General features: G+C 73.4%; 156 protein-coding genes, 1 tRNA gene, 3 pseudogenes and 1 riboswitch. Of the genes and pseudogenes, 79 read left to right on the forward strand and 81 right to left on the reverse strand.

Annotated features, from left to right (window positions below; translation table 11 throughout):
- Positions 1-133: 133 nt before the first annotated feature.
- Positions 134-835, reverse strand: a complete 702-nt coding sequence (locus ACFV57_RS18040; RefSeq protein ID WP_385232552.1) for a hypothetical protein — start codon at positions 833-835, stop codon at positions 134-136.
- 47 nt (positions 836-882) lie between these two features.
- Here ACFV57_RS18040 and ACFV57_RS18045 point away from each other — a divergent pair, with 47 nt between their 5' ends.
- Positions 883-1,071, forward strand: coding sequence for a DUF5703 family protein (locus ACFV57_RS18045; RefSeq protein WP_003986762.1), 189 nt, complete (start codon positions 883-885; stop codon positions 1,069-1,071).
- Positions 1,072-1,251: 180 nt separating this feature from the next.
- Here the strand turns inward: ACFV57_RS18045 and ACFV57_RS18050 are convergent, their stop codons facing one another.
- The 3 genes from ACFV57_RS18050 to ACFV57_RS18060 form a co-directional block, all read right to left on the reverse strand.
- Positions 1,252-2,127 carry a chaplin gene (locus ACFV57_RS18050; protein ID WP_385232556.1) on the reverse strand — a complete coding sequence of 292 codons (876 nt, stop codon included), beginning with the start codon at positions 2,125-2,127 and terminating at the stop codon, positions 1,252-1,254.
- Positions 2,128-2,272: 145 nt separating this feature from the next.
- The gene (locus ACFV57_RS18055) at positions 2,273-2,506 is read right to left on the reverse strand and encodes a chaplin (protein WP_385232559.1); all 234 of its coding nucleotides are present in this window, start codon (positions 2,504-2,506) and stop codon (positions 2,273-2,275) included.
- A gap of 189 nt (positions 2,507-2,695) precedes the next feature.
- Positions 2,696-4,021: a M20/M25/M40 family metallo-hydrolase gene (locus tag ACFV57_RS18060; protein WP_385232562.1), complete on the reverse strand. Its 1,326-nt coding sequence runs from the start codon at positions 4,019-4,021 to the stop codon at positions 2,696-2,698.
- 233 nt (positions 4,022-4,254) lie between these two features.
- Here ACFV57_RS18060 and ACFV57_RS18065 point away from each other — a divergent pair.
- A tRNA-Leu gene (locus ACFV57_RS18065) sits at positions 4,255-4,342 on the forward strand.
- A gap of 136 nt (positions 4,343-4,478) precedes the next feature.
- Here ACFV57_RS18065 and ACFV57_RS18070 read toward each other — a convergent pair.
- From ACFV57_RS18070 to ACFV57_RS18100, 7 genes are all read right to left on the reverse strand, one after another.
- The gene (locus ACFV57_RS18070; RefSeq protein WP_385232564.1) at positions 4,479-5,462 is read right to left on the reverse strand and encodes a hypothetical protein; all 984 of its coding nucleotides are present in this window, start codon (positions 5,460-5,462) and stop codon (positions 4,479-4,481) included.
- Between the two features lie 1,262 nt (positions 5,463-6,724).
- A complete protein-coding gene (locus ACFV57_RS18075; RefSeq protein ID WP_385232567.1) occupies positions 6,725-7,210 on the reverse strand; it encodes a hypothetical protein in 486 nt (161 codons plus the stop codon).
- Between the two features lie 79 nt (positions 7,211-7,289).
- Complete coding sequence (locus ACFV57_RS18080) at positions 7,290-7,520, reverse strand: DUF397 domain-containing protein (protein WP_385232570.1); 231 nt, start codon at positions 7,518-7,520, stop codon at positions 7,290-7,292.
- 37 nt (positions 7,521-7,557) lie between these two features.
- Positions 7,558-7,734, reverse strand: a complete 177-nt coding sequence (locus ACFV57_RS18085; protein WP_385232573.1) for a hypothetical protein — start codon at positions 7,732-7,734, stop codon at positions 7,558-7,560.
- 199 nt (positions 7,735-7,933) lie between these two features.
- Positions 7,934-8,719 carry a Scr1 family TA system antitoxin-like transcriptional regulator gene (locus tag ACFV57_RS18090; protein WP_385232576.1) on the reverse strand — a complete coding sequence of 262 codons (786 nt, stop codon included), beginning with the start codon at positions 8,717-8,719 and terminating at the stop codon, positions 7,934-7,936.
- Positions 8,720-8,745: 26 nt separating this feature from the next.
- Positions 8,746-9,279, reverse strand: a complete 534-nt coding sequence (locus tag ACFV57_RS18095) for a DUF6879 family protein (RefSeq protein ID WP_385232579.1) — start codon at positions 9,277-9,279, stop codon at positions 8,746-8,748.
- Complete coding sequence (locus ACFV57_RS18100; RefSeq protein ID WP_385232582.1) at positions 9,263-9,469, reverse strand: hypothetical protein; 207 nt, start codon at positions 9,467-9,469, stop codon at positions 9,263-9,265. The genes ACFV57_RS18095 and ACFV57_RS18100 overlap by 17 nt, the downstream gene beginning before the upstream one ends.
- Before the next feature lie 832 nt (positions 9,470-10,301).
- Between ACFV57_RS18100 and ACFV57_RS18105 the strand changes: the two genes are divergently transcribed.
- From ACFV57_RS18105 to ACFV57_RS18115, 3 genes are read left to right on the forward strand one after another with little or no spacing between them, the layout of a single operon-like run.
- Entirely contained in the window at positions 10,302-10,742 is a 441-nt protein-coding gene (locus ACFV57_RS18105) for an XRE family transcriptional regulator (RefSeq protein ID WP_385232585.1), read from the forward strand.
- A 53-nt stretch (positions 10,743-10,795) separates the two neighbouring features.
- On the forward strand, positions 10,796-11,314 hold the full coding sequence (locus ACFV57_RS18110; protein WP_385232588.1) for a toxin: 519 nt from the start codon (positions 10,796-10,798) through the stop codon (positions 11,312-11,314).
- Positions 11,311-12,519, forward strand: a complete 1,209-nt coding sequence (locus ACFV57_RS18115; RefSeq protein WP_385232591.1) for an MAB_1171c family putative transporter — start codon at positions 11,311-11,313, stop codon at positions 12,517-12,519. Before ACFV57_RS18110 ends, ACFV57_RS18115 begins: the two co-directional genes overlap by 4 nt.
- 15 nt (positions 12,520-12,534) lie before the next feature.
- Here ACFV57_RS18115 and ACFV57_RS18120 read toward each other — a convergent pair whose 3' ends face one another.
- The 5 genes from ACFV57_RS18120 to ACFV57_RS18140 form a co-directional block, all read right to left on the reverse strand.
- Entirely contained in the window at positions 12,535-13,386 is an 852-nt protein-coding gene (locus ACFV57_RS18120) for an SMP-30/gluconolactonase/LRE family protein (protein ID WP_385232594.1), read from the reverse strand.
- 65 nt (positions 13,387-13,451) lie between these two features.
- Positions 13,452-14,486, reverse strand: coding sequence for a DUF1611 domain-containing protein (locus ACFV57_RS18125; protein ID WP_385232597.1), 1,035 nt, complete (start codon positions 14,484-14,486; stop codon positions 13,452-13,454).
- 114 nt (positions 14,487-14,600) lie between these two features.
- Positions 14,601-16,046, reverse strand: a complete 1,446-nt coding sequence (locus ACFV57_RS18130; protein WP_385232600.1) for an aldehyde dehydrogenase family protein — start codon at positions 16,044-16,046, stop codon at positions 14,601-14,603.
- Between the two features lies 1 nt (position 16,047).
- Positions 16,048-17,145 carry a phenazine biosynthesis protein gene (locus tag ACFV57_RS18135; RefSeq protein WP_385232603.1) on the reverse strand — a complete coding sequence of 366 codons (1,098 nt, stop codon included), beginning with the start codon at positions 17,143-17,145 and terminating at the stop codon, positions 16,048-16,050.
- Positions 17,146-17,410: 265 nt separating this feature from the next.
- Positions 17,411-18,235 (reverse strand): class I SAM-dependent methyltransferase, encoded by an 825-nt coding sequence (locus ACFV57_RS18140; RefSeq protein WP_385232987.1) that lies wholly within the window; start codon positions 18,233-18,235, stop codon positions 17,411-17,413.
- Between the two features lie 195 nt (positions 18,236-18,430).
- Between ACFV57_RS18140 and ACFV57_RS18145 the strand changes: the two genes are divergently transcribed.
- The gene (locus tag ACFV57_RS18145; RefSeq protein WP_385232606.1) at positions 18,431-19,714 is read left to right on the forward strand and encodes a DegT/DnrJ/EryC1/StrS family aminotransferase; all 1,284 of its coding nucleotides are present in this window, start codon (positions 18,431-18,433) and stop codon (positions 19,712-19,714) included.
- A gap of 43 nt (positions 19,715-19,757) precedes the next feature.
- Here the strand turns inward: ACFV57_RS18145 and ACFV57_RS18150 are convergent, their stop codons facing one another.
- Positions 19,758-20,429 (reverse strand): class I SAM-dependent methyltransferase, encoded by a 672-nt coding sequence (locus ACFV57_RS18150; RefSeq protein WP_385232609.1) that lies wholly within the window; start codon positions 20,427-20,429, stop codon positions 19,758-19,760.
- A gap of 22 nt (positions 20,430-20,451) precedes the next feature.
- Complete coding sequence (locus tag ACFV57_RS18155) at positions 20,452-20,949, reverse strand: DUF6314 family protein (protein WP_385232612.1); 498 nt, start codon at positions 20,947-20,949, stop codon at positions 20,452-20,454.
- 152 nt (positions 20,950-21,101) lie between these two features.
- Here ACFV57_RS18155 and ACFV57_RS18160 point away from each other — a divergent pair, with 152 nt between their 5' ends.
- The gene (locus ACFV57_RS18160; protein WP_385232615.1) at positions 21,102-21,821 is read left to right on the forward strand and encodes an HAD family hydrolase; all 720 of its coding nucleotides are present in this window, start codon (positions 21,102-21,104) and stop codon (positions 21,819-21,821) included.
- Positions 21,822-21,935: 114 nt separating this feature from the next.
- Here ACFV57_RS18160 and ACFV57_RS18165 read toward each other — a convergent pair whose 3' ends face one another.
- Both ACFV57_RS18165 and ACFV57_RS18170 read right to left on the reverse strand, forming a co-directional pair.
- Complete coding sequence (locus tag ACFV57_RS18165) at positions 21,936-23,558, reverse strand: ABC-F family ATP-binding cassette domain-containing protein (RefSeq protein WP_385232618.1); 1,623 nt, start codon at positions 23,556-23,558, stop codon at positions 21,936-21,938.
- Between the two features lie 403 nt (positions 23,559-23,961).
- Complete coding sequence (locus tag ACFV57_RS18170; protein ID WP_385232621.1) at positions 23,962-25,341, reverse strand: cytochrome P450; 1,380 nt, start codon at positions 25,339-25,341, stop codon at positions 23,962-23,964.
- A gap of 45 nt (positions 25,342-25,386) precedes the next feature.
- Here ACFV57_RS18170 and ACFV57_RS18175 point away from each other — a divergent pair, with 45 nt between their 5' ends.
- The 5 genes from ACFV57_RS18175 (at position 25,387) to ACFV57_RS18195 (ending at position 29,496) form a co-directional block, all read left to right on the forward strand.
- Positions 25,387-25,788 carry a (2Fe-2S) ferredoxin domain-containing protein gene (locus tag ACFV57_RS18175; protein ID WP_385232624.1) on the forward strand — a complete coding sequence of 134 codons (402 nt, stop codon included), beginning with the start codon at positions 25,387-25,389 and terminating at the stop codon, positions 25,786-25,788.
- Positions 25,789-25,908: 120 nt separating this feature from the next.
- Entirely contained in the window at positions 25,909-26,508 is a 600-nt protein-coding gene (locus tag ACFV57_RS18180; RefSeq protein WP_385232627.1) for a DM13 domain-containing protein, read from the forward strand.
- Positions 26,509-26,512: 4 nt separating this feature from the next.
- Entirely contained in the window at positions 26,513-27,421 is a 909-nt protein-coding gene (locus ACFV57_RS18185; RefSeq protein ID WP_385232630.1) for a response regulator transcription factor, read from the forward strand.
- Positions 27,418-28,542: a sensor histidine kinase gene (locus ACFV57_RS18190; protein ID WP_385232633.1), complete on the forward strand. Its 1,125-nt coding sequence runs from the start codon at positions 27,418-27,420 to the stop codon at positions 28,540-28,542. Before ACFV57_RS18185 ends, ACFV57_RS18190 begins: the two co-directional genes overlap by 4 nt.
- Positions 28,543-28,599: 57 nt before the next feature.
- Positions 28,600-29,496, forward strand: a complete 897-nt coding sequence (locus ACFV57_RS18195) for a phosphotransferase family protein (RefSeq protein WP_385232635.1) — start codon at positions 28,600-28,602, stop codon at positions 29,494-29,496.
- Positions 29,497-29,523: 27 nt separating this feature from the next.
- Here the strand turns inward: ACFV57_RS18195 and ACFV57_RS18200 are convergent, their stop codons facing one another.
- From ACFV57_RS18200 to ACFV57_RS18225, 6 genes are all read right to left on the reverse strand, one after another.
- Positions 29,524-30,201, reverse strand: coding sequence for a cytochrome b/b6 domain-containing protein (locus ACFV57_RS18200; RefSeq protein ID WP_385232637.1), 678 nt, complete (start codon positions 30,199-30,201; stop codon positions 29,524-29,526).
- Complete coding sequence (locus ACFV57_RS18205) at positions 30,185-30,964, reverse strand: molybdopterin-dependent oxidoreductase (RefSeq protein ID WP_385232639.1); 780 nt, start codon at positions 30,962-30,964, stop codon at positions 30,185-30,187. The genes ACFV57_RS18200 and ACFV57_RS18205 overlap by 17 nt, the downstream gene beginning before the upstream one ends.
- Positions 30,965-31,053: 89 nt before the next feature.
- A complete protein-coding gene (locus tag ACFV57_RS18210; protein ID WP_385232642.1) occupies positions 31,054-33,072 on the reverse strand; it encodes a primary-amine oxidase in 2,019 nt (672 codons plus the stop codon).
- Positions 33,073-33,075: 3 nt separating this feature from the next.
- On the reverse strand, positions 33,076-34,665 hold the full coding sequence (locus tag ACFV57_RS18215; protein ID WP_385232645.1) for an APC family permease: 1,590 nt from the start codon (positions 34,663-34,665) through the stop codon (positions 33,076-33,078).
- Between the two features lie 169 nt (positions 34,666-34,834).
- Positions 34,835-35,788: a hypothetical protein gene (locus ACFV57_RS18220; RefSeq protein ID WP_385232648.1), complete on the reverse strand. Its 954-nt coding sequence runs from the start codon at positions 35,786-35,788 to the stop codon at positions 34,835-34,837.
- Positions 35,789-36,062: 274 nt separating this feature from the next.
- Positions 36,063-37,718, reverse strand: coding sequence for an FAD-binding dehydrogenase (locus ACFV57_RS18225; protein WP_385232651.1), 1,656 nt, complete (start codon positions 37,716-37,718; stop codon positions 36,063-36,065).
- A gap of 210 nt (positions 37,719-37,928) precedes the next feature.
- Here ACFV57_RS18225 and ACFV57_RS18230 point away from each other — a divergent pair, with 210 nt between their 5' ends.
- From ACFV57_RS18230 to ACFV57_RS18280, 11 genes are all read left to right on the forward strand, one after another.
- On the forward strand, positions 37,929-38,819 hold the full coding sequence (locus tag ACFV57_RS18230) for a DMT family transporter (RefSeq protein WP_385232654.1): 891 nt from the start codon (positions 37,929-37,931) through the stop codon (positions 38,817-38,819).
- A gap of 218 nt (positions 38,820-39,037) precedes the next feature.
- A complete protein-coding gene (locus ACFV57_RS18235) occupies positions 39,038-39,949 on the forward strand; it encodes an MBL fold metallo-hydrolase (protein WP_385232657.1) in 912 nt (303 codons plus the stop codon).
- Positions 39,950-40,017: 68 nt separating this feature from the next.
- Entirely contained in the window at positions 40,018-40,671 is a 654-nt protein-coding gene (locus tag ACFV57_RS18240) for a TetR/AcrR family transcriptional regulator (protein ID WP_385232660.1), read from the forward strand.
- Between the two features lie 89 nt (positions 40,672-40,760).
- Positions 40,761-41,525, forward strand: coding sequence for a glucose 1-dehydrogenase (locus ACFV57_RS18245; RefSeq protein ID WP_385232663.1), 765 nt, complete (start codon positions 40,761-40,763; stop codon positions 41,523-41,525).
- Positions 41,526-41,581: 56 nt separating this feature from the next.
- Positions 41,582-42,115 carry an NUDIX hydrolase gene (locus ACFV57_RS18250; RefSeq protein WP_385232665.1) on the forward strand — a complete coding sequence of 178 codons (534 nt, stop codon included), beginning with the start codon at positions 41,582-41,584 and terminating at the stop codon, positions 42,113-42,115.
- 100 nt (positions 42,116-42,215) lie between these two features.
- Positions 42,216-42,626 (forward strand): YidH family protein, encoded by a 411-nt coding sequence (locus ACFV57_RS18255; RefSeq protein ID WP_385232668.1) that lies wholly within the window; start codon positions 42,216-42,218, stop codon positions 42,624-42,626.
- Positions 42,627-42,629: 3 nt separating this feature from the next.
- Positions 42,630-42,968 (forward strand): DUF202 domain-containing protein, encoded by a 339-nt coding sequence (locus ACFV57_RS18260; protein ID WP_385232671.1) that lies wholly within the window; start codon positions 42,630-42,632, stop codon positions 42,966-42,968.
- A gap of 216 nt (positions 42,969-43,184) precedes the next feature.
- The gene (locus ACFV57_RS18265) at positions 43,185-44,255 is read left to right on the forward strand and encodes a phosphotransferase family protein (protein WP_385232674.1); all 1,071 of its coding nucleotides are present in this window, start codon (positions 43,185-43,187) and stop codon (positions 44,253-44,255) included.
- A 9-nt stretch (positions 44,256-44,264) separates the two neighbouring features.
- The gene (locus ACFV57_RS18270) at positions 44,265-45,479 is read left to right on the forward strand and encodes an acyl-CoA dehydrogenase family protein (RefSeq protein ID WP_385232676.1); all 1,215 of its coding nucleotides are present in this window, start codon (positions 44,265-44,267) and stop codon (positions 45,477-45,479) included.
- Between the two features lie 102 nt (positions 45,480-45,581).
- Positions 45,582-46,472, forward strand: a complete 891-nt coding sequence (locus ACFV57_RS18275) for a GNAT family N-acetyltransferase (RefSeq protein ID WP_385232679.1) — start codon at positions 45,582-45,584, stop codon at positions 46,470-46,472.
- Between the two features lie 109 nt (positions 46,473-46,581).
- Positions 46,582-47,991 (forward strand): amidase, encoded by a 1,410-nt coding sequence (locus tag ACFV57_RS18280; protein ID WP_385232681.1) that lies wholly within the window; start codon positions 46,582-46,584, stop codon positions 47,989-47,991.
- A 195-nt stretch (positions 47,992-48,186) separates the two neighbouring features.
- On the opposite strand, the gene ACFV57_RS18285 is transcribed toward ACFV57_RS18280, so the two are convergent.
- From ACFV57_RS18285 to ACFV57_RS18295, 3 genes are all read right to left on the reverse strand, one after another.
- Positions 48,187-48,783 carry a TetR/AcrR family transcriptional regulator gene (locus ACFV57_RS18285; protein WP_385232684.1) on the reverse strand — a complete coding sequence of 199 codons (597 nt, stop codon included), beginning with the start codon at positions 48,781-48,783 and terminating at the stop codon, positions 48,187-48,189.
- A 74-nt stretch (positions 48,784-48,857) separates the two neighbouring features.
- Positions 48,858-50,513, reverse strand: coding sequence for a class I adenylate-forming enzyme family protein (locus tag ACFV57_RS18290; protein WP_385232687.1), 1,656 nt, complete (start codon positions 50,511-50,513; stop codon positions 48,858-48,860).
- The gene (locus ACFV57_RS18295; RefSeq protein WP_385232690.1) at positions 50,510-51,391 is read right to left on the reverse strand and encodes an SDR family oxidoreductase; all 882 of its coding nucleotides are present in this window, start codon (positions 51,389-51,391) and stop codon (positions 50,510-50,512) included. Before ACFV57_RS18295 ends, ACFV57_RS18290 begins: the two co-directional genes overlap by 4 nt.
- 194 nt (positions 51,392-51,585) lie before the next feature.
- On the opposite strand from ACFV57_RS18295, the gene ACFV57_RS18300 reads away from it, so the two are divergent.
- From ACFV57_RS18300 to ACFV57_RS18320, 5 genes are all read left to right on the forward strand, one after another.
- Positions 51,586-52,914 carry an exo-beta-N-acetylmuramidase NamZ domain-containing protein gene (locus ACFV57_RS18300; RefSeq protein ID WP_385232693.1) on the forward strand — a complete coding sequence of 443 codons (1,329 nt, stop codon included), beginning with the start codon at positions 51,586-51,588 and terminating at the stop codon, positions 52,912-52,914.
- Between the two features lie 229 nt (positions 52,915-53,143).
- Positions 53,144-54,031: an SAM-dependent methyltransferase gene (locus ACFV57_RS18305; RefSeq protein WP_385232696.1), complete on the forward strand. Its 888-nt coding sequence runs from the start codon at positions 53,144-53,146 to the stop codon at positions 54,029-54,031.
- Between the two features lie 108 nt (positions 54,032-54,139).
- Positions 54,140-55,153: a methyltransferase gene (locus ACFV57_RS18310; RefSeq protein ID WP_385232699.1), complete on the forward strand. Its 1,014-nt coding sequence runs from the start codon at positions 54,140-54,142 to the stop codon at positions 55,151-55,153.
- A gap of 122 nt (positions 55,154-55,275) precedes the next feature.
- Positions 55,276-56,643: an MFS transporter gene (locus ACFV57_RS18315; RefSeq protein ID WP_385232702.1), complete on the forward strand. Its 1,368-nt coding sequence runs from the start codon at positions 55,276-55,278 to the stop codon at positions 56,641-56,643.
- Positions 56,644-56,881: 238 nt separating this feature from the next.
- Positions 56,882-58,207, forward strand: a complete 1,326-nt coding sequence (locus ACFV57_RS18320) for a serine-threonine protein kinase (RefSeq protein WP_385232704.1) — start codon at positions 56,882-56,884, stop codon at positions 58,205-58,207.
- 34 nt (positions 58,208-58,241) lie between these two features.
- Here ACFV57_RS18320 and ACFV57_RS18325 read toward each other — a convergent pair whose 3' ends face one another.
- Positions 58,242-61,082, reverse strand: coding sequence for a penicillin acylase family protein (locus tag ACFV57_RS18325; protein WP_385232707.1), 2,841 nt, complete (start codon positions 61,080-61,082; stop codon positions 58,242-58,244).
- 278 nt (positions 61,083-61,360) lie between these two features.
- Between ACFV57_RS18325 and ACFV57_RS18330 the strand changes: the two genes are divergently transcribed.
- The 4 genes from ACFV57_RS18330 to ACFV57_RS18345 all read left to right on the forward strand — a co-directional run bounded on the left by ACFV57_RS18330 (position 61,361) and on the right by ACFV57_RS18345 (position 65,950).
- On the forward strand, positions 61,361-61,978 hold the full coding sequence (locus ACFV57_RS18330) for a hypothetical protein (protein WP_385232709.1): 618 nt from the start codon (positions 61,361-61,363) through the stop codon (positions 61,976-61,978).
- Between the two features lie 60 nt (positions 61,979-62,038).
- The gene (locus ACFV57_RS18335; protein WP_385232712.1) at positions 62,039-62,881 is read left to right on the forward strand and encodes a 3-keto-5-aminohexanoate cleavage protein; all 843 of its coding nucleotides are present in this window, start codon (positions 62,039-62,041) and stop codon (positions 62,879-62,881) included.
- 19 nt (positions 62,882-62,900) lie between these two features.
- Positions 62,901-64,337, forward strand: a complete 1,437-nt coding sequence (locus ACFV57_RS18340; protein WP_385232715.1) for an OFA family MFS transporter — start codon at positions 62,901-62,903, stop codon at positions 64,335-64,337.
- Between the two features lie 170 nt (positions 64,338-64,507).
- Entirely contained in the window at positions 64,508-65,950 is a 1,443-nt protein-coding gene (locus ACFV57_RS18345; RefSeq protein WP_385232718.1) for an amidase, read from the forward strand.
- A 192-nt stretch (positions 65,951-66,142) separates the two neighbouring features.
- Here ACFV57_RS18345 and soxR read toward each other — a convergent pair.
- From soxR to ACFV57_RS18365, 4 genes and pseudogenes are all read right to left on the reverse strand, one after another.
- Positions 66,143-66,631: pseudogene (gene soxR / locus ACFV57_RS18350) on the reverse strand (redox-sensitive transcriptional activator SoxR); the annotation flags it as partial.
- Positions 66,632-66,789: 158 nt separating this feature from the next.
- Positions 66,790-67,251 carry a MaoC family dehydratase gene (locus tag ACFV57_RS18355; RefSeq protein WP_385232721.1) on the reverse strand — a complete coding sequence of 154 codons (462 nt, stop codon included), beginning with the start codon at positions 67,249-67,251 and terminating at the stop codon, positions 66,790-66,792.
- Positions 67,252-67,405: 154 nt separating this feature from the next.
- Entirely contained in the window at positions 67,406-68,032 is a 627-nt protein-coding gene (locus ACFV57_RS18360) for a TetR/AcrR family transcriptional regulator (RefSeq protein WP_385232724.1), read from the reverse strand.
- A 138-nt stretch (positions 68,033-68,170) separates the two neighbouring features.
- Positions 68,171-69,322 (reverse strand): acyl-CoA dehydrogenase family protein, encoded by a 1,152-nt coding sequence (locus tag ACFV57_RS18365; protein WP_385232727.1) that lies wholly within the window; start codon positions 69,320-69,322, stop codon positions 68,171-68,173.
- A gap of 104 nt (positions 69,323-69,426) precedes the next feature.
- Here ACFV57_RS18365 and ACFV57_RS18370 point away from each other — a divergent pair, with 104 nt between their 5' ends.
- Positions 69,427-70,074, forward strand: coding sequence for a TetR/AcrR family transcriptional regulator (locus ACFV57_RS18370; protein ID WP_385232730.1), 648 nt, complete (start codon positions 69,427-69,429; stop codon positions 70,072-70,074).
- A gap of 80 nt (positions 70,075-70,154) precedes the next feature.
- The gene (locus ACFV57_RS18375) at positions 70,155-71,183 is read left to right on the forward strand and encodes an urea transporter (RefSeq protein ID WP_385232733.1); all 1,029 of its coding nucleotides are present in this window, start codon (positions 70,155-70,157) and stop codon (positions 71,181-71,183) included.
- Here ACFV57_RS18375 and ACFV57_RS18380 read toward each other — a convergent pair.
- The 8 genes from ACFV57_RS18380 to ACFV57_RS18415 form a co-directional block, all read right to left on the reverse strand.
- On the reverse strand, positions 71,180-71,638 hold the full coding sequence (locus ACFV57_RS18380; RefSeq protein WP_385232736.1) for a hypothetical protein: 459 nt from the start codon (positions 71,636-71,638) through the stop codon (positions 71,180-71,182). The genes ACFV57_RS18375 and ACFV57_RS18380 overlap by 4 nt on opposite strands.
- Before the next feature lie 149 nt (positions 71,639-71,787).
- Positions 71,788-72,870: a Zn-dependent alcohol dehydrogenase gene (locus ACFV57_RS18385; protein WP_385232739.1), complete on the reverse strand. Its 1,083-nt coding sequence runs from the start codon at positions 72,868-72,870 to the stop codon at positions 71,788-71,790.
- Positions 72,871-72,925: 55 nt separating this feature from the next.
- The gene (locus ACFV57_RS18390; RefSeq protein WP_385232742.1) at positions 72,926-74,344 is read right to left on the reverse strand and encodes an aldehyde dehydrogenase family protein; all 1,419 of its coding nucleotides are present in this window, start codon (positions 74,342-74,344) and stop codon (positions 72,926-72,928) included.
- Positions 74,345-74,478: 134 nt separating this feature from the next.
- Positions 74,479-75,390, reverse strand: coding sequence for an NAD(P)-dependent oxidoreductase (locus tag ACFV57_RS18395; RefSeq protein ID WP_385232745.1), 912 nt, complete (start codon positions 75,388-75,390; stop codon positions 74,479-74,481).
- 92 nt (positions 75,391-75,482) lie between these two features.
- Positions 75,483-76,298 (reverse strand): methyltransferase domain-containing protein, encoded by an 816-nt coding sequence (locus ACFV57_RS18400; RefSeq protein ID WP_385232748.1) that lies wholly within the window; start codon positions 76,296-76,298, stop codon positions 75,483-75,485.
- Between the two features lie 31 nt (positions 76,299-76,329).
- Positions 76,330-77,655 carry an MFS transporter gene (locus ACFV57_RS18405; RefSeq protein ID WP_385232751.1) on the reverse strand — a complete coding sequence of 442 codons (1,326 nt, stop codon included), beginning with the start codon at positions 77,653-77,655 and terminating at the stop codon, positions 76,330-76,332.
- Between the two features lie 3 nt (positions 77,656-77,658).
- Positions 77,659-79,155 carry a CitMHS family transporter gene (locus ACFV57_RS18410; RefSeq protein WP_385232754.1) on the reverse strand — a complete coding sequence of 499 codons (1,497 nt, stop codon included), beginning with the start codon at positions 79,153-79,155 and terminating at the stop codon, positions 77,659-77,661.
- A gap of 190 nt (positions 79,156-79,345) precedes the next feature.
- Positions 79,346-79,957, reverse strand: a complete 612-nt coding sequence (locus tag ACFV57_RS18415) for a TetR family transcriptional regulator (RefSeq protein WP_385232757.1) — start codon at positions 79,955-79,957, stop codon at positions 79,346-79,348.
- Positions 79,958-80,070: 113 nt separating this feature from the next.
- Here ACFV57_RS18415 and hmgA point away from each other — a divergent pair, with 113 nt between their 5' ends.
- From hmgA to ACFV57_RS18430, 3 genes and pseudogenes are all read left to right on the forward strand, one after another.
- A complete protein-coding gene (gene hmgA / locus ACFV57_RS18420) occupies positions 80,071-81,396 on the forward strand; it encodes a homogentisate 1,2-dioxygenase (protein WP_385232760.1) in 1,326 nt (441 codons plus the stop codon).
- Between the two features lie 36 nt (positions 81,397-81,432).
- On the forward strand, positions 81,433-82,182 hold the full coding sequence (locus tag ACFV57_RS18425; RefSeq protein WP_385232763.1) for a GntR family transcriptional regulator: 750 nt from the start codon (positions 81,433-81,435) through the stop codon (positions 82,180-82,182).
- 128 nt (positions 82,183-82,310) lie between these two features.
- Positions 82,311-84,571 (forward strand): annotated as a pseudogene (locus ACFV57_RS18430) (Tn3 family transposase).
- 58 nt (positions 84,572-84,629) lie between these two features.
- On the opposite strand, the gene ACFV57_RS18435 reads toward ACFV57_RS18430, so the two are convergent.
- From ACFV57_RS18435 to ACFV57_RS18445, 3 genes are all read right to left on the reverse strand, one after another.
- Positions 84,630-85,463, reverse strand: coding sequence for a bifunctional 5,10-methylenetetrahydrofolate dehydrogenase/5,10-methenyltetrahydrofolate cyclohydrolase (locus tag ACFV57_RS18435; protein ID WP_385232990.1), 834 nt, complete (start codon positions 85,461-85,463; stop codon positions 84,630-84,632).
- Positions 85,464-85,510: 47 nt separating this feature from the next.
- Positions 85,511-85,596: riboswitch (ZMP/ZTP riboswitch) on the reverse strand.
- A gap of 51 nt (positions 85,597-85,647) precedes the next feature.
- Complete coding sequence (locus ACFV57_RS18440; RefSeq protein ID WP_385232766.1) at positions 85,648-86,622, reverse strand: tyrosine-type recombinase/integrase; 975 nt, start codon at positions 86,620-86,622, stop codon at positions 85,648-85,650.
- A gap of 224 nt (positions 86,623-86,846) precedes the next feature.
- Complete coding sequence (locus ACFV57_RS18445; protein WP_385232769.1) at positions 86,847-88,208, reverse strand: MFS transporter; 1,362 nt, start codon at positions 88,206-88,208, stop codon at positions 86,847-86,849.
- Positions 88,209-88,424: 216 nt separating this feature from the next.
- Here ACFV57_RS18445 and ACFV57_RS18450 point away from each other — a divergent pair.
- Together ACFV57_RS18450 and ACFV57_RS18455 are read left to right on the forward strand one after the other, a co-directional pair.
- A pseudogene (locus ACFV57_RS18450) lies at positions 88,425-89,628 on the forward strand (type ISP restriction/modification enzyme).
- Positions 89,629-89,686: 58 nt separating this feature from the next.
- Positions 89,687-90,904 carry a CaiB/BaiF CoA transferase family protein gene (locus tag ACFV57_RS18455; RefSeq protein ID WP_385232772.1) on the forward strand — a complete coding sequence of 406 codons (1,218 nt, stop codon included), beginning with the start codon at positions 89,687-89,689 and terminating at the stop codon, positions 90,902-90,904.
- Positions 90,905-90,937: 33 nt separating this feature from the next.
- On the opposite strand, the gene ACFV57_RS18460 is transcribed toward ACFV57_RS18455, so the two are convergent.
- The 3 genes from ACFV57_RS18460 to sigK form a co-directional block, all read right to left on the reverse strand.
- A complete protein-coding gene (locus tag ACFV57_RS18460) occupies positions 90,938-91,201 on the reverse strand; it encodes a hypothetical protein (protein ID WP_385232775.1) in 264 nt (87 codons plus the stop codon).
- Between the two features lie 133 nt (positions 91,202-91,334).
- Complete coding sequence (locus tag ACFV57_RS18465; RefSeq protein WP_385232778.1) at positions 91,335-92,186, reverse strand: anti-sigma factor domain-containing protein; 852 nt, start codon at positions 92,184-92,186, stop codon at positions 91,335-91,337.
- On the reverse strand, positions 92,183-92,749 hold the full coding sequence (gene sigK / locus ACFV57_RS18470) for an ECF RNA polymerase sigma factor SigK (protein WP_385232781.1): 567 nt from the start codon (positions 92,747-92,749) through the stop codon (positions 92,183-92,185). Before sigK ends, ACFV57_RS18465 begins: the two co-directional genes overlap by 4 nt.
- Before the next feature lie 232 nt (positions 92,750-92,981).
- Between sigK and ACFV57_RS18475 the strand changes: the two genes are divergently transcribed.
- From ACFV57_RS18475 to ACFV57_RS18490, 4 genes are read left to right on the forward strand one after another with little or no spacing between them, the layout of a single operon-like run.
- A complete protein-coding gene (locus tag ACFV57_RS18475; RefSeq protein ID WP_385232784.1) occupies positions 92,982-94,571 on the forward strand; it encodes a DUF4331 domain-containing protein in 1,590 nt (529 codons plus the stop codon).
- A gap of 50 nt (positions 94,572-94,621) precedes the next feature.
- Positions 94,622-95,926 (forward strand): hypothetical protein, encoded by a 1,305-nt coding sequence (locus ACFV57_RS18480; RefSeq protein ID WP_385232787.1) that lies wholly within the window; start codon positions 94,622-94,624, stop codon positions 95,924-95,926.
- A 22-nt stretch (positions 95,927-95,948) separates the two neighbouring features.
- On the forward strand, positions 95,949-97,517 hold the full coding sequence (locus tag ACFV57_RS18485) for a nickel transporter (RefSeq protein WP_385232790.1): 1,569 nt from the start codon (positions 95,949-95,951) through the stop codon (positions 97,515-97,517).
- Between the two features lie 44 nt (positions 97,518-97,561).
- Positions 97,562-99,064, forward strand: coding sequence for a serine/threonine-protein kinase (locus ACFV57_RS18490; RefSeq protein ID WP_385232793.1), 1,503 nt, complete (start codon positions 97,562-97,564; stop codon positions 99,062-99,064).
- 66 nt (positions 99,065-99,130) lie between these two features.
- On the opposite strand, the gene ACFV57_RS18495 is transcribed toward ACFV57_RS18490, so the two are convergent.
- Positions 99,131-99,937 (reverse strand): SGNH/GDSL hydrolase family protein, encoded by an 807-nt coding sequence (locus tag ACFV57_RS18495; protein ID WP_385232796.1) that lies wholly within the window; start codon positions 99,935-99,937, stop codon positions 99,131-99,133.
- Between the two features lie 458 nt (positions 99,938-100,395).
- Between ACFV57_RS18495 and ACFV57_RS18500 the strand changes: the two genes are divergently transcribed.
- From ACFV57_RS18500 to ACFV57_RS18525, 6 genes are all read left to right on the forward strand, one after another.
- The gene (locus ACFV57_RS18500) at positions 100,396-100,902 is read left to right on the forward strand and encodes a hypothetical protein (protein WP_385232799.1); all 507 of its coding nucleotides are present in this window, start codon (positions 100,396-100,398) and stop codon (positions 100,900-100,902) included.
- 1 nt (position 100,903) lies between these two features.
- Positions 100,904-101,998: a GNAT family N-acetyltransferase gene (locus ACFV57_RS18505; RefSeq protein WP_385232802.1), complete on the forward strand. Its 1,095-nt coding sequence runs from the start codon at positions 100,904-100,906 to the stop codon at positions 101,996-101,998.
- A 388-nt stretch (positions 101,999-102,386) separates the two neighbouring features.
- Positions 102,387-103,205: a glycosyltransferase family 2 protein gene (locus ACFV57_RS18510; RefSeq protein ID WP_385232804.1), complete on the forward strand. Its 819-nt coding sequence runs from the start codon at positions 102,387-102,389 to the stop codon at positions 103,203-103,205.
- Complete coding sequence (locus tag ACFV57_RS18515; protein WP_385232807.1) at positions 103,202-104,344, forward strand: glycosyltransferase family 2 protein; 1,143 nt, start codon at positions 103,202-103,204, stop codon at positions 104,342-104,344. The genes ACFV57_RS18510 and ACFV57_RS18515 overlap by 4 nt, the downstream gene beginning before the upstream one ends.
- The gene (locus ACFV57_RS18520; RefSeq protein WP_385232810.1) at positions 104,341-105,153 is read left to right on the forward strand and encodes a polysaccharide deacetylase family protein; all 813 of its coding nucleotides are present in this window, start codon (positions 104,341-104,343) and stop codon (positions 105,151-105,153) included. The genes ACFV57_RS18515 and ACFV57_RS18520 overlap by 4 nt, the downstream gene beginning before the upstream one ends.
- Complete coding sequence (locus ACFV57_RS18525; RefSeq protein ID WP_385232813.1) at positions 105,146-109,063, forward strand: polysaccharide biosynthesis C-terminal domain-containing protein; 3,918 nt, start codon at positions 105,146-105,148, stop codon at positions 109,061-109,063. Before ACFV57_RS18520 ends, ACFV57_RS18525 begins: the two co-directional genes overlap by 8 nt.
- Before the next feature lie 60 nt (positions 109,064-109,123).
- On the opposite strand, the gene ACFV57_RS18530 is transcribed toward ACFV57_RS18525, so the two are convergent.
- Positions 109,124-110,578 (reverse strand): xylan 1,4-beta-xylosidase, encoded by a 1,455-nt coding sequence (locus tag ACFV57_RS18530; RefSeq protein WP_385232817.1) that lies wholly within the window; start codon positions 110,576-110,578, stop codon positions 109,124-109,126.
- Positions 110,579-110,735: 157 nt separating this feature from the next.
- On the opposite strand from ACFV57_RS18530, the gene ACFV57_RS18535 reads away from it, so the two are divergent.
- Positions 110,736-111,848, forward strand: a complete 1,113-nt coding sequence (locus ACFV57_RS18535; protein WP_385232820.1) for a DUF5925 domain-containing protein — start codon at positions 110,736-110,738, stop codon at positions 111,846-111,848.
- A gap of 129 nt (positions 111,849-111,977) precedes the next feature.
- On the opposite strand, the gene ddaH is transcribed toward ACFV57_RS18535, so the two are convergent.
- Genes ddaH through ACFV57_RS18550 form a run of 3 tightly spaced genes read right to left on the reverse strand, consistent with a single transcriptional unit; the run spans position 111,978 to position 113,574 of the window.
- Entirely contained in the window at positions 111,978-112,754 is a 777-nt protein-coding gene (gene ddaH, locus ACFV57_RS18540; protein ID WP_385232823.1) for a dimethylargininase, read from the reverse strand.
- Positions 112,751-113,179 carry a VOC family protein gene (locus tag ACFV57_RS18545; protein WP_385232826.1) on the reverse strand — a complete coding sequence of 143 codons (429 nt, stop codon included), beginning with the start codon at positions 113,177-113,179 and terminating at the stop codon, positions 112,751-112,753. Before ACFV57_RS18545 ends, ddaH begins: the two co-directional genes overlap by 4 nt.
- The gene (locus ACFV57_RS18550; protein ID WP_385232829.1) at positions 113,176-113,574 is read right to left on the reverse strand and encodes a GntR family transcriptional regulator; all 399 of its coding nucleotides are present in this window, start codon (positions 113,572-113,574) and stop codon (positions 113,176-113,178) included. Before ACFV57_RS18550 ends, ACFV57_RS18545 begins: the two co-directional genes overlap by 4 nt.
- Positions 113,575-113,782: 208 nt before the next feature.
- On the opposite strand from ACFV57_RS18550, the gene ACFV57_RS18555 reads away from it, so the two are divergent.
- The 5 genes from ACFV57_RS18555 to ACFV57_RS18575 all read left to right on the forward strand — a co-directional run bounded on the left by ACFV57_RS18555 (position 113,783) and on the right by ACFV57_RS18575 (position 117,001).
- A complete protein-coding gene (locus ACFV57_RS18555) occupies positions 113,783-114,712 on the forward strand; it encodes a GNAT family N-acetyltransferase (RefSeq protein WP_385232832.1) in 930 nt (309 codons plus the stop codon).
- A gap of 187 nt (positions 114,713-114,899) precedes the next feature.
- On the forward strand, positions 114,900-115,289 hold the full coding sequence (locus tag ACFV57_RS18560; protein ID WP_385232835.1) for a hypothetical protein: 390 nt from the start codon (positions 114,900-114,902) through the stop codon (positions 115,287-115,289).
- The gene (locus ACFV57_RS18565) at positions 115,286-116,098 is read left to right on the forward strand and encodes a transcriptional regulator (RefSeq protein ID WP_385232838.1); all 813 of its coding nucleotides are present in this window, start codon (positions 115,286-115,288) and stop codon (positions 116,096-116,098) included. The genes ACFV57_RS18560 and ACFV57_RS18565 overlap by 4 nt, the downstream gene beginning before the upstream one ends.
- Positions 116,099-116,174: 76 nt before the next feature.
- Positions 116,175-116,570: a roadblock/LC7 domain-containing protein gene (locus ACFV57_RS18570; RefSeq protein WP_385232841.1), complete on the forward strand. Its 396-nt coding sequence runs from the start codon at positions 116,175-116,177 to the stop codon at positions 116,568-116,570.
- A gap of 56 nt (positions 116,571-116,626) precedes the next feature.
- Complete coding sequence (locus ACFV57_RS18575; protein WP_385232844.1) at positions 116,627-117,001, forward strand: hypothetical protein; 375 nt, start codon at positions 116,627-116,629, stop codon at positions 116,999-117,001.
- 5 nt (positions 117,002-117,006) lie between these two features.
- Here ACFV57_RS18575 and ACFV57_RS18580 read toward each other — a convergent pair whose 3' ends face one another.
- The 4 genes from ACFV57_RS18580 to ACFV57_RS18595 all read right to left on the reverse strand — a co-directional run bounded on the left by ACFV57_RS18580 (position 117,007) and on the right by ACFV57_RS18595 (position 123,586).
- Positions 117,007-118,248: a type III PLP-dependent enzyme gene (locus ACFV57_RS18580; RefSeq protein ID WP_385232993.1), complete on the reverse strand. Its 1,242-nt coding sequence runs from the start codon at positions 118,246-118,248 to the stop codon at positions 117,007-117,009.
- Between the two features lie 35 nt (positions 118,249-118,283).
- On the reverse strand, positions 118,284-120,071 hold the full coding sequence (locus ACFV57_RS18585; protein WP_385232847.1) for an IucA/IucC family protein: 1,788 nt from the start codon (positions 120,069-120,071) through the stop codon (positions 118,284-118,286).
- A gap of 159 nt (positions 120,072-120,230) precedes the next feature.
- On the reverse strand, positions 120,231-122,189 hold the full coding sequence (locus tag ACFV57_RS18590) for an IucA/IucC family protein (RefSeq protein WP_385232996.1): 1,959 nt from the start codon (positions 122,187-122,189) through the stop codon (positions 120,231-120,233).
- 98 nt (positions 122,190-122,287) lie between these two features.
- The gene (locus tag ACFV57_RS18595; RefSeq protein ID WP_385232850.1) at positions 122,288-123,586 is read right to left on the reverse strand and encodes an acetyl-CoA carboxylase biotin carboxylase subunit family protein; all 1,299 of its coding nucleotides are present in this window, start codon (positions 123,584-123,586) and stop codon (positions 122,288-122,290) included.
- Positions 123,587-123,911: 325 nt separating this feature from the next.
- Between ACFV57_RS18595 and ACFV57_RS18600 the strand changes: the two genes are divergently transcribed.
- Positions 123,912-124,949: a lytic polysaccharide monooxygenase gene (locus ACFV57_RS18600; RefSeq protein WP_385232853.1), complete on the forward strand. Its 1,038-nt coding sequence runs from the start codon at positions 123,912-123,914 to the stop codon at positions 124,947-124,949.
- A 447-nt stretch (positions 124,950-125,396) separates the two neighbouring features.
- On the forward strand, positions 125,397-126,053 hold the full coding sequence (locus ACFV57_RS18605) for a pyridoxamine 5'-phosphate oxidase family protein (RefSeq protein WP_385232856.1): 657 nt from the start codon (positions 125,397-125,399) through the stop codon (positions 126,051-126,053).
- Here ACFV57_RS18605 and ACFV57_RS18610 read toward each other — a convergent pair.
- Positions 126,017-127,108: a helix-hairpin-helix domain-containing protein gene (locus tag ACFV57_RS18610; protein ID WP_385232859.1), complete on the reverse strand. Its 1,092-nt coding sequence runs from the start codon at positions 127,106-127,108 to the stop codon at positions 126,017-126,019. The two genes, ACFV57_RS18605 and ACFV57_RS18610, sit on opposite strands and share 37 nt — an antisense overlap.
- Positions 127,105-130,869, reverse strand: coding sequence for a DNA polymerase III subunit alpha (locus ACFV57_RS18615; RefSeq protein ID WP_385232862.1), 3,765 nt, complete (start codon positions 130,867-130,869; stop codon positions 127,105-127,107). Before ACFV57_RS18615 ends, ACFV57_RS18610 begins: the two co-directional genes overlap by 4 nt.
- 244 nt (positions 130,870-131,113) lie before the next feature.
- Between ACFV57_RS18615 and ACFV57_RS18620 the strand changes: the two genes are divergently transcribed.
- The gene (locus tag ACFV57_RS18620) at positions 131,114-132,211 is read left to right on the forward strand and encodes an ABC transporter permease (protein WP_385232864.1); all 1,098 of its coding nucleotides are present in this window, start codon (positions 131,114-131,116) and stop codon (positions 132,209-132,211) included.
- 78 nt (positions 132,212-132,289) lie between these two features.
- On the opposite strand, the gene ACFV57_RS18625 is transcribed toward ACFV57_RS18620, so the two are convergent.
- Positions 132,290-133,054, reverse strand: coding sequence for an SDR family NAD(P)-dependent oxidoreductase (locus ACFV57_RS18625; protein ID WP_385232867.1), 765 nt, complete (start codon positions 133,052-133,054; stop codon positions 132,290-132,292).
- Between the two features lie 128 nt (positions 133,055-133,182).
- Here ACFV57_RS18625 and ACFV57_RS18630 point away from each other — a divergent pair, with 128 nt between their 5' ends.
- A complete protein-coding gene (locus tag ACFV57_RS18630; RefSeq protein ID WP_385232870.1) occupies positions 133,183-133,911 on the forward strand; it encodes a TetR family transcriptional regulator in 729 nt (242 codons plus the stop codon).
- Positions 133,912-133,983: 72 nt separating this feature from the next.
- On the opposite strand, the gene htpG is transcribed toward ACFV57_RS18630, so the two are convergent.
- Positions 133,984-135,909 (reverse strand): molecular chaperone HtpG, encoded by a 1,926-nt coding sequence (htpG, locus tag ACFV57_RS18635; RefSeq protein ID WP_385232873.1) that lies wholly within the window; start codon positions 135,907-135,909, stop codon positions 133,984-133,986.
- Positions 135,910-136,404: 495 nt separating this feature from the next.
- On the opposite strand from htpG, the gene ACFV57_RS18640 reads away from it, so the two are divergent.
- On the forward strand, positions 136,405-136,830 hold the full coding sequence (locus ACFV57_RS18640; protein WP_385232876.1) for a subtilase-type protease inhibitor: 426 nt from the start codon (positions 136,405-136,407) through the stop codon (positions 136,828-136,830).
- Between the two features lie 124 nt (positions 136,831-136,954).
- Here ACFV57_RS18640 and ACFV57_RS18645 read toward each other — a convergent pair whose 3' ends face one another.
- The 10 genes from ACFV57_RS18645 to ACFV57_RS18690 form a co-directional block, all read right to left on the reverse strand.
- The gene (locus tag ACFV57_RS18645) at positions 136,955-137,575 is read right to left on the reverse strand and encodes a DedA family protein (RefSeq protein WP_385232879.1); all 621 of its coding nucleotides are present in this window, start codon (positions 137,573-137,575) and stop codon (positions 136,955-136,957) included.
- A complete protein-coding gene (locus ACFV57_RS18650; RefSeq protein WP_385232881.1) occupies positions 137,568-138,437 on the reverse strand; it encodes a lysophospholipid acyltransferase family protein in 870 nt (289 codons plus the stop codon). The genes ACFV57_RS18645 and ACFV57_RS18650 overlap by 8 nt, the downstream gene beginning before the upstream one ends.
- On the reverse strand, positions 138,434-139,309 hold the full coding sequence (locus tag ACFV57_RS18655; protein WP_385232884.1) for a GNAT family N-acetyltransferase: 876 nt from the start codon (positions 139,307-139,309) through the stop codon (positions 138,434-138,436). The genes ACFV57_RS18650 and ACFV57_RS18655 overlap by 4 nt, the downstream gene beginning before the upstream one ends.
- Before the next feature lie 761 nt (positions 139,310-140,070).
- Positions 140,071-141,135: a S1 family peptidase gene (locus tag ACFV57_RS18660; RefSeq protein WP_385232887.1), complete on the reverse strand. Its 1,065-nt coding sequence runs from the start codon at positions 141,133-141,135 to the stop codon at positions 140,071-140,073.
- Positions 141,136-141,580: 445 nt separating this feature from the next.
- Complete coding sequence (locus tag ACFV57_RS18665; protein ID WP_385232890.1) at positions 141,581-142,552, reverse strand: slipin family protein; 972 nt, start codon at positions 142,550-142,552, stop codon at positions 141,581-141,583.
- A 210-nt stretch (positions 142,553-142,762) separates the two neighbouring features.
- Complete coding sequence (locus ACFV57_RS18670) at positions 142,763-143,671, reverse strand: S1 family peptidase (RefSeq protein WP_385232893.1); 909 nt, start codon at positions 143,669-143,671, stop codon at positions 142,763-142,765.
- Between the two features lie 255 nt (positions 143,672-143,926).
- On the reverse strand, positions 143,927-144,730 hold the full coding sequence (locus tag ACFV57_RS18675) for a DUF1684 domain-containing protein (protein WP_385232896.1): 804 nt from the start codon (positions 144,728-144,730) through the stop codon (positions 143,927-143,929).
- A gap of 4 nt (positions 144,731-144,734) precedes the next feature.
- Positions 144,735-146,024: an NtaA/DmoA family FMN-dependent monooxygenase gene (locus ACFV57_RS18680; protein ID WP_385232999.1), complete on the reverse strand. Its 1,290-nt coding sequence runs from the start codon at positions 146,022-146,024 to the stop codon at positions 144,735-144,737.
- Between the two features lie 77 nt (positions 146,025-146,101).
- Positions 146,102-147,142, reverse strand: coding sequence for an LLM class flavin-dependent oxidoreductase (locus tag ACFV57_RS18685; RefSeq protein WP_385232899.1), 1,041 nt, complete (start codon positions 147,140-147,142; stop codon positions 146,102-146,104).
- Positions 147,143-147,218: 76 nt separating this feature from the next.
- Positions 147,219-149,132 (reverse strand): FAD/NAD(P)-binding protein, encoded by a 1,914-nt coding sequence (locus tag ACFV57_RS18690; protein ID WP_385232902.1) that lies wholly within the window; start codon positions 149,130-149,132, stop codon positions 147,219-147,221.
- An 876-nt stretch (positions 149,133-150,008) separates the two neighbouring features.
- Here ACFV57_RS18690 and ACFV57_RS18695 point away from each other — a divergent pair.
- Positions 150,009-150,461 carry a cell division protein SepF gene (locus ACFV57_RS18695; protein WP_385232905.1) on the forward strand — a complete coding sequence of 151 codons (453 nt, stop codon included), beginning with the start codon at positions 150,009-150,011 and terminating at the stop codon, positions 150,459-150,461.
- Between the two features lie 69 nt (positions 150,462-150,530).
- On the opposite strand, the gene ACFV57_RS18700 is transcribed toward ACFV57_RS18695, so the two are convergent.
- Together ACFV57_RS18700 and ACFV57_RS18705 are read right to left on the reverse strand one after the other, a co-directional pair.
- A complete protein-coding gene (locus tag ACFV57_RS18700) occupies positions 150,531-151,727 on the reverse strand; it encodes an acyl-CoA dehydrogenase family protein (RefSeq protein WP_385232908.1) in 1,197 nt (398 codons plus the stop codon).
- A gap of 195 nt (positions 151,728-151,922) precedes the next feature.
- Positions 151,923-153,542 carry an MFS transporter gene (locus tag ACFV57_RS18705; RefSeq protein WP_385232911.1) on the reverse strand — a complete coding sequence of 540 codons (1,620 nt, stop codon included), beginning with the start codon at positions 153,540-153,542 and terminating at the stop codon, positions 151,923-151,925.
- Between the two features lie 212 nt (positions 153,543-153,754).
- Between ACFV57_RS18705 and ACFV57_RS18710 the strand changes: the two genes are divergently transcribed.
- Positions 153,755-154,933, forward strand: coding sequence for a hypothetical protein (locus ACFV57_RS18710; protein WP_385232914.1), 1,179 nt, complete (start codon positions 153,755-153,757; stop codon positions 154,931-154,933).
- Between the two features lie 265 nt (positions 154,934-155,198).
- A complete protein-coding gene (locus ACFV57_RS18715) occupies positions 155,199-156,221 on the forward strand; it encodes a phosphatase PAP2 family protein (RefSeq protein ID WP_385232916.1) in 1,023 nt (340 codons plus the stop codon).
- Between the two features lie 150 nt (positions 156,222-156,371).
- Here ACFV57_RS18715 and ACFV57_RS18720 read toward each other — a convergent pair whose 3' ends face one another.
- Positions 156,372-156,587 (reverse strand): I78 family peptidase inhibitor, encoded by a 216-nt coding sequence (locus ACFV57_RS18720; protein WP_385232919.1) that lies wholly within the window; start codon positions 156,585-156,587, stop codon positions 156,372-156,374.
- Between the two features lie 400 nt (positions 156,588-156,987).
- Here ACFV57_RS18720 and ACFV57_RS18725 point away from each other — a divergent pair, with 400 nt between their 5' ends.
- The 11 genes from ACFV57_RS18725 to ctaD all read left to right on the forward strand — a co-directional run bounded on the left by ACFV57_RS18725 (position 156,988) and on the right by ctaD (position 164,370).
- Positions 156,988-157,308 (forward strand): gas vesicle protein, encoded by a 321-nt coding sequence (locus ACFV57_RS18725; protein ID WP_385232922.1) that lies wholly within the window; start codon positions 156,988-156,990, stop codon positions 157,306-157,308.
- On the forward strand, positions 157,305-157,736 hold the full coding sequence (locus ACFV57_RS18730) for a gas vesicle structural protein GvpA (protein ID WP_385232925.1): 432 nt from the start codon (positions 157,305-157,307) through the stop codon (positions 157,734-157,736). The genes ACFV57_RS18725 and ACFV57_RS18730 overlap by 4 nt, the downstream gene beginning before the upstream one ends.
- Positions 157,733-158,473 carry a GvpL/GvpF family gas vesicle protein gene (locus ACFV57_RS18735; protein WP_385232928.1) on the forward strand — a complete coding sequence of 247 codons (741 nt, stop codon included), beginning with the start codon at positions 157,733-157,735 and terminating at the stop codon, positions 158,471-158,473. Before ACFV57_RS18730 ends, ACFV57_RS18735 begins: the two co-directional genes overlap by 4 nt.
- A 4-nt stretch (positions 158,474-158,477) precedes the next feature.
- Positions 158,478-158,723 carry a gas vesicle protein GvpG gene (locus tag ACFV57_RS18740; RefSeq protein ID WP_385232931.1) on the forward strand — a complete coding sequence of 82 codons (246 nt, stop codon included), beginning with the start codon at positions 158,478-158,480 and terminating at the stop codon, positions 158,721-158,723.
- Positions 158,724-158,929: 206 nt separating this feature from the next.
- On the forward strand, positions 158,930-159,574 hold the full coding sequence (locus tag ACFV57_RS18745; RefSeq protein WP_385232934.1) for a DNA primase: 645 nt from the start codon (positions 158,930-158,932) through the stop codon (positions 159,572-159,574).
- Positions 159,567-160,742 (forward strand): SRPBCC family protein, encoded by a 1,176-nt coding sequence (locus ACFV57_RS18750; protein WP_385232937.1) that lies wholly within the window; start codon positions 159,567-159,569, stop codon positions 160,740-160,742. The genes ACFV57_RS18745 and ACFV57_RS18750 overlap by 8 nt, the downstream gene beginning before the upstream one ends.
- On the forward strand, positions 160,739-161,062 hold the full coding sequence (locus tag ACFV57_RS18755; RefSeq protein WP_385232940.1) for a gas vesicle protein: 324 nt from the start codon (positions 160,739-160,741) through the stop codon (positions 161,060-161,062). The genes ACFV57_RS18750 and ACFV57_RS18755 overlap by 4 nt, the downstream gene beginning before the upstream one ends.
- Positions 161,059-161,889, forward strand: coding sequence for a GvpL/GvpF family gas vesicle protein (locus tag ACFV57_RS18760; RefSeq protein WP_385232943.1), 831 nt, complete (start codon positions 161,059-161,061; stop codon positions 161,887-161,889). The genes ACFV57_RS18755 and ACFV57_RS18760 overlap by 4 nt, the downstream gene beginning before the upstream one ends.
- On the forward strand, positions 161,886-162,107 hold the full coding sequence (locus ACFV57_RS18765; RefSeq protein ID WP_385232946.1) for a gas vesicle protein: 222 nt from the start codon (positions 161,886-161,888) through the stop codon (positions 162,105-162,107). Before ACFV57_RS18760 ends, ACFV57_RS18765 begins: the two co-directional genes overlap by 4 nt.
- Before the next feature lie 58 nt (positions 162,108-162,165).
- Complete coding sequence (locus ACFV57_RS18770) at positions 162,166-162,441, forward strand: gas vesicle protein K (RefSeq protein WP_385232949.1); 276 nt, start codon at positions 162,166-162,168, stop codon at positions 162,439-162,441.
- Positions 162,442-162,642: 201 nt separating this feature from the next.
- Positions 162,643-164,370, forward strand: a complete 1,728-nt coding sequence (gene ctaD, locus ACFV57_RS18775; RefSeq protein ID WP_385232952.1) for a cytochrome c oxidase subunit I — start codon at positions 162,643-162,645, stop codon at positions 164,368-164,370.
- Here ctaD and ACFV57_RS18780 read toward each other — a convergent pair.
- From ACFV57_RS18780 to ACFV57_RS18800, 5 genes are all read right to left on the reverse strand, one after another.
- Entirely contained in the window at positions 164,282-165,298 is a 1,017-nt protein-coding gene (locus ACFV57_RS18780) for a helix-turn-helix transcriptional regulator (protein WP_385232955.1), read from the reverse strand. The two genes, ctaD and ACFV57_RS18780, sit on opposite strands and share 89 nt — an antisense overlap.
- A gap of 53 nt (positions 165,299-165,351) precedes the next feature.
- A complete protein-coding gene (locus tag ACFV57_RS18785) occupies positions 165,352-165,522 on the reverse strand; it encodes a hydrophobic protein (RefSeq protein WP_073768184.1) in 171 nt (56 codons plus the stop codon).
- Positions 165,523-165,590: 68 nt separating this feature from the next.
- Entirely contained in the window at positions 165,591-166,595 is a 1,005-nt protein-coding gene (locus ACFV57_RS18790) for a hypothetical protein (RefSeq protein ID WP_385232958.1), read from the reverse strand.
- Positions 166,596-167,029: 434 nt separating this feature from the next.
- Positions 167,030-168,361 carry an ABC transporter substrate-binding protein gene (locus ACFV57_RS18795; protein WP_385232961.1) on the reverse strand — a complete coding sequence of 444 codons (1,332 nt, stop codon included), beginning with the start codon at positions 168,359-168,361 and terminating at the stop codon, positions 167,030-167,032.
- Positions 168,339-168,890, reverse strand: coding sequence for a hypothetical protein (locus ACFV57_RS18800; RefSeq protein ID WP_385232964.1), 552 nt, complete (start codon positions 168,888-168,890; stop codon positions 168,339-168,341). The genes ACFV57_RS18795 and ACFV57_RS18800 overlap by 23 nt, the downstream gene beginning before the upstream one ends.
- 113 nt (positions 168,891-169,003) lie before the next feature.
- Between ACFV57_RS18800 and ACFV57_RS18805 the strand changes: the two genes are divergently transcribed.
- From ACFV57_RS18805 to ACFV57_RS18815, 3 genes are all read left to right on the forward strand, one after another.
- Positions 169,004-169,528: a hypothetical protein gene (locus tag ACFV57_RS18805; RefSeq protein ID WP_385232967.1), complete on the forward strand. Its 525-nt coding sequence runs from the start codon at positions 169,004-169,006 to the stop codon at positions 169,526-169,528.
- The gene (locus ACFV57_RS18810; RefSeq protein WP_385232970.1) at positions 169,525-172,185 is read left to right on the forward strand and encodes an ATP-binding cassette domain-containing protein; all 2,661 of its coding nucleotides are present in this window, start codon (positions 169,525-169,527) and stop codon (positions 172,183-172,185) included. Before ACFV57_RS18805 ends, ACFV57_RS18810 begins: the two co-directional genes overlap by 4 nt.
- 121 nt (positions 172,186-172,306) lie before the next feature.
- Entirely contained in the window at positions 172,307-173,002 is a 696-nt protein-coding gene (locus ACFV57_RS18815; protein WP_385232972.1) for an ATP-binding cassette domain-containing protein, read from the forward strand.
- Here the strand turns inward: ACFV57_RS18815 and ACFV57_RS18820 are convergent.
- Positions 172,988-173,443 carry a transglycosylase family protein gene (locus ACFV57_RS18820; RefSeq protein ID WP_385232975.1) on the reverse strand — a complete coding sequence of 152 codons (456 nt, stop codon included), beginning with the start codon at positions 173,441-173,443 and terminating at the stop codon, positions 172,988-172,990. The two genes, ACFV57_RS18815 and ACFV57_RS18820, sit on opposite strands and share 15 nt — an antisense overlap.
- A gap of 179 nt (positions 173,444-173,622) precedes the next feature.
- The gene (locus ACFV57_RS18825) at positions 173,623-174,288 is read right to left on the reverse strand and encodes a transglycosylase family protein (protein WP_385232978.1); all 666 of its coding nucleotides are present in this window, start codon (positions 174,286-174,288) and stop codon (positions 173,623-173,625) included.
- Between the two features lie 598 nt (positions 174,289-174,886).
- Here ACFV57_RS18825 and ACFV57_RS18830 point away from each other — a divergent pair.
- The gene (locus ACFV57_RS18830) at positions 174,887-175,702 is read left to right on the forward strand and encodes a hypothetical protein (protein WP_385232981.1); all 816 of its coding nucleotides are present in this window, start codon (positions 174,887-174,889) and stop codon (positions 175,700-175,702) included.
- Between the two features lie 236 nt (positions 175,703-175,938).
- A complete protein-coding gene (locus tag ACFV57_RS18835; protein ID WP_385232984.1) occupies positions 175,939-176,340 on the forward strand; it encodes a hypothetical protein in 402 nt (133 codons plus the stop codon).
- The last annotated feature ends 39 nt before the right edge of the window (positions 176,341-176,379 follow it).

The following is a 176,379-nucleotide window of genomic DNA, read 5'->3' on the forward strand; positions in this document are numbered from 1 at the left end:
ACCCCCCCCCCCTCCGCCGCCCCCCCCCACCGTGTTAAAAACCCCCCCGGCCCCGGCGGGGGCGGGGGCGGCGCGCCGCCCCCCCCCCCCCCGGCACCGTCACGCACTCCTGCGGCGGGGCGTCCGCACGCCGTCATCTCTCCCCGTCGAGCGTCTCCAGTACGTCGTCGTCATCGGCGCCCAGGTCCTCGTCGAAGACGGAGCTGACGTCGAAGCGGCACACCACCCGCTGCGGATCGGTCTGGTCGAACGGCGCGGACAGCCACTCCCCGGGCTCGGCCGTCTCGTCCGCGGCGACCACCCACAGCGTCGAGTCGCCCTCCTCCAGGCCGAACTCCTTGTGCCGGGTGGCGATCTCGTCCGGTTCGAACTCCCCGAAGAGCACGCCCAGCGCCGCGTGCACGCTGCTGCCGACCACGCCGGACACCGTTCCCGTACCGCCGTTGACCGCCCTGGCCTCGGCCGCGGCGTCGGCGGCCGACTCGGGGTCGAGGTCGGCGATCCGCTGCGCCTGCGACAGCAGCCGCTGTGGTTCGACCACCGCGTAGTCGCGCCGGATCAGCACGCTCAGAGCGCTGGGCTCGTCCGGGCCCGCGTAGGCGGGCAGCGCGTCGTTCCCGGGGATCTCGAAGGGAGTGACCTCGTCATAGGTGTCGTACAGCAGCTCGTCGTACGCCTCAGCCGCCGCGGCGAGTTCGTCGAACGCGGCATAGACGGCCGGGTCGTCCTGGCCCGAGCGGTGTTCGACCGCGTCGAGGTGACGGTCCAGCGCGGCTTTGACCGCCTCGGCGGCGGCACGTACCTCGGCAGCGGAAGGCTGCGCAGCATCAGACATAGTGCAGACGCTATCCGTACCGGGGCGGGTCCCGCACAATAGATGCGATGCCGGAATACGAATTCTGCGATGTGTATGTGCCACGGGGGGTCTCCCGCAAGGCCGCCACACGCCTGCTGACCGACCATGCCGAGTACGGACACTGGGAGTTGGACCGCCTGCGCCTGAACCCCGACGGCAGCCGCCGCGTACGGCTGCGCCGCCGCATCATCCGCCAGATCCGGGCGACCTGGTGAGCGGCCACGCCCGCCACGGCACGGGCCGCCCCACGTGACGGCCGCCCCCGGGCCCGCCGCCCGCACCCGAAGGTCCCTGATACGACAGAGCGGGCCCCGCCGGCGCGGGGCCCGCTCTGTCGTACCGGCCGGTCCGGCCGGTCGGGCCGGCGCCGGCCCGTGCGGAACGGCCGCGGACCGTCAGGCCCGTGCGGACCGTGCGCGGCGGTAGAGCACCGCACCGCCGATCAGCAGGCCCGCGCTCGCCGGCAGCGCGATGCCGAGCGCACCCGCACCGGTCTGGGCGAGGTGCTCCCCGTCCGCGGGCGGGGTGACGATCTGCGTACGCGGCGTCGACTCCTCCTTCTGGGCCTGCGGCGCGCGCTCCTGTACGGCACCCGCCGTGTCCGTGGTGTGCGGCCGGTGGCCCCCGACGGGACCCGCCGGTTCGCCCGCGCGGTCCTCGGCCGGGGTGCCGGGGCCGCCCGGGGTGCCGGGGCCGCCCGGGGTGCCGGGGCCGCCCGGGGTGCTCGGGGTGCCCCCGTCGCCGGACGGCCGCGGGTCCTGCGGGCCGGGGTGGTGCGGCTTCGAGCCGTGGTCGGTGCCCGTGCCGGTGCCGTCCCCGTTGCTGCCGCCGTTGCCGGCGCAGCCGTTGGAGTTGACGGGGTTGCCGAGCCCGACGACCGACACGGAGTTCCCGCAGGCGTTGACGGGCGCGTGGATCGGCGCCTGTACGTGGTTGCCCGAGCCGACGCCGGGCGATCCCTGCGCCGTGCCCTGCGCGCCGGCCCCGCCGCCGCCCTTGGTGCCGTGGCTCCGGTCGCCGTGGGAACCGCCGCCGTTGACGCAGGTGTTTCCCATGGCCGGATTCAGCAGCCCGACGACGTTCGCGGAATTACCGCAGGCTTGCACCGGGATGTTCACGGGGATTTGGGCGGCATTGCCGGCCAACACCCCCGGGGAATGCGCGGCATTCCCCTGCGCACCGGAATCCGCGTGCGCGTAGCCGCCCGCGACGGCCAGCACACCGCTCGCTGCCGCCACCGTGATCAGGCCCTTTTTCGCGACCTGTCGCATAGGTTCGCTCTCCCCTGCCTTTGACCTTCCGAATGACCCGCGCGGCGCCTGGCGTCCGCGGGCCGGAACAACCGTCGGCTCCGGAGTGCATGGCGCGCACTCCGGAGCCGACCGGGACTACAGCCTTACGGGTTCAGGCACAGCGTCAGTCGTTGACGCAGGTGTTGCCAAAGGCGGGGTTCAGCAGCCCGATGATGTCAATCGTGTTGCCGCACAGGTTGATCGGCACGTGGATCGGCACCTGGATGGCGTTGCCCGAAATGACACCCGGGGAGTTCAGGGCCGCGCCCTGGGTCCCGGAGTCGGCAACGGCCAGGCCCGCGCCGGCGAGCACCAGACCGCCGGTGGCAGCCGCGGCAGCGACGACCTTCTTGATCATTATTCCTCCTTGTTGACAATGCGGTCCCAGCCGCGGACCGCACCCTCTGCAACGAGGAGAAGGTGATGAAGCTACGAGCCTATGACGCCATTCACCCGTTCCGGCTAAATACGCACGTCTGGCCGATTGGCCGGGCCCACGTGCGACGCCGGAGCCGGTAAGTACCGGTGGGCGGCGGGGTACTTCGCCTCAGCTCTGCTCGATGAACCGATCGAGCACCCGCGTCCCGAACTTCAGTCCGTCGACCGGCACCCGCTCGTCCACGCCGTGGAACATTCCGGCGAAGTCCAGCTCCGGCGGCAGCTTGAGCGGCGCGAATCCGAAGCACCGGATTCCGAGGTCGTCGAAGGACTTCGCGTCCGTACCGCCGGAGAGCATGTACGGGACGGCCCGCGCAATCGGGTCCTCGGCCTTCAGCGCCGACTGCATGGCCGCCACGAGGGCGCCGTCGAAACTGGTCTCCAGTGCCTTGTCGGCATGAATGTCCTCGCGCTTGACCCGCGGGCCGAGAATCCGGTCCAGGTCGGCGAGGAACTCCTCCTCGTGGCCGGGCAGGAAGCGGCCGTCGACGGCCGCGGTCGCCTGGCCCGGGATGACGTTGACCTTGTAGCCGGCGCCCAGTTGGGTCGGTGCCGCGGTGTTCTGCAGCGTGGCACCGATGATCTTGGCGATGCCGCCCAGCTTGGCGAGGGTCTCCTCCATGTCCTCCGGGTCCAGTTCGGTGCCCAGGGCGTCCGACAGCTCGTCGAGGAAGGACCGTACGGTCTTGGTCACCCGCACCGGGAACTTGTGCCGCCCCAGCCGCCCGACCGCCTCGCACAGCTCGGTGATCGCGTTGTCGCTGTTGGTCATCGACCCGTGGCCGGCGGTGCCGTCCACGGTCAGCCGCATCCAGTGCATGCCCTTCTGGGCCGTCTCGATCAGGTACAGCCGCAGGTTCTCGTTGACGGTGAACGAGAAACCGCCGACCTCGCCGATGGCCTCCGTCACCCCCTCGAAGACGTCCGGGTGCTTGTCGACGAGGTGCCGGGCCCCGTACACACCGCCCGCCTCCTCGTCGGCGAGGAAGGCCAGCACGATGTCGCGCGGCGGCTTGCGGCCGGTGCGCAGGCGGTCGCGGACGACGGCGAGCGTCATCGCGTCCATGTCCTTCATGTCGACCGCGCCACGCCCCCACACGCACCCGTCGGCGATCTCCCCCGAGAACGGGTGGTGGGTCCAGTCCTCCGCGTTGGCGGGCACCACGTCGGTGTGCCCGTGGATCAGCAGCGCGGGCCGCGACGGGTCCGCGCCCTCGATGCGGGCCACCGTCGAGGCGCGGCCCTTGTGCGACTCGATGATCTGCGGCTCCAGCCCGACCTCGGCGAGCTTGTCCGCCACGTACTCGGCGGCGGCCCGCTCACCGGGCCCGGAGTGGTCGCCGTAGTTGCTCGTATCGATCCTGATCAGGTCCCGGCACAGGTCGACGACCTCGTCCTCGCCGGTGACCGTACGGGCCGGCTGCGACTCGCTCACACTGCCTCCTCATGGTTCACGGCCGCGCCGTCCTCCCGAAGGGGCACGGACCGCGGCGGGGGTCCACGGCCATCCTCCCCCTCGGCGGCGCTGCGCCCAAGGCCGCAATACTCCCGACATGCGCTGGTCACAGGCGCGGCCCCGGCGCAGGACGGCCGTGATCGACCACCCCTGAACGTTTGCTATTGTTTTCCATGTCGGAACGGCCCAGGGGCCGCACCGGCAGACACCTGGTCCGGGTGGCGGAATGGCAGACGCGCTAGCTTGAGGTGCTAGTGCCCTTTATCGGGCGTGGGGGTTCAAGTCCCCCCTCGGACACCAGCTAAGACCCCACTTCACGTGGGGTTTTTCTGTGTCTCGGGCTGTGGCGTGACCAACCACGTGACCAACAGCCGAGCGATTCTCCTGGTCAGACCAGGGATGCCAGCCCGATACGGGCTGCACTGGAAGCGGCGAGCTACTTGGCTCCCTCGGCGCGTCGCCTGCCGTAGCGGGCCATGGTGTAGCCGGGCGAGTGGTGCCGGGCGTTGGCCGAGACCTCTACAGGGTTCTCGTGATTGTCCAGGTCGTTCGTAATTTTCGATGCCCGCCAGTCGTGCAGCCGGAAGTTCTCCGGCAGGTGCAGGCGGTTGCGGGCCGTCCGCCAGCGGGCGGAGACCCTCTCCGGGTCCTGGGGGCCGCCTGCCTCGCACCGGTACAGCTTGAAGCCGTCCCGGGCGAAGACCAACCCGTGATCCACCCACAGCGGGCCGAGTCGTTCCTTCTCGGCCTGCTGACACTCCCACTGCCACTTGAGGACGTTCATCAACGCTTGGTCCACATAGATGATCGCGTTGTCGTCGCCGTCCTTGGTGAGCTTGCGGAGCCGGTAGGTGTTGCCCTCTTCGACCACGACCCAGCCGAGTTCGATGGCGCAGTCGTCCCAGCGGATCAGGTCCCACATCCATCCCAGAACTTCGCTGCGACGGCATGAGATTGCCGCGTAGGAGGTCCACAGTGCGGCGTCCCGAAGACAGTGATGGGTCAGGCCGCCGCCACACACCCGGTTGCCGCACGGCTGCCAGATGTCCGGGGGAAACCGCCCCGTCTCATGGTCGTTGAGCGTGGGGAAATTCGGTTCAGCGGCCTTGATCTGCCGTTCGGTCGGCGGGTTGGCCGTGTGGGCCGGGTTCATCGAGAGGAGCTTTCTCGGACCAGTCACCGAATCGAGTGCAGCCGAAATGATGTTGTGGATGTGGCGGACGCTCTTGGGCCCAAGCGGCTTGTTCCCGTTCGCCTCCAGGGGCGTGTTCACCAAGAGCCGATAGAGGTCATCCAGCCGTTCGTCCGTCACCTCCGTCACCTCCGTCACCTTCTCCTTTCCTAAGTGGAGCTTGGTGTACAGCCGGATTTTCGGCTCGTACCCTACCTTGGTGGTGTCCTCTCCCAGGTGCTTGGCCAACCATCCGTCCATGAGTTGCCCCATGGTCATGTCCGATCGAGGAGTGAGGCTGCCTGCCTCGTGGCCACTGTGCCACTGAACGTGCCAAAACACTGGGTGTACAACAAATGGAAGCGTGAGCAGATTCCGTTTAAGAAGATCGGACAGAAACTCCGATGCCGTCCCAATGACCTTGATCGATGGATTGACCTACAGGCAGGCACATGAACGACTGACAGGAAACCTCTACTAGGCTCCGCGAGGCCGAGGCCTTTCGCATGACAGGAGATCGCTTGCAAGCAGCACCTTGATACATTGATGATCCCGAAATAAAGATTTATAAGCCGAGTCGGGGCCCTTGGTTTGGCGTTGCCCAGCCTTACGCCCACGAGATCGGCCAGGATTCCGCACTGAGTACCGAAGCCCGCCTGTTGCTGCTGGCCATCAGCCGAGCCGACCAGTACGGCCACGCCGAGTTCTCCGCAGGGGAGCTGGAACGCCTATTGGGGAAGGATCGGACGACGGCGGGGCGGACTCTCGGCAAGCTGCGACATTTCCGGGCTAGCCGCCAAGGAATCCACAGGCGGCTGTGTGTGGCTTGTATGGGAGTTCCGGGGTGGTGAACGGCGACGTACCCCAGGGGCGTACTCAGAACGCACAGAAGGGCGGTCGGCATGGCCCGCAGGACACCCACTCAGCGCATCGAGGCTGAGCTACTCGACAAATACGAGGCGGATGGAATTCGCCTATCGGGATTCGAGAAACGCTACGTGGAATCAGCGGCGCAGCATTTGGCGCAGGCTGAGCGCATGGACCGGCTCGTCAAGCAACAGGGCCGCATGATCGAGGGCGGAAACCGTCGGGGCGTGTTTGTCCTTCATCCGGGAATTGCCGAGGCGCGGCAATCGCGCGCACTCGCTGATGCAATGCTGAAAATGGTGCAGAAGCCTACGACGGCGCCAAGGGTCAGGAACACGCCCTCGCGCCGAGACTTGGGGGCGGCGTATGGCGGAGTGGATCGAAGAACCCGAAGACGACCGCGACCACGTAGAAGCTGCCATGCGTCGGTACGTGCGGTACCTCGGCATGACCACAGACGAGTACCTGGTCCACGTGCGCGGGCCGAGCGTCACGCCGGCCAGCACGGAGGGTGAGGGAAGCTGAGCCCCCCATGGTCGGGCGGGAGGGACGCTCGGCCGTTCTGCTGAGCAGCCCCGGACCTGCGGGCCGTAGCGAAGTGATAGCCCCGGCCCTGACAGGCCGGACCCTCTTTGCTGAGGGGCCTACCGCAGCGGACACATCAGTTCCGGCTCGGCCTGGTTCGGAGAACAGCACACCAGAGCCACAGACAGGAACGAGGGGCGTTCGAGGTGGAAGCCGTGGGAAACGTCCCCGCCCCAGCAGAGCCGTTCGGCAGCAGAGCTGACCAGTACCGCCAGCCGCGTCGTGTCGCGGTCCGACTCGGAGGCGAACCGGGGCGCGTACGCGGCGAGCTGTTCCCCGAGCCATTGGGCGGCCTCTTTCGGCTCGTCCCAGGTGCCTCGTACCAGCCTGCCGGGCTTGACGAGCCAGTAGGCCGTCTCCAGCGGCGGCAGGTCCACGACGGGAAACTCTGTCCGCACCTCTCGATAGCGTTCAACGAGCCGCTTCCCTGCGGTGTCGTCGTCACCCGCCGGAGCCGGGGGCGGGTCAGGGTGAGCAGGCCGCCGTAAAGCCTCCTCGTCGAACCGTTTCTTGGAGCCGGTCCACAGATAGCCGTGGTAGTGCAACTGGTGATCCTCGTCAGAGCAGCTGAAGACGGCCCCCGCCTCCCCAGAGAACGGAGGCCGCCGGTCAGGGAGCAGCTATTCAGGCCGAGAGGCCGAAGCGGGCCGGGTCGATACCGGCCGCGTCCAGCTCGGCAGTGGTGAACCTCAGCGGCTCCGCACCGGGCCGCTTGCTGTCGCCCAGCGCCCACGCATCGGGGCCGATCTTCGCCAGCGTGGCGCAGGACTCGCCGTCCGGGTGCGTGTTGCCCCCGCACGCCTTGGCGAATTGGGCGCCGTCGATGGGCAGGCTGTAAAGGTCGGTTCGGGACATGGGTGCGCCTTCCTGTGAGATCAGTGAAGGGGCAGGCTCAGAACGGGTACTGCTCCGGCTTCTGCACGTACACGACACCAGGAGCAAGAGCCGTCGCGGACTCCCGAAAGAGTTCGTCCAGCATCGACCTGGGACCGTCCCGCATGGCATTGGTCAGACTCTCGGCCAATAGAGCGGCCTCGGACGGAAGCAGGACCATTTCTGTGTCTGCCACATGCCGACCGTTCTTCGTCAACCACATCGGGACACGAATGTTCCCATCATCATCCCGGTACGCCTTACGGCTCGGAATCGGGTCCATCCGCCAACCCTGCGGGACTCCCTGCCTGTGGTTCTTCGGTTCGGACGGCATGGGTACATCTTCGGGCCGACAGGGCCACGGCTCCAGCAATATGCGCGTTGTCGAATAAAGATCATTGACGGCAGTGCGCCGCCCAGGCCGCTAGTTGCTCCCTGGCTTGTTCTCCAAAGAGTGCGTGTTCCTCATATTCGCTGAAGCGGCGAATCAGGTCATGCACATCGCGACTGTCGCGGAATACGATGACTCCGAGGTCAAGTTCAGCGGTCGCAAGTGTCTCGTCATAGACCGTGAACGTGTTCAAGGCCCCGGAAGCGAAGTAAACCCCCATGGGAATTACGCCGAGTCGAACGTTCGGCTGGTGAGTCAAAGACGCCAGGCGGTCAATCTGTATCGCTAGTTCATCAGGCGGAATGAGCGGGTACCTAACGGCCTGCTCGGTCAGAATGAATGTGAAGTGCTTGGATCGATCGAACAGCACTCGTTGCCTGTCCAGCTTCATTGCAACGGCTTTGGCCTGCTGCTCCGGAGGGGCCTGGGTCAGGCTGGCGCGGACGTACTCAGGTGTGGCCAAGAGCCCCGTGATCATTGAGAGAAGGAAGTACCGGAAGGTAGTTGATGACGCTTCGAGGCCAGCTAGCTGTACCTGCTTCTTGTCGAGTCCCTTTCTTCGGAGAGTCCTACCGTCCTGCCATTCAGTCTGAGCGATCCGGGCCAAGGCCATTACCTCAGCGGCTACGGCAGGAGAGGCTTCAAGACCCCGGAGGAGTTGTTCAACGTCCAGTAGTGAAGGGCGAGATTTGTTGCCCTCAATCCGACTGATCTTGGATTGGCTCATATTGCAACGCGCAGCAAGCCGGGCCCCTGAGAGCCCGGCTTGTTTGCGTAGCTGCTTGAGCATGGCCGCTAGTTCACGGCCCGACTGGTCTAGCTGGTCAGGCTCGATGGCCCCCGGTTCACGTACTCCCTGAACGGCACCGATTCCGCCAGCGCGATTCTCTGGTACTCGACGTACGGTGCGGGATCACCCTCGTACAGTTCCCGGCTGATCTGTGTCCCGTTCTCCTCGTAGTTCATGAGGACCACTTCGGACCGATCGAAAAGCCAGAAGTCCTGAACTCCTTCGAGAGGGTTGGGTCGGTCTGTCACATCGAGGATGCGGATATCGTCTCCGACGGCTTCGTGCACGTCGTAGTACATGAACTCAAACCGCAGATAGTCCGTCAGGGGCCGGGTGACGATGTGGACACGCCCCTTGGACCTTCCCTCAGCCCGGATTCTCCGTAGACCCTCCGTGTATCCGGAGGAATAGCCCTGTGGGTCGATCCGGTGCCCGGCAAGGAAGTCCCGGATATCTCCGTCCTCGCTCGGGACTCGGTACCAGGGAAGCGTTTCGAGCCTCCATGCTTCCTGCTTGAAGCCCTGGACCTTGGCGGTCCAGTCCTCACCATCCAAGAGCACGTACGGCCTCCTTCAGCACGCTCTCAGGGATACGAACGAGAGCTTCCTCGGCCGGAGGCTGGAAGGTGGCGTCGATGTCCCCTTGCACCACGATGGAGCCGTCAGAGGCTCGGTACACGTTTGGACAGTCGTCGTTGTTGCAGTTGCCGTTCCCGTTGCCGGTAAGCCGGGTCAGTTCCTCACGAGCCATGGCTACGAACCCCCTACTGCGGGCCCCTTGCGGGCCAGTCGTCACGACGGTACGAGCGGGGCGGGTGTGTCGTCTATGCAGGAACGCGACTATGCGCGTCATTGCATAAAGTCCTTGGCTGGGGCGGCGAGGAGGAGGCATGGGAGCGTGGCCGGGCCTGGAGTGAAGGAAGGTTGGTCACGTGACCAACGCATGACCAACAGCGGTCCGAAACGGCCCGAAACAGTGGGGATGCATGACCAACGGAGACTGTCAACCCTGTGGTGTGTTGGGGTTGTTTTCCCAGGTCAGCTAACTAATGGGCTGGTGCCCGAGTGGAGAGTTCAAGTCCCCCCTCGGACACCAGCGAAAACCCCAGTTCATCTGGGGTTTTCTGCGTTTGTGGGCGCCGGGACGGCAACGACGGAACCGAAACGCCCCTCCCCCGTCGCTGTCGCTCGTATCACCACCGTTGCGGGAACTGCGGGCGGACCGCTGCCAGTTCGACCGGCCGTTCGCGGTGGATTCCAGCACATACCGGACTGCGTTTCCCGGCGGCGGCCACACCCCTTGAGCCCCGAGCCGAAGCGATCGTGGACTGACGGCGTGCGCGACTGGCCGACGGGTGACAGCGGCTCATCGCGGCGGCGCCGCGCGACCGTGGTAACCGGCCGCCGTCGCGACGAGCTCCTCCTCATGCGGACACCCCCGTGGTCCGCGTGAGTGGACAAGAAAACTTCTCTGTCCATCTCTGCTAACGCGATCCGACGGTAAGTGCACGCAAGAGTCCTGTCAACTACGATGAGTTGGCACTCCCAGGCAGCTCACCCGGCGCACACACTAAGGAGACCTGATGTCGTCACTGGCCGGGAAGGTCGACAAGCTGTTCACCACCATCCGCGCGAACGGCCGCGAGTACACCTACGAGGAAGTGGCGCGCGGATGCAGCGAGCTGAGCGGCGGCACGTTCTCCAAGACCTACGTCTGGCAGCTGCGCACCGGCCAGCGCACCAACCCCACCAAGCGCCACCTGGAAGCCCTCGCGGCGTTCTTCCGGGTGCCGGTGGCCTACTTCTTCGACGACGACACCGCCGACCGCGTCGACTCCCAGCTCGCCCTCGCCTCCGCGATGGGCAACGCGGAGGTCCGCGACATCGCGCTGCGCGCCATGAGCATGGACGACTCCGGCCGCAAGTCCCTGGCCCGCATCATCCGCGAGGTCAGCATGATGCACGCCACCACCGGCGCGACGCGCGGCCGGCAGCCGAGCCGTTCGGCCGACGGCGAGGAGTAGTGCTCCGGATGCCTTTCCCCTGGCGTGACCGCCACGGCAGAGGGTCTACCGGGATGAAGGCCCTGCGCCGGCAGTGCCAGGAAAAGCTGGCTTCGTACGGGCTCCCCGCCTCCTACGACCTGCCGCTGCTCTGCGACCACCTGGCCCGGGTGCGGGACCGGGAGATCCAGCTGGTGCCGATGCCGATGGACACCTCGGGACCGTGCGGCCTGTGGCTGTCGTTCCCCGGCACGGACTACGTCGTCTACGAGGCCCACACCAGCCGCCACCACCAGGAACACATCATCGCCCACGAACTGGCCCACATGATCTGCGGCCACCACGGCGTCGGCGTCCCGGGGACCGACCCCGGCACGCTGCTCTTCCCGGACCTCGATCCGTCCCTCGTGCAGGACCTGCTGTACCGCGAGAACTACTCGGACGCCCAGGAACAGGAAGCGGAGGTCATGGCTTTTCTCCTCGGGGAGCGGCTGCGCGCCGGCCGGCGCGGGGGTGCGGCCGCACCGGACCCCGACAGTGCGCTGGGCCGTATCCACGGGTCGCTGAACTGGCGCCGTGAGGACGGTTCATGACCGGCATCACCCACATCCGGTATCCGATCGCCGCGCTCGCCTGCTGGATCGCGTTCGCCTACACCCTCGTACCGCTGCTGCGCGGGCACCGCCGCAACGCGGGGCTGATAGCGCTGTGCGCGTCCTTCGGGTGCCAGGGGATGTATCTGTCGATGTCCACGCCCGTCCGCTGGACGGGCACCCTGTTCGGCACGATCACCTGGTACAACGTGTCGGTCCAGCTGTGGATCATCGCGGTGCTCGCCTGCCAGCAGATCCTGCTGATCCACTGGATATATCCGCGGGCCGAGGCGCTGGTACGGGCCCGGCGACGGCTGCTGCTGCTCGCGGTGGTGCCGGTGACGATGGTGGTGCTGTTCTTCCTGGCGACCCTCCAGGGCCCGCCGCGCAACGTCTTCAAGCACCCCGGCGACCAGCCGTTCTTCGTCGCCTACCAGGCCGCCTACCTCACCGCGTTCGTGGTCGGCAAGGTCCTGGTGGCCCGCGCCTGCTGGCATTTCGCGAAGCTGACCGATCACGCGTGGGTGCGCCGCGGGCTGCGCATCGCGGCGGCCGGCGCGGCCATCGAGCTGGTCTATCCGGCCGGGCGGTACGCCGACGTCTTCCTGGCGCAGTACGGCTGGAACCCGCTGCGCTGGTCGGATGTGTCCCGTACGACGCTGACGGTGGGCATGGTCCTCAACATCGTCGGCTGGACCGCCCCGCTGTGGGGACCGCGGGTCTCCGCCGCGCGCGGCTGGCTGGCCGACTACCGCAGTTACCGGCGGCTGCGTCCGCTGTGGCTGGCTCTGCACCAGGCCCACCCGGAGATCTCGCTGCCGTCCAGCACCGGCAGCGACCTGTCGGCCCTGTACGACCTGCGGTTCCACCTGCACCGCCGGGTGATCGAGATCCGGGACGGCTGTCTGGCGCTGCGCGGGCACCACGGCGATCCGGGCGCGGTGCTGTCGCCGGGGCTGGGCGCCGCCGAGGAGCGGCACGCGGAGCTGGAGGCGGCGCACATCGCGGCGGCGCTGGCGGCCGGGCCGCGGCGGCCGGGGGCGGACGGTCCGGGCGGCGCCGCGGAGGACCTGCCGGGCCCGGACGAGGTGCCGGTGCCCGCGGCTGCGGGCGGGCCGGACTTCTCCGCCGACGTGGCGTGGCTGGTCAAGGTGTCCTGTGCGTTCGCGCGGGTCCGGCCCGCGGTGGCGCGGGCCGGACAGTAGCTCCGTACGGGCGGGTCAGCCGGCGAACGGCACGTTCTCCAGGCCCTGGGCGACGCCCGGCACGACGAAGAGGTTGCCGGCCTCCGGCTCGGCGTCCCCCAGGTCGCGGCGGGCCGAGGTGACGTAGAGGTCGGTCAGGTCCGGGCCGCCGAAGCCGCAGGCGGTGGTCAGCGAGGCGGGCAGGGTGATCTCGCGGTCCAGCCGTCCGTCCGGGGTGTAGCGGCGGACGGCTCCGCCGCGGAAGAGGGCCACCCAGACGCCGCCCGCGGTGTCGGTGCACATGCCGTCCGGTACGCCCGCGGTGTCCGTGATGTCCGCGAACAGGCGGCGGTTGACCGCCTTGCCGGTGTCGAGGTCGTAGTCGAAGACGTCGATACGGCGGGTGGGGGTGTCCACGTAGTACATCCGCGTCGCGTCGGGGCTCCAGGTGATGCCGTTGCTCAGCCGTATGCCGGTCGCCGCGGTGTGCGCGGTGCCGTCGGCGTCGATCCGCGCCAGCCAGCCCGGTGCGGTCTCGCCGGCGATGGTGCCCACCCACAGGCGGCCGCGGCCGTCGACGGACGCGTCGTTGCCGCGCACGCCCTCCTGGGACCACTCGTTGAGCCACCGGCGGGACCCGTCCGGTTCGGCCACCGCGACGCCGTCGCGCAGGCTCAGGACGAGACCGCCGCCCGCCCGGGGCAGCGCCGCCGCCACCGGCTGGTCGACGACGGTGACCGTGTCACTGCCGTCGGCCGGGCGGTAGCGGTGCACCCCGCCGTTGTTCATGTCCACCCACAGCAGCGTGCCGCTGGGGGCGTCCCAGGTGGGGCATTCGGCAAAGTGCGCCCGCAGGGCCAGGGCCACTTCAACACTCACAGTGCACATTCTCCTCGGAAACGGGGTCGCCGGCCTGGTCGCCGCTCCCGGGACCGGCCCGGGAACGGCGCGGTTCACGGCGTCAGTACGGGGCCGAGCGTGTCCATCAGTTCGGCGGTGCCGTCGCCGTCGAGGACGTCGACGACCGGCAGTCCCAGGAAGCGCAGGCTCGCCACGTTGTCCCGGCCGCGGGTGGCGACGGCGACGACGGGGGCCCCGCCCAGCTCCTCGACCATACGGATCTCGGCGCGCGGGTCGCCCACCGGCAGGTGCTCCCAGTGGTAGCGGTGCGAGCGGCGCGGATCGTGCACGAAGACGACGGCGTCGGGCTGGGAGCCCTGGAGGATCGCGGTGGCCAGGCCGCCGAAGGCGGGGTGCAGCACGGACGCCTGGCCCTTGATGATGAGCAGGTCGTGCCGGGGGTCGGCCTGCTGCACCAGGTGCTCGACGAGCCCGGCCGCCTGGAAGACGGGAGTGCGGTCGATGATCGCGCCTTCGGTGCAGCCGGCGAGCAGGCAGGTCTGGCCGGTGCCGACGTATCCGGAGTCGATGCCGCGTGCCCGCGCCTCCCGGTGCAGCTGGAGGGCGACGGTCCGCTTGCCCACGACGCAGTCGCTGCCCGCCACGTGCACGAGTTTGGCGCGGGTGCGCTTGAGGCGGCCGGAATACTTCGGCAGTTGGTCGTGCGGGCGCCGGACATCGACCAGTTGCTGGCCGTCCGCGGTCTTTTCGGCGAATTCCGTGTGGCGCAGCTGGAGGTGGAGGCAGGAAATGACGTGCAGGCCGTTGCGTACGGCGGTCGCGATCTGCTCCCACCAGAATTCCGGAAGGTCGCCCGGCTGCCGCGGCGCGTGCCGCACCTCGCCGTCCACCACCTCGACGTGGTCGGACTCGGTCATCGCCACGACCAGCGCCTCCGGCCCGAACCGCAGGGCCTCCTCCAGGGAGGAGACGACCGGCACACCGGTCCCGGGCACCACGGAGGCCGTGGTGCCGGACGGGTGCAGGCGGTCGACGACCGCCACGGTGTCGAGCACGGTGCTGTGCCGCAGCACGCCTTGTGCCGTCTTGCCTTCGAGACGCGCGAAAACCCCGTCGGCGAAGAGCACGGCGCGGAGCGGAAGCCGAGGAAACCCGGAAAGGACCATGTCCAAAACCCTACCCACCGGCACTCGGCCGTGGAATGTCGGAGCCGACGTCGACAAAGCCCCGTCGGCTCCCCGTCAGGTGGCCGTTCCCCGGAGCGCCCCTTGTCCGGCGAGGGTTTTCGACTCCATCAGGAACTCGGCGAGCGAGCCGTCGTGCGGCAGGCCGGGACGGGACCAGTGGGTGGGCACGGCACCCCAGTGGACGTTACGGATCTGCGGGCTCGCGGCGCATTCGCGTACCAGGCCGGCGTCCTCGCTCAGCACCGTGAGGGCCAGGGTCCGGCCGAGTCCGGCCGGGCGCAGGTCCGGCCGCCAGGGCGCCACGGCCGCGTACGGGAAGGGCAGTTCGGTACCGAAGTGCGGGTCCTGCGGACTGTCGAAGGCGACGACGACCGGCCGCAGGACGGCGCTGCCGTCGCCGAGGTCCGCGATGAACCGTGCGTCGGGGTCCGCGTCCGGGGCGGCCGCCAGGCGCGTACCGACGGTGTCCCGCAGCTGCCGCGCGAGGTGGCGGGCCTCGTCCAGCGGGCGGACGGGCAGGACGGCTTCGGGGTGGTCCGGTGGCAGCGACGGGAGGTCCGCGAGCCGTCCGGCGAGGGCCTGGGCGAGGCCGTGCGGGTCCTCCTCGCACAGGACGGCGCTGGCGTTGAGGCACTGCACCCCGGCGTCGGCGGCGACGGAGTCGGCGATGGTGTCCAGGTGGGTCCGCCAGGGCACGTCCCGGGTGATCAGGACCTTGGAGCGGCCGGGTCCTTGTGCGAGCACCCGCCGGCTGTCGGCGTAGCGGGCGACGACGGTGTCCCCGCCGTAGACCAGGCCGCGGTCGGCCTGCTCGACGACGGCGTCCGCGTGCTCGTGGGTGGTCGGCAGCAGCGCCGTGCAGGCGGGCGCCAGGCCGGCTTCGCGCAGGGCGCGGATCAGCCGGCGCGGGGTGAAGGGGTCGCGCTGGGAGGGGCGTACGGCGACGCGGTAGCCGAGGGCGAGGGCGCCCAGCCACTCCAGGTGGGTGGCCGGGTGGTTGCCGGGCGCCAGGACGCCGAGGACGTCCCCTTTGCGTACCCATACCGCCGTCGCGCCGGCTGTCGTCCGGCCCGCGACGGTCAGGCCGTCGAGGGGGACGGAGCCGGCGGGGCGCTGCGCGGTCAGGGTGTCCGCCGCGGCCCGGCCGGTCCGCGCCACCTTGTCGAGGGTGCGGCGGGCGACGGAGACGGGCAGCCCGGAGACCCGTGCCTGGCGGCGGCAGTACGCGTCGGGTGTCTCGCCGTCCAGGGTCGCCGTGGCGAACAGCTCCCCCGCCCGCGCGAGGGCCGCGAGGCGGTCCTCGGCGGGCTGTTCCGGCGCGGCGCGCAGCTCGTTGATCACCTGGCGGATCAGCAGGGGCGGCGCGAGGGACAGTTCGCCGGCCGGGCTGCCGGTGGCGTCGGTGAAGGTGGCGCGGTTGGCGGAGCGGTACGGGCCGCCGGGCCGCTCGACGGCGATGTCGTCGTCGGACGGGGCGGCCGGGTCCGGTTGGCCGGGCACGTCAGTACACCCCCTCGATGATCTTCGTCGCGCCGTCGGTGAACGGCCGGACGTCGGCGACGCCGTCGCCCGCGAAGCCTTCGACCGGCGCGACACGGATCGCGGTGTCCCGTTCGAGGACGTGCGGCAGCAGCACCTCGGGGCTGAGCTGGCGCATGCACACCCGGCCGCGCTCGCCGTACGCCACCTCGCGGGACAGGTCGTCCGGGTCGAGCAGGGACAGGTGGACGTAGGGGTGGAAGCTCTGGAAGACGCAGGGTTCGGTGTCGCCGGGCACGGCGGGCCGCTGGGGCGCCCCGCCCATCATCGTGTTCCCGTACAGGCCGCTGACGGCCGCTTCGGGGAAGACCTCGGCGGACAGCAGCCGGAGCGTTTCGGGGTCGATGGAGGTGCTGCCCCACACGATGCCGCGGACCTTGTCGCGGACGAGCCCGGCGAGCCGGGGGCGTTCGGCGATCGCCTCCAGGAGGGGCGGGGTCGCGTACAGCAGGGAGATGTGCTGCGAGGCGAGTACCCACTCGGCCTGGTCGAGGAGGTGGTCGACATAGCGCCGGGCGACGTCGGCGTGGCCGTCCTGGAGGCACCGGCGCACCCAGCGCGGGTCGAGGTCGACGGGGAAGAAGACGGCGCCGCGCAGCCGGGCGAGGCCGCGCAGGGCGTCGGCGACGACGTGCGGGCCGGTGGGGCCGAGGAAGAGCAGGTTGCCGTCGTGCGAGGGGAAGCCGTGCCGGTCGAGGACCTCGGACCACCAGCGGGTGTTGCGGTCCCACTGGCCGAGGTCGACGATCCGCTTCGGGGCGCCGGTGGTGCCGCCGCTCTCCCAGACCGAGGGCCGCCTGTCCAGGCCGCGCAGCCCGGCGGGCAGCAGGTCCTCGACCGGTACGTCCCGCCACTCCGCGCTGACGTCCGGGAAGCGGTTGAGGTCGGCGAGGGTGGTGATGTCCTTGAGCGGGTCGAAGGGCAGCGACGCGGCGCGCTCCACCCAGAAGCGGGAGCCGGTGGCGGGGTCGAAGTGCCATCGCATGGCCGCGGCCACGACGGCGTCGGTGGAGGGCAGTTCGTGCCAGGGCGTGCCGAGTACGGCATCCACGTCGCGCATCTTTCACCTCTTCGCTGGCTGGGTTCCTTCGGGTACGGGGGCGGCCCCGGGGTGTGCGGCCCCGGATGCCGGGCCCGTCCGACGGATCAACCGGATCATGGGATGTTTTTCCGTGCAATGCGGCCCGGGGCATTCCGGCTTGAAGCGAACGGGGGCTGTCCTGAACCATGTCCCCGCTGCTGGTCGCGGGGTGGCCGGTGCCGCCGGCCCCTGGACCGCGCGTTCCGCTTTCAGCCCGCCGGTCCGCCGGGGGCCGCAGTGTGTCTCAGGATGTGGTCGCGCGCAGGGCGAACATCAGCGGGATACGCGGTTCCTGCGGGGGCAGTCGCCACCAGCCGTTGTCCGCCTGCTCCATCGTCCCGAAGCGCTTCCAGGGCAGCAGGTCCGTCTCCCGCAGCAGGTCCACCGTCAGCCCGGCGCCCACCAGGGCGCCGACCGTCTCCCCGAGGCCGTGCCGCCACTCGTAGCTCGTCGTGGCGCTCTCCAGGGGCGGTCCGTCGGTGTACGTGTGCTCGACATCGCTGCGTATCGCGCCCCGGCCCGCCAGGTAGTCGTGCGTCAGCAGCAGTTCCGCGTCCTCCGGGGCCCGGCCCGGATCGGGTACGGCGCCGAGGGCGTTGAGCAGCGGGTGGAACTCGACCACGTACAGCATGCCGCCCGGCCGCAGCAGTCCGGCGACGACCTGGGCCCACCTGGGCAGGTCGGGCAGGTAGCAGAGCGCACCCTTGCCCGTGTAGACGACGTCGAAGCGGCGGCCGTCGAGTGCCTCGGCTGCCCGGTGCACATCGGCCTGGACGAACTCGATGTCGCGGCCGCTGTCGGCCGCCAGGCGGCGCGCGTGGGCCAGTGCGGCGGCGGAGAAGTCCAGGCCGACGGTGCGGGCCGCGCCCCGGTCGGCGAACGCCTGCGTCTCGGTGCCGAGATGGCACTGGAGGTGCAGGACATCGCGTCCCTCCAGGGGCCCGAGGTCGTCCCACTCGAAGGGGGCGAACCAGTCGGCGGCGGTCCGGGAGCCGTCCAGCCCGTAGAAGTCGCTGGCCACGTGCACGGGGGTGCGGGCGTCCCAGTTCTCCTGGTTGGCCCGCAGCATGGCGTCGGTGGTGGGAGCGCCGTCCCGGGGAGAGACGTCGGTCGGGGGAGACACGTTGTCCTGGGGAGGCACGTTGTTCTGAGTAGTCACAGGGGCCTGCCTACCCGGCGGCCCGCGGCCGGATGCCCGGAGGGGCCGCCGCGCGTCAGGCGCTCGGCGCCACCGTGCGTCTGACCGGGTGAGGAGGTGTGTGCGGTGTATCCACCGAAGAGCTTCGACATCGGCTGGCCGGACCTCGCGTACGGGCTGGCGGCCTGCGGACGGGACGGGGACGCCGACCGTTGGGCGGCCACCGTGGAACGGCGGTTCGGGGACGGGGGCACGAAGGGGCCGGAGTCCGCCGCGGGCAGCGGCGCGAACGGGTGGGAGCCCGCGGCGGGCGGGGGCGCGAACGGGTGCCTGGCGGCGCTCTCGGTGCGCAGTGCGCTGGACCTGGCGCTGGCCGCCGCGGCACTGCCGCGCGGCAGCGAAGTGCTGATGTCCGCCGTCACGATCCCCGACATGTGGCGGATCGTCGTCGGACACGGGCTGGTGCCGGTGCCGGTGGACGTCGACGCGGGCACGCTGCTGCCCGCCGCCGCGCAGTGGGCGGCAGCCGCCACCCCGCGGACGAGGGCCGTGGTCGTCGCCCATCTCTTCGGCACCCGGGCGCCGCTGGACTCCCTGGCGGAACTGGCCGCGCGGCGCGGCTGGCTGCTGGTCGAGGACTGCGCCCAGGCGTACGACGGCCCGGACTTCCGGGGCAGTCCCGGAGCGGATGTGTCGCTGTTCAGCTTCGGCCCGATCAAGACCGCCACAGCGCTGGGCGGCGCGGTGGCGGTCGTACGGAATCCGGGTCTGCTGGCGACGATGCGCGCGCTGCACCAGGAGTGGCCGGTGCAGGGACCAGGCGATCAGGCGCGGCGGATCGCCAAGTACACCGCGTTGGCGCTGCTCACGGCGCGGCCGGTCTACACGGGCGCGGTGACCGCCGCCGGGCTGCTGGGCCGCGATCACGAGGGCGGCCTCCAGGAGAGGGTGGGCGCCTTCGCCGGTACGGACCTCATGCCCGCGATCCGGCACCGGCCGGGCCCCGCGCTGCTCGCGCTGCTGGACCGGCGGCTGCGCGCCGCGGACACGGTGCGGGCGGTGGCGCGGCGGGCGGCGGTGGCGCGGCGGTTGGTGGTGCGGCTGCCGGACCCGTCGATGGTGTACGGCGCGGACGCGCCGGTGCACACGTTCTGGCTGTGTGCCGTGCCCACCCCGGACCCGGCCGCGACGATCGCACGCCTGCGGTCCGCGGGGTTCGACGCGGCGCGGCCCACCTCACTGGGCGCGGTACCGGCGCCGCCCGATCATCAGCAGGGCGCACGGACCGCGGCGCACCTCGTGCGCCACGCCGTGTGCCTGCCGCTGCGGCCCGGTATGCCGGACCGCGTACTGGACCGGATGGCGGCCGTGCTCGATCCGGAGGACTGGGGGCCTGCGCCCGGGCCGTGACGCCGGCCGGGCCGGGAATCGGGAGCAGTCGCGTCGCGGAGTCTCACGAAGGACGGGCCCCGGGCCGCCGGGCCCGGAACAGCACATGCCCCCCGTCCCCTTCCGGTACGAACTCCTCGCCCTCCGGCGTGAGCCCGGCCGCGGTGATCCACTTCCGGTAGGTGTCGGCGCCGGGGTGGCTCCACCACATGGTGGCGCCGGCGCCGAGCCAGTTGTCCTCGGTGCCCGTCCAGGGCCCGTGCCCGGCGATCGCGAGCAGGCTGCCGCCGGGGCGCAGCCAGCGGGCGACGCGGGACAGCAGGAGCGGCTGTTCGGCGAGCGGCAGGTGGATGAGCATGTAGAGGCAGACGACGGCGTCGAAGGACGCGGCGGGGAAGTCGGTCGCGGCGGCGTCGGCGCGGTGGAAGGTGGCGTTCGGCACCAGGGCGCGGGCCCGCCGGACCTGCACGTCGCTGAGGTCCACACCGGTCACGGCGTGTCCGGCGGCGCTCAGCGACCGCGCCACGGGGACACCGCACCCGCACCCCAGGTCGAGTACGTCGGCGCCGTCCGGCAGCCGGTCCAGCAGGTCGGCGATCCAGGGCGCGTACGCGTCGTCGTCGTCGGCGCGGTAGGCGTGGGAGGCCGCGTCGTAGCCGCGCCGGACCACTTCCTTGGGGTCTTCCGGGGCGCCGGTGGGTGAGCCGGGGGTTCCAGGAGCGTCGGAGAACGTCACAGGCACCGAAGGTAGGGCGCCGTCACGGCAGCGGACGAACGGTTTTCCGGTACACGGAGCGCAGCAGCTGGGACTTGGCCGGGCCGCCCACGCGCCAGCGCAGGTGCCACTCCCCCGGCGAGACGACGGTGAACTCGCCCTGGTAGAGGTCGGCGGCGCAGGGGTGGCGGGTGGTCCAGTGGCCGGTGCGCAGGTCGAGGTCGTGGAAGGGCCGTCCGTCGGCGAAGGTGACGTCGGCGGTGCCGTCCGGGCGCGGGCACAGCCGCAGGGTGCGGGTGGCCGGGGTGGTGGCGCCGTTCCAGGTCAGCTCGCCCTCCTCGACGTGCAGCAGCACACCGGGAGCGGCCCCGTCACCGGGGCCTTCGGGCCGGAAGTGCGCCGTGCCGCGGAAGGTCCCCTGCGTGCCGGTACGGACGTCGAGCACGGTGCGGTCGACGGTCCACCACCCGGCCAGGAACTCCGCGGTGTCCGGGACCGCGTACGGGCCGGGGGCGGTCGCGGCGTCGGGCTGTGTCGGCATGGCGCCATTGTCCCCGGTGGCGGCTTCCCCGCGTCGGCCGGGCCGGGCCGGGCCGCGGGGAATTGCGGTGCGTCCGGGCGTGCCCGGTCAGTAGGGTGCCGCGGGGCCGGGGGGCCTTCCGGTCCGGACGGCGGAGCGTACGAGGAGACGGTGTGAGCACAGTGGGCGGCGGGTCCGGGACGCGCCGGGCGCGGCAGGTGCTGGTCTTTGATGCCGACGACACGTTGTGGGAGAACAACGTGATCTTCGAGCGGGTCATCGAGGAGTTCCTGACCTGGCTGGACCACCCGGAGCTGGGCCGGGACGGCGTACGGGCCCTGCTGGACGAGATCGAGGCGGCCAACGCCGTGGTGCACGGCTACGGCAGCAAGGTGTTCCTGCGCAGCCTCGGCGAGTGTGTGCGGCGGGTGCGCCGGCGCGAGGCCAGCGAGGCGGAGCTGACCCGGATCGCGGGCTGGGCGCGGGCCTTCGAGGCGGACGAGGTGGAGCTGATCCCCGGGGTCGCCGAGACGCTGGCGGAGCTGGCGGGGCGCCACCGGCTGCTGATGCTGACGAAGGGCGAAGCGGCGGAGCAGCGCCGGAAGGTGGACGCGTCGCGGCTGGCCCGTCACTTCCGCGGGGTGCACATCGTGCCGGAGAAGAACGTCGGCACGTACGAGGACCTGGTCCGGACGTGCGCGCTGACGCCGTCGGTGACCTGGATGATCGGCAACTCCCCCAAGTCGGACATCCTGCCGGCCCGGGAGGCGGGCCTGAACGCGGTGTTCATCCCGAACGACAACACGTGGGTGCTGGAGCACAGCGTGCTGGACCCGGGCGACGAGAAGGTGCTCCATCTGGAGACGTTCGCCGATCTGCTGCGGCATTTCTGAGCGGCGGGCGGCGGGAAGGGAGCGGCCGGCGGTGACGGGGTCGGCCGGAGCGGTGGGCGGGGCCGGTGAGGGGCGGCGCGCGGTGGTGCTGCTGCCGTGCGCCGCCCGGGGTGGTCACATCGGGTCGGTGTCCTTCAGTTCGCCGTCGTCCAGCGCGAGCCGGCGGGTGACGCCGATCTCGCGCAGGAACGTCACGTCGTGGCTGACCACGATCAGGGCGCCCCGGTAGGCGTCCAGGGCGGTGACGAGCTGGCGTATCGAGGCCAAGTCGAGGTTGTTCGTCGGCTCGTCGAGCATCAGGAGCTGGGGTGCGGGCTCGGCCAGCATCAGGGCCGCGAGGGTCGCGCGAAAGCGCTCGCCCCCGGAGAGCGTGCCGGCCTGCTGGTCCGCGCGGGCGCCCTTGAACAGGAAGCGCGCCAGGCGGGCGCGTATCCGGTTGTCGGTGGCGTCCGGCGCGAAGCGGGCGACGTTCTCGGCGACGGTCAGCGCGTCGTCCAGGACGTCCAGCCGCTGCGGCAGGAAGCGGTGCGGTACGTGGATCTCCGCCGTGCCCTCCTCGGGCGGGATCTCGCCCGCCAGCGTCCGCAGCAGCGTGGTCTTGCCGCAGCCGTTGCGGCCGGTCAGCGCGATCCGTTCCGGGCCGCGCAGCTCGATGTCGGCGCGTGCCCCGTAGCGGGCGCGCAGGGCCCGCAGGGTCAGTACGCCGCGGCCCGGCGGCACCTCGGTGTGCGGCAGGTCGACGCGGATCTCGTCGTCGTCCCGTACCGCTTCGGCGGCCTCGCCCAGCCGCTCCCTGGCCTCCTTGAGTTTCCCGGTGTGCATGATCCGGTGTTTGCCCGCCGAGATCTCGGCCGCGGCCTTGCGCCCATTCATGATGATCTTCGGCTCGCGCTTCTGGACGTACATCTTGTGGGCGTACCGGGCCCGGCGCGCCAGCTTCACGTGCGCGTCGGCCAGTTCGCGCTTCTGGCGGACCACGTCGGCCTCGGCGACCCGCACCATCCGCTCGGCCGCCTCCTGTTCGACGGCGAGGGCCTGTTCGTACGCGGTGAAGTTGCCGCCGTACCAGTGGACCTCGCCGCCGCGCAGGTCGGCGATCCGGTCGACCAGGTCGAGCAGTTCGCGGTCGTGGCTCACGACGATCATGACGCCGGGCCAGCCCGCGACGGCCGCGTAGAGCCTGCGGCGGGCGGCCAGGTCGAGGTTGTTGGTCGGCTCGTCCAGCAGCAGCACGTCGGGGCGGCGCAGCAGCAGGGCGGCCAGCCGGAGCAGGACGGACTCGCCGCCGGAGACCTCGCCTATGGTGCGGTCGAGGTCGATGGTGTGCAGGCCGAGCTGGTCGAGGGATGCGCGGGCGCGTTCCTCGACGTCCCAGTCGTCGCCCACGGCGGTGAAGTTGGCTTCACTGGCGTCTCCATTCTCGATGGCGTGCAGGGCGGCCCGGATATCGGCGATGCCGAGGGCCGCGTCGACCCGCAGGTCGGTGTCCAGGGCGGCGTTCTGCGGCAGGTAGCCGACCTCGCCGGCCACCTTGAGCGTCCCTTCGCAGGGGTGCAGCTCTTTGGCGAAGAGCTTCAACAGGGTTGATTTCCCGGCGCCGTTGAGGCCGATCAGGCCGGTGCGGCCGGGGCCGACGGCGAGGTCGAAGTCCTCCAGGACGCGGGTGCCGTCGGGCCAGGCGAAGCCGAGGCCGGCGCAGACGACGGAGGCGGCGGCAGCGGGGGAAGAGAGGGACATACAGGTCTCCTGGATGCGCGGTGAAGGGGCGGGGAACAGCGCGGGAGACACCGCGAGGAGGTCCACGGGAGCCGGGACGGCGGCACCGGACGGTGGGCCGGGGCGAAGGCGGGCCGGATCAGCGGATCGCCGAGGTCGCGGACAGGGGCGCACGGCGGGTGCCGACGCGCGGTTCGCGCTGTCGCACCTCGCGCCGTGGGCGCGGCGTCTCAGGACCTCAGACGAGCAACGGCCTTCTCCTGTCGGCGGCAATGGGGCCGAGAAGAACGGTACGGGGGCCGCCACGAAAACGCAAACGCTATTTTGGTTGCGTTTGCAGTCGCTCCCACGGAGCCCGCCGCCGTCGGCCCTCGCGGCGCCCACCGCCGTCGGGCCCGGCGAGGCTCCCCGGCCCGCCCGGCCGTCAGTCCACCGGCCGCAGCCGCACCCGCGCCGGCCCGGCCGCCTGCAAGGTGATCCCGGCGGTCAGCGGCACCTCCCGGTCGACCGCCGTCAGCTCGTACGAGCGCAGCAGGACCGCCGCCGCCAGCACGGATTCCAGCATCGAGAAGTGCTGCCCGATGCAGGCGCGCGGGCCGCCGCCGAACGGGAACCACGCATAGCGGTGGCGCGCCGCCTCGCGCTCCGGCGTGAACCGCAGCGGGTCGAAGCGCTCCGGGTCCTCCCACAGGCCGGGGTGGCGGTGGGTCACCCAGGGCGAGACGATCACGTCCGCGCCGTCCGGTATCCGGTACCCGCCGATCTCGGTGGCCGCCACACCGCGCCGGCTGACCACCGGCGCCGCCGGATACAGCCGCATGGCCTCCTTGAGGGCCCTCGTCAGCCGCGGCAGCCGGTCCAGGTCGGCGGCCTCGGGGTCGCGTCCGCCCAGTACGGCGTGGATCTCCTCCCGTACCGGGGTCTGCTCCTCGGGGTGGCGGGCGAGCAGGTGGAGGGTGAAGGCCAGGGACGTCGCGGTCGTCTCGTGGCCGGCGAGCAGGAAGACCAGGACCTGTTCGCGGATCTCGGTGGCGTCCAGGCCGCCGTCCGCCGCGTCGCCGGCGCGGCTGAGGAGCGAGAGGAGGTCCGCGCCGTCGTCGTCACCGGGCTCCCCGCCGGCCCGGCGCGCGGCGACGATACGGTCGCACACCGCGTTCAGCTCGGCCGTCGCGGCGGCTGCCCTGCGGTTGCCGGGCGTGGGCCAGTGGCGCGGCGGGTTGCGGGGTGAGAAGCCGCGCCGCACCACGTACTTGTTGATCACGGGGAAGCAGCGGTGCACGGTGGCGACCGCGGCCTCCACGTCCGTGCCGAACAGGATGCGGGAGACCGTGCGCAGCGCCAGCCGGTTCATCTCGCCCACCAGGTCGACGGTGCCGCCGGGCGGGGTCCGCCAGCGTTCGGCGACGGCCTGCGCCTCCGATGCCACGGCCGCCGCGTAGCCGTCCACCCGGCGCTTGGTGAACAGCGGCTGCACGACCCGGCGTTGCCGCAGGTAGTCGGCGTCCTGGCTGGTCAGCAGGCCGTTGCCGAAGGACTGCCGGACCTCTTCGTAGAACGGGTGGTCCTTGCGGAAGTTCGCGGCCTCGGACGCCAGGACCTGCTGGCTGCCCTCGGGCGAGAACACCCCGTGGAAGACGCTGCGCAGGCCGGGCGGTCCGGCCACGAAGCGGACCACGTCGCCGTGTTCGCGCCGGGCGCGCGCGAACGTGTCGAGCGTGGACCGCCGCAGGTCGAACATCGAGCCCAGGAACGGGACTCCGGTGGGCCCCGGTATCGCCGGGGCGGTGTGTCGGGTGGAGGTCATGAGGCCGATCCCTACCCCGCGCCCGCCCCACGTAGCATGGGCCGAATGATCAGCAAGCGTGCCGGCCGCCAGCCCGCCGAAACCCCGTGCCGCGTCACCGTCTGCCGTGGCTGCTGCTGCGGTGACCCGCGCAAGGTCCCGGGCGTGGACCACACGGCGCAGATACCGCGGCTGCGGGCCGCGCTGGCGGGCGCGGCCGAGGTCCGTGCCTCGGAGTGCCTGGACGTCTGCGACCAGGCCAACGTCGTCGTGGTCCAGCCGTCGAAGGCGGGCCGGGCGGCGGGCGGGCGCCCGGTGTGGCTGGGGCTGGTCAACGACGACGGGGCACTGGACGACGTGGCCGCCTGGATCAAGGCGGGCGGGCCCGGCATCGCGGAGCCGCCGGGGGTACTGGACCTGTACACGTTCACCGTGTCGCGGCGCGTGCGGGAGGCGCTGGAGGGCTGAGGGGACACGGGACCCGGGGCGCGTCGGCCGTCCGGCGCAGCGTCCCTCGGACGATTACCGGAGTCTTACGGGACGGGCCCACGGCCCCCGGCCACCCGCCGGGCGCGGTTCGCTGGACGCATGAAGCCCACCGCACCCCGCCGCGCGCCGCTCCTGCGCCGCGCCGTCGTCGTCCCCGTCCTCGCCGTGGCCGTGCTCGCCGCGGCCTTCGCGCTCTATCTCTTCCAGCCGTGGAAGGCCCTGACCAGCACCACGGTGGACGAGGCCGCGCCGCCCGCCGTCACCTCCTCCGCCCCCGCCGACGCCATGACGGGCGAGCCGGGCGCCCGGGGCCCGGACGGCACGGGCGGTATGAGCGGTATGAAGGGGGCGGCGGCCCGCGGCTCCTTCGTCTCCCACGAGCACGCCACCAGCGGCACCGCCCGTACGCTGCGCCTCGCGGACGGCGGCCGGGTGGTGCGGCTGGAGGACCTCAAGACCTCCGAGGGGCCGGACGTACGGGTCTATCTGTCGCACCGGAGCGCCGCCGAGGCCGCGAAGGGGCTCGGCCGGGACGCCGTGGAACTGGGCGCGCTCAAGGGCAATCTCGGCAACCAGAACTACACCGTGCCGTCCGCCACCGACCCCGCCGGGTTCCGCAGCGTGGTGATCTGGTGCAAGCGGTTCTCGGTGTCCTTCGGCGCCGCGGACCTCCCGGCCGCCGCCACGATGGCACGCTGATCCCGTGAGCCGAGCCACCCCGCCCCCCGCGTCCCCGCCCGATCCGGTGCCCGCCGCGCCGCCCCGGCGCATCCTCGTCGTCGAGGACGACCCGACCGTCGCCGAGGTCGTCACCGGTTACCTCACGCGCGCCGGCTACACCACCGAACACGCCGCCGACGGCTGGGCGGCCCTCGACCGGGCCGCCGCCTTCCGGCCGCACCTGGTGGTGCTGGACCTGATGCTGCCGGGGCTGGACGGCCTGGAGGTGTGCCGACGGCTGCGCCGGGCGGAGCGGGCGGACGGGACGGCGGGGGCGGCCGGTACAGGTGGGGCGGGCGACGGCTCCTCGGGCGCGCCCCGGGCCCGGCCCCAGGCGGCGCCGGGGCCGCTCCCGGTCGTGATGCTCACCGCCCGCGGCGAGGCGTCCGACCGCATCCTGGGGCTGGAGCTGGGCGCGGACGACTACGTGACCAAGCCGTTCAGCCCCCGTGAACTGGTGCTGCGCATCGGCTCCGTACTGCGCCGCGCGGAGGCCGCGCCCCCGGCCGCCACCCCGGCCCCTCCCCTGCGGGCCGGGGACCTGACCGCCGATCCCGCGGGCCGCCACGCCGTACGGGCCGGGCGTCCCCTGTCGCTGACCGCCCGCGAGTTCGACCTGCTGCTCTTCCTGATGCGCAACCCGGGGCGGGTGTTCGCGCGGGAGGATCTGCTGCACCAGGTCTGGGGCTGGGAGTTCGGCGACCTGTCGACCGTCACCGTGCATGTGCGGCGGCTGCGCGAGAAGGTCGAGGACGACCCGGCGGCGCCGCGGCTGATCGTCACGGTGTGGGGCGCCGGATACCGCTTCGACCCGGCGGACGGTCCGGGCGACGGCCGTACCGGCGCCGCCCCCGACGCCCCGCCCGCCCCCTCCGAAGGTCCCCGCCCGTGAACGACTTCCTCGCCATCGCCGCCCTGGCCGCCCTCGGCGCCGCCGCCGCTGGACTGCCGGCCGCCGCGGCCGTGCGGATGCTGCGGCGCCGCTCCGTCGCGCTGTCGCTGTTCGCCGCGGGGGCGCTGGCGGTCGTCACCATGGCGGCGGGGACGGTCGCGGTCGCCCAGGCGATGTTCCTGTCGGCGCACGACCTCGGTGTGGTGATGGCCGTGGTCGCGGTCTCCGGCGTGGTGTCGCTGGCCGCGGCGCTGCTGTTCGGCCGCCGGATCGCCGCGGGCAGCCGGCAGCTGGCGGACGCGGCCCGTACGGTCGGCAGCGCGGGCGGGTTCGCGGCGCCCGCCGATCCGCCGACCGCCGAACTGGCGACGCTGGCCGACGCGTTGGAGGCGACCAGTGCCCGGCTCGCGCGGGCCAGGGAGCGCGAACAGGCGCTGGACGCCGCGCGGCGCGACCTGATCGCGGGCATCTCCCACGATCTGCGCACCCCGCTGGCGGGCCTGCGGGCGATGGCCGAGGCCCTGGAGGACGAGGTGGTGAGCGGCGCGGACGCGGCCCGCTACCACTCCCGTATGCGGGTGGAGGTGGACCGGCTGGCCGGCATGGTCGACGACCTCTTCGAACTCTCCCGCATCCAGGCGGGCGCGCTGACGCTGACGCCCTCCCGGGTGTCGGTGTACGACCTGGTGGACGACGCCCTCGCGGGCGCCCGGCCGCTGGCCGCCGCGGGCGGGGTGCGTCTGGTGGACGGCGGGGTGGCGGCCGTACCGGTCCGGGTGGACGCGCAGCAGATCACCCGCGTCCTGGGCAATCTGCTGGGCAACGCGATCCGGGCGACGCCGGCCGACGGCACGGTGGCGGTGAGCGCGCGGCGCGCGGACGGCCGGGTGGTGCTCGCGGTCGAGGACGGCTGCGGCGGCATCCCGGAGGCCGACCTGCCGCGCGTCTTCGACACCGGCTGGCGCGGCGCCCCGGCCCGTACGCCGCGCGCGGACGGCGGGAGCGGCGCGGGTCTGGGCCTGGCGATCGTCCGTGGCATCGTCGAGGCGCACGCGGGGCGCGCCTCGGTGCGCAACACGGAGCGGGGCTGCCGCTTCGAGGTCGAACTTCCCGGCGCGTGACCGGGCGCGGCGGCCTGCCGCCGCACGAGGGCGGTCTCCTGCGGCATGATGGCGATCATGACGGAGGAACGCCTGCCGGAGGCGGCAGAGGTGGCCCGGCTGGCCCAGGACGTCGTCCCCGGGCTCGGTGCGGCGGATGTGCGGCCCATCGACGAGGGAGGCGATCACGCGTCCTGGTGGGTGGGGCCGGGCCATGTGGCCCGGTGCGCGCTCGACCGGGGCGGATCGGAGCGCCTGCGCCGGGAGGTCGCGCTGCGCGAGCTGATCGGTGACCGGATCGGGGTGCCCGTACCGGTGAGTGCGGCGAGCGGTGAGTGGACGCGCGGGCGCGCCTTCACCCTGGACGTCCGGCTGGCCGGGGTCGGTGCCGAGCTGCGCGCGGTGCCGGAGGCGGGCGAGGCCGATCTGGCGCGGATGCTCGTCCGGCTCGCGGAGGTGCCCGTGGCGGACGCCGGGGCGCTGGGCGTGCCGCCGGAGGCGCCGCGCAACATGCCGGGGCTGCTGCGCCGTGCCACGGAGGCGGCGGAGGCGGTCGCCGCGCGCGGTGAGTTCGAGGCCGACCGGCTGCCGAGGCTGCGCGTCGCGGGGGCGGAGGACGCGACGGCGCCCGGCACGCTCGTGCACAACGATCTCAAGGGTGAGCACCTGCTCGTCGCCGAGGACGGCCGGATCGGCGGCGTGCTGGACTGGACGGATGCCGTGACCGGCGATCCCGCCGAGGATGTCGCGGGGCTGGCGATCTCGGTCGGTGCCGTGGCGGCCGTACGGATCGCCGCCGCGGCCGGGTTCGGCTCCGGCGCGTGCGCCCGCGCGCTGCAGCTGGCGCGCTGCGACACGCTGACCCTGCTGTCCGACCGGCTCCGCGGCCTCGACGACAGTCCCCTGCCGCTGCTGCGCGCGCAGTTGCGGCGGGCGTGGGAGCCGACATCGCTGGACGGCCCGGAGTCCGGCTGAGGTCCGTGGCCGATCCCGGCCCCCTGGCTACCCCGCCGGGCCGCGCTTCCTGTCGGTCCGTTCCTCCGGTTCCCACAGCGGATGCTCGCGCCGTGCCCAGCCCGCGTCCACGGTCCCGGTGCGCATCCCCCGGCGTGCTTCGGGATCGCCGTACGCCATCCACACGTGGCCCGCGATGACGACGGCGATCGTCAGGGCCAGCCAGTCGTGCACGAAGGTCGCGCCGGTCCGCCAGGACAGCGGGGCGAGGCCGGTGAACCACATCAGCAGGCCCGTTCCGGTCATGACCAGGACCGCGCCCGCCAGCCACGCCGCGTAGATCTTCTGGCCCGCGTTGAACTTGCCCGCGGGCCGGCCGGCGCGGCGGCGCAGTGCTGCGCCGAGCCAGCGGCCGTCGTGCGGCCCGTAGCGGTTGAGCCGGGTCAGGTCGGCGCGCAGCGCGCGCGAGACGAGGCCCAGGAGCAGTGGTACGGGCAGCAGCAGCCCGGACCATTCGTGGACGGTCACCATCAGCGCCCGGCGGCCGACGAGTTGGGCGAGGAAGGGCAGGTACAGGCAGCCCGCGGTCAGCACGCAGACGGCCATGAGGGTGGCGGTGGCGCGGTGCACCCAGCGTTCGGCGGGCGAGAAGCGGCGTAGGCGCGCGCCGGCCGTCCGTACCGGCTGCTGCGCGCCGCCCGCCACGCGCTCAGACGGTCGGCGCATCGTCGCGTCCGTTCGAGCGGCCGACCCAGGCGTCCACGTCGTACCCGCGGTCCTCCCAGTACCCCGGCCGCACCCGCTCGGTGACGGTGATGCCGGAGAGCCACTTCGCCGACTTGTAGAAGTACATCGGCGCCATGTACAGCCGCACCGGGCCGCCGTGCTCGTGTGCGAGCGGCTTGTCCCGCATGCCCAAGGCGATCAGCACGTCGTCGCGGCGCGCCTGTTCGAGCGTGAGGCTCTCGCTGTACGCGCCGTCGAAGCAGGTGAAGCGGACCGCACGCGCCCCGGGGCGCACGCCCGCCGCGTCCAGGAGGCGGGACAGGCGTACGCCGGTGAAGGGCGTGTCCGGGACCCGCCAGCCGGTCACGCACTGCACGTCGCGCACCAGGCGCGTCTGCGGCAGCGCGCGCAGGTCGGACAGGCGGTAGGCGGTGGGCCGGTCCACGAGGCCGTCCACCGTGAGGCGGTAGCCGCGGGCGTCCTTGCGCGGTACGGAGGCGGTCACCGAGTAGTAGCGGAAGCCGCCGCCCGCCGGGAGCAGACCGGACAGGCCGGTGGGGTCCCGCCGGGCGGCGGCGCCGAGGGTGTTGTCGTACGCGCGTTGCAGGTACGGGGCCGTGGCGATGCCGGCGGCGCCGGTGGCGAGCATGGCGAGCACCAGGCGGCGGCCGACGGGGGTGCCGTGCCCGTCGGCCGCCGGGGCGCTGCGGTTGCCGGTGTCCGGCGTGTCACCGTTCCGGGGCGTGTTGTCGTTCGGGGTCACGCCTCGATTCGAGCACCGTGCCGGGGCCCCGGCCAGCCTTCGCGCCGGGACGTCAGGCTTTCGTCATCTTCGCCCCGGGCCGGGGCACATCACGTCCCCGGGGCGTGGCAGTGCCCTGTCCCGCCGCTCTCCCGCGGCAGGTCCAGCGTCGGGTTGCGGTCGAAGAACCCGGTCGGCCGCAGTGTGAAGCCGCAGCGGTCGACGGGCATGACCGGCCAGTCCTCCAGGCGCGGCAGGTGTGTCGGGCCGAAGCAGTGCCAGAGCGTCAGGGCGGTGTTCTCCAGGGACTCGCCGGGGCGCGACCACTCGGTGACGCCCGCGCCGCCGGGGTGCTGGTTGGGGTAGTCGCCGTCCGGGTAGTGGCGGCCGGGCGCGCTGCGGGTGATCCACAGGTGCTTGGTGGCGTAGGCGACCCGGGCGGCGACCGGGGAGCCGGGCCGGGCGAGCAGGGTGGGGCCGTACTGCTGCGGGGTCAGGGTGTAGGCGACGGGCTGTCCGGCCCGGTTGCGGGCGGCGGGGTTGGTGATCCGCCAGCGGCGGCCGGCGGCCGGATCGGCGAGCCGCCCGCCCTCGCCGGAGTCGGTGACGGGGGTGGCCCGGACGGTGAAGGCGTTGCCGTTGGGGTTGTCGGGACCGGTGGGGACGGGGACGACGTCGACCTCCTCCACCGTGTTCGCGTGGCCGTCCACCGCGGGGTCCAGCCGGGCGCAGAACAGGTGCTGGTGGTACGGCGCCTGGAGGCCGGGCGCGACCTCGGTGGCGTACGGGGAGACGGTGCCCGGCTCGGACGCCGAGGTCTGCACCAGGCCGGTGGACTTGACCTCGAACTCGATGCCGCCGTCCTGGTACAGGTACCAGTAGAAGCCGTAGTCGTAGTTGCCGAGCGTGGCGATGCAGGAGACGACGAGACGGCGGGAGCGGCGGCTCTCGGCGGCGAAGTCGTGGAACATGTTGGTGTGCTTCCACAGGAGGCCGTGGTCCTCCTCGTGGATGCAGATGGCGTTGGGCAGCGTCTGCGGGGTGCCGTGGTCGTCGGGGACCACGGCGTCCACGTACCGGATCTCGCCGAGGCAGTCGCAGCCCAGCCGCAGTGCGTTGGTGTTGCGGCCGAGGGTGTACTCGCCGACGTCCAGGTAGCAGATCCAGTTGCGGTCCGCGCCGGGGTCGGCGTACGGGACGGCCATCTCGGCGAGCGAGGCGCGGTGCAGTACGGGGCGTACACGGTCGCCGTCGCGGACCGCCAGCTCGTGCAGGACCAGGCCCTCGCGGGCGTTGAAGTCCAGTCGCAGCGACCAGTTCTGCCAGGTCAGGCGGTGTCCGTCGAGGGCGAAGGAGGGGCCGTCGGGCTGGCTGGTCTCCAGGGGCCTCAGATCGGTGCGGGCCGGGCCGTTGAACTCGGCCTCGTAGCGCCCGCACGCGGCGGGGACGGGCACCGCTCCGGTGTCGACGAGGCGGACGACCCGCCGCTCGGTGAGGTCCACGTCGGCGACCAGGCCGCCCACGGGGTGCGCGAACGGGTTGTCGGCCGCGTCGCAGCGCAGGAACGTCAGCGAGCGCAGCATCCGGCGTCCGGTCTCCCCGGCCCGGCCGAAGTGGCCGGCGGCCAGCGGGGCGCAGAGGACGAGCGCGGTATCGGTGATGCCGCGCCCGTCCATCGCCTTGCGCCAGCCCGGGTCGGCCTTGACGATCTCGTCGCAGCGCTCGTACTCCTCGAAGAGGATGGGCGGCTGGCCGTCCGCCGCCGGGTCCAGCGGGCGGTGGGCGAGCAGGACGCGGGCGGTGACGTCGACGACCGCCTCGGCGGCGGCGCCCGTCGCGGTGTCCAGGAGGGTGACGCGCAGCCGGCGCGCGACCGGGTCGCCGGGGCGGTGGGCGGCGACGGTGTGCCGGTCCGGCTCGTCCGGCAGGACGAGGGGGAAGCGGGTGGTGTCGCCCACCAGTCCCGCGCCGCGCAGGATGTCGCGGGCGGTGGTGATCTCGTCGGCGGTGAGCGGGTCGAGGGGGTGCGGCGCGGTGGCGCCGTCCCGTCCGGCGGGGTGCGGGGCGGTGGCCGCCGCGTCCGTGTCCCGCCGCCCGGCCGGGCGGGGTTCCGTCGTGCCGTGCGCCATGGGTCAGCTCTCCTCACGCGAGGTCGACGAGGGCGGCACGCTCGCCGCCTTCTCCAATTGGAACGCCTCGTTGCCCAGGCCGATGCGGGCGTGGACCGCGGGGCGCCGGGCCCGCAGGACGCGGCCGTACCCGAGCCCGACCACGGCCGCCAGGCCGATGACGCCGGGCAGCACCCAGTTCAGCGCCGAGCCCGCCTCGGCGCTGACCAGTACCCCGAAGTCCTTGACCGCGTAGACCAGCACGGTCAGCAGCGCGAGCGCGGCCAGCCCGGCGGCCACCAGCCGTCCGGCCTGCGCCCGGCCCGCGCCGCGCCGTACGAAGAACGCGATGACCGCGACGGACGCGGTGGCCATCAGGACGATCACGCCGAGCGCGCCCACGTTGCCGCCCCAGGTGAACAGCTTCAGCACGGGCGTGGTGGGGTCGCCGTCCGGCTTCCGGTCGGTGAGCGCGAAGGCGGCCACGACGACGAGCGAGATGACGGACTGCAGCAGCGAGCCGAGTGCGGGCGCGCCGCTGGTCCTGGCGGTGCGGCCGAGGGCGGCGGGCAGCAGTCCCTCGCGGCCCATCGCGAAGGCGTAGCGGGCCACCACGTTGTGGAAGCTGAGCATCGAGGCGAAGATGCCGGTCACGAAGAAGAGGTGCAGGATGTCGGTGAAGGTGGCGCCGAGCCGCGGTCCGGTGAGGGCGAAGATCAGGTTGGGGCCCTCCTTGCCTGCGGTGGCCACAACGTGGTCCGGTCCGGCGGCGACGCCGACCAGCCAGGAGCTGAGCGCGAAGAAGACCGCGACGAAGCCGACGGCGAGGTACATCACCCGGGCCACGACCGTCTGGGGCCGGCTGGTCTCCTCGGCGTAGACGGGGGCCTGTTCGAAGCCGACGAACGCGGCGACGGCGAAGCACAGCGCGGTGCCCAGGCCCGCGCCGCCGAGGGTGGCCGGGTCGAAGGCGTGCGGGGACAGGCCCTGCGGGCCCGGCTGCGCGGCGAAGGCGATGTCGAAGACGACGATCAGGACGACCTCGATGGCGAGCAGCACGCCCAGCACCTTGGCGTTCAGGTCGATCTTCAGCGCGCCGAGCACGCCGATGACGACGACGCCGAGCAGGGCGGGCACCCACCAGGACACGGCGAGGCCCAGGTGCCTGTCGAGCAGGGCGGACACCTCGAAGCCGAAGATGCCGTAGATGCCGAACTGCAGGGCGCTGTAGGCGGCGAGCGCGACGAAGGAGGCGCCGGCGCCCGCCGTGCCGCCGAGGCCGCGCGCGATGTACGCGTAGAACGCCCCGGCGTTGTGGACGTGCCGGCTCATCTCGGCGTAGCCGACGCTGAACAGCGCCATCACCACGCCCAGGATGACGAACAGCAGCGGCTGCCCGACGATGCCCATGACCTGGTACGTGGTGACCATGACGCCGGCCACGACCATCAGGGGCGCGCTGGCGGCCAGCACCGACAGCAGCAGGCCCGGCGTGCCGATGCGGCCGGCGCGCAGGGCCCGCTCCTGGCCTTTGAAGGTACTGATCTCGCGGGTGCCGTCCGGCCTTCCCGTGCGTCCCGGCTTGCCCTGGTTTCCCGTACTGCTCGTCAGCATGGCGCGGAGGTGTCCTTTCCGTGGAGCGCGGAGGCGGGCGGTGCGCATGGTGCGTGGTGCGTGATGCATGTGCGGGGTGTGCTGTGGCGCGTGGTGCGTACGGCTGTGGCGCGTGGTGCGTGGTGCTGCGTACGTGGTGCGGGCGCCCGGCGGGGCCGGGCGCCGGGGATCAGGCGGTGCCGAACGCCGTGTCGCGGGCCGCCTTGAAGGCCTTGCGGGCGTCCCGGTCGGGGTAGGACCACGGCGCGGCGGTGACGTGCGGGCCGATGCGGTGGAAGAGCGCGGCGGCCTCGGCCATCCGCCCTTCGTGGTACTTGGCGTGGGCGAGGAAGTTGAGGTCCACCTTGCGGCGCGGGTGGCCCTCGCCCTCCCACTCCAGCCACCAGTCGAAGGCCGCCTTCATGACCTGGCGGGCGCGGCGGGTGGACCAGTGGCCGGAAGCCGCCGGGTCCGCGGGTTCGACACCGGCGGCGGCCAGCGCCCGGTAGCGCTCCGCGTGCGCGACGACGGGCAGGATCGCCAGCGGCGAGTCCGCCGGGGCCTGTTCGGCGGCCCAGTACGCGAAGTCGTAGACCTGGTGCAGCGGGTCGTCGGCGCCGCCCTGCCGCTGCTCGGCCAGGCAGGCGGCCATCAGGTGGTGGGCGTGGTGGTGGTCCGGGTGCCGGGCCCGCACCTGGTCGAAGGCGTGCTCGCGTTCGTCGGGGGTGCCGGTGCGGCGGGCGAGGATCAGCAGGCCCAGCCAGGGGGTCGGGTCGCGGGGCGCCATGGCGGCGGCGAGGCGGCAGGCTTCGCGCGCCGCGTGCTCGCTGCTCCTGCCGCGCAGCGCTTGGAAGACGAGGGCGCAGGCGAGCAGGGTGGCGGCGTCGGCGCTGTCCGGTTCGGCCAGGCGCCAGTCACCGGCCCAGGCGGCGCTGGCGGTGCCTTCGGCGAGCACCACCAGGCGGTGGCCCCGCAGGTCCCAGTCCGTACCGGTGTCGGACAGCAGCGTCCGTACCCGGACCCAGCGGCCGTGCGCCAGGGCGTCGACGGTGGCGGCGAGTTGGGCGTCGTCCAGGCACGGGTCGAGGACCGGTGCGTCCTTGCGGCGGGATCGGCCCAGCGGAGGGGGCGGCGGAGGGGTCACGGGCAGGAACACTCCACGACGCGCGCTTCACCTCCGGACGCGCCGCATCCCGGGCGCGCATGTGCAGAATTGGTGCACTGATCGACACCATTAGGTCACGCACAGCAAAGCGTCAGGCGCAGCCACGCGTCAAGGCGGTTCGGAGAATGGCCGGAAAGCCAACTGCCTTGCCCGTCAACACACTTGTCAATAAGCGCCGGGGCTGCTGCCGCGGCGGACCGGGCCCCGGCCCGCCCCGTCGGGCCCGTCCCGTACGCGCTCGTCGCCCGCGCGCTCAGCCCACCGCCTTCGCCGCCGCCCGTCCCGCCGTACGCCCCGAGAAGATGCAGCCGCCCAGGAAGGTCCCCTCCAGCGACCGGTAGCCGTGCACGCCGCCCCCGCCGAAGCCCGCCGCCTCACCCGCCGCGTACACACCGGGCAGCGGCTCGCCGCCCTCGGTCAGCACCCGCGAGGACAGATCGGTCTCCAGGCCGCCGAGCGTCTTGCGGGTGAGGATGCTCAGCCGTACGGCGATCAGCGGGCCGGCCTTGGGGTCGAGCAGACGGTGCGGCGGCGCCGTACGGATCAGCCGGTCGCCCAGGTACCTGCGCGCCCCGCGCATGGCGGTGACCTGGAGGTCCTTGGTGAAGGAGTGGCTGATCTCGCGGTCCCGCGCGACGATTTCGCGGCGCAGCGCGGCCTCGTCGACCAGCGGCTCCTTGGTCAGCTGGTTCATCCGCCGTACCAGGCCGCCGAGCGAGCGCTCGACGACGAAGTCCGCGCCCCGGTCCATGAACGCCTGGACCGGTGCCGGGGCGCCGGGCAGGGGCCGCCGCAGCACCTCCCGTACGCTGCGGCCGGTCAGGTCCGGGTTCTGCTCGGAGCCGGAGAGGGTGAACTCCTTCTCGATGATCTTCTGGGTGAGCACGAACCAGGTGTGGTCGTAGCCGGTGCGCATGATGTGTTCGAGCGTGCCGAGCGTGTCGAAGCCGGGGAACAGCGGCACCGGCAGCCGCTTGCCGCGCGCGTCCAGCCACAGCGGGGACGGGCCGGACAGGATGCGGATGCCGTGCCGGGGCCAGATGGGGTCCCAGTTGTCGATGCCCTCGGTGTAGTGCCACATACGGTCCCGGTTGACGATCCGGCCGCCCGCCGCCTCGGCGATGCCCAGCATCAGGCCGTCCACGTGCGCGGGCACGCCGGACAGCATCCGCTCCGGCGGCCTGCCCAGCCGCTCGGGCCAGTTGGCGCGCACCAGGTCGTGGTTGCCGCCGAGACCGCCGGAGGTGACGATCACGGCCTGGGCGCGCAGCTCGAAGGCGCCGGTCACCTCGCGGCTGCTGGGCGTGCCGCGTTCGGCGTCCGACGGCTGGAGGATCTCGCCGGTGACGGTGTCGACGGTGCCCGCGCTGCGCCCCAGGCCGGTGACGCGGTGCCGGAAGCGCAGCTCCACCAGGCCGCGCGCGACTCCGGCCCGCACCCGCCGCTCGAAGGGCGCGACCAGGCCGGGACCGGTGCCCCAGGTGATGTGGAAGCGGGGTACGGAGTTGCCGTGTCCGGTGGCCGCGTAGCCGCCGCGCTCGGCCCAGCCGACGACCGGGAAGAACCGGACGCCCTGCCGGTGCAGCCAGGCGCGCTTCTCCCCCGCCGCGAAGTCGACGTACGCCTCGGCCCACTTGCGCGGCCAGTGGTCCTCGGGACGGTCGAAGGCCGCCGCGCCGAGCCAGTCCTGCCAGGCCAGCTCGCGGCTGTCGCGGATGCGCAGCCGCCGCTGCTCGGGCGAGCCGACGAGGAAGAGACCGCCGAAGGACCAGTGCGCCTGGCCGCCGAGACCGCCGGCCGGCTCCTGGTCCAGGAGGATCACCTTGCGCCCCGCCTCGGCCAGCTCGGCGGTGGCCGCGAGCCCGGCCAGACCTGCTCCGATCACGATCACGTCAGCGTCGTAGGCCATGTCCGCCAGTCTTCTCTCCTCGCCGCGGCGCACCGGAGGGCCCGGCCGCCATCGTGGCTACCGATCCTCAGCGCGGCCGGGCGGTGCGTCAACCGCGGGTTCGGGACGCCCCGGGCGGGTACCCGGTGGCGTCCGCCGGCGGCGGGCGGCCGGGCGGCTCGCTATCCTCGGCCAAGTCCCCATCGCCCCGCTCGACTTGAGGTGCGTGACGTGACGGTGTTCCTGCTGGCCGTGAGCGCGGCCGGCTGTCTGGGCTTCGGCTTCGTGCTCCAGCAGTGCGCGGCCCAGCGCGCCCCGATGCAGGACTTCCTCTCCCTGCGGCTGCTGCTCGACCTGGCCCGGATGCCGCGCTGGCTGGCCGGCATCGGTTTCATGGCCGCCGGTATGGCGCTGGGCGCCGCGGCGCTCGGCATGGGGGAGGTCACCCTCGTCGAACCGCTGCTGGCCACGAATCTGCTCTTCGCGATGGCCCTGTCCAGACTCCTCACCCGGCAACGGCTGGGACGGCAGGGCTGGGGCGGCCTGTGGCTGCTGGCGGGCGGCGTGACGGCGTTCATCGTGGCCGGTGAGCCGCACGGCGGCCGCAGCGTCGCCGACCCGTTGCGGCACTGGCTCGTCATGGGCGCGGTCCTGGCCCTCGCGCTGCTGCTGGCGGCCTGCGCCAAGCGGGTACGGATGAGCCGGGAGGCGGCGCTGCTGGGCATCGCGGCCGGACTGCTGTACGGGCTCCAGGACGCCCTGACCCGGATCAGCGGCGAGCGGTTCGGGCACGGCGGCTGGGCGGCGCTGCTCACCGGCTGGGAGCCGTACGCGGTCCTCGCGCTGGGCGTCTTCGCGCTGGTGCTGGTCCAGAGCGCTTTCGAGACGGCGCCCCTGCGCATGTCGCTGCCCGCCCTGACGGCGGCCCAGCCGCTGGCGGGCATCGTCTGCGGGGTCGGCTTCCTGGGCGACCGGCTGAACCTGACCACCGGTGCGCTCGTCTGGGAGGCGGCCGGGCTGGCGGCGGTTGTGGGCGGCATCGTCCTGATCGGCCGGCATCCGGCGATGCCCGCGGGGGCGGCCGGGCGGCCGGAGCGGGTGCGGCAGTTGCAGGCGGGGTGAGCGGGGCGGCCGGCGGACCGGAAGCGGTTCGCCGCGCCCGTCGTGCATTGTCATGCACGCATCAGCAGTGACCTAGTACCACCCCCGTGAGAGACCCATTGACCAGCAGAAACAAGCCCCGGCACCCCTTCCTCTTCGCGCGGCCCCCGCGATACCTCTTCTCCTACGGACCCCACCACCCCCCGCGCACAAAGCTCGCCCGAAGAGTGAGGGACGCCATGAACGGCACACACGTCACCGACCCCGCCTCCACACCGGAGAACGCCTGGTACGTCGACGACCGCTGCACGAACTGCGACGTCGCCCGGCAGCTCGCCCCCGGCCTGATCGCCGAGTCCGGCGGCCGTTCCGAGGTCGTACGGCAGCCGCGCGACGCGGCGGAGGAACGGCAGCTGCACGCCGCCGCGTTCGCGTGTCACACCCGCTCCATACGCCATCCCGTACGGCGGCTCGACCCGGCCCTCGACCCCTACCCCCTGCGGCTCGGCGACACCGACGTCCTGCTGTGCGGGCACAACTCGCCGCACACCGCCGGCGCCAACTCCTACCTCCTGCACCGCCCCGGCGGGACGCTGATGATGGTGGACACGCCCCGCTGGAGCGAGCCGCTCGCCGCCCGGTACGAGGCGCTCGGCCCGGTCACCGACGTCCTGCTCACCCACCGGGACCACGTGGCGCACGGCCGCCGCTACGCCGACCGGTTCGGGGCCCGGCTGTGGATACACGAAGGCGACCTGGACTCCGTGCCCGACGCCGACCACGTCCTGCGCGGCACCGGGGCCACCGAGATCGCCGAGGGCGTGCTCGCCCACCCGCTGCCCGGCCACACCGAGGGCAGCGTGCTCTTCGTCGCCGACGAGCGGTACTGCTTCAGCGGGGACAGCTTCTACTGGTCGCGCACGACCGGCGACATCGAGGTGGCGGACAGCGTCACCTGGTACTCCATCGAGGAGTTGGCCGCCTCCCTGGCCCGGACCGCCGTCGGACTGCGCTTCGAGTGGCTGCTGCCCGGCCACGGCGACCGCAAGCGGCTGCCCGCCGACGACATGGCCGGGCGGATACGGGGGCTGGCCGCCCGCACCCGGGAGCTGCGGCCGCGGCCGGTCGACTTCACGGCCGTGCGCTGGTGAGACGAGACGCCACCGACACCGACGAGGCGCCCTCGACACTGAATAATGCCCAGCATTAGAGTGCCCGCATGACCAGGGCGTCAGGGGCCGGGACCCGGGAGAAGCTGCTGCGCGCCGCGGAGGAGCTCTTCGCGGCACAGGGCGTGGACGGGGCGCAGACGCGCGACATCGTGCGGCTGGCCGGGCAGAACAACCCGTCCGCCGTCCAGTACCACTTCGGTTCGCGGGCCGGGCTGCTGGACGCCGTGATGGCCGGGCGGCTGGCCCGTACGGAGGCGGTGCTCGCGCCCGCGCTGGCGGCCGTGGAGGCACGGGCCGGTGCGTCCGGCCCCGGTCTGCGCGCCCTGGTCGGCGCGCTCGTCGCCGCCGAGGCGACTCAGCTGCGCGACGACCGGGGCCGCCGCTGCCTGCGCATCTCCGCCCAGTTGACCCACGAGAGCGGCGTACGGACGCGCACCCCGCACCCCGCCCTGGAGGGCACCGCGACCTGGCGGCTGATCGGACTGGCGGAGGACGCGCTCGTCGCGACGGGCCTGCCCGAGGCGCTGCGGCTGGAGCGGATCGACCTGGCACTGACGCTGGTCGGCGCGGCGCTGGCCGACCGGGCCCGGCAGTACCTGGACGGCGTCCGGCCGCTGACGTACGAGGAGTTGTTCCTCGCCGACCTCACCGGCACCACGGTGGCGTTCCTGCTGGCCCCGCCCGCCGCCCCGCATCCCTGACGCCGCCCAGGCATCACCGGTCCCGCCCGTCTCGCCTGTCCTACCCGCCCCTCCGGTTCATCCGGCCCGTTCGCTAGGAGCTGTTGCACATGCCCGACCTACACGACAAGACCGTCATCATCACCGGCGCCGCACGCGGCCTGGGGGCCGCCGCCGCCGAGCAGGCGGTCGCGGCCGGCGCGCACGTCGTCCTCACCGACATTTTGTTGGACGAGGGCCGGGCGACGGCCGAACGGCTCGGCGAGCGCGCCCGGTTCCTCGCGCACGACGTGACGTCGGAGGACGACTGGCAGCGGGCGGCCGACTTCACGGCCGAGACGTTCGGCGGCATCGACGGGCTGGTGAACAACGCGGGGATAGCCACCGGTCAGCCGCTGGACTCGGTCTCCGTCGACTTCTTCCGCAAGGTTCTCGACGTGAACCTGACCGGCGTCTTCATCGGCATGAAGACCGTGCTCCCGGCGATGCGCGAGCGCGGCGCGGGGTCGATCGTGAACATCTCCTCGGCGGCGGGCCTCATGGGCCTGGCCCTGACCGGCGGTTACGGCGCCTCCAAGTGGGGCGTACGCGGTCTGACGAAGATCGGCGCGGTGGAGCTGGGCACCGAACGCATCCGGGTGAACTCGGTGCACCCCGGCATGACCCTCACCCCGATGACCGAGCAGGCGGGCATCGAGCGGGGCGCGGGCAAGTACCCGAACACGCCGATGGGGCGGGTCGGCGAGGCCGGGGAGGTCGCCGAGGCGGTGGTGTTCCTGCTGTCCGACGCGGCGTCGTACGTCACCGGGGCCGAACTGGCGGTGGACGGCGGCTGGACCTCCGGGCCGACGGTCCGCTACGTCATGGGGCAGTGACGCGTGACCCGGGGCCCGTGGCGCCCCGGGGGACGGCGGGCTGGTTGCATGGGGCCATGGACGGACAGCAGCCACTGAGCGCGGACGAGATCGTCGACGTCGTCAACGAGAGCGACGAGGTCGTGGGACAGGCCCGGCGGGGCGATACCTACGCCCACCGGCTGCGGACGCGGTGCGCGTTCATCCTCGCCCGGGACGCCGAGGACCGGGTCTTCGTACACCGCCGTACCGCGGAGAAGCTGGTGTTCCCCTCGCACTACGACATGTTCGTCGGCGGGGTGGTCGGCGCGGGCGAGACGTACGACGAGACCGCGCTGCGCGAGGCGGAGGAGGAGCTGGGCGTGACCGGCCTGCCGCAGCCGGTCCCGCTGTTCAAGTTCCTGTACGAGACGCCCGAGCACACCTGGTGGTCGGCGGTCTACGAGGTGCGCTGCACACTGCCCGTGCGGCCGCAGGAGTCGGAGGTGGCCTGGCACGCCTTCCTCACCGACGAGGAGCTGGAGCGGCGCATTCCGCAGTGGGAGTGGACGCCCGACGGCATGGCCGCCTACCTGCGGCTCCGGGAGTGGCGGGCCGCGCGGGAGCAGTAGCCCGCGGCGGGCGGCCGGGAGAAGCGGTCGCCGGTGAGCAGCCGGGAGAGGCGACCGCCGGGGGACGGCTGCCGGAGCGGCACAGCGTAGGGTTCAGGCCATGATCCTCACCGACAGACTGCGGTCGATCGGCGCGGGCGTACGGCTGTGGTTCACGCCCGCGCGCGTCCGCGAGGAAGGCACCACCCCCGACTACCGCTTCTCCCTCGCCAACGAACGCACCTTCCTGGCCTGGCTGCGGACCGGGCTGGCGCTGGTGGGCGGCGGGTTCGCGGTGGACCAGTTCCTGCCCCGGCTGCACGATGTGCTGCGGGTGACGTTCACGGTGGTCCTGCTGGTGGGCGGCGCGCTGTGCGCGGTGCGGGCGGTCAACCACTGGGTGCGCTGCGAGCGGGCGATGCGGCGCGGCGAGGATCTGCCCGCGTCCCGTTTCCCGGCCGTACTGGCGGTAGCCGTCGGTCTGCTCGCGGCGGCGATGGTGGTGCTCGTCGCCGCCGGCTGGACGCGCTGACCGATGACCGGTTCCCCGCCGCCGGAGCGGCCCCGCCCGGCCCGCGATCCGGGGCTGCAACCGGAGCGCACCCGTCTCGCCTGGCGGCGCACCACCTTGTCCTGCACGCTGGTCGCGATCCTCGCGGGGCGCCAGCTGGTCCAGCACCGCGCCCCGGGCCCGGTGACGGTGGTCGCGGCGGCGCTGGTGATGCTGGTGTGGATCGCGTTCGTGGCGGCGGCGCACGTGCGGATGCGGGCCATGTGCGACGGCCGTCCGCCGGCCCTGTCCGCCCGCACGGCCCTGACGCTGGCCGCCTGCACCTGCGCGCTGGCGGTTCTGGGCGCGGCGATCCTGATCTGAGACCGCCCACGCGGACTCCGCCCGCCCGGACTCCGGCCCCACGGACACCGTCCCCGGAGATTCCGTCCCAGAGCCACCGGCCCCAGAGCCACCGGCCCCTTCCGGCCGCGTGACCCACTCCCCACGGATGCCCCCTGGACTCCATACCGACTAGTCGGCATGATCGTACCGGCCGCCCGACCGGGGCGACCGCCCCTTTGCGTACGGAGGAGCACGATGAGCAAGGGCACCCCTCCCCCACAGCCCCCGGACCGGCCCGGCCCCCCGGGACTCGACCTGGAGCGGCTGCGGGAGCATCTGGACCGGGAGCGCCCCGGGTCGGTACGGGGACCGCTGGATGCCGAGCTGATCGAGGGCGGCCGGTCCAACCTCACCTACCGGGTCACCGACGGCACCGCCCACTGGGTCGTCCGCCGCCCGCCGCTCGGCCACGTCCTGGCCACCGCGCACGACATGCCGCGCGAGTTCCGGGTGATCAGCGCGCTGCACCCGACGGCGGTACCGGTCCCCGAGGCGCTGCTGCTGTGCGAGGACGAGGCGGTCCTCGGGGCGCCGTTCTACGTGATGGAGCTGGTCGAGGGCGTGCCGTACCGGACGGCGGAGCAGCTCGCCGGGCTGGGCCCGGAGCGGACCCGCGGTGTGGTGCTCTCCCTCGTCGACACGCTGGTGGCACTGCACGCCGTGGACCCGGCGGCGGTCGGCCTGGACGACTTCGGCCGGCCCGACGGTTTCCTGGAGCGGCAGCTGCGCCGCTGGGGCAAGCAGCTGGCGGCGTCGCGCAACCGCGACCTGCCGGGCATCGACGCACTGCACGAGGCGCTGGGCGCCGCGCTGCCCGCCTCCCCCGCGCCCGCCGTCGTGCACGGCGACTACCGGCTCGACAACGTCCTGGTCGGCGCCGACGACCGGATCACGGCCGTACTGGACTGGGAGATGTCCACGCTCGGCGATCCGCTGACCGACCTCGGGCTGCTGGTGATGTACAGCGAGCAGGAGGACGTGCCCGGCTCGCCGATCGCCACGACGCGCGGCGCGCCCGGCCATCCGGAGCCCGCCGAGCTGATCGCGCGGTACGCGGCCGGGTCCGGCCGGGACGTGTCCAACATCGCCTGGTACACGGCGTTCGCGTACTTCAAGCTCGCCGTGATCCTGGAGGGCATCCACTACCGCTTCACGCTCGGGCAGACGCTCGGCGCGGGCTTCGACCGGATCGGCGAGCTGGTGCCGGTCTTCATCCGCCGCGGCCTGGCCACCCTCGACACCCTGACGACCGCCAAGGAAGGCTGAGGCACGCCGATGGACTTCGCATTCGACGCCCGCACCGAAGAGCTGCGGGGCAGGCTGCTGGCCTTCATGGACGAGCACGTGTATCCGGCCGAGGCGGTCGCCGACGAGCAGCGGGCCGCGCTCGCCTCGCCGTGGGACACCCCGGCGGTGGTGGAGGACCTGAAGGCCGAGGCGCGCGGGCAGGGCCTGTGGAACCTGTTCCTGCCGGACGAGGAGTACGGGGCGGGGCTGACGAACCTCCAGTACGCGCCGCTGGCCGAGATCACCGGCCGCAGCCCGCAGCTGGCGCCGACCGCGCTGAACTGCGCGGCGCCGGACACCGGCAACATGGAGGTGCTGGCCCAGTTCGGCTCCCCGGCGCAGCAGGAGCAGTGGCTGCGGCCGCTGCTGGCGGGCGAGATCCGGTCGGCGTTCGCGATGACCGAGCCCGAGGTGGCCTCCTCGGACGCCACGAACATCGAGACCCGCATCGACCGGGAGGGCGACAACTACGTCATCAACGGGCGCAAGTGGTACATCTCCGGCGCGATGCATCCGGCCTGCCGGATCTTCATCGTGATGGGCAAGACCGACCCGGACGGCGCCGACCCGCGCCGCCAGCAGTCGATGGTGCTGGTGCCGCGCGACACCCCGGGCGTCGAGGTCCGCCGCGCCATGCGGGTGTACGGCTACGAGGACCACTACCACGGCGGTCACGCCGAGGTCGCCTTCCACGATGTCCGCGTACCGGCCGAGAACCTGATCGGCGAGGAGGGCGGGGGCTTCGGCATCGCGCAGGCCCGGCTCGGCCCCGGCCGCATCCACCACTGCATGCGGCTGATCGGCATGGCCGAGCGCGCCATCGAGCTGATGTGCCGCCGCGCGGTGACCCGTACGGCCTTCGGCAAGCCACTGGCGCGCCAGGGTGTCGTACAGCAGTGGATCGCGGACGCGCGGGTGGCCGTCGAACAGCTGCGGCTGCTGGTGCTGAAGACCGCGTGGCTGATGGACACCGTCGGCAACAAGGGCGCGCACACGGAGATCCAGGCCATCAAGATCGCCACGCCGCGGACGGTCGTGGACATCCTCGACCAGGCGGTGCAGCTGCACGGCGCGGGCGGCGTCAGCCAGGACTTCCCCCTGGCGGAGCTGTGGGCGGCGGCCCGCACGCTGCGCCTCGCGGACGGCCCGGACGAGGTGCACCAGCGGTCGCTGGCGCGCCGGGAGCTGAAGCGCCACATGTGAGCACCCCCGGAGTCCGCCGAAGCGCACGCCCCGGCGGACTCCGGGCCCGGTGCCGCCGCGGTCCGCTGGACCCGCACCGACTTCTCTGACTAATGTCAGAGAATGGATGCTGCACAGATCGACCAGGTGCGGCGGTTCAACCGCACCGTCACCGAACGCGTGGGCGTGCTCCACGACCACTACCTCGGCCGCGACCGGCCCATCGGCGAGGCCCGGCTGCTCTGGGAGATCGGCGGGCAGGGGCAGGACGTGCGGCGGCTGCGCGAACGCCTCGGACTCGACTCCGGTTACTTGAGCCGGCTGCTGCGCGCCCTGGAGGCCGACGGCCTGGTGATCGTGGAGCCGCAGCCCCGGGACCGGCGGGTGCGCACCGTCCGGCTCACCGAGGCGGGCCGCGCGGAGCACGCCGCGCTCGACGGCCGCAGCGACGAACTCGCCGGCTCCCTGCTGGAGCCGCTCAACACGGCCCAGCGCGCGCGGCTGGTCGCCGCCATGGCCGAGGTCGACCGGCTGCTGACCGCCACGACGGTCACGCTGGACGTCGTCGACCCGGACCACCCGGACGCCCGGCACTGTCTGCGGTCCTACTTCACCGAGATGCAGGCGCAGTTCGAGACCGGTTTCGACCCCGCCCGGAGCCTGTTGCCCGACACGGGCGGACTCCGGCCGCCGAACGGCCTGTTCCTGGTGGCCCGGCTGCACGGCGAACCCGTCGGCTGCGCCGGTCTGAAACTGCCGTCCGGCGCGGCGGCCGAGGTGAAACGCATGTGGGTGGCGCCCCGGGCGCGCAGGCTCGGCCTCGGCCGCCGACTGCTGGGCGAGCTGGAGGCGCGGGCCGTCCGGCACGGCCGTGGCGCGCTCCGCCTGGACACCAACAAGGATCTCGGCGGCGCGATCGACCTGTACCGCTCCTACGGCTTCGAGGAGGTCGCGGCCTTCAACGACGAGCCGTACGCGCACCACTGGTTCGAGAAGCGGATCGGCGGGGCCTAAGTGATCATTTCAGAATGATCAGTTGGAACCCCTACCGAAATGACCTTGAGCATGGTTGCTGTGGGTTCTGCACGTATCGTGATCTCACTGTGCGGCGGAAGGGGGTTCGGTGGGCGAGGACGAGATCTATTACCGGGATGCGACCGAACTGGCGGAGCTGATCCGCAAGCGGAAGATCTCCGCGGTGGAGGTGGTGCAAGCGCACTTGGACCGCATCGAGGCGGTCAACCCGAGGGTCAACGCCGTCGTGACGGTGGCCGCCGAGCAGGCGCTTGAGGCGGCGCGTGCCGCCGATCGAGCGGTGGCGGCGGGCGGCACCGTGGGTGCGCTGCACGGTGTTCCGTTCACGGTCAAGGACGCGCTGGATGTGGCGGGGATGGTGGCCACGCGCGGCTCGTCGTTGTTCCGGGACCACGTTCCCGTGAGGGACGCGACCGCAGTGGCCCGGCTCCGGGCCGTCGGCGGGATTCCGCTGGCCAAGACCAACCTGCCCGAATTCTCCTACTGGACCGAGACCGACAACTTGGTCGTCGGCAGGTCCCGCAACCCCTGGGACAGCGAGCGGACTCCGGGCGGTTCGAGCGGCGGGGAGTCGGCCGCGATCGCCGCCGGGATGTCGCCGCTCGGGCTGGGCAGTGACGTCGCCATTTCGGTGCGGGGGCCGGCCCACGACACCGGCATCGTCGCTCTGAAGCCGACCCGGGGACGGATACCGATCACCGGACACTGGCCCGAGGTTCCGCGCCGTTACTGGCACGTCGGCCCGATGGCCCGGAGCGTGCGGGACATCATGACTGCGTTGAACATCCTCGCAGGGCCCGACGGCATTGACGGTTACGTACGGCACTCGCCGAGAGATGTCGGCCAGCCGAGCGACGTGGCCGGGCTGCGGGTGGGCTGGGCGGCCGAACCTGCCTTCGGCCCAGTGGACCCCAAGGTGACAGCCACCATCATGGAAGCGGCCGACGCGTTGCGGGCGCTGGGCTGTAGCGTCGAGCCCGCTCCACTGAGGGGACTGGAGACCCTCGACGGGACCGCGCTGAGCGCAGTGCTGTTCACCGCTGAGGTCGTGCCGTACCTCCGGCGGGTCGTAGCCGGCCGCGAGTCCGAGTTGCACCGCGTCATCCAGCGGACGATCAGCGCGCCGGAGGTGACGGTGGCTGACTACATCGCCGCGCAGCAGCAGGTCGAGGCGCTCAGTTCCCTGTTCGCCGGATACTTCGAGTGCTACGACGTGCTGCTGTGCCCCGTGTGCCCCATCCCCGCCCCACCGCACGCTCGATCGAAGTTCGATGTCAAAGACGTCACCGTCCCGGCACGCGGCATCATGCGCGCGACCGTTCCGTTCAACCTCACTGGCCTGCCCGCGCTGTCGCTTCCCTTCGGGGCCACCAGCGAGAACCTGCCGATCGGCATCCAGCTTGTCACTCGCTGGTACGACGAATCGACCCTGCTGCGCCTCGGTGCCGCACTTGAGACAGTCAGCCCCGTGCGGCACCGGCGCCCCGAGCTGACCTGATGTGCGGGTGACCGGTGCTGTTCGCCAGAGATGGTCTCCGGCCATGCGAGTCGTGCAGGCTACGAAGAACCTGGCGGGTCGACCAGGCGACGCCAGCAGACGATCACGCAGGCCGGCGTCGGGAATGCCCTACAGGAGCCAACACAGCGCCTTGACGCGGCCTGAGAAACCCCGAGCCCCCGCCCGGAGGCTCCCTTACGGCCGCAGGGCCCGCAGCAGCAGGTCGGCGAGGTGGTCGGCGACCTGCTGCGGTGTGAGCGGCCCGTCCTCGCGGTACCAGGTGCCCAGGTGGTGCACCGAGCCGAAGTGGTAGTCCACGACCAGGTCGGCGGGGGTGGCGTCGCTGAACACCCCGGCGCGCTGGCCCTCTTCGACCAGCGCGCGGAACCGCTCGTGGTAGCGGCGCCGCTCGGCCCGTACCTGCTTGTCCTTCTCGGGGGCGAGGTGGTGCATCGAGCGGAAGAAGATCTTCGTGTCGTCGAGGTTCTCGATGGTGGTGACCACGACGTCCGCCGCCGCGTCGCGCAGCCGCCGCTCCACGGGCGCGTCGGCGCAGGCGAAGCGGTCCAGCCGCTCCTGCTGGAGCCGCAGCACCCGCCCGTACACCTCGTGCAGCAGATCGTCCTTGGAGCCGAAGTAGTGGTACAGGGCGCCCTTGGTGACGCCCGCGGCCTCGACGATCTCCTGGACGGAGGTGCGGTCGTAGCCCCGCTCGGCGAAGAGCCGGGTGGCGGTGGCCAGCAGCCGCTGTGCCACGGGTTTGGAACTCCCGCCGTCCGTCGTGCCGGCCATCGCCCTCACCTGTCCCTCGTGCGTCGTGCGTCGTCTTACGTCTTGCCGTGGCCCGGTGCCCGCCGCGGGCGCGGTCAGCCGCGTGCGCGGAGTTCCCGCCTGAGGATCTTGCCACTGGTCGTCTTCGGCAGCTCGGGCAGGATCTCCACCTGCCGTGGATATTTGTACGCGGCCAGCCGCTCTTTGCAGTACCCGGCCAGTTCGGCGGGGTCCGCCCGCTGTCCGGGCCGCAGGCTCACATACGCCTTGACCGACTCGCCCCGGTAGGCGTCCGGCACGCCGACCACCGCCGCCTCGCGCACCGCGGGGTGGCCGTACAGGACGTCCTCGACCTCCCGCGGCCACACCTTGAAACCGGACGCGTTGATCATGTCCTTCTTGCGGTCGACGACGTACAGCCAGCCGTCCGGGTCCATGAAACCGATGTCGCCGGTGCGCAGTTCGCCGTCCGGCAGGGCCTCGGCGGTGGCGTCCGGGCGGCGCCAGTAGCCGGGCACCACCTGCGGGCCGCGCACCGCGATCTCGCCCTGCTCGCCGAACGGCACGTCCCGCCCCTGCTCGTCGACGATCCGTACGACCGTGTCCGGGCCGGGCACGCCGACGGCGAGCGTCCCGGAGGCCGGGTCCACCGGCGCCTCGCGGCCGGGCGGGACGGTGGCGCACGGTGCGGTGCACTCGGTCAGCCCGTAGCCGTTGTGCAGGTACGGGCCGAAACCCGCCCGGAACTTCTCGACCAGCGCAGGCGGCAGCGGCGCGCCGCCCGAGGAGAGGGAGGAGAACGACGCGAAGTGCTCGCGGGTGGCTCCGGGCTGCGCCATCAGCGCCATGTAGGCCGTGGACGGGCCGACCGTGTAGGCGGGCCGGTGCTCCAGGAAGGCGTCGAGGACCACGCCCGGCTCGAAGCGGTAGGCCAGCGCGAGGGTGCCCGCGTTGGTGAAGCAGGCGGCCAGTTCGCAGACCATGCCGGTGATGTGGAACAGCGGCGCCAGCGCGAAGTACGTCGCGCCGTCGGGCAGGTCCAGGCCGGTGCGCTGCCGCTCGGCGTTGTAGGCGATGTTGCCATGGGTGTTGGTGGCGCCCTTGGGGGTGCCGCTGGTGCCGGAGGTGTAGCTGATGAGGGCGGGGTCCGCGGCGGCCGGGGGCGCCGCGCCGGGCGGCTTGCCCGCGTACGCGCGGGCCGCGGCCAGCAGGTCGTCGGCGCCCTCGCGCGGCCCGAGCCGCTCGCCGCGCAGCACGCGCGCGTCGTCCCGCGTCTGGAGATCCTGTTCGCAGGCGGTCAGGCCGATCCGTACGGAGGGGGCCGCGGCGGCCGTCGCGCGCAGGAAGGCGTCCCAGGTGCGGTCGGCGCAGACGACCGCGGTGACCTCGGCGTCGGTGAGGATGTGCGTCATCTCGGCCGACTTGTACATGGGGTTGACGGGGACGACGATGCCGCCCGCCTTCCAGACGCCGAGCAGCGCGAGCGCGAAGTGCGGGGTGTTCTGGAGCATGACCGCCGCCCGGTCGCCGGGCCGGAAGCCGCGGGCCGCCAGGTGTCCGGCCACGCCGTCGCTGAGCGCGTCCGTCTCGGCGTACGACAGGCGGCCGTCGAAGTAGGCGAGAGCGGTGCGGTCGGGGGCGCGGCGGGCCGCGTCCTGGAAGGCGTGCAGGACCGAGGGGTGCGGGTGGGCGGGGGCGCGCTGGGCCTCGGTGAGCTGCGCCAGCCACGGCTTGTCCTGGTAGGAGGTCACCGGGCCGTCCCTTCGGCCGTGGGGGCACCGGACGCCGGGGAACCGGCGGCGGGGGCACCGGCCGACGGGGCACCAGCCACCGGGGAACCGGCCGACGGCTCCGCGACGGCCTCCGGCCGCCCGGCACCTTCCAGCTTCCGCTGCAGACGGTTCATCCCGCCCAGCCAGCGTTCACTGTCCGCCGCCCGCACGGCGTAGAAATCGGCGACCTCCGGATGCGGCAGGACCAGGAACCGTTCCTCCGCCATGGCCGTGAACAGCGCGTCGGCGACCGCCGCGGGCTCGATCGCGGTGGGCGTCAGCACCAGCTCGCCGGCCGCGCCGGTGGAGGCGAGCATGTCGGTGCGCACGCCCTGCGGACAGATCGCGTGCACCGCTATGCCCCGGTGCCGGTACGTCAGCGACAGCCACTCCGCGAAGGCGTACGCGCCGTGCTTGGTGACGCTGTACGGGGCCGCGCCCACCATGGTCAGCAGGCCCGCGGCGGACACCGTGGACACGAAACGGCCCGCGCCGCGCTCCAGCCAGCCGGGCAGCAGCGCGCGGGCGGCCCGTACGTGCGCCATGACGTTGACGTCCCAGGCCAGCTCCCAGGCGTCGTCCGGCGCCTCGGGTCCGCCGCCGGTGCCGACCCCGGCGTTGGCGCAGAAGATGTCGACGGTGCCGCCGAGCGCCTCGCGGGCCGCCGGTACGACGGCGGAGGCGTCCCCGGGGACGGCGACGGCGCCGATCTCCCGCGCGATCGTCCCGGCCTTGGCCGCGTCCAGGTCGTTGACCACCACACGCGCCCCTTCGGCGGCGAAGCGGCGGGCCAGGGCGGCGCCGATGCCGCCGCCCGCCCCGGTCACCACGACTGTCTTGTCCCGTACGGCTTCCACCTGCGGTCTCCCTCGGTCGCCCCTGGCTCGACTGCCAGGCAGACTAACCAGTCGGTATGCCGAAGCGGAAGGGCGCGGTGCCGCCCGGCGGCCGGGCCCGGCGGCGGCGCGCCGCACGACGTCCGGCGCGTTCCCCCGGAGCCCGCCGGGCGTTAGCGTGCGCACGACACTGGCCCGACGGCGGAGGTGGACGCATGACCCTGTCCAGACGGAATCTGCTGGCCGCGACGGCGGTCACGAGCATGGTGGGTGCGACGGCGATGGCGGGCGAGGGCGAGGCGGCTGCGGCACGGACAGCCGGCGGCTCCACGGGCACCGGTACGACGGGGGCGCGGGGAGCACACCCCCACCCCCGGGTCCGCACCGGCTTCGACCGGCTGGCCGCCGACGGCTACGCCCTCCTCTCCGGCCGCCGGGTCGGCGTCGTCACCAACCCCACCGGCGTCACCCCGGACGTACGGCACATCGTGGACGTGATGCACGCCGACGAACGGGTGGACCTGGCGGCCGTCTTCGGACCCGAGCACGGCTTCCGCGGCACGGCCCAGGCCGGCGGTTCGGAAGGCAGCTACGAGGATCCGGCCACCGGGCTGCCCGTCCACGACACGTACGGCAAGAGCGGCCACGCGCTGGCCGACATCTTCGCCCGGTCGGGCGTGGACACCGTCGTCTTCGACATCCAGGACGTCGGCGCGCGCTTCTACACCTACATCTGGACCCTCTACGACTGCATGGTCGCCGCGGTCCTCGCGGACAAACGATTCGTCGTCCTCGACCGCCCCAACCCGGTGACGGGCCGCGCCGCCACCGGCCCCGTACTGGACCGCGCACAGGCCTCCGGAGTCGGCCGCGAACCGATCGCCCTGGCCCACGGCATGACCGTGGCCGAACTGGCCCTCCTCTTCAACGCCGAGTTCGTGCCGCGCGCGGCGGGCCGCCCCGCCGAACTGGAGACCGTGCTGACGAAGGGCTGGCGGCGTACGGACTTCTTCGACGCCACCGGCCTCCCCTGGGTCCCGCCCAGCCCCAACATGCCCACCCCGGACACCGCCCTCGTCTACGCGGGCACCTGCCTCTTCGAAGGCACCAACCTCTCCGAGGGCCGCGGCACCACCCGCCCCTTCGAACTGCTCGGCGCGGACGGCATCGACCGCCGCTGGTCCGCCGCCGTCACCGAACTGGCCGCCGGCATCGGCCTCCTGGGCGTCCGCTTCCGGGAGGCCTACTTCACCCCCACCTTCTCCAAGTTCCAGGGCAAAACCATCGGCGGCGTCCAGCTCCACGTCCACGACCGCGAGACCTTCGACCCGGTCCGCACCGGCATCGCCCTCCTGGTCACCGCCAAACGGACCTGGTCCGGATTCGCCTGGCGCCCGGACCACTGGATCGACAAGCTGACCGGCACGCCGCGCGTCCGCACGATGATCGACGCGGGCGCCGGGGTGGACGAGGTGGTCGCGGCCTGGCAGGAGGACCTGACGGACTTCCGCAAGATGCGGCGGAAGTACCTGCGGTACCGGTGAGGCCGCCGCCTCCGCGCGGAGCACGTGGCTGGTCGACGTGCCACCGAGGAGAAAAGCGGACCGCCGCTGTCTTTTTCAAGGAATTCCCTAGACATTACGGGATGTGCTGCACCGTGTCGGACGGCCGCACCTCAGGCGGCCGATGCCCTCTGCACCCGGAGAGCCAGGCGGCACCGCACCCCTCCAGCCGCCGCGTGAACGACTCCCCCTCGCCGAAGGAAGGTCCGTCATGCTGAACAAGGCGAGAACGATCGGCAAAGCCCTCCATGCCGTCACCACGCCCAATCCGGACACCCGCGTCCGGCGTCTCTACGAACTCGCCGATCCCGAAAAGCAGTTCGCGCACCGGACGACCAGGTACATCAACATCGGCTACTGGAAGGACGGCACCGAGGACCCGGACCGGGCCGGCGAGGACCTCGCGCTCAAGCTCGCCGACGTCGCGGGCTTCGACCCGTCCCACACCGTTCTCGACGTCGGTTTCGGTTACGGGGAACAGGACTTCACCTGGTTGCGCGCGAACCGGATACACCAGGTGCACGGGCTGGAGGTGTCGCCCCGCCACGTCGAAGGCGCCCGTGCGCAGGCCGAGTCGGAGGGCTTACAGGACCGGGCCGACTTCCGCGTCGGCAGCGCCACCGACCTTCCCTTTCCGGACGGCATGTTCGACCGCGTCGTCGCCCTCGACTCCCCCATGCACTTCAATCCCCGCAGCACCTTCTTCAAGGAAGCACTGCGTGTCCTGAAGCCCGGTGGCGTCCTGGCCGCCATCGACACCATCCCGCTGAGCGCCGACACACCCCGGGGAACGTTCGGGTCCCCGCGGCTGACCCTGTACAGGTACAGCGTGCCCGACGCCAACTGGTACGACCGACGCACCTACGCCCGGCAGCTCCTCGACGCCGGATTCACCGACCCGGACGTGACCTCGATCCGTGACCGCACGTGGGAGGGCTGGTACCACTACTGGACGAGCCTGGTCGACGACCCGGAGGCGCTGCGGGAGCTGCACCCCGGGGCCGCACAGGAATTCATCAAGGAGTGGAGCGACCGCGAGCGGATCCGGCAGGAAATCGACCTGCTCGACTTCGTCACGGTGTACGCCCGCAAGCCGTAGCGGCTTCGGCGGCGCTCCCGCCCGCGGGCAAGGGGGCGGCGGAGCACACCGCTCCGCCGCCCCGCCCTGTTTTCGTCCGAAGTCCCCGTTCCGGAAGGACGTCACCCCATGACGAACCCGCCGCACTCCCCCGCCGTCCAGCTCACCGAGCACGCCCTGGCCTACCTCCACTCCGCCGCGTTGCGGGCGGTGGCACTCCTCGACGTGGCCGACCACCTGGCCGACGGCCCCCGCACCGCCGAGGAACTCGCCGCCGCCACCGGCACCGACGCCGGGCACCTGCGCCGCGCCCTGCGCATCCTGGCGACGCGCGGCGTCTTCCGTGAGGACGAAACGGGAGCGTTCCACCTGACCCCCACGGCCGATCCGCTGCGCTCCGACGCCCCGTCCTCGATGCGCGACGCCATCGTCATGCTCACCGACGAACCCTTCTGGCGCCCGGCCGGACAGCTCGCGGACACCGTCCGTTCCGGCCACACCGTCTTCGACGACCTCTTCGGCGCGCCCTACTTCGGCCACCTGGAACGCGTACCGGAAGCGGGCGCCGTCTTCGACACCGGCATGGCGGGCCTGGCCGAGAGCGAGAACGACCCCATCGCCGCCGCGTACGACTTCCCCGCCTCCGGAACGGTCGTGGACGTCGGCGGCGGACGCGGCGGCCTGCTGCGTCAGGTCCTGCGGCGCAACCCGGGGCTGAGGGGCGTCCTCTACGACCAGGAGTCCGTGCTCCGCCACCACACCCTGGACATCCCCGAGCTGACCGGCCGCTGGCAGACCGGCTCCGGCGACTTCTTCACCGCCGTACCGCCCGGCGCCGACGTCTACCTCCTCAAGCGCATCCTGCACGACTGGAACGACGACGACTGCGTCCGCATCCTGCGCGCCTGCCGCGCCGCCATGACCCGCCCCGGCAGCCGCCTCCTGGCCATCGACGCGGTCCTGCCCCCGGGCAACGACGCCCACCCGGCGAAGACCATGGACGTCCTGATGATGACCTCCCTCAACGGCCGCGAACGCGACGAGCCCGCCTTCCATCACCTCCTCGCCGCCGCGGACCTGAAACCGTCCCGCACCCTCGCGACGGAGTCGACGCTCTCGATCGTGGAGGCGGTGGCGGGCTGACCGGGACGGCGGCCCGGGGCGCGGGCACCGGGACGTGCGTCAAGAGACCTCGCGTCTCACTTCTCAAGACACCGCATCCCACCTATTGACTGTCCCGACAATCCCGCGTGACAGTGCCGCTCGTGCACAGTGACGCGACATCAGCAGCCGTTCCGGCGGGTGGCTCCCCGGCCGCGCCCGATCCGACCACGTCGGCGGACGCCGCGCCGCCGGGCGCCGCCGCCGGCCCGGAGAGCCTTCGGCGGGTGGCCGTGGCCTCGTTCATCGGGACGGCCATCGAGTTCTACGACTTCTACATCTACGGGACGGCTGCCGCCCTCGTCCTGAACCAGGCGTTCTTCCCCACCCTCGATCCGGTCAACGCCACCCTGGCGTCGTTCTCCACCTATGCGGTGGCGTTCGCGGCGCGGCCCATCGGGTCGGTGGTGTTCGGGCACTTCGGGGACCGGGTGGGGCGCAAGTCCGTGCTGGTGGCCTCGTTGCTGTTGATGGGGCTCTCGACCGCGCTGGTGGGGTTGCTGCCGGGGTACGGGACGCTGGGGATATGGGCGCCGCTGCTGCTGATCCTGCTGCGGTTCCTCCAGGGGATCGGGCTGGGCGGCGAGTGGGGCGGGGCCGCGCTGCTGGCGGTGGAGCACGCGCCGAGCAAGCGCCGCGGGCTGTACGCGGCCTTCCCGCAGCTCGGGCCGTCGGTCGGGTTCTTCGCGGCGACGGGCGTGTTCTGGCTGCTGTCGGCGGTGCTGGACGACGGCGCGTTCCGCTCGTGGGGGTGGCGGGTGCCGTTCCTGCTGTCGTTCCTGCTGGTGGCGGTGGGGCTGTTCGTACGGCTGAAGATCAGCGAGACGCCGGTGTTCGCGAAGGTGATGGACGCGCGGGAGGCGAGCCGGGTGCCCGCGCTGGACGTGCTGCGCCGGCACCCGCGCGAACTGCTGCTCGGCGCGGGCGGCATGATCGTCGCGTACGGGCTGTTCTACACCGCGACGACCTACTGCCTGGCGTACGCCACCGGCACCCTCGGCGTCTCGCGCAACACCATGCTCGCCCTCTCCCTCGTCGCCTGCCTCTTCCTGGCGGCCGGCACCTGGCTCGCCGCCACCCGCTCGGACGGCGCGGGGCGGCGCAGGCTGGTGCTGGCCGGGACGGCGCTCTCGGCGGTCTGGGGGCTGATCCTCTTCCCGCTGCTGGACACCGGGCAGCCGGTGCTGATCGCGGTGGCGATCGGCGGGGCGCTGTTCTGCATGGGCGTGGTGTACGGCCCGATGGGCGCCTACCTGCCGGAGCTGTTCGGCACGACGGTGCGGTATTCGGGCGCCTCGCTGGCGTACAACCTGGGCGGCGTGCTGGGCGGCGCGGTGTCGCCGCTGGTGGCGACGCGGTTGCAGGCGGCCTTCGGGTCGGGCTCGGTGGGGTGGTACGTGACGGCGATGGCGGTGGTGTCGCTGGGGTGCGTGCTGGCGCTGCCGGAGACGCGGGAGCGGGAGTTGGGGTGAGGGTGGAGGCGGGGACAGGAGCGGGCTCCGGGCGGGCGTAGTCCGGCCGGGCCGCCGGCCCGTCGTCGGCCGGTGGCCGTCCCCCCGGCCGCCCGCCGTCCCCCGCCGACTGCCGCGAACTGGCCATGCGTGGCGTATGGCCGGAACCGCCCGGCCGCAGGACGATGCGCACACCGCGGCGCGGCCCCGATTTCCGGCCCGGCAGGCGTGGCCCGGCGCGCCGCCCCAGGGGGTCGTCATGACGGATACCGCAGGCAGTTCCGGCGCAGGGGCGGCCGGGGGCATCGACGTACAGCCGTACTGGGAGCTGACGTTCGACGCCGACGGCGATCCGGACGCCGCGCAGCGCGACCGGCTGGTGGCCGGGGCGGCGCAGCAGGGCGTCACCGACCTGCTGGTCTTCGCGCACGGCTGGAACAACGACCGGTCGATGGCCACGCGCCTGTACGGGCGGTTCTTCGCCCCGTTCCCCGCGATGGCGGGGGCCGGGGTGCGTCTCGGGTACACCGGGGTGATCTGGCCGGCGATGCGCTTCACGGACGAGCCGATCCCGGACTTCGATCCGGTGGCGGGTCCGCCACCGGCCGATGTACCTCCCCCGGCCGGGCCGCCGCTGCTGGACGACGCGTCGCTGCGCGCCCTGGCGCGGACCTTCCCCGGCCGGGAGCTGACGCTGCGGCGCCTTCAGCAGCTGCTGGCGGAGCGGCCCGCGGCCCGTTCCGCGTTCGACGAGTTCGCCCGCCTCCTGCGCGACCTGGTGGCGGTGCGCGAGGGCAGCCCGGCGCGGCGGCTGGCGGAGGACACGGGGGACGGCACGCCCGCGATGCTCACCGACGACCCGCTGGGGGTGTGTGAGGTCTTCACGGCGGCGCTGGAGAAGTGCGCGGGGCAGGAGCTGTTCGGCGACGGTCTCGGGCGGTGGTGGAACGGGGCCAAGGAGTTCCTGCGGCAGACCAGCTACTACGGGATGAAGCGGCGCGCGGGCGTGGTGGGCCAGCTGGGACTGGGGCCGGTGCTCGGCAGGCTGGTGAAGAGCGCGCCGGATGCCCGGATTCATCTGATCGGGCACAGCTTCGGCGCCCGTCTCGTGTCGTACGCGCTGCGCGGTATGCCCGCAGGTGTGACCGGGGTGAAGTCGGTGACGCTGCTGCAAGGCGCGTTCTCGCACTACGCGTTCGCCGCCCGGCTGCCGCACGACCCGGATCGCGGCGGGGCCCTGAAGGGGGTGCAGCAGCGGGTGGACGGGCCGATGGTGTCCTGCTACTCGCGGCACGACTCGGCGCTGAGCATGCTGTACCCGCTGGCGTCCAAGCTCTCCGGGGACTCGGCGAGCTTCCTGGGCCTGTTCGACCGGTGGGGCGCGATCGGCCACGACGGCATCCAGGCCGTGGACGGCGCGCGGCGGCTGAAGCTGGGCGCCGCGGTGCCCGGTACGGGCTGTGCGAGCGTGGACGCCTCGTCGGTGGTCCGCAACGGACCACCGCCCGCCGGTGCGCACAGCGACGTCTGCCATGGAGAGCTGGCGCGCGTGGTGCTCACCGCCGGGCGGGTGGTCACGAGGTAGCGAAGCCGGAGGCCCGGGGCCCGGGGCCCGTGGGTCAGCGGTGCTCGGGGAACTCCACCACCTGCTGGTACGTGGGCCGGTTCTGCCAGTTGACGGTGTCGTGCGTGATGCCGCCGACCGCGCGGTGGATGATCGCGTCGGCGCACCACTGGTCTCCGGCCTTGCAGCTGTCGTCGCCCGGGTAGACCTGCTGGGCGGTCCGCGCGGAGGCCTGCCCCAGCGTGCTCAGCAGGGTGTCCCGGCAGGCCGCCAGGTCTCCGGCTCCGCAGTACGGCGCGGCCAGGGCGCCCTCGACCTTGTCACCCAGCACGGCGCGCAGGTCCTTGTCCACGTAGCTCCACCAGCCGTACTGGAACGCGGAACCGGCGTGCGCTCCAGTGGGGCCGTGGCCCGCCGACGGAGCCTCGTCGATGGCGAGGCCTGCGGTGAGCGCGGTGTAGAGGTCGCCGCCGAGGCCGGGCTTGAAGGCGCCCTCGACGAGCCGGGGCCACCAGGCGTCCATGATCCGTACGGCGTCGGGGTGGGTGTAGGTGTGCGATCCGGGGCTGGTCTCACGGCGCTGTGCGCCGTCCTTGTGCCACGCCTCCAGTTGCTGCACCACGCGTTGCAGCGCAGGGTCGGTCACCGGCTTGCTGCGCAGCACCCTCAGCAGTTCCGGCAGGACGTCCTCGCCGCGCAGGTCGGCGACGGACGCCGACGACATGGCCCGGGTGAGTGCGGCGCGGGTCACGCCGCCTTCCTCGACCAGCGCCTTCACCCGGTCGTCCAGCAGGTTGGCGCGGTGCACCGAGCCGTTGCCGAAGCCCGCCGAGTCGTAGTCGCGGGCCTGCTTGTTGTTCCACGAGACGTAGTAGTCCTGGTTGACGGACTGCGGGTGCTGGGCGGGCGGGGTGTACTCGGCGGTGTTGGCGGCCGGGTCGTAGCCCTTCCACTCGTACGCGGCGTCGGCCTCGACCGGCAGGGACGGGTCGACGTCCGGGTTGCGGACGGGGTTGAGGCCGCTGTTGTAGTAGGCGGTGTCGCGGGAGTCGGCGTAGAACCAGTTGAAGGCGTAGTCGACGTGCTCGGTGGCCTGCTGGAAGGTCTTCGCGTCGCGGACGAAGGACGGGTCGTTCATCATCTGGAAGCCGATGATGGAGTCGGCCTCGTGGCGGTACGTGGAGCGCAGCGCCGTGTACGCGACGGGTTTGCCGCCGATGGCGGCGCGGTGGGTGACCGTGCCGTACTTGGTGCGGAAGACCTGCATCCGGTACGAGCCGGCCGCGGTGGGGTCGGCGACGGTGGGCTTCCAGGAGGTGGTCCGCTCCAGCTTCTCCATGGGCAGGCAGCTGCCGTGGTAGCGGTAGGAGACGGAGTCCTTGGTGGGCGCGGAGCCGTCGGCGTTGCACAGGTCGACGGCGTAGGTGTCGGTGATGTCCTGGCCGGCGGAGGTGGCGCTCCAGGCGTAGTCCTGGCCGCGGCCGAGCTGGACGTACATGCCGACGCCCGCGAAGGAGGCGCCGCGGGCGCTGATGCCCGGTCCCTGGATCTCCTGGAGCATCAGCAGCTGGGGCGCGAAGTAGCCGGTCTGCGGTCCGAAGACGGCGACGGGGTGGCCGCTCGCGGTGTGCTTGCCGGAGACGAGCAGGGCGTTGGACATGCCGCGGTGCCGGCTGGGGTCGAGGCTGCCCGGGGGCAGCACGCCGTCCTGGAACATCCCGCGCAGCTTTTCGTACTTCTTCAGCTTCCCTGGAAGCCGCACCGGTTCCCGTGGCACCGGCTTTCCGGCCGCGGCGGGCCGTGCCGAGCCCGTCCGGTCGTAGACCAGCGGTTCGGGGGTGACGGAGCCGCGGTCGGGCAGTGCGGTGCCCTTGGCGTGCGCGGGCTTGACCGCGTACGGGAAGCTCTGGCCGTCGTGCAGCGTCAGAGCGGCCTCGGGGTCGTTGCGCTCCCGGAAGGACTCCCAGACCTTGGTGCCCTGTTCGACGCCGTACTTCTGCTGGGCGGACAGCAGGGACAGGGCCTGGGTGACCTCGCCGCCCCCGCCGTTGCCGAACAGGCCGCCGACCACGGAGGCCAGCGCGATCAGGTCGGTGAGCTTGAACGGCTGGATCTCGCCCGCGTTGGTGATCGCGTCGACATGGCCGGTCAGCACGTACTCGCCGGGGAAGTACCGGCCGTTCTTGGACTGCTCGCGGTAGGCGTTGATGCCGTCGACGTACGCCTGGGCGTCCGCCATGGCCTGCTTGCCGCGCGCGCCGTTGGTGTCGCGGATGCGGTCCACCTGGGCCTGGAGGTCCGCCTCGGTGTAGGGGGCCTGCGGCCAGAAGGTCTGCTCCAGGCCCTGGTTGGCGGGCGCGCCCCCGGCGAACGAGGTCAGCTGGCCGCGGCCGATGTGGCGGAAGAGGTCCATCAGCCACAGCCGGTCCTGGCCCGCGGCGTATCCGGCCCCGAACTCGGTGCCGTACCGGGTGGTGCCCTTGATGTGCGGGGTGCCGGTCTTCTTGTCGCGGGTGATCGAGACGTCGTCGCGGGGCCGGGTGACCTTGGCGACCTGGTCGTCGGGGACGCCGAAGGACGCGTCGTTGAAGTAGTCGGCGAGCTTGTCGTCGGTGAGCGTGCGGTAGCCGCCGACCAGGGCGTCGTAGGGGCCGAGTTGGTCGGAGGCGTGGCCGGGGCGGGTGCCGAGGAGCTTGTGGGCGAGGATCTCCGCGAGGGTCGCGTTGCCGTTGGCGCCCGGCGGCAGGATGTCGGCGCACCGGCCCTTGCAGTAGTCGGGGCCGGGTGGCGGCGCGGCGGCCGTCGCGGTGGCGGGCAGGGGCGCCAGGACCGTGGCGCCGAGGGCGAACAGGGCCGCGGCCGCGGCGGTCCTGAGCCGTCCGGTGCGTCGTTGCATAGGGGCTCCTTGCGATGCGGGTGCGCCGGAGGTTACCGGCGGTTAGCCGGAGCCGGAAGATGAACAACACTCACTTTTTCCAATTCCCCACAGATGTACGGTGGATGGTGCACACGAGGCGCGCCGGGCGCCACGGGGGGCATCGGGAGCGGCTGACGCGCCCGGTGCGGCGCGAGTGCCGCCACCGCGTATCCGCAAGACAGTTCGATGGATCCGGCGGGCCGTCCGCCACGTCCATTCCCTGTCCAGTCGGGTCCTCCCCACGGAGGTGGGATGAATTGGCCGGTTTCAGAGCTCTCGCAGAACAGGTGCGCAACCCCCGTCTCGTCGCCACACAGCGGCGCACGGCCTTGCGCAAGTGCCTGGAGCGCTTCGCTCCTTACGGGCACCGCGCGACCTGGCACCATCTGTGCACCAGGGCGGGCATCGCGACCGAGGACCGCGAGCCCGACCCGGCGCGGCTGATGGCCGCGCTGACGGAACTGGAGGAGGCCCGGGCCGTCTGGCTCGGGTACGAGAAGGAGTTCGCGGCCCGTCGGCGCCGCGAGAAGCACGACGGCATCCGGCAGCCCAGCGCGCTCGACGACTGGCACCGGCGTACCTGGGGCGGCTGTGACATCGTGCCGTGCGAAGCGCCCCACCGGCACCCGGCGGCGCCGCTCGCCGCGGTGCTGCGCAGCATGATCCGCGCGATGGAGTCGGGCACGCCGCGGGCCGGCTGCCCCGTCTGCGGCACGCAGCGGTTCGTCTGGCGCACGGACCTCGAACGTTTTCCGGTGGCCGGGCCGGTGTGCCGGGAGTGCGGCGTCGTGGCGCCGCTCTCGGTGCTGACCAGGGAGGCGCTGGCGGGGGCGCGGGAGTCCTCGCGCGAGCGGCGGCTGTTCGCGGCGGCCTGAGGGGGCCGGGGCGCCCGCGCCGAGGGGGCGTTGTCAGACCCCGGTGTCATGCTCGGGGACATGGTGCAGGTATGCCTGAACGGCTCACGCGACGCCGCCGGTTCCGGGGTGGTGCCGATGATCCCGGCGGAGCTGGCCGATGCCGCGAGGAAGGCGGTAGCGGCCGGCGCCCGGGACATCCACGTCCACCCCAGGTCGCCGTGCGGGCGCGAATCGCTCACGCCCGGTGTGCTGACGCCGGCGCTGGAAGCGATACGGGCCGTGGTGGACGTGCCGGTGGGGGTCACCACCGGCGCGTGGGCCGAGCCGGACCCGGCGCGCCGGGTGGTGTGCGTCCGGTCGTGGCCGGTGCTCCCCGACCACGCCTCGGTGAACTGGCACGAGCCGGGCGCCGAGGCGGTCGCCGCCGCTCTGCTGGAGCGCGGCGTCGGCGTCGAGGCGGGCATCTGGTCCGGCACGGACGGCGCGGAGCGCTTCGCGGCCTCGCCGCTGGGGCCGCGGGTGCTGCGGGTGCTGGCCGAGGTCACGGACACCTGCCCCGGCTCCGCGCGCGGAACGGCGCGCGGCCTGCTGCGCGCGCTGGAGGCGTACGGCGCGCACGGCCGCCCCGTGCTGCTGCACGGCGAGGACGGCGGCGCCTGGCCGGTGCTGCGGCTCGCCGGGGAGCTGGGGCTCGCCACCCGTATCGGCGCCGAGGACACCCTGCTGCTGCCGGGCGGGGCACCCGCGGCGTCCAACGCGGAGCTGGTCGCGGCGGCGCTGCGGGAGCTGGCCGGAAGGGAGCCGGCCGGGCGGGGGACGGCCGGACGGGAGCCGGCCGGACGGGGGCGGTCCGGCGCGGCGGGCGGGGAAGGCAACGGCACGCCTACCGGGAACAGCGGCCCACTTCCCGGAAGTAGGTGAACGATGTACGTTCCGCTTCATGCGCGCGCCCGCCCGTTCCCGTACCGTAGCGCCGCCTGGGTGGAGCCGCTGGCTCGTGCCGCCCGCTGCGCTGTCCATCCACCTCGCCATCGGACAGGCCTACGCCTGGAGCGTGTTCAAGCCGCCCTTGGAAGCCTCGCTCGGGCTGTCCGGCACGGCCTCCGCGCTCCCCTTCCAGCTCGCCATCGTGATGCTGGGGCTGTCCGCCGCCTTCGGCGGCACCCTCGTCGAGCGCAACGGGCCGCGCTGGGCGATGACCGTCTCGGCCGTCTGCTTCTGCGCCGGCTTCCTGGTCGCGGCGCTCGGCGCGGCCACCCGGCAGTACTGGCTCGTCGTCCTCGGCTACGGCTTCATCGGCGGCATCGGTCTCGGCATCGGCTACATCTCCCCTGTCTCGACGCTCCTGAAGTGGTTCCCCGACCGCCCCGGCACGGCCACCGGCATCGCCATCATGGGCTTCGGCGGCGGCGCCCTGATCGCCTCGCCGTGGTCCGCCGCGCTGCTGGACGCCCTGGGCACCGACACCTCCGGCATCGCCCGTACGTTCCTCGTCATGGGACTGGCGTACGCCGTCTTCATGACGCTCGGCGTCCTCCTGGTACGGGTCCCGCCCACCGGCGCGGACGCGCCCGGCCCGAATGCACCCGGCGCGGGCGCTCCCGCCCCGGACACCACCGGCGCGGACGGCGCCCCGCCCGCGCGCCGTGCGGACGCGCCCCGCCCGCTGGTCACCACCGCACAGGTCTCCGCCCGTAACGCCCTGCGCACCCCGCAGTTCTGGTGTCTGTGGGTGGTTCTGTGCACGAACGTCACGGCGGGTATCGGCATCCTGGAGAAGGCCGCGCCGATGGTCTCCGACTTCTTCGCGGGCAGTTCCGCGCCGGTGAGCGCGTCGGCCGCCGCGGGCTTCGTCGGCCTGCTCTCGCTCGCCAACATGCTCGGCCGGATCGTCTGGTCGGCCACCTCCGATCTGGCGGGCCGCAAGCAGGTCTACCGCCTCTACCTGGGCGTCGGCGCGCTGATGTACCTGCTCGTCGCGCTGGCCGGGGACTCCTCCAAACCGCTGTTCATCGGCTGCGCCGCGGTCGTCCTCTCCTTCTACGGCGGCGGTTTCGCCACCGTGCCGGCCTACTTGAAGGATCTGTTCGGCACGTATCAGGTCGGCGCGATCCACGGCCGGCTGCTCACCGCCTGGTCCACCGCGGGTGTGCTGGGGCCGCTGATCGTCAACGCCGTCGCGGACGCGCGCCGCTCCGCCGGGCACACCGGCTCCGACCTGTACACGACCTCGTTCCTCATCATGATCGGCCTGCTGGTCGTCGGGTTCGCCGCCAACGAACTGGTGCGGCCCGTGCACCCCCGCCACCACGAACCACCGGCCGCGGCCCGCCCGGCCGACACCGCCCGCACCGCCCCGAAGGGAGCCGCCCCGTGACCGCCCGGCGCACCGCCCTGCTCGTCCTGGCCTGGCTGTGGGTGGGCCTGCCGTTCGCGTACGGCCTTTACGAACTGGCCCTCAAACTGAGACAACTCTTCACGGGCTGAGAGAAAACGGGCCCGGCGTACCAGACCACCCGACCCCGGCACACGCGAAGGCGGACGTCCATGGCCGAGCTGCACGATCTGACCGCTCTGGAGCAGGCCGCGGGGGTGCGGACCGGCGAACTGTCCCCCGTCGAGATCACCGAGCACTACCTCGCCCGCGCCGGGGAACTGGACGCCACCCTCGGCGCGTTCCTCACCCGTACCCCCGACCTCGCCCGCAAGCAGGCCGCCGCCGCGGCGGACGAGGCCGTGGCCGCGCGCCGCGAGGGCCGCGCGCTGCCGCCGCTGCACGGCGTGCCCGTCCCGGTCAAGGACCTCAACCAGGTGGCCGGCGTGCGCTGCACGATGGGCTCGCGGGCGCTGGCCGACAACGTGGCGCAGGTGGACGACCACATCGTCACCAGGCTGCGCCGGGCAGGCACGATCCTGCTCGGCAAGACCAACACCCCCGAATTCGGCCTGCCCTGCTACACGGAGAACCTGCTCGCGCCGCCCGCCCGTACGCCGTGGGACCTGGAGCGCATGGCGGGCGGTTCGAGCGGCGGGGCCGCCGCCGCGGTGGCCGGCGGGCTGGCGCCCGTGGCGCACGGCAGCGACGGCGGCGGGTCCATCCGTATCCCCGCCGCGCTCTGCGGGCTGTACGGCATCAAGCCGAGCCGCGGCCTGATCAGCGCCGGCCCGGTGCTCCACGACGTCACGGGCCTGGGGACGTCCGGCCCGCTCGCCCGTACGGTCGCGGACGCCGCCACGCTGCTGGACGCGATGGCCGGCCCGATGCCCGGCGCCCCGTACGCGGCGCCCGCGCTGCCGCCCGGCGAGACCTACGCCGGCCACGCCCGGCGCGCCCCCGGGCGGCTGCGCGTCGGCCTGCTGACCGACGTGCCTTTCCCCGGCATCGAGGTGCACCCGGAGTGCAAGGCCGCCGCTACGGAGACCGCCGCGCTCCTGGCCGGTCTCGGGCACGAGGTGGACGAGCTGACGCTGCCCGCCGACGACAGCTCCCGCCACGCCTTCACCCGCGTCTGGTCGGTGATCGCCGCCTCCCGCCCGGTGCCGCCGGAGCGGGAGGCGGAGCTGATGCCGCTGACCCGCTACCTGCGCGGGCGCGGCGCGGAGATCTCGGCCGTCGAGTACGCCCGCTCGCTGTACGCGTTCCGGATGCTGGGGCAGCTGGTCGCCGACGGGGTGATGCCGCGGGACGGCGGCTTCGACGTGGTGCTGACCCCGACGGTCGCGCAGCCGCCGCCGCGCGTGGGCGGGCTGCGCAACGACGCGGACCCGCAGGCCGAGTTCGCCGCCGTCGGCGCCTTCACCCCGTTCACGCCGCTGTACAACGCCACCGGCCAGCCCGCAGTGAATGTGCCGCTGCACTGGAACGCGGCGGGCCTGCCGATCGGCGTCATGCTCGGCGGCCGTTACGGCGAGGACGCGACGCTCATCGCGCTTTCCGCGCAGCTGGAGGAGGCCCGTCCGTGGGCCCACCGCAAGCCCGACGTGTGGTGATCCTCAGCGCTCCGCGCCCCGCCGGGCGGTACGGCGGTCACCGGCCCGCCCGGCGGTACGGCGTTCCTCGTCCCGCGCGCCCGACGTCCCGGTACCGCTGCCGCAGCGCCCGTCCGTGGCGGACGCCTCCGCGCCGGACTCACAGCGGTCGTCCCGCGCATCGGCCCCGGAGGCGCGGCCGTCGGCGCCCGTCGTGCCGCCGCGCGCCCGGGACGGCCCGCCGACCCGGTCCACGCGCAGCCGCCGCGCGCCCGCCCCCTGCTCGCCGAGCTGGTCGTACGGGTTCGACAGCGCGCAGTTCTGCAGGGACAGGCAGCCGCAGCCGATGCAGTCGGTCAGCCGGTCGCGGAGCTCGACGAGCTGGGTGATGCGCTCCTCCAGCTCCTCGCGCCAGACCTCGGAGAGCCGGGCCCAGTCGTCCCGGTTGGGGGTGCGCTCGTCGGGCAGTTCGGCGAGCGCGTCGCGGATGACGGCGAGCGGGATGCCGACCCGCTGGGCGGCGCGCACGAAAGCGACCCGGCGCAGCGCGTCGCGGGTGTAGCGGCGCTGGTTGCCCGCGGTCCGGGTGCTGCTGATCAGGCCCTTGGACTCGTAGAAGTGCAGGGCGGACACCGCCGCGCCGCTACGCGCGGAGAGCTGGCCGACCGTGAGCTCGTGGACCTTGTAAGGAAGCTGAGGCACGACCCCAACCCTATCCGGGGGCACGCCCGGTGGGCTGCGGGGATGCGCCCGGACCGGGGGCGGCCGGGGCCGGGCGCGGAGCGCGGGCGCAGCCGCGGCGCCGGACTCCGTCCGCCACAGGGCTGCGCACTCCGGTCACCGCGCGGCGGCGGCCCCGGTCACAGGTAGAAGCGGCTGAGCGTCTCGGCGACGCAGACCGGCTTCTCGCCGCCCTCGCGCTCGACGGTCACCGTCGTCGCGAGCTGCACGCCGCCGGGCACCTCCGTCACGCCCGCGATCCTGGCCGTCGCGCGCAGCCGCGAGCCGACCGGGACGGTCGCGGGGAACCGGACCTTGTCCACGCCGTAGTTGATGCCCATCTTGACGTTGTCGACCCGCAGCAGCTGCGGTACGAGCGCGGGCAGCAGCGCCAGCGTCAGATAGCCGTGCGCGATGGTGGTGCCGAACGGCCCCGAGGCGGCCCGCTCCGGATCGACGTGAATCCACTGGTGGTCACCGGTGGCGTCGGCGAACAGGTCGATCCGCTTCTGGTCGATCTCCAGCCAGTCGCTGGTGCCGAGGTCCTCGCCGACCGCGTTGTGCAGTTCGTCGAGCGAGCCGAACACCCGGGGCTCTGCCATGTCCGTATGCCTCCTCAGGCTCCGCAGGCGCGGACCGTCACGTCCGCCGACTAAGCGCTTGCTCAGGATGTGCGGCGGGCCCGGCCCTGTCAATGCCCTCCCGGCCCCCTCCGCCCCCGGCGCGCGGCCCCGGCCCCCACCGGACCCGGTGCGCTCACGGCCGCGCGCCCACCATGCGCAGGACGAGGTCGGCGTACAGGTCGCCCACCTCCTCGGGCGTACGGGCCCCCTCGGCGGAGAACCAGCGGGCCACGTCCACGCACAGCGACAGCACCGCGAGGGTGGTGCCCGGCACGTCGCCGACCGTGAAATCCCCCGCGTCGGCACCGTCCTGGATGATGCCGCGCAGCGAGCGGTCGGTGCGCCGCCGCAGGCCGGCGACGTGCGTGTAGTGCTCCTCGCTCAGCGCCTGCAGCTCGTACTGGATGACCCGGGCGGTGGTGTGGTGCCGCGCGTGCCAGCGCGCGAAGGTACGTACGGCGGCGCCGAGCCGTTCGGCGGGGGTGCCGTCGGCGCCGGCCGCCTCCTCCATGATCCGCAGGGCCTTCTCGTGGCCGATGCCGCTGATCCGGAAGAGCAGTTCTTCCTTGGTCTTGTAGTGGATGTAGAGCGCGGCGGGGCTCATGCCGGCCCGGCCCGCGATGTCCCGGGTGGTGGTCGCGTGGTAGCCGCGCTCGGCGAACGCCTGGACGGCGGCGCCGACCAGGCGGCGGGCCGCCTCCGGGGACACGTCGGCCCAGTCCCCCGCCGGGCCGTCCGCCCGCTCCGCCTCCGTGACCATCGCGTACCCCGATCCTCGGCCCGCCGCGGGCCATCCGCGACGGACCGAACACCTTACCCCGCCGGTGAGCAAGCGCTTAGAGCCACCGGGGCACGCCGCACGGGGCCAGGGGCGCGGAGCCGGGGGGCGCCGGCCGCCTCAGAACGCCGACACCCCCGTGAGCGCCCGCCCGATGACCAGCTTCTGGATCTGGCTGGTGCCTTCGTACAGCGTCATCACCCGGGCGTCGCGCAGCAGCTTGCCGACCGGGTACTCGTCGATGTAGCCGTAGCCGCCGAAGACCTGGAGCGCGTTGTTCGCGGCGCGCACCGCCGCCTCGGAGGCGAACAGCTTCGCCTTGGACGCCTCGGTGACGAACGGTTCGCCGCGGTCGATCAGGTCGGCGACCCGCCAGGTGAGCAGGCGGGCGGCGTCCACGTCCACGGCGATGTCGGTGATCAGCTCCTGCACCAGCTGGTGGTGGGCGATGGTCCGGCCGAACTGCTCGCGCTCCGTGGCGTAGCCGACGGCGGCGTCCAGTGCGGCCTGCGCGATGCCCACGCAGCCGGCGGCGACCGACATCCGGCCCTTGGCCAGCGCCGACATCGCGACGGAGAAACCTTTCCCCTCCGGGGCCAGCAGGGCGTCGGCGGGCACCCGTACGTCCTGGAGCACCAGTTCCGCGGTGGCCTGGCCGCGCAGCCCCAGCTTGCCGTGGATCTCCCGGCGCTCCAGGCCGGGGGTGTCCGTGGGGACGAGGAAGGCGCTGACGCCCTTGTGGCCCGGCATGTCGCCGGTGCGCGCGAAGAGCAGCACCACGTCGGCCCAGGTGCCGTTGGTGATGAACATCTTGCTGCCGTTGATGACGTAGTGACCGCCGTCCCGCACGGCGCGGGTGGCGAGGTTGCCCGCGTCCGAACCGGTGCCGGGTTCGGTGAGGCCGAAGCAGCCGATGGCCTCGCCGGAGGTCAGCGGGGGCAGCCACCGCCGCTTCTGCTCCTCGTCGCCCCAGGCCGCGACGGTCTTGGCGACCAGGCCCAGCGATACGGAGACGATGCCGCGCACCGCGGAATCGCCGCGGCCCAGCTCCTCGGTCACCAGCGCGTACGCGAGGTGGTCGCCGCCGCAGCCGCCGTACTGCTCGGGGATCGTCAGGCCGAGGAAGCCCAGCCCGCCGAGTTTCTTCACGATGCCCCGGTCGACCCGCTCGGCCCGGTCCCAGGCGGCGGCGTGCGGGGTGATCTCGCGGTCGACGAAGTCCTTGGCGAGCTGCCGGACGGCAGTCTGCTCCTCGCTGAGTTCCAGGTTCATCAAGGCCCCTTGCGAAGTGACGGCAGCCGGGCGGCCCGGGACGGCCGGGCGCGCCATTAACTACCGCTGCTAGTTTTTGGGCGGCGGCCTCTACTATGTGCGCCATGGCCCGACCCCGCAAGCCCCTGCTGAGCCGGGAGCGCATCGTCACCACGGCGCTCGCGCTCATCGACGCGGAGGGCCTGGCGGCCCTGTCCACCCGGCGGCTCGCCGCCGAACTGGGCGTCAGCGGGCCGTCCCTGTACAACCACTTCACGACCAAGGACGAGATCCTGGACGCGGTCGCCGACACGGTGATCTCCGAGGTGGACGTCTCCGCCTTCGGCGCCGGCGCGAACTGGCGGACCGGCCTGCTGGGCTGGGCCCGCTCCTACCGCGCGGCGCTCGCCGCGCACCCGAACATCGTGCCCTTCCTCGCCCAGGGCCCCGGCCGCCGCCCGGCCGGCCTGAAGATGGCGGACGCGGCCTTCGGCGGCATGGTGGAGGCCGGCTGGCCGCCCGCCCAGGCGACCCGGATCTGCGCCATGGTCCGCTACTTCGTCGCGGGCTCCGCGCTGGGCTCCTTCGCGCGCGGCTTCGTGGACGACCCGGGCGCCTACGACCCGGCCGACTACCCCCACCTGGGGCAGGCGCATCTGCTCGCCGAGCACCAGCAGCAGGTCGACGAGGGCGCGTTCGAGACGGGCCTGCTGGCGCTGGTCGACGGGCTGGCGCTGCGCCACCCGGAATCCGCCCCGCCGCCCCACATGTAGCTGTAAGGTACATCCGCCCGGGTGGTCCCGGCGCGGCGCACGCTGCCCGCGACGTGCGCCGCCTGCCTGAGGAGGACGACGTGCGTGATCCGATCGCCGCGCTACGGGGCCGCGGCGCCCCCATGACACGGCACCGCTGGGCCCGGCACGCCGTACACGTACTGCGCGGCCAGGCCCAGGTCGACTTCCTGCCGAGCGCGGTCACCGGCGCGTTCTTCTCGCTGGCGCTGTGCGCCGCGGGCTGGGCGTACGGCCTGTACGGGCTCCTCGGCACCGCGGCGGGCACGGCCACCGCGCACCTGCTCGGCGTGGACCGCGACCGGATCGCCGCGGGCCTCGAAGGCTTCAACGCGTGTCTGGTGGCCGTCGGTTCGGCCGTCTTCCTCGGCCCGGGGCACCTGTCCACCGCGCTGGTCGCGGCCGGTGGCGGCGCGGTGGTCACGGTCGTCACCGCTGCCGTCGGGCGCGTCCTGGGCACCTGGCGGCTGCCGACGCTCACCCTCCCGTTCTGCCTGGTGGCGAGCGCGCTGACGACCGGCGCGCCGGGCTTCGCGCGCCTGTGGCACCAGGGCGCGGGCCCGGCGGCCCTGCCGCGGCCCGGCGGACCGCCGTCCGGGCTGTCGTTCACCGACGTGTGGCACGCGCTGTTCGCCAACGTCGCCCAGGTCTTCTTCATGCCGCAGTGGTACGTCGGCGCGCTCTTCCTCGCCGGGATCTTCGCCGCGAGCCGGACGGCCGGGGCGATGGCGTGCCTGGGCAGCGTGACCGGCACCGGCACCGCGTGGGCGCTGGGCGCGCCGGCGGCACAGCTCGCGTCCGGCGCGGCGGGCTACAACGCCGTGCTGGTCGCGATGGCGCTGTGCGGGGTGTTCCTGAGGACGGGCCGGTGGAGCGCGGCGTACGCGGTGACGGGGGCGGCTGCCGCTACGGTCCTGACCCCGGCCGTGGCCGCCCTCACCGCCCCGTCCGGCGGCCACGCCTTCACCTGGCCGTTCGTCCTGACCACCCTGGTCTTCCTGGCGGCGGCCCCGGCGTTCCCGCGCCTGCGGACGGCCGGGGCGCCGACGGCTGCCGCCGAAGCGACAGCCGCGGAGAGGGCGTCCTCCTAGCGCTGTCGCGCCCCCGCGCCCAGGTACCGCCGTAGCCCCACGAACTCCAGCACCGCGAACACCGCCACCACCACCGCGCCGATCGCCAGGAACACGCTGCCCAGACCGGTGAGCGGCAGCAGCCCGGAGAAGGCCAGAACGAGCATCGCCACGCAGGACAGCGCGTTGCCCGCCACGACGGCCACAGCCGGCCCCGTGGGCACGCGCGGGTAGCCCGCGATCAGGGCGAGAGCCGCGGCGCCGCCCAGCATGGCGATGCCGAAGGGGACCGACCAGGAGACCGGCAGGCCCAGCGGCTCGCTGAGCAGCCCGCCCCCGGCCAGCAGCACGACGCCGAAGGCGAAGGTGCTCCAGCTGTCGATCAGCAGGACCCTGCGCAGCGGCTCCGCCCCGGCCGGCGGCGCGGAACGGGCCGCGACGCCGGTCGTGGCGCCCGTCGTGGTGCTCGTGCTCATACGCGTCTCCTCCTCCGTGGGCGGGCCCGGCCGGAGCGGCCCGGGATACCCGGTCACCGCCGACGATGCCGTGCCGGGGGCAGGGCCTCAATGACCTCCCAGGTCATGGAGCCGATGACCGCCGGTGCGCCGGGGCGCGCCCCCGGGGCTCAGAAGACGACCAGGGCGCGGCCCCCCTTGCCCTCCCGCATCGCCTGGAAGGCGGCGGGGATGCCTTCGAGGCCGATGTGCTCGGTGACCATGCCGGACAGGTCGAGCGCTCCGCTGCGTACGTGTTCGGCGATGCGCGGCAGGTCCGCGGCCGGGTCGCTGTTGCCGTAGACGCAGCCGGACAGCGTACGGCCGAAGTAGAACAGTTCCAGGGCGGAGAAGGTGACCTGCTGGTCCTGGCCGCCGATGCCGACGACGGTGGTGCGCCCGCCGCGCCGGGTGGACGACCAGGCCGTACGGATCGTCTCCGCCCGGCCGACGCACTCGATCGCGACGTCCGCGCCGTGCCCGCCGGTGAGCTCGCGGATGCGCTTGGCGGTGCCGTCCGACGCGACGAGGAACTCGGTGGCGCCCGCGGCGCGGGCCAGCTCCTCCTTCGCCGGGGACACGTCCACGGCCACGATCGGGCCCGCGCCCGCGATCCGCGCGGCCTGGAGGGTGGCCAGGCCCACGCCGCCCGCGCCGAACACCGCGACCGACTCCCCCGCCCGGACCCGTGCGCTGTGGTGCACGGCGCCCCATCCGGTCAGCACCGCGCAGCCCAGCAGGGCCGCGTCGGTGAGCGGCACACCGGCCGGCAGCGGCAGCGCCGCGCGGGCCGGGACGACTGTCTCCTCGGCGAAGACCGCGGTGCCCAGGCCCGGGTAGAGGTCGGTGCCGTCGGCGGCCAGCCGGGCGTACGGAGTGCCCGCCGCGGCCCCGGAGTCCGCGCACAGCCAGGGTTCGGCCAGCCCGCAGAAGTGGCAGTTCCCGCAGGAGGGGGCCCAGTTCAGGACGACCTGGTCGCCCGGGGCCAGGGCGCTGACGCCCGGACCGACGGCGGTGACGGTGCCCGCGCCCTCGTGCCCGAGGACGGCGGGCGCGGGCTGCCGCAGCGTCCCGTCGGACAGCGACAGGTCGGAGTGGCAGACGCCGGCCGCCGCCAGGCGCACGCGCACCTGGCCCGGCCCGGGTCCGGGCAGTTCGATCTCGGCGACCTCCAGCGGGGCACCCACGGCGGTCAGTACGGCGGCACGGGTCATGCGGGCGTGGCTCCTTCGGTTTTCCCGGACGGCGGGGGCTGGGGCGGACGGCCGTTCAGAGCTGGAGGGACTTGGTCTGGAGGTATTCGCCCAGGCCGTGGGGTCCCAGCTCCCGGCCGATGCCGGACTGCTTGTAGCCGCCGAACGGCGCGAGCGGGTTGAAGCGCCCGCCGTTGATGTCGACCTGTCCGGTGTCCAGGCGCCGCGCGAAGGCGACCGCCTCCTCCTCGTCACCGGCCCAGACCGCGCCCGCCAGGCCGTAGACCGTGCCGTTGGCGATCCGTACGGCCTCCTCCTCGTCCGCGTACGGCAGGACCGCGACGACCGGGCCGAAGATCTCCTCCTGCGCGATGGTCATGTCCGGCGTGACGTCGGCGAAGAGCGTCGGGCGGACATAGTAGCCGCGCTCGCGCCCTTCGGGGGCCTCCGGGCCGCCCGCGACGACCCGGGCGCCCTCCTCGATGCCGCGCTCGATGTAGCCGCGGACCCGGTCGCGCTGCTTGGCGCTGACGACCGGGCCGAGGCGGCTGGCGCCGTCCAGCGGGTCGCCCGGCACGTACTTGGCGATGGCCGCCGCGGCCAGTTCCAGCGCTTCGTCGTACCGGTCGGCGGGGACCAGCATGCGGGTCCAGGCGCTGCACGTCTGGCCGGAGTTGGCCATGACGTTGGCGATGTTGACGCCGACGGCCTTGCCGAGGTCGGCGCTGGGCAGCACGACGTTGGCGGATTTGCCGCCGAGTTCGAGGGCGCAGCGCTTGACGGCGGCGCCGGCGATGGCGCCGATCTTCCTGCCGACGGCGGTGGAGCCGGTGAAGGAGACCAGGTCCACGTCCGGGTGTTCGGCCAGCGCCTGCCCGGCGACCGGGCCCAGGCCGGTGACGAGGTTGAACACACCGGGCGGCAGGCCCGCCGCGTCCGCGCACTCGGCGAAGAGCTGGGCGGTCAGCGGGGTGTTCTCGGCGGGCTTGAGGACGATCGTGCAGCCCGCCGCCAGTGCCGGGGCGACCTTGGCGACGATCTGGTGGAGGGGGTAGTTCCAGGGGGTGATGGCGCCGACGACGCCGGCCGGTTCGTGCAGGACGGTGGAGTTGCGGATCTTCTCCTCGAAGGGGTGGGTGGCGGCCAGTTCGGCGTACGAGCCGGCCACCTTGACCGGGACGGCGGCCTGTACCGCCTTGCTGAACGCCAGCGGCGCGCCCAGCTCGGCGGTGATCGTCCCGGCGATCTCCCCGGCGCGCCCGGCGAGCTGGTCGCGCAGCGCGGTCAGCCGGGCGGCGCGCTCGGCGGGCGCGGTGCGGGACCAGGCGGGCAGGGCGGCGCGGGCGGCCCGTACCGCCGCGTCCACGTCCTCGGCGGTACCGGCGGGGACGGTCGCGATGACCCGTTCGTCGGCGGGGTTGACGACCTCGATGGCGTCCGGCCCGGCCGCGGGCCGCCAGCTCCCGTCGATGTACATAGCGTCGTGCTGCTTCACGTCGTCGCCCTCCCACGCCGGCTGCGGTCCCGTGAGCCCCGAAGGTACTCGCCGCCCCCAAACTAGCGGTGGTAGTTTTTGGCCGCCAGCCCCCTCCCCGGCCACCTCGCGCCGCCCCACGGCCCCCGTACGCCTCAGGCGTACGCCCCCCGCATCGCCTCCGTCACCCGCACGAACTCCGATGCGCCGTGTCCGGCGGCGATCGTGCGGTCCATCAGCGACTTGAGCGCGTCGAGCACATCGGTGTTGACGCCGCGGTCCCGGGACGCCTCGACGATGTGCGCGATGCCCGCCGCCTCCATGACGATGCTGCCCTCCCCCGCGCCGTCGAGCCGCCCGCCGGCCAGGTCGCCGGCCATGCCCTTCGCGATCGGCGGGAAGATGCCCGTGATCACGTCCAGGAACGGGGCCAGGTCCGTGGCCGGGACGCCCTCCTCCCCGGCCAGTGTGAAGGCGTGCGCGAGGCCCGCCATGCCGGAGTAGAAGAAGCTCAGCATCGCCAGGTCGTAGACCGCCGCGACACCGTGGTCCGTGCCCAGGAACGGCGCCTTGCCGCCCAGCGCCTTCAGCGTCTCCTGGTACGTGTCGAAGGCCCGCCGCGAGCCGCTGTAGAGGACCGTCGCCCCGGGCGTGCCGATGACCGGCGTCGGCACCATGATCGCGCCGTCCAGGTAGTCGACGCCGTGCCCGGCGGCCCACTCGGCGGCGCGCCGGGAGCGTACCGGGGTGTCGGAGGTGAGGTTGACCAGCACCCGCCCGGCCAGGTCGGCGCCGGCCGGCTCCAGGATGCGGTGGCTGACCTCGTAGTCCACGACGCAGACGACGATCAGTGGACTGGCGGTCACCGCCTCGGTGACGCTCCCGGCCCGTACGGCGCCGCGGGCGACCAGCTCGTCGGCCTTGTGCCCGGAGCGGTTCCATACGGTGGTGGGGTGTCCGGCCCCGAGGAAGGCGCCGGCCAGTGCCCGGCCCATGGCGCCGAGGCCGAGTACGGTCACCGGGGTCCTGCCGGAGCCGGCGGGCGGGGTGGTGGGGGTGGCTGCCATGGATGCGCTCCAACGGTTCGGCGGGCCGGCCCGCTGCCGGGCCCGTCTGGTGCCACCACCCTGCCGAGCAGCGCTTATGGATCGCTTCGGGTTCACTTCGGATGCGCTTCGGGGACTGCCTGAAGGGCGTCCGCAGCCGGGCGCCGGGCCGTCAGCAACGGCTGGAAGTAGCCGCCCTCCGCCGGCTCGTGCCACGCGAGGCGTTCGAACCCGGCGGCCGTGACGAAGCCCCGGACCTGTTCCCTGGTCAGGGCCCACGAGGTGGCCCGCCGGCTGCGCACCTCCCAGGTGTCGCCGCGCGGCAGCAGCTGGATCAGGTCGAAGTCGTAGTGCTCGCCGTCCTCGTGCCACTCCCACAGTTGCAGCGTGACCGCCCGGCCGCCGTCCGGCATGCGGGTGACGCGGGCGGGCAGCACCTCGCGGCGCTCGCGGCGGGCGTCCTCGTACGCGCGCATCCCGAGCAGGAGCTGCCCGCCGGGCCGCAGCACCCGCCGCATGGCGGCGAGGGCCGTCCGTATGCCGTCGGGCGTGATCAGGTGGGCCAGCGAGTTGTCGGCGCACACCACCGCGTCGAACCGGCCGTCGGGGAAGGGCAGCCTGCGCATGTCGGCGGCGGCCGTCGGCAGGCGCAGGCCCCGGGCGGCGGCCTCGGCGCTCGCACGGGCCGCCGCGACCGGGCTCAGGTCCGTGCCGGTGACGGCGTGCCCGGCCGCGGCCAGGCCGATGGCCTGGGTGCCGATGCCGCAGGCGCAGTCGAGGAGGGTGTGCGGCCGGTCGCCGAGCGCGTCCCGTACGTACGCGTCGAGGGCGCGCCCCTGCTGGGCCACCGCGGCGGACCAGTCGGGGTACAACAGGTCGTAGGTCGCGGCGAGTTCGTTGAAGAACCGTTCGAGCGACGGGTTCGGCACGGGGCCACGATAGTGCGGTGTCCGGCCGGCATCACCGGGTGGCGCGGGTTCCGCCGCCGCAGGCCGGTCCGGGGCGTACGGCGGGGGGCGGCGCCGGTGGCTCGTCGGGGCGCTGCGGGTCGCCGGCGGTGCTTTTCGGGGGCGGCGGGCCGGGGGCCTTGCGCGCCGGGCGGGCGGCCACGGCCGCCGAGGCCAGGAGCAGGACGCCGAGCATCGCGAACGGCGCGGCCGTACCGGCCAGCCCGGCCAGCGCGCCCGCCGTCGCGGGGGCCGCGACCTGGCCGAGGCGGTTGCCGGTCAGGCGCAGCGCGAGCGCCGTGCTGCGGGCCGCGTCCGGGGCGGCCTGGACGACCGTGGTCATCGACAGCGGCTGTCCGACGCCGAGGCAGAAGCCCAGTACGGCGAGCATCGCGGCCAGCGCCCAGACGGGTGCGGGCAGCGCCGGCCCGGCGCAGAGCAGCCCCGCCAGGGCGCAGCTGCCCACCATCAGGGGCGTGCGCCCGAGCAGGCGGATCATGGGCGTCATGACCAGCCGGCAGGCGACCGTGGCCGCCGCGCGCAGGCTGAGCAGCAGCCCGACGGTGGCGGGCGCGATGCCGCGGTCCTCGCCGACGACGGGGAGGTAGGCGGTGAGGATGTCGGTCGCGGAGAGCACCGCGAGGCTCATGAAGATTCCGGCCGCGACGCCGCGGGTGCGCAGGATGCCCCGTACGGAGCTGCGTTCCGCCGGTGCCGTACGGTCCCGCGCGGCCCCCGGGGCGTCGGTCGCGCCCCGCGCCGGCTGCTGTTCCAGGCGCCACAGGGACGCGTAGGAGAAGGCGGCGAGGGCCCCGGCGACCAGGAGGGCGGTGGCGCTGGTGGGTGCCATCGCGCCGTCGTGCTCGGAGACGACGAGCCCGGCGGCGACCGGGCCGACGAGCTGGCCGAGGGAGGCGCCGATGGTGAAGTGGCCGAAATTGCGGTCGCGTTCGTCGGGGGCGCTGCGGCGGGCGACGATGGACTGGGCGCCGATGACGAAGCACAGGTGGCCCAGGCCCATCACCCCGCTCCAGGCGGCCATGGCCGGCAGCGAGCCCGCCACACCGCTCAGCGCGCAGCCGCCGGCGATCAGCGCGACGCCGACGACGAGCAGCGGGGCGCAGCGGCCGTGGTCGGTGCGGCGGCCGAGCGGCACGGCCACCAGCAGCGGCAGCAGCGCGTACACCGCCGTGATCACGCCGATCGCCCGCTCGTCGGCGCCCAGCGCCAGCGCCCGGTAGGAGACGGCGGGCCGGGCCATGCTCACCGCCGCCTGGGCGAAGGAGAACGTGACGACGAGGCGCAGCAGCCAGCCCCGGCCGGGCGTCGAGGTGCCCACGGGTCAGATGATCCCGTACAGCAGGCCGGCGGCCAGGACGACCAGGGAGGTCAGCACCGCCCATTTCACGGTGAACCGGGTGTGGTCGCCGAACTCCACCTTCGCCATGCCGACCAGGACGTAGACGGCGGGCACGAGCGGGCTGGACATGTGCAGGGCCTGGCCGACGAGGGAGGCGCGGGCGATCTCCAGGGCGCCCACGCCGTGTGCGGCGCCCGCCTCGGCGAGGATCGGGACGATGCCGAAGTAGAAGCCGTCGTTGGACATGAAGTACGTGAGCGGGATGCTCAGGACGCCGGTGACGAGGCCCATGTGCGGGCCGAGTGCGTCGGGGATGCCGTCGACGAGCCAGCGGGCCATGTGCTCGACCATGCCGGTGCCGGTCAGGACGCCGGTGAAGACGGCGGCGGCGAAGACCATGCCGGAGACGTTCAGGACGTTCTCGGCGTGTGCGGCGATCCGTGCCTTCTGGTCCGTCATGTGCGGGAAGTTGACGGTGAGCGCGGTGGCGGCGCCGAGGAGGAAGAGCACCGGGATGGGCAGCGTCTGCAGGACGAGCAGGACCAGCAGGGCGACGGTGAGTGCGGCGTTGAACCAGTAGAGCCCGGGGCGCAGGGTGGCGCGGTGCGGGTCCAGGCCCTGGAAGTCGTCGCCGGTGCCGGGAGCCTGCGCGTCGCCGGTGCCGGCCTCCGGGAGCGCCGTACCGTTTCCGCCGCCGGCCGCCGTCGCGGGCCGGGCCTTGGACGTGCGCAGCGCCGCCGTACGGAAGACGGTCGTACGGATTCGGGCGCCGAAGTTCCCGGCCGCGGCGGCGAGCACGGGCTCGCCCTCCGTGCGCCGGGGCACCGCGTGCTCCGCGGCGGTCCCGGCGTCGTCGAGCGTGAGCAGGCCCAGCCGCTTGCGTTCGCGGCGGCCGAGGACGTACGCCAGCAAGAACACCGCGACCAGCCCCGTTGCCAGCGCCGGAACCATGGGCACGAAGATGTCGCCGGCGTCCAGCTTGAGGGCGGTGGCGGCGCGGGCGGTCGGGCCGCCCCAGGGGACGGTGTTCATCACGCCGTTGGCGGTGGCGGCGACGCCCGTCATGACCACCAGGCTCATCTTCAGGCGGCGGTAGAGCGGGTAGAGCGCGGACACCGTGATCATGAAGGTGGTGGAGCCGTCGCCGTCGAGCGAGACGATCGCGGCGAGCAGCGCGGTGCCGACGACGACCCGTACCGGGTCCGCCTTGCAGAACCGCAGGATGCCCCGGACGACCGGGTCGAAGAGTCCGACGTCGATCATCACGCCGAAGTAGATGATGGCGAACATCAGCATCGCGGCGGTCGGCGCCAGGTCGCCCACGCCCTTGAGGACGTAGTCGCCCAGGTGGGCCCCCTTGCCCACCAGGACGCAGAACAGCGCGGGGATCAGGATGAGCGCTGCCATCGGCGACATCTTCTTCGTCATGATCAGCACCAGGAAGGTGGCGATCATGACGAATCCGAGGACTGTCAGCATGGGGGTACCTCACGTTCACCTTTGAACACCGCCCGGGACGGCGGTCGAGGCGACGCTAGGTGGCCGAAACTTTCGTTAACAAGGTCTTGACGCGCGAGCAATACGAGCAAAACAGCGGGCCGCGCCGGACGGCCGTACAACGGGCCGCGCACGGCGCGCCCGTCCCCCGCCGTCCGCCCCTCCACCGGCGTCAGTCCAGGTACCGCGACAGATAGGCGCGCACCAGCACCTTCGCCTCGGCGACGATCGCCGGGTCGCCGGCGGGGTCCGTGCGGAAGGCGAGCTGGAGCAGGGCGTCGGCCGCCTCCACCGCGACGAGGAACGCCGTACGCAGCGCGCCGTCCGCCGGGTCGAGCCCCAGCGGCCCGGCCAGCAGGCCGAGCAGTCTGTCCGCGACCAGGTGGTTGGCCTCGCGGGTGCCCTGGGGCACCGGGACGGTGAACTCCACCAGCGCGAAGCCCGGCACCTCGCGCTTCATGGCCAGGTACTCGTCGACGACGACGTCCATGGCGCGCCGCCAGTCGGTGCCGCCCGCCGGGTCCCCGGCCAGGCGGTGGGTGATCCGGTCGCCGTAGACGGCCAGGTTGCGGTGGGCCAGCGCCTGCACCATCGCCCCCTTGTCGGTGAAGAAGCGGTACACCGAGCCGATGGGGACCCCGGCGCGCCGGGCGACCTCGCGGGTGCTCAGCGCGTCGTAGCCCGTCTCGTCGAGGAGCCCGGCGCAGGCGTCGAGGATGCGGGTGAGGCGTTCGGCGCTGCGCCGCTGGACGGGTACACGCCGGAGCGCGGGGAGCTGCTGCACGGTTGCATCCTGCCCGCGGCAGGTGGCCGAGAGTCTCCGTTGACGGGCCGGGTCCGCAATCCTAAGGTCCTCCATAGGATTTGCTGGATTCTCTTGAGCGGCGGGAGCGCGCGATGACCGGCACGGGCAACGAGCGGGCGAGGAAGACGGCCGAGGGGCTCGCGTACACCGCGGGCTTCGGCAACGAGCACAGCTCCGAGGCGGTCACCGGCGCGCTGCCGGTGGGGCGCAACTCCCCCCAGCGCGCCCCCCTGGGGCTGTACGCGGAGCAGCTGAGCGGTTCGGCCTTCACCGAGCCGCGCGCCCACAACCGCCGTACGTGGCTCTACCGCGTCCGCCCGTCCGCCGCGCACCCCGCGTTCGAGCGGATGGACAACGGAGCGGTCCACGGCGCCCCCTTCACCGAGACCGCGCCCGACCCCAACCGCCTGCGCTGGAACCCACTGCCCGCACCGGAGGCCCCCACCGACTTCCTGGCCGGTCTGTGGACCCTGGGCGGCAACGGCGACGCCACCCAGCGCACCGGCATGGCCATCCACCTCTACCACGCCAACACCTCCATGGAACGCCGGGTGTTCAGCGACGCGGACGGCGAACTGCTGATCGTGCCCGAGCACGGCGGCCTGCTGATCCGCACCGAACTGGGCCTGCTGCGCGCCGAACCGGGACACGTCGCGCTGATCCCGCGCGGCGTCCGCTTCCGTGTCGAGCTGCTCGACACCACCGCCCGCGGCTACGTCTGTGAGAACTACGGACAGCCCTTCCAGCTCCCCGACCTGGGCCCGATCGGCGCCAACGGCCTCGCGAACGCGCGGGACTTCCTCGCGCCGACCGCCGCGTACGAGGACGAGGAGGGCCCCTTCGAGGTCGTCAACAAGTTCTGCGGCAACCTCTGGAAGGCGACGTACGGCCACTCGCCGCTGGACGTCGTGGCCTGGCACGGCAACCACGTCCCCTACGTCTACGACCTGCGCCGCTTCAACGTCATCGGCTCGATCAGCTACGACCACCCGGACCCCTCGATCTTCACCGTGCTGACCTCGCCGTCCGACACCCCGGGCCTGGCGGGCGTGGACTTCGTGGTCTTCGCGCCGCGCTGGCTGGTCGGCGAGGACACCTTCCGGCCGCCCTACTTCCACCGGAACGTGATGAGCGAGTACATGGGACTCGTCGAGGGCGCCTACGACGCCAAGGCGGAGGGCTTCGTACCGGGCGGCGGTTCGCTGCACAACATGATGTCCGCGCACGGCCCGGACCGGGAGACCTTCGACCGGGCGAGCGCGGCCGAGCTGAAGCCGCAGAAGATCGACGACGGGCTGGCGTTCATGTTCGAGACCCGCTGGCCGGTCACGCTCACCGGGCAGGCGGCCGGCGCCGACCATCTGCAAAGCGGTTACGACCAGGTGTGGCAAGGTCTTGAGCGCCACTTCCGTCCCTGACCGGTAACCGCCCCGGCCCCTGATAGGGAGTCGTCCGTGACCACCTTCGCCCCCGACTCGCTGGACCTGAACCGCAAGCTGCCGCTGTGGTACCAGGTCTCGCAGTCGCTGCGCGCGTCCATACTCGGCCGCTCCCCCGGCGCCCCGCTGCGCCTGCCGACCGAGGACGCGCTCGCCGCGCACTACGGCGTGAGCGTGCTGACCATGCGCCAGGCGCTCAAGGAGCTGGAGACGGAGGGGCTGATCAGCCGGCACCGCAGGCGCGGCACGTTCATCGAGCCGAGCGCGCGGCGCGGGGCGCCCGTGCGGCTGCTCGGTTCGGTGGACGCGATCGTGGCCCAGCAGTCCGGTATGCGCACCGAACTGCTGGGCCACGGCCCGGCCGCCGTGCCGTCCGAACTGGCGGAGTTCTTCCCCGGCCTGGTGGAGGTGGCCGCGTACCGCAGGCTGCGCAGCGACGAGAAGACCGGCGAGCCGACGAACCACGCGGTCAATTTCCTGCGCCCGGACGTCGCCGCCCGGGTGGATCTCGCGGACCTGGCGCGCTGGCCGATGACCAAGGTGCTGCGGGACTCGGTGGGCGTCGCGATCAGCCGGATCACGGACACGGTCGAGGCGCGGCTGGCCGACCCGGAGACCGCCCGACTGCTCCATGTGCCGCTGCTCAGCCCGATCCTGCACTACACGGGCATCACCTACGACCAGGACGGGCGGGTGGTGGACGTGGCCCGCATCCACTACCGGGGCGATCGTTTCTCCTTCACCGTCACCCTCGATGCGCACTGAGCGGGGGTTGAGGAACATCCATGTCAGATCGTGCGTTGAGCCCTCGCGACCCCAATTGACCCTTTGACCTGGGCTGATCGTACGGCGCAGCCTTCGCGGGTCGATATCGTCGATCTTCGGAGGACCGGGTGGCAGTCGAGTTCCTGTCTGATCAACAGGCAGCCCAATACGCGGCGTTCAACGGAGCGCCGTCTCGTGTGGAGCTGGAGCGGTACTTCTTCCTGGATGACTCGGATCTGGAGAAAGTGCAGGCCAAGCGGCGTGCGCACAACCGGCTCGGCTTCGCGGTCCAGCTGACGAGCGTGCGCTACCTGGGCTGGTTTATGCCGGACCCGCGGCAGGTGCCGGTGCAGGTCGCCGAGTACCTCGCCGAGCAGTTGGGGATTGCGGATGCGTCGTGCCTGAAGGAGTACGGCGAGCGGGACGGGACGGCCCGCACACACGCTGGTGAGATCCAGGAGGCCGGAGGCTGGCGTGACTTCGCCGAGGTGCGCGACGAGCTGAGCGAGTGGCTGGATGCGCGGGCCTGGACGACCGGCGACGGGCCGAAGTCGCTGTTCGACGCAGCGGCCGGGTGGCTGTGCGAGCGCCGGGTGCTGCTGCCCGGGGCGAGCCGTCTGGCCCGGCTGGTGGGCACGGTTCGGGAGACGGCGAACAACCGCCTGTGGGACACCCTGTACGGCCTGCTGAGCACCGGCCAGCAGGCGGTGCTGGACTCGCTGTTGTCCGTTCCGCCAGGCGCCCGGATCTCGGAGCTGGACCGGCTGCGCCGGGGGCCGGTGCGGATCTCCGGGTCCCAGATGAAGCGGGCTCTGGAGCGAGCACGAGAGATCGCGGCCTTCGGGATGGGCGAGGTGGACGTGTCCGCGATACCGCCGCGGCGGCTGGCGGAGCTGTCCCGGTACGGGATCGACGGCAAGGCGTCGCTGCTCAGGCGGCACGGTGACTCCCGGCGCCTGGCCACGCTGCTGGCCACTGCGGTCTACCTGACGTCCCGGGAGGTCGATGACGCCCTGGACCTGCTGGAGGTGCTGATCGCGACGAAGCTGCTGGCCAGGGCCGAGCGGGACACGGCGAAGGAGAAGCTGAAGACCCTGCCGCGGGTAGAGCGCGCGTCGGCGAAGCTGGCCGCCGCGTTCCAGATCGTGTTCGACAGCACCAGCGAGCAGGTCGACACCGACACCGGGGAGATCACCCCGCCCGAGGTGGAGACGCTGGAGGCGATGTGGGAGCGGATCGAGCAGGTGGTGCCCCGGCACGAGCTGGCGTCGGCGATCGCTGTGCTGTTCGAGCTGACTCCGCCGCTCGACTCGGACGCGGACGAGGCATGGCGGGCCCAGCTGGTCACCCGGTTCGGCACCGTGCGGCCGTTCCTGAAGCTCCTGGTGACGGTGGTCGACTTCGACGCTACCCCGGAGGGCCTGCCGGTCCTGAAGGCGTTGAAGTCACTGCCAGACCTGATGGGGCGCAGGTTCGTCGTCCCCGTGCCGTCGGTGTACGCGCGGCCGAACCCGAAGTACTTCGGGCGCCGGGGCGGCGCGACCTGGCTGAACATGATCAACGACCAGGCGGCGGGGCTCGGCGGGAAGGTGGTGGCCGGCACCCCGCGCGACTCGCTGTACGTGCTGGACGTCCTCTACGACCGCGACGGCGGCAAGCGCCCCCAGATGATCGTCACGGACACCGCTTCGTACAGCGACATCGTCTTCGGCCTGCTCACGCTCGCTGGGTTCGCGTACGCCCCGCAGCTCGCCGACCTGCCGGACCAGAAGATGTGGCGCATCGACCGTACCGCCGACTACGGCGCCTTCCAGGACGCTGCCCGCGGCCGGGGCGATCTCGCCCGTATCGAACGGCACTGGGAGGACATCCTGCGGATCATCGGCTCCATCCACACCGGAGCCGTGCGCGCGTACGACGTCATCCGGATGCTGTCGCGGGACGGGCACCGACCCCGCTCGGCGACGCGATCGCCCACTACGGGCGGATCGCCAAGTCCCTCCACATCCTGCGCTTGGCCGATGAGCCCGGCTACCGCAGGCAGATCAAGAGCCAGGCCAACCTTCAGGAGGGCCGCCACTCCCTCGCTCGGAAGATCTTCCACGGCCGCTCAGGGCAGCTCTACCAGCGCTACCAGGACGGAATGGAGGACCAGATCGGCGCCCTGGGCCTTGTCCTCAACGCCCTGGTGCTGTTCAACACCCGGTACATGGACGCCGCGGTGAACCAGCTGCGGGTGGACGGCTTCGACGTCCGTGACGAGGACGTGGCCCGCCTCTCGCCGTTCGTGCGGCACCACATCAACATGCTCGGCCGGTACTCCTTCCATCTCCCCGACCTGCCCGGCGGCCTGCGGCCCCTGCGCGACCCTGACACTGTGGAGCCGTAAGGGAGCCGGGTCGGGGGTCTCGCGGAGGAGTCTTCGCCTCCGCCAGACCCCCGACTGATCAGCCGAGGCCGAGCTGGCGCGTGGCGGCCTCGACGGTCTGCGCGAGGAGAACGGCGATGGTCATGGGGCCGACGCCGCCGGGGACGGGGGTGATCAGGCCGGCCCGGTGCCGGGCGGTCTCAAAGTCGACGTCGCCGACGTTGCCAGGGTTATAGCCCGCGTCGATCACCACGGCGCCAGGCTTGATATCCGCTCCGGCGATGAAGCGCGAACGACCGACAGCGGCGACCAGGACGTCGGCCTCGCGCACGATTGAGGGCAGGTCGACGGTGCGGGAATGGCAGTAGGTCACCGTGGCGTCCCGTCCGAGCAGGAGCATGCCGACGGGCTTGCCCAGGATGGCGCTGCGCCCCACCACGACGGCGTGCTTGCCTGCGAGGTCGACTCCGTACTCGTCCAGCAGGCGCATGATCCCGCCGGGAGTGCAGGAGACGAAGCCGGGCAGGCCGAAGCTCATCGCCGCGAAGGAGTGCATGGTGACCCCGTCGACATCCTTGTCCGGGACGATCGCCTCGAACGCGGCGCGCTCGTCGATGTGCTTCCCCACGGGATGCTGCAGCAGGATGCCGTGGACAGTCGGATCCGTGGAGAGTGCGGTGATGATCTCGACCAGGCCAGCGGTGCTCACTGAGCTGGGCAGGGCCACGTGGTGCGACAGGATGCCGGCCTTCTCGCACCTGGAACGCTTCATCCGGACATACGTGACCGAGGCCGGGTCGTCTCCCACCAGCACGGTCGCCAGACAGGGCGCTGTCCCGGTGCGTTGACGAATGTCTGCGGCGGCTGCCGAACTGGTCTCGGTGATGCGTCGGGCGAGGTCGGTGCCGCTCATCAGCCGCGCCGGGTGGATATCAGTCACGTCTCACTCCTGAGCTCTACACGAGTCGCCCAGGCGCACGGCATTGACGAGATGTCAGGCCGCTCCCCGGTGGTACTCCACCCCAGCGCCAGTCACGGCCCACCTCTCACCTTAGTCGAGAGGGGCGTTGATGTCGGGCTCTTGGGTGGGGGAACGATCAGCGCCTGCTGTCGCCGGGGGCAAGCAAGGAGGTGACCTCAGCGATCGCCTCTGGGGAGGGTTTGAAGTAGCGACGGACGTTCTCCGCCTTCTTGTGGCGTGACTTCGCCATCAACATCAGCAGCAACGCGCCCTGTTCGCCGAGGTGGGTCAGGGCGGAATGGCGGTACTCGTGCAGGTCCCAGCCGGTGCCCGGTCCGCGCACGGCAGTGTGCTCATCGAGGAGGGCACGGGCCTGGCCGTAGGAGAGGCGGGCCAGGCCGGTGCCCGCGCAGACGTCGCGCGGGCTGACGACCTTATCCGGGCCGGGGCGGCGGTGGGTGACGAACACCGGTCCGCGGGTGCGGCCTCGCAGCAGCCGGGGCAGGAGCCGGGCGGTGCCGGCGTCCCAGTAGGCGGTCTCCAGCACAAAGTTCTCGCGCGCCTGTCCGCGGCGGCGGGCCTTGCTGCGGGCGCCCTTGACCTTGACTGGGCACCGGCGGGCGGCGAGGTCCAGGTCCTCGATGTTCACGCCGAGGATCTCCTCTGCGCGGGCGGCGGTCTCGTAGAGCATTCGCCACAGCGTCTTCTCCCGCAGGTGGACCTCGCGCCGGGCGATGAGCCGGTCCACGGCCATCTTCGAGCGGGCCGGGGTCTCGGAGTCGGGCACCGCCAGCCGCTTCGTCCAGGCCGGGACCGCCGGACCGTCGTAGCCGTACTCCGCGCACCAGCCCAGCCAGGAGAGCACCGCCGCCCGGCGGGCGTTCCAGGTGTTGACCGCCGCGGTGCCCCACAGCAGTTCCAGGGCCTCGCCGATCTCGTCGTCCGCGACCGAACCGAGCGGGCGGGCCTCTCCGATCCGCTCGGCGGTCTTGCCGACGCCGGTCGAGTAGCTGCGGACGGTGTTCGGGTTGCGGAGCGAGTCGAGGAAGGCGTCGGCCGCCGCGCGAACGGTCAAGGCCTTCCCGGCTGGCAGTTGCACGACGGTGGGCACCGCTTCCCCCTTGCCACGGATAACAGGGCCGCTTCACGTACGGCCCGGAGAACGTCACCACAGGTGACGAACTAAGGTTCCGCAGATATTGGGGTGTTATCTGCGGCAAGACTTCAGACCGTCCCTGCCGCCCAAGCCCCGTCAGTCGCCCACCAGGGCCGACGTCGGCTTAGCGCACGATCTGACATGGATGTTCCTCAACCTCCTGAGCCGCGCCCCCGCGCTCAGATCCGCTCCAGGCTCCGCCCCGTACTGCGCGGCCCGAGCAGGGCCACGTTCAGGCACAGCAGCAGCATCAGCGCGGCGGAGCCGGTGAACACGGCGCCGGGCCCCAGGCGCGCCAGCACGCTCAGCGCGACGAACGGCAGTATCACCGAGGTCAGCCGGGACAGCGAGTAGGCGATGCCGATGGCGCTGCTGCGCAGGGCGGTCGGGAAGATCTCGGTCTGGTAGACGTGGAAGGCGTTGGAGAAGACGTTGCTGCACACGGTCAGTGCGAAGCCCGCGCCCACGATCAGCCAGGCCGGGCCGGCGAAGCCGAAGGCCAGTCCGCACCCGGCCATGCCCAGCGCCGAGGCGATGATCAGGGTCCTGCGCTCGATGCGGTCGATGAGCGGTACGGACAGCGCCGAGCCGATCGGATAGCCGCAGAAGCTGAGGGCGGCGTAGCTCAGCGACGCGGTGACGGTGTGGCCCTTGGCCGTCAGCACGACCGGCGCCAGCGACCCGAAGCCGTAGTAGCCGACGGTCTGGAGGACCTGGAAGATCCACCACATGACCGTACGGCGCCGGTGGTCGCCGCGGAACATCTCGCCCAGCGGGACGCGGCGCTGCGGCACCTCCTCCGCCGCGGCGACCGACGGCAGCGTGCCGCCGGTCTCCCGGGCGACGCGCTCCTCGATGTCCGAGACGATCCGCGCCGCCTCCGTCTCCCGGCCCTGCACGGCGAGCCAGCGCGGCGACTCGGGCAGCCGGGCGCGCATCAGCTGGATGAACGCCGCGCCCAGCGCGCCCGCCACCAGCAGCCAGCGCCAGCCCTCGATGCCGAACAGTTCGCGGGTGGCCACCAGGCGGGCCCCGACGAAGGCGGCCACCGGCACGCCGAGGAAGCCGAAGGTGTAGGCCCAGGCGATGTACCGGCCGCGTACGGCGCGCGGCAGGAACTCGGCGAGGTAGGTATCCACCAGGGTCAGTTCGGCGCCGAGGCCGAGCCCGGCCAGGAAGCGCAGCGCCATCAGCCACCCGGCGTCCGGCGCGAAGGCGCACAGGAGCGAGAAGAGGGAGTACCCGCCCAGGTTGACCAGGAACATCCGGCGCCGCCCGAACCGGTCCGCGAGCACCGACAGCACGCCCGCGCCCACGAACATGCCGAGGAACCCGGCCGCGATCACCCAGGACTTGGCGGTGTGGTCCAGGTGCCAGCGCTCGGCGAGCACTGCGGCCAGCACCCCGCCGAGGAAGATCTCGTAGAGGTCGAAGAAGGCGCCGACGCCGACGGTGAGGGTCAGGCGGCGGTGCCAGCGGGACGGCGGCAGCCGGTCCAGCCGGGCTCCCGCCCGCGCCCCGGTGAGCTGCGTGGCGGTCATGGTGCTCCTCCCGGCGGACGGCGGCGGCACGGTGTACGGCCAGGACGGTACCCGTCGTTGATCACTCGGAAAAGACCGCCACCGGCCGCCGCCGTTACGATGCCCTCAGCGAACCGAGCGCACCGATGGTCCAGGGAGGGCGACCGCGTGACGGTGACACAGGCCACGGGCAGCGGCGGCGGCAGGCTCGCGGCGGCACCCCGGCTCGATGACCTGATGCCCTGGTCGGCCGCGCCGCTGCGGCTCGGCCGCGGCTGGGTGATGGCGCCGGACGCCGCCTCCCTGCGGGCCCGCTGGGCGGCGCTGCACCGGGCCGGGGACGACGGCGCGCGCGAGCGGCTGTTCCGGCCCAGCCGCGCCCGTACGCTGCGTACGGCCGTGCCCCAGCTGCCCGGCCAGGCCACGCCCACCGGCCGCCTCGCGCACGGCGGCGGGCCGTGCCCCGAGCCGGTGCGCGTCCTGCACGGCCCGCACGACCAGCAGTGGCTGCTGCCCGACCACCGGCTGATCGACGCCGCCCGGCCGGAGCTGTGGCGGGTCGCGGACGGGCGGCAGGTGTTCGTGGTGGAGCTGGGGCACGTGCCGCAGACGGACGGCCCGGCGCTGGTCGCCTCCGCGCTGCTGCCGGACGGCAGGTCGCCGGCCGGGCGCCCCGGCCGTATCCGCCCGCTCTACCGGCGGCCCGGCGGCGGCGAACCCAACCTCGCCCCGGGCCTGTCCGACCTGCTCACCCGCCGTCTGGAGCGGCCGGTCGGCGCCGCGGAGGTGCTCGCCTGGACGGTGGCGAGCGCCCGGCCCACGCCGTCCGGCGCCGTCGTGCCGCTGACCGCCGACGCCGGGGTGTGGGAGGACGGCGTGGGGCTGGGCGAGCGGCTGCTGTGGCTCCAGACGAGGGGCGCGCGGGGTGACGGGACGGCGTACGGGGCGCGCCGGGGAGCGTCCACGGATGCCCGGTGGCCGACGGCCTTACGTACGGGCCCCGCTGCCCGCCCGCGGACTGCCCGACGCGCTCTCCTACCAGCCGGACGAGGAAGCGCTGCTCCTCGGGCCCGGCCGCGTCTCGCCCGTGCCCGCGGCTGCTTGGGAGGCCGAGGCGGGCGGTGTGCGGGTGCTGGAGGCGTGGTTCGAGCGCCGTACCGCCCCGGTGGCCGAGCCGGAGAGCCTGGAGGCGCTGCGTCCCGCCGCCTGGCCGCAGGAGTGGACCACCGAACTGCTGGAGCTGGTCTCGGTGCTGGCGCTGACGGCCGAACTGCGACCGGCACAGGAAGAGTTGCACCGGCGTACGGCGGACGGGCCGCGCGTCGAGGCGTCCGAGCTGCGCGCGGCGGGCGTGCTGCCGCCGCCCGCCGCGGCCCGCCGCCCGGCCTCCGTCCTGGATCATCACGAGGAGGGGCCGGACGGGCAGTTCGCCCTGCTGTGACGCGGCCGTGCCGCTTCGCGCGTTGTCCGGCGGGCGGCGGCGGGTAGGTGCTCCGACCATGGACCACACGCCCACGGACCACGCCGTGCAGCCGCCGCCCCTGGAGGGCATCACCGTCGTGGCCGTCGAGCAGGCCGTGGCCGCGCCGTTCGCCACCCGGCAGCTCGCCGATCTCGGCGCCCGGGTGATCAAGGTCGAGCGGCCGGACGGCGGCGACTTCGCCCGTACCTACGACACCTCGGTACGCGGACTGGCCTCGCACTTCGTATGGGCCAACCGCGGCAAGGAGTCCCTGGCGCTCGACCTGAAGGACCCGCGCGGGCGCGAACTGCTGGAACAACTGCTGGCCGGGGCGGATGTGTTCGTCCAGAACCTGGCGCAGGGCGCGGCGGCGCGGCTCGGGCTGGACGCGGCGGCGCTGTGTGCCCGGTATCCGCGCCTGGTGGCCGTCGACATCTCCGGGTACGGCCCCGGCGGCCCGTACGCGCACAAGCGGGCCTACGACATGCTCGTCCAGTGCGAGGCCGGGCTCGTCTCCCTGACCGGGACCCCGGACGAACCGGCGAAAGCGGGAATACCGGCGGCGGACATCGCGGCGGCGATGTACGCCTTCTCCGGTGTGCTGGCCGCGCTGCTGCGGCGCGGCACGACCGGGCGCGGCGGGCCGGTGGAGGTCGCGATGCTCGACGCGCTGGCCGAGTGGCTGGGGCACCCGCTCTACTTCGGGATGTACGGGGGCACACCCCCCGCGCGCACGGGGGTCGCGCACGCCGTCATCGCGCCGTACAACGCCTATCCGACGGCGGACGGACAGCCGGTACTGCTGTCCGTCCAGAACGACCGGGAGTGGCGGCGGCTGGCGCGGCAGGTGCTGGAGCGGCCCGGGCTGGCCGACGATCCGGCGTTCGCGACGAATGTGGCGCGTGCCCGCAACCGGGACAAGACGGACCAGGTGGTGGGTGAGGCGCTGGCCGGGATGGAAGTGACCGAGGCCGTACGGCGGCTGGAGGAGGCGGGAATCGCCTGTGCGCGGCTGAACGGGGTGGCGGAGCTGGCCGGGCATCCGCAGTTCGCGGCGCGCGACCGCTGGCGGGAGGTGGGGTCGCCGGCCGGGCGGCTGCGCGCGCTGCTGCCGCCGGTCACGCTGCCCGGGAGCGCCGGGCCGGTGATGGGAGACATCCCGGCCCTCGGCGAACACACCGACGCGCTGCTGAGCGCTCTGGGTCTGACGAGCGAGCGGATTGCAGCGCTGCGCCGGGACGGTGTGGTCGCCTGAGGGACCGGGACCTGCACGTTTTCCGGCCGTGCCTCAGCCGTGGCCGCCGAAGAGCGACCGGCGCAGCCTGCGCAGCGGTGCGAACAGCGACACCCTGGCGCCGCGGTTCGTCCTGCTGCGCCGGTGATCACGAGCGGTGAGCTCCTGCATCAACGATGTCGCGCCCTCCGCCTCACGCTGCGGGACGGCGGGTCCGCCCAGCACCGCGAGATGGCGGTCGAGCCGCGCGCTGGACGCGCCGCTTCCGCAACTGATGGCAGGCACTCGTGGCCTGCTGCGCATTGTTATCTGTTCCATGACACTCCCCACCCGTACGAGGGCACCCGGCCCGGGCAGGGTAACCCTATCTCTCTCCCGCGACACGCGCGCGGCCCGGGCCGTGGTATTCACCTGGCGCGCGCCGACGTTGACGCCACCTTACGGATCTTCGTCAGCCGAGGGCGAGTTGAATGAGTACCGAGGTCGTGGGCCTGGCCGAACCGCCGGCCGGCTCCAGTGTGACCGCCAGCCGGTCCGCGTGCCCGGTGCCGCCGTGCCGAAGATCACGTACCACCGCGGGGCCCGCGGTCCGGGTCCGCAGGTCGTAGGACAGCATGCCCGCCGGGCGCGCGGTGGCGGGTCCGGCGCGCATCCGCCACAGCTGGTAGGCGCGCCCCTCGGGCGGCGGGGGCAGTCCGGCGGCGTTCACCACGGCCTGGTTCATGGCGGCCGACTCGACCGCGCTCAGTGAGCGCCCGCCGATCGGCCGGCCGGAGACGGCCAGCGCGTCCGGTGCGGCCAGGACCGCGTTCACGGACTGCGTCACGGCACGCTGCCGGTCCAGTTCGGTGTCCGTACGGGCGAGCTGGAGGGCGAGCACCGCGCTGACGGCGAGGCTCAGCGCGGTGACCGTGGCGGCGACGCGGATGCCGTAACGGGCGGGCAGAGACACGCCCCACAGGCGGGCGGCGTCCGTGCCGGACGGCTTCCCGGCCACCGGCACCGGCGCGGCGGGCCGCGGAACGTCGGCCTCCTGCGGCGTGGCCAGCGCGGCGGTCAGCACGCGTGCGCGCAGTCCGTCGGGGGCGGGGCGGGCCGCGGCGCGGGCCAGCCAGGTGGCGTCCTCGGTCAGGACGCGCAGTTCCGCCGCGCAGTCCGGGCAGCGGCGCAAGTGCCGCTCGAAGCGGCGATGTTCGCGCGGGCCCAGGGCGTCGAGGGCGTACGGGGCGGCCAGGGCGTGGACACCCCGCCGTCCGGCGCGCAGCGCGTCGCGCAGGACCGCGGGCCACGGACGGCGGCTCATCCGGCACCCGCCAGGCAGTCGCGCAGCCGCGCCAGCCCGTCGCGCAGCCGCGACTTGACCGTGCCGAGCGGTACGGCCAGCCGACGGGCCGCCTCGCGATGGGTGTAGCCGTCGTAGTACACGAGGGTGACCGACTGCCGCTGCAAAGCAGTGAGCCGTTCCAGGCACCGGCGCACCCATTCGCGCTCGAACGAACCCTCGACCGCCTCCGCCACCTCGTCGAACACGGTCACCGCGCCCCGCCGGGCGGCCCGTTCCTCGCGCGCGCTCGCGGCGCGCGCCGACCGCACCCGGTCCACCGCGCGGCGGTGGGCCAGGGTGAGAATCCACGACAGCGCGCTCCCGCGCCCCGGGTCGTACCGGCCGGCCCTGCGCCAGATCTCCAACAGCACTTCCTGCGTCACCTCCTCGGCCTGGGCACTGTCCCGCAGCACCCGCCGGGCCATTCCGAAGACGGGCGACGACACCAGGTCGTACAGCTCCTCGAAAGCGCCGTGGTCACCGCGCGCGATCAGGGGCAGCAGCACCTCGGCGCCGCGTCCGGCGGCCGTTCCCGAGTCCACGCGGCCTCACCCCGCTCCCCTGCCGACCGGTCATTGTCCCGCCGTGGTGGGTTCGGGGCGAGACGCGCGGCGGACCGGTCCCGGCGGCCCCGGCTTTCCCCGGGCGCCCGGAAAACCGGCACCCATCCGGACGGCGCGCGGCCCCGAATAGCCGCCACAGCGCCGGTACGGCAGCCAGGCCCGCCGTATCCCGGCGGCCCGTCCGGCACATCCATGGGGGGAGACCGAAGCGATGACGGCCACCAGGAAGGACAGCAAGGCCGCGAAGCCCGGGAAGGGGTGGCGCAGCCGCCGGACCGTCGCCGTGCTGGCGTGCGGCTCGCTGGCCACCGCGGGTATCGCCGGCGCGGCCGCGGGCCCGCTGGCGACGCGCTCGGCGCAGGCCGCGAGCCACCGGGAGGCACCGCAGATCTCCGGACAGCCGGAGTACGACACCACGGACGTGTACGCCTACCAGAGCCCCGACAAGCCCGACACCACGACGCTGACGGTCAACTGGTGGCCGTTCGCGGAACCCGCGGGCGGCCCGAACTTCTACAAGTTCGCCGACGACGCCCAGTACGACGTGCACGTGGACAGCGACGGGGACGGACAGGGCGACCTGATCTACCGGTGGACGTTCAAGGACAACTACCGCAGCGGCGACACGTTCCTCTACAACACCGGCCAGGTCACGTCCCTCGACGACAAGGACCTGAACTTCTACCAGACCTACGACATCGACCTGCTGCGGCTGAAGGACCAGAAGGTCGTCTCCAGCACGAAGGTCGCCGACAACCTGATCGCCGCGCCCTCCAACGTGGGCAAGGCCTCCATGCCGGACTACCAGAAGCTGCGCGACCAGGCGGTGCGCCCCGTCGCGGGCGGCGCGACGTCCTTCGCGGGCCAGGCCGACGACCCCTTCTTCCTGGACCTGCGCGCCTTCGACCTGCTGTACGGCGGTGACCTCTCCGAGGTCGGGCGGGACACCCTCAAGGGCTACAACGTGCAGTCCGTCGCACTCCAGGTGCCGACGAGCACCCTGCGCCAGTCCGCCGCGCAGCCGGTGATCGGCGTCTGGTCCACCACCCAGCGCAAGAACGCCTCCGGCGGCTGGTCCCAGGTGTCCCGGATGGGCAACCCGCTCGTCAACGAACTGGTCATACCGCTCAAGGACAAGGACCGCTTCAACGCGTCCGCGCCGTGGAACGACGCCCAGTTCCTCAAGTACGTCACCGACCCCGAGCTGGCCCGGCTGATCGAGAAGATCTACGGCATCAAGGCGCCGGCGCTGCCCCGCAAGGACCTGATCCAGGCGTTCCTGACCGGCGTACCGAAGCTGAACCAGCCGCCGAACGTGCGCCCCGCGGAAGCACTGCGGCTGAACACCTCCATCCGGCCCGCCGCGCAGCCCAAGCGCCTCGGCGTCCTGGACGGCGACAACGCGGGCTATCCGAACGGCAGGCGGCTCGCCGACGACGTCGTGGACATCTCCCTCCAGGTGGTCGAGGGCGAGCTGGTCGGGCAGAAGAACGACCTGGGCGACGCGGTCGACGCCAACGACCGGCCCTTCGGGCAGACCTTCCCCTACCTGGCGCTGCCCACCTCGGGCTCCGAAGGGCCGCTGGCCAAGAAGGGCGGCAGCACGGACGGTCAGGGCCAGGGCGCGGTGAACCAGTCGGCCGGCCTGCGGACCGGTCTGCGTCCGCAGGACAGCGGCACCGGTGACGGCGCCGACACCGTACTGATCGCCTCCGCCTCGGCGGGCGGCGCCGGGCTGGTGCTCGTCGGGATCGGCCTGCTGTGGCTGCGCGCCAACCGGCGAGCGAGGTCGGGGCGTTGAAGTTCCCCAGGACACCCAGGAGCGGGCGCGGCCGGCTGGCCGTCGCCGTCGTGACCGTTCTCCTCCTCGCGTGTGCGGTCACCGTCGGCGGGCTCGCCCTGGGTGGCGACGGCGGCCGGGCACACGCCCCCGTGTCCGCGCCTCCGTCGTCCGACGTCCCCGTGGGCCGCGGCGCGGCGACCGGCCTGGCCGGCACCGTGAGCACGCTCCAGGCGTCGCTGCGCGAGCGCCCCGGGGACTGGCTCGGCTGGGCGCGGCTCGGCGCCGCGTACGTCGAGCAGGCCCGTACGACGGGCGACCCGACCCGCTATCCGCAGGCCGAGCGGGCCGTCGCCCGCTCCCTGACGCTGCGCCCGCGCGAGAACGACGCGGGCCTGGCGGGGCGGGCCTCGCTGGCCGCGGCGCGGCACGACTTCCGTGCCGCGCTGCGGGACGCGGACGCCGCGCTCGCGGTGAATCCGTACGGCGAACGGGCGCTGGCGGTCCGCGTGGACGCGCTGGTGGAACTCGGGCGCTACACCGACGCGCTGGCCGCGGCGCGGCACGCCGACGCGGTGCGTCCCGGCATTCCGTCCTTCACCCGGCTCGCGTACGTGCGGGAACTGCTCGGTGACCCGGACGGCGCCCGCAAGGCGCTGGAGCCGGCCCTGCGGTCCGCCTCCCGGCCCGACGACATCGCGTACGTCGCCACGGCACTCGGTCAACTGGCACGCAGCCAGGGGCAGTACGCGGCGGCTTCCCGGCACTACGCGACCGCCCTGCGCGCCGTGCCGGGACACCTTCCGGCCCTGGAAGGCCGGGCCCGCACCTACGCGGCGCGCGGCGAACTGGGCACGGCGGCCCGTGAACTGCGCGAAGTGGTGCGCCGCTATCCGCTGCCGGGGCCCCTGGCCGCGTTCGGCGAGGTCCTCGAAGCGCGCGGCGAACGGGCCGCGGCCCAGCGGCAGTACGCCCTGGCCGGGACCTGGGCCGACCTCGCGCGCGCCAACGGCGTGGCCGTGGACCTGGAGACCGCGCTGATCGAAGCCGACCACGGCGACCGGAGCGCCGCCCTGCGCGCGGCCCGCGCCGAGTGGTCCCGCCGCCACACCGTGCACAGCGCCGACGCCCTGGCCTGGGCCCTGCACCGCACCGGCCGGGACCGGGAAGCCCTCCCCTACACCGAGCGCGCCGCCGCCCCCGGCTTCCGGGACGCGACGCTCCTCTACCACCGCGGCATGATCGAGCGCGCGCTCGGCCGGGCCGCCGACGCCCGCCGCGACCTGTCCGCCGCCCTGAGCCTGGACCCCGGCTTCTCGCCCACGGGTTCGGCGGCGGCCCGGTCCGCGCTGGCCGCCCTGGAGGCCGGACGGTGACCACGACCGAGGAGGCCCTCCGATGAAGGGTCGGGTGGCCGCCCTACTGGCGGTGGTGACGGCCACCGTCCTGCTGCTGTTGCTTCCGGCCGGTTCCGCGAGCGCGCATCCGCTCGGCAACTTCACCGTCAGCCAGTACGACGGGCTGGTCGTCCGGCCCGGCGGACTGCGCGTGGACCACGTCGAGGACCTGGCGGAGATCCCGGCCGAGCAGCAGCGGGCCCGTATCGACCGGGACGGCGACGGCGCGATGAGCCGTACGGAACTGACGGGCTGGGCCCGGGAGCGGTGCGCCACGGCGGCGCGCGGCAGCGGGCTGACCGTGGACGGGCGCGGGGAACGGCTGCGGTCCACGGGCGCCGCGGCGGACACCCGGCCCGGCCAGGCCGGTCTGCCGACGCTGCGCCTGGAGTGCCGGCTGACGGCGCGGCTGCCTTCGGACGGGCGGGCCGCACTGCGGTTCCGCGCGGCACCGGGCGACGGCGCGCCCGGCTGGCGGGAGATCACGGCGCGCGGCGACCGGACCCGGCTCACCGCGACGGACGTGCCCGCGGAATCGGCCTCCCGCCGGCTGACCGCGTACCCGCAGGAAGTCCTGGCGTCGCCGCCCGACCGGCGCGCGGCGTCCGTACGTGCCGTACCGGGCGGGCCGGCCCTGTCCGGCACGGCCGGCTCCCCGTCCGCCCCCGCGCCGTCCGCCGGGTCCTTCCTGCCGCGCGGCGCGGACCGCTGGACGCAGGCGCTGACCGGACTCGTCGCCCGGCACGAACTGACGCCCGCCTTCGCGGCGCTCGCACTCGGCACCGCGCTGCTGCTCGGCGCGCTGCACGCCCTCGCGCCGGGGCACGGCAAGACCATGATGGCCGCGGCAGCGGCGGCGGGCGGCCGGAGTTCGCGCCGGGACGTGCTGGCGCTGGGCCTGTCGGTGACCGTGACGCACACCCTGGGCGTCTTCGCGCTGGGGGCGCTGATCGCGGCCGGATCGGCCGCGGCGCCCTCCGTGGTGGCCTGGCTCGGGGTGGCCAGCGGGGCGCTGGTGGCCGGGGCGGGAGCGGTGCTGCTGCGCCGCGCCCTGCGCCTGAGGCGGTCCGCGCACGGTCACGGACACGGGCACAGTCATGGGCACGGACACGGGCACGGGCACAGTCATGATCACGCCCACGCGCATGACCACGAACACGGCCACGGCCACGGCCACGGCCATCAGCACCCTCACGCCCATCACCATCATCACCACCACCCGACCCGCCCCGGCCTCCGCGGCACCATCCTGCTCGGGCTCGCGGGTGGTCTGGTACCGAGCCCGTCCGCCGTGGTGGTCCTCGTCGGCGCCGCCGCCCTGGGCCAGGCGTGGTTCGGGTTCCTGCTGGTCGTCGCGTACGGCGCGGGGCTGGCCGCGACCCTGACCGCGGCCGGGCTGCTCGCGGTCCGCCTGACGCTGCGGCTCGGGGGGCGGCTGGCCGCCGGGCGCGGGGCCGGCGCGCGGCTGCTGTCCTTCGCCCACCGTCTGGCGCCCGTCGGGACGGCCGCCGTCGTCCTCCTGCTCGGTTGCGGATTGCTGCTCAAAGGGGCGGCAACGACGCTGGGTTGAGGTACGTTTCCACCGCATCGCTCTATTGCGAGGAGGGCTCGTCCATGAGCGAGGGTCCTGGCAGTACGGGAACCGGCGGGCGGCGGGACGGCGGGGAGGGCGGCGACGGCGGACGGCTGCTGGCGGGGCGCTACCGGCTCGCCGACCGGCTGGGCCGGGGCGGTATGGGCGTGGTGTGGCGGGCCCGGGACGAACTGCTGGCCCGCGAGGTCGCCGTCAAGGAGGTGCGGGCACCCCGCGACCTGACGCCGCGCGAGGAGCAGTCGCTGTACGCGCGCCTGGAGCGGGAGGGCCGGGCCGCGGCCCGCATCACCCACCGCAATGTCGTGACCATCTACGACGTGGTGACCGAGGGCGGGCGGCCGTGGATCGTCATGGAACTGGTGCGCGGGCTGTCGCTGGCCGAGGCGCTGGAGGCGGAGGGCCCGATGCCGCCGGTCCGGGCCGCGGGCATCGGGGCCCAGGTGCTCGCCGCCCTGCGCGTCGCGCACCTGGCGGGCGTACTGCACCGGGACGTGAAGCCCGCCAACGTACTGCTGTCCAACGACGGCCGCGTGGTGCTGACCGACTTCGGCATCGCGCGGGTGGCGGGCTCGTCCGCCCTGACACTGACCGGCGAGCTGGTCGGGTCACCGGAGTTCCTGGCACCGGAGCGGGCCCTGGGGCAGCAGGCGGGGCCGGAGTCGGACCTGTGGTCGCTGGGCGTGACGCTGTACGCGGCTGTGGAGGGCAGTTCGCCGTTCCGCCAGGACACGCCGCTGACCACATTGCGCGCGGTGGTCGACGAGCCGTTTCCGCCGCCCCTGCGCGCGGGACCGCTGACGCCCGTACTGGAGGGGCTGCTGCGCAAGGACCCGCAGGAGCGCCTGGACGCGGCCGAGGCGCAGCGGATGCTGGAGGCGATAGCGGGCGGCGCCACGCCCACCGCCGTGGTACCGCCCTCCGGTTACCCGCCCACGGTCGCCACCGATCCCACGCGTTCGGCGTACGGGTACGGTCCCGCGACGCCGATGCCGGAGCCGGCCGCCGGGGAGCCGGCCGTGGACATCACTGCGGCGACCGTGGCCGAGCGGGAGGCGGAGCGGCGACGGCGGCGGTCGGTCCGGCTGATGCTGGCCGGTGCGTTGCTGGCGGTGCTGGCCGCGGGCGGGGTGGCGTACGCGTTGCTGGACGACGGCGGCGGCCCGCCGGACCGCACGCCGGGCAGCACGACGGGCGGCGGGGGCTCCGGAGGAGGCACCGGCGACGGCGGGGGCGGCGGTACGGGCGGAGGCGGCGGCACCCCGGGCCGGACGTCGCCCGGCAGTACGGCCTCCGCCACCACGTCGCCGGGCGCCACGTCCCCCGGCCGTACGTCGCCCGGCAGCACACCGCCCCGCCAGACGTACCCCCGGACCACCCCGGCCCGTACCACCACCCAGGCCCCCACCACGTCGCGGCCCACGACCTCCGCGCCGACCACGGCCGCGCCCACGACCGCCTCGGCCACCGGCGGCGGTGCCACGGACGGCGGGCAGTACGGCGGGGCGACCGGATCACTGGGGTGACGGCGGACCGCGCACAGGGGAAGTCCCGCCCGGGGGCGGGACTTCGGGGGCCGGGGAAGCGCAGGGTCAGGCGGCGGAGGTGAAGACGGGCAGATAGCCCTTGGACTGGCCGTCGGCGGTGGGGTGGTAGGAGCTCTCCACCGGGAAGGTCACACTGTGCAGCCAGGGGGAGCCGGAGCAGAGCTCGTGCCCGGCGAAGGTCGTGTTGACGTCCGCGAAGCGGAAGCCGTGGTCGGCGGCGCGCTTGGCGGTGACGGCGTTGATGTCGTCGGCGGCGGCGTTGATCGCCGCGCGGGACTTCTCCGAGAGGCCGACGGAGCAGCTGCCGCCGAGCTTGTAGAAACGCGGGTAGCCCAGGACGACGACCTGCGCGGCGGGCGCCTTGCCGTCGACGGCGTCGTAGACCTGGTCCAGCTTCCCTGGCAGCGTCTCCTTGATGTACGTGCGCGCCTGGGCGACCCGGTTCAGGCAGGCGGACTCGCCCTGGAGGGCGCAGGTGGTCATGGTGTCGGCGAAGCCGGCGTCGTTGCCGCCGACGGTGATGCTCACCAGGTCCGTGCCGGAGTTCAGCGGGGCCAGCTGCTTGGCCAGCACATCACCCGTACGGGCGCCCGAGCAGGCAACGAAACTGAAGGACGAGGGGGCGTGGGCGGCGGCCCACAGGACCGGATAGGACTTGCTGCTGCGCTTGCAGGAGCCGCTGCCGCTGTCGTAGCTGCCCGCTCCCACACCGGCGGAGTAGGAGTCGCCGAGGGCCACGTAGTCGGTGGCCTTGACCTGGGGGGCGGACATGGCGGCGCTCGCGCCGGAGAGCGCGAGCGCCGTGGTGACGAGGAACGCGGACGCCGTCGCCGCGCATCGGGACAGTCTCATGGAACCTCCCTGAGCAGGATCTCTGCCACTCCTGATGTAGCAGGACCCATCCGTTACGGGAAGTGTTGACACTCATTCTCACGATCACGAGTGACCGTTATGGACATGTCGTGGCATTTATGTGACGCGTATATGACACATCGCCAGGCGCTGTGCGCCCGCGGCGGTTTCCGGCCGCAGCGATCAGGCCAGGCGGCTCCCGCCGCAAAGCACCCTTCCCCGGCAGCCGGACGGCGGCCGGGGCGCGCACGGCGTCGGCAGCGGCGCCCGGTCCGTCCGGCAAGCACCCGAAGGTCGTCTTCGCGCCTTCCCCCGACGCCTTCGCAAACGGGCCGCCCGCATCGCCAACCACACGGTGGACATGGCCCGTTCACGCCTTCTTCGCATCTTGACGGGCGCGCGCCCGCTGCGCGACATTGAAGCCCGGCATCAGGCGCTTATGGGGGGCAAAGCTGCCAATGCAGACCAAGACCATCAACGGCAACGCGCCGGACGGCGGCAGACCCGCCGGCGACGGGCCCGCGCACGGCGGCCCCGGAGGCGACGGGCCGGACGGTCCGCGGCCCGGGGACGACGGCCGGGGCGGCGGACGGCTGCGCGCCGACTCGGCGCCCGTACTGGCGGGGGCGGCCGTGGCGGTGGGCGGCGTGGGCGCCTTCCTGGCGCTCGCCGACATCGCCTCGCCACTGCGCGCGCCCTGCACGCTCTTCTTCCTGGTACTGGCGCCGGCCACGGCGATCGCCAGTGCGCTGGGCCGGCTCGACCCGCTCAGCAGGACCGTCGTCGCGGGAGCCGGGGCCGTCGCCCTGGATCTGCTCGTCGCGCAGGCCATGCTCGCGCTGCACATCTGGTCGGCGCGTGGCGGGGTGGTGGCCGTCGCCGTGCTCAGCGGCATCGTTTTCCTAGGGGTCAGCGTGCGGCGCCGGTGGTCCGGCGCCCGTGGACGGGGAAGTCGGACGAACTGACGTGGACATCAGCGTGTACCGCCCGGGTGAGCTCAGCGGCACCGACCGGGCGGCGTGGAGCACCGTGCAGTCCCAGGCCCATCTGCTGGGCACGCCCCAGCTGGCAAATCCTTTCCTCGCACCCGAGTTCGCCCTCGCGGTCGGCCGCTGCCGGCGCGGGGTGCGGATCGCGGTGCTGCGCGAGGACGGCGAACCGGCCGCGTTCCTGCCCTTCCAGCGCTCGCCGCTGGGCGTGGGGCGGGCGATCGGGCTGGGGGTCTCCGACGCCCAGGGCCTGGTGCACCGGCCCGGCTTCCAGTGGGACGCCCGCGAACTGCTGCACGCCTGCGGGCTGTCGGTGCTGGAGTTCGACCACCTGGTGGAGGGCCAGAAGCCCTTCGAGACGGCGCCGCTGCGCAGCCACCCCTCCCCCGTCATCGACGTGGACCAGGGGTTCGGGACGTATCTGGAGCGGCTGCGGGCCCAGGCGCCGAAGTTCACCCGGACGACCCTGGCCAAGGAGCGCAAGCTCGGCCGGGACGTGGGGCCGGTGCGGTACGTGCACGACGAGCGGGACCCGGCGGCGCTGCACCGGCTGATCGAGTGGAAGTCGGCGCAGTACCGCAGGACCGGGCGGAGCGACCGCTTCGCGCACCCCTGGATACAGCAGCTGGTGGAACAGCTCTTCCACACCCGTACGCCGTCCTTCGCCGGTCTGCTGTCGGTGCTCTACGCGGGCGAGCGGCCGGTCGCCGCGCACTTCGGCATCCGCTCCGAGCGGGTGCTCGGCTGCTGGTTCCCCGCCTACGACCCGGCGTTCGCGAAGTTCTCGCCCGGCCTGGTGCTGCATCTGCGGATGGCCGAGGGGGCCGCCGCCGAAGCGATGTCCTATCTCGATCTGGGGCGGGGCGAAAAGGAATACAAGGACTCCCTGAAGACCCGGGAACTTTCGGTGTCCGAGGGGTGGGTGTCACGGCGCCATCCGGTCGCCCTGTGTCACCGCGCGCATCGGGCACCGGTACGGGCTTTGCGCAACACGGTGCTGGCCCGGCCTGAATTGTTCGAGCCCGCTGATCGTCTTCTCAAACGGATGGGCCGAATCCGGTCGGGAGGTTGAGGAAGACACCGCTCCATATTCGCCAATGACGCAAAACGGGATGCGAGGTCGAGGTATTGCCATAGAGTCCCAGTCATCAATACCGTCGTACACCACCCGCACCGGCCCGTCATGCAAGGCGGCTCTAGGGGAGGGGCTCAAGCGTCGCGGCAGGGCCCGGAGCGGGGCGCGGTAGGGGGGTGCCGTGCTCGATCTTCACGTGACGAACACCGCGTGGACCGTCGGGACACGAGCCGCGCGGCCGGAAACACGAATGCCAGCTCGCCCTGTTCGCACGGCGAATAGATCCATGCCGTCCTGATCGGGGTGTGAACCCCCCTTTCGAACCGGATACCTATCCGGGCCGCCCGGGGGTGGGCGGTCCACCGGACGAGAGGGAAACCAAATCATGAGTTCATTCCTCCACTCCGCGGAAACGGATCAGCAGTTGACGTCGTCGCCGGTGAGTGCCGAGGCACAATACCGGCCCGTTTCCTCACATCTGGCCATAGCTCCGCCGGTCAGCGTCGTGATACCCGCGATGAACGAGGCGGAGAATCTTCCGTACGTCTTCAAGACACTTCCGGAGTGGATACACGAAGTCGTGCTGGTGGACGGGAATTCCACCGACGACACCGTCGGGGTCGCGCGGGAACTGCGGCCGGACGTCAAGGTCGTCGAGCAGCGCGGCAAGGGCAAGGGGGACGCCCTGATCAGCGGGTTCGCCGCCTGCACCGGGGACATCATCGTGATGGTGGACGCGGACGGCTCGGCGGACGGCGCCGAGATCGTCAGCTATGTCTCCGCGCTGGTGGGGGGCGCGGACTTCGCCAAGGGCTCGCGGTTCGCCAACGGGGGCGGCACCGACGACATGACACCGGTGCGCAAGCTGGGCAACCGGGTGCTGACCACCGTGGTCAACGCCAAGTTCGGCGCCCGCTACACCGACCTGTGCTACGGCTACAACGCCTTCTGGCGGCACTGCCTGGACGAGATCGCCCTGGACTGCGCCGGGTTCGAGGTCGAGACGCTGATGAACATCCGCGTCGTCAAGGCCGGGCTGAAGGTCCAGGAGATCCCCAGCCACGAGTACAACCGCATCCACGGCGTGAGCAACCTGCGCGCCGTGCGGGACGGGTTCCGGGTGCTGAAGGTGATACTGCGCGAGCGCAGCACGCGCCACAAGCGCCCCGCCCGCCCTGCCATGATCACGGGAGAGGCGTCTTGAGCGTCCGCGTCTCCGTGGTGATCTGCGTGTACACCGAGGACCGCTGGGGCGACATCCTCGCCGCGGCGGCCTCGGTGCACGACCAGTCCCATCCGGCACACGAGACCCTGCTCGTGGTCGACCACAATCCGGCCCTGCTGGCCCGGCTGGACGCGCATTTCGCGTCACCCGGCCGGTCCGGGGCGGTACGCGTCCTGGCCAACGCCGGGCCGCGCGGCCTGTCCGCCGGACGCAACACCGGCATCGCCGAGTCCACCGGCGAGGTGATCGCCTTCCTCGACGACGACGCGGTGGCCGAGCGCGACTGGCTGCTGCACTTCGCCGAGGGCTACGCCGACCCGCACGTGATGGCGGTCGGCGGCCGGACCGAGCCGGTGTGGGCCTCGGGGCGCCGGCCCGCCTGGTTCCCCGAGGAGTTCGACTGGGTGGTGGGCTGCGCGTACCGGGGGCTGTTCCCCGAGGCCGACGGCGCCGGCGGCCCGCACACCGTCCGCGTACGCAACGTCCTGGGCGGCAACGCCTCCTTCCGGAGGGAGGCGTTCGAGGCCGCCGGCGGGTTCGCCACCGGCATCGGCCGGGACGGCGACAGACGCCCGCTGGGCTGCGAGGAGACCGAGCTGTGCATCCGGCTGGCGCGCGCCGTGCCGGACGCGGTGCTGCTCGTCGACGACCGGTCGGTGATCCACCACCGGGTGCCGGGGGGCCGGGAGCGCTTCGCGTACTTCCGCTCCCGTACGTACGCGGAGGGGCTGTCCAAGGCGCTGGTGACGCGCAGCGTGGGCGCGCGGGACGGGCTGTCGGCGGAGCGCCGCTACTCGACCCGGGTGCTCCCGGCGGGCGTCGCACGCGGTGTGCGGGACGCGCTGCTGCGGCGGCCGGGCGGCGCCGGCCGGGCGGGCGCGATCGTGGCGGGCATGGCCTCCGCCGCGTACGGCTACGCGCTCGGCAGCGTACGGGTGCGGCGCGGCAGACGGGCGTCGGACGGCGGCGGCTTCGTGGTGGCGGGCGTGCCGGGCGGGGCGCACGACGCGCCCCCGGTACCCGCGGACGCGCACGATCCGGACAGTGTGCCGGCCCCCGCAACTGCGCGGGCGGCCGGCGAGTCTTCGTCGGCGGGGAGTGAGGGGGCGGTCGCATGACCGAGCCGCGGGTCGTACCGATCCTGATGTACCACGCGGTGGCGCACGCGCCCGCGCGCGCCACACTCGGCCTGTCCGTCACACCGGAGGCGTTCGCCGAGCAGATGGCGGTGCTGGACGACAACGGCTTCACCCCGCTGACGACCGCCGCGCTCGCGGCGGCCTGGCGGGGCGGCGGCCCGCTGCCCGCCCGGCCCGTACTGATCACCTTCGACGACGGCTACGAGGGCGTGCACCGGCACGCCCTGCCCGCGCTGTCCAAGCACGGCTTCGCGGCCACCCTCTTCGTCTCCACCGGCTGGCTGCGCGGCCCGTACGACACCGGGAAGGGCCTGGACACCATGCTCGACTGGGACCAGGCGCGCCAACTGGCCGCCGCCGGAGTGGAGATCGGCGGACACAGCCACACCCATCCGCAGCTGGACCGGCTCTCCGACGACCGCCTGTGGTGCGAGATCACGCGCTGCAAGCAGATCGTCGCCGACGAACTGGGCGCGCCACCGGTGTCGTTCGCCTATCCGTACGGCTATTCCAGCCGCCGGGTGCGGCGGGCGGTGCGCGGGGCGGGCTTCCGGCAGTCGCTGGCGGTGGGCAACGCGCTCGCCGCGCCCCGCCAGGGCCCGTACGCGCTGGCGCGGCTGACGGTGCGGCGCGGCACCGGCACCGAGGAGTTCGAACGGCTCGTGGCGGGCCGGGGCGTCGGGCGGCACTTCGCCCGGGACCGGGCGCTCACGAAGGGGTACGCCGTGGTCCGCAGGGCCCGTCAGGCGGTCGAGGCAGTGGGGAAGGTGCGCGAAAGCCGTGTCTGACACGACCACCCGGGCCGAGGAGCGTACGCGGCGGGACCCGGCCGGCGGGCGCAAGCGCCTGTTCGGCGGCCGGGGCGCCGGCGGGAAGGGCGGCGGGGGCAGCCCGCTGTTCCGCAACGCCTACGCGCTGATGCTGAACACCGGCATCTCCGGGCTGCTCGGTCTGGGGTTCTGGCTGGTCGCGGCCCGGTACTACACCGAGTCCGCGGTCGGCCAGGGCTCGGCGGCCATCGCCGCGATGAAGCTGCTGGCGGGGCTGACCTCGCTGACGCTGACCGGCGCGCTGGCCCGCTACATCCCGATCGCCGGCCGCACCACCGGCCGCCTCGTCCTGCGCACGTATCTGGGCAGTTCGCTGGTCGTGGCGCTCGCGGCGTCGGTCTTCCTGTTGACCCTGGACCTGTGGGGGCCCTCGTACCGGTTCCTGCACGGCCCCGTCCACGGGCTGGGGTTCATCGTCGCGGTGGTCGCCTGGTCGCTGCTGACGCTCCAGGACGGCGTGCTGACCGGGCTGCGCAGCGCGATGTGGGTGCCGGTCGGCAACCTGGTCTTCTCGGCGGTCAAGCTGGCGCTGCTGATCGGGTTCGCCGCGGCGATCCCGCTGGCGGGCGTCTTCGTCTCCTGGGTCGCCGCCATCGCGGTGTCCGTGCTGCCGCTGGGCTGGCTGGTCTTCCGGCGGCTGGTGCCCCGGCACGTGCGGGCCACCGAACGGACCGCCCGGCCGCCGTCGCTGCGCGAGATGGGCCGCTTCCTGGCCGGCGACTACACCGGCTCGCTGTTCTCGCTGGCGGTGGTCTACCTGGTGCCGGTGCTGGTCGCCTCCCAGGTCAGCTCCACCGACAACGCGTACTTCTACATCACCACCACCATCGGCGGCACGGTCAACCTGCTCGCCATCAACATGGGCGCCTCGCTGACCGTCGAGGGCTCGCACGACCCGGCGCGGCTGGCCGAGAACACCCGGGCCGCGCTGCGCCGGATGGCCCGCATCATGATCCCGGTCTGCCTCTTCCTCTTCGTCGGCGCGCCGTACATCCTCGCCGTCTTCGGCCAGGGCTACGCGGACGCCGCGACCCCGCTGCTGCGCTGGTTCGCGGTGGGCGCCGCGCTGCGCGTCGTGATGGAGGTGTACTTCGCGGTCCTGCGCGCGCAGAGCCGCACCTCGGGGCTGGCGTACATGCAGGGCCTGCTGTGCGTCCTGGTCCTCGGCCTGACGTTGCTGCTGCTGCCGCGGATGGGGCTGACCGGCGCGGGCGTCGCGGAGATCTCCAGCCTGGCGGTGATCGTCTCGATCGCCTCCGTGAAGCTCTACCGCATCCTCAAGGGACGGCCCTCCGCCCCGCTGACGCGGGCGCCCGCGGAAGGCCTCGCGCCGGACGGCGACCTGGCGGACCTGGCCGTCAACGGCGACCTGGGCGACGCGCGCACACCCGGCACCGACACCGCCGTACCACCGGAGCCCGACCACACGCGGGAGACGGCGGGTACCGCGCCGGAGGCGGTGCCGCACCGGCCCGGCTGGGCGCAGCGGGCGCTGGGCGATGTCGACACGATGCCGCTGGGCCTGCACGTGGACTTCGAGCACATGGAGCGTCGGCCGGACGTCCGGCCGACGCCGACCTGGGCGCAGGGCGACGGGGGCGGCAACGGGGACGGGCACGGCGGTACGGAGCGGCCGGCGGCCCCGGCACCGACAGCGCCCACGGCCCCCAAGGTGCCCACGAAGGTGTTCCGGGTCGAGCCTGCCGCGGCGCCGGAGTCGGACGGTGCGCCGCCGGCCCGCTCCGGCCCGGCGCCCGACGCCCCCGCCACCACCCCGGCCGCCACGGCCCCTCCTCCCACCCGTCTGCCGGCCGCCGCCCGGCTCGGGTCCCGGCTAGCGGCGTCCGTCCCGTTCGGCACCCGGCTCACCACCCGGCTGAGCGGGCGCCCCGACATCGGCGTCTGGGCGCTGCTGGTCGCCGCCCTCGCGCTGTTCTGGCTGCCGCTGCGCGGCATGGGCGACGCCGACCTGGACCGGATGGGCGGGCTCGGCCTGATCAGCGTGCTGCCCGCGGCGACCCTGCTGGGCGCCGTGCTGCTCGTCCTGGCCTTCGCGTCGGCCCTGTGGCTGTCCCGGCCGCGGCGCGCCCTGCTGGCGGCCGTCCTGGTCCTGACCGTGGTGGCACTGCACGCGCTGCCCGCCGTCCTGGAGGCCGAACCGCGCTTCGCGACGGCCTGGCAGCACCTGGGCTTCCTGGACTACATCGACCGGACCGGCACCGCGGTCCCGGACCTGGACGCGCGCTGGAGCTGGCCGGGGTTCTTCGCGGCGGCCCAGTTCCTCGCCGAGGCGTGCGGCGTCACGGACTTCACCGAGGTGCTGCGCTGGTGGCCGCTGACCATCCAGTTGCTGTATCTGGCGCCGGTGTTCCTGCTGCTGAAGTCCGTACGGGCGAGCTGGCGCGCGAAGTGGAGCGCGGCGTGGCTGTTCGCGCTGTGCGGCTGGGTCGGCCAGGACTACTTCTCCCCGCAGGGCTTCACGTACCTGCTCTACCTGGTCTTCGCGGCGATCCTGCTGGTGTGGTTCCGCGATCCGCGGGTGCTGCGCGGCAGGCGCTGGCCCGGCGAGGCGGAGGTCCGGCCGGCCGGGCGGGGGCAGCGGGTGGCGCTGCTGGCCGTGCTGGCGCTGCTGTTCACGGCGTCCGTGGCGGGCCATCAGCTCACGCCGTTCGTGATGCTGGGCGTGCTGACCTTCCTGGTGCTGGTGCGCCGTACGTCGCTGTACGGGCTGCCGCTGCTGTTCGGCGTGGTCGTCGTGGTCTGGATCGGCTATCTCGCCGAGCCGTACTGGTCCGGGCACTTCGACGAGTTGTTCGGCGGGTTGGGCGGCTTCGGCGGAAACGTCTCGTCATCCGTCACCGGCCGGATCGGCGGCGGCGACAGCACCCACAAACTGGTGCTGTACGCGCGGGTGGCGCTGGCCGGCGGGGTGCTGGCACTGGCCTGCTGGGGTGTGCTGCGGCGGCGCGCCGCCGGGTTCTCCGAGCGCTCGCTGCTGGTGCTGGCCTTCGTCCCGTTCCTCGCGTTCGGCATGCAGTCCTACGGCGGCGAGATGGCGCTGCGGGTGTTCATGTTCGCGCTGCCCGGCGCCTGCGTCCTCGGGGCGCTCGCGCTGTTCCCGCGCGCCGCCGGGACCCGCCGCGGCCTGGGCCCGCTCGCCGCCCTGCTGACGGGCGTGGTGCTGATCACCGGCTTCCTGGTGGCCCGCTGGGGCAACGAGCCGTTCGAGCGCGTCAGACCGGGCGAGGTGGCCGCGATGGACTACGTCTACGCGCACGACCGGCCCACCGCACGGGTGCTGTGGCCGACCAACGACACGGTCAACGACGTCACCCCGGACCTGCCGTGGGGCGCGAAGGACATGGAGCGGGTGCAGTACAAGCCCGTACTCGCCCCGCGTGACCCGGTCCTGGTCGACTCGCTCGTCGACGCGCTGCGCGACGCCGGACCGCACTCCTACTTCATGGTCAACCGCGGTCAGTCGGAGTCGCTGCGCCTGGGCGCGGGCTACGCCGCCACCTGGGAGCAGCGCCTGCGCACCGCCCTGGACCAGCGCCCCGAACTGCGCCGCGTCATGAGCAACGCGCACGCGGCGCTGTACGAACTCCGGCAGCAGCCGGCGGGCCAGGTCGCCGAGCCGGACCCGGGGCCGGTCGGCCCGCGCGTCACCTGGACGTCGTGGTCGGTCATCGGCGCGCTGGCGGCGGGGGCGCTGATCCTGCTGCTCGCGGCCCGCGAGGTGGTGCGGGTGGCCCTGCCGCCGAGCGTGCGCAAGCTCCGGTGGATGCAGAGTTCGTTCTGGTTCACCCTGCCGCTGCTGCTGGTGTTCCTGGTGGCTCTCGTCCAGCGGTTCGTGACGATGTCGTGAGCCACGGCGGTGTGCGCCGCAGGGCCGCGGCTGCGCCCTGCGGGCGGGTGCCGCCGTGCGTCAGTGGCGCTTCAGCCACTGGATGCCGTACGCGTCCAGCGTGACGCGCCGGCCGTCCACCGTCGTCTGTACGGGGCGGTCGAGGGTGTTGACGACGAGGGCCGTCTTGCGGTCGGCGAGGACGCGGACGTCCGCCCGGCTGTCGGCGGCGACGTCCACGGGCTCGAAGTCCGTACCGGGCGGGAACGCGTGGGAGAAGCGGGACAGCAGGTCCATCATGGGCAGCCGGCTGCCGCCGCCGACCAGTTCGGTGCTGCGCCACAGGCAGCCGGGGCAGTCGGCGCTCTCGTTCTGCGGGTTCCAGTAGAAGCCGCTGGTGGCGCCGCCCTCGGCCATGGAGATCAGCGCGCTCGCCTGGACGGCGGTGCGGCGCGGCTCGCTCCAGCCGCCGCGGTCGTCGTTCGCGTCCGCGACTTCGACGTACCACTCCGCCCACCACAGCGGCAGCCCGGTCGTCTCCCGCAGCCAGCGTCCGGTGTCGGCGAATTTGCGGGTGGCGGCGAACTCGTCCGGCACGTACCGGTCGTCCTTGGTGTAGCTGGAGCCGTCCACGACGACGAAGTCCGCGCCCGCCTTGTGCTCGTTCCAGTACTCGACGGCGTCGACGGTGCGCTGGTCCAGGCTGCCCCAGGGGCCCTGCACGTCGGAGGCGTAGGTGTCGTCACCGGGCGGATGGCTGTCCATGACCGCGTACGGGCCGCCCACCTGGTTGTCCTTGTCGATTTTCTTCAGCTCGCGGTAGACCAGGTTGTACAGGCGGGTGTAGCCCTCGTAGTCCCAGCGGTTCCTGGCCTCGTCGAAGAAGCCCTTGAACTCGTTCCAGACGATGAAGTGCCGGATGTCGGGATAGCGCCGGGCGATCGTCGCGACCAGCTCGGCGAAGTCCGCGTAGTGCTCCGGACTCGGCGCCTTCTCCAGCGCGCTCCAGTCCGTCGCGCCCGCCTTGCCGCCCTTCATCCAGTCGGGGGCGCAGCACAGCGTCAGTACGGGCGTGCCGCCGGTGCGGCGGATCAGGTCGACGCGGCTGTCCAGGTCCTTGAAGTCGTACTTCCCCGGGCTCGGTTCGGGGTTCTGCGCGCCCCAGCCCATGATGTGCTGGTTCTGCGGCATCGGGTCGGCGGACAGCAGCCGGCCGGCGCCGGCGGTGGCGGCCTTGTTGCCGCGGTCCGCGCTGTACTCGGTGTGGGTGAAGCCCCAGCCCACTTGGGCGTCGGGCGAGGTGGCGGCCCGTTTGGCGCTGCTGCCGCTCTCCGGCGGGAAGCCGCACATGGCCAGCGCCATGGCCAGCGCCGCGACGCCCATCGCGAGCAGGGCGGTGGCCCGGGACCGGTTGCCGAGCCCGCGGCCCGCGCCGGTCTTCGCGGCCGCTGCCTTCAGGTCCGGCGGGCGCGGCGGGCGCGCCGTCTCCGTACCGCCGTGCCGGTCCCCACCGTGACGTTCCCCATGACGTCCCACAACGGGCCAGCCTAGCCAGCTTCGCGGGCCGGGCGGCCGGATTCCGGGGAAGTGCCGGGGGCCGGTCCGCCCGGTGTGTACGGGGCGGGGAAAAGTCCGGGGTGGCGGGGGTAAATTCCGTGTACGCGGTGGCCGGTGTTGCCGGATCATGGTGGTCATGTGTGCCGACCACGTCCAGCCGTCCGCCGCCGAGGAGTCCCTCCCGATCCGTTTGAACATGGACGACAGCGATTCGCCGTCCGATGTCGTAGACGCCCTGTTCCTGGGCCGGTTCGCCAACGGCGAGCAGCCGTATGCGCGCAGCCGCTCGGTGGACCGCGTCAAGTCCGGCCTGACGCTGCTGCCGCCCGGCGCCAAGGTGCTGCGTTCGGCGCGCGACGAGGACCGCAGCGCGACCCTCGCCGAGGGCGACGGCTTCACTTTGCTGGTGTCGCGGTGGAACCGCGGCGCGGACGTGACCGTGACCGCCACCACCGACGAGCTGGCCCAGAAGGTGCTGGGCCAGTCCGCCGACGGCGCGGAGGACGAGCCGGAGCCGCAGCCGGAGAACGTCGCGATGGGCTTTTGGTACCTCTCCCCGCGGCGCGGCCCGCACCGTACGACACGGCAGATCTCCGCCGGTACGTGGGACGAGATCCGCCCCAACTACACCGCGCCGGTGGCCGAGGCCCTGGACCGGCTGATGAAGGTGGCGCCGGAGGAGATCGCCGGGCGGCTGCTGTTGCTGCACGGCCCGCCCGGCACGGGCAAGACCTCCGCGCTGCGCACCCTGGCCCGCTCCTGGCGGGACTGGTGCCAGGTCGACTGCGTCCTGGACCCGGAGCGCTTGTTCAACGACATCGGCTACCTGATGGACATCGCCATCGGCGAGGACGACGCGGCGGGCAAGGGGCGCTGGCGGCTGCTCCTGCTGGAGGACTGCGACGAACTGATCCGCGGCGAGGCCAAGCACACGGCGGGGCAGGCGCTGTCCCGGCTGCTGAACCTGACGGACGGACTGCTGGGCCAGGGCCGCAACGTCCTGGTCGGCGTGACGACCAACGAGGACCTGGAGCGGATGCACCCGGCGGTGGTCCGGCCGGGCCGCTGCCTGGCCCGTATCGAGGTGGGCCCGCTGAACCGGACGGAAGCGGTGCGGTGGCTCGGCAGGGAGGACGGCGTCGGCCGGGACGGCGCGACGCTGGCGGAGCTGTACGCGCTGCGCCGGGGCACCGGCCCCGCCTCGGTGCCGTCACAGGACTCGGGCGCGGACGCGGGGCTGTACCTGTAGGGGCCGGCCCGCGGGGCGGCTGCCCGGGACGTCCTTCGGGCGCCCGCCCCACCGGTCACACGTACGACTCCCCCACCGGTCACACGTACGACTCCCGCCCCGCGGCACACGCACGGCTCCGGACCCCGGTCACGCGTACAGCTCCCGCAGCCGTACCGACAGGCATGTCACGCACCCCTCCAGCTTCTCGAACTCGCCGATCTCCACCGGCACCGGCTCGTACCCGAGATCCGCGAACAGCTCCGCGCTGCGGGGCGCGCTCGCGCTCATCAGCAGCCGCCCGCCGCCGAGCAGGACGACATGCGCCCCGGCTTCCTCCGGCACCGCCAGGAAGCGGGGGAAGACGGCGGGGTCGTCGACCAGCGGCGGGTAGCCGATGACGGTGCCGTCCGGCAGCGCGGTGACCGCGGACTTCAGGTGCAGCACCTTGCTCACCGGTACGGCGACCACGCGCGCCCCCAACGGCTCGAACACCGCGCGCAGTTGGCGTACGCCTTCGGCGTTGGTGCGCCCGCCGCGCCCCACGTACACCGTGTCGCCCACCTTCAGGACGTCGCCGCCTTCCAGCGTGCCCGGGGCGCGTACGCGGTTGAGGGAACAGCCCAGCGCGGCCGCCGCCTCCTCGGCCGCTGCCACCTCCGGCCGACGGGTCGGGGCGCCGGGCCGGGCCAGCAGCATCACGTTACGGAAGACGACCATGGCGTCCTCGACGAACACGGCGTCGGGACAGTCGTCGGCGGGCGCCACTTCCGTGGTCTCCCAGCCGTGCGCCCGCAGCGTACGGACGTACTCCTCCCACTGGAGCAGCGCGCGCTCCGGGTCCGCCGGGCGGCGTTCTATGTGTGTCGTCAGCCCCTCGGCCAGACGCGGCCCGGGGCGGCGTATGAGGGCCTTCTTGCTGGTCACAAGGCGGCCTTCGGGTAGCCCTGCCGGTCCTCGGGGAGTTCCCGCACGAGGCAGAAGGGGTGGCCGGCGGGGTCCGCGTAGACGCGGAAGCCGCGTGGGGGTGCGTCGTGGGTGGAGTCGAGCAGGGTGGCGCCCGCGTCGAGCGCCTTGTGGTGCGCGGTCTCAAGGTCGTCGACGCCGAGATCCAGGTGGGACTGCTGGGGGTGCGCCGGGTCCGGCCAGCGGGGCGGGCGGTGGCCGGGGACGCGCTGGAAGGCGAGGACCGTGCCGGTTGCGGTGTGCAGGGTGACCCAGTCGTCGTCGGTGGTCCACAGGGAGGTCCGGCGGTTGATCTCGCCGCCGAGCAGCTCCGCGTAGAAGCGGGCGAGCCGCAGGGGGTCGGGGCAGTCCAGGGCGGTGCACTGGACACGGGCGGTGGCGGTCATGCGTCGTCTCCGTAGGTGGCGCGCAGGGCGTCCGTGACGGCCGCGAGGGCCGCGGCGTGGTCCAGGCCGAGGCGGCGGGCGCGCCGGGCGTAGGAGGAAGCGGCTGCCGCCGCCTCCTTGTCGGCCGCCTCGCCGGCCGCCGCGACGAAGGTGCCGTTGCGGCCCCGCGTCTCGATCACACCGTCCGTCTCCAGGGCGCGGTAGGCCTTGGCGACGGTGTTGGCGGCCAGCCCGAGCTGCTCGGCGAGGCCGCGTACGGTGGGCAGTTTGCGGCCGACCGGCAGGCCGCCGGCCCGGGCCTGGCCGGCGATCTGGGCGCGGACCTGCTCGAACGGGGCGTCCGCCGCGTCCGGGTCGATGGTCAGCCGCAGGGGCGGCGCTTGCTGGACGGCCACGGTGGCGCTCCTGGTACGGGGTTGCGAGGGACGCAGGGGGTGGGTCGCACCCATTGTGCGCCAGGGGTGCCCGCCATGTCCGCAGGGCCGCCCATGTCGTGCCGTGGCACCGGCCGTGGCGGAGCGCGCGACCGGCGTGCGCTCCCCCGCCCCGGGCGTGCGGGATATTCGGAGGCGGCGCGCGCCCGGTGGGCGTACCGTCCCGCTGATGACCATCACTGTGCGCCCGTTCCGCCGCGCCGACGCCCGGGACGTCTGTGACGTGCGGCGTCGTGTGTTCCCCTACGGAATCTGTACACCGCAGTCCGTCGCCTGGGAGGTCGCCGAGGCGCCCGCCGCCCGGCAGTTGCGGGTGTTCGTCGCCGAGGCGGGCGGCCGTGCCGTCGGCATGGCGAAGGCTTCGGTCCAGCACGACAGCAGCACACCCGGGCAGGGCGTCGTCTCGGTGCTGGTGGACCCCGGGCACCGCGGACGCGGCGCGGGCAGCGCCCTGCTCGCGGCGGCGGAGGGCCACCTGACCGGCCTCGGCGTCAACCGCCTGCACGCCCGTCCCCAGGACGACCCGCGCTCGTTGGCCTTCGCCGAACGCCGCGGCTACCGCCGCCTGCGCGCGTCCCGTTACCTCCGTCTCGACCTCGCGCACGCCGTACTGCCGCCGCTGCCCGTCGGTCTCCCGCCCGGGACGCAGGTGTGCACCGCCGCCGACCTCGGTGCCGACCCCCGTCCGCTGTTCGAGGCGGACGCCGAGGTCACGGCGGACGAGCCGGACGATCTGACGGTCGACGCGATGGCGTACGAGGACTGGATCACCCACACCTGGGAGCACCCGGACATCGACCTGGATCTGACCACGGTGGTGCGCGTCGGCGGCGAGATCGCGGCGTTCAGCCTGGCCAGGACGGACGGCCTGGGCCGCTACGGCTCGGAGATGACCGGCTCCCGCCGCGCCCACCGGGGGCGGGGGCTGGCCAAGCTGGCCAAGACCGCTTCCCTGCACCGGGCCCGCGACGCCGGCTGCACAGAGGCGTTCACCGCCAACGACGCCGGGAACGCCCCGATGCTCGCCATCAACACCGCGCTCGGCTACCGCCGCACCGCCGTCGAGTGGCACTGCGTCCGGGACCTGGCGTACGCGTAGGGCGCCGGGGCGGCGCCCATCGGTTGCCGAAACCTGTCAGGAACCGAACAAGCGTGGGCGCACTCCTGTGGGTGCGGGACAAGTTCCACGGGGAATGCGCCAGTTCCCCTGGCGGGCCGGCCGTCCGCGTAGCCTCCTCGTCGCCCGGAAAGCCGGGCCGACCAGCGTGTCAGGATGAGGAGTTCACGTGCCGGGTATAGAGGTGAGCCTGCTGGAGGCCATGAGCGTGCCCGGCGCGCGAGGCGCCGCGATCGTGGACTGGACGTGCGGGTTCGCGCTGGAGTCGGTCGGCGAACAGGCCCTGGGCGGGCCCGAGGCGGCCGCCGCCGAGGCGGCCGAACTGGCCCGGCTGGTGCTGGGAACCGCCATGTTCGCCGAGGGCCCGGCCCTCAAGGCCGCCCTGCCGGTCGAGGACCTGATCGTCACCACCCGCAGCGGATATCACCTGGTGCGCTTCGTGGACCCCGCGGCGGGGCACAGCGTGCTCCTGCATCTGTGGCTCGACCGCGCGTCCGGGAATCTCGCCCTGGCCCGCCTCCGGCTGGAGGGCGTTGCCGGACAGCTGGCACTGGCATGAGCACCGCACCGCCGGTGGCACCGGCGGCCCTGCCCCCGCGTCCCTCGATGCTGTCGCGCCTGGCCGAGTCGCACGCCACCGGCGCGCTCCAGTGCGGGCCCGGCACGCTCTACCTGGTCGGCGGGCGGGTCGTGCACGCCGAGAGCGCGGCGGCCCCCGGGCTGGAGGTCCTGCTCACCGCGGGGGGACGGGTGCCGCAGGCCGTGTGGGACGAGGCGCTCGGACGGGCGGGAGTCCCCGACCACGTGCCCGGCCGCCTGGTCAAGGAGGGCTTCCTGTCCGCCGGCCAGGCCGAGGTGTGGTGGCTGACCGCCCTGTTCGACGCGGCGTTCTTCGCGCTGGCTCCGCGCAGCGGTCCGACGCGTTTCCAGCACGGCTTCGTACGGGAGGGCGGCGGCCGGCCGCGCTCCGTCGCGGCGGAGCGGGTCCTGCGGGAGACGCGGCGGCGCAGGCGGCTGCTGGGCGGCCGGTGGCCGGGACCGGAGATCGACACCTCGCCCGTCCTGCGCCGGCCGGCGGCGGGCGCCGGGGTTCCGGCGCGTCTGGAAGCCGTGCTGGCCCTCGCCGACGGGACGCGCACCCCCGGCACCATCGCCCGTGAACTGGGACGGCCGGCCTTCCACGTACTCCTGGAGGTGCGACGTCTCGCCGTGGCGGGCCTGCTCGTCCCCCGCCCCACGGACCCGCCGCCCGACAGCTCCCCCGCCGGTACGCCGGACGGCGAGCGCCCTCGGGCACCGGGCCCCCCGGACCCGCCCGACGTCGCCCTGCTGCGGCGCGTCCGTGACGCACTGGAGGCCCGTCTGTGAAGTCCCCCCGCTCCGTCCTCGGTGGAGCACCGCCGTGAGGCGTGTATCGCGTCGCCTCTTCGGAAGGAAGCACGTCATGGCGACAGAGGCCGAGCTCACCGGTGAGCTGGCGCGGCTGCGGGCCTGCGTGGCCCAGGTCACCGGAGCACTGATCGTGGGCGACGACGGCCGGGTGCTGGCCAGGGACGTCTCCGGCGAGGAGGACGCGCACCACCTGGGCCCCCGTACCGCGGACGCGCTGCGGGCCGCCCTTCGCCTGGCCGCGGCGGCCGGGCACGGCACTGCCCACGAGCTCCTGGTCCGCGCGGATCACGGCTGGGTCGGCGCCTACACCGCGGGGCGCTCGGCCGCGCTGGCCTTGGTGACGGCTCCTCAGGCCAACGTCGGCCGGCTGCGCCTGGAGGCGCACCGGTCCAGCACCCGCATCAGCGCGCTGATCGACGGCGCCCCGGAACGACAGGAGAACACCTGACGATGAACCGGACCACCCCCCGCTCCCCGCATGGACGAAAGGCGAGCACCACTCCCATGATGAACACTGAGACGGCCCTCAAAGAAGCGATGACCGGCATAGAAGGCGCCCTGGGCGTCGCCCTGGTCGACTACGGAAGCGGCATGGCACTCGGCACCCTGGGCGGCAACAAGGACCTGGACCTGTCCGTCGCCACGGCCGGCAACACCGACGTCGTGCGGGCCAAGGTCCGCACCATGGAGATGCTCGGTCTCAAGGACGAGATCGAGGACATCCTGATCACCCTCGGTACGCAGTACCACCTCATCCGGCTGCTGAAGTCCCGCAACAACAGCGGCCTGTTCCTCTACCTGGCACTCGACAAGGAGCGGGCCAACCTCGCGATGGCCCGGCACCAGCTCCGGCGCATCGAAAGCGGACTGGACATCTGACCCGCTCAGTGGCGGCGCCGCGCACGGAAGGCGGCGCCGCTTCGCGCGCCCGCGGGCTCGCCCTCCGTACCCGGGCCGCCGACGTAGTGGAACGCCGGCGGCGGATGCATCAGGAAGTCGTGGTGCGAGATGTTCCAGGCGTACGCGCCGGCCAGGGCGAAAGCGATGCGGTCGCCGGCGCGCAGGTGGGCGACGGGGACCCGGCTCGCCAGTACGTCCTTCGGGGTGCACAGCTGGCCCGCGAGCGTGACGTCCTGGCCGTGCGCGCCCGGTCGCGGCCAGGGGCGGGTCCACTCCTCGACGGGCAGCACGACGAAGGGGTGGTCGTGGCCCTTGGCGGCCGGGGTGCGCAGGTGGTGGGTGCCGCCGCGCAGGACGGCGAACGCCTCGCCGTGGCTGTGCTTGACGTCCAGCACCTCGGTCACGTACCAGCCGCAGTACGCGGTCAGCGCCCTGCCGGGTTCGATGCGCAGGGCGAATTCGGGGTAGCGGTCGGCCAGTCCGGCGAGCCCGGTGCCGTATTCCGTCCAGTCGAAGCGGGTGCCGGGGCGCCCGTAGTCCACCGCCATGCCGCCGCCGAGGCCGACCTCGCACAGGGAGTGGCCGTGCCGGGCGGCGAAGTGCCGGGCCCACTCGGTGATCCGCCCGGCGATGGCCAGCTGGGCGGGCGCGTCCAGGCCGCTGGCCAGGTGGGCGTGGATGCCGCGCAGCCGCAGCGGCCCGTCGCAGAGCAGCGGCAGGCAGTGTTCCGCGCGCGCCGGGTCGAGGCCGAACGGCGTGGCCCGGCCGCCCATGGCGAGGGCGGCGCCGTTCGTGGCCCCGGCGCCGAGCGGCAGGTTGACGCGGAGCAGGACGTCGGCGGGACGGCCGGTCTGCCTGGCGAGGGCGGAGAGCATCCGCAGTTCGTGCTCGCTTTCCAGGTGGAAGCGTTCGACGCCCAGGTCCAGGGCCGCGCGCAGCTCCGCCTCGGTCTTACCGGGGCCGCCGAATGCCAGCGGCAGCACGGGCACGGCCGCGCGTACGTGTGCGGCCTCGCCCGCGGAGGAGACCTCGCAGCCGTCGGCGTAGGGGGCCAGCGTCCGCAGCAGACGCGCGTCCGGATTGGCCTTGGCCGCGTAGTACAGCTCGACTTGGGGCGGCAGGGCGGCCCGTACGAAGGCCGCGTGGGCGGCGAGGTCGGCCAGGTCGTACACGTAGGCGGGCAGCGGGCCGTCGAGTGTGCTGCCGGGGCCCGGGTGCCCGGCCATGAGGGTGTCCACCTGGCGCGCGGCCAGCTCCGTGATCATGAGGTACTCCGGGGGCGGGGGAAGGCGGCCCGGGGTTCGGTGCGTGCACAGGGCGTGTTCGGGCCGCCGGACACCGTACCGCTCGCGGTGTCGGGCCCGACGGGCGAGGTGATGCGTACGTATCCCGCCTCCCGGTCCGCCGCGCGCCCCCACCGCGTCAGCAGGTTGGCCTTGGCGGGCAGCGGCGCCCCGGCCAGCAGGGCGCGCAGTTCGGCCGGGCCGCCGTGCGCGGCGCTCCGCTCGCGCAGCACGCCGCGTACGGCGCGCCACAGCTCGCCTTCCAGCGCCGGGTGCCGGTCGGCGACGGCGGCGGCCGTCTCGGCGAGGTGGTTGACGAGCAGGCAGTAGACGACCCGGTCCCAGCCGCGTTCGCGCTCGTACACGAGGGGCTGTGCGACGTCCCGCGGCAGGCTGCCGAGGAACGCGGTGTGCGGGCCGGGCAGCAGCTTGGTGCCCTCCAGGTCGCGGAAGAGGACCTGGACGGGCATGCCGAGGGCGTCGACGCCGAGGACGACGTTCTGGAGGTGCGGTTCGAGGACCACGCCGTGGTCGAAGTAGGCGGCCAGGACGGGCGGCACGAGCAGCGCGAGATACGCGTCCCACCAGCCCAGTGCCGCCACCGGGTCGGCGCCGCGCAGCAGTTCGCCGAACTGCGCGTCGCTCGACGGGTGCTCGTCGGCGACGGCGGCGGCGAGCAGCGGAGTGACGCCGGGCCGCAGCCGTGCCCCCAGGCCTTCCCGCACGATGACGCCGAGGCCTTCGGCCAGTTCGCGGTCGCCGACGTCCACGGTGCGGTAGGCGGGCTCCCGCAGCAGGTCGCAGCCGGGGAAGCGGGCGGCCAGGGCGGTGGCGACCGGTTCCAGGTGGCGGGTGAGGGCGACGGCGCCGCGCAGTTCGTAGTCGGCGTTCTTGCGTACGCAGTTGGTGATGCGGGTGTTCAGGCTGAACTTGAGGAAGTCCCGGCCGTCGTAGAGCGTGCGGACGGACGCGGTGGGCGCGAAGGTGTCGCCGCGCTCCCCCAGGTCGAGGACGTCGCCGCGCCGTACGGCGTCCCGCAGGGCCGGGTGCGCGCGGAGCATGGCGTACTGCCAGGGGTGCGCGGGCAGCAGCCGGTACCCGTCGGGTACGTCGCCCTGCCGGTCCAGTGCCGGCAGCGCGGTGGGCGAGGCCGTCTCCTCGCGTACGCGGTCGGCGCGTACGGCCAGGTGGCGCAGCGGGAAGCGGGCGCCGGCCTCGGGTGCGTAGCGGGCCCAGTCCGCGGCGTTGCCGGTACGGGACTTGGGCGTCGGGTGGAAACGGTGCCCGAACCACAGCGACTGTTCGGAGCGCAGGTAGCGGGCGTGCGGGTCGGTGTCCCGGCCGCTCGCCCGGCCGGGGGCGGCGGCGTGGCCGAGGGCGGCGGCGACGCCCGCGTGGCTCGACGCGACCTGCGCGCGGAACTCCTCGTTCCGTACTCCCGTGCGCAGCTCCAGTTCGCGCTGCGCGCACGCGGCCAGCTCCTGCCAGCCCAGTTCGTGCCAGTCGCCGTCGCTCCACCGCCCGGCCGGGCCGCGGAAGCGGTGTGCGCCGGTGAGCGAGGTGCGGCGCAGCCCGATCCGCAGCAGTTCGCCGCAGCGCGGCAGCCGGAGCAGCAGGTGTTCACCGGACACGGCGGTCTGCCGCTCAGGACCGCAGATCTCGCGCAGCAGGCAGTTCAGGAGGGTGTGGGCGACGGGTTCGTCGGCCGAGTCCGGGACGGTGCGGTCGGGGTCGGTGCCGGCCGTGCGGGAGGGGGCGAGGGGCATTGCGGGGACTCCAACAGGGGGGTGGGGAGGGGCTGGCGAGGAGAGCGGAGGGCCCGGGGCGGGGGCGTCAGCGGGCCCGGCCGGGCGCCGGACAGCGGCCGGGCGCCGGGTGCGGTGCCGGACACCGGCCGGACACCGGTCGCGGTGCCCGGAGCGCGGTCACCGGCCCGGCGCCAGGTAGTTCGGCCCGGTGACGTAGTGCTTGTTGATGTCCGAGGCCCCGGACCGCCGCTTCGTGAGCAGGCTGCCGGCCGTGACCATGGCTTTGACCGGCAGCCGGTCGGCGTCCAGGACACGGTGGCGCAGCACGGCGGCGGCGGCGCCGGGCGCGGCGTCCAGCCGGTCGACGGCCTCCGTCAGCCGCGCCCTGAGCTGCCCGAGCAGCACCGGCAGCGGCGCGCGGCCGAGCCGGGCCAGTTCGAAGGCGAGGGCCCCGGCGCACAGGTGGACGGTGATGGTGGCGAAGACGTCCGCCACCGGGACGTCGCCGCCCACCAGGATGCGCCGGTCGTCGAATCCGCACAGGTCGGCGGCGTGCCCGCCGAGGACCGCGGCGAGCCGTACGGTGTTCACCCGCGGCCCGTCGTTGTCCTTGAGCAGCAGGCGCAGGCGGGGCCGCCCGGCCACCTCGTCCAGGACGAGCGAGGTGTTCTGCTGGTGCGACTCCAGCGCGATGCCGTACGCGAAGAGGGTGGTGTGCCAGTCCAGGAGGAGCGTCAGGTAGGCGTCCAGGAGGGCGAGCAGGTCACCGTCGTAGAAGCGGCGGGCGAGGTCGTCGGCGACGAGGGAGCCGTCCGGCATCCGGGCGGCGAGCGCGGCCAGCGGCACCACCCGCGCGCCGCGCAGGCCGCTGGACCCGCGCAGACCGCGCAGGCTGCGCGCCCCGTTCAGCCCGCCGGCGCCCCCGCAGACCGCCGTCGCGCCGCCGCTGCCCTTCGGATAGCGGCGCACCAGGGTGGCCAGCAGGTCGTGTCCGGCGTCCAGGTGGGTGGTCTCGTCGGCGAGGAGCACGGTCTCGGCGAAGCGCGGGTGCCGGGCTACGACGGTCTCCAGAAGCCGCTGGGCCACCGCGCCGTCCACGAGCGTGCCGGGTTTCATGCCGCGCCGGTTGAGGCGGCCCAGGGTGGCGGTGGCGAGCGGGAGTTTGAGGTGGGTGTACGGGTCGTCGGTGACGGCGACGGTCCGCATCGACAGGGTCGGCCGCACCCGCAGCCACGCGCGGTCGGCGAGCCGCGCGCCGTCCTCCAGTCCGCGGTCGCGCAGCGCTTCGGCCAGTGGCCCGTCCGCGGTGAGGGGGTGGACGGGCAGCGTGAGGTGGCTGCCGTCCAGCCGGGGCAGGCCCAGGTCCGCGGGGGTGGGCCACCAGGCGGGCAGGGCCGCCGGGTCGCCGTCGACGGTCTCGCGCGGGAGGGCCAGCCAGCGCAGTGCGAAGCCGGGTGCGAATTCCGGTGCGTAGGCGCGGATCTGGGTGTCGTCCAGGCCGATGCGGGCCCGGCCGGTGGGGTAGACGGGGTGGTCGCGGTAGGCGGCGAGCGTGTCGTAGTCGAGCGCGCCGCCGGGGCCGCACCAGGCGCGGTCGCCGTCGTGGGCGCCGGCCGTCGCGCCGCGCTCTGTGCCGTACGCGCGGACCGCCGCGCCACGGACCCCGCCGGCCGTACCGACCGTGGCGGCCGTCACCCCGTTGCTCCCGTCGCTCCCACCGCTTCCGTTGTTCCCATTGCTTCCGCTGTTCCCGCCGTACGCGCCGCCGCCCGCGTGCGGGCCGAGCCGGGCGATCACCGCCGCGCGCTCGGCGGCCTGCGTCCGGGCCGTGGCCAGCGCCTGGTGGCACTCGTCGGTGTAGGCGTCGAAGCCCGGCCGGTCCTCGGGCGGCACCGCGGTGCGCAGCAGCCCCATGATGCCGTCCACCCCGGCGACCCGGGTGCCGTCGGCGCGCTCCAGCTCTCCCGTACGGGCGGCGGTCTCGCACTGGAAGCCGTCGGCCTCGACCGGGACCAGGACCGGCCCGTCCGGCAGGCCCAGCCGCAGCCAGTCCCCGTCCGCCCGGCGCACCGTCGCGGCGCGGCGGCGCAGCCCGTACGCGTCCTCGCGCAGCAGCGCGCTCAGCACGCGCCGCATCAGTTCCTCTTCCGGCCCGCCGTCCCGGCGGCCGGATGCCTCGCCCTCCAGGGCCGCATCCCGCAGCGTGTCCGGTACGCCGTCACCCGTCACCGCCGTCACGGCACGATCTCCCAACAGTGGGCGGCCAGGAACTCCCCCACGGCCGCGTCGATACGCCCCTCGTCGTCGCCGGAGGCCCGCAGCACCCCCAGGAAGTCGCGGTTGGTGCGGTACAGCGGATGCCGCTCGCCCGTCTCGCGTAAGGGCCGGTAGTCGAGGCGGACGCCGCCCGCCTCCTGTACGTGTGCCTCGGGCGCGGCCTTGAGCGTCCCCGCCCGGTCGGCGCAGACGTACTCCATGCGGACCCGTGTGCCGCGCCGCGCGGCCAGGGTGTCCGGCAGCCGCTCCCCCAGGTGCGTACGGAGGATCAGCTCGAAGAGCGGGATGTCCAGCGCTTCGGCGAGGGCCAGATCGCACCGGTCGCCGATGGCGCGGTAGTTGACCTCGATGATCCGGGCCACGCCTGCCTGGTCGACGTATTCGGTGTGGCAGGCGCCGAATCCGACGCCGAGCGCGCGCAGTTGCCGCAGGACCTGGTCCGTGCCGGGGCGGGGCGGCTCGGGGAGCAGACGCAGCCGTTCCTCGACGAAGAAGGGCGGTGGCGAGATGTCCGTACGGAACGAGGCCAGCGGGTGCAGTGTGTGCCCGTCACCGAGGGTCTCCAGGGTGTGCAGCGGGCCGTCCAGGTACTCCTCCAGGAGGAGTACGGCGCCGGGCCGCCGCTCCCGGATCTCGCGGCAGCGCGCGGCGAGTTCGGCGTCGTCCGCGACGAGGAAGACGTCCTCGCTGGCGACTCCTTCGCGCGGCTTGAGCACACAGGGGTACGGGACGCCGTGGCCGTGCGGGGCGCCATGGCCGTCCGGGGGGTCGTCCGGCGCCAGTTCGGCGCATCTGACGGTGTCCAGTCCGGCGGCGGCGAGGCCGCGCCGCAGCTCGGCCTTGTTCTTCGTACGGAGCGCGGCCCGCCAGTCCTTGCCCGGCAGCCCGAAGTAGTCGGCGGCCAGGGCGGCCTGGGGCTGGAGGTGGTCGCTGTTGGTGAAGACCGCGCCGGGCCGTCCGACTCGACCGGCGCGCGCGGCGATCCGGGCGATCACCGCGCGGAAGTCCCGCACGTCGCACGGTACGATCTCCAGCCGTCCGGGCAGCGCTCCCGCCGACGGTCCGCCCGCGCGCCACTCGCACCCGTACCGCTCGTACGCCGCCTGGTGGGCGTCCGGCTGATCGGTCAGCAGCGTCACGGCGAGGCCGAGGCGGGCCGCGGCCGGCAGGAAGCCTTCCGTGACGGAGTCGGTGGGGTTGCGGGCCAGGAGAGTCAGGCTCGCGCAGACGTCGTTCGGGGTTGCGGCCTCGTTCACACGCCGAAGATTAGGTTAGGCATACCTAACCTTGTCAACTCGCTTCCACCCACCGTCGCGTCCCCCCTTTCTACCCCCTCCCCGCTCCTCCCCCATGCCCCTTTTCCGGCCCTTCCGCCGCCCTTCCGTCACCCCTCCGGCTCGCGGAGGCACCCGGGCTTAATACCTCCTCAGATCTCCCTTAAGAGGGCCATAAAGATCGCCGCGGACCGGCTTTCGGGCCCGAATCCGCTGCTCAGCGGGGCTAGCGTGCTGAATCGCACCGACGGAGCCGGGCGCTCCGGCCGATGCCGCTCCCCCTGATCCGACGAAGGAGACCCCCACGATGACCGCTCGCCGCAAGGCCGCCGGGATCGCGCTGACCGGGATCGCCCCGCTGGCGCTCACCGCGCTCACCGCGACCCCGGCCGTCGCCCACGGCTCGATGACCGACCCGGTCAGCCGGATCTCCGCCTGCTTCGCCGAGGGCCCCGAGCACCCGAAGTCCGCGGCCTGCAAGGCGATGGTCGCGGCCGGCGGCACCCAGGCCCTGTACGACTGGAACGGCGTACGGGACGGCAACGCGGGCGGGCAGTCCAAGAAGCGCATCCCGGACGGGAAGCTGTGCAGCGCCGACAGCGCCGAGTACAAGGGCCTGGACCTGCCGCGGGCCGACTGGCCGTCCTCGAATCTGAAGGCGGGCGACCACACCTTCCGCTACAAGGCGACCGCACCGCACCGCGGCTCCTTCGAGCTGTACATCACCAAGGACGGCTACGACCCCACCAAGCCGCTCAAGTGGTCCGACCTGGAGTCCGAGCCGTTCGCCAAGGTCACCAACCCGAAGCTGACCAACGGCGACTACGTCTTCGGCGGCAAGGTGCCCGCCAGGTCCGGCCGCCACCTGATCTACAGCATCTGGCAGCGCTCGGACAGCCCCGAGGCGTTCTACACGTGCTCGGACGTCGTCTTCGGCAAGGGCGGCGGCGGTACGGGCAAGGGCGCGGCGGCGTCGGGCCCGGCCGCCGCGGCGCCGAGCGACCGGCAGATCGCCGCGGAAGCGGACAAGTCGTCCATGGACCACATGCACCACGGCGGCCAGGGCGCGCACGGCTCCCACGACGGCGCGGCGGCGGCCGGTGACGGCGGCAAGGCGCCCGACGACGGCGGCGCGGGCAACGCGGCGCGTCCCAACGGCGGCGCGGCCGAGATGGCGGGCGCCGAGCGGGCCGGCGTCCGGCAGGCGGCGGGCAGCCACCTCGCGGAGACCGGCGGCGACAGCTCGACCGCGCCGATAGCCGTCGGCGGCGCGGCCGTCCTGGCGCTGGGCGCCTCGGTCCTGTTCGCGAGCACGCGACGCAAGGCGGCCAGGCAGCGCGGCTGACCCGCCCGCTCCCCCGGACCACCCGCGGGGTCATCCCCCACTGGCCCCGCGGGGCCCCTCTCTCCCCAAAGTCCCCGTGGGGCCATCCCCCACCGACTTCACGGGCCCCGCACCACCCCCCACACTGGCGCCGCCGTCCCCTTTCCTTCACCTCAGGGGGCGGCGGCGCCGCCACGCGCGCCCCGCTCCCGCGCCGCACTCCCCTGTGGTGCGGCGTGACAGCACGGCGGGCGCGCCCGGCCGTGGGGCTTCCCACCACGTGTCATCCCTCAGCGCCGGGCAGCTCACCGGAGATTCCCGTTCCGGCGGGCAAATCCCGGGAATCCGCGGGGAAATCGCGGAATCCCGCAATCCCCGATGCCCGCGGAGGGACACCCGCGCCGGGCCGTTGTCAGTGGGGTCCCGTACAGTCACAGGGAGTTGACCTTGCTGACGAGGGGGAGCACCGTGACGACGAGGGAGTGGGCCAAGGGCGCGGCGACCGGACAGGTCGCGGAGGTCGTGTCCGAGCGCGAGCTGCGGGAGCTGATCGGCGAGCCGGGCGACCACGCGGCGAACAAGACCCGCACGCGCCTGCACGACCTGGACCGGCAGTGGCTGGCGCGCTCGCCGTTCTGCTATCTGGCCACGGCGGACGCCGAGGGCCGGTGCGACGTCTCGCCCAAGGGCGACCCGGCCGGTTTCACGCTGGTGCTGGACGACACGACACTCGCGATACCGGACCGCCCCGGCAACAAGCGCCTGGACGGCTTTCGCAACATCCTCGCCAACCCGCAGGTCGGGCTGAACTACGTCCTCCCCGGGCGCGGCGACACCCTGCGCGTCAACGGCCGGGGCCGCATCCTGCGCGACGCCCCGTTCTTCGACGACATGGTCGTCAAGGGCAACCGCCCCCGGCTGGTGCTGCTCGTGGAGATCGACGAGGTCTTCTACCACTGCTCCAAGGCGTTCCTGCGCTCCCAGCTGTGGCAGCCGGAGAGCTGGCAGCCCGACGCGATGCCCTCCCGGGCCCGCATAGCCAAGGGTGTCGAGGTCCCCGACATCCCGCTGGAGACCCTGGAGGCGCACTACGGCCCGCGGTACGCGGACCGGCTGTACGGCTGAGCGAGCTTCGCCGCGGGCCGGGCCGCCGCCTCGCCGAAGCGCTCCCGCGCCCGGTCCACGGCGGCCTCGATGCGGCGCGCCTTGTCCTCGGCCGGGTCGAACGTCAGCTGCCGGGTGGCGAGTTCGGCGCGGCACAGGTCTTCCGCCCGCAGCGCCACGGACCGTACGCGTGCCCGCTGCAGTCCGAGCGCCGCGTGCAGCGCGTACGCCGCGTCCGTCAGCGCGGGCCCGTGCGCGGTCGGTTCGGGCAGCCGTCGGGTGCGCGTCGTCGTGGAGCGGTCGGCGTAGCGGACGGTGAGGGTGAGCGCGCGGGCCGCCCGGCCGCTGCCGCGCAGCCGGGCGCCGAGGTCGTCCGCGAGCGAGAGCAGCGCGCGCCGCCGCCGGTCCGGGTCCAGCTCGTCGTGCGCGAAGCGGTGTTCGGCGCCGATCGAGCGCGCGGCGGCGTTCGGGGTGACCGGGCTCGGGTCGATCCCGCGGGCCTTGTCGTGCACCGCCCGGCCGGTCTTCGCGCCGAGGATGCGCTGCAGGGTCGCGGGCGGCGCGGCGGCGATCCGGCCGACGCTGTCCAGCCCGTACGCACACAGGGCGCGTGCGGTCGCCGGGCCGACGCCGTGCAGCGCGGCGGCCGGTTTGCGGTCGAGGAAGTCCGCGACGCCGTCCCCGGGGACGCGGCGCACCTCGCCGGGCGCGGCTCCCTGCGCCGCCATCCGCGCGAGCAGCGGGTTTCCGGCGATGCCGATCGTGCACCGCACGCCGTACCACGCCAGCGCCCGCAGCCGGATCAGTTCGGCGATGCCCACGGCGTCCCGTTCGAAGTAGCGCAGCGCTCCCCGTACGTCGGCCAGCGCGGCGTCCGGCGGCAGCGCCTCGATCACCGGCGTGAACTGGCCGAGCAGCCTCAGGAGTTGGCCGTACGTCTCCTCACCGAGGGGCGCGTCCGGGCCGCCGCCGGTACCGCCGCGCTCCGCGCTCCCGTCCCCGGCGGCGCAAAACCGTACGTACAGCATCTCGACCGGCGCCCCGGCCCCCGCGGCCGTCCCGCTCCCGCCGGTCATCCCGCGCTCCCCGGGCTGGCGTGCCACAGCTTGCGCCCGGTGCCGGCGCCTTCGCCCGCCGGGCGGAGGTCGGCCCAGGGGTGCAGCTCGTAGCCGGTCTCCAGCCGGATGGTGCGGCCGGCGGCAGCCGGTTCCGCGCCCGGCCGCGGCTCCTGGGCCGCGCCCGCCCAGGTCGCCTCGGCCGCCGCCGAACCGGCGCGGCCCGGCTCGCTGTGCACCCGGCGCGGCACCGCGCCACCGTCCGCCGCGCCGCCGTCGCCCGCCCCGCCGTCCGCCGCCCCGGCCGGGTCCGTCGTCCGGCCTCCTTCCGCGAGGCGCGCGGTGACCGCCTCCAGGCCGCCTTCGCGGCGCAGTTCGGCCAGCTCGGCCAGGTTCCAGGCGGCGGCGCCGACCACGCTGAAGCTGCGCGGCCCGCGCCGCTGGACCGTGCCGCGCACGAGCAGCAGCCAGGAGTGGAAGACGGTGTGCGCGCAGGCCTCGTGGGAATCGTCGAAGAAGGCGCAGTCGACCAGGCCCGTACTGTCGTCGAGGGTGGTGAAGATGACCCGGCGCCCGGAGCGGATCGGCGGGGTCTGGGTGGCCGCCTTGGCCCCGGCGACCAGCACCGTCTCCCCGTTCTCGGCGTCGCGCAGCCGCTTGGCGGGCAGCGCCCCCAGCTCCGCGAGGAACTCCCGGTGGTCGCTCATCAGGTGCCGGGTGGTGTCCATGCCGAGGACGCCCAGCTCGGCGCTGAGCCGTTCGACGTCGCTCAGGTCGGGCAGCCCGGCCGGTTCGACCGCCTCGACGGGCGCGCCGGGGCCGTCCCCGGCGTCGAGGGGCAGTTGCCCCGCCGCCACGCCCCGCTGCCGGCCGTGCAGTTCGGCCAGGTGCAGCAGCAGGTCGCGGCGGTTGGCGCCGAAGGCGTCCAGCGCGCCGACCCGGGCGAGGCGTTCGGCGACCGGGCGGCTGGGGCGGGCCCGCCGCCACAGGTCCGGGAGCGAGGCGTAGGGCTGCCCGTCCTCGATGCGCCGGGCCTCGGCCTCGCTCATTCCGTGCACGTCGGCCAGCGCGAGCCGCAGCCCCCAGACCGCCGTCCCGTCCCCGGGAGCCGGACCCTCGGCCGGACCCGGCACACCGGCCCCGGCCGCACCCGAGACACCCGCCACACCCCCTGCGTCAGACACCAGTTCGATTCGATGGGCGACCGCCGACCGGTTCACGTCCAACGGCAGCACCGGCACCCCGCGCCGCCGCGCGTCCGCCAGCAGCAGCCGCTTCGGGTACATCCCCGGGTCGTGGGTGAGCAGCCCGGCATAGAAGGCCGCCGGATGGTGCGCCTTGAGCCAGGCGGACTGGTACGTCGGCACCGCGAAGGCGACCGCGTGCGCCTTGCAGAAACCGTACGAGCCGAACGCCTCGACGATCTCCCAGGTGCGTTCGACCACCTCGGGGGCGTACCCCCGCCGGCTGGTCCGCTCCGTGAACCAGGCCCGCACCTGCCCCTGTATCTCCGGCTTCGACAGCGCGCGCCGCTTCTCGTCCGCCTCGCCCCGGTCGCAGCCGGTCATGATCCGCAGGATCTCGATGACCTGCTCGTGGAAGACGACCACGCCGTACGTCTCGCGCAGCGGCCCCTCCAGGTCCGGGTGCGGATAGCGGGCGGGCCGGCGGCCGTGCCGGGCCTCGATGAAGGGCCGCACCATGTCGGCCGAGACCGGCCCTGGACGGAACAGCGAGATGTCGACCACCAGGTCGTGGAAGGTGGCGGGCTGTAGCCGGCCGACCAGGTCGCGCTGGCCCGGCGACTCGATCTGGAAGCAGCCGAGCGTCTCGGTGGAGCGGATCAGGCCGTACGTGGCGGGGTCGCCGGGCGGCACCTGCGCCGGGTCGTCGAGGTCGACGGCGCGGCCGGTGGCCCGCCCGATCTCGGCGGTCGCGTGCGCCATCGCGGACTGCATCCGTACGCCCAGCACGTCCAGCTTGAGCAGCCCCATCTCCTCCACGTCGTCCTTGTCGAACTGCGACATCGGCAGCGGGGAGCCGCCCTCGCCGTCGCGGTGCGGGATCTCGCTGCGGGTCGGCACGACGGGGGTGCGGTCCAGCAGCGAGGCGTCCGAGAGCAGCACCCCGCACGGGTGCATGGCGATACCGCGCGGCAGCGCGTCCAGCGCCTCGACCAGGTCCCACATCGGCCCGTACCGGTCCGCGTCCACGCCGCGCAGCTCCGGCAGTTCGGCGAGGGCCGCGCGGGCGTCGCGGGCCCGGATGTGCGGGAAGGCCTTGGCCAGCCGGTCCACCTCGGCCGGGTCCATGCCCAGTGCCGCGCCCACGTCCCGTACGGCGTGCCGGACGCGGTAGGTCTCGGGCATGGCGACGGTGGCGACCCGCTCGGTGCCGAACCGGTCGAAGATCGCGCGGTAGACCTCCAGGCGGCGCGCGGACTCCACGTCGATGTCGATGTCGGGCAGCACCGCGCGGCGCTTGGACAAGAAGCGCTCCATCAGCAGCCGCTGTTCGACCGGGTCGGCGTGTGCGATGCCCAGCAGGTGGTTGACCAGCGAGCCCGCGCCCGAGCCGCGCGCGGTGACCCGGATGCCCAGGTCCCGGGTGTCCTCGACGACCTGGGCGACGGTCAGGAAGTACGAGGCGAAGCCGTGGTGCTCGATGATGTCCAGTTCGCGGTCCATCCGCTCCCAGTACTTACGGCGCCGGTCGTAGCCGCGCAGCACCATCCCGGCGGCGCAGCGCGAGCGCAGCACCCGGCCTGCGGTGCGGCGGGCGGCGCCGACCAGGCGGGGTTCGGGGAAGTGGACGGTGCCCAGTCCGATGTCGTCCTGCGGGTCGACCCGGCAGCGGGCGGCCGTCTCCTCGGTCATCTCCAGCAGCCGTCGCGCGGTGTCGCGCCCGAGTCCGGCCGCCTCGGCGACCCGCTCGGCGGTGCGGGCCATCGCGTTCGCGTCCTTGAGCCATCGCTCGCCGCCGTCCCGGGTCTCCGGGCGGTGCCGGTCCACCGGGACCAGGCGGCGGGCGGAGTCCAGGACGTCGGCGACCGGGCCCTGGCCGGGGTCGGTGTAGCGGACGGCGTTGGTCAGTACGGCGCGGACGCCGTGTTCGACGGCGAAGCCGAGGGTGCGGGCGGCGAGGCGCAGCGAGCCGGGCCCGGTGCCGGTGCGGCCGTGGTCGACGACTTCCAGGCGCAGCGCGTCGCCGAACAGTTCGCGCCAGGGGGCGAGGAGCCGGGCGGCGCGGTCGGGGCGTCCCGCGGCCAGCGCGCGGCCGGTCTCGGAGTCCGGGCCGAGCAGGACGGTGACCGCGTCCGGCGCCCCGGCGCGCACCGCTTCGGTGAGGGCGGCCCAGGTCAGTACGGGCCGGGCGGACTCCCCTGGCAGGGCGCTCGCGTGCGCGGCCGAGACCAGGCGGCAGAGCATGGCCCAGCCGGCCGCGCCGTCCCGGGCGAGGAAGACGGCGCGGGCCGCGGACTCGTCGATGAACGCGCCGCCGCGCACCGGGCCGCGCCGCCGGGCCGTACCGGGGGCGACGCCCTGCGCCGGGCGGCCGTCCGGGGGCGGGGCCACCGCCAGTTCGGTGCCGAACAGCGGGCGGACACCGGCCGCGGCCGCGGCCCTGGCGAAGCGGACGGCGCCGGCCAGGCCGTCCCGGTCGGTCAGCGCGAGGGCGTCCATGCCGCGTTCGGCGGCGCGCTCGGCGAGCCGCTCCGGGTGGGCGGCGCCGTACCGCAGGGAGAAGCCCGAGGCGGTGTGCAGATGCGTGAACCGTGGCATCCGCGCCTCCTGCCGCTCGTACACCCCCTGACCGTTGCTGCGTCCCCCGTCGCGGTTCCACCATAACTCTTTTCTCGAACAACCGTACGAAATTCGAACAGCGCCTGCCGCCGCTCGCCCCGAACACTCCTCCGCCCCGATCAGCCCGCCCGGCCTGCGAAGATCCGTAATGCGCCGGAAGATATGGGGCAAAAGGTCCGAGAACGGAAGAACCACTCGGTACGACAGGGCGAGGGAGTGGCGCATGGCCACGGCGGACGACGGCACCCGCGACAGCCAGAACACCCGGGACACCCGGGGCGAGGACACCCCGAACACCAGCTTCCTCGGGGAGGTGAAGGACGCGATCTCGGCCCGGGCCGCGCTGCTGATGATCGGCGTACTGGCCCTGACGGCCCTGTTCATCGCCTCGTACGCGGGCGCCTTCCACTCCCCCAAGCCGAAGGACGTCCCGCTCGCGGTCGTCGCGCCCCAGCAGATGGGCGGGCAGCTCGTCGAACGGCTCGACAAGCTGCCGGGCTCCCCCCTCGATCCGCGCACGGCCTCCTCCGAGGCGGACGCGGCACGGCAGATCAAGGAGCGGGACATCGACGGCGCGCTGGTCGTCGACCCGCGCGGCACCACCGACAAGCTGCTGGTGGCCAGTGGTTCCGGTGCCTCGCTCTCGCAGGCCGTCGAACAGGTCGTCACCCAGGCCGAGAAGGCCCAGAAGCGCACCGTGCAGGTCCAGGACATCGCCCCCGCGGACCAGGACGACACCCGCGGCCTGTCCTCGTTCTACCTGGTGGTCGGCTGGTGCGTGGGCGGCTATCTGTGCGCCGCGATCCTCGCGATCAGCTTCGGCGCCCGCCCCGCCAACCTCAAGCGGGCCACCGTCCGGCTGGGCGCGCTCGCCATCTACTCGGTCTTCACCGGCCTGGCCGGGGCCGTCGTCATCGGCCCCGTCCTGGGGGCCATGCCCGGCAGCCTCTTCGGGCTGTGGGGCCTGGGCGCGCTGATCGTGTTCGCGGTGGGCGCCACCACCTTCGCCTTCCAGGCCGTCGCCGGGATCATCGGCATCGGCCTGACCATCCTCGTGGTGGTGATCGCCGGCAACCCCAGCGCGGGCGGCGCCTACCCCTACCCCCTGCTGCCGGCCTTCTGGCGCGCGATCGGCCCCGCGCTGCCGCCGGGCGCCGGCACCTGGGTGGCCCGCTCCATCGCGTACTTCCACGGCAACGCGGTGACCGGCCCGCTGCTGGTGCTGTCCGCCTGGGCCGTCGCGGGCGCCGTCCTGACGCTGGTCTTCGCCGCCCTCACCAAGGGCCGTACGGTGATCAACCGCAGCGAGGTACGGCAGTGACGGCGGCGCCCGCCCCGGCCCCATGACGGCGGCATCCGCCCCGGCCCCCCATGCCGGCGGCGGACGCCACCGCCGCCCTCACATGTGCGTACCGCCGTCGATACGGATCTCCGTACCGGTGACGAACGCGCCGTCCTCGGAGGCGAGCATCGCGATGACGCCCGCGACCGTCTCCGGGGGCGCGAAGCCCTCGCCGATGGCCGGCATCAGCTTCACGAACAGGCTCATGTCGGCGTCCGCCGGCAGGCCCGGGTCGTCGGTCATGCCGGACCGTACGGACCCCGGCGCCACACACACCGCGCGCAGCCCCTGCTTGGCGTACTCGCTCGCGATGGCGTGCGTCATGGACTGGATGCCGCCCTTGCTGGCCGCGTACGCCGCCATGTAGGGGTGCGCGAACGCGGCGGAGGTCGAGCTGAAGTTGACCACCACCGGCGCCCGGCCGCGCAGCAGCGCGGGCAGCGCCTCGCGGATCATCAGGAAGGTGCCGGTCAGGTTGACCGCGATGATCCGGTTGAAGGCGTCCAGGCTGGTCTCGTGGGTGTGCGAGGCCCGCAGGATGCCCGCCGCGTTGACCAGGACGTCCAGTCCGCCCAGCTCCTCGACGGCGGCGGCGACGCCGGCGCGCGCCGCGGCCTCGTCCGCTATGTCCAGGACCGCGGTGCTCAGCCGGTCGCCGCGGCCGTCCGCCGCGGCGCGCTCCGCGGTGGTCTTCAGCCCCGCCTCGCTGATGTCGGCGGCCACCACCCGGCCGCCCTCGGCCAGTACGCGGTGGACGGTGGCCTGCCCGATCCCCGACCCGGCCCCGGTGATCAGGACGCGGCGTCCGTCGAAGCGTTCCATACGGCTTACTCCTGCCCTCGGTGTCCGCGTCCGCCGCGGACGACACCGGCACCGTACGCCCAGGTGGCACGTTGTGCCACTTTCGCGCGTCGTGCCACCTTGTCGTACGGGCGCCGTAGGCTCATCCCATGTCCATCGCACCGCGCCCCACCCCACCGGCAGCCGCGCCGGCCCCTGATCCAGCCCCTGGCCCCGCCCCCGCTCCCTCGTATCCCGGCTCTCCTTTCCCCTCCCTGACCGAGCGGCGCAAAGCGGCGACCCAGCAGGAGATCGCCCGCGCCGCGGCGGCGCTGTTCGCCGAGCACGGCACCGGCGTCACCGCCGACGACATCGCCCGCGCCGCCGGTGTCGCCCCGCGCACCTTCTACCGCTACTTCCGCACCAAGGAGGACGCCGTCGCGCCGCTGCTCGCCGTCGGCGTCCGGCAGTGGCTCGCGGACCTGCGGCGGCTGGCCGGGGAGGCGGACGACCTGCCCGTACGGGACGTGCTGGAGCGCGCGGCACGCCGGGCGCTGACGCCGTCCGACGAGCGGGCCGCCGAGGCGCTGCGCTGGACGCGCGGACTGTTGCGGGCGATGCGGGACGACCCGGCGCTGCGCGCGGTCTGGCACCGCGTCCACCACGACTCGGAGGAGGCGCTGATCCCCGTCCTGGCCGGGATGACGGACGCCGGGGCACCGGAGGCGCGGCTCGCGGCGGCAGCCGCGAACACGGCGATGCGGGTCGCGGTGGAGACCTGGGCCGCGGCGGACGACGACGCCCCGGACGAGCGGGCGGACGGCCCCGCCGAGCTGGTGGTGCGGAACATGCGCGCACTGACGGCGGGCCTGCCCGGACTGGACCGGCGCCGGACATGACACCGCCGGGCCCCGAAAAGGGCCCGGCGGCAGTCGTACGGGGCGGGGCGTCGCCCGCCCCCGGCACGTCGCTTACAGCGCGCGCTCCAGCCGCTCCGCCACCAGCTTGGTGAAGCGCGCCGGGTCGCTCAGCTCCCCGCCCTCGGCGAGCAGCGCCATGCCGTGCAGCAGCTCCGCCGTCCCGGCGAGGTCCGCGTCGTCGGGACGCTCGGCCTGGGCCTTGCGCAGCCCCTCGACCAGCGGGTGACCGGGGTTGAGCTCCAGGATGCGCTTGGCCTCGGGCAGCTCCTGGCCCATGGCGCGGTACATGTTGCGCAGCGCCGGGGTCACGTCGTCGGTGTCGGAGACGACACAGGCCGGGGAGACGGTCAGCCGGGAGGACAGCCGCACCTCCTTGACCTGCTCGCCGAGCCGCTCCGTCATCCAGGTCAGCAGACCGGCGAAGTCCTCCTGCCGCTTCTCCCGCTCGGCCTTGACCTCCTCGGTCTCCTCCTCGGCGAGGTCCGCCTCGCCCTTGGCGATCGACCGCAGCGGCTTGCCGTCGAACTCGGGGACGGTCTCGACCCACACCTCGTCGACCGGGTCGGTCAGCAGCAGCACCTCGTAGCCCTTGTCCCGGAAGGCCTCCATGTGCGGCGAGTTCTCGATCGCGGTACGGGACTCGCCGGTCATGAAGTAGATGTGCTCCTGGCCCTCCTTCATGCGCTCGACGTACTGCTGGAAGGTGGCCGGCTTCTCCTGGTCGTGGGTCGTGGCGAACGAGGCGACGCGCAGGATGGCGTCGCGGTTCTCCTGGTCGCTGAGCAGGCCCTCCTTGACGACCCGGCCGAACTCGCCCCAGAACGTGGCGTAGTTCTCCGGGCGCTGGGTCATCATCTCCTTGATGGTGGACAGCACCTTCTTCACCAGCCTGCGGTGCATGAGCTGGATCTGACGGTCCTGCTGGAGGATCTCGCGGGAGACGTTGAGCGACAGGTCCTGGGCGTCGACGACGCCCTTGACGAAGCGCAGGTACTCGGGCAGCAGCGCTTCGCAGTGGTCCATGATGAAGACGCGCTTGACATAGAGCTGCACGCCGCGCCGGTGCTCGCGCGCGAACAGGTCCTGGGGCGCGCGGGCGGGCAGGAACAGCAGCGCCTGGTACTCGAACGTGCCCTCCGCCTGCATCCGCAGGGTTTCGAGCGGGTCGGTCCAGTCGTGGCTGATGTGCTTGTAGAGCTCGTGGTACTCCTCGTCGCTCACCTCGTCCCGGGAGCGCGCCCACAGCGCCTTCATCGAGTTGAGCGTCTCGGGCTCCGGCGCGGCGGCCTCGCCGTCCTCCGTGTCCTGGTCCGGTTCGGCCGCGGCCTCGGGGGCCATCCGGACCGGCCAGGTGATGAAGTCGGAGTACCGCTTGACGATCTCCCTGATCTTCCAGCGGGACGTGTAGTCGAAGAGCTGGTCCTCCTGGTCCACCGGCTTGAGCCGCAGGGTGACGGCGGTGCCCTGCGGCGCGCCCTCGACCGGCTCGACGGTGTACGTGCCCTCGCCGGTCGACGACCAGCGGGTGCCCTCGCTCTGCCCCGCGTGCCGGGTGACCAGCGTGACCTCGTCGGCCACCATGAACGCGGCGTAGAAGCCGACGCCGAACTGCCCGATCAGCCCCTCGGCTGTGGCCGCGTCCTTGGCCTGCTTCAGCTCCTGGAGGAACTTGGCGGTGCCGGAGTTCGCGATCGTCCCGATGAGCTGGACCACTTCGTCGTGCGACATGCCGATGCCGTTGTCGCGGACGGTCAGCGTCCGGGCATCGGCGTCGGTCTCGATGGCGATGTGGAGGTCGGAGACATCGGCGTCGAGCGTGTCGTCGCGCAGCGCTTCGAGGCGCAGTTTGTCCAGCGCGTCGGAGGCGTTGGAGATCAGCTCGCGCAGAAAAACGTCCTTGTTCGAGTAGATCGAGTGGATCATCATCTGCAGGAGCTGTCGTGCTTCTACCTGGAACTCGAACGTCTCGGTCGGCATATGTGTCAATTCCTTCTCGTGTCACCAGGTGACGGGCTCTCCCGAGAACTGTAGATCAGCTGGTCGGAGCGCACGGGTGCTTCCGCGGCACGGCCGTACGGACAGCCGTACGGCCGCCCGCGCGCGACGGGCCGCCCGCCCCGCCGCCACCGGCGGCCACCCCGCCCCCGCCCTTCGCAACACCCCCGCCATCCACCGCACTTCGGCCATTAGCGGCGAACCCGTACGAGCCCCCCGCACCCCCGCGAACACCAGGAGTTGGCTGTTATTCACTGCACAACCACCCCGTCCGGAACCCGACGCCCCTGATGTTCCCGCTGACCGCACGGCATAGCACACATCGCGTACCGAAACACCCGTCACTCGACTTCACGCCACCACGCTGAGTTTTCAACCATCGACCAGAAGTAACCGATGGATGTGCTTTCCTGATGCGCCTCGGCCAGACTCCTCGGTGTCCGGCATTCGAGACAACAACCAAAGGAGTGTTCGAAAATGCGGTACATCACTGGGGGGATCGCGCTGGGCGCGGCGCTCGCACTCGGCGGCCTGGCCACCACGGCCCAGGCACAGCCCGCGGCGCCGAAGAGCCTGTACGCACCCTCGGAGTTGGTCCTCACCGTCGGGTACGGGGACACCGCCGCTACGGCCTCCATCCAGCGCGCGGTATCGCTGAGCTGTAGCTCGTCCGGGACCGGTTCGCACCCCATGGCGCGTGCCGCCTGCGCCCAGCTGCGCACCGCGAACGGGAACTTCGACGCGATCACCAAGTCCGCCTCGGACCGCATGTGCACCAAGGAGTGGAACCCGGTCACGGTCACCGCGAACGGCGTCTGGCAGGGCCGCCGCGTCGCCTACGAGCACACCTTCGCCAACCCCTGCGCGATGGAGGGCGGCAAGGGCCTGGTCTTCGAGTTCTGACCGGGCGGTGATCCGCTGAGCGGTCCGGCCGCCCGCACCTCGCGGCCGCACCGCCACGGCCCCCGGACATCCCCGCGGATGTCCGGGGGCCGCTGCCGTTCCGGCACGGCGCCCCGGCGGGCGGTCAGCGCGCCGACGTCGGACGCGCGGCCCGCACCCGGCGGGCCCCCTCCACCGCCACGACCACCGCCAGGGCCAGCCCGAACGCCAGCAGCACCCCCTTGACCGGCTCCTCGGCGAACCCGGCCCCGCCGATCGCGCCGATCCCCGTACTCGTCACCGCCCACAGCCCCGCGCCCGCGGCGTCCAGCAGGACGAACCGCCGCAGCGGGAACCGCAGTCCGCCGGTGGACAGGCCCGCCGCCACCCGCCCGCCCGGCAGGAACCGCGCCGCGACCACCAGCAGCGTCCCGTGCCGCGCGACCGCGTCGCAGGCCCAGGCGTACCGCCGCCTGCCACGCTCCCCGCGCAGCAGCCGCGCGATCAGCCGTGGGCCGCCCCACCTGCCGACCGCGTGACCGAGGCAGTCGCCGCACAGCGCGCCCGCCGCCGCCACCGCCGCCAGCGCGGCGAGCCGCGGCAGGTCGGGACCGAGCAGCACCGCCACCATCACCACGGTGGTCTCGCTCGGCATGAACGGCAGCAGCGCGTCCAGCCCGGCCACCACGAAGACGATTCCCCACAGCCACGGCGAGTCCAACTGCCCCCGCAGCAGCTCCACCAGCTGCCCCAGCACGTCACCCATGGGCGGGCCGCTCCCCCGCGCACACGGCGCGCTGCGCCCGCTCGGCCAGCGCGCGCCGGTCCCCCACGGGCTCCAGCGGCGGGTGGACGGCCACCCGTACGGTGAGCCCGCCGGCCCCGGCCACGCGATGCAGCGAACGGCCGAACCCCTCGTCTCCGAGGTAGGCCGCCACCGTGCTCGGGACGCCGTGCTGGGTGTAGGAGACCGTCACCGGCCGTACGGGGGCGCCCGCGTCGATCGCGGCCTGGAAGGTGGCCCGCCGGAACCGCCCGGCCGCGGCCGAGCACCAGGTGGTGCCCTGCGGGAAGACCAGCACGGACCGGCCGCCACGCAGAATCCGCGCCAGGTCCGCCACGACGTGCGGCAGTTCGCGCAGCTCCCCACGGTCGATGAACCGGGTGCCCGCCTTCCTGGCGAGCGGGCCCAGCAGGGGCCACCGGCCGATCTCGCGTTTGGCCAGCGCCGTCGCCGGCTCGACGGCCAGCAGGGCCATGACGTCCAGCCAGGAGATGTGGTCGGCGACGATCAGCGTGCCCGGACCGCCCGGCGGGCGCGGCACACTGAGCGGCCCGCCGTACGGAGCGGGGGCGGCCGTACAGGAACTGCCGTACGCCCCTGGGGCATCCGCTGCTCCGGAGCCGCCGGTCACGGTCTCCACCCGCACCCCGAGCGCCCGCAGTACGGCGGCGGCCCGCAGCCGCATCGTCGCCGGGTCGGCGAGCCGCTCCCCCGCGGCGGCCCCCGCGGCCAGCGCCCCGGCCAGTCCGGCATAGCGCGCGACGCGGCGCGGGGCGGACACCCGCGGGGCGGTGTGCCGGGCGCAGCGCGGGGTGCAGGTCGAGGCCGCGGCCCACGCATTCACCGGGAGTCCCCGAGGAAGAAGCGGCGGTAGCGGTCGTTGAGCCGCTCCATGTCCAGGAGGACGAAGAAGTCCGCGACGCCGAACTCGGGGTCGTGTGCCGGCGCGCCGCACATCCAGGCGCCGATCCGCAGGTAGCCGCGCAGCAGCGGGGGCAGTCGCGCATAGCTCGGCCCGCCCGCGCGGTCCGCGCCCGGCGCGCCGTCACCGGGCGGCGGGCCCGCCGCGTCGGGCGGGCCGGGTATCCACGGGCGCCGCGGGTGCACCCGCAGGTCCGGCGGAGACGCGTGCCGGGTGGAGCCGAGCAGCCAGGCGTCCGCCGCGGCGCGCCCGCCGTCGTGCAGCGGCACCGAGGCGCAGCCCGCCAGGTAGCGGTGCCCGGACAGCGTGACGTAGCGCGCGAGCGCCGCCCACATCTGGTTCACGACGGCGCCGGAGCGGTGGTCGGGGTGGACGCACGAGCGGCCCGCCTCGACCGTGCGGGCCCGCAGTCCGTGCAGGGCGCGCAGGTCGAACTCGGCCGCGGCGTACGAGCGTTCCGTGCGGCCGGGCGGCAGCAGGCGGTAGGTGCCGACCACGTCGCCGGTGGCCGTCTCGGTGACGATCAGGTGGTCCGCCAGGTCGTCGAAGCCGTCCACGTCGTGGCCCGGCAGGGGCGTACGGAGGGTGGCGCCCAGCTCCCCCGCGAACACCGCGTACCGCAGCCGCTGCGCGGCCCGTACCTCCGCGGGCGTCCCGGCGAAGGAGGTGACGTAGGCGGGGCGGCCGTCGGCCGGCGTGGTGGGTGCCGGGGTGGCGGACATCGGGGTGGCGGGCACCGGGCCCTGGGCGGCAGGGGCGGTCGGGACGGTGGCGGGCGCGGCGGTCGGGAGCATGGCGGGTCCTGTTCTCCGTGCGGGAAACCGGTCGCCTCCGACGCTAGGAATCCCGCTCCGCCCGGACATTGCCCGAAAGGCACCCGCCGCCCCTTACTTTCGTCGGGCCGCCCGCGGTCCGCCGGGTGAACTCCGCACGCCGGCCCGCGGTCCGCGCTGCCGCCCCGCCCCCTCCACGGGACGGCAACGCGGAAGCCCTCGCGCCGCCCGCCGTAACGGCATGGCGTGCGGCTCACCGGCTCGCGCCGGATTCTTTTCGGCCACGGGGCTGATGCATCATTAGAGCCAGCCGCACCGGGCTTGGCAAATCGGTTCCGGCCGCCGCGGGGGAAAGCCGGGAGGGCAATTCGGCAAAGGGCTCCCGACTTCCTGAAGTCGTCACGCGCCACCCCGGCAAAACATCCTCATACCGGACATTTGCCAGCCGCTTCCCCGAAAAGCGGCACGCTTGAGAGCTGCCTCACATCCCCTTCGAATGGGCGGGTCACATGACTTTCTCGTCAACATTTCAACGGGCCGGCCCGGCGTAGTGAAAACGATTCCCTGGAAGGCGTGGGGGGGAGTCGACGAGGCCCGGAGTCGACCCACCCGCACCTCGTCCGGCCGACACCCGCCGACCTGGCGGTAATTACACAGACTCCTTTCCTATTCTTTTTCCGGACGGCCGGACAGCCGTCCGCCCGGAAAACGGAAACGGCCCCCGGCGGCAATTGCGCCCGGGGCCGTTCCGCTACGAAATGGCCGTGCTCACGACATCGGCGTCAGCCGATCTCCGCGCCGACCGCCTTCAGGGCGGCCGGGACCGGCTGGAAGTAGGTCTCGCCGCCCGAGGAGCAGTCGCCGCTGCCGCCCGAGGTCAGACCCAGCGCCGAGTCGCCGTCGTACAGCGCGCCGCCGCTGTCGCCGGGCTCGGCGCAGACATCGGTCTGGATCAGCCCTTCGACCGTGCCCTCCTGGTAGTTGACGCTCGCGTTGAGCGCCTTGACCGTGCCGTCGTGCACCTGGGTGGTGCTGCCGCTGCGCGTGACCTTCTGGCCGACGGTCGCCTCGGCGGCCTTGGTGATCTTCTGCGGGCTGCCGCCGTAGGTGTTCACCTCACTCGGGTGCGCGGTGTCCCCGGTGTACTTGGCGATGGAGTAGTCGCTGCCCGGGAACTTGGAGTCCTCGGTGGTGGCGATCTCCTGGCCGCCCTGCTTGTCCGACCACGACTTCACGGCGTTGCCGCAGTGGCCGGCGGTCAGGAAGTACGGCTTGCCGCCCTTGACGACGTTGAAGCCGAGCGAACAGCGCGAGCTGCTCCCCCAGATCGCGTCGCCGCCGGCGATGAACGGGGTGAACTCGGCCTTGCTGCGCCGCAGCTCGGCCTTGCTGCCGAGGCTCTTGACAACCTTGCCGACCTTGTCCAGCTCGGCACCGGTGACGGTGCGGTCGGCGGTGACGACGATCTTGTTGCTGCGCGGGTCCATCGCCCAGGCCGTACCGGGCACGGTGGCCCGCTGCTTGAGCGTCGCCCGGGCCGCGTCGAGCTGGGCGAGGCTGTGCCGGACCATTCTGGCCTCGGCGCCCTTCGCCCGTACGGCGTCGGCCGCCTTCTGGTCGACCACGTTGACCACCAGCTTCTTGGTCCCCGCGTCGTAGTACGAACCGGCCGCATGGCCGTTGAGCTGCGACGCGAGCGCGGTGGCCGCGGCGGGCGTCAGTTGCTTCGCGGCCGGTCCGTCCGCCGCGTTGGCGTTGGCCAGGGTGAGGGTGGCGGTGGCCGCCAGGGCCAGTGCTCCCGCGCCGGCCAGGACCGCGCGCCGCTGGGTATTCCGTCGGTGCTTCAACTCAAAGCCTTCCGTGGGGGGATGGGCCGCGGGGTGTGGGGGTCCGCGGGCCCGGAGGGTGTTGAGGAACAGACACAGAACGGGAGATCCCTGCGCAGCCTGCCGCAGGAAGTCGCGTCCATGCCAATGCGCGGTTTCGAGTATTCCGATTAACGGTGCTCGCGCACAAGACCGAGATCCGGTCTGGAGATCGGCAGCCGCTCAACCGCTCGTTCATCCGGCGTTCCGATATCCGCGCACGTCGTCCCCCTGTGCGGACACCAAACGAACACTTTGGAGTGGCCGGGGCGAGCCTCAGCCCTGGTCTACACCTGTCTGAAAATCGATGCTCCAGGCCGGACTTCGCCCACCGGCATCGATACGGCGCGAGGGAGAATCAACCCATCGAGGGACGTGCTTCGCACATCAGGACAGGATTTGCTCCTCCGGAAGCGGCCACTCCGCCTCAGGGGAGCTGTTCCGCCTCCGGCAACTCCTCCAGCGCGGCAGCCGCTTCGGCACCCGGCGCGGTTCCGGACAGGGGTATCTGTTCCGGCGCGGCCCCGGCGCGGGGCGCAGGCTCCCGCGCGGCCCCGGGTGCGGTCTCCCGCGCGGTCTCCGGCGGTCCGGGCGCGGCGGGCCGCTGCCGCTCGTACGCGTCCGTCTGCGCCTGCGCCTGGAGGCCGGAGCGCTCCAGGAATCGCAGCAGCTCCACCGGGAAAGGCAGCACGAGCGTCGAGTTCTTCTCGGCGGCGACCGCCACCACCGTCTGCAGCAGGCGCAGTTGCAGGGCGGCGGGCTGGTCGGACATCGCCTGCGCCGCCTCGGCCAGCTTCTTGGACGCCTGGAGTTCGGCGTCGGCGTTGATGACCCGGGCCCGCCGGTCGCGGGTGGCCTCCGCCTGGCGCGCCATCGACCGCTTCATGGTCTCCGGCAGCGACACGTCCTTGATCTCCACCCGGTCGATCTGCACGCCCCAGCCCAGCGCCGGGCTGTCGATCATCACTTCCAGCCCCTGGTTGAGCTTCTCCCGGTTGGAGAGCAGGTCGTCCAGGTCGCTCTTGCCGATGATGGAGCGCAGCGAGGTCTGGGCGACCTGGGAGACCGCGAAGCGGTAGTCCTCGACCTTGACCACCGCGTCGGCGGCGTCCACGACCTTGAAGTAGACCACCGCGTCCACCCGGACCGTCACGTTGTCGTGGGTGATGCCCTCCTGCGCGGGCACCGGCATCGTGACGATCTGCATGTTGACCTTGCGCATCCGGTCGACCCCCGGAACGATCATGGTGAAGCCCGGCGGGCGGGGGGCCGACGTCAGCCTGCCCAGCCGCAGGACGACGCCCCGCTCGTACTGCTTGACCACCCGCGCCGCGGCCATCACGTACACCGCCCCCGCCGAGGCCAGCGCGACCCCGGCCGTCACCAGTTCCTCGACCATCACGGCCCCCTGCCGTACGCGCCCCTGCCCGAGTCGTGCGTCCTCACCACGGTATGACCGGCTCCTGCAACGGTCGAGAGTGCGCGTCGGCCCGGTCCGCGCCCCACGGACGAGCCCCCGTCCGCCGGTGCGGACGGGGGCCGAGGTGCTGCTGCCGGCTGCGTGGGGTACTGCGGGCCGCCCGGTGCACGGGCCGGGCGGCCCTCGGGGTCAGTAGATGCTGACCCCGTACGCGCTGATCGCTTCGGTGACCGGCTGGAAGTAGGTCGTGCCGCCGGAGGAGCAGTTGCCGCTGCCGCCGGAGGTCAGGCCGAGTGCCGTGCTGCCCGCGTAGAGGGGGCCGCCGCTGTCGCCGGGCTCGGCGCACACGGTGGTCTTGATCAGACCGTTGACGACGTCGCCGCTGCCGTAGTTGACGGTGGCGTTCAGGCCGGTGACCTTGCCGCTGTGGGTGCCGGTGGTGGAGCCGCGGCGGGTGACGCTCTGGCCGACGGTCGCGTTGCCGGCCCGGGCGATGTCCTGGCCGCCGACCGTCCCCTCGTGCGAGACGGCGCTGTTGCCGTACCGGACCAGGCCGTAGTCGTTGCCGGGGAAGCTGGACCCGGCGGTCGGGCCGAGGCTCGTGCTGTGCGAGGAGTTGGTGTACCAGGGCGGGTTGCCGTCGGTGCAGTGGCCCGCCGTCAGCAGGTAGTACGTGCTGCCCTTCTTGACGTTGAAGCCGAGGGAGCAGCGCCAGCTGGTCGCGTAGATGGCGTCGCCGCCGGAGATCAGCTTGCGCAGCACGCCGGGGACGCGTTCCACCTTCAGCGCGCCGGCGTTGGCGCCGGCGGCCTGCTCGATCCGGTCGAGCTGTGCCGGGGTCACCCGGCTGTCGGCCTGGACGACCACCTTGCCGGTCTTCGGGTCGACGGCCCAGGCGGTGCCCGCGATGTCCGCGGACCGTACGGAGTCGCTCACGGCGGCGAGCTGGGAGGCGCTGAACGTGGTGGGCGGGGCGGGTTCGCCCGCGTGGGCGGTCGGCAGGGCCATGGCGCCGACCGCGGCCAGTCCGGACGCGAGGGCGATCAGCCGGCCGCGTCTGGCGATGCCGCTCCGGGGGGTGGTGCGCTCGTGTCTCACTGCTGCCTCCGAGGGGATCGGGGGGACCCGCCGGTGGGCAGGTCCGTGTGACACCGCCCGGTGGGCACGCGGGACTCCGCACGTCCCGTTCGCGCGTGCCCCGGACAGCGCTGCTCGGGAGTTTCGGGGGCGCGGACCGACCGCGCAAGGGTGCCTTTCGGACGCGCGGCCGGCGCCGTGCGCACAACCGCCCCGGCAGCACCAACCGGCGCTCCCGGGGCGGCCGTTGACCCCCTCGGTCGGGACTGTGACGGCTCAGCGCGCGAGGCGGTTCCGCTCGCCCGCGCGCAGCGCGAAGGGCAGTGTGTTGCCGGGCGGCGGGAAGGGGCAGATGAAGTGGTCGGCGAAGGCGCAGGGCGGCAGCAGGGTGCGGTTGAGGTCCACGGGGACGGTGCCGTCGGCCGCGGGGGCCGGGGTCCGCAGGAAGCGGAAGCGGTAGCTGTCCGTGCCGCTGGTCGTGTCGGCCAGGACCGCCCACAGCGTGCCGTCCGCCTCGACGGCGACCTGGAGCGTGTGCTCGTCGCCGTCCAGGGTGAAGGCCAGCTCACCGGCGAGGCCGAGGCCCCGTTGTTGCCCGTCGGCGTTCGGCACCTGGACCGTGCGGCCCGCGCCGTACGGCCGGAACAGTCCGGGCCGCACCCAGTCCTCGTCGTACGGGAAGACGTCGATCCCGCCGAAGGTGCGCCGGGCCTCGGAGCCGGGGTCGAAGACGCGGACGGCCCACTGTCCCTCGCGGCGCAGCACCGGCAGCCGCCGGCCCTCGTGCGCCACCCGGGCCGTCGCGGGGGCGCCGTCCGGGCCGAGCCGTTCGGCGCCGTCCAGCGGGGCCCCGGCCACGGTCAGCCCGTCGGCGGCGGACGCGCGCAGGACCACCGCGTCGCCGTCCTGGGTCCAGTGGCCCGGTACTCCGTCGAGGCGGCCGTCGGGGAAGTCGGCGAGCCAGTGGGTGGCGGTCAGCGCGAGCGGCCCGTACGGCAGGGCGATCTCGGCGGCCCGCCGCTCGTGCCATTCCCGCCAGTCCTGCTCGGCCCGTGCGCTGGTACTGCTCGTGGTGCTCATGCGGTCAGTCCTTCCCTACGGGCCGTACCGTATCCGGCAGCCCCAAGTGAGAGCGCAGCGTCGTGCCCTCGTATTCCGTCCGCAGGACGCCGCGCTCCTGGAGCAGCGGCACCACCCGGTCCACGAAGCCGTCCAGGCCGCCGGGGGTCAGGTGCGGTACGAGGATGAAGCCGTCGGCGGCGCGGGCGGCCACGAAGGCGGTCATCTCGTCGGCGACGGCGGCGGGCGTACCGACGAAGGACTGCCGCCCGGTCGTCTCGATCACGGTCTCACGGATCGACAGGCCCTTGGCCTCGGACAGCGCCCGCCAGCGGTCGGCGACCGCCTTCGGGTCGGCGATCCGGACCCGGCCCTGAGCCAGTTCGGAGTCCGGTTCCGGGTCGAAGGCCGGCAGCGGCCCGTCCGGGTCGTACGCGGACAGGTCCACGCCCCAGATCTGTTCCAGTGCCAGCAGCGCGTTCTGCGGCGAGACCTGCTGCCGGCGGATCGTGACGGCCCGCTCCTGGGCGTCGGCCGCCGTGTCGCCGAGGACGAAGGTGACGCCCGGCATGATCTTCAGGGAGTCGGCGTCCCGGCCGTGGGCGGCCAGCCGGCCCTTGACGTCGGCGTAGAACTCCTGCCCGGCGGTCAGGGTGCTGTGCCGGGTGAAGATCACGTCGGCGGTGGCGGCGGCGAAGTCGCGGCCCTCGGCGGAGTCACCCGCCTGGATGATGACGGGGTGGCCCTGCGGGCTGCGCGGGAGGGTGAAGGCACCCCGGACGGTGAAGTGCGGGCCCTGGTGGTCGACCGGCCGCGGTACGCCCCCCGGTGTCCAGGAGTCCCACAGTTCGCGGGCCGTGGCGACGAACTCGGCGGCGCGGGTGTAGCGGTCGGCGCGGTCGAGGTAGCCGCCGCGGCGGAAGTTCTCGCCGGTGAACGCGTCGGAGGTGGTGACCACGTTCCAGGCGGCGCGGCCCGCGCTGAGGTGGTCCAGGGTCGACAGCCGCCGGGCCAGCTCGTACGGCTCGTTGAAGGTGGTGTTGACGGTCGCCGCCAGGCCCAGCCGGTCGGTGACGGCCGCCAGCGCGTTCAGCACGGTCAGCGACTCCGGGCGGCCCAGGACGTCGAGGTCGTGGATGCGCCCCTTGTGCTCGCGCAGCCGCAGCCCCTCGGCGAGGAAGAAGAAGTCGAAGCGGCCGCGCTCGGCGGTACGGGCCAGATGCTCGAAGGAGGCGAAGTCGATCTGTGATCCGGCCTCCCGGTCGGTCCAGACGGTGGTGTTGTTCACGCCGGGGAAGTGCGCGGCCAGGTGCATGCGCCTGCGGTCCGGCGCGGTGGGAGGGGCGGGCACGGCGAGGGTGGCTGCCGTACGGGACGGGATGCTGGTCGTGGTCACGAGGAGACCTTCCGGGCCGGGGCGTAGCGGTTGGCCGGGCGCGGCAGACCGAGGTGCTCGCGCAGGGTGGCGCCCGGGTAGAAACGGCGGAGCCGGCAGCGGTGCTGGAGGACCGGCACGGTGCCGTCGACGAGCAGGGCGAGGTCGCGCGCGGGTTCGGCGGGCCGCAGGTGGAAGCCGTCGCTCGCGCCGTCCGCGTGCCAGTCGCCGATCAGGTCGGCGAGCCCGACGGCGTCGCCGGAGGAGTAGAGCTCGACGGGCAGCGAGGCGAGCACCAGCAGCCGGTCCGGGTCGCGGCCCAGGGCGCGGGCGCGTTCGCGCAGTTCGGTGCGGGCGGCGCCCGCCGTGCCGGGGTCCTCGGCCCGTACGAACGCGATGTCGGCGTGCGCCGCGGCCACCTCCCGCGCGGGCCGGGCCGTCGCGTCGACGGCGACGACCGGGCGGCCCTGCGGCGGCCTGGGCGTGATGGACGGCCCGCGCACCGAGAAGGACGTGCCGTGGAAGTCGACGTAGTGGAGCCTGTCGCGGTCGACGAAGCGGCCGGTGGCGATGTCGCGGATCTCCGCGTCGTCCTCCCAGCTGTCCCACAGCCGGCCGGCCACGTCGGCGACCTCCCCGGCCTCGCGCCACAGCGCGTCGGCGGGCGCGGCGTCGCGGCGGCCGAAGAGGCCGGCCTCGGCGCGGGTCCTGGACACCTCCACCGTCCAGCCCGCCCGGCCGCGGCTGACCCAGTCCAGGGTGTTCACGGCGGTCGAGACGTGGAACGGCTCGGTGTGGGTGGTGGTGACGGTCGGCACCAGGCCGATGCGCCCGGTGCGCGGCGCGACCCGGGCCAGTACGGCGAGGGCGTCCGGCCCCGGCCGGGCGAAGGAGTCGCCGAGCGTGACGAAGTCCAGGGTGCCGCGCTCGGCGAGCCCGGCCAGGCGGACGTAGTGCTCCGGGTCGTAGGCCTCGGGGCCGCGGCGGGCCCGGCGGGGCGGGCCGTCGAGGGCGACGGCGAGGTGCAGGGGGCGCAGGGAGCAGGGGGGCAGGGTCATGGGACGGCCTTTCGTCGCTTCTCACGGAGTGCCGGCGAGCCGCCGGCGAACTGCTCGCGGACTGCCGCGGGCCTGGTCAGCGGGGCGGGTGCCGGACCGGTTCGGGTACGGCGGGCTCGCGCAGGAACCGGAGCAGGGCGCGCGCGGTGGCGTCGTTCTGCCGGAAGGAGGGCGCGTTGGTGCGGGGCCGGGAGAAGGCGCCGGAGCCACGGGCGTCGGTGTGCGGGCCGAGCGCGAAGCGGCGCGGGTGCGGCCGTCCGGCGCGGTCCAGCACCCGGCCGTCGCGCGGGTCGACGGCGAGCAGGCCGGTGCCGGTGGAGGCGGCGCCCTCGTCGTACAGGCCGCGCAGCAGTGCGTCCTTCGTGTCCGCCACGGTGGGCTGCGGGAGTCGTGCCTCCACCAGCGCGCGGGCCTCGACGAGGACGCCCGGCGCGCTGGTACCGCGGGCCCGGAACACGCCGCGCTCCTGGTCGGCGGTGACGGTGACGCCTGCGCCGAGGAAGCGCACCACGCCCGCGCGGGACAGCGCGAGCAGCTGGCGCAGTCGCGGGCCGGGCGGCCCGGAGGCGAGGTAGCTGAAGAAGCCGTGCCACCAGGGGCCGTGGTCCCCGAGCCGTACGAGCTGCCCGTACACCGACAGCAGGGCAAGGAAGACCGCCAGGTCGGGGCTGTGCGCGGGGTCGTGCCGACGGGCGAGGTCGGCTTCGATGTAGCCGCGCAGGCCGTCCTGGAGGGCCTGCGAGTCGGCGTGGCGGACGCCCGCGAGAGGCCGGTCGAGGGCGTCCAGGTCGAGGCGGTCGGCGGGGTCGGGGACGGCGGCGGCGACCAGCGCCCGCAGTTCGTCGCTGAGCGGTTCGGCCGCCGCGTACTTCTCCTCGAAGGCGGCCCGGTCGGCGCGGACGCGCTCCGGGTGCGCGGTGAACAGGCGGTGGTAGTGGGCGAAGCCCAGTTCCTTGTCGATGAGCGGCCAGACGTCGCGGCGGAAGTCGAGGCCGCCGGGCCGGGCGAGCAGCTCGTCGACCTGCGCGGGCCCGAAGAAGCGGGGCAGCGGCGGCCGTTCGCCCCGCCAGGTGTAGCCGATCTTGGAGTGGTACGGGACGCCGCGCCGCGAACCGACGTACAGCACCGGTTCCCTGCCGGACGGCCGGTAGACCGGCTCGCCGTCCGGCCCTGTCCCGTACGAGCCGCCGCGCCCCTCGGTGAGCAGCACCATCAGGTCGACGAAGGCCAGCCCGAAGCCGCGCACGAGCACCGGCTCGCCGGGGGCCAGGCCGTCCAGGTCGGCGTCCGCCGTGAAGTCGGACGGCACGTAGGTCAGCCGGTGGCGTTCGGCGAAGGCGGCCAGGGCCCGCTGTTCCGGAGGCGGCTGGGCGTCGAGGTGGCCGAGGGCGAGGACGACGAGGTCGGCGACGAGCGGTGCGGGGCGGCCCTCCAGCCACACCTGCTGCCGGCCGCCGCGCGGGCCCGCGACGCGTACCGCGCGGCGGCGGTGCTCGTGCACGGTGACGCGCGGCGGCAGCGCGGCCACCGCTCGCCCGTACACCCACTCCAGGTAGGCGCTCTGCACCTGCCGCCCGGCGAACCCCTGCGGCCCTAACCCCCGTATCGGACCGGCCAGTTCGCCGGGCGCCGGGATCTCCCCCGCGCGCACCAGGGCGGCCCATTCGGCGAGCGAGGGCCCGGGGCGTACCGGCCCTTCCTGTTCGACGGACTCGTCGGTGAACATGGTGACGTCCTCGGCCGTCGAGTTCATCCACAGCAGCGGGGACTGGTCACGGCGCCAGACGCGGCCGCCGCCCGGCGGGTGCGGGTCGACCAGGTGCAGGTCCAGTGGCGCGTCGCCGTACAGCTCGGGGGCGTTGGCGGCGATGCGTTCGAGCAGCCCGGTGCCGCGCGGGCCCGCGCCGACGAGGACGACACAGGGGCGGGTCGGGGGGTGGAGGGGAGGCGGGGACGGCGAGGCGGCCGTCGCGTCGGCGTTCGCAGACATGCGTGAAGGCTCCGTGGATGCGGTGATCCCACTGGGGAGTTGAGCGTCTTCACACACGGGGCCCGAAGGCCGGCACCGGACCGCGCCCCTCAGCACGGCCGATCCTTGAGGCTATGTGTCCGGCACACCCTGCTGTCAAGGCTGTCCGTACTGTGAGCAGGGAGGCGGTACACGGTTGACGGGAAACCGGATGCCTGTTCCACTTAGCCGCATGGACTCACGGCAGCGGCTGGTCACCCGCGACCACATCGACTTCGGTCGTGTGTGGTCGGCGTCCTGTTGAGCTGACTCCCTGCCCCGCCCGCCCCGTTTCCGGCCGGGCCTTCCCGCGGCACCGCTTTCCTTCCGCCGCGTCCTCACACACCGGCGCCCGTCGGCGCACCCTCCCCTCGCTCCGCCGCTCCACTCCCGCACCACCGCTTGCCCCGCACCGCTTGCCCCCGCACCCCGGCACGATCCGGCCGGTCCGGTCTGGCCCGGCAGCGCGATTGTCGACAAAGTTCGGCGCCCGCGCCGCCGGGCCCCGGTGCGCCCCGGTCAACGCCGCGCCTTTCACCTGCGTCCGGCCGGGTTCACCTGACCCCCCGTACGGGGCAGGAACGGGACGCCGTCCGCTCGCGGACCATTCGTATTCCGTCCGGTTTGGATGCAAGAACGATCGGGTACCGGTCGGCCACTGGACGTTCCGACACTCGATGTGACAGCCTTCACACGGTCAGTTCCCGCGACTCTCCTCAGTTCTGACGCCATGCCACCCTCTTTGCACCAGATGTGTCACGAACCCCCCGTGCGGCGGCTATCCACTTGGCAGAGCATCCGCATCATGGACGACGATAGAGGTGCGGACACACAGACCGCGGGTGAGAGGAGGCGTCAATGGGATCGGTACGCAAGGCAAGCGCCTGGCTGGGCCTCGTCGACGACAACGATGACGAGCGCTACTACGACGACGACTACGCCGAGGGGTCCGAGCCCGGCAGCACCGGGAACACCCCGTGGGTGACCGACCCGCGCGTCCAGGTCGCCGACGAGAGCGCCCAGGACCAGGGCACCCGCATCGCCACCGTCACGCCGGAGGGCTTCGGGGACGCCCGCGGCATCGGAGAGCTGTTCCGTGACGGCATCCCCGTCATCGTGAACCTGACCTCGATGGACTCCTCCGACGCCAAGCGGGTGGTGGACTTCGCGGCCGGGCTGACCTTCGGGCTGCGCGGCTCCATCGAGCGGGTGGCCACCCGGGTCTTCCTGCTCACCCCGGCCGACTACCGCATCATGAGCGGTGAGCCCGGCCGGCGCCGCCCCGAGGGCGGCTTCTTCAACCAGAGCTGACGGAGGAACGGGCGGGAGCGTCGTTCCGGCCCGGGGGCCGGGGCGGCCGTCGGCCCCGGCCGGTCCCGGTCACCGGAACGCGTCCAGGCCGGTGAGCGCCTTGCCCAGCACGAGCTGGTGCATCTCGGCGGTGCCCTCATAGGTGAGCACCGATTCCAGGTTCGTCGCGTGCCGCATGACGGGGTACTCCAGCGAGATCCCGTTCGCGCCCAGGATCGTACGGGCCGTGCGGCAGATCCCGATCGCCTCCCGTACGTTGTTGAGCTTGCCGAAGCTGATCTGTTCCGGCCGCAGCCGGCCCGCGTCGAAGCGCCGCCCCAGATGGTGGGCGAGCAGCACGCCCTTGTGCAGTTCCACGGCCATGTCGGCCAGCTTGGCCTGGGTGAGCTGGAAGCCGCCGATGGGCCTGCCGAACTGCTCGCGGGTACGGGAGTAGTCCAGCGCCGCGTCGAAACTGGCCCGCGCGGCGCCCATCGCGCCCCACACGATGCCGTACCGGGCGTGACCCAGGCAGCGCAGCGGGCCGCCCAGCCCCTTGGCGCCGGGCAGCACCGCGTCGGCGGGCAGCCGTACCTCGTCCAGGACCAGTTCGCTGGTGACCGAGGCGCGCAGCGACCACTTGTGCCGGATCTCCGGCGCGGAGAATCCGGGGGTGCCGGCCGGGACGAGGAAGCCGCGGATACCGTCGTCGGTCTGCGCCCAGACCACGGCGACACCGGCCACCGACCCGTTGGTGATCCACATCTTGCGGCCGGTCAGCACCCAGTCGCCGCCGTCCCGCTTGGCGTGGGTGCGCATGTTGCCCGGGTCGGAGCCGTGGTCCGGCTCGGTCAGGCCGAAGCAGCCGATGGTCTCGCCGGACGCCATGCCCGGCAGCCAGCGCTGTTTCTGCTCCTCGGAGCCGAAGCGCCAGATCGCGTACATGGCGAGCGAGCCCTGTACGGACACCAGCGAGCGGATGCCGGAGTCGGCCGCCTCCAGCTCCAGGCAGGCCAGGCCGTACTGGACGTGCGAGGCGCCCGCGCAGCCGTAGCCGGTCAGCGCCATGCCCAGGGCGCCGAGCGAGCCCAGTTCGCGGGCCAGCTCCCGGATGCCGGGCAGCTCGCCCTTCTCGTACCACTCGGCGATGTGCGGCAGGACCCGGTCGCCCGCCCACCGGCGGACGGTGGCGCGCACCTGCCGGTCCTCGTCGGAGAGCAGGTCGTCGATGCCCAGCGGGTCGGCCGCGTCGAAGGGCGGGAGCTGCGGGGACGGGGGTGCGGACATGGCGGGGCCTCCGGTAGCTGCGCGCACACAAAAACTAGCGGTGTTAGTTATCCGGCTCCGACGTTACGGCGGCCCCTGCTACGGCGGCAAGAGTCACCGCCGTACGCGGAGCCTGCCGACGGCCCGTGGCGCGGCGGCAAGGACCCCCGCCGTGAGCGAAACCCCCGCCCGGCCGCTGCTCACTCCCCCGCTTCGCTACCGGCCGGAGTTCGCGGGCGCCGGCTCGGAGCCGCAGTGCGCGCCGTCGCCGTCGGTGCGGTCCCCGGCGTCCGCGGCCCGCCGCGGCAGCCGCAGGGCGATCCCCGCGCCCACCAGCAGCAGCACGGCGCTGGTGACGAGCGTGATGTGCAGCCCGTGGACGAAGGCGCCCTGCGCGGCGTCGCGCAGCACCGCCTTGGCCTGGTCGCCCAGCGAGGAGGCGACCTTGTACGCCTCGCCCAGCGAGTGCGCGGCCGACGTGGACGCCTTCTCCGGAACGCCGCTCACATGGGACAGTCCCGGCGCGTAGGCGGCGTTCATGACGCTGCCGAGCAGGGCCACGCCGATACCGGCGCCGAGCTGGTAGGAGGTCTCGCCGATGGCCGCCGCGCCGCCCGCCTGGTCGGCGGGGGCCTCGCTGAGCATCGACTCGTAGGCGCCGAAGAGCGTGCTCTGGAAGCCGAAGCCCAGCAGCACGAAGCCCAGGACGAGCAGCCAGGGGCGGTCCGTCTCGTCCATCGCGGTCAGGCACAGCACGGCGGCCGCGGTGAGCACGAAGCCCAGCGAGACCATCACCCGCGGGCCGACGGCCTGCAGGACCTTCGAGCCGGTCAGCCCGGCGGCCATCGCGGCGAAGACCAGCGGCAGCATCCGCAGCCCGGTCTCCAGGGGGCTCAGGCCCAGGACGAGCTGGAGGTACTGCACCGCTATGAGCTGGAGCCCGACGAGGGCGAGCATCGCCAGCACGATGCAGCCCACCGAGGTGCCGAAGGCCGGGCGGGCGAACAGCCGCATGTCGATGAGCGGGTGCTCGCGCTTGCGCTGGCGCCGTACGAAGACGATGAGCAGCAGGGTGCCGACGAGGATGGAGCCCAGCGTGGTCGGGCCGATCAGCGCCTCGCCGCTGCCGATGCGCTTGACGCCGAGGACGACGCCGAGCACGCCGAGCGCCGCGACGACGGCGCCGAGGGTGTCCCAGGGCCCGTTCCGCTCGCCCCGGGACTCCGGCAGCAGCCAGCGGCCGATCAGGGCCATGACCGCCATCATCGGGATGTTGATCAGGAAGACCGAGCCCCACCAGAAGTTCTCGACGAGGAAGCCGCCGAGGACCGGGCCGACGGCGGCGCCGACGGCGGCCACCGCGCTCCACACCCCGATCGCGACCGCCCGCTCGCGCCGGTCCGGGAAGACCTGGCGCAGGATGGACAGCGTCGCGGGCATGATCATCGCGCCGCCGATGCCGAGCAGGGCGCGCGCGATCATCAGGGTCTGCGGATTGGGGGCCAGCGCGGCGGCGGCCGAGGCCGCGCCGAACAGGCCGTACCCCAGGAGCAGGATGCGGCGGCGGCCCACCCGGTCGCCGAGTGTGCCGAAGAGGATGAGCAGGGAGGCCGCGATCAGCGGATAGATGTCCACGATCCACAGCAGTTCCACCGGCCCGGGGCGCAGGTCCTCGGTGACCGAGGGCACCGCCACGTACAGGATCGTGGTGTCCAGCGCGACGAACAGCAGGCTGACGCAGAGCACGACCAGTACGGTCCAGCGACCGGCGCTGCCGCCTCCATGCCGGGGAACACCCGCCGTCCGCTCACTGCCGGACGTGGTCGTCCCGGACATTCGCGTACCTCCTGTCATGCTCTCGCGGCCGCGGGCCGTGGCGTGGGAACGCTCCGGCGAAACCGGCGGCACGGGCGAGTTGAGACGTCAGACTACGCGAGTCGCGTGACGTGACGCGTGGCTCACCCCACGATGAGACGCTCGTCGCAGGGCTCCGCGGTTCCCTTACCCGCTGACGGGCGGCGGACTCCGGCCACGGGATAATCGGCCGGATGAACGATCTTGCCCCCTTCCGCGCCCCGGAGCCTACCGGTCCCGGCGGCGCGCGCCCGGTGCGCTCCGCGCTGCGCCGGGCCGCCCCCGCACTGCTGGCGTACGCCGCGATCCGGGCGCTCGGGGTCGTCGTCCTGGCCGCCTGGTCCGCCGCGCACGGCAAGAGCTGGCACACCCTGCTGACCGCGCGCTGGGACTCGCTCTGGTACACCCGCGTCGCGGAGCAGGGCTACGGCTACAGCGTCCAGCTGGCCAACGGGGACGTGCATTCGAACCTGGCGTTCTTCCCGCTGCTGCCGTGGCTGGAGCGGGGGCTGTCCGCCGTGACGCCGCTGTCCGCCGCCGACGCGGGGCTGGCGGTGTCCTGGCTCGCGTCGCTCGCCGCCGCCTGGGCGCTGTACCTGACCGGCGAGCGGCTGCACGGGCCGCGGGCCGGGGTCGCGCTGGCCGTGCTGTGGGCGGCGCTGCCGGTGGGGATCGTGCAGTCGATGGCGTACTCGGAGTCGCTGTTCACCGCGCTCGCGGCGTGGGGCGTGTACTGCGTGCTGACCGGGCGGTGGGTGACCGCGGGGGCCCTCGCCTCGCTGGCGGGGCTGACCCGGCCGGTGGGGGCCGCGGTGGTCGCGGCGGTGTGGATCACCGCGGCGGTGACGCTGTGGCGGGACCGGCCGGCCGGCGGCGCCCCGCGGTGGGGCCGGCACCGGCGGCTGCTCGTCGGCGTGCTGCTGGCGCCGCTGGGCTGGTGCGCCTATTTCCTGTGGGTGGCCGCCGAGCAGGGCAGCCTCACCGCGTATCTGGACGTGCAGGGCGGCTGGGGCAACGGCTTCGACGGCGGCGCGGCTTTCGCCGCGTTCCTGTGGGACCTCGGTTTCCCCGCGGGCCTCGGGCTGCTGGCCGGGGTCGCGCTGGTGGTCTGGCTGTACGTGGTGGGCGCGCGCCGCGGGCAGCCGCTGCCGCTGCTCGTCTACGGCGGTGTGGTCCTGCTGCTGGCGCTGACGGCCAAGGGGTACTTCGGGTCGAAGCCGCGGCTGATGATGCCGGCCTACCCGCTGCTGCTGCCGCTCGCCGCCGGGCTGGCGCGGTGGCGTCCGGCGGCGGCCTGGGCGGTGACGGCCCTGGTCAGCGCGGGGTCGGCGGTCTACGGGGCGTTCTGGCTGAACGGTTCGGGCCCGCCGTGAACGGAACATCCCCTTCCGCGAAGGCCTTCCCGGGGAAACGGACCGCGACACCCGTGCGAATCGGCGATAAACTTCTCCGGCGAATTGGAAAGGGCGCTCCCGGGACGGCTTCCGGAGGTCCTGGCGGACACAATCCGACGGCCGTTGAATTCCTTCCGAAAACCCCTGGCCAAAGTCGCCTTTGAGACAGATTGCACATCACATCGTCATTACAAAGCTCACAGTTTGACCAAGCATCGACATCACACGCGGTAACGTCGATTGAGTGCGTACCGATGACAAGCTCGACCAGATGGAGGAGCACCCGGCCGACCGCCCGCCGCCACGTATGACCCGGACCCGCTGGTGGCTGTTCGGGGGCACGCTGGCGGTGTACGTGGCGATCGTGGCCGGTGTGCTCGCCACCTCATGGCTGGTCACCTTCGACTGGCAGGCCATGCTCTTCCGGCCGTACAAGCAGTGGCCGGAGATCCACGCCTTCCTCGACTACTTCGTGGTCCTGGGCCAGCGGGGCCCCACCGCGGTCGCCGTGGCGGCCTGGCTGGGCTGGCGCTGCTGGCGGACCAAGAACCTCCACCCGCTGCTGGTGCTGGGCACCTCGCTGCTGCTGCTGAACATCACCGCGGGCGCCGCCAAGCTGGGCATGGGCCGGCTCGGCCCGCACTACGCGACCACCATCGGCGCCAACGAGATGTGGCTCGGCGGCGATATATTCCCTTCGGGCCACACCGCGAACGCCGTCGTCACCTGGGGCGTCCTGGCCTATCTGGCGACCACTCCGCTGCGCCGCCGTGCACTGTCGGTGATCGCCGCGCTGGGTGCGCTGGGCGTGGGCATGACCACCGTCTACCTCGGTACCCACTGGGTCAGCGATGTGCTGCTGGGCTGGGCCGCCGGACTCCTGGTCCTGCTCGCGCTGCCCTGGTTCGAGCCCGCGGTGGAGTGGGCCGAGGCCCGGCTGTGGGCCCTGTGGCTGCGGGTGCGCGCCGGCCGCCTGCCCGTGCCCGCCCCGCTCGCCCCGGCACCGGCCCGCTCCGGACTGTCCGCGCCGCGCCCGGCCCCCGAGGAGGAGGTGCTGGTACGGGACACGACGGGCACCTCCCGCACCGGCACCGCCGCCCGCGCCGCGGATCCCCGGCCGCACCACCCGCCGCGGCCGCACACGGTCCGCTCGGAGCGCACCCCGGTCACACCGACCGGCAGCCGCCGCCCGCCGCACGCCGACCGGGCGCCGCGCACCGCGCCGCTCGCCCCGGCACCGGCCCGCGGCCGCACCGGCGGCAGCTGACCCGCTACAGGACCCGCGGGGACGGTACGCACAGCCTCTCCCCCGCGCAGCCGACGGCCCCGGCCGCTCCTCAGGGAGCTTGCCGGGGCCGTCGTCGTATCCGAGAACCGTTCCGGGCCCTCGTCGTGTCCGGGGGGCGCGGCAGGCGGCTCAGCCCTTCCAGCTGCGGGTCACGGCGCCGTCCTCGACCTCGAAGTTCAGGCGGCCCCCCAGGTACTCCATGGTGATGATCGTGCCCGGCGCCAGGGAACGGACCGTGGTCCAGCCGCGCTCGCGGGCGCGTTCCTCGGCGGCTTCCCGCGCCAGTCCGACGTAGCTCTCGGGGTCGTCGTCGGGCTCGTAAGGGGACTTCGGTACAGGTGCCATGACAGCCACCGTAGGCGCCCGAGTTGGCAGGTGGAAGGGCCCGGGTGCCACACCCGGGTACCCGCCTCGTCCCCCCTTGGTCACACTTCTGTCACAGCATGACGGCGCGTGTTTGCCACCGTTTTTGTCACCCGTACGAGCCGGGCACTGCACCAACCGGGTGGGAATCGAGGTCGGCCGGATTTCGGCCTTGATCGCTGTCCGGCGGCCGTCACAAGACCCCCCTGGACCGGCCGGAATTAATTCCCCGTCAGCAGCCGGTTATTCCTTCCTTTTCGCTTCGTCCGACATCCCGGTAATGGGCCGACGGCACGCCGCCGGCGCATATTTCGCGCGCATCGGCGCCGGTCGGCGGGTTTGGGTCCACCGCCGCGCGGTACTCGCTGTTGCCGAGGAGCCCATGGGAGACAACACAGCGAACACACCGGACAAGAGCAACAACCACCGAGCGGCGTCCGCCCGCCCCAGCGCACCGGAACTCCTGCGTTCGGCCCGGGAACAGCTCGCCGAGCTGACCGGCCTGACCCCCGAGACCGTGTCCCGGTTCGAGAGGACCGACGACGGCTGGGTCCTGGAGACCGAGGTACTGGAGCTCGCCCGGGTACCCGAGACGATGAGCCTCATGGCGCTGTACGAGGTCAGTCTCGACCCCGACGGGATGCTCACGGGCTACCGGCGCGTCAGCCGCTACGAGCGTGCGAGAGGAAGACCTCAGACATGACCGTTGTCCCGGCACAACAGCAGTCCGGGGGCGGGGGTGGCACCAGTGGCCTCTACGACGTACTGGAGCTGATCCTCGACCGCGGCCTGGTGATCGACGCGTTCGTCCGCGTCTCACTGGTCGGCATCGAGATTCTCAAGATCGATGTCCGTGTGGTGGTGGCCAGCGTCGACACCTACCTGCGTTTCGCCGAGGCCTGCAACCGGCTCGACCTGGAGACCGGCGCCAACAAGAGCCCCGGCCTGCCCGACGTGGTCGGCCAGGTCACCGAGTCCGGCGCCAAGGGCAAGTCCAAGGGCGCGCTCTCGGGCGCGGCCGAGACGTTCGCCGAGGCGATCGGGCAGGGGCGCGACAAGGGCGAGAGCGAGGGCGAACCGCAGCGCAGGACGCGGCGCACCACCTCCCGTAAGAAGGAGGAGAGCGAGTGAGCACGTACGTCTACGGCATCGCCCGCGCCGGCCATCCCGACCCCGGGCAGGAGATCCTGGGCATCGGCGACCCGCCGCGGCCCGTCCGCGTCGTGCGCCGGGGCGACCTGGCGGCGATCGTCAGCGACTGCCCCGACAAGCTGCGGCCCAAGCGCCGCGACCTCCTCGCCCATCAGCACGTGCTGACCGAGACCGGGGCGGACGGAGCGGTGCTGCCGCTGCGCTTCGGCTCGCTCTCCGACAGCGACGAGGCGGTCCAGGAAGTCCTGGCCGAACATGCCGAGCACTACAAGGCACAGCTGAACGACCTCAACGGACGCATCGAGTACAACGTCAAGGCCGCCCACCGCGAAGAGGCCGTACTGCGCCGGGTGCTGACGGAGGAGCCGGAGATCCGGACCCTCAACGAGGCCAACCAGGCCTCCGGCGGCGGCGCGTACCAGGAGAAGCTGCGCCTGGGCGAGCTGGTCGCCAACGCCGTACGGGCCCGCGAGGTCGCCGACGCGCACACCGTGGAGGCGGCGCTCACCCCGAAGGCGGAGCAGTCCTGCCCGGGGCCCGAGGGCTCCGGCTGGCTGGTCAACCTGTCGTTCCTGATGCGGCGCGAGGACGCGGCCGCCTTCCTGGACGCCGCCGACCGGCTCGGCGCCGACCACCCGCAGCTGGAGCTGCTGGTCAACGGGCCGCTGCCGCCGTACAGCTTCGTACGGCCCCTAGAGCCCGCCGCCGCGGAGTGAACCGGTGGGCCTGATCAAGGAGCTGCTGCTGCTCCCGGCCGCGCCCGTGCGCGGGACCGGCTGGGTGCTGCGGCAGGTCCTCACCGAGGCCGAGCGGCAGTACTACGACCCGGCCGTGGTCCAGCGCGAACTGCGCGAACTGGCGGAGCAGCTGGACAGCGGACAGATCGACGAGGCCGAGTTCGACCGGCGCGAGGACGCGCTGCTGGACCGGCTGGAGGAACTGCGGCGACGGCAGTCCGGGGCGTAGCCGCCCCGGCCCCGAAGGGGCGTGGCCGCTCCGGCCCCGCACCCCACCGCACAAGCCAAGAGCCCCACCGTACGGGGCAAAAGCCCCGATCCATAAGGAAAACCACCGAACCCGACAGTACGAGATCCCCAAGAAGCATCGCGCGGCACGTCCGGCCGTCAACGGGACGGCGGACGAGCGCGACCTACATGGAGGAGATCACCGACATGAAGAACCGGCCGGCACTGGTGCTGGCCGTCGCCGGAGGCTATCTGCTCGGCCGCACCAAGAAGGCCAAGCTCGCCATCGGTATCGGCAGCATGGTCCTGGGCAAGCGCCTGAATCTCGGCCCGCAGCAACTGGTCTCTCTGGTCAACGACCAGATAGCCGCCAACCCGCAGCTCAAGGAGTTGCGCGAGCAGCTGCGCGGCGACCTCAAGGGAGTGGGCAAGGCGGCGACCGGCGCGCTGGTCACCAAGCGCCTCGACTCCCTGGCGGACAGCCTGCACGAACGGACCCTGAACGTGCGCGACCAGCTGGACGCGGGCGAGGTCGGCGGCAAGGCCGCGGACACCGTACGCGGCGTGGCCGGCGGCGGACAAAACGACGAGGAAGCCTCCGACGACGGCGAGAAGGAGACCGCCAGAGGCCGCGGCGGCGCCCCGCGCAAGACCGGGGGCACGGGAGGCGGCGCCAAGAAGCAGGGCGCCCGCACCGCGAAGGCCGCCGCCGAGACCGGCGCCAAGGCCGCGCCGGACAAGCGCAAGCGGCCCGCGAAGCAGGCCGCCGCCGCACCGAAGAAGACCGCCTCGGCCGCGCGGAAGACGACCCGCGCCACCACCCGTCGGAGCGGAGGTGAGGGCCGTGGCTGACGCGAAGACCGGCGGGCCCATGGCCGCCGTCAAGGACACCGTGGCCGGCAACCCGGCCGTCGACCGCCTCAAGGAGGAGGCCGCCTCGTTCGCCGCCGCGCAGGCGCAGCGCCTGCTGGTGGCCACCGGCAAGCGGCTCGGCGAGGCCACCACCCGGCTCACCGACGTGGCCGAGGGCCGCGGCAACGGCCTGGTCGGCCCGGTGATCAAGGACACACTCAAGGGCGCGGTCAAGGACACCGCCAAGAACTCCGTCAAGGGCGCCTTCAAGAAGCTCACCGGCGGGCGCAAGGGCGGCGGCGGCAAGGGCAAGTTCGTGACGATCAGCGAGGACGTCGACGTCGGCGTGCCCGTCCGCGAGGCGTACAACCAATGGACGCAGTTCCAGGAGTTCAGCACCTTCGCCAAGGGGGTGCAGGGGGTGGAGTCCGCGGACGACACCGACTCCAACTGGCGCGCCAAGATCTTCTGGTCCACCCGCAGCTGGAAGGCGCACACCACCGAACAGCTCCCCGACGAGCGCATCACCTGGACCTCGGAGGGCGCCAAGGGCACGCTCAAGGGCGTCGTCACCTTCCACGAGCTGGCCCCCACCCTCACCCGGGTGCTGCTGGTCATCGAGTACTACCCGAAGGGCCTGTTCGAGAAGACCGGCAACATCTGGCGTGCGCAGGGCCGCCGCGCGCGGCTCGACCTCAAGCACTTCCGCCGCTTCGTGATGATGCGGGGCGAGGCGACCGGCGAGTGGCGCGGCGAGATCCGCGACGGCGAGGTGGTCGTCGGCCACGACGAGGCCCTCGAACGCGAGGAGCAGGACCGCGAGGAGCGGGACTCCGAGGGCACGGACCGGCCGTCCGGGGACGCGTCCGAGGAGGAGCCCGGCGACGAGGAGACGGACGCCGAGGACGCCGCGTACGAGGACGAGGAGACCGAGGCGGACGACGAGGACGCGGACGGCGCCGAGGACGCGTACGACGAGGAAGAGGCCGAGGACGAGCCGGACGAGCCCGAGGACGCCTACGACGACGAGGACGACCAGGCCGACGAGGACGGCGAGGACTCCGCCGACGACGCGGCGGACGCCGACGAGGACGACGCCGCCGACGCGTACGAGGAGGAGCCGGTGGACGAGGAGGACGCCGCGTACGAGCCGGAGCCGGCCCGATGAGTTCCCAGACCCCCTCCCCCTACGGCGCCTCCGGCGGCGGCGCCAACCTCGCCGACATCCTCGAACGCGTCCTGGACAAGGGCGTGGTCATCGCCGGTGACATCCGCATCAACCTGCTCGACATCGAGCTGCTCACGATCAAGCTGCGGCTGATCGTGGCCTCGGTCGAGCGCGCGGAGGAGATGGGCATCGACTGGTGGCGCGACGACCCGTCGCTGTCCTCCGGCGCCCGGCGCCGCGAACTCGCCCGGGAGAACGAGCGGCTGCGCGAGCGGATCGCCGCCCTGGAGGAGCAGGAGTCGCGAGAGGAGATCACTTGAGTACGCACGGCGCCGAGCTGATGTACACCTACGCCGTCGCACGGGCCGGCTGCCGACCGCCGGACGGGCTGCTCGGCGTCGCGGACGCCCCCGTGGAGACCGTCACCGAGGGCGCGCTGGCCGCCCTGGTCTCCCGGGTGCCCGCCGCCGACTTCGAGGAGCAGGCGCTGCGCGCCCACCTGGAGGAGATGGCGTGGCTGGAGCGGACCGCCCGCGCGCACCGCAGTGTGGTGGACACCGCCGCCGCGGAGTTCTGCGTGCTGCCGCTGCGCCTGGTGACGGTCCACCGCGACGAGCGCGGCGTCCGGCAGGTGCTCGCGCAGCGCGCCGAGGAGTTCCTGAGCGCGCTGGTGAGCCTGGACGGCCGGATGGAGTGGGGCGTCAAGGCGTACGTCGAGGACGCGGGGGGCGACAAGCCCGCCGTGCCCGCGGGCGGTTCGGCCCGCCAGGCGCCCGCCGACGGCTCGGGCCGGGACTTCCTGCGCCGGCGGCTGGCCCACCGGCAGGCCCAGGAGCAGACCCAGCGGCGCGCCGACGAGCTGGCCCGCGCCGCCCATGAGGCGCTGGAGAAGTTCGCCGAGCGCAGCCGTCTGCACCGGCCGCAGGACGCCCGCCTTTCCGGTGTCAGCGGACGCAACGTGCTCAACGGCGCCTACCTGATACCTCGTGAGCTGGCGGACTCGTTCGCGAGCCTGGTCGGCGAGCTGGCGGACCGCAGCCCCGGCGTGCGGATCGAGCTGACCGGGCCGTGGGCCCCGTACTCCTTCGCGCAGCCGCCGCAGGGCCCGGAAGCGGGCGGCGGGGACGCCGGGCCGGGTGCCGTATGACGTCGCCGCTGCCCGGCCCGCAGCCGGACAACCCGCTGGCCGAACGGCAGATCGCCCTGGTCGACCTGCTGGACCGGCTGCTGGCGGGCGGCGCGGTCATCGCGGGCGACCTCACACTGCGCATCGCCGAGGTGGATCTCGTACGGATCGACCTGCGGGCCCTGATCAGCTCGGTCAACGCCGACGTTCCGTCGCCGTTCGAGGAGTCGGGGCCGTGACATCGCGGGCCGGCACCCGGGCCGTGACACCCCAGGAAGCCGAGGAGGAGGTGGCGCCGTGACCCGGCGCGTCGAACTGGACGAGGACACCGTGGAGCGCGACCTGGTGCGGCTCGTGCTGACGGTGGTGGAACTGCTGCACCAGCTCATGGAGCGCCAGGCGCTGCGTCGTGTCGACCAGGGCGAGCTGTCCGAGGACCAGGAGGAGCGGATCGGTCTGACGCTGATGCTGCTGGAGCGGCGGATGGGCGAGCTGTGCGAGCGGTACGGCATCGGCAAGGACGAACTGAACCTGGATCTCGGCCCGTTGGGCCCGCTGCTCCCCCGGGAGTGAGCGCCGGGCCACGCCCCCGCGCCGATCCGCCGCGGCACGCCGCAATGATCCGGCCGGGGTGTGCGGGCCCCCTCGCGCGACCGGGCCCGGACGGCCATCATGGCCTGTGCCCGAGCACGTCCCTTACCGGCCCCCGGCGGCAGCGGCCTTGCGGTTGCTTCCGGCCGCGCCGGTTGCTCCTTCGCGAACGAGGTGGCGCAGATGGGTACGGACACTGTGGAGGCCGGCCCGCGACCGGTGCGGGCGCGGCGGCCCGGCGCGGTGGTGGTGGACTGGCTGACCACCACCGACCATAAGAAGATCGGCCATCTCTATCTGGTCACCGCGTTCGGTTTCTTCCTGGTCGGCGGTCTGCTGGCGCTGCTGATGCGGGCCGAACTGGCCCGTCCTGGGCTGCAGATCATGACGAACGAGGAGTTCAACCAGGCGTTCACCCTGCACGGCACGATCATGCTGCTGCTGTTCGCCACCCCGGCCTTCGCGGGCTTCGCCAACGAGATCATGCCGCTGCAGATCGGCTCGCCGGACGTGGCCTTCCCCCGGCTGAACATGCTCTCGTACTGGCTGTTCCTCTTCGGCGGGCTGATCGTGCTGGGCAGCCTGCTGACGCCGACCGGCGGCGCCGCGTTCGGCTGGACCGCCTACGCGCCGCTCAACGGGATGGTCCGCTCGCCCGGCATCGGCGCCGACATGTGGATCATGGGGCTGGCGCTCTCCGGCTTCGGCACCATCCTCGGTTCGGTCAACTTCATCACCACCATCATCGGGATGCGCGCGCCGGGCATGACGATGTTCCGGATGCCGGTCTTCACGTGGAACGTACTGTTCACCTCGATCCTGGTGCTGATCGCCTTCCCGGTGCTGGCGGCCTCGCTGCTGGCGCTGGAGGCGGACCGGCGCTTCGGCTCGGTGGTCTTCGACGCCGAGTGGGGCGGCTCGCTGCTGTGGCAGCACCTGTTCTGGTTCTTCGGGCACCCCGAGGTCTACATCATCGCGCTGCCGTTCTTCGGCATCATCACCGAGATCATCCCGGTCTTCTCGCGCAAGCCGATCTTCGGTTACGTGATGCTGATCGGCGCCACGATGGCGATCACCGGGCTGTCGGTGGTGGTGTGGGCGCACCACATGTTCGCGACCGGGGCGGTGCTGCTGCCGTTCTTCTCGTTCATGTCGTTCCTGATCGCCGTGCCGACGGGGGTGAAGTTCTTCAACTGGATCGGCACGATGTGGCGCGGCTCGCTGTCCTTCGAGACGCCGATGCTGTGGGCCGTCGGGTTCCTGGTGAGCTTCCTGTTCGGTGGTCTGACCGGGGTGATCCTGGCGTCGCCGCCGCTGGACTTCCACGTCACCGACACGTACTTCGTCGTCGCCCACTTCCACTACGTCGTCTTCGGCACGGTCGTCTTCGCGACGTTCGCCGGCTTCTACTTCTGGTGGCCGAAGTTCACCGGGAAGATGCTCGACGAGCGCCTGGGCAAGGTGCACTTCTGGACGCTGTTCACCGGCTTCCACACCACCTTCCTCGTGCAGCACTGGCTGGGCGTGGAGGGGATGCCGCGCCGGATCGCGGACTACCTGGCGGCCGACGGCTTCACCGTGCTGAACACCCTGTCGACCATCGGCGCCTTCCTGCTCGGCCTGTCCACGCTGCCGTTCCTCTACAACGTCTGGCGGACGACGAAGTACGGGACGAAGGTCGCGGCGGACGACCCGTGGGGCTACGGCCGTTCCCTGGAGTGGGCGACCTCCTGTCCCCCGCCGCGCCACAACTTCCTGACCATTCCGCGCATCCGCTCGGAGTCGCCCGCCTTCGACCTGCACCACCCGGAGGTGGTGCGGCTCACCCCGCCGGCCGCTCCGGAGCCGGCGCGTCCGGCGACGACGGAGCCGGAGCGGCCGGGTCCAGCGCCCGGGTCAGCCGGTCCCTGACCTCCCGTATCCGGCCGGCCAGCTCCGGCGGCTCGCGCACCTCGAAGTCGAAGCCCATCAGGACGACGTGGATCACCAGGACGTCGAGGCTGTGCGCGCCGGTGTGCAGCAGGCAGCGGTGTTCGTCGAGCGGTTCGATGACGCCGCTGGACGGGGTGATCTGCTGGGCCGCCTCCTCGGCCGAGGCGTGCAGCAGGATGGTGGCCCGTTCCGCGTAGACATGGGTGGACACGCCCCGCGAGACGTAGGCGGCGAGGTCGTCGGCCGGGGCCGGGCGCGGGGTGAAGCGCGGGCCGTGCGGCGGGGTGGGGGTGATGCGGTCGGCGCGGAACGTCCGCCAGTCCGCGCGGTCCACGTCCCAGGCGACTAGGTACCAGCGGCGTTGCGCGGACACCAGGCGGTGCGGTTCGACAGTGCGGCGGCTGGCCGTACCGTCGTGGGCCGCGTAGCTGAAGCGCAGCCGTTCGCTGTCCCGGCAGGCGTTGGCCAGTTCGGTGAGGGTGGCGGCGTCGACGCGCGGTCCGCCCGGGTGGCCGAGCATGGGGACGGTGAAGGTGTTGAGGGCGCCGACACGGCGGCGCAGCCGGTCGGGCAGGACCTGTTCCAGCTTGGCCAGGGCCCGTACGGAGGTCTCCTCGATGCCCTCGACGCCGCCGGCCGCCGCGGTGCGCAGTCCCACGGCGACTGCCACCGCCTCCTCGTCGTCGAGGAGCAGCGGTGGCAGTTCGGCGCCCGCGCCCAGTTGATAGCCCCCGGCGGTGCCGGGGGCCGAGTGGACGGGGTAGCCCAGTTCGCGCAGGCGGTCGATGTCGCGGCGGACGGTGCGCGCGGTCACGCCGAGCCGGTCGGCGAGATCCGCGCCCGTCCACTCGCGGTGTGCCTGCAGCAGAGAGAGCAGGCGGAGCAGTCGTGCCGAGGTCTCCAACATGCCGGGAATTGTGGCAGCACATGCGGACAGCTATGGTCCGGGTGCCTTGCGGGTCACCACCGGTACCAGCGTGTGCGACCACCGCCCGCGCCTGTCGAGCGGAACAGGAAGCCGAGCAGCCACACGACCAGTACCGCGACGGCCACCCACCACAGTGCCTTGAGCGCGAAACCCGCGCCGAACAGGATCAGAGCGAGAAGCAGTACCAAAAGGACAGGAACCATATGTAACGCACCTCCGCTGCACCGAGTGCCCCCGGCGTGCGGTGTTACTCCTGCCTGACGCGGCTCGGTCAAGAACCGGCCGTATCCGCACCGTCCGGTCCCTCGTCCGTGACCCGTACCGTCAGGTCGTTGTCGAGGGTGTAGTACGGGCCGATGCGCAGCTGCCCGGCCGGGCCGTCGACGGGCAGCGCCGGATGGACGATGACTTCCCCCTTCTCCGGTACGTCGTCGAGCAGCCGGGCGATCCGGACCGGCTCGGCCTCCTCGGTCACGCGCAGCCACAGGTCCCAGCACTCGCTGCCGCCGCGCCGGCGCTCCGCGAGCCACGCGTAGGGCAGCGTGAAGGCGAAGCCGGAGCCGTCGCCGGTGAGCGGGACGGTGATGACCGGGTCCGGGCCGGGCGCTTCGGGCGTGCCGCGGCGGGGCGTGGCCTCGGCGCGGGCGCCCGGCCCGAGGGCGGCGCCGTAGAGCCGGCCGGTCACCGTCATGCCGTGGGCGTCGACGAGGACGTCCCCGGCCTCGGCGTGCGGTCCGCGCAGCCAGCTGCGCAGCGCGAGACTGCCGGACCGGGTCGTGTACGGGATGCGTACGCCGAGCCGGCCGATGCCGGCCAGCGGGCGGCGGTCCACCAGCGGGCGCAGGTCGGTGACGCCGGGCAGCAGCCGCTGCGGTTCGCGGCCGTCGCCGAGGTCGGCGTAGGCGTTCCAGCGGCCTTCGGGCAGCGCGACGGTGCTGGGCAGCACGGCGCGCAGCCGCCCGGAGCCGTTCGGGCCGAGCGGCAGCCGCAGTTCCTCGGCCGCGCCGTCGCGCGGGCTCAGCACGAGCGCCGCGCTCCAGACCGGCCTGGTGCCCTGCGGCGCGGTGATGTCGAAGGTCAGGCCGCCGGCGGAGTCGGCTATGCAGTCCGCGCGCAGCGGCTGGGCGGACCCGTCCGCCGGGCGGGCACCGTGGCCGGCGGCCGTGGTGTCCGTACCGGCCCGGTCCGCGATCGCGGCCTCGGGCCGCACGGGAGCGACGGCTTCGGGACCGGCCGTCCCGACGCCCGTCACGGGCAGTTGCGTCGACGCGTTCATACCCTCCGCACCCCTCTCACAGCGGCCTTCGCCGCGTCCTTGGTTGCGTACGCCCCGTGCTCCGGGCCGGACCGCGTCCGCCGGGCGCCGGAACGGACCGTCCTCCCGGTGCCGTGGGCGTGGTGAATAAGGAAGGAGCTGTGCATGCGTCCCCGTATCCCGTCCCGCCGTATCCCATGGTCACCGTGGACGAGTCCCGCCGTCCGCCCGTTGAACGGTTAGACCGTGGTTCCGGGTTCCGGGTTGAGACGTTTGGCCAACTTGTTCCGAAAGAGTTAGGACATCGGTAGCGGCGTCACGGAACTTTTGCGAACCATTGATCGTCGGTTGCGTCCCGTGCTGTAACGCCACAAGGTATGCCGTCCTGGGGCGTCCCGTCACGGGGTGTGCAGCCACCGGCTCGGTCCGTCGGCGGCCCCGCGCCGGCCGGGCGTTCAGGGCCGGTACGGCAGCTGCGGCACGGTGAAGCAGGTGGTGTCCATGTCGCCCTGGGTGACCCAGCCTCCCCTGCCGCCGCGCGCCGCGTCCCGCCAGCGGGCGACCGAAAGACAGCTGCGGTCGGTGACCGGCGGCTCGGCCAGCGGCCGGAAAGAGGCGGGAAGCAGCAGACCACGGGCGGTGTAGGGGGCACCCAGTGCCACGAAGCGCTCCACGCAGGCGCGGGTGAGCCGCGGTCCGCAGGAGCGTGCCGCGTCGGCGAACCACATCGCCGCCGCCCACCCCTCCAGCTGCCACTGCGACAGCGGCTTGCCCTTGGCGTACCGGGCCATGCCGGCGCGGAACTCCCGGACCGCCGCGCCGCCCGGCCCGCTCCCCGGATCGTCGTAGTTGCGGCTGGCGCCGGTGGCCCACAGGGCGTTGCGGCAACCTGGCGAGTCCTTGTAGTCCTGCACGACCGAATCCGACCAGTTCTGAACGTTCGTTACCTTTGCGGTCGGCCGGACGCCCGCCGCGTCCATCGCCTCGCACAGCTGCGCGTTGCCGTGCGTGTCCATCGCGTCGAAGACCAGATCGGCGCCCCGGTCACGCAGCCCGGCGGCGACCGCGGCGAAGTTGGGCAGCGCGAAGTCGACCTGCTCGGTGAGCACGTCGTATCCCTCGGCCTCCAAGCCGCGCACGATCAGCCGGGCGTACGCGGCGGACGCCGCCTGGTTGTAGGAGACGACGGCGGCGCTGCGGGCCCGCTGCGCGCGCTTGAAGTAGCGGTAGACCTCCGTGCCGCCGTACAGCTGCCCGCCCCAGCCCGCCGCCTTGCCGTCCCTCGGCGCCTGGCTGCCGTAGATCCCGTACAGGTGCGGATAGGTGTCGTACGCCGCGCCGACCGGCTGGCCCCCGATGTCCGGGACACCCGCCGCGGAGACCCGGGGCGCACCCGCGTAGTCCAGCGCCGTGGTCGCGACCAGCGCGAACACCTTGTCCTCCGTGAGGAGTTTGCGCACGCACTCGTTGTTGCCGACGCCGCTGCCCCCGTCGTCGCAGGTGACGGCGCGCACCGGGCGCCCGTTGACGCCGCCTCGCGCGTTGAGCGCCGCGAAGTGGGCGAGCGCGCCGTCGCGCGGCCCGGTGAACGCCTCGCCGCCCACCGGGCTGGTCGTACTGGTGATGATCCCGACGACGACCGGTTCGGGCGCGTGCCCGGTCGCGGGCGCGGTCCCGCGGTGTTCGAAGTCGCTCTCCGGGAGCCTGCTCCCGCAGGCCGCCGTCAGCGCGAGCAGCAGCGCCGCGGCGGCGGCACCGGCCGCCTCAGCAGCCCGGCGCGTCCGCATTGCCGCTCATGCCCACCAGCGAGCACAGGGTCTTGAGCGCGACCTTCCACACCTTGTCCTGGTAGACGGAGACGCCCTTGGCGTTGGGCAGCGCGGTGGCGCCCTTGAGGGTGAGGCTGTACGTCACGTCGGCCTCGGTCGCGGAGGTGAACCGTACGGCGGACACCTGCGACGCGACCTGCCGGCCCCGCCGGTCGCCGTTGAACGCCTCCAGCAGCAGTTGCAGCTCCTCGCCGTTCTGGAGGTACTTCGCCTTCTCGGCGTTGGACAGCTCCGGGTCGAAGAACTTCGCCCAGTTCTCCTTGATCTCGCGCTCGGCGGCGGCGGGATCGGCCGGGGCGCCGCCCGTGGACGGCGACCCGGCGGTCGCCGTGTCCGTGCCGTCGCCTGCGGGAGCCGAGGCGGTCCCGCTGGGCGCGCGCTGCCCGCCGTCCTCGGCGTCGCTGCACCCCGCCCCTGCCGCCACCAGCAGCGCCCCCGCCGCCACCAGCGCCGGAACCCGCCGTGTACGCCCCCCACGGACCGTCATGTACACCACCGCCTGTCGTCGCGACCGCCCTGAGCCGGTCTGGCACAAGCCTTCTAGGTGCTGTTCCCACAGGGCATAGTGCAGGCATTCGCCGGAAGTCGCGAGGGGGCGTGATGCGCAACGCGCGGACACGGTTCGGTGCGCGCCTGGCCCCGTGGGGCGGCTGGGCGGCGCTGGCGGGCGGGGCGGTGCTCTGCGCGGTCGGCTGGTACGGCGTCTCCGGCGAGCGGTTCGCCGAGCGGCAGATCCCGTTCCTGGCGTCCTGTTCGATCCCGGGCGCCGCGCTGATCGTCGCGGGCGCGGTGCTGGTGGCCCGGGGCGACCAGGGCCTCGCGGCGGCCCGCGTCGAGGAGTTGTACGGGCTGCTGGTCACGTACGGGGCCGACGGCGCGCCGGAGGGGGCGGGCGGGACGGCCGGAGAAGCTGCGGGGGCGGGCGGGACGCCGGCCGCGCGGCGGGGCGCGGACGCGGGCCCGCCGCTCGCCGTACCCGGCGGAACGCTCCTGCACCGGCCCGGCTGCCCACTCGTGGCGGGACGGCCGGACGCCCGGCCCGCCGAGACCCCACCGGAGACGGCGGATCTGACGCCCTGCCCCGTCTGTGAACCGGACGCCCCGCGCCCCGGCACGGACCGGTGAGTTCCCTCTCGTACGACCTCACCCTGGCGGGCCTCGCGGTGGGCAGCGCCGCCGCGCTCACCGGCATCGGACTGATCGTCACCTACCGGGCCACCGGCGTACTGAACTTCGCGCACGGCGCCGTCGCCATGGTGTGCGCCTACGTCCTGCGGCAGCTGGCGGTCGGCTGGAACTGGCCGCTGCCGCTCGCCGCCGCCGTCACCCTCCTCGTCGTCGCGCCGGGCATCGGACTCGCGCTGGACCGCGCCGTCTTCCGCCCGCTGTCCCTGAGCGGCGCGGGACCGGCCCGCACCCTGGTCGCCTCGCTCGGCGTCTTCATCCTGCTGATCGGCGGCGCGAGCCTGCTGTGGGGACCGGGAGCGCGCGCGGACGCGCCCGCGCTGCTGCCCGACGACCCCTGGGTGCAGCTCGGCACGGCCGTGACCCTGGCCGCCGGGGTCGCCGCGGTCACCCGCCGGACCCGCTTCGGGCGCGAGCTGCGCGCCGTCGTCGACAACCGGCCGCTCGCCGTCCTCGGCGGCATCGACGCCGACCGGGTCGCCGCCGCGGGCTGGGCTTTCGGCTCCTTCACGGCCGGGCTGACGGGGGTCCTGCTGGCGCCCCTGCTTCGCCTGGACCCGTACGGGCTGCCGCTGCTGGTCATGGAGGTGATGGCGGTCGCGGTCGCGGCCGGGCTGCGCAGCCTGCCGGTGGCGGTGGGGGTCGCCCTGGGAATCGGCGTCGCGCAGAGCCAGCTCACCCGGCTGCACCCGGGCGGCAGTCTGGAACCCCTCGTCCAGGCCGTCGGCGCCAACCTGTTCGTCGTGGCGCTGCTGGCCGCCGCCCTGGCGCTGCGCGGCCTCGGCGTCCCCCGCGCCCTGCCGGACGCGCCCCACCGCACCGCCCCGGCCCTGCGCACCGGCCGGCTGCCCGACCACGACGGCCGCGCCTGGCTGGTCTGCGGCATCCTCTTCCTGCTGCCCCTGGGATTCGCGGGCGGCGACCTGCGCACCGCCATACAGGTACCGGCGCTCGCCGTGGTGCTGCTCTCCCTGGTCGTGGTCACCGGCCGCGGCGGCCAGATCTCCCTGGGGCAGGCCGCCTACGCCGGGCTCGGCGCCCTGTTCACCGCGCTGCTCGTGGCCGGCCGTTTCCCGGGCCTGTCCGCCGTCCCCGGCCTGCCCGCCCTGCTGCTGGCCGTGCTGCTGACCGCCCCGCTCGGCCTGCTCACCGGCTGGCCCGCGCTGCGGCGGCACGGCCTCGCGACGGCCCTGGCCACCCTCGCCTTCGGCGTCGCCGTCAGCCGGTTCGTCTTCGCCCAGCCCTACGCCACCGCCGGTCTCACCCTCGACCGCCCCGCCGGTTTCGCCGACGACCGCGGCTATTACGTCCTCGAACTGGCCCTGCTCGGCCTCGCCCTGCTCGGCGTGGCGGCGCTGCGCCGCGGCCGGACCGGGCGCGCGCTGGCCGCGATGCGCGACCACGAGCCGGGGGCGGCCGCCGCCGGAGTCCCCGTACCGGCGCTGAAGCTGGCGGCCTTCGCGGTGGGCGCCGCGCTGGCCGCCCTGGGCGGCGGGATGCTCGGCATGGCGCTGCGCACCTTCGACCCGGCGTCCTACGACCCGGTCCGCGGCCTGCTGTGGTTCGCGGCCGTGCTGGTGCTGGGCGCCGACAGCCTGCTGGGGGCGCTCGCCGCCGCGGTGCTGCTGGTCGGCCTGGACTCGGGGGCGGAGGGCGGTGCCGCCGCCGCGGTGATCGGGGTGCTCGCCGTGCTCGCCGGACGGCTCCCGCACGGCCCGTACGCGGCTCTGCGCAGTGCCGCCGCCCGCCTGTCCGCCGTGCCGGAGCCGCGGCTGACTCCGCTGGGGGCGCGGATACGGGCGAAGGTGGCGCCGGAGCGTACGCCGGAGTGCCGGACCCCCGAGCCCCGCCACCCCGCGCCGCACGCGCCCGCACTCCGTACCCCGAGGTCCCCTCCCCCGCCTTCCGCCCCCTCCGGCCGTCTCACCGCCCGTGCCCTCCACGCCCGCTACGACGGCTTCACCGTCCTGGACGGTGTCGACCTGACCGTGGCGCCGGGCCGGATCACCGCGCTCATCGGGCCCAACGGCGCGGGAAAGAGCACCCTCTTCCACTGCCTGTGCGGCACGCTGCGCCCCGCCGCCGGGCGGGTGCTGCTCGACGGAAGCGACATCACCCGCCGCTCCGCGCACGCGCGGGCCCGCCTCGGGCTGGCGCGGACCTTCCAGCAACTCGCCGTGTTCGAGGGACTGAGCGTGGCCGAAAACGTGCGTATCGGCGCCGAGCAGAGCCGCGTACCCGACCCGGCCGCCGCCACCGGGCGGGCGCTGGACCTGCTCTCCCTCGGACCGCTGCGCGCCGCGCCCGTCGCCGGGCTGGACACCGGCACCCTGCGCCGGGTCGAGCTGGCCCGCGCGCTCGCCGGCCGCCCGCGCACCCTGCTGCTGGACGAGCCCGCGGCGGGCCTGGACGGCGCCGAGGTGGCCGCGCTCGCCGACGTACTGCGCGCCGTGGCGGCCGACGGCACGGCGCTGCTCGTCGTCGAGCACGACCTCGACCTGGTCGCCGGGCTGGCCGACACGGTCTACGCGATGGCGGCGGGCCGGATCGTGACGCGCGGCCCCGCACACCGCGTCCTGGCGGAGCCGGGGCCGTGAACGGGCGGCCCCGTACGGGGAGCGGTGCCCCGCGGCCCCGGCAGTCCCGTCAGTCCTGGCAGTTCCCTCTGTCCTGTCAGTTCCCGCAGACCCGGCAGACCCGGCAGAGGAGAACACCGGCATGAGCATCGAGGCGGCCCTGTGCGCAGCCCGCGTCCGGTACGGCTCCCTCGAAGCCCTGCACGGCGTCGACCTGGCCGTGCCCGGCGCCCGCGTCACCGTGCTCCTCGGGCGCAACGGTTCCGGCCGCACCACGGTCCTGCGCGCGCTGGCGGGGACCGTGCCGCTCGCCGACGGGCGCGTCGTGTGGCGCGGTACGGACATCACCCGGATGCCCGCGCACGCCCGCGCGCGCCGCGGACTGACCCTGGTGCCCGACCGCGGCTCCGTGTTCGCCTCGCTCTCCGTCGGCGAGCAGCTCGAACTCGCCGCGCCGGACGGCGCCGTCGGACCGGCCCTGGCGGCCTACCCGCAGCTGCGCGCGCTGCTCGGCCGCCGGGCGGGCGCCCTCTCCGGCGGCGAACAGCGGATGCTCGCCGTGGCGCGCGCGCTGGCCGGCCCGGCCCGGCTCCTCCTCCTGGACGAGCCGACCCAGGGCATGTCACCGGCCGTCACAGCACGGACGCACGCCCTCCTCGGCGACCTCGCGGCCGCCGGCCGCACCGTCCTCGTCGCCGAACAGGCCCTGCCGCCCACCCTGTGCCGCGCCGCCACGGTCGCGTACGTCCTGCGGCGCGGCACCGTCGTCTTCGGCGGCGAACCGGCCGGGACCGCGGGCCACCCCGGGCTCACCGGCCCGGCGTCACCCCGGCACTGACCCGCCGGTCAGCGCACGGTCCCGCTTGCCGAGCCCGTACCGCTTCGCGCAGTACGGCCAGGCCGACCAGCCCTGGCGACGCAGCACCCGCTCGGCCACGGCGATCTGCTGCTCACGCGTGGCGAGGTCGGCGCGCGGCGCGTACGCCAGACCGCCGTGTTCCTTCCAGGTCGACTGCCGGAACTGCAGTCCGCCGTAGAACGCGTTGCCGGTGTTCTTGCGCCAGTCACCGCCGCTCTCGCACTCGGCAATGCAGCTCCACGGCCCCCTGCTGAGGGAACAGCCCGCCGGGGACGGCAGGTTGCGTGCCGTCTCCTGCGCCTGCGCGCCGCCGGGCACGCACAGCAGGACCACGGCCGGGACGAGGGACAGGACGGCCGCTCGGCGGCGGCCTGCTTTCGCGAGACGCTTGGGCATCAGCGCCCGAAAAGAATGGGACATCGGGTCACGCTAAGCAGGACCGCGCGGGTCACGGCGCCGCCACGCCCGGACAGCGCGACGCCCCACCCGGTCGGTGGACGGCCGGGTGGGGCGTTCGGCGTACAGCTGCCGGGGCCCGTTGCGCCGTGCGCGGTCCCGCGCGCGCCGCGCGTGCGGGTGCCGTACGGCGGGCCCGCGGCTCAGACCGAGAGCCGCTGCCCGGGGACGATCATGTTCGGGTTGCCGCCGACGACGGCCCGGTTCGCGGCATACAGCTGGCGCCAGCCCACGTTGTGCGCGGCGGCGATCCGGCTGAGCGTGTCGCCCTGCCGCACCGTGTACCCGCCGCCGGCCGCCCGTGCCCTGCCGCGGTCGGCGTGCCCGCCGGTGCCGCGCGCCTTCTTGCCGACCTTGGCGCCGACGTCCCGGCGAACGTCCTTGTGCACGTGCCGCTTGCCGCTGCTGCCCTGGCCGGAACGGAACGCCTTCGGCGCCTTGGGGGCGCTCCCGTACGCCCCGGCCCGTGCGGCGCAGGTGGGCCAGGCGCCCCAGCCCTGCGACGCCTGGACCCGGGAGGCCACGGCGATCTGCTGGGCGCGGCTGGCTCCGGCGGCGGTCGGTGCGTAGGCCGAGCCGCCGTGCGCGCGCCAGGTGCCGGGGGTGAACTGCAGGCCACCCGAGAACCCGTTGCCGGTGTTGATGTGCCAGTTGCCGCCGCTCTCGCAGCGGGCGATGCGGTCCCACACTCCGCCGTCCGCCGCCTGCGCCGGTCCGGCGGTGGCGGCCACCAGCGCGAGCGGGGCCACCAGGGCCGCCCCGGCGAGCGCGGCGATGTCACGGCGTATGACGCCCTTCGAAAAAGGCATGGAATCCCTCTCCACGGCCCCGGGGGTCCCCCCTGGTGTCGCGGCGCGGACGCGTCTGGCGTCCGCGGGCCGCGGCTCCCCGCCCGCCGCGGGGTGGTGCCGGTCGTGCTCGGTGGTGCTGCGTACGGTGCATCGGGTGCCACACGACTCGGCTTGCGGGCCGGGTGCTGCGCGGCGGGCCGGCCATGGAGCGGGCCGGCGGTCGATGCGGACGGCGGGCGTCCCCGGGTGGTGCTCGGTGCACACGGCCGGAGAATGTAGGGAGGCTCACGCCCTGTTATCAACCGTGGCGCCGTCCCACCTGGCCAGTCGGACGTTACCGGAGGTATCAACTAAATCCGGCCACCCACTTGATTCCTCGATTTCCGCATTTGTCACCCAGGCCACCCGGCGATCTGTGACCCACCTCACCGCGGCAACTTCCGTGCCGTTCACACGGGTTGGCAGGGAGTGAGGGCTTCCGCTCCCTATCTCACGCTCCGCTTCGAACGGTTCGATTCCGCACCCCGCCACGCGTGACTCCTGCCACAGATCGCCCGTTGTCCTGGTACGAGCCGGGAACCGCCCGGCAGCCCGCGCAACGATCGAGGAGCCACCCGTGCCGCGCATGCTCGACGTCAGTGACGACGTCCGCGCCGAGATCGGTGACGAAGAAGCCGACCGCCTGCTGGCCGGTGGCAACGCCCCCGGCAACTACGACTGCACCTCCTGCCGCACCTCCGGCGACAGCGACCAGGAGCGCACCAGCACCGTCCTGTTCGTGGGCGAGGAGACCGCGGTGCTCGCCTTCGCCCACGCGTCCTGCATTCCCTCGCAGGTCGTACCGGTCTCCGAGGAGCAGCTCCAGGGCGCCGTACGCTCCATCACCGGCGCGGAGGCGGGCGCCGAACCCGCGGGACCGCCGCCCGCCACCCCCTTCGCCGCCCTCCCGGGCGATCACCGGCAGGCGACACTCGGTGTCACCTGCGGTCTGGTCCTGGTCGAGGGCGACCTGCGGCCGGCGCTGGTCGTCGAGCCCGCCGGCCCCATCGCGCGCCCCGGCTCCACCGAGCCGGGCGACGCCTTCCTGCCGCTGCTCCTGGAGCACGGCTTCGCGCCGGTGACGGACATGGCCGTCCTGCCCGCCCCCAACCCGGGCTGGTCGGTGCTGCTGGCCGCCGGGCAGCTGCACGCCATCCTCCAGCCGGGCACCGACGGCGGCCAGCCCCAGTCGTGGTGGCAGGCGCACCAGCCGCTGCCCGTCTCGGAGGGCTGGCGCAGCGCCGCCGGCAAGGCGCGGACCGTCCTGGTGTACGCGGCGCCGGTGGGCGCCGTCGGCCACCAGCCGCGGGAGGACCTGATGCGCGAGGCCATGGAGAAGGCCGCCGCCGAGGGCAAGCTGGTGGCGGCCGTCATGCCGCTGGCGGGCACCTGACGGAGTCCCGCCGGGGCCCCGGAGCTCCGGCGACCGACCGCCCCACGGGCCCCGGCCGCTCCGCGCCACGCTCCCCGAGCGGCGCGGGGCGGCCTTGCCGTACGGGAGGCCGGGCCGGGTGTCACCGCCGGCCCGCCCCTGGGGCGCATCCGGCGCGAGCCGGCCGCACGCCCCGCCGAACAGCCGATTCTTCCCAGAGCCCGCATCCCGTGAGCATCCGGGTCGTTGGCACAGACGTGCACGCATACGACCCCTCCTCCCGCGTCCCGTATCCCTACCAGATCCCCGGTATGCGCCCGTCGCACGACGCGACCACGGCGACCATGACGGCTCCCCACGCCGCCCCCGCCTCGGCCACACCGATCTACGACGCGCTGTACGCCGAGTACCGCCGCTCCTTCCGGGCGCTGCCGGGGGACCGCAGCGGCGAGGAAGGGCTGAGCGCCGAGGCGATGCGGAGCATCTGGGGCCGCACGACCACCGCGACCGGCCACCTCCCGTCGGCCGGCCACTGGGAACCGGCCTCCCGCCAGCCGTACCACGGCCACCCCCACCAGCACTCCGGCGGCCACCACCGCGGCCACTTCCCCCCGGCGCTGCCGCCGGCGCCCCGGGAGTACCGCCCGCACGGCCACTGACCGGTCCGTACGACGGCGGCGGGGCGGCCCCTCAGGAGC

It is taken from the genome of Streptomyces sp. NPDC059788, assembly GCF_042732265.1.
Lineage (GTDB): Bacteria > Actinomycetota > Actinomycetes > Streptomycetales > Streptomycetaceae > Streptomyces.

Excerpts from the sequence above, each read along its gene's own strand:
- ACFV57_RS18040 (WP_385232552.1), bottom strand. The coding sequence starts at position 835 with ATGTCTGATGCTGCGCAGCCTTCCGCTGCCGAGGTACGTGCCGCCGCC.
- ACFV57_RS18045 (WP_003986762.1), top strand. The coding sequence starts at position 883 with ATGCCGGAATACGAATTCTGCGATGTGTATGTGCCACGGGGGGTCTCC.
- ACFV57_RS18050 (WP_385232556.1), bottom strand. The coding sequence starts at position 2,127 with ATGCGACAGGTCGCGAAAAAGGGCCTGATCACGGTGGCGGCAGCGAGC.
- ACFV57_RS18055 (WP_385232559.1), bottom strand. The coding sequence starts at position 2,506 with ATGATCAAGAAGGTCGTCGCTGCCGCGGCTGCCACCGGCGGTCTGGTG.
- ACFV57_RS18080 (WP_385232570.1), bottom strand. The coding sequence starts at position 7,520 with ATGTCCCGAACCGACCTTTACAGCCTGCCCATCGACGGCGCCCAATTC.
- ACFV57_RS18090 (WP_385232576.1), bottom strand. The coding sequence starts at position 8,719 with ATGCTCAAGCAGCTACGCAAACAAGCCGGGCTCTCAGGGGCCCGGCTT.
- ACFV57_RS18100 (WP_385232582.1), bottom strand. The coding sequence starts at position 9,469 with ATGGCTCGTGAGGAACTGACCCGGCTTACCGGCAACGGGAACGGCAAC.
- ACFV57_RS18105 (WP_385232585.1), top strand. The coding sequence starts at position 10,302 with ATGTCGTCACTGGCCGGGAAGGTCGACAAGCTGTTCACCACCATCCGC.
- ACFV57_RS18110 (WP_385232588.1), top strand. The coding sequence starts at position 10,796 with ATGAAGGCCCTGCGCCGGCAGTGCCAGGAAAAGCTGGCTTCGTACGGG.
- ACFV57_RS18115 (WP_385232591.1), top strand. The coding sequence starts at position 11,311 with ATGACCGGCATCACCCACATCCGGTATCCGATCGCCGCGCTCGCCTGC.
- ACFV57_RS18120 (WP_385232594.1), bottom strand. The coding sequence starts at position 13,386 with ATGTGCACTGTGAGTGTTGAAGTGGCCCTGGCCCTGCGGGCGCACTTT.
- ACFV57_RS18135 (WP_385232603.1), bottom strand. The coding sequence starts at position 17,145 with ATGCGCGACGTGGATGCCGTACTCGGCACGCCCTGGCACGAACTGCCC.
- ACFV57_RS18140 (WP_385232987.1), bottom strand. The coding sequence starts at position 18,235 with ATGCTGCGGGCCAACCAGGAGAACTGGGACGCCCGCACCCCCGTGCAC.
- ACFV57_RS18155 (WP_385232612.1), bottom strand. The coding sequence starts at position 20,949 with ATGCCGACACAGCCCGACGCCGCGACCGCCCCCGGCCCGTACGCGGTC.
- ACFV57_RS18165 (WP_385232618.1), bottom strand. The coding sequence starts at position 23,558 with ATGTCCCTCTCTTCCCCCGCTGCCGCCGCCTCCGTCGTCTGCGCCGGC.
- ACFV57_RS18170 (WP_385232621.1), bottom strand. The coding sequence starts at position 25,341 with ATGACCTCCACCCGACACACCGCCCCGGCGATACCGGGGCCCACCGGA.
- ACFV57_RS18175 (WP_385232624.1), top strand. The coding sequence starts at position 25,387 with ATGATCAGCAAGCGTGCCGGCCGCCAGCCCGCCGAAACCCCGTGCCGC.
- ACFV57_RS18180 (WP_385232627.1), top strand. The coding sequence starts at position 25,909 with ATGAAGCCCACCGCACCCCGCCGCGCGCCGCTCCTGCGCCGCGCCGTC.
- ACFV57_RS18195 (WP_385232635.1), top strand. The coding sequence starts at position 28,600 with ATGACGGAGGAACGCCTGCCGGAGGCGGCAGAGGTGGCCCGGCTGGCC.
- ACFV57_RS18200 (WP_385232637.1), bottom strand. The coding sequence starts at position 30,201 with ATGCGCCGACCGTCTGAGCGCGTGGCGGGCGGCGCGCAGCAGCCGGTA.
- ACFV57_RS18210 (WP_385232642.1), bottom strand. The coding sequence starts at position 33,072 with ATGGCGCACGGCACGACGGAACCCCGCCCGGCCGGGCGGCGGGACACG.
- ACFV57_RS18215 (WP_385232645.1), bottom strand. The coding sequence starts at position 34,665 with ATGCTGACGAGCAGTACGGGAAACCAGGGCAAGCCGGGACGCACGGGA.
- ACFV57_RS18225 (WP_385232651.1), bottom strand. The coding sequence starts at position 37,718 with ATGGCCTACGACGCTGACGTGATCGTGATCGGAGCAGGTCTGGCCGGG.
- ACFV57_RS18235 (WP_385232657.1), top strand. The coding sequence starts at position 39,038 with ATGAACGGCACACACGTCACCGACCCCGCCTCCACACCGGAGAACGCC.
- ACFV57_RS18240 (WP_385232660.1), top strand. The coding sequence starts at position 40,018 with ATGACCAGGGCGTCAGGGGCCGGGACCCGGGAGAAGCTGCTGCGCGCC.
- ACFV57_RS18245 (WP_385232663.1), top strand. The coding sequence starts at position 40,761 with ATGCCCGACCTACACGACAAGACCGTCATCATCACCGGCGCCGCACGC.
- ACFV57_RS18250 (WP_385232665.1), top strand. The coding sequence starts at position 41,582 with ATGGACGGACAGCAGCCACTGAGCGCGGACGAGATCGTCGACGTCGTC.
- ACFV57_RS18255 (WP_385232668.1), top strand. The coding sequence starts at position 42,216 with ATGATCCTCACCGACAGACTGCGGTCGATCGGCGCGGGCGTACGGCTG.
- ACFV57_RS18260 (WP_385232671.1), top strand. The coding sequence starts at position 42,630 with ATGACCGGTTCCCCGCCGCCGGAGCGGCCCCGCCCGGCCCGCGATCCG.
- ACFV57_RS18265 (WP_385232674.1), top strand. The coding sequence starts at position 43,185 with ATGAGCAAGGGCACCCCTCCCCCACAGCCCCCGGACCGGCCCGGCCCC.
- ACFV57_RS18270 (WP_385232676.1), top strand. The coding sequence starts at position 44,265 with ATGGACTTCGCATTCGACGCCCGCACCGAAGAGCTGCGGGGCAGGCTG.
- ACFV57_RS18275 (WP_385232679.1), top strand. The coding sequence starts at position 45,582 with ATGGATGCTGCACAGATCGACCAGGTGCGGCGGTTCAACCGCACCGTC.
- ACFV57_RS18285 (WP_385232684.1), bottom strand. The coding sequence starts at position 48,783 with ATGGCCGGCACGACGGACGGCGGGAGTTCCAAACCCGTGGCACAGCGG.
- ACFV57_RS18300 (WP_385232693.1), top strand. The coding sequence starts at position 51,586 with ATGACCCTGTCCAGACGGAATCTGCTGGCCGCGACGGCGGTCACGAGC.
- ACFV57_RS18305 (WP_385232696.1), top strand. The coding sequence starts at position 53,144 with ATGCTGAACAAGGCGAGAACGATCGGCAAAGCCCTCCATGCCGTCACC.
- ACFV57_RS18310 (WP_385232699.1), top strand. The coding sequence starts at position 54,140 with ATGACGAACCCGCCGCACTCCCCCGCCGTCCAGCTCACCGAGCACGCC.
- ACFV57_RS18320 (WP_385232704.1), top strand. The coding sequence starts at position 56,882 with ATGACGGATACCGCAGGCAGTTCCGGCGCAGGGGCGGCCGGGGGCATC.
- ACFV57_RS18325 (WP_385232707.1), bottom strand. The coding sequence starts at position 61,082 with ATGCAACGACGCACCGGACGGCTCAGGACCGCCGCGGCCGCGGCCCTG.
- ACFV57_RS18335 (WP_385232712.1), top strand. The coding sequence starts at position 62,039 with ATGGTGCAGGTATGCCTGAACGGCTCACGCGACGCCGCCGGTTCCGGG.
- ACFV57_RS18340 (WP_385232715.1), top strand. The coding sequence starts at position 62,901 with ATGCGCGCGCCCGCCCGTTCCCGTACCGTAGCGCCGCCTGGGTGGAGC.
- ACFV57_RS18345 (WP_385232718.1), top strand. The coding sequence starts at position 64,508 with ATGGCCGAGCTGCACGATCTGACCGCTCTGGAGCAGGCCGCGGGGGTG.
- ACFV57_RS18355 (WP_385232721.1), bottom strand. The coding sequence starts at position 67,251 with ATGGCAGAGCCCCGGGTGTTCGGCTCGCTCGACGAACTGCACAACGCG.
- ACFV57_RS18360 (WP_385232724.1), bottom strand. The coding sequence starts at position 68,032 with ATGGTCACGGAGGCGGAGCGGGCGGACGGCCCGGCGGGGGACTGGGCC.
- ACFV57_RS18365 (WP_385232727.1), bottom strand. The coding sequence starts at position 69,322 with ATGAACCTGGAACTCAGCGAGGAGCAGACTGCCGTCCGGCAGCTCGCC.
- ACFV57_RS18370 (WP_385232730.1), top strand. The coding sequence starts at position 69,427 with ATGGCCCGACCCCGCAAGCCCCTGCTGAGCCGGGAGCGCATCGTCACC.
- ACFV57_RS18380 (WP_385232736.1), bottom strand. The coding sequence starts at position 71,638 with ATGAGCACGAGCACCACGACGGGCGCCACGACCGGCGTCGCGGCCCGT.
- ACFV57_RS18385 (WP_385232739.1), bottom strand. The coding sequence starts at position 72,870 with ATGACCCGTGCCGCCGTACTGACCGCCGTGGGTGCCCCGCTGGAGGTC.
- ACFV57_RS18395 (WP_385232745.1), bottom strand. The coding sequence starts at position 75,390 with ATGGCAGCCACCCCCACCACCCCGCCCGCCGGCTCCGGCAGGACCCCG.
- ACFV57_RS18410 (WP_385232754.1), bottom strand. The coding sequence starts at position 79,155 with ATGCTGACAGTCCTCGGATTCGTCATGATCGCCACCTTCCTGGTGCTG.
- hmgA (WP_385232760.1), top strand. The coding sequence starts at position 80,071 with ATGACCGGCACGGGCAACGAGCGGGCGAGGAAGACGGCCGAGGGGCTC.
- ACFV57_RS18435 (WP_385232990.1), bottom strand. The coding sequence starts at position 85,463 with ATGAGCGGCACCGACCTCGCCCGACGCATCACCGAGACCAGTTCGGCA.
- ACFV57_RS18445 (WP_385232769.1), bottom strand. The coding sequence starts at position 88,208 with ATGACCGCCACGCAGCTCACCGGGGCGCGGGCGGGAGCCCGGCTGGAC.
- ACFV57_RS18455 (WP_385232772.1), top strand. The coding sequence starts at position 89,687 with ATGGACCACACGCCCACGGACCACGCCGTGCAGCCGCCGCCCCTGGAG.
- ACFV57_RS18460 (WP_385232775.1), bottom strand. The coding sequence starts at position 91,201 with ATGGAACAGATAACAATGCGCAGCAGGCCACGAGTGCCTGCCATCAGT.
- ACFV57_RS18465 (WP_385232778.1), bottom strand. The coding sequence starts at position 92,186 with ATGAGCCGCCGTCCGTGGCCCGCGGTCCTGCGCGACGCGCTGCGCGCC.
- ACFV57_RS18475 (WP_385232784.1), top strand. The coding sequence starts at position 92,982 with ATGACGGCCACCAGGAAGGACAGCAAGGCCGCGAAGCCCGGGAAGGGG.
- ACFV57_RS18485 (WP_385232790.1), top strand. The coding sequence starts at position 95,949 with ATGAAGGGTCGGGTGGCCGCCCTACTGGCGGTGGTGACGGCCACCGTC.
- ACFV57_RS18490 (WP_385232793.1), top strand. The coding sequence starts at position 97,562 with ATGAGCGAGGGTCCTGGCAGTACGGGAACCGGCGGGCGGCGGGACGGC.
- ACFV57_RS18495 (WP_385232796.1), bottom strand. The coding sequence starts at position 99,937 with ATGAGACTGTCCCGATGCGCGGCGACGGCGTCCGCGTTCCTCGTCACC.
- ACFV57_RS18500 (WP_385232799.1), top strand. The coding sequence starts at position 100,396 with ATGCAGACCAAGACCATCAACGGCAACGCGCCGGACGGCGGCAGACCC.
- ACFV57_RS18510 (WP_385232804.1), top strand. The coding sequence starts at position 102,387 with ATGAGTTCATTCCTCCACTCCGCGGAAACGGATCAGCAGTTGACGTCG.
- ACFV57_RS18520 (WP_385232810.1), top strand. The coding sequence starts at position 104,341 with ATGACCGAGCCGCGGGTCGTACCGATCCTGATGTACCACGCGGTGGCG.
- ACFV57_RS18535 (WP_385232820.1), top strand. The coding sequence starts at position 110,736 with ATGTGTGCCGACCACGTCCAGCCGTCCGCCGCCGAGGAGTCCCTCCCG.
- ACFV57_RS18545 (WP_385232826.1), bottom strand. The coding sequence starts at position 113,179 with ATGACCGCCACCGCCCGTGTCCAGTGCACCGCCCTGGACTGCCCCGAC.
- ACFV57_RS18555 (WP_385232832.1), top strand. The coding sequence starts at position 113,783 with ATGACCATCACTGTGCGCCCGTTCCGCCGCGCCGACGCCCGGGACGTC.
- ACFV57_RS18565 (WP_385232838.1), top strand. The coding sequence starts at position 115,286 with ATGAGCACCGCACCGCCGGTGGCACCGGCGGCCCTGCCCCCGCGTCCC.
- ACFV57_RS18570 (WP_385232841.1), top strand. The coding sequence starts at position 116,175 with ATGGCGACAGAGGCCGAGCTCACCGGTGAGCTGGCGCGGCTGCGGGCC.
- ACFV57_RS18575 (WP_385232844.1), top strand. The coding sequence starts at position 116,627 with ATGATGAACACTGAGACGGCCCTCAAAGAAGCGATGACCGGCATAGAA.
- ACFV57_RS18580 (WP_385232993.1), bottom strand. The coding sequence starts at position 118,248 with ATGGCCGGGCACCCGGGCCCCGGCAGCACACTCGACGGCCCGCTGCCC.
- ACFV57_RS18585 (WP_385232847.1), bottom strand. The coding sequence starts at position 120,071 with ATGCCCCTCGCCCCCTCCCGCACGGCCGGCACCGACCCCGACCGCACC.
- ACFV57_RS18590 (WP_385232996.1), bottom strand. The coding sequence starts at position 122,189 with ATGCGGCGCGTGCTGAGCGCGCTGCTGCGCGAGGACGCGTACGGGCTG.
- ACFV57_RS18600 (WP_385232853.1), top strand. The coding sequence starts at position 123,912 with ATGACCGCTCGCCGCAAGGCCGCCGGGATCGCGCTGACCGGGATCGCC.
- ACFV57_RS18610 (WP_385232859.1), bottom strand. The coding sequence starts at position 127,108 with ATGACCGGCGGGAGCGGGACGGCCGCGGGGGCCGGGGCGCCGGTCGAG.
- ACFV57_RS18615 (WP_385232862.1), bottom strand. The coding sequence starts at position 130,869 with ATGCCACGGTTCACGCATCTGCACACCGCCTCGGGCTTCTCCCTGCGG.
- ACFV57_RS18620 (WP_385232864.1), top strand. The coding sequence starts at position 131,114 with ATGGCCACGGCGGACGACGGCACCCGCGACAGCCAGAACACCCGGGAC.
- ACFV57_RS18625 (WP_385232867.1), bottom strand. The coding sequence starts at position 133,054 with ATGGAACGCTTCGACGGACGCCGCGTCCTGATCACCGGGGCCGGGTCG.
- ACFV57_RS18630 (WP_385232870.1), top strand. The coding sequence starts at position 133,183 with ATGTCCATCGCACCGCGCCCCACCCCACCGGCAGCCGCGCCGGCCCCT.
- htpG (WP_385232873.1), bottom strand. The coding sequence starts at position 135,909 with ATGCCGACCGAGACGTTCGAGTTCCAGGTAGAAGCACGACAGCTCCTG.
- ACFV57_RS18640 (WP_385232876.1), top strand. The coding sequence starts at position 136,405 with ATGCGGTACATCACTGGGGGGATCGCGCTGGGCGCGGCGCTCGCACTC.
- ACFV57_RS18645 (WP_385232879.1), bottom strand. The coding sequence starts at position 137,575 with ATGGGTGACGTGCTGGGGCAGCTGGTGGAGCTGCTGCGGGGGCAGTTG.
- ACFV57_RS18655 (WP_385232884.1), bottom strand. The coding sequence starts at position 139,309 with ATGCTCCCGACCGCCGCGCCCGCCACCGTCCCGACCGCCCCTGCCGCC.
- ACFV57_RS18665 (WP_385232890.1), bottom strand. The coding sequence starts at position 142,552 with ATGGTCGAGGAACTGGTGACGGCCGGGGTCGCGCTGGCCTCGGCGGGG.
- ACFV57_RS18675 (WP_385232896.1), bottom strand. The coding sequence starts at position 144,730 with ATGAGCACCACGAGCAGTACCAGCGCACGGGCCGAGCAGGACTGGCGG.
- ACFV57_RS18680 (WP_385232999.1), bottom strand. The coding sequence starts at position 146,024 with ATGCACCTGGCCGCGCACTTCCCCGGCGTGAACAACACCACCGTCTGG.
- ACFV57_RS18685 (WP_385232899.1), bottom strand. The coding sequence starts at position 147,142 with ATGACCCTGCCCCCCTGCTCCCTGCGCCCCCTGCACCTCGCCGTCGCC.
- ACFV57_RS18690 (WP_385232902.1), bottom strand. The coding sequence starts at position 149,132 with ATGTCTGCGAACGCCGACGCGACGGCCGCCTCGCCGTCCCCGCCTCCC.
- ACFV57_RS18695 (WP_385232905.1), top strand. The coding sequence starts at position 150,009 with ATGGGATCGGTACGCAAGGCAAGCGCCTGGCTGGGCCTCGTCGACGAC.
- ACFV57_RS18700 (WP_385232908.1), bottom strand. The coding sequence starts at position 151,727 with ATGTCCGCACCCCCGTCCCCGCAGCTCCCGCCCTTCGACGCGGCCGAC.
- ACFV57_RS18705 (WP_385232911.1), bottom strand. The coding sequence starts at position 153,542 with ATGTCCGGGACGACCACGTCCGGCAGTGAGCGGACGGCGGGTGTTCCC.
- ACFV57_RS18710 (WP_385232914.1), top strand. The coding sequence starts at position 153,755 with ATGAACGATCTTGCCCCCTTCCGCGCCCCGGAGCCTACCGGTCCCGGC.
- ACFV57_RS18720 (WP_385232919.1), bottom strand. The coding sequence starts at position 156,587 with ATGGCACCTGTACCGAAGTCCCCTTACGAGCCCGACGACGACCCCGAG.
- ACFV57_RS18725 (WP_385232922.1), top strand. The coding sequence starts at position 156,988 with ATGGGAGACAACACAGCGAACACACCGGACAAGAGCAACAACCACCGA.
- ACFV57_RS18730 (WP_385232925.1), top strand. The coding sequence starts at position 157,305 with ATGACCGTTGTCCCGGCACAACAGCAGTCCGGGGGCGGGGGTGGCACC.
- ACFV57_RS18745 (WP_385232934.1), top strand. The coding sequence starts at position 158,930 with ATGAAGAACCGGCCGGCACTGGTGCTGGCCGTCGCCGGAGGCTATCTG.
- ACFV57_RS18755 (WP_385232940.1), top strand. The coding sequence starts at position 160,739 with ATGAGTTCCCAGACCCCCTCCCCCTACGGCGCCTCCGGCGGCGGCGCC.
- ACFV57_RS18765 (WP_385232946.1), top strand. The coding sequence starts at position 161,886 with ATGACGTCGCCGCTGCCCGGCCCGCAGCCGGACAACCCGCTGGCCGAA.
- ctaD (WP_385232952.1), top strand. The coding sequence starts at position 162,643 with ATGGGTACGGACACTGTGGAGGCCGGCCCGCGACCGGTGCGGGCGCGG.
- ACFV57_RS18780 (WP_385232955.1), bottom strand. The coding sequence starts at position 165,298 with ATGTTGGAGACCTCGGCACGACTGCTCCGCCTGCTCTCTCTGCTGCAG.
- ACFV57_RS18785 (WP_073768184.1), bottom strand. The coding sequence starts at position 165,522 with ATGGTTCCTGTCCTTTTGGTACTGCTTCTCGCTCTGATCCTGTTCGGC.
- ACFV57_RS18790 (WP_385232958.1), bottom strand. The coding sequence starts at position 166,595 with ATGAACGCGTCGACGCAACTGCCCGTGACGGGCGTCGGGACGGCCGGT.
- ACFV57_RS18795 (WP_385232961.1), bottom strand. The coding sequence starts at position 168,361 with ATGCGGACGCGCCGGGCTGCTGAGGCGGCCGGTGCCGCCGCCGCGGCG.
- ACFV57_RS18800 (WP_385232964.1), bottom strand. The coding sequence starts at position 168,890 with ATGACGGTCCGTGGGGGGCGTACACGGCGGGTTCCGGCGCTGGTGGCG.
- ACFV57_RS18805 (WP_385232967.1), top strand. The coding sequence starts at position 169,004 with ATGCGCAACGCGCGGACACGGTTCGGTGCGCGCCTGGCCCCGTGGGGC.
- ACFV57_RS18815 (WP_385232972.1), top strand. The coding sequence starts at position 172,307 with ATGAGCATCGAGGCGGCCCTGTGCGCAGCCCGCGTCCGGTACGGCTCC.
- ACFV57_RS18820 (WP_385232975.1), bottom strand. The coding sequence starts at position 173,443 with ATGTCCCATTCTTTTCGGGCGCTGATGCCCAAGCGTCTCGCGAAAGCA.
- ACFV57_RS18825 (WP_385232978.1), bottom strand. The coding sequence starts at position 174,288 with ATGCCTTTTTCGAAGGGCGTCATACGCCGTGACATCGCCGCGCTCGCC.